185 protein-coding genes and 1 tRNA gene (1 of these 186 running past the window's edge) are annotated in these 191,342 nt (G+C 68.0%); 84 read left to right on the top strand and 102 right to left on the bottom strand.

The window, feature by feature from the left end; genetic code table 11:
* The 6 genes from VMD91_11170 to VMD91_11145 form a co-directional block, all read right to left on the bottom strand.
* On the bottom strand, positions 1 to 1,674 hold a 1,674-nt coding region (locus VMD91_11170; protein HTW84621.1), incomplete at its 3' end, for a cbb3-type cytochrome c oxidase subunit I.
* A gap of 16 nt (positions 1,675 to 1,690) precedes the next feature.
* Positions 1,691 to 2,782: a cytochrome c oxidase subunit II gene (gene coxB, locus VMD91_11165; GenBank protein ID HTW84620.1), complete on the bottom strand. Its 1,092-nt coding sequence runs from the start codon at positions 2,780 to 2,782 to the stop codon at positions 1,691 to 1,693.
* 179 nt (positions 2,783 to 2,961) lie between these two features.
* Complete coding sequence (locus VMD91_11160) at positions 2,962 to 3,639, bottom strand: putative N-acetylmannosamine-6-phosphate 2-epimerase (protein ID HTW84619.1); 678 nt, start codon at positions 3,637 to 3,639, stop codon at positions 2,962 to 2,964.
* A complete protein-coding gene (locus tag VMD91_11155) occupies positions 3,636 to 4,568 on the bottom strand; it encodes a BadF/BadG/BcrA/BcrD ATPase family protein (GenBank protein HTW84618.1) in 933 nt (310 codons plus the stop codon). Before VMD91_11155 ends, VMD91_11160 begins: the two co-directional genes overlap by 4 nt.
* Positions 4,568 to 4,870 (bottom strand): hypothetical protein, encoded by a 303-nt coding sequence (locus VMD91_11150; protein ID HTW84617.1) that lies wholly within the window; start codon positions 4,868 to 4,870, stop codon positions 4,568 to 4,570. Before VMD91_11150 ends, VMD91_11155 begins: the two co-directional genes overlap by 1 nt.
* Positions 4,863 to 6,224 (bottom strand): FAD-dependent oxidoreductase, encoded by a 1,362-nt coding sequence (locus tag VMD91_11145; protein ID HTW84616.1) that lies wholly within the window; start codon positions 6,222 to 6,224, stop codon positions 4,863 to 4,865. The genes VMD91_11150 and VMD91_11145 overlap by 8 nt, the downstream gene beginning before the upstream one ends.
* A 96-nt stretch (positions 6,225 to 6,320) precedes the next feature.
* On the opposite strand from VMD91_11145, the gene VMD91_11140 reads away from it, so the two are divergent.
* Positions 6,321 to 7,214 carry a serine hydrolase gene (locus VMD91_11140; protein ID HTW84615.1) on the top strand — a complete coding sequence of 298 codons (894 nt, stop codon included), beginning with the start codon at positions 6,321 to 6,323 and terminating at the stop codon, positions 7,212 to 7,214.
* On the opposite strand, the gene VMD91_11135 is transcribed toward VMD91_11140, so the two are convergent.
* The 12 genes from VMD91_11135 to VMD91_11080 form a co-directional block, all read right to left on the bottom strand.
* Positions 7,192 to 9,246, bottom strand: a complete 2,055-nt coding sequence (locus tag VMD91_11135; protein HTW84614.1) for a hydantoinase/oxoprolinase family protein — start codon at positions 9,244 to 9,246, stop codon at positions 7,192 to 7,194. The two genes, VMD91_11140 and VMD91_11135, sit on opposite strands and share 23 nt — an antisense overlap.
* A complete protein-coding gene (locus tag VMD91_11130; GenBank protein HTW84613.1) occupies positions 9,243 to 9,992 on the bottom strand; it encodes a class I SAM-dependent methyltransferase in 750 nt (249 codons plus the stop codon). The genes VMD91_11135 and VMD91_11130 overlap by 4 nt, the downstream gene beginning before the upstream one ends.
* The gene (locus VMD91_11125; GenBank protein HTW84612.1) at positions 9,989 to 10,417 is read right to left on the bottom strand and encodes an organic hydroperoxide resistance protein; all 429 of its coding nucleotides are present in this window, start codon (positions 10,415 to 10,417) and stop codon (positions 9,989 to 9,991) included. Before VMD91_11125 ends, VMD91_11130 begins: the two co-directional genes overlap by 4 nt.
* 46 nt (positions 10,418 to 10,463) lie before the next feature.
* The gene (locus tag VMD91_11120; GenBank protein HTW84611.1) at positions 10,464 to 11,852 is read right to left on the bottom strand and encodes a dipeptidase; all 1,389 of its coding nucleotides are present in this window, start codon (positions 11,850 to 11,852) and stop codon (positions 10,464 to 10,466) included.
* 31 nt (positions 11,853 to 11,883) lie between these two features.
* Entirely contained in the window at positions 11,884 to 12,057 is a 174-nt protein-coding gene (locus VMD91_11115) for a hypothetical protein (protein HTW84610.1), read from the bottom strand.
* Positions 12,058 to 12,059: 2 nt separating this feature from the next.
* On the bottom strand, positions 12,060 to 12,806 hold the full coding sequence (locus VMD91_11110; protein HTW84609.1) for a hypothetical protein: 747 nt from the start codon (positions 12,804 to 12,806) through the stop codon (positions 12,060 to 12,062).
* Positions 12,803 to 13,672, bottom strand: coding sequence for an ABC transporter ATP-binding protein (locus tag VMD91_11105; GenBank protein HTW84608.1), 870 nt, complete (start codon positions 13,670 to 13,672; stop codon positions 12,803 to 12,805). The genes VMD91_11110 and VMD91_11105 overlap by 4 nt, the downstream gene beginning before the upstream one ends.
* Entirely contained in the window at positions 13,669 to 14,088 is a 420-nt protein-coding gene (locus VMD91_11100; GenBank protein ID HTW84607.1) for a GntR family transcriptional regulator, read from the bottom strand. Before VMD91_11100 ends, VMD91_11105 begins: the two co-directional genes overlap by 4 nt.
* 251 nt (positions 14,089 to 14,339) lie before the next feature.
* Complete coding sequence (locus VMD91_11095; protein ID HTW84606.1) at positions 14,340 to 14,897, bottom strand: TlpA family protein disulfide reductase; 558 nt, start codon at positions 14,895 to 14,897, stop codon at positions 14,340 to 14,342.
* Positions 14,898 to 14,948: 51 nt separating this feature from the next.
* The gene (locus tag VMD91_11090) at positions 14,949 to 15,461 is read right to left on the bottom strand and encodes a hypothetical protein (GenBank protein HTW84605.1); all 513 of its coding nucleotides are present in this window, start codon (positions 15,459 to 15,461) and stop codon (positions 14,949 to 14,951) included.
* 55 nt (positions 15,462 to 15,516) lie between these two features.
* On the bottom strand, positions 15,517 to 17,445 hold the full coding sequence (locus VMD91_11085) for a PDZ domain-containing protein (protein HTW84604.1): 1,929 nt from the start codon (positions 17,443 to 17,445) through the stop codon (positions 15,517 to 15,519).
* Entirely contained in the window at positions 17,415 to 19,382 is a 1,968-nt protein-coding gene (locus tag VMD91_11080) for a family 20 glycosylhydrolase (GenBank protein HTW84603.1), read from the bottom strand. Before VMD91_11080 ends, VMD91_11085 begins: the two co-directional genes overlap by 31 nt.
* Before the next feature lie 73 nt (positions 19,383 to 19,455).
* On the opposite strand from VMD91_11080, the gene VMD91_11075 reads away from it, so the two are divergent.
* The gene (locus VMD91_11075) at positions 19,456 to 19,758 is read left to right on the top strand and encodes a hypothetical protein (GenBank protein HTW84602.1); all 303 of its coding nucleotides are present in this window, start codon (positions 19,456 to 19,458) and stop codon (positions 19,756 to 19,758) included.
* A gap of 321 nt (positions 19,759 to 20,079) precedes the next feature.
* Here the strand turns inward: VMD91_11075 and VMD91_11070 are convergent, their stop codons facing one another.
* Positions 20,080 to 21,627, bottom strand: coding sequence for a deaminase (locus VMD91_11070; protein ID HTW84601.1), 1,548 nt, complete (start codon positions 21,625 to 21,627; stop codon positions 20,080 to 20,082).
* 266 nt (positions 21,628 to 21,893) lie between these two features.
* Here VMD91_11070 and VMD91_11065 point away from each other — a divergent pair, with 266 nt between their 5' ends.
* Together VMD91_11065 and VMD91_11060 are read left to right on the top strand one after the other, a co-directional pair.
* Complete coding sequence (locus VMD91_11065; GenBank protein HTW84600.1) at positions 21,894 to 23,669, top strand: sodium:solute symporter family protein; 1,776 nt, start codon at positions 21,894 to 21,896, stop codon at positions 23,667 to 23,669.
* Between the two features lie 30 nt (positions 23,670 to 23,699).
* Entirely contained in the window at positions 23,700 to 24,800 is a 1,101-nt protein-coding gene (locus VMD91_11060; GenBank protein ID HTW84599.1) for an adenylate/guanylate cyclase domain-containing protein, read from the top strand.
* Positions 24,801 to 24,822: 22 nt separating this feature from the next.
* On the opposite strand, the gene VMD91_11055 is transcribed toward VMD91_11060, so the two are convergent.
* Genes VMD91_11055 through VMD91_11045 form a run of 3 tightly spaced genes read right to left on the bottom strand, consistent with a single transcriptional unit; the run spans position 24,823 to position 27,060 of the window.
* Positions 24,823 to 25,164, bottom strand: a complete 342-nt coding sequence (locus tag VMD91_11055) for a Rid family hydrolase (protein HTW84598.1) — start codon at positions 25,162 to 25,164, stop codon at positions 24,823 to 24,825.
* Entirely contained in the window at positions 25,124 to 26,353 is a 1,230-nt protein-coding gene (locus tag VMD91_11050; GenBank protein HTW84597.1) for a cation:proton antiporter, read from the bottom strand. The genes VMD91_11055 and VMD91_11050 overlap by 41 nt, the downstream gene beginning before the upstream one ends.
* Positions 26,350 to 27,060, bottom strand: coding sequence for an NAD-dependent deacylase (locus tag VMD91_11045; GenBank protein ID HTW84596.1), 711 nt, complete (start codon positions 27,058 to 27,060; stop codon positions 26,350 to 26,352). Before VMD91_11045 ends, VMD91_11050 begins: the two co-directional genes overlap by 4 nt.
* An 82-nt stretch (positions 27,061 to 27,142) precedes the next feature.
* Here VMD91_11045 and VMD91_11040 point away from each other — a divergent pair, with 82 nt between their 5' ends.
* The 6 genes from VMD91_11040 (at position 27,143) to VMD91_11015 (ending at position 32,571) form a co-directional block, all read left to right on the top strand.
* On the top strand, positions 27,143 to 27,673 hold the full coding sequence (locus VMD91_11040) for a sigma-70 family RNA polymerase sigma factor (protein HTW84595.1): 531 nt from the start codon (positions 27,143 to 27,145) through the stop codon (positions 27,671 to 27,673).
* On the top strand, positions 27,673 to 28,467 hold the full coding sequence (locus VMD91_11035) for an anti-sigma factor (protein HTW84594.1): 795 nt from the start codon (positions 27,673 to 27,675) through the stop codon (positions 28,465 to 28,467). Before VMD91_11040 ends, VMD91_11035 begins: the two co-directional genes overlap by 1 nt.
* A 91-nt stretch (positions 28,468 to 28,558) precedes the next feature.
* Entirely contained in the window at positions 28,559 to 29,290 is a 732-nt protein-coding gene (locus VMD91_11030) for a GNAT family N-acetyltransferase (GenBank protein HTW84593.1), read from the top strand.
* The gene (locus tag VMD91_11025; GenBank protein HTW84592.1) at positions 29,287 to 30,339 is read left to right on the top strand and encodes a DUF3810 family protein; all 1,053 of its coding nucleotides are present in this window, start codon (positions 29,287 to 29,289) and stop codon (positions 30,337 to 30,339) included. Before VMD91_11030 ends, VMD91_11025 begins: the two co-directional genes overlap by 4 nt.
* Positions 30,336 to 30,902, top strand: coding sequence for an HdeD family acid-resistance protein (locus tag VMD91_11020; protein HTW84591.1), 567 nt, complete (start codon positions 30,336 to 30,338; stop codon positions 30,900 to 30,902). The genes VMD91_11025 and VMD91_11020 overlap by 4 nt, the downstream gene beginning before the upstream one ends.
* Before the next feature lie 64 nt (positions 30,903 to 30,966).
* Complete coding sequence (locus VMD91_11015; protein HTW84590.1) at positions 30,967 to 32,571, top strand: HD domain-containing phosphohydrolase; 1,605 nt, start codon at positions 30,967 to 30,969, stop codon at positions 32,569 to 32,571.
* Here the strand turns inward: VMD91_11015 and VMD91_11010 are convergent.
* Positions 32,568 to 33,377, bottom strand: coding sequence for an amidohydrolase family protein (locus tag VMD91_11010; GenBank protein ID HTW84589.1), 810 nt, complete (start codon positions 33,375 to 33,377; stop codon positions 32,568 to 32,570). The two genes, VMD91_11015 and VMD91_11010, sit on opposite strands and share 4 nt — an antisense overlap.
* Positions 33,378 to 33,523: 146 nt before the next feature.
* On the opposite strand from VMD91_11010, the gene VMD91_11005 reads away from it, so the two are divergent.
* A complete protein-coding gene (locus VMD91_11005) occupies positions 33,524 to 34,333 on the top strand; it encodes a fatty acid desaturase (protein ID HTW84588.1) in 810 nt (269 codons plus the stop codon).
* Between the two features lie 155 nt (positions 34,334 to 34,488).
* The gene (locus VMD91_11000) at positions 34,489 to 35,721 is read left to right on the top strand and encodes a hypothetical protein (protein HTW84587.1); all 1,233 of its coding nucleotides are present in this window, start codon (positions 34,489 to 34,491) and stop codon (positions 35,719 to 35,721) included.
* A 37-nt stretch (positions 35,722 to 35,758) separates the two neighbouring features.
* On the opposite strand, the gene VMD91_10995 is transcribed toward VMD91_11000, so the two are convergent.
* From VMD91_10995 to VMD91_10970, 6 genes are all read right to left on the bottom strand, one after another.
* Entirely contained in the window at positions 35,759 to 36,652 is an 894-nt protein-coding gene (locus VMD91_10995) for a YncE family protein (GenBank protein ID HTW84586.1), read from the bottom strand.
* Positions 36,653 to 36,688: 36 nt separating this feature from the next.
* A tRNA-Sec gene (locus VMD91_10990) sits at positions 36,689 to 36,782 on the bottom strand.
* Positions 36,783 to 36,831: 49 nt separating this feature from the next.
* A complete protein-coding gene (locus tag VMD91_10985) occupies positions 36,832 to 38,115 on the bottom strand; it encodes a divalent metal cation transporter (protein HTW84585.1) in 1,284 nt (427 codons plus the stop codon).
* A gap of 381 nt (positions 38,116 to 38,496) precedes the next feature.
* A complete protein-coding gene (locus VMD91_10980) occupies positions 38,497 to 39,195 on the bottom strand; it encodes a potassium channel family protein (protein ID HTW84584.1) in 699 nt (232 codons plus the stop codon).
* Complete coding sequence (locus VMD91_10975) at positions 39,195 to 39,566, bottom strand: hypothetical protein (protein HTW84583.1); 372 nt, start codon at positions 39,564 to 39,566, stop codon at positions 39,195 to 39,197. Before VMD91_10975 ends, VMD91_10980 begins: the two co-directional genes overlap by 1 nt.
* Positions 39,567 to 39,606: 40 nt before the next feature.
* Complete coding sequence (locus tag VMD91_10970; protein ID HTW84582.1) at positions 39,607 to 41,220, bottom strand: DEAD/DEAH box helicase family protein; 1,614 nt, start codon at positions 41,218 to 41,220, stop codon at positions 39,607 to 39,609.
* Positions 41,221 to 41,290: 70 nt separating this feature from the next.
* Between VMD91_10970 and VMD91_10965 the strand changes: the two genes are divergently transcribed.
* The 6 genes from VMD91_10965 to VMD91_10940 all read left to right on the top strand — a co-directional run bounded on the left by VMD91_10965 (position 41,291) and on the right by VMD91_10940 (position 46,127).
* Positions 41,291 to 42,694, top strand: a complete 1,404-nt coding sequence (locus tag VMD91_10965; protein ID HTW84581.1) for an NAD-dependent succinate-semialdehyde dehydrogenase — start codon at positions 41,291 to 41,293, stop codon at positions 42,692 to 42,694.
* A gap of 64 nt (positions 42,695 to 42,758) precedes the next feature.
* Positions 42,759 to 43,373, top strand: a complete 615-nt coding sequence (locus tag VMD91_10960) for a hypothetical protein (GenBank protein ID HTW84580.1) — start codon at positions 42,759 to 42,761, stop codon at positions 43,371 to 43,373.
* Complete coding sequence (locus VMD91_10955; protein HTW84579.1) at positions 43,370 to 43,726, top strand: transcriptional regulator; 357 nt, start codon at positions 43,370 to 43,372, stop codon at positions 43,724 to 43,726. Before VMD91_10960 ends, VMD91_10955 begins: the two co-directional genes overlap by 4 nt.
* Positions 43,723 to 44,442 (top strand): polyprenyl diphosphate synthase, encoded by a 720-nt coding sequence (gene uppS / locus VMD91_10950; protein HTW84578.1) that lies wholly within the window; start codon positions 43,723 to 43,725, stop codon positions 44,440 to 44,442. The genes VMD91_10955 and uppS overlap by 4 nt, the downstream gene beginning before the upstream one ends.
* A 99-nt stretch (positions 44,443 to 44,541) precedes the next feature.
* Positions 44,542 to 44,904: a YciI family protein gene (locus VMD91_10945; protein ID HTW84577.1), complete on the top strand. Its 363-nt coding sequence runs from the start codon at positions 44,542 to 44,544 to the stop codon at positions 44,902 to 44,904.
* On the top strand, positions 44,901 to 46,127 hold the full coding sequence (locus VMD91_10940; protein ID HTW84576.1) for a sigma-70 family RNA polymerase sigma factor: 1,227 nt from the start codon (positions 44,901 to 44,903) through the stop codon (positions 46,125 to 46,127). The genes VMD91_10945 and VMD91_10940 overlap by 4 nt, the downstream gene beginning before the upstream one ends.
* Here the strand turns inward: VMD91_10940 and VMD91_10935 are convergent.
* Positions 46,124 to 46,651 carry a hypothetical protein gene (locus VMD91_10935; GenBank protein HTW84575.1) on the bottom strand — a complete coding sequence of 176 codons (528 nt, stop codon included), beginning with the start codon at positions 46,649 to 46,651 and terminating at the stop codon, positions 46,124 to 46,126. The genes VMD91_10940 and VMD91_10935 overlap by 4 nt on opposite strands.
* 67 nt (positions 46,652 to 46,718) lie before the next feature.
* Between VMD91_10935 and typA the strand changes: the two genes are divergently transcribed.
* On the top strand, positions 46,719 to 48,560 hold the full coding sequence (gene typA / locus VMD91_10930) for a translational GTPase TypA (protein HTW84574.1): 1,842 nt from the start codon (positions 46,719 to 46,721) through the stop codon (positions 48,558 to 48,560).
* Here typA and VMD91_10925 read toward each other — a convergent pair.
* Genes VMD91_10925 through clpB form a run of 3 tightly spaced genes read right to left on the bottom strand, consistent with a single transcriptional unit; the run spans position 48,557 to position 52,386 of the window.
* A complete protein-coding gene (locus VMD91_10925; GenBank protein HTW84573.1) occupies positions 48,557 to 49,051 on the bottom strand; it encodes a hypothetical protein in 495 nt (164 codons plus the stop codon). The genes typA and VMD91_10925 overlap by 4 nt on opposite strands.
* Positions 49,048 to 49,728 carry a ribose-5-phosphate isomerase RpiA gene (gene rpiA / locus VMD91_10920; protein HTW84572.1) on the bottom strand — a complete coding sequence of 227 codons (681 nt, stop codon included), beginning with the start codon at positions 49,726 to 49,728 and terminating at the stop codon, positions 49,048 to 49,050. Before rpiA ends, VMD91_10925 begins: the two co-directional genes overlap by 4 nt.
* Positions 49,729 to 49,767: 39 nt before the next feature.
* Positions 49,768 to 52,386, bottom strand: coding sequence for an ATP-dependent chaperone ClpB (gene clpB / locus VMD91_10915; GenBank protein HTW84571.1), 2,619 nt, complete (start codon positions 52,384 to 52,386; stop codon positions 49,768 to 49,770).
* 116 nt (positions 52,387 to 52,502) lie between these two features.
* Here clpB and VMD91_10910 point away from each other — a divergent pair, with 116 nt between their 5' ends.
* The gene (locus tag VMD91_10910) at positions 52,503 to 53,603 is read left to right on the top strand and encodes a hypothetical protein (protein ID HTW84570.1); all 1,101 of its coding nucleotides are present in this window, start codon (positions 52,503 to 52,505) and stop codon (positions 53,601 to 53,603) included.
* 149 nt (positions 53,604 to 53,752) lie between these two features.
* On the opposite strand, the gene VMD91_10905 is transcribed toward VMD91_10910, so the two are convergent.
* Positions 53,753 to 54,148, bottom strand: a complete 396-nt coding sequence (locus VMD91_10905; GenBank protein ID HTW84569.1) for a hypothetical protein — start codon at positions 54,146 to 54,148, stop codon at positions 53,753 to 53,755.
* Between the two features lie 61 nt (positions 54,149 to 54,209).
* Between VMD91_10905 and VMD91_10900 the strand changes: the two genes are divergently transcribed.
* The gene (locus VMD91_10900) at positions 54,210 to 56,363 is read left to right on the top strand and encodes a hypothetical protein (GenBank protein ID HTW84568.1); all 2,154 of its coding nucleotides are present in this window, start codon (positions 54,210 to 54,212) and stop codon (positions 56,361 to 56,363) included.
* A 226-nt stretch (positions 56,364 to 56,589) separates the two neighbouring features.
* Here VMD91_10900 and VMD91_10895 read toward each other — a convergent pair whose 3' ends face one another.
* Entirely contained in the window at positions 56,590 to 56,922 is a 333-nt protein-coding gene (locus tag VMD91_10895) for a hypothetical protein (protein ID HTW84567.1), read from the bottom strand.
* A gap of 56 nt (positions 56,923 to 56,978) precedes the next feature.
* On the opposite strand from VMD91_10895, the gene VMD91_10890 reads away from it, so the two are divergent.
* On the top strand, positions 56,979 to 59,174 hold the full coding sequence (locus VMD91_10890; protein HTW84566.1) for a hypothetical protein: 2,196 nt from the start codon (positions 56,979 to 56,981) through the stop codon (positions 59,172 to 59,174).
* Positions 59,175 to 59,210: 36 nt separating this feature from the next.
* On the opposite strand, the gene VMD91_10885 is transcribed toward VMD91_10890, so the two are convergent.
* Genes VMD91_10885 through VMD91_10865 form a run of 5 tightly spaced genes read right to left on the bottom strand, consistent with a single transcriptional unit; the run spans position 59,211 to position 65,399 of the window.
* Positions 59,211 to 60,665, bottom strand: coding sequence for an AMP-binding protein (locus VMD91_10885; protein HTW84565.1), 1,455 nt, complete (start codon positions 60,663 to 60,665; stop codon positions 59,211 to 59,213).
* Positions 60,662 to 62,377, bottom strand: a complete 1,716-nt coding sequence (locus VMD91_10880; protein HTW84564.1) for a thiamine pyrophosphate-binding protein — start codon at positions 62,375 to 62,377, stop codon at positions 60,662 to 60,664. The genes VMD91_10885 and VMD91_10880 overlap by 4 nt, the downstream gene beginning before the upstream one ends.
* 1 nt (position 62,378) lies before the next feature.
* Entirely contained in the window at positions 62,379 to 62,807 is a 429-nt protein-coding gene (locus tag VMD91_10875; GenBank protein ID HTW84563.1) for a cobalamin B12-binding domain-containing protein, read from the bottom strand.
* Positions 62,797 to 63,720 (bottom strand): methylmalonyl Co-A mutase-associated GTPase MeaB, encoded by a 924-nt coding sequence (gene meaB, locus VMD91_10870; GenBank protein ID HTW84562.1) that lies wholly within the window; start codon positions 63,718 to 63,720, stop codon positions 62,797 to 62,799. The genes VMD91_10875 and meaB overlap by 11 nt, the downstream gene beginning before the upstream one ends.
* Positions 63,717 to 65,399 carry a methylmalonyl-CoA mutase family protein gene (locus VMD91_10865; GenBank protein HTW84561.1) on the bottom strand — a complete coding sequence of 561 codons (1,683 nt, stop codon included), beginning with the start codon at positions 65,397 to 65,399 and terminating at the stop codon, positions 63,717 to 63,719. The genes meaB and VMD91_10865 overlap by 4 nt, the downstream gene beginning before the upstream one ends.
* An 84-nt stretch (positions 65,400 to 65,483) precedes the next feature.
* On the opposite strand from VMD91_10865, the gene VMD91_10860 reads away from it, so the two are divergent.
* The 3 genes from VMD91_10860 to VMD91_10850 are packed head-to-tail and all read left to right on the top strand — an operon-like array spanning position 65,484 to position 68,416.
* A complete protein-coding gene (locus VMD91_10860; GenBank protein ID HTW84560.1) occupies positions 65,484 to 66,158 on the top strand; it encodes a GntR family transcriptional regulator in 675 nt (224 codons plus the stop codon).
* Positions 66,159 to 66,218: 60 nt separating this feature from the next.
* Positions 66,219 to 67,577 (top strand): hypothetical protein, encoded by a 1,359-nt coding sequence (locus VMD91_10855; protein HTW84559.1) that lies wholly within the window; start codon positions 66,219 to 66,221, stop codon positions 67,575 to 67,577.
* The gene (locus tag VMD91_10850; GenBank protein ID HTW84558.1) at positions 67,577 to 68,416 is read left to right on the top strand and encodes a 3-hydroxyacyl-CoA dehydrogenase family protein; all 840 of its coding nucleotides are present in this window, start codon (positions 67,577 to 67,579) and stop codon (positions 68,414 to 68,416) included. The genes VMD91_10855 and VMD91_10850 overlap by 1 nt, the downstream gene beginning before the upstream one ends.
* Here the strand turns inward: VMD91_10850 and VMD91_10845 are convergent.
* Genes VMD91_10845 through trxA form a run of 4 tightly spaced genes read right to left on the bottom strand, consistent with a single transcriptional unit; the run spans position 68,413 to position 74,930 of the window.
* Complete coding sequence (locus VMD91_10845) at positions 68,413 to 71,373, bottom strand: SpoIIE family protein phosphatase (GenBank protein ID HTW84557.1); 2,961 nt, start codon at positions 71,371 to 71,373, stop codon at positions 68,413 to 68,415. The two genes, VMD91_10850 and VMD91_10845, sit on opposite strands and share 4 nt — an antisense overlap.
* A 4-nt stretch (positions 71,374 to 71,377) precedes the next feature.
* Positions 71,378 to 73,243, bottom strand: coding sequence for a selenocysteine-specific translation elongation factor (selB, locus tag VMD91_10840; GenBank protein HTW84556.1), 1,866 nt, complete (start codon positions 73,241 to 73,243; stop codon positions 71,378 to 71,380).
* Entirely contained in the window at positions 73,244 to 74,614 is a 1,371-nt protein-coding gene (gene selA / locus VMD91_10835) for an L-seryl-tRNA(Sec) selenium transferase (protein HTW84555.1), read from the bottom strand.
* Complete coding sequence (trxA, locus tag VMD91_10830; protein ID HTW84554.1) at positions 74,598 to 74,930, bottom strand: thioredoxin; 333 nt, start codon at positions 74,928 to 74,930, stop codon at positions 74,598 to 74,600. Before trxA ends, selA begins: the two co-directional genes overlap by 17 nt.
* 118 nt (positions 74,931 to 75,048) lie before the next feature.
* Between trxA and VMD91_10825 the strand changes: the two genes are divergently transcribed.
* Genes VMD91_10825 through VMD91_10815 form a run of 3 tightly spaced genes read left to right on the top strand, consistent with a single transcriptional unit; the run spans position 75,049 to position 78,093 of the window.
* Positions 75,049 to 75,984, top strand: coding sequence for a DUF5996 family protein (locus VMD91_10825; protein HTW84553.1), 936 nt, complete (start codon positions 75,049 to 75,051; stop codon positions 75,982 to 75,984).
* Between the two features lie 37 nt (positions 75,985 to 76,021).
* Positions 76,022 to 77,509, top strand: coding sequence for a hypothetical protein (locus VMD91_10820; protein HTW84552.1), 1,488 nt, complete (start codon positions 76,022 to 76,024; stop codon positions 77,507 to 77,509).
* Complete coding sequence (locus VMD91_10815; protein HTW84551.1) at positions 77,506 to 78,093, top strand: hypothetical protein; 588 nt, start codon at positions 77,506 to 77,508, stop codon at positions 78,091 to 78,093. Before VMD91_10820 ends, VMD91_10815 begins: the two co-directional genes overlap by 4 nt.
* On the opposite strand, the gene gyrA is transcribed toward VMD91_10815, so the two are convergent.
* The 3 genes from gyrA to VMD91_10800 are packed head-to-tail and all read right to left on the bottom strand — an operon-like array spanning position 78,090 to position 81,155.
* The gene (gene gyrA, locus VMD91_10810) at positions 78,090 to 80,687 is read right to left on the bottom strand and encodes a DNA gyrase subunit A (protein HTW84550.1); all 2,598 of its coding nucleotides are present in this window, start codon (positions 80,685 to 80,687) and stop codon (positions 78,090 to 78,092) included. The genes VMD91_10815 and gyrA overlap by 4 nt on opposite strands.
* A 16-nt stretch (positions 80,688 to 80,703) precedes the next feature.
* Positions 80,704 to 80,934 (bottom strand): hypothetical protein, encoded by a 231-nt coding sequence (locus tag VMD91_10805; protein HTW84549.1) that lies wholly within the window; start codon positions 80,932 to 80,934, stop codon positions 80,704 to 80,706.
* The gene (locus VMD91_10800) at positions 80,931 to 81,155 is read right to left on the bottom strand and encodes a hypothetical protein (protein ID HTW84548.1); all 225 of its coding nucleotides are present in this window, start codon (positions 81,153 to 81,155) and stop codon (positions 80,931 to 80,933) included. The genes VMD91_10805 and VMD91_10800 overlap by 4 nt, the downstream gene beginning before the upstream one ends.
* A gap of 20 nt (positions 81,156 to 81,175) precedes the next feature.
* On the opposite strand from VMD91_10800, the gene tsaE reads away from it, so the two are divergent.
* The 8 genes from tsaE to VMD91_10760 are packed head-to-tail and all read left to right on the top strand — an operon-like array spanning position 81,176 to position 85,758.
* Positions 81,176 to 81,601: a tRNA (adenosine(37)-N6)-threonylcarbamoyltransferase complex ATPase subunit type 1 TsaE gene (gene tsaE / locus VMD91_10795; GenBank protein ID HTW84547.1), complete on the top strand. Its 426-nt coding sequence runs from the start codon at positions 81,176 to 81,178 to the stop codon at positions 81,599 to 81,601.
* A complete protein-coding gene (tsaB, locus tag VMD91_10790) occupies positions 81,598 to 82,344 on the top strand; it encodes a tRNA (adenosine(37)-N6)-threonylcarbamoyltransferase complex dimerization subunit type 1 TsaB (protein ID HTW84546.1) in 747 nt (248 codons plus the stop codon). Before tsaE ends, tsaB begins: the two co-directional genes overlap by 4 nt.
* 1 nt (position 82,345) lies before the next feature.
* Positions 82,346 to 82,909, top strand: coding sequence for a ribosomal protein S18-alanine N-acetyltransferase (gene rimI / locus VMD91_10785; protein HTW84545.1), 564 nt, complete (start codon positions 82,346 to 82,348; stop codon positions 82,907 to 82,909).
* Positions 82,906 to 83,610 (top strand): energy transducer TonB, encoded by a 705-nt coding sequence (locus VMD91_10780; protein HTW84544.1) that lies wholly within the window; start codon positions 82,906 to 82,908, stop codon positions 83,608 to 83,610. Before rimI ends, VMD91_10780 begins: the two co-directional genes overlap by 4 nt.
* 38 nt (positions 83,611 to 83,648) lie before the next feature.
* Positions 83,649 to 84,212, top strand: a complete 564-nt coding sequence (yqeK, locus tag VMD91_10775) for a bis(5'-nucleosyl)-tetraphosphatase (symmetrical) YqeK (protein HTW84543.1) — start codon at positions 83,649 to 83,651, stop codon at positions 84,210 to 84,212.
* Positions 84,213 to 84,231: 19 nt separating this feature from the next.
* Positions 84,232 to 84,549, top strand: coding sequence for a ribosome silencing factor (rsfS, locus tag VMD91_10770; GenBank protein ID HTW84542.1), 318 nt, complete (start codon positions 84,232 to 84,234; stop codon positions 84,547 to 84,549).
* Entirely contained in the window at positions 84,546 to 84,671 is a 126-nt protein-coding gene (locus VMD91_10765; protein ID HTW84541.1) for a hypothetical protein, read from the top strand. The genes rsfS and VMD91_10765 overlap by 4 nt, the downstream gene beginning before the upstream one ends.
* 49 nt (positions 84,672 to 84,720) lie before the next feature.
* Positions 84,721 to 85,758, top strand: a complete 1,038-nt coding sequence (locus VMD91_10760) for a TPM domain-containing protein (protein HTW84540.1) — start codon at positions 84,721 to 84,723, stop codon at positions 85,756 to 85,758.
* A gap of 15 nt (positions 85,759 to 85,773) precedes the next feature.
* Here the strand turns inward: VMD91_10760 and VMD91_10755 are convergent, their stop codons facing one another.
* Genes VMD91_10755 through VMD91_10740 form a run of 4 tightly spaced genes read right to left on the bottom strand, consistent with a single transcriptional unit; the run spans position 85,774 to position 89,036 of the window.
* Positions 85,774 to 86,661 carry an alpha/beta hydrolase gene (locus tag VMD91_10755; GenBank protein HTW84539.1) on the bottom strand — a complete coding sequence of 296 codons (888 nt, stop codon included), beginning with the start codon at positions 86,659 to 86,661 and terminating at the stop codon, positions 85,774 to 85,776.
* Positions 86,658 to 87,698, bottom strand: a complete 1,041-nt coding sequence (locus VMD91_10750) for an alpha/beta hydrolase (protein HTW84538.1) — start codon at positions 87,696 to 87,698, stop codon at positions 86,658 to 86,660. The genes VMD91_10755 and VMD91_10750 overlap by 4 nt, the downstream gene beginning before the upstream one ends.
* Positions 87,695 to 88,309 carry a hypothetical protein gene (locus VMD91_10745; GenBank protein ID HTW84537.1) on the bottom strand — a complete coding sequence of 205 codons (615 nt, stop codon included), beginning with the start codon at positions 88,307 to 88,309 and terminating at the stop codon, positions 87,695 to 87,697. The genes VMD91_10750 and VMD91_10745 overlap by 4 nt, the downstream gene beginning before the upstream one ends.
* A 55-nt stretch (positions 88,310 to 88,364) precedes the next feature.
* On the bottom strand, positions 88,365 to 89,036 hold the full coding sequence (locus VMD91_10740; GenBank protein ID HTW84536.1) for a ComEA family DNA-binding protein: 672 nt from the start codon (positions 89,034 to 89,036) through the stop codon (positions 88,365 to 88,367).
* A gap of 89 nt (positions 89,037 to 89,125) precedes the next feature.
* On the opposite strand from VMD91_10740, the gene VMD91_10735 reads away from it, so the two are divergent.
* Positions 89,126 to 90,322, top strand: coding sequence for an MFS transporter (locus VMD91_10735; GenBank protein ID HTW84535.1), 1,197 nt, complete (start codon positions 89,126 to 89,128; stop codon positions 90,320 to 90,322).
* A gap of 68 nt (positions 90,323 to 90,390) precedes the next feature.
* On the opposite strand, the gene VMD91_10730 is transcribed toward VMD91_10735, so the two are convergent.
* Both VMD91_10730 and VMD91_10725 read right to left on the bottom strand, forming a co-directional pair.
* Positions 90,391 to 92,832 carry a hypothetical protein gene (locus VMD91_10730; GenBank protein ID HTW84534.1) on the bottom strand — a complete coding sequence of 814 codons (2,442 nt, stop codon included), beginning with the start codon at positions 92,830 to 92,832 and terminating at the stop codon, positions 90,391 to 90,393.
* Positions 92,829 to 93,566 (bottom strand): hypothetical protein, encoded by a 738-nt coding sequence (locus tag VMD91_10725; GenBank protein HTW84533.1) that lies wholly within the window; start codon positions 93,564 to 93,566, stop codon positions 92,829 to 92,831. Before VMD91_10725 ends, VMD91_10730 begins: the two co-directional genes overlap by 4 nt.
* A 302-nt stretch (positions 93,567 to 93,868) precedes the next feature.
* On the opposite strand from VMD91_10725, the gene leuS reads away from it, so the two are divergent.
* The gene (leuS, locus tag VMD91_10720) at positions 93,869 to 96,358 is read left to right on the top strand and encodes a leucine--tRNA ligase (GenBank protein HTW84532.1); all 2,490 of its coding nucleotides are present in this window, start codon (positions 93,869 to 93,871) and stop codon (positions 96,356 to 96,358) included.
* An 11-nt stretch (positions 96,359 to 96,369) separates the two neighbouring features.
* Positions 96,370 to 96,822, top strand: coding sequence for a cupin domain-containing protein (locus tag VMD91_10715; GenBank protein ID HTW84531.1), 453 nt, complete (start codon positions 96,370 to 96,372; stop codon positions 96,820 to 96,822).
* Here VMD91_10715 and VMD91_10710 read toward each other — a convergent pair.
* The 3 genes from VMD91_10710 to VMD91_10700 form a co-directional block, all read right to left on the bottom strand.
* Positions 96,819 to 97,757 (bottom strand): NAD-dependent epimerase/dehydratase family protein, encoded by a 939-nt coding sequence (locus VMD91_10710; GenBank protein ID HTW84530.1) that lies wholly within the window; start codon positions 97,755 to 97,757, stop codon positions 96,819 to 96,821. The two genes, VMD91_10715 and VMD91_10710, sit on opposite strands and share 4 nt — an antisense overlap.
* A 116-nt stretch (positions 97,758 to 97,873) precedes the next feature.
* On the bottom strand, positions 97,874 to 99,271 hold the full coding sequence (locus VMD91_10705; protein HTW84529.1) for an ammonium transporter: 1,398 nt from the start codon (positions 99,269 to 99,271) through the stop codon (positions 97,874 to 97,876).
* Positions 99,272 to 99,442: 171 nt separating this feature from the next.
* Positions 99,443 to 100,090 (bottom strand): ABATE domain-containing protein, encoded by a 648-nt coding sequence (locus VMD91_10700; protein HTW84528.1) that lies wholly within the window; start codon positions 100,088 to 100,090, stop codon positions 99,443 to 99,445.
* Between the two features lie 29 nt (positions 100,091 to 100,119).
* On the opposite strand from VMD91_10700, the gene VMD91_10695 reads away from it, so the two are divergent.
* Together VMD91_10695 and VMD91_10690 are read left to right on the top strand one after the other, a co-directional pair.
* Positions 100,120 to 100,836, top strand: a complete 717-nt coding sequence (locus VMD91_10695) for a haloacid dehalogenase type II (protein HTW84527.1) — start codon at positions 100,120 to 100,122, stop codon at positions 100,834 to 100,836.
* A 31-nt stretch (positions 100,837 to 100,867) separates the two neighbouring features.
* Positions 100,868 to 102,532 (top strand): ComEC/Rec2 family competence protein, encoded by a 1,665-nt coding sequence (locus VMD91_10690; protein HTW84526.1) that lies wholly within the window; start codon positions 100,868 to 100,870, stop codon positions 102,530 to 102,532.
* A 64-nt stretch (positions 102,533 to 102,596) separates the two neighbouring features.
* Here the strand turns inward: VMD91_10690 and VMD91_10685 are convergent, their stop codons facing one another.
* Together VMD91_10685 and VMD91_10680 are read right to left on the bottom strand one after the other, a co-directional pair.
* On the bottom strand, positions 102,597 to 103,307 hold the full coding sequence (locus tag VMD91_10685; GenBank protein ID HTW84525.1) for a hypothetical protein: 711 nt from the start codon (positions 103,305 to 103,307) through the stop codon (positions 102,597 to 102,599).
* A 113-nt stretch (positions 103,308 to 103,420) separates the two neighbouring features.
* Positions 103,421 to 104,743, bottom strand: a complete 1,323-nt coding sequence (locus tag VMD91_10680) for a hypothetical protein (protein ID HTW84524.1) — start codon at positions 104,741 to 104,743, stop codon at positions 103,421 to 103,423.
* A gap of 97 nt (positions 104,744 to 104,840) precedes the next feature.
* Here VMD91_10680 and VMD91_10675 point away from each other — a divergent pair, with 97 nt between their 5' ends.
* Positions 104,841 to 105,731, top strand: a complete 891-nt coding sequence (locus tag VMD91_10675; GenBank protein ID HTW84523.1) for a hypothetical protein — start codon at positions 104,841 to 104,843, stop codon at positions 105,729 to 105,731.
* A gap of 127 nt (positions 105,732 to 105,858) precedes the next feature.
* On the opposite strand, the gene VMD91_10670 is transcribed toward VMD91_10675, so the two are convergent.
* Complete coding sequence (locus VMD91_10670) at positions 105,859 to 106,191, bottom strand: helix-turn-helix domain-containing protein (GenBank protein HTW84522.1); 333 nt, start codon at positions 106,189 to 106,191, stop codon at positions 105,859 to 105,861.
* A 405-nt stretch (positions 106,192 to 106,596) separates the two neighbouring features.
* Between VMD91_10670 and VMD91_10665 the strand changes: the two genes are divergently transcribed.
* The 6 genes from VMD91_10665 (at position 106,597) to VMD91_10640 (ending at position 114,674) form a co-directional block, all read left to right on the top strand.
* On the top strand, positions 106,597 to 107,970 hold the full coding sequence (locus tag VMD91_10665; GenBank protein ID HTW84521.1) for a hypothetical protein: 1,374 nt from the start codon (positions 106,597 to 106,599) through the stop codon (positions 107,968 to 107,970).
* Between the two features lie 948 nt (positions 107,971 to 108,918).
* Positions 108,919 to 110,676: a hypothetical protein gene (locus VMD91_10660; protein HTW84520.1), complete on the top strand. Its 1,758-nt coding sequence runs from the start codon at positions 108,919 to 108,921 to the stop codon at positions 110,674 to 110,676.
* Positions 110,677 to 110,801: 125 nt separating this feature from the next.
* Positions 110,802 to 112,094 carry a secretin N-terminal domain-containing protein gene (locus VMD91_10655; protein HTW84519.1) on the top strand — a complete coding sequence of 431 codons (1,293 nt, stop codon included), beginning with the start codon at positions 110,802 to 110,804 and terminating at the stop codon, positions 112,092 to 112,094.
* Positions 112,091 to 113,119 (top strand): serine hydrolase domain-containing protein, encoded by a 1,029-nt coding sequence (locus VMD91_10650; GenBank protein ID HTW84518.1) that lies wholly within the window; start codon positions 112,091 to 112,093, stop codon positions 113,117 to 113,119. Before VMD91_10655 ends, VMD91_10650 begins: the two co-directional genes overlap by 4 nt.
* Before the next feature lie 154 nt (positions 113,120 to 113,273).
* Complete coding sequence (locus tag VMD91_10645) at positions 113,274 to 113,792, top strand: hypothetical protein (GenBank protein HTW84517.1); 519 nt, start codon at positions 113,274 to 113,276, stop codon at positions 113,790 to 113,792.
* Positions 113,793 to 114,317: 525 nt separating this feature from the next.
* On the top strand, positions 114,318 to 114,674 hold the full coding sequence (locus tag VMD91_10640; GenBank protein ID HTW84516.1) for a hypothetical protein: 357 nt from the start codon (positions 114,318 to 114,320) through the stop codon (positions 114,672 to 114,674).
* Positions 114,675 to 115,433: 759 nt separating this feature from the next.
* On the opposite strand, the gene VMD91_10635 is transcribed toward VMD91_10640, so the two are convergent.
* From VMD91_10635 to VMD91_10620, 4 genes are all read right to left on the bottom strand, one after another.
* Complete coding sequence (locus VMD91_10635; protein HTW84515.1) at positions 115,434 to 115,598, bottom strand: MbcA/ParS/Xre antitoxin family protein; 165 nt, start codon at positions 115,596 to 115,598, stop codon at positions 115,434 to 115,436.
* Between the two features lie 226 nt (positions 115,599 to 115,824).
* Complete coding sequence (locus VMD91_10630) at positions 115,825 to 116,652, bottom strand: hypothetical protein (protein ID HTW84514.1); 828 nt, start codon at positions 116,650 to 116,652, stop codon at positions 115,825 to 115,827.
* On the bottom strand, positions 116,649 to 117,599 hold the full coding sequence (locus VMD91_10625) for a hypothetical protein (protein HTW84513.1): 951 nt from the start codon (positions 117,597 to 117,599) through the stop codon (positions 116,649 to 116,651). The genes VMD91_10630 and VMD91_10625 overlap by 4 nt, the downstream gene beginning before the upstream one ends.
* Complete coding sequence (locus VMD91_10620; GenBank protein HTW84512.1) at positions 117,596 to 118,156, bottom strand: hypothetical protein; 561 nt, start codon at positions 118,154 to 118,156, stop codon at positions 117,596 to 117,598. The genes VMD91_10625 and VMD91_10620 overlap by 4 nt, the downstream gene beginning before the upstream one ends.
* Positions 118,157 to 118,264: 108 nt before the next feature.
* Here VMD91_10620 and VMD91_10615 point away from each other — a divergent pair, with 108 nt between their 5' ends.
* Entirely contained in the window at positions 118,265 to 118,558 is a 294-nt protein-coding gene (locus tag VMD91_10615; GenBank protein HTW84511.1) for a helix-turn-helix transcriptional regulator, read from the top strand.
* Between the two features lie 529 nt (positions 118,559 to 119,087).
* Positions 119,088 to 119,417, top strand: a complete 330-nt coding sequence (locus VMD91_10610; GenBank protein ID HTW84510.1) for a hypothetical protein — start codon at positions 119,088 to 119,090, stop codon at positions 119,415 to 119,417.
* 85 nt (positions 119,418 to 119,502) lie between these two features.
* Here VMD91_10610 and VMD91_10605 read toward each other — a convergent pair whose 3' ends face one another.
* The gene (locus VMD91_10605) at positions 119,503 to 120,015 is read right to left on the bottom strand and encodes a hypothetical protein (protein HTW84509.1); all 513 of its coding nucleotides are present in this window, start codon (positions 120,013 to 120,015) and stop codon (positions 119,503 to 119,505) included.
* Between the two features lie 589 nt (positions 120,016 to 120,604).
* Between VMD91_10605 and VMD91_10600 the strand changes: the two genes are divergently transcribed.
* The 3 genes from VMD91_10600 to VMD91_10590 all read left to right on the top strand — a co-directional run bounded on the left by VMD91_10600 (position 120,605) and on the right by VMD91_10590 (position 124,737).
* Positions 120,605 to 122,227: a hypothetical protein gene (locus VMD91_10600; GenBank protein HTW84508.1), complete on the top strand. Its 1,623-nt coding sequence runs from the start codon at positions 120,605 to 120,607 to the stop codon at positions 122,225 to 122,227.
* A 199-nt stretch (positions 122,228 to 122,426) separates the two neighbouring features.
* Positions 122,427 to 123,521, top strand: a complete 1,095-nt coding sequence (locus tag VMD91_10595) for a hypothetical protein (GenBank protein ID HTW84507.1) — start codon at positions 122,427 to 122,429, stop codon at positions 123,519 to 123,521.
* Between the two features lie 403 nt (positions 123,522 to 123,924).
* Positions 123,925 to 124,737 carry a hypothetical protein gene (locus VMD91_10590; GenBank protein HTW84506.1) on the top strand — a complete coding sequence of 271 codons (813 nt, stop codon included), beginning with the start codon at positions 123,925 to 123,927 and terminating at the stop codon, positions 124,735 to 124,737.
* A gap of 257 nt (positions 124,738 to 124,994) precedes the next feature.
* Here the strand turns inward: VMD91_10590 and VMD91_10585 are convergent, their stop codons facing one another.
* Both VMD91_10585 and VMD91_10580 read right to left on the bottom strand, forming a co-directional pair.
* Positions 124,995 to 125,633: a hypothetical protein gene (locus tag VMD91_10585; protein HTW84505.1), complete on the bottom strand. Its 639-nt coding sequence runs from the start codon at positions 125,631 to 125,633 to the stop codon at positions 124,995 to 124,997.
* Positions 125,634 to 125,651: 18 nt separating this feature from the next.
* Positions 125,652 to 126,236: a hypothetical protein gene (locus VMD91_10580; GenBank protein ID HTW84504.1), complete on the bottom strand. Its 585-nt coding sequence runs from the start codon at positions 126,234 to 126,236 to the stop codon at positions 125,652 to 125,654.
* 256 nt (positions 126,237 to 126,492) lie between these two features.
* Here VMD91_10580 and VMD91_10575 point away from each other — a divergent pair, with 256 nt between their 5' ends.
* Positions 126,493 to 126,663, top strand: coding sequence for a hypothetical protein (locus tag VMD91_10575; GenBank protein HTW84503.1), 171 nt, complete (start codon positions 126,493 to 126,495; stop codon positions 126,661 to 126,663).
* Between the two features lie 871 nt (positions 126,664 to 127,534).
* Here the strand turns inward: VMD91_10575 and VMD91_10570 are convergent.
* From VMD91_10570 to VMD91_10545, 6 genes are all read right to left on the bottom strand, one after another.
* Complete coding sequence (locus VMD91_10570; protein ID HTW84502.1) at positions 127,535 to 128,455, bottom strand: GAF domain-containing protein; 921 nt, start codon at positions 128,453 to 128,455, stop codon at positions 127,535 to 127,537.
* A 153-nt stretch (positions 128,456 to 128,608) separates the two neighbouring features.
* Positions 128,609 to 129,697: a hypothetical protein gene (locus VMD91_10565; GenBank protein HTW84501.1), complete on the bottom strand. Its 1,089-nt coding sequence runs from the start codon at positions 129,695 to 129,697 to the stop codon at positions 128,609 to 128,611.
* 578 nt (positions 129,698 to 130,275) lie between these two features.
* Positions 130,276 to 130,704, bottom strand: a complete 429-nt coding sequence (locus tag VMD91_10560; GenBank protein ID HTW84500.1) for a hypothetical protein — start codon at positions 130,702 to 130,704, stop codon at positions 130,276 to 130,278.
* Between the two features lie 86 nt (positions 130,705 to 130,790).
* On the bottom strand, positions 130,791 to 131,975 hold the full coding sequence (locus VMD91_10555; GenBank protein HTW84499.1) for an XRE family transcriptional regulator: 1,185 nt from the start codon (positions 131,973 to 131,975) through the stop codon (positions 130,791 to 130,793).
* Positions 131,965 to 133,293: a hypothetical protein gene (locus tag VMD91_10550; GenBank protein ID HTW84498.1), complete on the bottom strand. Its 1,329-nt coding sequence runs from the start codon at positions 133,291 to 133,293 to the stop codon at positions 131,965 to 131,967. The genes VMD91_10555 and VMD91_10550 overlap by 11 nt, the downstream gene beginning before the upstream one ends.
* Positions 133,294 to 133,298: 5 nt before the next feature.
* Entirely contained in the window at positions 133,299 to 133,850 is a 552-nt protein-coding gene (locus VMD91_10545) for a hypothetical protein (GenBank protein HTW84497.1), read from the bottom strand.
* Positions 133,851 to 134,336: 486 nt separating this feature from the next.
* Between VMD91_10545 and VMD91_10540 the strand changes: the two genes are divergently transcribed.
* The 6 genes from VMD91_10540 (at position 134,337) to VMD91_10515 (ending at position 139,354) form a co-directional block, all read left to right on the top strand.
* Positions 134,337 to 134,774 carry a helix-turn-helix transcriptional regulator gene (locus VMD91_10540; protein ID HTW84496.1) on the top strand — a complete coding sequence of 146 codons (438 nt, stop codon included), beginning with the start codon at positions 134,337 to 134,339 and terminating at the stop codon, positions 134,772 to 134,774.
* Positions 134,775 to 134,874: 100 nt separating this feature from the next.
* Positions 134,875 to 135,267 (top strand): hypothetical protein, encoded by a 393-nt coding sequence (locus tag VMD91_10535; GenBank protein HTW84495.1) that lies wholly within the window; start codon positions 134,875 to 134,877, stop codon positions 135,265 to 135,267.
* A gap of 153 nt (positions 135,268 to 135,420) precedes the next feature.
* Positions 135,421 to 135,711, top strand: coding sequence for a hypothetical protein (locus tag VMD91_10530; protein HTW84494.1), 291 nt, complete (start codon positions 135,421 to 135,423; stop codon positions 135,709 to 135,711).
* 1,173 nt (positions 135,712 to 136,884) lie between these two features.
* A complete protein-coding gene (locus VMD91_10525; protein HTW84493.1) occupies positions 136,885 to 137,586 on the top strand; it encodes an SWIM zinc finger family protein in 702 nt (233 codons plus the stop codon).
* Between the two features lies 1 nt (position 137,587).
* Positions 137,588 to 138,568 (top strand): transposase, encoded by a 981-nt coding sequence (locus VMD91_10520; GenBank protein HTW84492.1) that lies wholly within the window; start codon positions 137,588 to 137,590, stop codon positions 138,566 to 138,568.
* A gap of 180 nt (positions 138,569 to 138,748) precedes the next feature.
* Positions 138,749 to 139,354, top strand: coding sequence for a hypothetical protein (locus VMD91_10515; protein ID HTW84491.1), 606 nt, complete (start codon positions 138,749 to 138,751; stop codon positions 139,352 to 139,354).
* Positions 139,355 to 139,408: 54 nt separating this feature from the next.
* Here VMD91_10515 and VMD91_10510 read toward each other — a convergent pair whose 3' ends face one another.
* The 5 genes from VMD91_10510 to VMD91_10490 form a co-directional block, all read right to left on the bottom strand.
* The gene (locus VMD91_10510) at positions 139,409 to 140,029 is read right to left on the bottom strand and encodes a hypothetical protein (protein ID HTW84490.1); all 621 of its coding nucleotides are present in this window, start codon (positions 140,027 to 140,029) and stop codon (positions 139,409 to 139,411) included.
* Between the two features lie 1,646 nt (positions 140,030 to 141,675).
* Complete coding sequence (locus tag VMD91_10505; protein ID HTW84489.1) at positions 141,676 to 142,032, bottom strand: hypothetical protein; 357 nt, start codon at positions 142,030 to 142,032, stop codon at positions 141,676 to 141,678.
* A gap of 133 nt (positions 142,033 to 142,165) precedes the next feature.
* Positions 142,166 to 142,786 (bottom strand): DUF2442 domain-containing protein, encoded by a 621-nt coding sequence (locus tag VMD91_10500; GenBank protein ID HTW84488.1) that lies wholly within the window; start codon positions 142,784 to 142,786, stop codon positions 142,166 to 142,168.
* Positions 142,783 to 143,040 carry a DUF4160 domain-containing protein gene (locus VMD91_10495; GenBank protein HTW84487.1) on the bottom strand — a complete coding sequence of 86 codons (258 nt, stop codon included), beginning with the start codon at positions 143,038 to 143,040 and terminating at the stop codon, positions 142,783 to 142,785. Before VMD91_10495 ends, VMD91_10500 begins: the two co-directional genes overlap by 4 nt.
* A gap of 118 nt (positions 143,041 to 143,158) precedes the next feature.
* Positions 143,159 to 143,791 carry a hypothetical protein gene (locus VMD91_10490; protein HTW84486.1) on the bottom strand — a complete coding sequence of 211 codons (633 nt, stop codon included), beginning with the start codon at positions 143,789 to 143,791 and terminating at the stop codon, positions 143,159 to 143,161.
* Positions 143,792 to 144,804: 1,013 nt separating this feature from the next.
* Between VMD91_10490 and VMD91_10485 the strand changes: the two genes are divergently transcribed.
* The 4 genes from VMD91_10485 (at position 144,805) to VMD91_10470 (ending at position 149,540) form a co-directional block, all read left to right on the top strand.
* Complete coding sequence (locus tag VMD91_10485) at positions 144,805 to 145,143, top strand: hypothetical protein (GenBank protein ID HTW84485.1); 339 nt, start codon at positions 144,805 to 144,807, stop codon at positions 145,141 to 145,143.
* Between the two features lie 637 nt (positions 145,144 to 145,780).
* Positions 145,781 to 146,284 carry a hypothetical protein gene (locus VMD91_10480; protein ID HTW84484.1) on the top strand — a complete coding sequence of 168 codons (504 nt, stop codon included), beginning with the start codon at positions 145,781 to 145,783 and terminating at the stop codon, positions 146,282 to 146,284.
* Positions 146,285 to 146,733: 449 nt separating this feature from the next.
* Positions 146,734 to 147,084 carry a hypothetical protein gene (locus VMD91_10475; protein HTW84483.1) on the top strand — a complete coding sequence of 117 codons (351 nt, stop codon included), beginning with the start codon at positions 146,734 to 146,736 and terminating at the stop codon, positions 147,082 to 147,084.
* Positions 147,085 to 149,144: 2,060 nt separating this feature from the next.
* Positions 149,145 to 149,540 carry a DUF4279 domain-containing protein gene (locus VMD91_10470; protein ID HTW84482.1) on the top strand — a complete coding sequence of 132 codons (396 nt, stop codon included), beginning with the start codon at positions 149,145 to 149,147 and terminating at the stop codon, positions 149,538 to 149,540.
* A 400-nt stretch (positions 149,541 to 149,940) separates the two neighbouring features.
* On the opposite strand, the gene VMD91_10465 is transcribed toward VMD91_10470, so the two are convergent.
* From VMD91_10465 to VMD91_10455, 3 genes are all read right to left on the bottom strand, one after another.
* On the bottom strand, positions 149,941 to 151,617 hold the full coding sequence (locus VMD91_10465) for a carboxylesterase family protein (protein ID HTW84481.1): 1,677 nt from the start codon (positions 151,615 to 151,617) through the stop codon (positions 149,941 to 149,943).
* 90 nt (positions 151,618 to 151,707) lie between these two features.
* Positions 151,708 to 152,481 (bottom strand): LytTR family DNA-binding domain-containing protein, encoded by a 774-nt coding sequence (locus VMD91_10460; protein ID HTW84480.1) that lies wholly within the window; start codon positions 152,479 to 152,481, stop codon positions 151,708 to 151,710.
* Positions 152,478 to 153,539 (bottom strand): histidine kinase, encoded by a 1,062-nt coding sequence (locus VMD91_10455; protein HTW84479.1) that lies wholly within the window; start codon positions 153,537 to 153,539, stop codon positions 152,478 to 152,480. Before VMD91_10455 ends, VMD91_10460 begins: the two co-directional genes overlap by 4 nt.
* Before the next feature lie 108 nt (positions 153,540 to 153,647).
* Here VMD91_10455 and VMD91_10450 point away from each other — a divergent pair, with 108 nt between their 5' ends.
* A complete protein-coding gene (locus VMD91_10450) occupies positions 153,648 to 154,220 on the top strand; it encodes a nuclear transport factor 2 family protein (protein ID HTW84478.1) in 573 nt (190 codons plus the stop codon).
* A gap of 3 nt (positions 154,221 to 154,223) precedes the next feature.
* Here VMD91_10450 and VMD91_10445 read toward each other — a convergent pair whose 3' ends face one another.
* Positions 154,224 to 154,724: a YdeI/OmpD-associated family protein gene (locus VMD91_10445; GenBank protein ID HTW84477.1), complete on the bottom strand. Its 501-nt coding sequence runs from the start codon at positions 154,722 to 154,724 to the stop codon at positions 154,224 to 154,226.
* Between the two features lie 220 nt (positions 154,725 to 154,944).
* On the opposite strand from VMD91_10445, the gene VMD91_10440 reads away from it, so the two are divergent.
* Together VMD91_10440 and VMD91_10435 are read left to right on the top strand one after the other, a co-directional pair.
* Positions 154,945 to 156,408 (top strand): ATPase domain-containing protein, encoded by a 1,464-nt coding sequence (locus tag VMD91_10440; GenBank protein ID HTW84476.1) that lies wholly within the window; start codon positions 154,945 to 154,947, stop codon positions 156,406 to 156,408.
* Positions 156,409 to 156,414: 6 nt separating this feature from the next.
* Positions 156,415 to 157,953 carry a SpoIIE family protein phosphatase gene (locus VMD91_10435; GenBank protein ID HTW84475.1) on the top strand — a complete coding sequence of 513 codons (1,539 nt, stop codon included), beginning with the start codon at positions 156,415 to 156,417 and terminating at the stop codon, positions 157,951 to 157,953.
* Positions 157,954 to 158,044: 91 nt separating this feature from the next.
* Here VMD91_10435 and VMD91_10430 read toward each other — a convergent pair whose 3' ends face one another.
* Entirely contained in the window at positions 158,045 to 160,018 is a 1,974-nt protein-coding gene (locus VMD91_10430; protein HTW84474.1) for a winged helix-turn-helix domain-containing protein, read from the bottom strand.
* A complete protein-coding gene (locus tag VMD91_10425) occupies positions 160,015 to 160,251 on the bottom strand; it encodes a tautomerase family protein (protein ID HTW84473.1) in 237 nt (78 codons plus the stop codon). Before VMD91_10425 ends, VMD91_10430 begins: the two co-directional genes overlap by 4 nt.
* 314 nt (positions 160,252 to 160,565) lie before the next feature.
* Between VMD91_10425 and VMD91_10420 the strand changes: the two genes are divergently transcribed.
* Positions 160,566 to 161,084, top strand: a complete 519-nt coding sequence (locus VMD91_10420) for a hypothetical protein (GenBank protein ID HTW84472.1) — start codon at positions 160,566 to 160,568, stop codon at positions 161,082 to 161,084.
* 34 nt (positions 161,085 to 161,118) lie between these two features.
* Here the strand turns inward: VMD91_10420 and VMD91_10415 are convergent, their stop codons facing one another.
* Positions 161,119 to 161,460 (bottom strand): UBP-type zinc finger domain-containing protein, encoded by a 342-nt coding sequence (locus VMD91_10415; GenBank protein ID HTW84471.1) that lies wholly within the window; start codon positions 161,458 to 161,460, stop codon positions 161,119 to 161,121.
* Positions 161,461 to 161,613: 153 nt separating this feature from the next.
* Here VMD91_10415 and VMD91_10410 point away from each other — a divergent pair, with 153 nt between their 5' ends.
* From VMD91_10410 to VMD91_10400, 3 genes are read left to right on the top strand one after another with little or no spacing between them, the layout of a single operon-like run.
* On the top strand, positions 161,614 to 161,829 hold the full coding sequence (locus tag VMD91_10410) for a hypothetical protein (GenBank protein HTW84470.1): 216 nt from the start codon (positions 161,614 to 161,616) through the stop codon (positions 161,827 to 161,829).
* 31 nt (positions 161,830 to 161,860) lie between these two features.
* Entirely contained in the window at positions 161,861 to 162,121 is a 261-nt protein-coding gene (locus VMD91_10405; protein ID HTW84469.1) for a hypothetical protein, read from the top strand.
* 4 nt (positions 162,122 to 162,125) lie between these two features.
* A complete protein-coding gene (locus VMD91_10400) occupies positions 162,126 to 163,283 on the top strand; it encodes a UxaA family hydrolase (protein ID HTW84468.1) in 1,158 nt (385 codons plus the stop codon).
* A gap of 9 nt (positions 163,284 to 163,292) precedes the next feature.
* On the opposite strand, the gene VMD91_10395 is transcribed toward VMD91_10400, so the two are convergent.
* Together VMD91_10395 and VMD91_10390 are read right to left on the bottom strand one after the other, a co-directional pair.
* A complete protein-coding gene (locus VMD91_10395) occupies positions 163,293 to 164,417 on the bottom strand; it encodes a hypothetical protein (GenBank protein ID HTW84467.1) in 1,125 nt (374 codons plus the stop codon).
* A complete protein-coding gene (locus VMD91_10390; protein ID HTW84466.1) occupies positions 164,407 to 165,831 on the bottom strand; it encodes a prolyl oligopeptidase family serine peptidase in 1,425 nt (474 codons plus the stop codon). The genes VMD91_10395 and VMD91_10390 overlap by 11 nt, the downstream gene beginning before the upstream one ends.
* 29 nt (positions 165,832 to 165,860) lie before the next feature.
* Here VMD91_10390 and VMD91_10385 point away from each other — a divergent pair, with 29 nt between their 5' ends.
* Positions 165,861 to 167,714 (top strand): FUSC family protein, encoded by a 1,854-nt coding sequence (locus VMD91_10385; protein ID HTW84465.1) that lies wholly within the window; start codon positions 165,861 to 165,863, stop codon positions 167,712 to 167,714.
* Between the two features lie 50 nt (positions 167,715 to 167,764).
* On the top strand, positions 167,765 to 168,643 hold the full coding sequence (locus tag VMD91_10380) for an NAD(P)-dependent oxidoreductase (protein ID HTW84464.1): 879 nt from the start codon (positions 167,765 to 167,767) through the stop codon (positions 168,641 to 168,643).
* 16 nt (positions 168,644 to 168,659) lie between these two features.
* On the opposite strand, the gene VMD91_10375 is transcribed toward VMD91_10380, so the two are convergent.
* Entirely contained in the window at positions 168,660 to 169,517 is an 858-nt protein-coding gene (locus VMD91_10375) for a helix-turn-helix domain-containing protein (GenBank protein HTW84463.1), read from the bottom strand.
* A gap of 101 nt (positions 169,518 to 169,618) precedes the next feature.
* Here VMD91_10375 and VMD91_10370 point away from each other — a divergent pair, with 101 nt between their 5' ends.
* The gene (locus tag VMD91_10370) at positions 169,619 to 169,816 is read left to right on the top strand and encodes a hypothetical protein (protein ID HTW84462.1); all 198 of its coding nucleotides are present in this window, start codon (positions 169,619 to 169,621) and stop codon (positions 169,814 to 169,816) included.
* Here VMD91_10370 and VMD91_10365 read toward each other — a convergent pair.
* The 3 genes from VMD91_10365 to VMD91_10355 are packed head-to-tail and all read right to left on the bottom strand — an operon-like array spanning position 169,785 to position 172,490.
* Positions 169,785 to 170,822: an aldo/keto reductase gene (locus VMD91_10365; GenBank protein ID HTW84461.1), complete on the bottom strand. Its 1,038-nt coding sequence runs from the start codon at positions 170,820 to 170,822 to the stop codon at positions 169,785 to 169,787. The two genes, VMD91_10370 and VMD91_10365, sit on opposite strands and share 32 nt — an antisense overlap.
* A gap of 17 nt (positions 170,823 to 170,839) precedes the next feature.
* On the bottom strand, positions 170,840 to 171,760 hold the full coding sequence (locus VMD91_10360) for a DMT family transporter (GenBank protein ID HTW84460.1): 921 nt from the start codon (positions 171,758 to 171,760) through the stop codon (positions 170,840 to 170,842).
* A 49-nt stretch (positions 171,761 to 171,809) separates the two neighbouring features.
* Entirely contained in the window at positions 171,810 to 172,490 is a 681-nt protein-coding gene (locus VMD91_10355; GenBank protein HTW84459.1) for an SDR family NAD(P)-dependent oxidoreductase, read from the bottom strand.
* 126 nt (positions 172,491 to 172,616) lie between these two features.
* Between VMD91_10355 and VMD91_10350 the strand changes: the two genes are divergently transcribed.
* Positions 172,617 to 173,468 carry a helix-turn-helix transcriptional regulator gene (locus tag VMD91_10350; protein ID HTW84458.1) on the top strand — a complete coding sequence of 284 codons (852 nt, stop codon included), beginning with the start codon at positions 172,617 to 172,619 and terminating at the stop codon, positions 173,466 to 173,468.
* Position 173,469: 1 nt separating this feature from the next.
* Here the strand turns inward: VMD91_10350 and VMD91_10345 are convergent, their stop codons facing one another.
* The 3 genes from VMD91_10345 to VMD91_10335 all read right to left on the bottom strand — a co-directional run bounded on the left by VMD91_10345 (position 173,470) and on the right by VMD91_10335 (position 177,427).
* Positions 173,470 to 173,676: a helix-turn-helix transcriptional regulator gene (locus tag VMD91_10345; GenBank protein ID HTW84457.1), complete on the bottom strand. Its 207-nt coding sequence runs from the start codon at positions 173,674 to 173,676 to the stop codon at positions 173,470 to 173,472.
* 229 nt (positions 173,677 to 173,905) lie between these two features.
* Positions 173,906 to 176,401: a helix-turn-helix domain-containing protein gene (locus VMD91_10340; protein HTW84456.1), complete on the bottom strand. Its 2,496-nt coding sequence runs from the start codon at positions 176,399 to 176,401 to the stop codon at positions 173,906 to 173,908.
* Between the two features lie 66 nt (positions 176,402 to 176,467).
* Positions 176,468 to 177,427 carry an alpha/beta hydrolase gene (locus VMD91_10335; GenBank protein ID HTW84455.1) on the bottom strand — a complete coding sequence of 320 codons (960 nt, stop codon included), beginning with the start codon at positions 177,425 to 177,427 and terminating at the stop codon, positions 176,468 to 176,470.
* A 168-nt stretch (positions 177,428 to 177,595) separates the two neighbouring features.
* Between VMD91_10335 and VMD91_10330 the strand changes: the two genes are divergently transcribed.
* The 3 genes from VMD91_10330 (at position 177,596) to VMD91_10320 (ending at position 179,890) form a co-directional block, all read left to right on the top strand.
* Positions 177,596 to 177,907, top strand: coding sequence for a hypothetical protein (locus VMD91_10330; GenBank protein ID HTW84454.1), 312 nt, complete (start codon positions 177,596 to 177,598; stop codon positions 177,905 to 177,907).
* Between the two features lie 22 nt (positions 177,908 to 177,929).
* Positions 177,930 to 178,832, top strand: a complete 903-nt coding sequence (locus VMD91_10325; GenBank protein HTW84453.1) for an alpha/beta hydrolase — start codon at positions 177,930 to 177,932, stop codon at positions 178,830 to 178,832.
* A 62-nt stretch (positions 178,833 to 178,894) separates the two neighbouring features.
* Positions 178,895 to 179,890: a redoxin domain-containing protein gene (locus tag VMD91_10320; GenBank protein HTW84452.1), complete on the top strand. Its 996-nt coding sequence runs from the start codon at positions 178,895 to 178,897 to the stop codon at positions 179,888 to 179,890.
* A 7-nt stretch (positions 179,891 to 179,897) separates the two neighbouring features.
* Here the strand turns inward: VMD91_10320 and VMD91_10315 are convergent, their stop codons facing one another.
* On the bottom strand, positions 179,898 to 180,461 hold the full coding sequence (locus VMD91_10315) for a hypothetical protein (protein ID HTW84451.1): 564 nt from the start codon (positions 180,459 to 180,461) through the stop codon (positions 179,898 to 179,900).
* Positions 180,462 to 180,519: 58 nt separating this feature from the next.
* Positions 180,520 to 181,002, bottom strand: a complete 483-nt coding sequence (locus VMD91_10310) for a GNAT family N-acetyltransferase (protein ID HTW84450.1) — start codon at positions 181,000 to 181,002, stop codon at positions 180,520 to 180,522.
* A 72-nt stretch (positions 181,003 to 181,074) separates the two neighbouring features.
* Between VMD91_10310 and VMD91_10305 the strand changes: the two genes are divergently transcribed.
* Entirely contained in the window at positions 181,075 to 181,344 is a 270-nt protein-coding gene (locus VMD91_10305) for a DUF2277 domain-containing protein (protein ID HTW84449.1), read from the top strand.
* Here VMD91_10305 and VMD91_10300 read toward each other — a convergent pair.
* The gene (locus VMD91_10300) at positions 181,341 to 182,147 is read right to left on the bottom strand and encodes an MIP/aquaporin family protein (protein HTW84448.1); all 807 of its coding nucleotides are present in this window, start codon (positions 182,145 to 182,147) and stop codon (positions 181,341 to 181,343) included. The genes VMD91_10305 and VMD91_10300 overlap by 4 nt on opposite strands.
* On the bottom strand, positions 182,144 to 183,613 hold the full coding sequence (locus tag VMD91_10295; protein ID HTW84447.1) for a class II fumarate hydratase: 1,470 nt from the start codon (positions 183,611 to 183,613) through the stop codon (positions 182,144 to 182,146). Before VMD91_10295 ends, VMD91_10300 begins: the two co-directional genes overlap by 4 nt.
* A 255-nt stretch (positions 183,614 to 183,868) precedes the next feature.
* Between VMD91_10295 and VMD91_10290 the strand changes: the two genes are divergently transcribed.
* A complete protein-coding gene (locus tag VMD91_10290) occupies positions 183,869 to 184,495 on the top strand; it encodes a hypothetical protein (GenBank protein HTW84446.1) in 627 nt (208 codons plus the stop codon).
* Positions 184,496 to 184,570: 75 nt separating this feature from the next.
* Here VMD91_10290 and groL read toward each other — a convergent pair whose 3' ends face one another.
* Both groL and groES read right to left on the bottom strand, forming a co-directional pair.
* Entirely contained in the window at positions 184,571 to 186,211 is a 1,641-nt protein-coding gene (gene groL, locus VMD91_10285) for a chaperonin GroEL (protein HTW84445.1), read from the bottom strand.
* A gap of 9 nt (positions 186,212 to 186,220) precedes the next feature.
* Complete coding sequence (groES, locus tag VMD91_10280; GenBank protein ID HTW84444.1) at positions 186,221 to 186,541, bottom strand: co-chaperone GroES; 321 nt, start codon at positions 186,539 to 186,541, stop codon at positions 186,221 to 186,223.
* Between the two features lie 161 nt (positions 186,542 to 186,702).
* Here groES and VMD91_10275 point away from each other — a divergent pair, with 161 nt between their 5' ends.
* The 3 genes from VMD91_10275 to alr are packed head-to-tail and all read left to right on the top strand — an operon-like array spanning position 186,703 to position 188,816.
* Positions 186,703 to 187,209, top strand: coding sequence for a hypothetical protein (locus VMD91_10275; protein ID HTW84443.1), 507 nt, complete (start codon positions 186,703 to 186,705; stop codon positions 187,207 to 187,209).
* 15 nt (positions 187,210 to 187,224) lie between these two features.
* Positions 187,225 to 187,701: a hypothetical protein gene (locus tag VMD91_10270; protein ID HTW84442.1), complete on the top strand. Its 477-nt coding sequence runs from the start codon at positions 187,225 to 187,227 to the stop codon at positions 187,699 to 187,701.
* A complete protein-coding gene (gene alr / locus VMD91_10265; GenBank protein ID HTW84441.1) occupies positions 187,698 to 188,816 on the top strand; it encodes an alanine racemase in 1,119 nt (372 codons plus the stop codon). Before VMD91_10270 ends, alr begins: the two co-directional genes overlap by 4 nt.
* Here the strand turns inward: alr and VMD91_10260 are convergent.
* The 3 genes from VMD91_10260 to hisH are packed head-to-tail and all read right to left on the bottom strand — an operon-like array spanning position 188,813 to position 190,856.
* Positions 188,813 to 189,466, bottom strand: coding sequence for a VC0807 family protein (locus tag VMD91_10260; GenBank protein HTW84440.1), 654 nt, complete (start codon positions 189,464 to 189,466; stop codon positions 188,813 to 188,815). The two genes, alr and VMD91_10260, sit on opposite strands and share 4 nt — an antisense overlap.
* Before the next feature lie 47 nt (positions 189,467 to 189,513).
* Positions 189,514 to 190,245 carry a HisA/HisF-related TIM barrel protein gene (locus VMD91_10255; protein ID HTW84439.1) on the bottom strand — a complete coding sequence of 244 codons (732 nt, stop codon included), beginning with the start codon at positions 190,243 to 190,245 and terminating at the stop codon, positions 189,514 to 189,516.
* A complete protein-coding gene (gene hisH / locus VMD91_10250; protein HTW84438.1) occupies positions 190,242 to 190,856 on the bottom strand; it encodes an imidazole glycerol phosphate synthase subunit HisH in 615 nt (204 codons plus the stop codon). The genes VMD91_10255 and hisH overlap by 4 nt, the downstream gene beginning before the upstream one ends.
* A gap of 3 nt (positions 190,857 to 190,859) precedes the next feature.
* On the opposite strand from hisH, the gene VMD91_10245 reads away from it, so the two are divergent.
* Positions 190,860 to 191,342 carry the 5' end (the start) of a hypothetical protein gene (locus VMD91_10245; GenBank protein ID HTW84437.1) on the top strand. It continues 843 nt past the right edge of the window, so 483 of the gene's 1,326 nt are visible here — the first part of the coding sequence; the start codon lies at positions 190,860 to 190,862; its stop codon lies beyond the right edge, outside the window.

Here is a 191,342-nt window from a genome sequence, read left to right as displayed (position 1 = left end):
CGTCGCCTCGACGGCTCCCGGCGCCGCGTCGAGCCCGATGTACGGGAGCGGGTTGCCGAAGTCGTACGGAGCGGCCAGCACGGCCGGGATCTTCTTGTAGTTGTAGTACGGCGGCGGCGAGGAGATCATCCACTCCAGCGTGCGGCCGCCCCACGGATTCGGTCCCGCCGGCTTGCCGTGGCGGAACGTCCAGATCAGCATGTTGTAGAGGAAGATCAGCATCGAGAGGGCGAGGATGAACGAGCTGATCGACGCGAACTGGTTCCAGAACGTGTACTGCGGATCGTAGATCGCGACGCGACGCGGCATCCCCATCAAGCCGAGCCAGTGCATCGGCATGAACGTGCCGTTGAACGCGATGAACGTGATCCAGAAGTGGAGCTGGCCCAGCGTCTCGTTGTACATCTTCCCGGTGATCTTGGGCCACCAGTAGTAGAAGCCGGCGAACAGCCCCATCACCGAGCCGCCGTAGAGCACGTAGTGGAAGTGCGCGACCACGAAGTACGAGCCGTGCTCGTGGTAGTCGGCCGGGACCGCCGCCAGGAAGAACCCCGTCAGGCCGCCGCAGGTGAACGTGATCAGGAACGCCGTCGCGAACAGCATCGGCGTCTTCCAGTCGATCGAACCGCCCCACAGCGTGGCCATCCACGAGAAGATCTTCACGCCGGTCGGAATCGCGATCAGCATGGTCAGGATCATGAACGGCAGCTGCAGCCACGGCACCATGCCCGAGGTGAACATGTGGTGCGCCCAGACGGTGAAGCCGAGCAGCGCGATCGAGACGGTCGAGAACGCGACCATCTTGTAGCCGAAGATCGGCTTTTTCGAGAACGTCGGCAGCACTTCGGAGATGATCCCGAACACCGGCAGGATCATGATGTAGACCGCCGGGTGCGAGTAGAACCAGAACATGTGCTGCCAGAGCACCGGCGAGCCGCCGTGGGCCGGGTCGTAGAACGGCACGCCGAAGGTGCGCTCGATGAACAGCGCGGCCAGCGCGGCGCCCAGCGCGGTCGTCGCGACGAACAGCAGCGGGCTGGTGGCCAGCTGCGCCCAGACGAACAGCGGCATGCGGGTGAAGGTCATCCCGGGTGCGCGCATCTTGAGCATGGTCACCGCGAAGTTGATGCCGGTCAGCGTCGAGCTGACGCCCACCAGGAAGATCGCGATGCACCACAGCGACGTGCCGGGCGGCCCTTGCAGCGAGATCGGCGGGTACTCGGTCCAGCCCGCGTCGGGCGCGCCGACCAGGAACGAGCTGAACAGGATGATGCCGGCGACCGGGAACATCCAGAACGCCGCCAGGTTCAGCCACGGGAAGGCGACGTCGCGCGCTCCGATCTGCAGCGGCATCACGAAGTTGCCGAAGGCGCCGCTGACGAGCGGGATGATGACCATCCACACCATCGCCGAGCCGTGCATCGAGTAGATCGCGTTGTAGGTCGCCGGGGTGACGACCGCGCCGGTGGGGCTCATCAGCTGCGCGCGGATGATCTCGGCGAGGAGCCCCGCGATGAGGAAGAACAGGCCTCCCGTGATCATGTACTGGATCCCGATGACCTTGGCGTCGATCGAGAAGATGTACCTGCGGATGAAGCTCGTCGGTTCCGGGTGGATGTGGTCGAGGACCGCGTGATACGGTCCTGTCTTCACTCCGGGGGCGAGAGTCGCCATGTGCGGATCGTCTCCGTTATTTCTTCGAGAGGCTGACGAGGTAAGCGGTCAAGTTCGCGATGTCGGTGTTGTTGATCGCATTGACGGTCGCGCTGGGCATCGTGCCGATGTCTCCGGTGTACCCGTCGTGGATCAGCTTGGCGACGTTCGCCGGCGTCGGGGCGGCGCCGTTGACGAGCTTGGGATGCGCGGGATCGTTGAAGATGTGCCCGAGGCCCGGCCCGACGATCTTCTGCGAGAACTCGCCGGTCGAGTGGCACGCGGTGCACTTGCTCTGGAAGAGCGCCTGTCCGGCACTGGCCGAACCGCTGCTGACCGCCACCGCCGCGCCGGCGGCGCCGCCCGTCGCCGAAGTGCCGGTGGCACCCTGGGCCTTGAACCACTTGGCGAAGTCGGCTTGGCTCTGCACGACCACGGTCCCGTGCATCGCGCCGTGCGCGACGCCGCAGAACTCGCTGCAGACGATGCGGAACGTCCCGGTCTGCAGCGGCGTGATGCGGATCGTCGTGATCAGGCCCGGCACCATGTCGGCCTTGACGCGGAACTCGGGCAGCCAGAAGCCGTGGATGACGTCGCGCGAGGTGATCTGCACCGTCGTGGGCGTGTTGACCGGCAGGTGCAGCTCGCCGCTGACGACGTTCGCCAGCTTCGGATAGCGGAACTGGAAACCGAATTGATAGCCGATCGCTTCGACCGTCAGCACGTCGCCCTGCGTGTTCTGCAGATCGTCCCAGATCTTCACCGAGAAGATCGCCAGGATGATGATCAGGATCGTCGGGATGACGGTCCACCAGAACTCGAGCACGGGCGCGTCGTGGATCTGCACGCCGATGTGGTGCGGCGGCGCATCCTTCGGCCGGCGGAACACGATCCCGAAGTAGATCGTGTAGATCACGACCACGTTGAAGATGAAGGCCGCGACGCAGCCCAAGAAGCGGAACAGCGAGTCCGTCGCCGGTGCCGGCTCGCCGGCGGGGATCAACCCAACCGGCCATGGGCTCGTGGCGGTGAAATAGATCATGATCGCCGACACGACCACGATCAGGGCCGTGATCGGCCAGAAACCGGGGCCGAGGTTGGTCTTCGGCTTGACGACGCGCTGTGCCAACGGATCCTCTCTGGAACGGCCGTGCCGCCCTGCGCGCAGGACGGCTCGACGCCGCCTTTCTGCGCGTAGGTTCGCGATACTTCCGACTTCCGACTATGAAGAAGTGTTGAACGCCGCGCGAGGACTTCTCTCGGAACGAGCCGCCTGCTCGCGTATCGGGAAGGGCAGGCCTGCGCGGGTCAGCCGCGCGGAGCCGCGCTCACGAACCGCCGGACCAGCACGTCGAGGTTGGTGAGCGCCGTCCCGACCACCACCGCGGCGGCGCCGGCCGCGAACGCCGCCCGCAGATCGTCGGGCGTGCCCACCCCGCCCTCGCACACGGCGAACGCGCCGCTGCGCGCGCACGCACGCACCAGCGCGAGCGCCGGCAGCGGGGTGCCGCGCGTCTCCTCGGTGTAACCGCACAGCGTCGTCGCGATCAGGTCTGCTCCCGCGGCGGCCGCGGCCTCGACCTCGGCGACCTGCGCGCAGTCGGCCATGGCCAACGCGCCGGCCGCGTGCACCGCCGCCACCACGGCCCCGACGTCGCGGCCGTCGGGACGCGGACGCCCGGTCGCGTCGAAGGCGACGATCTCGGCGCCGGCCGCGGTCACCTCCGCGATCTCGCGCGCGCCGGCCGTGATGTAGGGCGCGTAGCCGGGGTAGGCGCGCTTGACGATCCCGATCACCGGCACGCCGACGGCGCGCCGTACCGCACCGATGCGGGCCAAACCCTCGACCCGCAAGCCGACGGCGCCGTTGGCGACGGCGACGCGGCCGAGCAGCGCGATCGCCGCGGGCGCGTTGAGCGCCGAGTCGGCCTCGGCTTGGACCGAGACGATCAGCCCGCCGCGCAGCCGCTCGAGGACCGGGTTCACGCCGGGGCGAGCCGCGCGGGACGGCCGAGAGCCGCGTCGTCGAAGGCCAGCAGCGCCGCGCCGGCCGCCGGCTCGTAGAGCGGCTCGACGACGACGGCCTGCGGCACGAGCCGGCCGAGCCGCTCGCCGACCCGGGCCCGGAAGTCCGCGTTGGCGAGCAGGCCGCCGATGAACGCGACCGGAGCCGGCTGGTCCAGCCCGAGCCGGGCCAACAGGGTGGCGGCGAGCTCGGCCAGCGCGTCCGCCGCCCGGTCGACGATCGCCGCGGCGTCCGCGTCGCCGAGCCGCGCCGCGTCGAACACGACCCGGGCGAAGCCGGCCAGCGTTGCCCGCGAAAGCCGGCCCTGGATCGCCGCCGTCGCCAGCGCGCGCAGGTCGGGCCGGTCGTAGAAGGCCAGCGCCGCGTCGCCCAACGGGTGGCGGCCGCCGGCGTCGTCGGTCAGCATCGCGGCCGCCAGCGCGTCGCGCGCGACGGCGAACGCGCTGCCCGCGTCGCCGAACAGGTAGCCCCACCCGCCGATCCGCAGGCCGCGCCCCGCGGCGTCCTCGCCGTACGCGACCGATCCCGTTCCCGCGATCACGACCGCGGCGGGGCGCGCCGGGATCGCCCCGGCCAGCGCGATGGTGGCGTCGTGACACATGCGCACGCTGCCCGCGCGCAGCGTCGGCGCGGCGCCGTCGAAATGCTGGTCCCAGCCCGAGAGCCCGATGCGCACGGCCGCCAGCGGCGCGTCGGCGGCCAGGCCGGCCGCGACCAGCGCGGCCGCGAGGGCGACGCCGACCGCGTCGGCCGCCGTGTGCGAGCCGGGCGGCTCGTCGACGTGCGCGGCCGGCCCGGCCGCGCCGCGACCGACGATGCGCCCGTCTTCTGCGACCACCACCGCCAGCGTCGAGGACTGCCCGCCGTCGATGCCGGCAACGTACCGCATCAGGGTTCCGCCGTCAGCGCGGCCGCGAAGGCGTCGGCCGCGCGTTCGCGCGCGGCGCGGTCGCGCAGGCGCGGGATCTCGCCGATCGCCTCGCGATGGTGATACAGCTCGTGCGCGATCGCGCGATCGATCGCCTCGCGCACCGCGCACGACGAGCCGCTCGGCAGGACGCGCTCGTTGACGCGGATGGTCGGACCGTCCGGATCGTATTCGGCCGTCAGCGTGGTCCCGTCCCACGCGCCCAGATCGGCCACCTCGACGCGCACGCCGTAGTCGGCGGCCAGCCGGCGAACGTCAGGCACGCACCGGCTCGTGGCGGCGCAAGTCGACGCCGTCGGCGATCAGCCGCCGGCGCAGCGCTTCGACGTCGAGCGCGCGCGGCGTCGTCCCGCTGCGCAGCGAGAGCGCCATCGCGGTTCCCGCCGCTTGGCCCAGCGTCATCACCGTCGGCGTCAGCCGCGTCGACGCCAGCGCTTCGTGGGTGGTCGAGATGCAGCGTCCAGCGACCAGCAGATCCTCGATGCCGACCGGCACCATGCAGCGGTACGGAATCTCGTACGAGGCGCCGGGCGGCAGCCGATGCGTCGTCGTGCCGCTGCCGCTGGGATTGTGGATGTCGATCGGATAGGCGCTGCGCGCGACGGCGTCGGGAAACGTGCGCGCGTGCAGGACGTCGTCGGCCGTCAGCGTGTAGTCGCCGACGATGCGCCGTCCTTCGCGGATGCCGATCTGCGTCGCGGTCGCGGCCAGCCGTGCGTTGGCGAAGCCCGGCACGTCGCGCTTGAAGAACGCGACCAGCTGCATGACCTGCGCGCGCGCTTCGATCTCGGCCCGCGTGAGCGAATCGGGGTCGAGCGGGTCGACGTCGACGACGCGCGTCATGTTGACGGTGACTTCGTCGGGAAACGGCGTGGCGAACAACGAGACCAGCTCGCGCGGCACGGTGACCTCGCCGCGCTCGCGCGCCGCGTCCCACAGCTCGTACAGCCCGGCGACCGCCGTCAGCGCGCCGGCGGTGCGCTCGTGCGTCTTGAGCGAGCTGCGCATCTGCTCGGGATGCCGCCGCACGTAGGCCGCCAGCGTCTCGACGTCGACGTGCGAGAGACGGAACATCAGGCTGGCCGGCTGCACACGCCCGCGCGTATCGCCCTGCTGCGTCGGCACGCCCGCGCCGAACGCCACCAGCGCGTCGGCGGTCGCGTCGACGGTGCGCTTGGCACGCAAGCTGCGCACGCCGCCGACGGTGGCGACACGCACCCCCGCGACGCGGCCGCTCGAAACGATCGGCTCGAGGAACCACGCGTGCAGCAACAGCGACACGCCGCTCTCGCGCATCAGGTCGAACAGCAGCGCCTTGTGCAGCTCGGGGTCGAACGGGGTGATCGTCGGGACGTAGTCCGACGCGTCGTGCAGGTGGCCCGGCGATCCGCCGCTGGCCATCAGCCGCTCGACGATCTCTTGCGCGATCCCGCCGACGATGCGCTCTTCGCCGGAATGGAAGGTCATCCACGGACCGACCATCGCGGCGGTGGCCGTCCCGCCCAGGAAGCCGTAGCGCTCAACCAGCTGGACGCGGGCCCCGGTGCGCGCCGCGGCAATCGCCGCCGCGCAGCCGGCGTTGCCCCCGCCGACGACCAGGACGTCGTATTCGCGCATCGCCCGCGAGGTTCGCGCCGCCGCGGGCCGCGTCCGCCCGGCGAGGCGTGCGCTGCGTCCAGCGGAAGCAGGCTGCCGGCTGCGAAGGACCGGGTGATGCGCCGAGCCGACTTCTTGGCCTTCACCGGAGCGACGCTGGCGGGGCCGTCATCGACCCGGCCGCCGTTCGCGCGCGCCTCGGACGCCGACCCGTTCGTCGCGCTCGAGAAGCACGGCGGCGGCCGGCTCGGCGTGGCCGCCCTCGATCTGGGCAGCGCCGCGCGCTTGGCGCATCGCGGCGCGGAGCGCTTCCCGCTCGGCGGCCTATGGCGACTGCCGCTGGTGATGACGGCGCTGGCCCGCGTCGACGCCGGCGACGACAAGCTCGAGCGCCAAATCGCGTTCGGGCCGTCCGACCTCGAGGGCGGCGCCAGCGCGCTGGCGCGCCGCTACCCCGCGGGCGGCGTGCTCACGCTGGGCAAGCTGTGCGCGTATGCGATCGTCTACGGCGACGACACGGCGGCCGACCTGCTGGCACCGCTGATCGGCGGCCCGGCCGCCATCACGGCCTACCTGCGCACGATCGGCGTGCGCGGCATCCGCGTCGACCGATTGGCGCGCCGCCGCCCGCTGCACGTCGACGTCCACGACGAGCGCGACAGCGCGACGCCCGACTCGACGGCGCACCTGCTCGAGCAGCTCGGCAGTGAGTCGCCGCTCTCGGACGAGTCGACGACCCTGCTGATCACCTGGATGCGCGCCACCGTCAACAGCCGCGCGCAGCTACGCGCCGGCGTCCCGGCGGGCTGGACCGTCAGCGACGTCAGCGGCGGCGCCGTGAACCTCGCCGCCGACGCCGGCCTGCTCACGCCCAGCGCCGGCGCTTCGCTCGCGGTGGTGTGCTTCGCGCTCGACTTCGACGGCGTCGGCGACGCGAACGCCGCCATCGCCGCGTGCGCGCGCACCGTCACCGCGCGCTTCGCGCGGACTATGCCCGCTTCGGGACGGTGATCGCGACGACCGGCTCGCCGGCGTCGACGCCGGCCAGCTCGTCGCGCGCGAGCGCCAGGATCTGTGCCGCCTCGCCGAGGCCGGCGAACTCGCCGATGCGCGCGCCGCGCAACACGAACACGTCGGGCAACGCGCGGCCGACGTCGCCGAAGGTCGTCGCATCGTCGACCAGCCCCGGCAGGATGCTCTCGAGCGCGCCCGCGCGCAGCGCCAGAACGGTCGCGCCGGTCAGGGTCAGCCGCACGACGGCGCGTTCGTCGACGATCGCGGCGGCGCGCCCGGCGCCGTAGACGGTCAGCGCGCCCGTCTGCGCCAGCGCGCGCGGCGCGTCCGGCGCCACGTGCAAGTGCGCCGCCGCCGCCGCGCGCCGTTCCGGCTCGGTCGCGAGCACGCCGCTCTGCGCCCCGTCGACCAGCGCGGTCGCGCCCGAGGCGGTCGCCCGCACGCGGTTGCGCGCGGTGTCGACTTCCACCACCACCTCGATGCGATCGGGAGCGGCGCCCGACGCCGTCGCGGCGTCGATCGCCTCGCGGCGAATGCGGGCCAGATCGTCGGCCGACGGATCGACGACGGTGCGTTCGACGACGTCGCGCACCAGCGCCAGCGCGACGCCCAGCGGCGAGATCACCTCGGCGTCGCGCGCCAGCCGGTGCGTCAACCCCAGGCGCTGCGCGGCGTACGGGATCAGCGCCGCCGCGCCGCCGCCGCCGCCGACCAGCTCGACGGTCGCGCGGTCGAGGCCGTAGTCGGCGATCAGCTCGTCGAGCGTCGCGCGCAAGCGTTCCGTCGCGCGGTCGAGGATCGCGCGCGCGACGCCGTCGGCGTCCAGGCCGAGCAGCGGGGCGATCCGTTCGCAGGCCAGCCGCGCCGCCGCGGCGTCGCCGCGCGCGAACGCCGTCGGCGGCACGACGCCCAGCAGGTTGGCCGCGCAGGTCGGCGTGATCGCGATCCGCTCGCCGTTCGCGCCGCGTAGCGCGACGACGCCGTCGGCGAGGTCGGGCACGGCGCTCGCGACGAGGTCGGGCGTGAACGAGGCGTAGCGATAGCCGGCGATGTGCGCCGAGCGCGGGCCGACCTCGACGATCGCACCGTGCGCGACACGCGCCAGCGAACCGCCCGCGACGGCGATCGTGCGCACGTCGAGCGTGCGCAGCAGCGTGCGATGGCCGCCGATGCGCGCGGGCCGCATCTGCGGGCGGCCGCGCACGATCGCCGAGCAGTCGGCGCTCGTCCCGCCGACCTCGACGAACAGCCCGTCGGTGACGTTCTCGTGGAACAGCGCGCCGGCAATCCCCGCCGCGGGTCCGGAAAGCATCGTCAGGATCGGCCGCCGCTCGACCTCGGCCACGTCCATCACACCGCCGTCGCTGCGCATGATCATCAGCGGCGCCGGGATGCGGGCGTTGGTCACCGCGCCGGCCGTCATGCGCGCCGTGCGCAGCATGCGCGGCAGGATCGCCGCGTTGAGCGCGGCCGTGCGCGTGCGCGCGCGCAGCCCGTACTGCGTCGACACCTCGGCGCCGCCGGTCGCCGCCAACCCGGACGCGCGCGCGGCCACGACCAGCGCGTGCTCCGCGTCGGGACGGTCGACCGCGAACGGCGCGCTCACCGCCAACGCCTCGACGCCGGCGGCATGCGCCGCCGCGAGCGGGTCACCGGCGCGCGGGTCGAGCCAGCGCGGCGCGAACCGCACCCCGTCGGCCAGCGCGAACGGCGCGAAGCGCGCGAAGGCGCGCGCCACCGGACCGCCGAGCGGCACGATCCCGACCTGCGCGACGTCGCCTTCGAGCAGCGCGTTGGTCGCCTGCGTCGTCGAGTGCGCGATGAACGCGATCGCGCTCGGGTCGATCGCATGCTCGCGCAACAACCGCTCCAGCCCGGCCACGATCCCGGCCGCCACGCCGTCCGGATGGTCGTGGGTCGTCGGCAGCTTGACCGACGCGACCAGCGAGCGCGTCGCCGCGTCGACGGCGACCACGTCCGTGAACGTGCCGCCGACGTCGATCCCGATGCGCAGCCGCGGAGCGGTCATCCGCCGTCGGCGCCGGTCTCCGCGACGTCCACGAACGTCGCCAACCGCATCGTCACCGTACCGTCGCGTTCGTAGGCCGCGAACACGCTGCGCAGGTCGTTCGCGAGCGCCTCGCCGGCGGCGCCTTCCTTGGGCAGGTACGAGCTGCTGCGCGCCCGCGCCAGCAGGCCGTCGAGATCGAACTCCTGCGCGTTGCGGAAGGCCAGCTCGCGATACGCGTGCCACGCGCGGTAGGAGCCGAACGCGGCCCGCGCGCGCTCGCGGCGCCGCTCGGTGTCGTCGGTCGCGTGGCGGCGAATCGTGGCGCCGTAATCGGCGGTGAACGCGTCGGACTCGTCGCGCTCGTTGTAGACCAGCGCGGCGCGACCCGCCGGCCGCAGGATGCGCGTGATCTCGCGCAGCGCTTCCTCGTGGTCGAACCAGTGGAAGGCCTGGAAGATCGTCACCAGGTCGATCGAGGCTTCTTCGAGTCCGGTGTGCTCCGCGGTGCCGTCGACCCATTCGATCCGCGGGGCCGGCGCCGCGGCGGCGCGCATCGCCGCGTTCGGCTCGACCGCGTAGACGACCGCGCCGCGCTGCGCCAGCAGCCGCGTCGAGATGCCCGTCCCGGCGCCGAGATCGGCGACCGCGACGTCGGCCGCGTCACCGAGACCGTCGAAGAGCGCATCGATCGCGGCGTCCGGATACGACGGCCGCGCGGCGACGTAATCGCGCGCGCGGTCGCTGAAGCGGCCGGTCGGGTTCACCCGACGGTCAGTTCGACCGGGATGTTCCCACGCGTCGCGTTCGAGTAGGGGCACACCTTGTGCGCCTCTTCGACCAAGTGCTGCGCCTGGTCGTGCGGGATGCCCGGCAGCGTGACGTGCAGCGCGACCTGAATGTTGAGCGCGCCGTCCGGCTTCTGCAGAAGGCCGACTTCGGAGTCGATCGAGGCGTCCTTGGGCAGCTCGACGCCGGCCTTGCCCGCGACCAGCCCCAGCGCGCCCATGAAGCACGCCGCGTAGCCGACCGCGAACAATTGTTCGGGATTGGTCCCCTCGCCGGTGCCGCCCATCTCGCCGGGCTTGCGCAGCGTGACGCTGAGCTTGCCGTCGTCGCTGCGTCCTTCGCCGTCCCGGCCCCCGACGACGTGTCCCTTGGCCGTGTAGAAGATCTTCGGTCGTACGTTCATCGCCATAGCGAGCCCCACGACCCGGCCCAGCCGCGCCCGGATTCACTCATGCCAGCGCGGCCGCCAGCTCGTCGTAGAGGTACGTCATCGTCTCGATGCCGCCGAAGAATTGGTGCAGATCGAACTTCTCGTTGGGCGCGTGGATGGCGTCGTCGGGGAGGCCGACGCCGATCAGCACCTGCGGCAGGTGCAGGATGCGGTCGAAGGACGAGACCGGGCCGATCGTGCCGCCCGTGCCGATGAAGACCGGCGGCTTGCCGAAGCCGCGCTCCATCGCGCGCGCGGCCGCCAGCACCGCCGGATGGTCGCGCGAGGTTTCGACGGCGCGCGTGTCGCCGTGCGCTTCGACCTCGACGCGCACGCCCTTCGGCGCCACCCGCTGGACGAAGGTCGAGACCGCGTGCTTGATCGCTTCGGGGTCCTGATGTGAGACCAGCCGCGCCGACAGCTTGGCGCGCGCGAACGAGGGGATGATCGTCTTCGAGCCGGCGCCCTGATAGCCGCCGTACATCCCGTTGACCTCGAGCGTCGGCCGGAACCACATCCGCTCGAGCGGCAGGCGCGCGTTCTCGCCGGCCAGCTCGGGGACGCCGAGCGCGTTCGCCTCTTTGCCCGGATCGAACGGCAGCGCGGCGATCTCGGCGCGCTCGTACGGCGCCAGCTCGCGCACGTCGTCGTAGAAGCCCGGCACCGTGACGCGGCCGTGTCCGTCCTTGAGCGCGACGAGGATCTGCGCCAGCGCCTCGAGCGGGTTCTTCACGACCCCACCGTAGTAACCCGAGTGCAGGTCGCTGGTGGGACCGTGCACGGTGATCTCCCAGAACACCATCCCGCGCAGCGAGGTCGTCAGCGACGGCACGTCTTCGGCGAACACCGCGGTGTCGGAGACGACGACGACGTCGCACGCCAGCCGCTCGCGCTCGCGGGCCAAGAACGACTCGAAGTTCGGCGAACCGATCTCTTCTTCGCCTTCGATGACGATCTTGACGTTGAGCGGCAGCCGGCCGTTGAGGCGCAGGTGCGCTTCGATCGCGGCCAGGTGCATGAGGTTTTGCCCCTTGTCGTCGACGGCACCGCGGCCGAAGATCTTGTCGTCGCGCACCTGCGCGTCGAACGGCGGCGAGATCCACAAGTCGAGCGGGTCGACCGGCTGCACGTCGTGGTGGCCGTAGATCAGGATCGTCGGCGCGCCCGGTGCGCCGAGCCACTCGCCGTACGCGACCGGATGGCCGCCGGTTTCGAGCACCTCGGCGACCGGGAGCCCGGCCGCGCGCATCCGCGCGACGGCATGCTCGGCGGAACGCCGCACGTCGGCGGCCCGGTCGGGCTGCGCGGAGATCGAGGGGATCGCGATCCACTCGCGCAGCTCGTCGAGGTAGCGATCGTGGTTGGCTTTGACGTGCGCGATGAGGGCGTCGGCGTGGGGTGCGAGCATGGCGCTCACTTCGCCACGCCGGCGCGATCCTCTATCGCGGCGCCGGCCAGTCGGGGTGCAGCATGTAGGCCGGCGCCGCGGTCGGGGCCGGGGCGGGCGCCGGCGCGTCGGCGAGCTCGCTCTCGCGCGGTTGGTCCAGGTCGATGCGCACGCGCAGCCGCCACGCACCGATGACCAGGGAGAAATGCGTTGCCAGCAGGGTCATGTTCAGGCCTCCCGCGTCACCCAGAGCTGGACGGACGCGACGAGTGCGACGATGGCGATGACGGCGGCGACGAGGGCGCGCCAACCGACCGAGAGGCCGACGACGCTCGCGTCGGCGTTGTGGTGTTCCGAGCCGCCCAGGCTGCCGATCCACGTCAACGGGCTCACGTACTCGAGCCCGACCAGCGGCAGATGGAACGGGGCGGGCAGCGGCAGATGCGCCAGTCCGGGGACGAGGAACATCGCGGCCCAGATCGCGCCGGCGAGCACGCCGCCGCGTCCCGTCAAGCGTGCCGACCCGAGCCGAATGTACGCGTAGAGCATGAACGATCCCGACAGGACGATCGCGATCGTTCCGGCCGAGCCGCTATCGAACCAGAGCCGGTTCGCCACGCCGACGAAGGCGGCGATGAGTACTTCGCCCGCCAGCACGATCAAGTACGCCAACAGCATCGCCACGGCGTCGACCGCGAAGTAGCGCCAGGCGATGGCGGTGCGTGTCGCCGGGCGGGTCCAGAGGATCGCGAGCGTGGTGCCTTCGGCGCTGATGTTGCCGCCCAGGAAGGACGCAGCGATCAGCGGTCCGATGCCGCCGATCGCGAGCAGCCACGTCATCGGGATCGCGCTCGGGCGATCGACGTGACCGTGACTGCTCAGCAGGCTCCAAACGGCCAGCACGACCTGCAGCGCGACGATGGCCGCGATCCAGAACAACAGGCGGCGCGCGCGCAGCACTTCAACGTAGGTCATTCGTGGAGTCCTCCGTCGTCGACGGCGTCGAGGAACAAATCTTCGAGGGAGCGATCGAGCACGCGCACGCTGACGGCGCCCAGCGCACCCAGCCGTGCGGCGACCGAATCGGCGCGGCCGTTCGCGTGCAGTCGCACGCTGGTGCCGGCGCGCTCGACTTTCATCTCGCCCAACGCGCTCAAGTCGGGCGGCGTACCGTCGAAGGTCGCTTCGACGACGCGCGAGGCTTCGCGCAGATCGTCGAGCTCGCCGGCGACGACGATCTTGCCGTCGCGCATGATGGCGATGCGATCGGCGGCGCGGTCGACCTGTCCGATCTGGTGCGAGGAGAGCAGGATCGCGGCGCCGGACGTCGCCGCGTCGACGAACAGGTCGAGCACGACGCGCTGCATGACCGGATCGAGACCGCTGGCCGGCTCGTCGAGAATCAGGATGTTCGGCCGCGTCGAGAGCGCGACGATCAGCGAGAGCGCCGTCTGCTGGCCTTTGGAGAGCTTCTTCGCCTTCTTCTTGGGATCGAGGCGGAACGTCGCCAGCAGCTCCGAAGCGAACGCGGCGTCGTAGCGCGGCTGCGTCCGGCGCGCGAATTCGAGATGCTGCGCGACCGTCAGCCAACCGTAGAGCGCGGGGCGCTCCGGGACGTAGCCGAGGTGCTCGAAGGTGTGCGGCGTCAACGGCTTGCCGTCCAGGCGCACCTCACCGGAATCCGGCGTGGTGAAGCCCAGCAGGCAGCGGAACGTCGTCGTCTTGCCGGCGCCGTTGCGTCCGAGCAGCCCGCAGACCGAGCCGGCCGGCACGTCGAGCGAGACGTCGTCGGCCGCGAGCACGCCGCCGTAGCGTTTGGTGAGACCGCGAACGGCGATCATGCTTCTTCCTCCTTGGTGCGATCTTCGGGATACCAGCGCGTCACGGACGCGTCGACGATGGAGCGGAGTTCATCCTGGGTGAGGCCCAGCGCGCGTGCTTCGCGCACCGCCCCGTCGAGGGCACTGGTGGCGACGTCGTTGGCGGCGCGGCGCGCCTCTCCGAGCGCACCGTCCTCGCGGACGAACGAGCCGCGTCCGGGCGCGGTGGCGATGACGCCGTCGCGCTCGAGGTCCCGGTACACCCGGGCCACGGTGTTCGCGTTGAGCTTGAGGTCGAGGGCGAGCCCCTTCACGGTCGGCAGACGCTCACCCGGCGAAAGGGCACCCACCGCGATGGCTCGCTTGATTTGTTCGGCGAGCTGCACATAGAGCGGGGCGCCACCGTGCGGGTCGACCGAGAAGAAGGCGGGCGGCAAGACGGTTACAGCGTGACGCCCCAGCCGCGGAAGAGCGAGCCGTCGCGCGGCGTGCGGATCAGGGTCGGACCGACGGGGATCGGGCTGGGGGCGGGGCGGCGGACCGGGCGGGTGCTGTCCATGATGTCTCTCCTGCGCTTGCGTTCGTGTGAGTCGTATTAGTTGAACTATCTGAACTAGTTATACTAATCCGACTAGCACAAGTCAAGAGGTCCGCCGCGAAATTTTTCGGCGCGGGACGGCCCCCCGGGTCAATGCCCCCCGGCGAGCGCCCGGTCGACGTCGGCCTCGAGCCGTGTCAACGGAACCTCGCCGTTCTCGACCGCAACGATGCGACGATCGGCCCCGACGACGTAGATGGCCGGAAAGCTCGAGACGCCGTAGTCGAACGCGGCGTCGTAGAGCCCGTCGAAGCCGATCCGGTACGTGGTACGGAAGCGTTGCGCGAACGTGCGCAGGTCGGCATCGGTCAGCACCGAGGTGCGGTCGAAGCCGAACGGGCTGGCGGGAACCGCGATGACGTCGACGCGCGTCCCGTCGGCTTGCTGCAGCGCGTTCAGCACTGCGGTCATGCGCTGGCAATGCGGGCACCAGACCGCGAAGAACTCGACGACGTACGGCCGGCCGGTCGTCGTGCTGTCGAACGGACCGGCCGCCGTGGACTCCCGAATCGCCGGTGCGGTCGCGCCGACGGCGAGCTCGACGTCGCCCATGGCCGTGGCGCGCGCGAACGTGGCCGAGCCCAACGCGAGCGCGACGAGCAGACAGCGCGCGATCGCCGGAGCGTGCGGAAAACGAGTGCCGATCACGACGATCGCGATCCGTCCCGGGCGTACGGAGCTCCTGCCGTCAGCGGTGCGTCAACCCGCCGGGCGGCGCGTGCCTTCGATCTCTTGCGTGCGCAGCCAGGTCGTGCCGCCGTCGTCGGAGATCTCGCCGGTCCAAGAGAAGCGCTCGGCTTCGATCGAGACGAACGCCCAGCGCACGCGGCGTCCGGGCGGATCGGCGAGCGTCGCGTCGAGCACGATCCGTTCGTCGATCACCCGTCCGACGAACGGGAGGAGCACGTTGCGCGCGGGACAGATCCAGGTCGAGCGGAAGCCGTCGATCTTCGGATCGTAGAAGCGGATCGTCGTCCCGACGACGGCGGCGCCGTCGAAGGCCCAGATGTCGACGATCGCCAGGCCTTGCAGACCCCAGCCGAAGCGCACGTAGCCGGTGCCGTCGATCCGCTCGCCGCTGCCGCGATGGTGGACGTAGCAAAGGTCCCAGCTGCCGACGAGCGGTGCGAACGCCGCCATCGGTCCGGCCGCGGCGGCGGCCACGGTGTCACTGATGAGGTCGGCGGCGATTGCCGCCACGAGCGTCGTCATGCGCCGATCGTAGTCCGACTGCCGCGCCGGCGGCTTGGCGAATCTTGCGCGCTACCTAGCCGCGGAACGGCTCGCCCAGCGCGACGTGGCCGGCGGGACCGCCGACGCGGCCGCGCTCGACGTCGAAGGTGTGCGGCTTGCCGTCGTACGCGCGCAGCTCGCTCTGATAGGTGCCGTACTCCCACCAGAACTTGCCGTCGATCTTGTCGACGACGTCGCCCGTGCGCAGCCCCGCGCGGTAGGCCGGGCCGCCGGGCCGCACCAGCGCGCGCAGGTAGCCGTCGCTGGGCTTGAAGAGCACGTAGAAATAGGTCGGCGCCGGTTTGGCGGGATCGAACGCGAGCCCGTGCTGCAAGACTTCCGCGGCGTAGGCCGGCTGCTCGCGCATCCACGTGCGCAGGCGGAACAGCGCGGCGAGCGCGGCGTCGCGCACGTCGCCCTGGTTGTGCCACTGGTCGACGCTCCAGCCCGCGCAGTCGAGCAGCTCGACGCCGACGTCGACGCCCTCGTGCAGCAGCGGCGAGACCGTCACCCGCAGCGCGGCGGCGTAGGGTTTGACGGCGCAGTCGCTCGCCGACGGATCGCCGTCGATCGCGATCGCGCGATAACCCGACCAGCCGCGCGCGATCGCGGCCTGTATCAGGTGCGCGGCGATCCCGCCGTCGGGCGTGCCGTCTCCCAGCACCGCCAGCGTCCCGTTCGCCGTCACCGGCGCTTCGAGCCCGGCCGCGACCGTCGCGACGGCGACTTGCCAGGGCAGCGTCAGGCGCGTGATCCGTTCGACGGCGATGCCGGTGAAGTTCGCCACCCAGACGTTCTGCGTGTTGGTGGGGTCGCAGACGTTCTGCACCTGCACGACGCACATCACCGCCGCGACCAGCGCGACCGGGGGCAGCGCGTGCAGCGTGAGCAGCACCGTGTAGACGCCGATCCCCACGCCGTAGGGGTTGAGCGGGCCGCGGTAGAGCGCGAGCGGTGAGAGCAGCCCGAACAGGATCACGAAGCCGAGCGGCGAGCGCGGCGCGACGGCCGCGACCAGCGGCGCGACCGCGGCCTGCACTTGCGGCGTCTGCGCGGCGACCAGCAGCATCCCGATGCCGATCATCAGCACCGTCGCCGGCGCGACGTCCTCGATGCCGCGAATCCACGCGGCGACGAGCGTCTGGATCGCTTCGCGCGGACGCGTCACCAGCACGCCGTACACGGCGGCGACCGCGAAGCCGACGATCGCGTCCAACCCGAACCCGGCCAGCAGCACCAGCGGCAAGAGCGGCGTGATCAGCGCCCAGGGCGGCGCGCGACGGCGCGGCGGCGGCGCCGGCTCCAGCTTGGTGGCGTAGTCGCGTGCCGCGCGCCCGCGCACCAGCGCGTAGGCCAGCAGCGCGACCGCCTGCACGACGACCAGCACGAGGGCGAAGCTCTGGAACTGCGCCCGGTCGACGCCGAAGACCGTGCTGTAGAACCGCCACTGCGCGATGTTGAGAACGTAGCCGAGGCCGTACGCCAACAGGAACAGCGTCGCGGCGAGCGCGCGCGGCAGCCCGACGGTCAGCATCACCGGCAGCACGATCGTCCCGATCATGATGATCGCGCCCAGGCCGGTGACGGTCGTGAAGAGCACCGCGACCACCAGGCACAAGAGCAGCGCCAGCACCATCGGCCGGTCGCCGCCGAACTCGGCGGCGTAGGTCACCAGCGTCTCGGCGATCCCGGTCGAGAGGACGACGCGGCTGAGCAGCGCGCCGAAGAACAGCGTCGCGTAGACCGGCGCGAGCTTGACGGCGCCCTGCGTGAGCACGGTGGCCAGATCGGGTCCGATGCCGGCGGCGTGCGGCGCGTCGGCCAGCGCGACCGTCGCCAGCGCCATCAGCGGCACGGCGACCAGCGCCGGCAGCTTGCGCGCGATCATCAGCGCCGCCAGCGCGATGAAGACCAGGACGATGCCGACGCCGGTCAGCGCGCCGATGAGAGCACCTCGTTCCACGGCGGGAGCGGCTTGCCGGCCACCAAATCGTCACGCTCGACGGCATCGAGCGCGTCCGCGCAGCGCTGCGCGTTCGCCTCGGCCAGACGGTACTTCACCAGCACGCGCTGCAGGCCGGGCTCGGTACTCTCGGCGCGCCACGCGGCGGCATAGACGGGGACGAGCGCCGCCAGCGCGTCGCGCAGCTCCCAGCACTGGTACTTGGCGACGTTGAGGCTGCGTTCGGCACCGCTCGCGCCCGGCTGCGCCGCGCGCGTGCGCGCGTCGGCGTAGTAGCGCGGCGCCTCGCTCCCGATCTGCAGCCGGCGCGCCAGCTGATCGTAGCGCAGCGCGCCGAGCCGCATCGCGGCCAGCGCGCCGGCGTGCAGCGGCGGGCGCGCCGTCCACAGGTCGCTCAGGACGCGCTCGGCGCGGGTGCGCAACGCCGCCAGATCGATCTTCTGCACCGCCGTCTGTAACGCCGGATCGAACGGGTCGCGCCAGAACAGGTAATCCGGCGGGATGTCGGGGCCGGCGCGCAGCCCGTCGCGGATCGCCGCCAGCGCGTCGAGATCGGCGGCGTAGCGCGGATCGTCGCTGCCGAAGAACGCGCGCGCGAAGGTCGCATGCCAGGTGCGCGCGTCGACCGGCGCACGCTGCCACGCGCTGGCGGCGGCGTAGGCGACGGCCGGCCAAGTCGCCTCGTACAGGCTCTCGCCGTCGTCGTGCCAGACCGTCATGAACGTGCCGAGCACGCCGCGCGTCGTCTTCGCCTCGGCGACGAAGCGGCCGACGTTCGCGTACGCCGTCGTCAAGTCCGGATAGATCTCGTTCCAGTTGGCGGCGCCCGGCGCGATCATCTGCTCGAAGCCGGCGTTCGCGATCGTATCGAGGTACGTCCGGTACGTCGGCTCGGCCCCGTAGTGGAAGGAGACGATGACCAGATCGCGCGGGAGGAGCCGCAGGATCGTCGGGTCCTGCTGGACGGCGTCGTCCCAGATCATCGGACGCGAGCCGGCCGCGCGCACGACCTGCGCGACGCGGTTCACGTGGTCGGCGAAGACCTGCGGCGTGCGCGGCGTGCGACCGCGGCCGAGGTCGATCGGCTCATCGGCGCCGAGATGGACGAACGGTGTCGGCTCGGTCGCCGCCGTCACCTCGCGCAGCAGCGGCTCGAGATACGCGTAGGTGCGCGGATCGCTCTCGGCGATCAGATAGCCGTGCGGGAGCTCGGCCAGCGGCGCCAGCGACTCCCACTTGAGGTTCTCGTGCAGGTGCGCGAACGTCTGCTGCTCGGGGATCAGCGCGACATGGAAACCCCGCGCGTAGACGGCCAGCTCGTGCAGCTGCGCGGCGGTCCACCCGTTCGGCCACGCGACGTACGGATAGCGCGGATCGACCACGACCTGTTCCATGTACGGCGACCAGCCGTTGATCTTGAGCGACGCCAGCGTGCGAATGCGCTGCTTGGCGTACGCCATGGTCGGGAACGGCCCGCGCGAGACGTCGTCCGAGACGATGCGCCAGCGCATCGCCGGCGCGTCGTCGATCGCGACGCACGGCAAGGTCCAGCCTGCGCCGCGCCGCTCCGGCAATTGCGCCAGCGTCATCAGCGCGTCGAACTGCGCCTCGCCGCCGTTGGCGCCGATCGCGACGTGCGAATCGACGCGCAGCGTATAGACGCCCGGCACCCGCGAGACGACCGGGCGCAGCTCGACCTGCGCGGCCGCCGGCGCGACGCGCACCGGCGGCGCAATGCCGAGCGCCGTCCACCGTTCACGCAGAAGAGCGAACCCGCCCGGATCGACGTCGCGCGGTAGCCGGAGCGGGCGCGCGAGCGCGAACGGCCGCGGGCAGGCGGCCGGCGCCAGCCAGCGAGGCGCCGGCACCAACGCGGGCGCCGCCGACGCGCTCGTTGCCGTGAACAGGACGAACGCAGCGACCAAGAGCGAGCGCACGCACGCGGCTACACCATGGAATATCGCTCATCCTGGCAGTTAACTGGCAAGCTTTTCGGGCAGAACGTTCCGTATGAAGCTCTTCTCCCTCGCGCCGGCCGTCGCGCTCGGCGCCGCACTCATCGCCTACGGCGCGCCGGCGAGCGCGCAGCAATACAATCACCACCGCGGCTATACGCACACGACCGTCACGCGCAGCTATCACAGCGGCTATCGCTACGGTGGCACCTACAACGGCTATCGGCCCGGCTACTACGGCAACGGCTGGACCTACAGCGGCAACTACCACTACTGGCACCACCACCGCGCTTACTGGCGCAACGGGGCTTGGGGCTACTACGGCCCGTCCGGCCTCTGGATTTCGATCCCGCTGTAAGGGGTAGACCGGAACCAACGTCCACGCGGCGCGCGTGAGTGTAGCGCGCCGCCCCGCCCCTTTCCACGGCGCACGTATTGATGCGCCGGGGAAAGGTCTTTTTATTTGACCTCGGGCGTTGAAGGTGGACCCGCACCCTCTACCTCAGGCCTTGGACTACCGACGTCGCGGTTCGCGTCGCGCCCAGATTGCAGGGCCCAAGCGGGTACTTCCCGTCTAACATTGTCGGCGTACTTGATGAGCCGGTCGACCCAGGTTGTCTCAGGCATAAGATTTTCTCCTTATCAAGCGATTCAGGCTACATAGTCTTCGAAAATCGTGTCATAGCAGGCGGCGCGCACGCAGTGAGTCCGCATACTTGGCGAGCAACCTTGCTTCGTCGAAAACAACCTCTCCGGCGTCTGGCGTAAAGTAGGGCAGTTGGGGTGCAGCCGTTTCGATGTCGACCGTTTTCGGACTGCCGTCAGGCCCTTTTCGCTCGTCTTCTCCAACGGTGAAGAGATCCAAATACCGCGGTGGTGCTACGCCCCGAAAAGTGCGAAACAGAACCTTGTGCCTCGAGCGCACGTCTGGATCGACCTGAATCGAGTCTTCGTACAGACGCGAGACCCCACTCTTCGGATACGGAGCAAGGTAGACGACCTTCTTGATACCTGCTGCGACGATGTGTCTAGCACATTCATGGCAAGGAAAAACCGTGGCGTACATGGTCGTGCCCTTCGTGGCGACGCCTGCCCTGGCCGCATCAATGATTGCGGCTCCTTCTGCATGAACAGCGCGAATGTAGTCGATGTTGTCTTTAATTTTTGACTTCCTTAGCGGCGCGCTCCTCGCAAAGTAGAGCTCGTTTAGTCGATCAGTAGGATCCAGTGCGGCGTAGTAGTCATTGAGGGCACCCGAACCGGCTAATCGCTGGAGCGCGTCCGCTACCATTTCAGCCCTGAACTCATCGCTAGTATCACGTAGGCGATAGCTGCGGTCTCTGCCATGGTAGCGCTTATCGTCGGCGGCCCAATACTGGCCGCCTGTGATCGGCTTCGCTACCTCATTTGTGCCGACGCTCACTACGGACCCGTCATCGCGAAGGATCGCAGCTCCGATTTGACGGGCAAGTGATCCCGAGCGAGCTTGGGCTGCACGGGCCAAGAACATCCCCATCTCTTGCTTTGTGGGCGTGACATGCGGATCGCCAAATAGTAGTCGAAATAGGCGCTTGAGCGACCGCTCGATCTGGTATTCATCCTTGGTTGCGTCGACGATGAAGTCGCAAACGTAAAATGCATCCGAGGCTCTTTGCCCCAGATCATCCGGTGCCCGCGCATCTCGGTCGAGTAGCGCGTCAACGGCACGCTCCTGTCCTCTAGCTCTGAGGAGCAGAAACTCACGACGCTTCGCTGGCGGCGCATACAAAGCTATGGCTATGAATGCCGGCCCGTAAAGGCTCCGAAGGGTCTCTAGTTCATGCGGATGCTTTAGTGAATCAATAAGGTAGCACCGAGCGTCACCAGCTGCCATTGTGGGGCTCGACCGACTTGTCGAGTCGCGATGCTCATGGATCGCGAAGACCGCGGCAATTGCTACGGCGTCGCCTCGTCGATCTCCATGACTTGCCCAATCTGCGCGCATCTCGTCACCCGCGTCCATCAGAGCTTCCTTACGCTCCAGGTAGCTCTCCGCGTGTGGTTTTGGGCGGTTACGGTACTCCTCGATTATCTCGGTGGTATCGATTCGGACGAAATCGTATCGAGCATCTTTTACGCAGGTCTTGAACGCTTCGATCACCTTGTTCTTGTCGACGCCGAGGGGCGCGACGAGACCGAAAATCAATTCGCGACGGACTGGCTGCTGCTCAATAACAGGCGCAGCCACGTCTACACCCGGCCCAGTCATGTTCCGCTCGAATTGATCGCCCTTTGTTCTGCGTCCTAGCCAACGTCATCGCACATGAGACCTAAGAGGGAGGTTGCTGCTGTGAATTGCGTGGACAATGAGTCCGACTGTCGGCGTCGCCCCGGGGATAACTCTGTCGACAAATGTATTCTGCCTCAGCTCCGTGCCAGGTGTGTGGCACTACCTCAGTGTTCCACGAGACCCAGCCGGAGGGACAAACTTTCGTCGATAGAACGCGAGCGCCAATGCACCTGAGCCCTCTCGACATCGCGGTGATCGTCGGGTTCTTCGCGATCAACCTGGGCATCGGGCTCTGGTTCGCGCGCGGCAGCGGCCGCAGCGTCAGCGACTACTTCCTCTCGGGCCGGGCGGCGCCGTGGTGGCTGACCGGGACCTCGATGGTCGCCACGACCTTCGCGGTCGACACCCCGCTGGCGGTCACCGGCTTCGTCGCCGCCAACGGGATCGCCGGCAACTGGCTGTGGTGGAACATGGCCGCCAGCGGCATCCTGACGGTCTTCTTCTTCGCGGCACTGTGGCGGCGCTCGGGCGTGCTCACCGACGTCGAGTTCATCGAGCTGCGCTACGGCGGCGCGCCGGCGTCGTGGCTGCGAGGCGTGCGCGCCGTCTACCAGGGCGTGCTGGTCAACACGATCATCATGGGCTGGGTCAACCTGGCGATGGTGAAGATCCTCTCGCTGACGCTGAACGTGCCGACGCGGCCCGCGCTGTACATCTGCTTGGTGCTGACGGCGCTGTACGTGACGATCGGCGGCTTCTGGTCGGTGCTCGTCACCGATCTCTTGCAGTTCGTGGTGAAGATGGCGATGGCGATCGTGCTGGCGGTGGCGGCGGTGGTCGCCGTCGGCGGCATCCCCGGCCTCAAAGCGGGTCTCGCGGTCGTCGACGCGCACCGCGGCACGGGCGGCTCCATCCTCTCGTTCTTTCCGAGCGGCGGCGCGAGCAGCTGGATGCCCTTGACGACGTTCCTGGTGTTCGTCGGCGTGAGCTGGTGGGCGTCGTCGTATCCCGGCGCGGAGCCGGGCGGCGGTTCGTACATCGCGCAGCGCATCTTCGCCTCGCGCAGCGAGCGCGACGCCGTGTACGCGACGCTTTTCTTCAACGTCGCGCACTACGCGCTGCGCCCGTGGCCGTGGATCCTCGTCGCGCTGGCCGCGCTCGTCCTCTATCCGCACGGCGTCGTCGGCGCGGGCGGGGTCGTCGACCCCGAGCTCGGCTACGTGCAGGCGATGGTCGATCATTTGCCGGTCGCGCTGCGCGGGCTGATGATGGCCGGTTTCTTGGCGGCGTACATGTCGACGATCGGGACGCAGCTCAACCTCGGGGCGTCGTACCTGACCAACGACCTCTACCGGCGCTTCATCCGGCGCGACGCCGACGAGCGCCACTACGTCGGCGTCTCGCGTTGGATGACCGTGCTCGCGCTGGTGCTGGCCGCGATCGTCACCAACTTCATGTCCTCGGTCGGCGAGGCGTGGAAATACATGCTCACGCTGACGGCCGGCGTCGGACTGGTGATGATCCTGCGCTGGTACTGGTGGCGGATCAGCGCGTGGAGCGAGATCGCGGCGCTGGCGACCTCGGCCGTCGTCGGCAGCGCGTGCTATCTGTTGCCGTTCGTCGCCGGCGACGATCCCAACGCGACCGCGAAGCGCCTGTTGATCACGGTGGTGGCGACGACGATCGTCTGGCTCGCGGTCACGTTCCTCACCCGTCCCGAGTCCGAGTCGACGCTGGTGCGCTTCTACACGCGCGTCATGCCCAACGGCGCCGGCTGGGGACCGGTCGCGCGCCTCGTTCCCGGCACGTCCGAGGACCGGCTCGGCATCGCGCTCATCGATTGGATCGCCGGGCTGGGGCTGGTCTACGGCACGCTGTTCGGCATCGGCCGGCTCGTGCTGGGAGAGGTCGGTCCTGGTATCGCCTGGTGCCTGCTCGCGGCCGTTTGCGGCATCGTGATCGCACGCACGCTGCGCGCCGCGCCGCCACCGCGCGGGTAAGGGTCCTCATCGACCGAAACAGGTGAAGAGATGGGAATCCTCTTCGGGCTGATCGCCCTGGCCGCGCTCGGCGCCGCCGCCGGCTGCTGGGCGGTCTGGCGGCGCTGGACCGCGTCCCAGCACGAGCTGGCCCGCGTGCGCGCGACGTTCTCGCGCTACGTCGCGCCGTCGGTGGTCGACATGCTGCTCGAGCGCAACGACGAGCGGCTCTTCACCGGCCGTTCGACGCGCGCCACCGTCCTGGTCTGCCGCATCCGCAACTTCGCGCACTTCATCGAGCAGCTCAACCCCGAAGAGACGCTGCGTTACGTCAACGAGTTCTACGGGCTGACCGGCACGGCGATCCACCGTCATCGCGGCATCATCGAGACGTTCCTGGGCGACGGGATCGTCGCCGTGTTCGGCGCACCGATCGAAAACCCGACGCAAGAGGACGATGCGCTGCGCGCCGCACTCGACATCGTGCGCTACGTGGTCGGGATGCGCGACCGCTGGGCGCGCCAGGGACGGCGCCCGTTCACGGTCGGGATCGGCGTCAACACCGGCAACGTCATCGCCGGCGACACCGGCTTCCGCGACCGCCGCGAGTACGCCGTCGTCGGCACCGAAGCGACCTTCGCCCACCGGCTGCAAGAAGCGGCGTACGATCTCAACGCGTTCATCGTCGCCTCGCGCGCCACGTGCACCTCGCTCACCGACGAGTACAAGCTCGTTCCCGTCAGCGGCATTCCGTTGCCCGGCGTGCGCCGTCTGCTCGACGCGTTCGTCGTGCGCGGCCGCCGCAACGGCCCCGAACGCTTCACCGTCCCGGTCGACGCGCTGATCGAGACGACGATCCAGCCCGACGAGCCGGCCGCACCGGTCCCGCCGCCCGCCGTCGTCACCGCGCCGGCCGCCGTCGCGGGCGCCCCGGCCTCCTCGCCGCTGCCGCCACCGCCGCCGGCCGTGCGGCCGGCCCCCGAACCGCCGATCGCGCGGCCACGCCCGCGCCCGGCCGACGCGACGCCGCCGTTCCCCGAGCTGCGCCACTCCTGGCTGCTCGGCAACGACGACGCCGCCGGCCCGATCCTCCCCGAGCCCCCGCCCCCCAAAGCGACCTACGAGGACCGCCGCGGCACCATCGACCTCTGACCGCAGCTCGCGCTGCGCGACCTCAACCCACCGCGATCGCGGTGACCTCGAAGCGGCAGCCGTAGAGGAGCGGGCCGGAACCGAGGAAGGCGCGGGCCGGGAGGTCGTCGCTGAAATACGTCAGGTAGACTTCGTTGAAGGCGGCGAAGTGGGAGACGTCGGGCGCGTAGATCGTCACCATGACGAGCGCGTCCATCGTCAGACCGTCGAGCGCGAGCACCGCCCTGATGTCGTCGAGGATCTGCTTTGCTTCCTCGCGGACGTCGGCGTGCGGCTTGCGCGTGCGGGGATCCAGGCCGAGACGGCCCGCGACATAGACCGTGTCACCCGCGCGGACGGCGTCGCTGAACGGCCAGCGCGGCATCCCCTTGGGGAGCTGCTTGTCGGGAAGGTTCAGATACCGGCGTTCCATACAGGCGTCTCACGACGAGGCCGAGCGGCAATCCTTGCAGCACGAACGTCGCCAGCACGACGGCGAAGACCGCGTCGACCAGCACCCCGCGGTCCGGCGTCGTTTCCGGCAGCGAGAGCGCCAAGGCCAGCGGCAACGCGCCGCGTATCCCGGCCAGGAACACGGTGACGGCGGTGCGGGGCTCGCGCGCGATCGCCGCCGCGAGCAGCAGCCGCGCTGCCAGCACGACCAGCACCGCGGTCGCGATGAGGACCGGCGCGTCGAGCAGCCGCGTCAGCGGCACCACCAGGCCGGTCGCGATGAAGACCGCGGCGTTGGCGACGAAGGCGGCCGCGCTCCAGCAGCGGTCGACCGCCGCGGCGTTCTCGACCAGCGAGGCGCGGCGGCGGAGCATCGCGCGCAGCGCGATGGCGCTGGCCGCGGTGGCGAAGATTCCCGACCAGCCCAGCCGGTCGGCGGCGAGATACGCCAAGTACGCCTGCGCGAACGTCGCCGCGATCTCGTGCTCGGCATCGCCCGTCGCGCGCAGCACCAGACCCACCAGCGCCGCCGTGCCGATGCCGATCAGCGTGCCGCCGACGACCGCGACGACGCCGTGCGCGAGCGCGCCGACCGCCGAGAGCTGACCGCCGGCGACCAGCGTCAAGGCGATGCCGTACAGGACCACGGCGACCCCGTCGTTCGCCAGCGACTCGGCCTCCACCAAGGTCCGCACGCCGACCGGAACCGCGACGCTGCGGAACGTCGCGATCACCGCGACCGGATCGGTGGCGGAGACGATCGCTCCGAACAACAGCGCCGAGACGAACGAGAGCTGGTGCAGCATCACCAGCGCGCCGGCGATCGCGAAGGCGGTCAGGAGCGTGCCCGGAAACGCGAGCAGCGCGACGCGATTGGCCGCGCGGCGCAGCGCGTTCAAGTCGATCGTCCAGGCGGCCTCGAAGATCAACGGCGGCAGGAACACGAACAGCAGCGTCGGCCCGAACGCGAACGGCAGGTGCAGGTGCGCGATCGAGCCGGCGCAGACGCCGGCGACGACCAGCAGCACGGCAGCCGGGATGCGCACGCGCTCGGCCGCGATCGAGACGACCAGCGCGCCGGCCAGCAGCACCACGAACGCGGCGACCGCGCTTTGCGTCATCGCAAGAGGTCCGGCAGTACGGCCGACGCGCCGGCGCGGATCGACCGGTCGACCTGCGCGCTGAGCACCGTCTCTTCCGGATTGATCTCGACGACGTACGCGTCCGTGCAGCGCCGCGTCGCCAGCGACGCGGCGGGATGCACCAGTCCCGACGTGCCGACGACCAGCATGACGTCGGCACGCCGCGCGGCGGCGAACGCTTCCTCGAGCGCGGCGCGCGGCAACGGTTCCCCGAACCAGACGATGTCCGGCCGCCACCAGCCGCCGCACGCGTGCGCGAGCGTGTCGAGCGTCATCTCGTCGACCGGACGCCGCGCGTCGCACGCGGTGCAGCGCGCCTCGCGCAGCGCGCCGTGCAGCTCGAGCACGCGCCGCGAGCCGGCGCGATGGTGCAGCGAGTCGACGTTCTGCGTGATCAGCGTGAAGTCGGACGCGCGCGCCTCGAAGGCCGCCAGCGCGCGGTGCGCCGCCGACGGCTCGACGTCCGCGTGGGCACGGCGTCGCTCGAGATACCACGTCCAGACCAACACCGGATCGCTCGCGAAGCCGTCCGGTGAGGCCAACTGCTCGACGCGGTGCGTGCGCCACAGACCGCCGACGCCGCGAAACGTCGGCAAGCCGCTCTCCGCGGAGATTCCCGACCCGGTCAGGACGGCAATCGAGCGGGCGTTGGCGAGCCGAGCACGCAGTTCGTCAAGATCGTGCACCGAGCGCGGTTCGATCCCATCCGCCGCCCCACCCGCGCCGTTGACTCCAGGTGACCGCACGGAGGACGCGAAGCCCCGCCCGATGGATCCGGGAGTCCGCTTGATGGAGCGGGTGCGCGCGCGCGACGACGCCGCGTTCGAAGCGCTCTATGATGCCTACCACCGGCTCGTGTTCGGCATCGGATTGCGCATGCTCGGCGATCCGACCATGGCGGAAGACGTCACGCAAACCGTGTTCTTGAAGATTTGGAGCGCGCCCGACGCGTTCCGCGGCGGCTCGTTCGTCGCATGGGTCTCGCGCGTCACGCGCAATCGCGCCCTCGACGTGCTGCGTTCGCGCTCGGCCCGTCCCGAGAGCGAGATTCCGGCCGATTTGCCGCTCGACGGCGCGCTCGAGGACGACGTGTTCGCGCGCCTGGACGCGCAGCGGCTGCGTGACGCGCTGGCCACGCTGCCGGCCGACCAGCGCAGCTTGATCGAGCAAGGTTTCTTCGGCGGCGTCACCCACAGTGAGCTGGCGCAGCGCACCGATACGCCGCTGGGCACGGTCAAGACGCGCATCCGCACGGGGCTGCAGCGCCTGCGGCGCGCGCTGGGCGAGGAGGTGTCGTGATGGACGGCACGGCGCGCGAGAAGATGCTCGAGCTGGTCGCGCTCTACGCGCTCGGCGTGCTGCCGCGCGAGGACGCGGCCCTGGTAGCGGCCTTCATCGCCAACGACGACGAAGCGCGAGCGGAGTACCTGGACCTGCGCGCCGCGGCCGACGCGCTCGCCTTGACCGCGGACGAACCGGTCGACTCGGCGCGCACGGCGCGCATGAAGGAACGCCTGATGGCGCGGGTGCGCGCCGGCGTCCCGGCCGACGGGTCGATCGCGCGGCGGCGGTTCGCTCCGACCCCGGCCTGGTTCGTAGGCGCCGGACTCCTGACCGCGGCGGCCGTGATCTTCTCGCTCGTGACCGTCACGCAAGACGTCTCGCTGCGCGGCGACCTGGCCGCGGCGCAGCGCCGCGCGACGACCCTGCAAACGCAGATGGCACAAGGCGAGCGCACCAGCGCGCGCACCCGCGACGATCTCACCCAGACGCTGACCGACCTGGTGTCGCCCGACGCGCGGCACTATGAGGTCGCACAGGGGACCGTCGTCGTGCGCGGCCAGCACATCTACTTCGCGCTCTCGAAGCTGCCGGCGCTGCCGCGTGGCCACGTCTACCAGGCCTGGACGGCGGCCAAGGGGTCGGCGGTGATGCAGCCCAGCATCACGTTCACTCCCAACGGCAGCGGCGTCGCGGTGGTCGCCCTGCCGGTCGACGCGCAGAAGGTCGGGACCGTGGCGGTCAGCGTCGAACCGGAGGGCGGGAGCAAGGCCCCGACCACGACTCCCACCTTCGTCCGTCCGCTCACCTGACACCCTGCTCGAGCCGCTCACCCGGGCCGCACGCCGCGACGCGATCGCGTACGCCGCGCGCCGTCCGTACGAAAACGTTTTCCTCCAGTGGGTGCTCGAAGGCGGCCACGGCTCCGCCGCGCTCGACGAGATCGTGCTCAACCGCGACTTTCGCGGCCGCGTCACGGGCCTGGCATACTTCGGCATGCAGCTGGTGATCGCGGCGGACGACGACGCCGCCATCGACGCGATCGCCGTCGAGGCACGCAAGCACCGCGCGCTGCGCAGCTTCGTCGGGCCCAAGGACGCCGTCGACGGCCTCTGGCAGCGGGTGCGCGTCTGGCACGCGCAGCCGGCGATCGTGCGCGCCGAACAGCCGCTGTACGTGCTCTCGCCCGAGACGCTCGCCGACGAGCCCGACGTCGACGTGCGGCATGCGCGCGAGGACGAGGCGCTGCTGATCGCGGACCACAGCGGGGCGATGATCCTGGGCGAGCTCGGCTACGACCCGCGCGTGAACGGCGGCTACACGGCCGGCGTGCGGCGCGCGATCGCACACGGTATCTGGTGGGTGTGGATCGACGCGCAGGGGGAGTTGCGCTTCCAGTGCAACGTCGGGCCGCGCACCCGAGCCACCGCGCAGATTCAGGGCGTGTGGACGCCGCCCGACCGCCGCGGTCACGGCTACGCGTCGCTGGCGCTGGCCGCGATCGCACGCCGTCTGTTCGCCACGGAGGCCACGCTCTCGCTCTACGTCAACGATTTCAACACCGCGGCGATCGCGCTCTACGAACGACTCGGCTTCACCCGGGTCGGCACGTTCGCGACGTACTTGTTTCCGTGACGCGCGCCTTCGCGCTCGACGCGCTGGCCGTCGTCTTGGCCGCGCTCGCCGTCGCGCTTCCGCTCCCGCGCGGATGGGTCGAGCACGCCTACGCCAACGGGCTGTTCGCGGCGATGAACCAGTTCTTCGTGCCGCTGACCAATCGGGTACCGTTCGCGGTCGGCGACGTCGAGCTGGTGCTGGTCGCCCTCGCCCTGGTTTGGGGCTGGGTGCGCGGGCTGCGCGGCGCACCGGCCGGCCGGCGTCGCGCGACCGCCGCCGCGCTGCTGGCGCACACGCTGGGCTGGGCCGCGTTGGGCGTGTGTCTGTTCGAAGTCTTGTGGGGCTGGAACTACCGGCGGGAGACCGTCGCCGCGCGGGTCGCGTACGACGAGCGGCGCGTGACGCCGGCCGCGGTGCATGCCTTCAGCGAACGGATCGTCGGCATCCTCAACGGCGAGGTCGCGGCCGCGCACCGCGAGACGCTCGACCAGGCGAAGCTGCGCGCCGCGTGGGCACCGATCGTCGCGCGCCTGGGCGACCGCTGGGACGTCGTCGTCTCCAACCCCAAAACGACGATCATCCAGCGCTACTACGAAGCGGCGGGGATCGGCGGCCAGTACCAGCCGCTCTCGTTCGAGACGTACCTGAACTCGTCGTTCTTGCCGTTCGAGGTGCCGCGCGCGCTGGCGCACGAGTGGTCGCACGTCGCCGGCTTCACCGACGAAGGCGACGCGAACTTCATCGGGACGCTGGCCTGCCTGCGCTCCGACGATCCGCTGATCCGGTACTCGGGCGCGTTCTGGACCTACGGCGATCTCCCCGAGGACGAACGCCGGCGGCTGCATCTCGACCCGCGGGTGGTGGCCGACTTCCGGGCCAGCAACGCGCGCTTCCTCGCCGGCTACATGCCGCAGATCTTCGCCGTCCAGTGGCGCTTCTACGATTCGTACCTGCGCACGAACGGGGTGCGCGGGGGCGTCGCGTCCTACGGGTACTTTCTGCGCCTGCTGGTTGGCACGTCCCTGGACGCGGACGGCCTGCCGGTGCTACGATCCCCCCTGCTATGATCGAACGGGTGAGTTCCCATTGGTGGCTGTTCCTCATTCGGGGACTGCTGGCGCTGGCGCTGGGGCTGGCCATGCCCTGGTTCCCGCTCGCGTCGCTGTTCGCGATCGCGATCTTGTTCGGCGCCTACGCCTTCGTGGACGGGATCGTCGCGATCGCAGCCGCGATCCGCATGAATCACGTCGACGCCTCGTGGTGGTGGCTGCTGCTCGAGGGCGTGCTCGGGATCGCGGTCGGGCTGATCACGTTCTTCTATCCCGGCCTGACGATCGTGTCGCTGGCGTACCTGCTGGGCGCCTGGGCCATCGTGACGGGTATCCTGGGGATCATCTCGGCCTTCCGGCTGCACATGGCGCTGCCGAGCGAAATCCTGTGGATCATCCTGGGCGCGCTCTCGGTCGTGTTCGGCTTCATCGTCTTCGCCTCGCCGCTCTACGGCGCGCTGGCACTCGTCTGGATGATCAGCATCTACGCGATCTTCGCGGGGCTGGTCTTCCTGGGGCTGGCCTTCCGCCTGCGGGGGCTCACGACCGGACCCAGCGGAACCGTCCGGCCGACGACGTAGGGCTCGGCCGTCGTCGGCGGGAACCACGACGGTCCCCGCTCCCCGTCTGGGGTCCACCAGTGACGTGATCGTAGATACCGGCTCGCAGACCGGCGGCGACCAGCGCGACCGTTCCCTCATCGGTGAGGTCGCGGTGCTGCTCGCGGCCGATCGGACTCCACGCGAAACGTTCGCGTCTCTGTGCGAGCTGCTCACGCGCGTCATCGACGTGAGCGTCTGCTTCATCGCCGTGCGCAGCGGCGCGGCGCTGCGCATCGAGTACGTGCACGATCACGGCCAAACGCGACCCGACCCCGCCATCGTCATCGAGCGCGGCGGCCGATCGTGGGAGACGTTGCGCAGCGGGCGCTCGCAGCTCTTCCGCACCGTCGAGGACTGGGCGGCGATCGCGCGCCAGCCGCTCAACAAAGCCCAGCCGTGGACCGACGACAGCGTCTCGGCGATCTTCGTTCCGATCCAAGCCGGCGGCGACCGCATCGGGGTGCTCTCGGTGCAGAGCACTCGCGAGTACGCCTATGACGAGAACGACGTCTCGCTGCTCGAGGCGATCGGCCGCTACTTGGCGATCGCGATCCGCAATCAGCGCCTGTTCGCGCGCCTCCAGCGGGTCGCCGAGGTCGACCCGCTCACCGGGCTCGCCAACCATTCGACGGTGCTGCGCACGATCGACGAGCGGCTGAGCGCGCTCGACGGCGACGCGCTGGGCATCATCCTGCTCGACATCACCAACTTCGGGCGCATCAACGACGTCTACGGCTCGCGCGTCGGCGACCGCGTCCTCGACGCGCTGGCCGAGCAGTTGGCCTCGCTCGCCGATCGCGACACCGTCGTCGGCCGCTTCGGGGGCGATGACTTCGTCATCGTCGCGACGCGACCCGATCGTGCCGCGCTGGCACGACTCGTCGACGACGTCGGCGCGCGTACGCACGATCTCTCCTTCCGCGGCCACGACGACATGATCCCGATCCTGGTCAACCGCGGTTGGGTCAGCGCGCCCGACGAGGGAACGACGCGCTCCGACTTGCTCGCGCTGGCCGACCTGCGGCTGCGGTTGAGCTTGGAGCACGGCGGCATGGCGGTCGGCGAAAGCGTTTCGCCGCTGGTGCGCTTCGGCAACTTCGGCGACGTCGAGCCGCTGGTCGAGTGCGCGCTGCTGCGCGATCCGTACACGCGCATGCACCTCTTGCACGTCAATCACATCGCGCATGCCTGGGCGCCGCGCCTGGAGCTGGGCGCGCTGTACGAGACGTTCGTGCGCGCGGCGCTGCTGCACGACATCGGCAAGCTGCTCGTCCCCGAACAGTTGCTGCTCAAGCCCGCGCGGCTCGAACCGCACGAGTACCGCACGATGCAGCGCCACGCGGACTATGGCCGCTCCATCCTCAGCGACTACCCGGGATTCGAGGACGTCGCGCGCATCATCGGGCAGCACCACGAGCGCTGGGACGGGCACGGGTATCCCAACGGCGTCGCCGGCGAGCGCATCGACCGCTTGGCACGCGCCGTCAGCGTCATCGACGCGTTCTCGGCGATGACGATCGACCGGCCGTACCACCGCGCGATCTCCGAGCGCGAAGCGCTGCTCGAGCTCGAGCGCTGCGCGGGAAGCCAGTTCGACGCCGAGATGGTCCGCTCGTTCTGCGCGCTGCGGCGCGGCGAGACCGCTTAGGCCAGCGCCGGCGCGAGCCGCCGCGCGTTCTCGCCGGTGATCGCGCGCAGCGTCGCGGGATCGAGGCCGAGCGCGCGCAGCCCGCGCAGATCGCCGTCCCAGGCGTGCGGGATGTTCGGATAGTCGGTGCCGAGCACGATCTGCGTCGCGACCCGTTCGAGCGCGCGGGCGTCGAAGGCACGGCGCATCGGGGACTCCGGCGCGAACACCATCGTCGTGTCCAGGAACAGCCGCGGCTCGGTCGACGCCATCGCGAGATAACGCTCGGAATCGGGGACACCGAAGTGCGCGACCACGACGCGCAACCGCGGATGCGCGTCCAGGACGCGCGCGATCCGCGCCGGGCCGTCGTCGGTCTGGTCGGACCACGGGATGTGGCCGACGTGCACCAAGACGAAGCCGTCGGCCGCGGCAACCTCCGCCAGCGACCCGGCCAGTCGCGGATCGTCCAGGTGCACCCGTTGCACGTCCTCGTGGACCTTGAGCCCGATGCAGCCCGCGCCGAGCGCCAGCCGTGCGTCCGCGGTCGGGTCGGGATCGTCGGGGTGGACGGTGGCCAGTGCCCAGCCGACGCCGGCCAGCTCGCGTGCGGTCGCCGCAAGCCAAGCATTGAGCTCGGCGGCCATGCCCGGCTTGTGCGCGTACGAACAGAAGACGAAGCGATCCACGCCGTGATCGCGCAGCGCCGCCGCGACGACCGCCGGGTCGGTCGGGTGATCGATGACCCACGGGCTGCGCTCGGCGAACCATCGGCGGATCGCGGCGTAGAGGCGCGGGGGATGCAGGTGAACGTGGACATCGATCATGGCGGGGTCCAAATCCTTAACGCAGCGTAGCAGCTCGGTCGCCAGGAACGGGGCGCCGAAAGGCGCACCTCCCGTAAGCGATGGAAGCAGCGAAGAACGCCGGGACGCGTCGTCTCCCAGGGTGGGTCACTTTCACGGGCTTGGCCGTGGTACACCTCGGTGCACTGTGCGCCTTCATTCCCGGCACGTTCCGCTGGAGTTCGGTGGCGGTCGCACTCGGACTCTACTACGCGACCGGCGCCTGGGGCATCTGCCTGGGCTACCACCGGCTGCTGACGCATCGCAGCTTGCGCTTGCCGAAGGTCGTCGAGTATGCGACCGCGGTGCTGGGCGTGCTGGCGCTGCAAGGCGGCCCGATCGAATGGATCGCGACGCATCGCGCGCACCACGCGCACACCGACAAGGAAGGCGATCCGCACGACATTCATCGCGGCCTGCTGTGGAGCCATTTCGAGTGGCTCTTCATGCCGAACGACGCGATGCTCTCGCCGGCCGAACAAACGCGGCTCGCGCCGGATCTCGCCGGCGATCGCGTCTATCGTTTCCTCGAGAAAACATATCTGTTGTGGCAGATCGTCCTGGGTCTGGTGCTGTTCGCGTTCGGCGGCTGGTCGCTCGTGATCTGGGGTGTGTTCGTGCGCTGCGCGGTGACCTATCACATCACGTGGCTCGTCAACAGCGCCGCGCACCACAACGGCTACCAGAGCTTCCGCACGGGCGACGAGTCGACCAACAACTGGTGGGTCGCGATCCTGGCGTGGGGCGAGGGCTGGCACAACAACCACCACGCGTTCCCGTTCTCGGCACGCCACGGGCTGCGCTGGTTCGAGATCGACACCACCTGGTGGACGATCAAGGTGCTGGCCTGGCTGAAGATCGCCCGCGACGTCAAGCTGCCGACCCCGGCCATGCTGCAGCGCTTGCAGCTGCGGTCCCGCCGCCGCCAAAGCGCCTAACACTCCTTCGCTCAGAGAGCGAGGCGGCAACCACCTGCCTTTTATAGACAGGTGAGCGCCGGCGTGGTATCAGGAAAGAACCTTCTTTCGTGGTATACCAATGCACGAAAGAGGACTTTTTGGGCTGACTTGCCGCGTGAAAGGGCTCCTCGACGATGATTGGACGCGCTCTCTTCCTCGGATGCTTCCTCGTTGCCGGTCTGGGCCTGGCGGCCTGCGGCACCGGCGGCGGACCGACCCCGCCACCCGGTAGCCAAACGCCCAAGACGCCGACGATCGACGGCAGCGGGCTCGCGCTCCTGACGACCGCCGTCGTTCCCGGCCTCACGGTGGGCGGCAGCTTCTCGTACGACATCGGCGCGGTCGATACGACCGCCGGCAACTACTATCTCTCGGACCGCACCAACAAAGCGCTCGACGTCATGAACCTGCAATCGTACGTCGTGCAGCAGGCGAAGGTCGGCTATGCGGGCGCGAGTCCGGCCGGCAACCCCTACTCCGGGCCCGACGGCGACACGCCCCTGCCCAACACCGGACTCGTCTACACCGGCGACGTCAACAGCGTGAAAATCGTCAACTCCGCGAACCTCTCGCTGGTCAAGGACATCGTCACCGGCAACGCGGGGCTGCGCACCGACGAAGGCTGCTACGATCCTGACGACGGCCTGATGATGTTCGTCAACGGCGAGAACTCGCCGCCGTACGCGAACTTCATCTCGACCAGCTCGCAGTCGGTCGTCAGCGTGTTCACCTTCTCCGGCCCGCAATTCGGTGCCGGCGAGGTCGGCCTCGACGCCTGCGTGTACGACCACAACACGAAGAACTTTTACGTCAACAACGACGGTACGACGACGAACCCGTACGGCGAGCTCGACGTCATCCCCGCCGCCAGCGTCGTTGCCGGTGCGCCGGTGGTGAGCGCGCAGTACGACGAAGGCAGCGGCGCGCAAGGCGGCGCGACGAACGACTGCAACCCCTCCGGGATCAACCTCAATCCGAACAACGACGCGCTGGTCATCGCGTGCGACACCAACGCCGGTAATCCGCAGCTCACCCTCATCATGAGCGCGACGACCGGCGCGGTGCTGGCGAGCATCACCGGCGTGGGCGGCTCGGACGAAGCGGCGTACGATCCGAAGCTCAACCGGTTCTACGTCGCCGCGCGCGACATGACTGCCAACGGCATCTCGCAGACCGGCTCGGCCACCGCGACGTTCACACCGGTGCTCGGCATCATCGACGCCTCCAGCTTCGCGTGGATCGCCAACGTGCCGACCGGCAAAGGCTCGCACTCGGTGGCGGTCGACCCGGCCAACGGCTACGTCTACGTCCCCGTCCCGCCGACGACGTCCTCGGCCGGCGGGATCGACGTCTTCTACCCGCACTGACCGCACCTCGAGCGGGCTCGCCGGCGCGGCGAGCCCGCTACGGGTGGAAGCGCTGCACGTAGTCGCCGCCACCGTTGCGGTCGGACCACACGGCGAAGACGTCGTGGCTGACCGGATCGACGGCGTCGGTGTGCACGCCGGCGGCGACCGGCGTCGTGTCGAGCACCCGCGGCGCGCCGTGCGGATCCAGCGCGAGGCGCGTGATCCCGCCGTCGCCCGCGCACGCCAGCACGTGCTGCGTGCGGTCCAGGTCGCACTGGTCGAAGCGCGGCGTCGTCACCTTCCCCAGCAGCGTGCCGTCGGGGCGGTAGGCCGCCATCACGCCGTTCGTGCCGCCGGCGACGATCTCGTCGAAAGCGGGATCGAACTGCAGCGGATGGTTGCCGGTCAGGACGCTGGTCGGGAACGTCCGTTTGACCGCCAGCGTCGTGGGGTCGATCACCGCGATCTCGGCGAGGTCGGAGATGTTCTGGTAGACCTCGTGCGTGCGCGGATCGACGGCGAGGTACTCGGGCTTGTGACCCGGTATCGCGATCGTCTTCGCCAGCGTGAAGCTCGCCGCGTCGATGACGAAGATGCGCGTACCGTCGTCCTCGTCGGCGTAGATGCGATGCATGGCCGGATCGTACGCGATCGCGTCGGGGACGGCGACCGTGCGCAGCACCTTGAGCGCGACCGGATCGACTTCCGCCACCGTGGCGTCGTCGCCGTCGCCGGTGAAGACGTGGCCGTCGACCGGGTTCACCGCCACCCCGTGCATCGGTCCGGTCCGTACTTGGCCGACGACCTTCCCGCTATCGGCGTCGACCACGAGCAGCGCTCGCGAGCCGGTGTGCGCGGCATAGACGCGCCGGCGCTGCGCGTCGACGGTGACGTAGTCGAAGCCGCTGAAAACGGGGACGGTTTGCGGCGGCGCGGCGGGTATCAGCACAAAGAACTCTCACAAGGGTATCCGGCCGAGCGCGCGTGGCGGGAACGTGTCGGAATCGAACCGACCAGCCGCCTTGCGACGGCCTCACCGGTTTTGAAGACCGGGCGAGCCACCAGACCCGTACGCTCCCACGCGCCGGGGGCGAGCCTTTCGGACCCGGTCGGGCCGGCCCTTCGACTTTAGGCGGTGACGACCAGGCCGATCGCCGCCACCGACATCAGCACGATCGTGATCCCGATCCAGATGCGCGAGCCGCGTCCGTTGATCCAGCGTCCCATCAGGTCACGTCGGTTGCCGGTCAAGAAGATACCGACCAGCAGCGGAATCGCGACGAAGCCGTTGACGACCGCGGACCAGAAGAGCGCCCACACCGCGTCCAGACGCAGGAGGTCGGCGACGACGCCCAGACCGATGCCGGCCGCGATCACGGTGTAGAACGGAACCTCCGAGCGCGGCTTCGCCTCGAGCGAGCCCGCCCAGCCGAACGCCTCGGCGAGTGCGTACGCCGACGAGCCGGCGAGAACCGGAACCGCCAGCAGGCCCGCGCCGAGCACGCCGAGCGCGAACAGCAGCTCGGCCCAGGGACCGGCCAGCGGCCGCAGCGCGCGGGCCGCGTCCTCGACGCTGTTGATCGCGACATGCTGCCGAAACAGCGTCGCCGCGCTGATCAGCACGATGAACCAGCTGACGACGTTCGAGTAGAGCATCCCGCTCACCACGTCGGCCCGCTCGCCGCGAATCTGCGCGCTGGTCGCGCCCCGGCGCTGGGCGACCGTGACCTCGCCCTGTGCGCGTTCGTCCTCGACCTCGAGCGCGGCTTGCCAGACGAACAGGTACGGTGTGATCGTCGTGCCGAGGAAGCCCACGAACGTCGCCATCCACGTCTTGTCGAGGCGGATCTGCGGTATGACGGTCTGGCGCAGCGCTTCGAGCCAGTTCACGTTGACGACGAAGGCGCTCGCGATGTAGGCGAGCAGCGAAAGGCACAGCCACTTGACGATCGCCGAGAAGACGCGATACGACGCGAAGACCTCGACCGCGATCAGCAACGCGCCCAAGCCGATCGCCCATACCGGCGAGGGCACCGGCGTGACCAGTGCCACCGAGGCCGACATCCCGGTGATGTCGGCGGCGATGTTCAGCGTGTTCGCCGCGACGACCAGCGCGACCAAGACGCGCAAGATCCAGATCGGCATCGCGCGCCGCATCGCGGCGATGAGACCGGTCCCGCTCACGATCCCGATTCGCGCGCATGCCTCCTGGACGGCGATCATCATCGGGATGGTGATCAACGCGACCCAGAGCAGCCCGTAGCCGAAGGTCGCACCGGCAATGGCGTAGGTGGCGATCCCGGACGGATCGTCGTCGGACGCACCGGTGATGACGCCCGGGCCGATCGAGCGCACACAGTACGCCAAACCCGCGCGGCAGCGACCGACGAAGCCGTGCGGCGAAACCCCCATGGGACGCCGTTTCGGATGCGCGCGCCCATCTCCCGCGCGCGCGGGCAGGACGCGCTCGACTCGGTGTGCGTATGCTGACCGGCACGGCTTGAAGCTCCCCTGGCGCACCGCGCCGGTCCCGCCGCGGGCGCCGGCACGACCGGCACTGCGCGGCGCTGCCCGTCACCGCGAGCGTCGTCGCAGCGCACCGCACGGTGCGACTTCCCGCACGAGGTGTGGAACGAGGGCGCTCGCGACCGCTTGGTGCCGATCGCGGGCCGGTGGCACGCCGATTTGAGCGACCACGAGGTCGCGCTGCTCGAAGGGCTCCAGCGCTACGCCGCCGCGTACGGCTCGCAGCTCGCGCAGTACTGGGCCCGCAACGACGCCCCGGGAGCGCGGCTAGTCTTCGCCGCCGCGCGTGCGGCGGTATTCGATCTCCAACGAGACCAGACGCGCCAGCAGCGTCGCGGGGAAGAGCTGGCCCATCAGCGCTTCGAGGTTGGTGGCGCTGCGCGCGAAGGGGTGGATCGGGATGATGTCGCCGAAGCCGGTCGAGGTCATCGTCGTGAAGCTGAAATACACGAAGCGCCCGATGGTGAAGACGTCGGCGGTCGGCACGTGATTGCCGGAGAACGACCCGGGCACCAGCGCGTCGAGCGCGCGGTAGATGTAGGCGAACGCCCAGGCGATGTTGAGATAGACCGCGATCGCGCCTAGGATGCGATGGTGGGTGACGTCACCGCGCGCGAAGACGGCGCGCGCGACGACCGCCGTCACCGCGAACAGGAACAGCAGGCGCGAGAGCAGGTCGACGATCAGCGTGACGTGCGAGGGCGCTTGGTGGCGCAGCAGCGTCGCGACCAGATCGACGAGCGTCGCGGCGACCACGGCCAGCTCGGCCGCCGTCGTTCCGGAGCAGACCACCAACACGACCGCAACGATGACGGCGGTCGTCAGCGCGTTGACCCAGTTCGGCAGGACGTGCACCTGGCCCAAGGGCGAGAGCACGAACAGCCAGATTGCCTCGAACGCGACCAGGGCCGTCAGCGCCTGGTCGCGGTACGGCGCCAGCGCGGTACGCAGGCGCCCCGCCGACACTACTCGGCGTCGTCCTCGTGTTCGGGCGGGTCTTCGAGCGTGATCGGGCCTTCGTAGACCTCCAGGATCTCGCTGCCCGCGATGACCACCGCGTCGCGCTCCTTGTCGAAGATCGCCTCGCTGGCTTCGAGCCAGGCGATCGGACCGTCTTCGTCGTCGTCCTCGGTCGGCGCCAGATAGGCGAACTCGATCAGGCCGACCGCCGCGAAGGCGTCGACGATCGGCGCGACGAGCGGCAACGCCGCGGACCGTGCCGCCTCGTCGCCCTCGTCGGCCCGCCGGAGCAGCCCGCGCAGCTCTTCGGAGAGGTGCTTGGCGAGCTCGGGAGTGTCGAGCGGGTCGACCGCTCCGCGCGTATCGTCGTGATTCACTCAGCGGCGCTTCGGCGCCGGCCCGGCAACCTCATGGAGGCTACCGTAAGCCGTCGTACCGATCGCGTGCCAGCCACGCCTCGGCCACGCGGCGGCGCAGGTCGAGCTCGCGTTCCGTCGCGGTGGCGACGTTGCCGCCCACGCGCTGGTTGAGCGTCGCGTGGACCAGCCGGTGTTCGACGCCGAAGCGCACGCACACGCGCGCGACCAGCCCGTGCAGGGAACGGCGAAGCGACTCCTTGCGCTCGGCCGTGGTCACCACCGGGACCGGGAGCGCCTCGCGCTCCTCCGCGTCGAGCGCGAACGACTCGGAGCCGGGCGGCTGCGACCATGCCGCGGGGGTGAACAGCGGGCCCAGGTCGACGACGCGCTCGTCGGTCGCGCGCGCGGCGATCGCCTCGTAGAGCCCCGCGTCGGCAGCACGATCCGCACGCTGGGCGGCATCCAGCACCGCCAGCTCGTCGGCGCGCGCATCGCGGCCGCGCAACCCGTGCCGGACGTCGATGGTGATCCCGTGCGCGAGCGCGCGCAGACGCGGATCGTCGGGGACGAAGACGTACGCCTCGGGGTCGACGTTGCCGTCGATCGTGCGCACGAAGCGGCCGCAGAACTGGCGGAAGTACAGCTCGGTCACGACGTTCGAAGCGAACACGCCGACCCGCAAGCGCGGGATGTCGACGCCCTCGGAGACCATGTGCACGGCGACGATCCACGGATCGCCGCTGCGCGCAAAGCTCGCGATGCGCTCCGAGGCGTCGGCCAGGTCGGAGACGACGATGGTCGGCCGCACGCCGAGCCGGCGTTCCATCAGCGCCGCGATCGCGCGCGCGTGATCCTGGTTCATCGCCGCGACGAGCCCGGCGGCGTCACGGTGTCCCTCCGCGCGCACCGAGAGCAGCCGCAGGTGCGCGCGAGCCAGCACGTCGCCCATCCACGCGTCGCTCGCGAGCATCGTGCGCAGGCGCTCCGAGCGGTGACTGCTCTCGCGCAGCGCCTCCTCGAAGCTCGCGCTCATCTGCGTCCCGTCGCGCGCGATCCACTCGGCCTCGCCGCCGTGCAGCGCGAACACCAGCGCGCGGCAGACGCCGTCGCGCAGCGCCGCCGCGTAGTCGTACGAGAAATCGGCGACCGACAGGCCGCCGGCGTAGCGCACGAACGGGATCGCGGTGCCGTCGGACCGGAACGGCGTTCCCGAGAGGGCGACGCGAAACGCCGCCGGATCGAACGCGTCGCGCAGCGCGCGGCCCCAGGTCGCATCGTCGCCGGCGTGATGGATCTCGTCGAGCAATACCGCCAGGGGCGTGCCGTCGGCCTGCGCGTCGCGCGCCAACTGGCGATACAGGCGCGGCGCGGCGCAGACTTGCTGATAGGTGACCACGGCGCCGTGCACGTCGCGCGCGAGCCGCCGCTGCGCGTTGGCGAAGCGATGATCGAGCACGATCCCCGCGCCGAGCGTCGCGCGCGCGACCTGCGCCTTGAGGTGCTCGCGCGGTACGACGACCACCACGCGGCCGGCGGCGCCGTCGCGCAGCAGCGCGTGCGCCACCCGCGTCGCGAAGCGCGTCTTACCGGCGCCCGGCGTCGCCACGATCAACGCGTCGCTCGGGCGCTCCGCGTTCCAGCGCTCGAACGCGGCACGCTGCCAGCCCCGCAAGGGTAACCTCCATCCATGTAGTCGCGGGGCCACGGCGGGCACTGCCGTTCGCGAGAGAGAACTGCTCTCCATGCTGCTCTCCGCGCCCACCCTCGAGGTGAAGAATCCCTCCACCGGCGCCGTCGTCGGCACGGTGCCGCGCTGCGGCGCAGACGAGACGCGTGCGGCGATCGACGCGGCCGCCGCCGCACTGCCGGCGTGGCGCGCGCGCACCGCCGCCGACCGCGGCAAGCTCGTGCGCGCGATCGGCGAGACGATGCTCGCGCGCACCGACGCGCTCGCGCGTCTGCTCACCAGCGAGCAGGGCAAACCGCTGGCCGAAGCGCGCGGCGAGATCGCGTACGCGGCTTCGTTCTTCGAGTGGTTCGCCGAGGAAGGGAAGCGCGCGTACGGCGAGATCATCCCGACCGACGACCGCAGCCGCCGCTTGTTCGTGCAAAAAGAAGCGGTCGGCGTGTGCGCGGCGATCACGCCGTGGAACTTCCCCTCGGCGATGCTGACGCGCAAGATCGCGCCCGCGCTGGCCGCCGGTTGCACGATTGTCGTCAAGCCGGCCGAACAGACGCCGCTCTCGGCGCTGGCGATCCTCGAGATCGCGCGCGAAGTCGGCGTCCCCGACGGCGTGATCGGCATCGTGACCGGCGCCGCGGAGGACGCGCCGGTGATCGGCGAGATCCTGACCACCGACCCGCGCGTGCGCAAGGTCTCGTTCACCGGCTCGACCGAGGTCGGCAAGCTGCTGATGCGGCAGTCGTCCTCGACCCTCAAGCGGCTCTCGCTCGAGCTAGGCGGCAACGCACCGTTCATCGTCCTCGACGACGCCGATCTGGACGCGGCGGTGCAGGGCGCGATCGCCTCGAAGTACCGCAACGCCGGACAGACGTGCGTGTGCGCGAATCGCTTCTACGTGCAGGACGGCGTCTACGACGCCTTCGCGACCAAGTTGACGGCGGCCGCGAAGCAGTTGCGCGTCGGCGACGGCTTCGAAGCGGGCGTGCACATCGGCCCGCTGATCGACTACGCGGCGCTGGCCAAGGTCGAAGCGCACGTCGCCGACGCGCGGACGCGCGGCGCGCGCACGCTGCTGGGCGGCACGCGCGACGCGCGCGGCGGGACGTTCTTCACGCCGACCGTCATCGCCGACGTTCCCGCCGACGCGCTGCTGGCGCGCGAGGAGACCTTCGGCCCGGTCGCCGGGCTGGTGCGCTTCACCCGCGACGAGGAGGCGTATGCGCTGGCCAACGACACGCCGTTCGGTCTGGCCGCCTACGTGTACGGGCGCGACGCGGCCCGGCTGTGGCGCGCGGCCGAAGCGCTCGAGTACGGGATGGTCGGCGCCAACGCCGGGATCATCTCCACCGCGATCGCGCCGTTCGGCGGCGTCAAGGAGTCCGGCTTCGGCCGCGAAGGCTCGCACTACGGGCTGGACGAGTGGCTCTCGATCAAGTACATCTGCCTGGGCGGGCTCGCGTAGCGGCGGGAGGACTTCTTTGCGGCGCAGAGTATCGCCATGGGAGCCACCCGCTTCGGAGTCACCTGTGGACGTCACCCGCGCCATCGCCGACCTCGACGAGGTCCGCAGCCGTCTCGCCTCCGTCCAACGCTTCCGCGGCCTGTCCGGGCCGGCCGCCCTCGCCTCCGGGATCGGAGCCCTCGGGACCGGCCTGGTCCAGCTGGCAGTCGCCCCGCACCCGCAAGGGGCCGACGACGCCGCCCGCTACGTCGCCATCTGGATCGCCTGTCTGGCCTTCGCGCTGGCGGTGAACTACGGCGCGCTGGCCGTCTGGATGGCGCACAACTGGACCTCGCGGACCCGCACCGAGCTGCGGACGGCCGCGCTGGCCGTGCTCCCGGCGGTCGTCGCCGGCGGCGCGTTCACCAGCGCGCTGCTGGCCCGCGATCAAGTCGGCCTGTTGCCCGGAACCTGGGCGCTCTGCTACGCGCTCGGCCTGCTCGCCGCGCGCACGATGCTGCCGCGCGGCACGGCCGCGGTCGCGATCTTCTTCGGCGCGATCGGCACGGCGCTGCTGTTCGCGGCCGGCACCGCCGCGCTGGCGTGGTGGGTGATGCCGTTGACCTTCGGGTGCGGTCAGATCGCGATCGGCGTGCTGATCGCGCGCGACGCCGAACGCCGGCCGGAGATGGCGCCGTGAACGACGCGCCCTACGCCTTCCCCGGGCTCGAGCGGATCTTCCACGAGCGCGGACGGCTGGCCGTCTGCGCGTGCCTGGTGGCCAACCCGGACGGCATGCGCTTCACCGATCTGCAAGACGCCTGCGGCTTGACGGACGGCAACCTCAACCGGCACCTGCACGCGCTGGCCGAAGTCGGCATCGTCGCGAGCGAACGCCAGCGCGGCCCGGGCCGCCGTCCGGCGACGGTCGTGCGCATCACCGGCAACGGCCGCAAACGGTTCCTCGCCTACGTCGACGAGCTCGAAGCGGTCGTGCGCGGGGTGCAACGCGAAGCGTCGGCGCCCGCGCCGCGACTGGCAGCGCAATCGTGATCGAACGCGCACCACGCCCCGACGGCGCGCCGCAGCACGTCGCGATCATCATGGACGGCAACCGCCGCTGGGCGCGCAGCCGCGGGCTGCCGCCGCTCGAAGGGCACCGGCGCGGGATCGAGGCGCTGGATCGTGCGATCGACGCCGCGTTGGCCGAAGGGGTCACGATGCTGACCGTCTACGCGTTCAGCGAGGAGAATTGGAGCCGCCCCGGCGTCGAGGTGCACGGGCTGTTCGGACTGGCCGAACGGTTCGCGTGCGACAAGGCGGCGGCACTCGCCGCGCGCGGCGTGCGCGTGCGCACGCTGGGCCGGCGCGACCGCTTGCCGCGGGCGCTGCTCGACGCGCTGCGCGCGCTCGAAGAGCGAACGGCCGGCGGCACCGCGCTGCAGCTCTCGATCGCGATCGACTACGCGGCCCGCACCGAGCTGCGTGACGTCTGCCGCTCGCTGGCCGCCGACGTCGCCGCCGGGCGCCTCGCGCCCGACGACATCGACGAGGACGCCATCGCGTCGCGCTTGTGGACGGCCGGCCTGCCGGACCCCGACCTGGTCGTGCGGACCGGTGGGGAGCTGCGCCTCTCGAACTTTCTGCTCTACCAGAGCGCGTACGCGGAGTTGTGGGCGACCCCGGAGCCGTGGCCCGACTTCGACGCCACCACCCTGGCCCGGGCGCTGGGCGCATTTGCCGCCCGGGAACGCCGCTTCGGCCGCTGATCCGCGCCGCCGGGTGTCGATCCGGCGATCTCCCATTCGTCTCTTCCACGAGTCCGGCGCCCAGCACGGACCAGCCCACCCCACCGAGGAGAAACGACGATGGAGTACCTGGCGCTCATCTACGTCGACGAGAACGTCTACGACAACCTCTCACCGGCCGAGCAGCAAGCGATCCACCAGGAGTACATGCAGGTCACCCAAGCGTTCCGCGACGCGGGCGTGTGGCTCGACGGACGTCCGCTCGAAGGGACGTCGACCGCCACGAGCATCCGCATCCGCGACGGGAAACAGACCCTGACCGACGGTCCGTACGCCGAGACGAAAGAGCACCTCGGCGGCTTCTATCTGTTCGATTGCGAGAACCTCGACGAGGCCGTCAAGTACGCGGCGATGATTCCGGGCGCCCGGTACGGGACGATCGAGGTCCGTCCGGTGATGCCGATTCCCGTCACCGCGTCGTGACCGCGCGCGCGGCGATCGAGCGTGCGTTCCGCGCGGACGCCGCACGCGCGATCGCTGCGCTCGCACGCGCCCTGGGTGACCTCGACGCCGCCGAGGACGCGGTGCAAGAAGCGTTTCTCGTCGCGCTCGAACGCTTCGGCGACGGCGCGTTGCCGGCGAACCCCGCCGGCTGGATCTTCGCCACCGCGCGCAATCGCGCGATCGATCGCATCCGGCGCGAACGAGTCGGACAGGCGAAGCTCGAACGGCTCGCGGCACTCGAGGCGATCGCGCCGGCCGACGAGAGCGACGAGGACGCGGCGATCCCCGACGACCGCTTGCGCTTGATCTTCGCCTGCTGCCATCCGGCGCTGGCGCCCGACGTGCGGATCGCGCTGACGCTGCGCGCGCTGGCCGGGCTCACCACCGAAGCGGTCGCCGCCGCGTTTCTCGTGCCGGTCACCACGATGGCCCAGCGGCTCGTCCGCGCGAAGCGCAAGATACGCGTGGCGGGAATCCCGTTCGACGTACCGCGCGAGACGGAGCTGGCCGAACGGCTCGACGGCGTGCTGACCGTCGTCTACCTCATCTACAACGAAGGCCACAGCGCACCGGCTCGCGCACGCTCCCCGCACGCGAGCCTGTGTCTCGAAGCCGTGCGGCTCGCCGCCCTGCTGGCCCAGTTGATGCCATCCGAACCGGAAGTGCTGGGCCTGCAGGCGCTCCTACTGTTGACCGACGCGCGACGCGGCGCCCGCGTCGACGCGGCCGGCGAGGTGGTGCTGCTCGACGACCAGGACCGCGCGCGATGGGACCGCGGCGCGATTCTCCACGGACTGGCGGTGCTGACGCGCGCGCTGCGCGCCGGCGCGCCGGGGCCGTATCAGCTGCAAGCCGCGATCGCCGCCGAACACGCGCGCGCGCCGAGCGCGGCCGACACCGATTGGCGCGCGATCGTGACGTGGTACGACATGCTCCGCGCGCAGAGCGACTCACCCGTCGTCGCGCTCAACCGCGCCGTCGCCATCGGCATGGCCCGCGGACCAGCCGACGGTCTGGCGCTGCTCGACGAGCTCGCGGCCGACGAACGCTTGGCGCAGTACCATCTGCTGCACGCCAGCCGCGCCGCGTTCTTGACCCGGCTCGACCGCGAGCGCGAGGCGCGCGCCGCCTACGAACGCGCGCTGGCGTTCGCGCGCAGTCCGGCGGACCGCCGGTTCTTGGAGCAGCGGCTGCAGCCTTAGCGGCGGCTGAATCCGCAGACCCGCAAGAAGCGCCCTATCGCGGTCCGCATCGCCCCTTCGAACTGGGAGTGCGCGACGAGCACACCCGCCGCATCGTCCGCGTGCGGCAAATTCGGGGCTCGGCGGATCGCGTCCGCGTAGCGTCGCAGGGCGTCGATCTCGTCCTGCGCCGGCTGCAGCACCGGGGTGAACACCTCACCCATACGATCTCCGCCCTTCAAGGCGGGCGGATCGGCATCGATCAGTTCCGGAACGGTCAACGTCTCGTGAACCTCTGCGACGATCGTCGTCTCGCGCCGGACGACGGCGTCCGTCCGGCGCAGGGCTGCGCCCGCGCCGCGGTTCTGTCCGATTTGGAGGCGCAGACCGCTGGCGGCTGCGGTTACGTCCAGGTCGAGGCCGTCGACCGCTACGTAAACGGTTTGCGCGGCGGCACAGGTACGGCCGAAACGCGGATCCTTGCCGTGGAGCCGCGCGGGTGCCTGAAGCAGTGGAAGCGTGGCGGCGAGCAGCCAAGCGGTCATTTTCGCGCCGCCTTGGCGACCTTACCAGGAGCGTCCTCCTCGACGCACATGGTAGGATAGGGTCCGTATGGGCGCCACCCGGACGCGGTCCGATATCCGCAACGTCGCGATCATCGCGCACGTCGACCACGGCAAGACCACCCTGGTCGATGCGATGTTCAAGCAGAGCGGGATCTACCGCGAAGGCCAGCACGTCGAGACCCGCGCGATGGACTCGAACCCGCTCGAGCGCGAGCGCGGCATCACGATCCTGGCCAAGAACACCTCCATCGACCACGGCGGCGTCAAGTTCAACATCGTCGACACGCCCGGCCACGCCGATTTCGGCGGTGAGGTCGAGCGCGTGCTGCAGATGGTGCAGGGCGTCGTGCTGCTGGTCGACGCGGCCGAGGGCGTCATGCCCCAGACCCGCTTCGTGCTGCGCAAGGCGCTCGAGCTCGACCTGCGCGCGATCGTGGTCATCAACAAGATCGACCGCAAGGACGCGCGCCCGGTCGAGGTCGTCGACGAGGTCTTCGACCTGTTCATCGAGCTGGGCGCCTCCGACGAGCAGGCCGACTTCCCGGTCGTCTACGCCAACGGCAAAGCCGGGGTGGCCAAGTACGCCCTCGACGACGCGAGCGACAATCTCGAGCCGCTCTTCGAGACGATCAAGAAGCGCGTCCCGGAAGCGCCCGCCGAGGACGGCGGGTTCCAGATGCTGATCTCGGCGATCGACCACAACCGCTACGTCGGACGCATCGGCATCGGCCGCGTGTTCCGCGGCAGCGCCAAGGTCAACGCGCCGATCGCCAAGGTCGGCCGTGACGGCAGCGTTCAGAGCGGCTTGCGGCTGACCAAGATCCTGGGCTTCCACGGCCTGGAGCGCATCGAAGTCGACGAAGCGACCGCCGGCGACATCATCTGCGTCTCGGGCATCGACGGGCTGAACATCGGCGACACCATCGCCGACGCCGCCGTCCCTGAGGGGCTCGACGCGATCGCGGTCGACGAGCCGACGGTCTCGATGTACTTCATGGTCAACGCCTCGCCGTTCGCGGGCCGCGAAGGGAAGTACCTGACCTCGCGCCAGATCCGCGCCCGTTTGATGAGCGAGCTGGAGTCGAACGTCGCGCTGCGCGTCGACGACACCGACTCGGCCGACACGTTCGAGGTCCGCGGCCGCGGCGAGCTGCACCTCTCGATCCTGATCGAGACGATGCGCCGCGAAGGCTACGAGATGGCGGTCAGCAAGCCGCGCGTCATCATCACCGAAAAAGACGGCGTCAAGATGGAGCCGGTCGAGTACGTCGTCATCGACGTGCAGGAGGAGTACGCCGGCGCCGTGATCGAGTCGGTCGGCCGCCGCCGCGCGCAGATGTCCAATATGGTGACGGTCGGCGAGACCCGCCGCCTGGAGTACACGATGCCGACCCGCGCCATCTTCGGCTTGCGCGGTGAGCTGCTGACGCTCTCGCGCGGCACCGCCGTGATGTCGCACGTCTACTACACCCACCAGCCGCTGGCGGGTGACATCCCCGGCCGCTCCAACGGCGCACTGGTGACCAGCGACACCGGCACCGTCACCGCCTACGCGCTGATGGGCCTCGAGCAGCGCGGCCGCTTCTTCGTCGATCCGGGCGTCGAAGTCTACGAGGGCATGATCGTCGGGCGCGCCAACGACGACAAGGACGTGGCGATCAACGTCGTGCGCGCCAAGAAGCTGACCAACATGCGCGCCGCCGGCACCGACGAGAACTTCAAGATGCCGCCGGCCGAAGAGATGTCGCTGGAACGCGCCATCGAGTTCATCGAGGACGACGAGCTGGTCGAAGTCACGCCCAAGTCGATCCGCCTGCGCAAGCGCCTGCTCGACGAGAGTGACCGCCTCAAAGCCCGCAAACGCGAAAAAGCCTTCGCGGGCGCTTAGGCACCGGCGTCGGTGTCGAAGATCGCTCCGTAGCGGGCGCGGAGCCAGCGTGACTCGGCGGGGGTGCACGTCGCCACGTCCCAGGCGCGGAGTTCCCACCGGCCGTTGCTGAGCTGATAGACCCAGGTGCGGTAGACGGCGTCGTAGCGGCTCTTCGAGAGTACGCGCAGGTTCGCGCCACCCATCGCGTTCTGCTCGTCGTCGAGCAGGATGAAGTGGTTGCGCAGGATCGTCTTCGGCGTCGCCGAGAGCAGGGTGACGGTACGCGGGTCCGCCTTGCCCGCGAGGTATGCGTCGAGCGCGGCGCGCAGCCCGCGCACTTCCGGCGTCTCGTAGCTGCGGGTGAGCACGGCGCGCTGTGCGGCGGTGATGTGCATCGGCACGAGGTCGTTGAGGTCGATGCCCGGCGAGGTGCACTGCTCGGCGGCCGATGCGGGGCGCATCAGCGCCGCCAGCGCGAGAACGAACAGGGCGACGAACGATCGTTTCATTTGGAGAGCTCCCGCACGCCGTGCTCGTCGCCGACGATGACCGCATCGGTCAGGCCGCTGAACAACCCCGTCGCGACGACGCCGTGGATGCCGCGCAGCTCGCCGTCGAGCGAGCCGGGGTCCTCGATCTCGCGGAACGTACAGTCGAGGATGGCGTTGCCGTTGTCGGTCAGGAACTGCGCGCCGCCCGTCCCCCGCTCGACGACGCGGGCGCCGAAGACCGACTCGATCGCGTGCGCGACGTACGACAGGCTGTAGGGCACCACCTCGACCGGGGTCGGGAACGCGCCCAGGCGACGCACCAGCTTCTCCGGCGTCACGATCACGACGAACAGCCGCGCCGCCAGCGCGACGGCCTTCTCGCGGAACAGCGCGCCGCCGCCGCCCTTGATGAGCGACCAGTCCTCGGCGACCTCGTCGGCACCGTCGATCGCGACGTCCATCTCGCATGCGCCGAACGGCAGCATGGGGATGTTCAGCCGCGCGCATTGCGCCTCGGTGGCGCGCGACGTCGGCACGGCGCGGATCTTCTCGCCGGCCGCGATCCGTTCACCGACCCGTTCGACGGCCCAGTACGCCGTCGACCCGGTGCCCAGCCCGATGCACGTCCCGTCGTGGACGTAACGGTCGACCGCCATGAAGCCGGCGGCGCGTTTCCCTTGCTCCGAAGCCGTCATCGCGGAGTCCATTGGACTCCGCGACGGACGGCGCCTGGGTCAGCGCAGGGCGGGCAGGTCGGGCAACGCTTCGACGACGTTGAACGAGAGGGTACGCTTGTCGTCGTCGTAGCTGATCCGCACGACGTCGCCGGGGCGGACCTCACCGGCGAGGATCTTGCGCCCGAGCGGCGTCTCGACCTCGCGCTGGATCGCGCGCTTGAGCGGGCGCGCGCCGTACGCCGGCTCGTAGCCGACCTTGACGAGATGGGTCTTCGCCTCGTCGGTGACCTCGAGCTGGATGCGCCGGTCGATCAGCCGCGCGCGCACGCGGTCGAGCTGGATCTCGACGATCCGCTTGAGCTCGTCCTCGGTCAGCGCGTGGAACACGACCGTCTCGTCGATGCGGTTGAGGAACTCCGGCCGGAACCGCTGGCGCAACTCGTCGAGCACCGTCGCCCGCATGATCGCGAACTCCGCGCCGCCCAGCTCGCCGTTGTAGTCCAGGATCCGATGCGAGCCGATGTTCGAGGTCATGATGACGATCGTGTTCTTGAAGTCGACCGTGCGGCCCTGACCGTCGGTGAGCCGGCCGTCGTCGAGGATCTGCAGGAAGACGTTGAACACGTCGGGGTGCGCTTTTTCGATCTCGTCGAACAACAGCACCGAGAACGGGCGCCGGCGCACCTGTTCGGTGAGCTGACCGCCTTCGTCGTAGCCGACGTAGCCGGGCGGTGCGCCGAGCAACCGCGCGACGCTGTGCTTCTCGCCGTACTCCGACATGTCGATGCGCACCATCGCGCGCTCGTCGTCGAACAAGTACTCGGCCAGCGCGCGCGCCAGCTCGGTCTTGCCGACGCCGGTCGGCCCGAGGAACAGGAACGAGCCCAGCGGACGGTTCGGATCGCCCAGGCCCGAGCGCGCGCGCACGATCGCCTCGGCGACCGCGGTGACGGCTTCGTCCTGACCGATGACCCGCTGGTGCAGCTCCTTGTCGAGCGCCAGCAGCTTCTGGATCTCGCCTTCGAGCAGCTTGGAGACCGGCACGCCGGTCCAACGGCTGACGATCTCGGCGATGTCCTCCTCGTCGACCTCTTCCTTCAACAGACGCGAGGACGAATCGCCGATCGCGGCCTCGTGCTCGCGCAGCTTGCGCTCGAGCTCGGCCAGTCGACCGTACTTGAGCTCCGACGCCTTGGCGTAGTCGGCCGCCTGCGAGGCGCGCTCGATCTCGATCTTGGTGTTCTCGATCTGCTCGCGCAGCACGCGCGTCTGCTCGACGGCGTCCTTCTCGCGCTGCCAGCGCGCGCGCAGACCGTCGGTCTGCTCGTGCAGCTCGGCCAGCTCGGCTTCGAGCTTCTGCAGCCGATCCTTCGAGGCGTCGTCGCTCTCCTTGCGGAGTGCTTCGCGCTCGATCTCGAGCTGCATCATGCGCCGCGAGGCTTCGTCCAGCTCGACCGGCATCGAGTCGATCTCGGTGCGCAGCTTCGCCGCCGCCTCGTCGACCAAGTCGATCGCCTTGTCGGGCAAGAAGCGGTCCGCGATGTAACGATTCGAAAGCACGGCGGCCGCCACCAGCGCCGCATCCTTGATGCGCACACCGTGATGGACCTCGTAGCGCTCGCGCAAGCCGCGCAGGATCGAGATCGTGTCCTCGACCGAGGGCTGATCGACCATGACGGGCTGGAAGCGGCGCTCGAGCGCGGCGTCCTTCTCGATGTACTTGCGGTACTCGTCGAGCGTCGTCGCGCCGATCATGTGCAGCTCGCCGCGCGCGAGCAGCGGCTTGAGCAGGTTGCCGGCGTCCATCGAGCCTTCGGTCTTGCCCGCGCCGACGACGGTGTGCAGCTCGTCGACGAACAGCAGCACGCGCCCTTCGGAGCTCTGCACTTCCTTGAGCACGGCCTTGAGCCGCTCTTCGAACTCGCCGCGGTACTTGGCCCCGGCGATCAGCGCGCCCATGTCGAGCGAGACGACGCGCTTGTCCTTGAGCCCCTCTGGGACGTCGCCGCGCACGATGCGCTGCGCCAGCCCTTCGGCGATGGCGGTCTTGCCCACGCCGGGCTCGCCGATGAGCACCGGATTGTTCTTGGTGCGACGCGAGAGCACTTGGATCACGCGCCGAATCTCGTCGTCACGGCCGATGACGGGATCGAGCTTCCCCTGCTCCGCTGCCTTCGTCAGGTCGCGGCCGTAGCGTTCGAGAGATTGATAGGTGCCTTCGGGATTCTGCGTGGTGACGCGCTGATTGCCGCGCACCTCGCGCAGCGCGCCGAGCAGCTTCTCGCGGGTCAAGCCGAGGTCGCGGAACATGCGGCCGACGGCGCCCGTGTCCTTGGTCATGGCGAGCAACAGGTGCTCGACCGAGACGTAGTCGTCGTTGAGCTGCTTGGCCTCATCGTCGGCGTTCGCCAACAGCCGCGTCAGTGCGGGGCTGACCGTCACTTGGCTGAGGTCGGCGTTGGGGCCGGAAAAGCGCGGCAGCGCGTCGATGGCGCGCGTGAGTTGTTGGTCGACCGTCTTGGGCTCGAGCCCCGCCTTTTGCAAGATGGGCCCCGCCACGCCGTCGGCCTGGTCGAGGATGGCCGCCAGAAGGTGCTCCGGCGCCGTCTGGGTGTTGTGTTCCGCCAGCGCCCGGGTGTAGGCCGCGTTGAGCGCCTCCTGGACGCGCTGGGTCATGCGGTCTGCGTTCATTCGCACTCTACAACCGAGAGTGCTAAGGATGGGGTTGCGGCTGAGCAAGGCTGGCGAGGGCAAGCGGGCGTCCCCGCACCGAGCCGGAACACGGGCGGGCGATGCCCTCCGATCCGAACCTGCCCGCGATCGTCCAGGGCTCGTTCCGGGCCCTCTTCGTCTACGACGTGGCCGACACGATCGACCTCGAACGGCTGCGCACCGTCCGCGGGGCCGGGGTCGCGCGAGCGCCCCTCCAGCTCCGGCGCGAGGCCAGCTCGGAGTTCATCCAGTATCCGACCGCTCCCCTGATCGTGCGGCTGCCCGACCTCGAAGAGCCGCGCGCGACCGTCCGAGCCAAGCTGTACGACTTCGGGGTCGTCTCGCTGCGGATCACGGTTCCGTTCAGCGGCTCATGGAGCGAGTTCGGCACGCTGACCCGACGGCTGCGGCGCGATCCGGGGCTCGAGCGGCAGGCGCGCGCCGCCCTCGACGACGTGCTGGCCGAGATCGCCGGCGCACTCGACGATCCGCACCGGGCCTTGGTCGAAGACTACTTCGTGCTCGAGGTCGAGCGCTTCGACGGCGACGTCGAGGGGAGCCGCCTGACCGGCGCCTTGGCGCCGGCGCTCGCGAAGCTGCTGCTGTTCGAAGACCGCGATCTCGTCGCCGGCGAGGAACAGGAAGCGCTGCGCCAGTCCTTCTCGTACTATCGCGACGATCTGGCGGTCATCCAGTGGGACGCGGCCTTCATCTACGACCGTGCCGACGGCGCCGAGGCGGTCGAGGACATCCTCGAGTTCGCCAACTCACAGCTGGTCGAGTTTCGCACCTACGACGCGCGGCTCGACGCCGAGCTCGACGCGATCTACCGGCTCGAGCCCGGGCGTCCGGTGGGACGGTTTCTCCGCCGCGGCGCCGCCGAGCGCGCCGCCCGCGTACGGTTCCTCCTGGTCGACGTGCTCGAGCTGACCGATCGCACCGCCAACGCGCTCAAGATCATCGGCGATGCGTACTACGCGCGCTTGTACCGCGCGGTCGCGAGCCGGTTGGGGCTAGCGGACTGGCAGCGGCAGATCGACGCGAAGCTGCGCAGCGTCAGCGAGATCTATCGCGTCCTGCAGGACCAAGCGCAGTACGCCCGCAGCGAGACGCTCGAAGTCATCGTCATCGTTCTGATCGCGATCGAGGCCGTCATCGGGGTCCTCGCACTGCGTCACTAACGTGCACGTGCCCTTTGCGACAATCCTCGCTGCACACGGTGGACGCACGATCGTAAAGCGTTGGGACGAGTTCTCGCAAAGTCGTGCGTTCTGCAAGGAGAGCGTCTCCGGAGAACCGACACAGCGTAACAGGTAGATGCGTGAGCCTCTTAGTGGCACGCGCTACTTCTTTCATTGCACTTCGGTGCGTTCGACCCAGAAAGGTCCTCTCCGCACGTGCGTTTTGTACCCCGCGGCGCTTTAGCACGCGTCGGTATCGGCGTGCTCGTCGCCGCGTTCGTCGCCGGATGCGGCGGCGGCACCACGCCCCCGCAATCTCGGCCCGCTCCGACGCCGACGGCGACGCCGACGACGAGCCCGAGTGGCGCGCCCTCGTCGACGCCGACCGCGACGCCGACCGCCACCGCCACACCAACCGCGACGCCGACGCCGACGCCGAGCCCGACGCCGACGCCGCAGGTGGTCACCAGCGGCGCTCCGATCCCAGTGCCGACCGCGTCGACGACGTCAGCTCCCATCGGCAGCTCGCCGATTCCGGTTCCCACGCCAACGGCGACGTCCGTCTCCGCACTCCCCACCCAGCCACATCCGTAGGAGTATCTCTCGGTGAAACGCTTCCTCAGCGCGGCCGTCTTGGCCGCCATGCTCGCCGGTTGCGGCGGCGGCGGGGGTCACGCCCTGGTCCCGTCGAGCACCGGCTCGGGCAACAACGTCTCGGTCCCGAACTCGAAAGGCCATGCCACGGTCGTCGCTTCGGCGAAGATCGCGGCGGCGACGCTGCCACACGTGTACGATCGCAAGGTCGCCGCGTCGAAGCGCACGACCATCGCGAAGGTGAAGGCCGCCAGCTCGCAGATCGCGAGCGTCGAAGTCGACGGCACGCTCTACCAGGGCTCGGCCAGCGCCGTCCCGGTCACCAACACCCAGAACGTTCCGCTGGCCAGTGACGGGACGATCACGGTTTCGGAGACGTTCTCGAACGTCGTCCCGGCCAACAACGACTGGGTCGTCTTCGCGTTCTACACCGTCGCCGGCGACGGCTCGAAGAACGCGATCGGCTCGCTGGGCACGTTCGTCAACGTCGGCTCCGGAACGACCGACACCAACCTGAGCGCCGCCAGCACGCAAACGCTGCAGGTCGCGGCCGGACTGCTCCAGCTCGGTGCACTCTCGACCTATGACATCGAGAACGACACGACGCTCGCGAGCGACCTGGCCGCCAAGATCGCCGCGCAGGGCGCGACGGTGAACAGCCAGACCGGCGTCTACGACAACAACACGCTCGTCACGCTGCTCACCTCGCTCGTGACCGCGTACGAGCGCGACCTCACCATCACCGCCGCCAACGCGACGGAGTTCTCGGTCGTGTACGACTCGAGCCAGCCCGACGAGAACGATCTCGCCTACAACGCTTTCACGGCCGCGTCGGCGCTGGGGCTGCCGAACCTGCTCACGGGCAGCGGCAGCAATCCGGCGCTGTCGGGCGTACAGGGCAGCTCGCTGAGCGTCATCGGCGCGCCGCTCAACGTGAACTGCAGCCAGAACTACGACGACAACCCCTGCACCACCAGCGCCGGTTCGGTGCCGCTGCACAGCCCCAGCTCGGGGTACTCCGACGCGCAGCCGTCCTACGTGCAGGCTACGATGATCGAGGCGAGCGGCACGGTGACGATCAAGAACGTCTACGGCGGGCACCTCGTCATCGGCGCGCACAACGGACTCGACGGCAACGACAGCAGCGCGAGCGCCAAGGTGCGCCGCGGCTCCGCGTCCGTCGGGCGCACCGCCGCCGCGGCGCGTCACACGACCGACGTGACCACGCAGGCCTACGGCGCGACGCAGGCGATCGCCGGCGAGGCGCCGGGCCCGATCGCGCAGACGCTCACGCTGCAGAACACGCTGGTCGGCGCGAGCACCACCTACCCGCAGGTCATCGACGCACAGGCCGCCGCGTTCGGCGGGGGCAACACCGGCTACTACTACTTCCAGCCGACGGCGCTCGCGAACGCCGCGGGCAACGTTCCGATCTACGTCATCGATTGCATCGGCAACACCTGCGATACGCAAGGGTTGGTCGACTACGACGGCGGCACCGACACGTCACTCTCGCCGCCGGGCGCCAACAACGCCGAAACGATGCTGGTGGACGGTTGGAACGCGTTCGGGCTGACGCCTGCGAACATCAGCATCTGCTCGGAGACCAACTGCTCGCCGCTGACCGGCACGTCGCCCATCTCGGTGCAAGCCGCGTTCGACGACCCGGGCACGAACATCGCCGTATACGGTTGGGCAGCCGGTACCGGAACGCAGTCGGTGGCGGCCGCAACCACCAGTCCTTGCCCGTGGTGCGGCACCCAGGCGGCGTACGGCGTCACGTATGCGATCCCGGCCGGGAACACGGGCTCGACCACCGGCGCGGTCACCGGCAGCGACACCGAGAACCTGCAGCCGTGGGTGCCTGCGCGCGCGTACGTCTATCTGGACATGGCCAGCATTCCCAGCAACATGACGATGACGCTGCAGCTCACCGACTCGAACGGCAACACGTACTCGGCGACGAACACCAACGACGAGCAAACCACGTTCGCGTTCAGCAGCATCGCGCAGCCGATCGTCGTCAAGAGCTTTTCGCTCACGTACACCATTCCGGCGGCGGACGTCCAGAACGGCGGAAACCCGGCGACCACCGGGACGTTCTACATCGAAGGCATGAGCGCCGGAGACTACTTCACCCAGTACTTTTCAGGAGATTGCTGCTGACGCTCGAGCAAGCAGCAAAGAGCAGGAGGGAGGCCGGCGCGCGAGCGCCGGCCTTTCCCGTTTCCCTCCTTCCTCACGAGACGGATAGAATTGTCCGCTCGGCAGTGCGCAATACAAGGAAGGCGGGCTCATCCGGGCGGATGGTAGGGGACGCGTGCGCGCCGGTCTCCGGCTCGCGCGTCATCCCTTTTGTGAGAAAGGCCCTTCCGCACGTGCGTTCCGTCCTTCACGGCACCACTGTACGTCTCGGACTAGGCGTGCTCGTCGCCGCCTGCATAGCGGCGTGCGGCAACGGGACGCCCCCGCCGCAGAACCGTCCGGCGCCGACCCCCACGCCGACGGCAACCCCCCGCGTCTCGCCGAGCGCGACGCCGACGGCGACCGCCAGCGCGTCCGCGACGCCGACCCCCACGCCGTCCCCCACGCCGACCCCGACCCCGACACCCACCCCGACGCCGACCCCGGCGCCGCAGGTCGTCATCAGCAGCTCGCCCGTCCCCGTCCCGACGCCGACCGGCACCGGGGTCCCGATCGGCAGCTCGCCGATCCCGATCCCCACGCCGAGCGCGACCTCGGCGGCTGTCCCTTCCCACCCCTCACTCTAGGAGTATCGCAGTGAAACGCATCCTCAGCGCGGCAGCCTTGGCCGCCATGCTCGCCGGTTGCGGCGGTGGTGGAGGCCACGCCATCCCCTCGTCCGGCGGCGGTTCGCCCGGAAGTCCCGGCAGCGGCATTCCGATCCCCACCAGCAACGGTCGCTCGACCGTCACGGCCAACGCGACGATCAACACCGCGAATTTGCCGGCGCTCTACAACAAGAACGCCACGGCCAAGCAGCGCACCAGCGTGCGGCGCTTGAAGGCCTCGGGCACGCAGATCGTCAGCGTCCAGATCAACGGGACGCTCTACCAGGGTTCGGCCAGCGCCATCCCGGTCACCAACACCCAGACCGTTCCGCTGCAGTCCAACGGTACGGTCGCGGTCTCGGAGACGTTCTCGAACGTCGTTCCGGCCAACAACGACTGGGTCGTGTTCGAGTTCTACGCGATCGCCAACGACGGCTCGAAGTCGGCGATCGGATCGCTGGCGACCTTCGTCAACGTCGGCAGCGGGAGCGCGACGACCAACCTGAGCACGGCCAGCACCCAGGTCGTCGAGGTGGCGGCGTCGCTGCTCTCGATCGGCGCGCTCTCGACCTACGATATCGAGAACGACACGACGCTCGCGAGCGACTTGGCCACCAAGATCGCCGCGCAGAACGTCGCCGTCGACAGCCAGACGCAGCTCTACGACCCGACGGCCCTCCTGACGCTGACCGAGAACCTGGCGACGGCCTACGAGCGCGACGTCACCGTCAGCGCGTCCGGAGCGCAAGAGTTCTCGATCACCTACGACTCGACCCAAAAAGACGAGAACGACCTGGCGTACAACGCGTTGTCGTTCGCCGTCCTGTACGGCCTCGACGTCACCTTCACCGGCAGCCCCGGACTCAACAGCGGCGGCCTTGGCGCCTACAGCACCACGTCGATCATCGGCGCGCCGGAGACCACCGGCTGTACCGAGTTCAGTTGCGGCTTGCAGACCGGCCAGTTGCCGTTCAGCGGCCCCAGCGCCGGCTACGGCGACGCGCAACCGACGATTGTGACCGCCGGGATCTTCGATGCGGCCAGCGGAACCGTGACGTTGCGCAACGTCTACGGCGGTCACATCATCATCGGCGCGCACAACGGCGTTGCCGGCGGCAACTACAATACCAGCATCATGCGCAAAGCCGCGTTCAGCCGCCGCGCAAGCGCCGCAGCCACCACGCGCCATGGGCAGGGCGTCCGCCGCCCGCAATCGCCCCCGACCACGCCTGACTACGAGGGCGCGACGATCTCGATCAGCGGTGAAGCTCCGGGCGCGAGCACGCAAGCGCTGACCCTGGCCAGCACCGCCGCCAACGTCTCGATCGTCGACGCGCAAGCGGCGGACTTCGGCCAGGCACCGGGCCGGTACGAAAACTACGGGTACTTCGGCTTCTCCCCGCTGCCCGGCGCGAACGCCGCCGGCGCCGTTCCCGAGTACGAGATCGATTGCGTCGAAGACTGCGTCACATCGGGCGTGATCAACGACGGTACGTTCAGCGAGCAGCAGGTCTATCTCTCGCCGCCCAGCGATCCGACCAGCGACGTCATCACGATGACGTTCGACAGTTGGAACGCCTTCGCGATCCCGGTCTCGCAGATCGACGTTTGCTCCCCCTCGAATTGCGCGCCGGCGTCGACACCGACCACGACGTCGATCAACGTCGGCGGCGCCTTCGACGATCCCGGCAATGCGATCGGCGTCTATGACTGGCAACCCGGCGCAACCGGCGCGACGCAGTCGATCGTCCAGGATCCGAGCCCGTGCTGCGGCGGCGACTACACCGTGACCTACAACATCCCGGCGAACAACACGTCGGCCGTGTCGGGCTCGCTGACCGGGACTGTCTCGTCGACCGCGACGGCGGCCGCCCCGTTCCCGATCACGGCTTACGTCCCGGCTCGCGCGACGTTCTACTTCACCTCCCAACTGCCGCAAGACGCGATCGTCACCGTCACGTTCACCGGAACCAACGGTCAGACGTACACGGAGAACCTCGTGCCCGACGGATGGAGCGCGTCGACCTCGATCGCGGCTCCCTTCGACGTCGCCTCGTGGGTGTTGAACTACACGCTCCCGGCGGATGACGTGGGGAACGCCGGAAACCCCGCGACCACCGGCACGTTCAACATCTACCAGTTCTACGTCGGCGGGTACTACTCGCTCAGCGAAGACTGCTGCTGAGCGTGGCAGACCGGTAGAACCGGCGAAGGCCGGCGCTCAGGCGCCGGCCTTCGTCTTTTCGTAGACCTTGCCGTAGAGGTCGCGGTCGTCGACGACGCGGCGCGCCTTGAAGTCGGTTCGCTCGTAGGTCGCCGGCGGCACGGGCTCGACCTTCGCGCTCACGCCCAGCACCTTGCGCAGCTGCTCGGCGAGCCGTTCGCCAAAAGCACGCTGCTCGCCGCGCGCGGCGACGTCGGCGGTGTACTCGGCGCGAACGAGCAGCTCGTCCATCGTGCGCTCGCGGGTGATGTGGATGCGGTGCTCGCCGCCGTAGCCCGGCGTCGCGTTGCAGACGTTGTCGATCTCCGAGGGATAGACGTTCTCGCCGCGGATGACGAACATGTCGTCGATGCGGCCGTAGACGCCCTTGGGCAGCCGCGGATAGGTGCGGCCGCAGGGGTTGTCTTCCATCACCCAGTGGGTGAGATCGCCCGAGAGCAGCCGGATCATCGGCTGCGAGGTGCGCTCGAGGTGGGTGTAGACCGGCGTGCCCTGTTGGCCGTACGGCACGCGGCGGTACGTCGCCGGGTCGCACACCTCGTGATAGACGATGTCCTGCCACAGCAGCATCCCCTCGTGCGTCTGCGCGGTGCCGGCAGCCGTCGCCCACGGCGTCATCTCGGCCATCGTCCCCGAGTCGATCACGCGCGCGCCGAACTCGTCCTCGATGCGATCGCGCACCGACGGGATCGACGCGCCCGGCTCGCCGGAGAAGAACATCGTGCGCAAGCCGAACTCGCGCGGATCGTAGCCCTCCTCGCGCGCGACTTCCGCCAAGCGTAGCGCGTACGAAGGGGTGCCGTAGAAGCCGGCCGGCTTCACCATCGCCAGCCACTGGGCCGCGCGCGCGGTCATCCCTTGCGCGCCGGCGCCGAACGGAAAGCTGCGCGCGCGCATTCGCTCCGCGCCGAGCATCCCGCCCCACGAGCCGAGATACAGCGAGAAGATGGCGCCGAAGAAGATCGTGTCGCCGGGCCGGAAGCCCATCCCCCACAGGATGCGCGCGTGGTTGTTGCCGATCGTCGCCCAATCGTCGCGGCCGATCGCGAACGCCGTCGGCTTGCCGGTCGTCCCGGACGTGCCGTGGATGTGGTGGATCTCCGACTCCGGCACGCACAGGTAATCGCCGTAGGGCGGGTGCGCGATCTGCGCGGCGCGCAGCTCGGCTTTGGTGACGACCGGAACGCGCTCGAAGTCCTCCAGCGTGCGAATCGCCTCGACGTCGATGCCGGCGTCCGCCCATTTCTTGCGGTAGAACGGCGAGGTCGCTTGCGCATGCCGCATCACCTCGCGCAGCCGCACCGCGATCGCGGCGTCGCGTTCCGCGGGCGGCATCGTCTCGCGATGCGGATGCCAGTACCGCTGGTCGCCGGGCGGGAGGTACGCCTCGTCGTAGCGTGGCGGCCACGACCACGACTCCATCGCCGCGACCGGATCACGAGTGAGGTTCATGACAGCGAGTGCTCCGGTTCGCGGCGGCGGCGCTCGGCCTCGTCCCAGGCCGAGAGCGGCTGATAGGTCGGCACGTAGCCCAGGCCCTTGCCGCCGTCGGACGAGACGGCGTCGCGGGTCACCTTGACGTCGAGCAGGGCCGGCGCGTTGGCGATCGCGCGCCGCAGCGCACCTTCCAGCTCGGCAGGGTCGGTCACCGTCTCGCCGTGCGCGCCCAGCGCGCGCGCGAGGCCGGCGTAGTCGGAGTCGCGCAGCTCGGTGCCGACGATGCGGCCGCCGTAGTTGAGCTCCTGGTCGTAGCGCTCGATGTTCCAGGCCGCGTTGTTGGCGACGATGAACACCGCGCGCGCGTTGTGCCGCACCGCGGTGTCGAGCTCGATCGCGTTGAACCCGAAGGCGCCGTCACCGTTGACCGAGACGACCGTTCGATCCGGCGACGCCAGCGCGGCGGCGATCGCGAACGGGACGCCGACGCCCAGACACCCGAACGTCCCCGAGTCGAGATAGGTGCGCTGGGTGAGGCCGAGCCGCGCGAAGCTGAGGATGTCGCCGCCGTCGGCGATCGCGATCGCGTCGTCGTCGACGACGGCGCGGATGGCGGCGAAGATACGGTTGGGGTGCATGCGCCCGTCGGCACCGGCCGGTGCCGAGGCCAGCTTGGCGTCGTAGGCACGCGCGCGCTCTTCGTGCTTGACCCGCATCTGCGCGGCCCACTCGCGATCGACGGCCGGCGTACGGCCCGCGGCGGCGGCGACGATCGCGCTGAGCGCGAGAGCCGGCGTCGCGAACACCTCGGGCTCGCCACGGCGATTGTCGGCGATCTCGGACACGTCGTCGGCGACGCGTACGAAGGTGGCGTGCGGGAAGACGGCGGGCGAACCGTAGCCGAGCTGATAGTCGAGCTTGCGCCCCACCGTGAGCACCACGTCGGCCTCACCCATCACCGCGCCGCGCAGTGCGCCGACCACCGCGGGATGCTCGTCGGGGACCAGGCCGCGGCTGTCCTGCGTGTCCAGATAGAGCGCGCCGAGCACGTCGAGCAGCTTGCGCACCTCGGGGCCCGCGCCGCGCGCGCCGCGACCGGTCACGACGACCGGACGGCGCGCCGTCCACAAGCGTTCGACGGCCTCCACGACCGCGGCCGCGTCCGGCGCGACGCGGCGCGGCATGCGCATGACGCGGAACTCGTCGAGCACCAACGGCGCCGGCACGTCGGCGCGCAGCACGTCGGTCGGGAACTCGATGTAGGCCGCGCCGCGCTCGCCGCGGTCGCCCAGCGCCGCGCCGAAAGCCAGGTCCAGCTCGCGCACGGCGTGCTCGGCGGCGCGCACGGTCCGCGCGAAGCGGGTGATCGGCGTCATCATCGGCACTTGCGGGATGCCTTGCAGCGGGCCCATGTGGTCTTGCGCCGTGGGGGCGGCGCCGCCGATCACGACGACCGGGACGCCGGCGACGTTGGCGTTGGCGACGGCGGTGACGGTGTTGGTGACGCCGGGACCGGCGGTGACGCAGGCGACGCCGACCGTGCCGAGCAGATCGGCGTGCGCGTGGGCCATGTGCACGGCGGCGCGCTCGTCGCGCACGTCGACGATCGCGATGCCTAGCCGCGCGAGGTGATCCCACAGCGGCTGGATGTGCCCGCCTTCGAGACCGAAGACGCGGGTCACGCCGCGCGCGCGCAACGCGTGCGCGAGGTGCTCGGCGGCCTCCATCTCAGCGCGCGGCGGCTTCGCGCCGCGCGCGGTCGCGGCCGAACTCCGCCACGACGCGCTCGATCCCGTCGATCAGCTCTTGGGTCGAGGCTTCGGCGGTGAAGACCGCGCGCACGCCAGCGTCGTGCAGCTTAGGCACGTCTTCTTCTTGGATGACGCCCCCGCCGACGACCACGATGTCGTCGACCTCGCGCTCGCGCAGCAGGTCCATGATGCGCGGGAAGATCGTCATGTGCGCGCCCGAGAGGATGCTCACGCCGATGACGTCGACGTCCTCCTGCACCGCGGCGTTCACGATCATCTCCGGCGTCTGGTGCAAGCCTGTGTAGACGACCTCCATGCCAGCGTCGCGCAACGCGCGTGCGACGATCTTCGCGCCGCGGTCGTGGCCGTCCAGGCCGGGCTTGGCGACGAGCACCTTAATGGGCATGCACGGGTCCTCCCAGGATCGCGAGCAACGCGTCGATCGCGTCGCTCCGGTTGATGTCGTGCTCGCGCAGCCGTGCCAGCACGGCGGCGCCGTCGGGTGAGTCCAGGGCCGCCAGCGCGCCGGCGACGGCGCGGTCGCGCACGCGCTGCACGATCTCGAAGCGCACCGCGCGCACCGCGTTCGACTCGCCGGCGCGGCGCTTGACGTCGATCGCGGCGAGCAGCTCGGGGACGCCGGTCGCGTCCGGCGCGATCGTCTGCAGCACCGGAATGTCGCGCGCGCTCTCGCGGACCATGTGGCGCAAATCGACCGCGGTCGCGTTCGCGCCGGGCCGGTCGGCCATGTTGACCACGAAGATGTCGGCGATCTCGGTCAGCCCGGCTTTGATCGTCTGCACCGAGTCGCCCAGCGCGGGGACCGTGACGACGACGATGACGTCGGCGACCGCGACGATCTCCAGCTCGACTTGGCCGACGCCGACCGTCTCGACCAGCACCACGTCGAAGCCGGCCGCTTCGGCCAAGCGCACCGCGTCGCGCGTCGCGGGCGCGAGGCCGCCGCCAGCCTGGCGCGAGGCCATGCTGCGGATGTAGACGCCGGCGTCGCCCGAGTGGCGCTGCATGCGCACGCGATCGCCGAGCACGGCGCCGCGGGTGAACGGCGATGACGGATCGACCGCGATCACGGCCACGGTCTGGCCCTGCGCGCGCAAGCCCTCGATCAGCCGGTCGACCAGCGTCGACTTGCCGGCGCCGGGCGGCCCGGTCACGCCGATGACGTCGGCATGATGCGGCGTCCCGTTGCTGCCGGCCGCCGCGCGCACGCGCTCGAGCGCGACCGCGAACGGCAGGATGCCGTTCTCGACCGCGGAGATCGCGCGCGCCAGGTCGCGCTGGACGCGATGACCGATCAAAAGACCGGCTTCTCGACGTAGCTGCCGAAGATGGGCCGCAGCGCGTTGATGATCTCGCCCTCGGTGGCGCGCGCCTTGACGGCCGCGATCGTCGGCGGCATCAGGTTCTCGTCGGTCTTGGCGACCCGCACCAGTTCCGCCAGCGCGGCCGCGACGGCCGCATCGTCGCGCGTCTCGTGCGTACGGCGCAGCCGGTCCAGCTGCCGCTGCGCGGCCGCCTCGTCGATCGTGTGCAGCTCGACGGCCGGGTTGGCCGAGTCGTCGCGGTACTTGGTCACGCCGACGATCTGCCGCTCGCCGCGATCCTTGCGCAGGTGCAGGTCGTAGGCCGCTTCCGCCAGCTCGAGCTGGAAGAAGTTGTCCTCGATGCAGGCGACCACGCCGCCGCGCTTGTCGACCTCGTCGAAGTAGGCGAAGACGCCGCGCTCGATCTCGTCCGTCAGCGCCTCGATCGCGTACGAGCCGGCCAGCGGGTCGATCGTGCCGACCACGCCGGTCTCCTCGGCGATGATCTGCTGCGTGCGCAGCGCGATCTTCATCGCCGCCTCGCTGGGAATCGAGAGCGCCTCGTCGTAGCCGTTGGTGTGCAGCGACTGCGTGCCGCCCAGGACCGCCGCCAGCCCTTCGATCGCCGTACGGGCGATGTTGTTGAGCGGCTCGCGCGCGGTGCACGAGACGCCGGCCGTCTGGGTGTGGAAGCGCAGCCGCATCGACTCGGGCTTCCGGGCGCCGAAGCGTTCCTTCATCACGCGCGCCCAGATGCGGCGCGCGGCGCGGAACTTGGCGACCTCTTCCAAGAAGTCGATCTGCGAAACGAAGAAGAACGAGAGCCGCGGCGCGAAGTCGTCGACGTCGACGCCGGCTTTGACGACCTCGTCGACGTACGCCATCCCGGCGGCCAGCGTGAACGCGACCTCTTGGATGGCCGTGCTGCCGGCCTCGCGCGTGTGGTAGCCGCTGACGTTGACCGGGTTGTAGCGCGGCAGCCCCGCCGTCGAGTAGGTGATCGTGTCGCGCACGATCCGCATCGCCGGCCGTGGCGGGTAGACCCACTCCTTCTGCGAGACGTACTCTTTGATGATGTCGTTCTGGATCGTCCCCGAGAGCTTCTTGCGATCGAAGCCGCGCTCGTCGGCGACGACCAAGTACATCGCGAACAGGATCCAGGCCGACGGGTTGATCGTCATCGAGACCGAGATCTGCTCGAGGTCGATCCCCGCGAAGAGGTCGTGCATGTCGTCGACGCTGTCGATCGCGACGCCCTCGCGGCCGACCTCGCCTTCGCTGCGCGCGTCGTCGGAGTCGTAGCCCATCAGCGTGGGCATGTCGAAGTCGACCGAGATGCCGGTCTGGCCTTGCGCGATCAGGTACCGGAAGCGCGCGTTGGTGTCGTCGGCCGTTCCGTAGCCCGCGATCTGGCGCATCGTCCACGGCTGCGCGCGGTACATCGTGGGGTACGGGCCGCGCGTATACGGGAAGGCGCCGGGGAAGCCGGTGTCGCGCAGATAGTCGTGCTCGGCGAGGTTGGCCGGTGTATAGACGCGCTCGAGCGGCACCCCGCCCAGGGTGCGGAACACCTCGCGCGATTCCGGTCGCCGCTCGATGAACGGCAGCAGCGTCAGCTGCTCCCACTCTTCGCGGTGCTCGTCGACGGTGATCGGCTTCACGGGCGTCTGCATGGGGCGGTCCTCCGTTGCGTACCGATTGTATACAATAGGCGGGTGCCAAGGGCAATCCCTGCGCGAAGGTCGTATACAGAACCCATGGCCGTATCGTCCCCTCGGGGGCCGGAGACCCGCTTCGAAGGCGTCGTCGACGCCTTGCGCGAGGCGATTCTGACCGGGCGCTACCAGCCGGGGGAGCGGCTGGTTCAGGAGGAGCTGGCCGAGCGCTTCGGGATCAGCCGTATTCCCCTGCGCGAAGCGCTGCGCGCGCTCGAAGGCGAGGGGCTGGTCATCATCAGCCCGCATCGCGGGACGATCGTGCGGCCGCTCTCGCCCAAGGACGTGGTCGACCTCTACGACGTGCGGCTGGCGCTCGAGACGCTCGCCGCGCGGCGCGGCGCGGAGCGCCTGGCCGACCTGCGCGAGGCGACCCGCGAGCGAGCCGACGCGGCGGCCGCCGCGCACGCCGACGGCGCGCTGGCGACGCTGTTCCACCTCGACCGCGACTTCCACGCCGACCTCGCCGCCGCGTCGCACAACCCGCATCTGATCGGCATCCTGGGCAGCCAGTGGTCGCAGATCATGCGCGTCATGCACGCCTACCTGAAGTTGGCCACCTATCCGACCGCCGTCTGGGACGACCACGAGGCGATCGCGCACGCCGTCGCGCACGGCAACGGCGACGCGGCCGCAGCGCGCCTGGAGCGCCACCTGGTCGGCAGCCGCGACATCATCCTGGCCCATCTGCGCGACGGCGCCCACACGACCGGCTAGGAGCGCGGCCGTGCGGCGGCCGCGCAGGTTCGGCCGCGCCCGGGAGCGCAACTCGGGCCGATGAACCTCGCTCGAGGCTTGGCCGCACGTGAGGCGGCCGGCCGGCCGATTCGCGTCGGTCTGGTCGGCGCCGGCAAGTTCGGCACTATGATCCTGGCGCAGCTGCGCGCGATGACCGGCGTGCGGCTCGCGGTCTTGGCGGACCTCGACGTCGGTCGCGCACGCGACGCGGCGGTCGCCGCGGGTTGGCCGCGCGACGCGTTCGCCGAGGCGACGAGCAGCGGTTCCGCCAACGACGTGGCGCGTTCGGGGCGCACCGCGCTGGTCGCCGGCGGCGAGACGGCGACGGCCTGCGAGCTGGACGTGCTGATCGAAGCGACGGGTCACGAAGAAGCCGGCGCGCTGCACGCCTATCGCGCGCTCGAGCGCGGCGTGCACGTCGTGATGGTGACGGTCGAAGCCGACGTCGTCGTCGGCCCGGCGCTGCACGAGCTGGCGCGCAAGAACGGTGCGATCTACTCGATGGCCTACGGCGACCAGCCGGCGATCATCTGCGAGCTGGTCGACTGGGCGCGCACCTGCGGCTTCGCGGTCGTCGCCGCCGGCAAGGGCACCAAGTTCGCCCCGCTCTACCGCCGCTCGACGCCGGACACCGCGTTCGGCTACTACGGCTTCACCGCGGAACAGATCGCGAACGGCGGGTTCAACGCCAAGATGTTCAACTCGTTCCTCGACGGGACGAAGTCGGCGATCGAGATGGTCGCGGTCGCCAACGCGACCGGACTCGACGTCCCCGACGACGGTCTCTCGTTCGTGCCGGCCTCGACGTACGAGCTGCCCACGCTGCTGCGCCCGCGCGAGGACGGCGGGATCTTGCCGCGCGCGGGGATGGTCGACGTCGTCTCGTGCGTGCGCGACGACGAGAGCTTCGTCGACGACCACCTGCGCTGGGGCGTGTACGTCACCTTCACCGCCGAGAGCGACTACGCGCGCCGGTGCTTCGGCGAGTACGGCGTCGCGACCGATCCCGGCGGCCGCTACGCGGCCATGTGGCGTCCGTATCATCTGATCGGCCTGGAGATCGGGGTCTCGATCGCCTCCGTCGCGCTGCGCGGCGAGCCGACCGGCGCACCGTACGCGGGCCAGCGCGGCGAGGTCGTGTGCGCGACGCGGCGCGCGCTGCGCGCCGGCGAGCTGATCGACGGCGAAGGCGGTTACGCGGTCTACGGGTCGTGCGTGCCGGCGACCCGAGCGCGCGCCGAACGGCTGGTGCCGATGGGCCTCGCGCACGGCTTACGGCTGACGCGCGACGTGCCCGCCGATCACCCGATCGGCGAGGGCGACGTCACCTTCGACGACGACTCGTTCTTGTGGCGGCTGCGCCGCGAGCAAGACGCGCGCCTGGCGGTGGCGGTCTGATGCGGGTCGCGATCGTCGGCGCCGGCACGATGGGCGCGCAGCTGGCCTTGCGCTGCGCCGCCTACGGCTGCGAGACGACGTTGATCGCGCGCGACGCCGCGCGCGGGCGGACGGCGCTCGACGACGCCTCGCGCGAGAGCGGGATGCAGGGCGAAGGCGTGCGCATCGCGGTCGGTTTGGACGCGGTGGCCGACACCGAGCTGGTCGCCGAGACGATCCAAGAAGACCTCGAGCAAAAGCGTGCGCTCTATCGCCAGCTGGAAGCGGTGATCGGCGAGCACGTGCCGATCGCGTCGGGCACCTCGTCGTTCCCGCCGGACGTGCTGGGCGAGGGGCTCGCCAACCCCGGCCGCGTCATCGTCGCGCACATGGTCCATCCGGTCACGCTGGTGCCGCTGACCGAGCTGATCGCGCCGACGCAGGCCGACGCGACCGCGCTGCAGACCGTCGAGCGCTGGCTGGGCGAGATCTCGATGCGCGTGCTGCGGCTGCGGCTGGCGGCCACCGGCTTCCTCATCAACCGGCTGCAGTTCGCGCTGTTGCGCGAAGCGGCGGCGCTCGTCACCAGCGGCGTCGCCGACGCGCGCGACGTCGACGCGGCCGTCGAGCTGGCGCTGGGCCCGCGCTGGGCCGCCACCGGACCGCTCGCGAGCGCCGATCTGGGTGGCCTGCGCACGTTCGCCGCGGTCGCGCGCAGCGTGGTCCCCGACCTCGACGCCGGCGAGGCGATCGCGGCGCTCGACGCCGACGCCGACCTGCGCTATTGGGGCGACGGCGCGCGCGAGTCCGCGCGCGCGCGGCGCCGCCGCATCTACGCCGCCATCGAAGCCGCGCGCTAAGCGTCGGAGGGTTGGCGCAACCGGCCGCGCAGCACGGCACGCACGTGCGCGCCGCCGCTCGGCGCGCGGCTGACCGCGAACTCGTCCGCGAACGAGGCGACGATGTAGAGGCCGCGACCGCTCTCGGCCAGCGCGTCGGCCGGCAGCCGCGCGTTGTGGCGGAAGCCGCCGCCGCCGTCGACCACGTGCAGCACCGGCTGCTCGCCGCTCAGGTCCAGCGCGACGTCGACCTGCCCGGGCGCATGGCGCTGCGCGTTGCCGACCAGTTCGGTGAAGATGAGCTCGGCCGTCACGCCGTCGGCAGGCGAGACGTCGCGGGCCGCCAGCGCGGCGGCGATCTCCGCGCGCACCGCCGCGGCGACCTCGCCGTCGGCAGCGTCGAAGCGCCAGTGGCGCGCGCCGCGGCCGCCCCCGAGCGCGCTCAGCGACTCGCCGTACGCGACCACCAGCAGCGCGACGTCGTCGATCGCGCCCGCGTTGCCGAGCACGGCGTCGTGGATCGACTTGGCCGGCGCGGCGGTTATGTCGGCCTCGGCCAGCGCGGCGATCACCGCCAGCTCGCCGGCCAACAAATCGCGGCCCGCTTCGACCAGACCGTCGGTGTAGAGCAAGAACGTCGTCCCGGGCGCCAGTGCGATGCGCTGCGAGCCGTCCTGACCGCGCTCGCGCAAGCCCAGCGGCAAGCCGCCGCCGGGCAATGCGTCGACGCTGCCGTCGCGCAGCCGTCGCAGCGGCGGCGGATGTCCGGCGCCCGCGCAGACCAGCGTCTCCCATAGCGGGTCGAGCACGCCGACCCACGCCGTGACGAAGCGGTCGCGCGTCTGCGAGCGCAGCACGCGATCGGCGGCGTCGAGCATGACCGACGGATCGGCGTCGATCGCCGCCACGCCGCGCAAGCTCTGCCGGATCGCCGCCATCGTCGCCGCCGCGTCGAGCCCGCTGCCCGCCACGTCGCCGACCGAGACGACGATCCGCCCGTCGGGGAGGCGGAAGGCGTCGTACCAGTCGCCGCCGAGCAGCGCTTCGCTGCGGCCGGCCTCGTAGAGCGCGTCGAACGCCATCCCGGGCACGCGCGGCAGCTCGGTGGTCAGCGCGGCGGCTTGGAACGTGCGCGCGACGCGCCGCTCGCGCTCGTAGGCTTCCGCGTTGCCGATCGCCGGCGCGATGCGCCGTGCGACCTCGACCATCACCGGCACGTCGTCGTCGCTGTACTCGCGGCCCGAGGTGCGGTCGTACATGACCGCGATCGTGCCGCGCACGATTCCGCCGAACGCGACCGGGACGACGATCGACGAGGTGACGCCGAACTGACGGACCGTGGCGCGGTACGGCTCGGCGATGCCTTCGATGTTGCGCGAGGGCACGTTGCCCGAGAGCAGCGGACGGTTCGAGCGCGCCACCTGCGCCGATCCGGTCGTCGCGCGGCGGGCGATGTAGCGCGAGCCGAGCAGCGGCCGCGCGCGCTCTTCGAGCGCCGCGTCGCGATGCGCGGTCGACGCCAAGTACAGCTCGTCGTCGGCGTCGACCAGGTTGACGACGGCCCAGTCGGCAAAGTCGGGGACGAGCAGCCGGGTCGCGGTGTCGAGCGTCGTGCGCAGATCCAGCGTGCGCGAGAGCTGATCGCCCAGCCGCGCATAGAACGCCTCGCGTTCGGCGATGCGCCGTTGCGTCTCGGCCGCCGCGCGCGCCTCCTGGTAGAGCCGCGCGTTCTCGAGCGCGGGCCCGATCCGCCGCGCGAGGTCTTCGGCCGTCGCCAAGTCCGACTCGCTGTAGCTGGCCGCGCCGCGGTTGCGGCAGAAGGTCAGCACGCCGAAGCGGCGTCCGCGCGCCGCCAGCACCACGCAGATCAGCGAGGCGACTTCCTCCTCGCGCATGCGGTTGAGCTGCGCTTCGCTCGCGGCGGCGCGCCTCCACCAGCTCTCGTCGATGCGCGGAACCAGCACGCTCTCGCCGCTGCGCCAGGCCGTCGCGACCGGGTGGATGAGGTGTTCCATCGGAATGCGCTCGCCGATCGAACGCTGCTGCGCCTCGCGCCGGCGCGGATCGCGATGCTCGACGACGGCCCGTTCGAGCGTCCCGTCGTCGCTGGCGAGGTCGACGAAGCAGTAGTCGGCGAACGCGACCACCGCCGCGCCGACCACCGCGCGCAGGATCGCGTCGGAGTCGAGCTCGCTGGCGAACAGGTCCTCGGCGCGGGCGACGAACGCGTTGCGCACCGCCGCGCCGCTGAGCTCGTGGACGTCGGTGCCGGTTCCGAACCAGCGCGCGATGACGCCGGTCGAGGGGTCGCGCACGGCGACGGCGCGGGTGAGGAACCAGCGGTAGTCACCGTCGCGGCGCAGCATGCGCACCCGCACCTCGAAACGGTCACCGCGCTCGAGCGCGGTACGCCACGTCGCGACGTAGTGCTCGACGTCGTCGGGGTGGATGACGTCGAGCCAGCTCCAGCCCGTCAGCGAGGCCGGCGGCTTGCCGCTGTACTCGTACATCACGGCGTTGACGTATTCGACCGCGCCGTCGGCCAAGGTGGTGAACACCATCTGCGGGACGACCTCGGCGATGGTGCGGAACTGCAGCTCCATCCGTTTCTGATCGTCGATGTCGACGCAGGCGCCGAGCCAGGCCGAGGCGGGATCGTCGTCGTTCTGCAGCTGGCCGCGCGAGAGAAACCACCGGTAGGCGCCGTCGCGGCGGCGCACGCGAAACTCGGCGTCGAGCGGCAAGCGCACGTCGATCGCGATGCGCCACGCGTTGGCGGCGCGATCGGCGTCGTCGGGGTGGACGCACGCCAGCCAGCCGTTGCCCGCGCACGCCTCTTCGCTGATCCCCGTGTACGCGTACCAGTCCGCGCTGAAGTAATCGTAGGCGCCCGATGCGTCGGCGTGCCAGACGATGACCGGCAGCGTCTCGGCCAGCGCCCGCGCGTCGGTGGTGAAATCGTCCTCGCGCGAGCGCATGCGGCTAGACCGCGGCAACCCGGTCGGGGCGGCGCAGCGCGCGCCGGTCGCCGTCGCGGACGGTCACGCCGGTCGCATCGAACCATTCCATCAGCGGCACGGCATACTTGCGCGTCGTCCCGACCGCGTCGCGGAAGCGCGCCATGGTGATCGGTCCTTCGCGCCGGATCGCGGTCTCCAGACGGCTGCGGATCTCGGCCACCTGCGCGCCGCGGTACACGTCGCCGGCGACCTTCACCAGCGCGCCGGTCGCGAGCAGCGCGTCGAAGGCCTGCGCGAGTCCCGGAATGCGCGCGCGGCGCAGCTCGGCGACGACGGCGTCGAGCGCGACCGGCAGCAACGGCTGCTCCGCGTCGGCGGGGACGACCCGCTCGAAGAACGCGCGCTGCTCCGCCGTCAGCCGCGGCGCGTGTCCGGGCGTCGCGTAGTAGCCGGCGCGGCTGGCGATGCGGCCGTCGTCGACCTCGATCGCCAACAGCCGCACCAGCACGCTCTCGTCGATCTCGAGCGCGCGCGCCAGCGCGAGCGAGGTCGTACCGAGAATCCACGGCGCGTCGTGCTCGCGCTGCGCCAGGACTCCGAGCACGCGTGACCCGAACGCGTCGGCCGCGTCGCCGTCGACGTAGGCCGTCGGCCGCTGCACGCGCCGCGCCGCACCGCGCGCGCCGGCGTCCGCCAAGATGTCCGCGGCGCGTTCCTCGCGCACGTTCGCGCGCGCGCCCAGCTCGGCCGCCGACCGCGGTACCAAACCCGTCGCGCTCAGCGCCGCCAAGACGGCCGCGACGTCGGGGGCGACGCCGTCCGCGCGCACCTCGGCCGCACCGGCGACGGTGCCGCCGCCGAGCAGCCGTTTCGGTGAGACCGCGCGCGCCACGAACGGCTCGTCGGGATGGACGATCGCCGGGCGGCGCAGGTGCAGCGTCGCCTCGACGGCAGCGAGGTCGACGGGCTGCGCGTCGAACACCAGCGTGCCGAGAATTTCCGCCGCGCCGAGATGCGCGCGCACCGGCGTGCGCCGCCGCAGCAACGGCAACGCGTCGGGCAGCGGGCGAAAGCGCACGCGCACGGCCGCGCGCGGCGACAAGCTCGCGTCGGCCAACACCGCGCCGCGGTGCAGCTCGCCGACCTCGACGCCGGGTAGGTTCACCGCCACCCGCGCGCCGCCGGCGACCTCGCTCTTCGTTTCACCGAAGACTTGCAGCGAGCGCACGCGCACGCTGCGCCCGGGCGGGTCGACCTGCACCACGTCACCGATGCGCAGCGTCCCTTGCGTGAGCGTGCCGGTGACGATGGTGCCGTGTCCGGCAAGCGCGAAGACGCGGTCGATCGGCAGGAACGCCGGCGCATGCGCGGGCCGCACGGGCAGCGACCGCAGCGCGTCGCGCACGGCCGCCCGCAGCGCGTCGAGCCCGGCACCGGTCACGCTCGAGACGGCGATGGCCGGCGCGTCTTCGGCGAAGGTGCCGCGCACCGCCGCGCGCAGCGCCGCTTCGCTGGCCGCCAGCGTCGGCGCGTCGACGAGATCGGCCTTGGTCAGCACCAGCAGCGCGCGCCGCACGCCGAGCAGGTCAAGGATCGCGAGGTGCTCGACGGTCTGCGGCCGCACACCCTCGTTGGCGGCGACGACGAACAGCACCAGCTCCATGCCGGCAGCGCCCGCCAGCATCGTGTGCACGAACCGCTCGTGGCCCGGAACGTCGACGATCCCCGCCTCGACCCCGTCCGGGTCGCGCAGCAGCGCGAAGCCCAAGTCGAGCGTCATCCCGCGCAGCCGCTCCTCGAGCCAACGGTCGGGCTCGGTGCCGGTCAACGCACGGACCAGCGCGGATTTTCCGTGGTCGACGTGACCAGCGGTGCCGACGACGTGCATCTACTGCGCGGCTTCGAGCAGCGCCGCGAGGTCCCCGTCCCGTTCGGGTGGTATCGTGCGCACGTCGATCGCGACGGCGTCGCCCTCGGCCCGCGCGATCAGCGGCGGCGTCCCGGCGCGCAGTCGTCCCAGCGCGGCGTCGAGGCCGCCGCCGGCGGGCCGCCACGCCAGCGCGATCGAGGGCAGCGGCGCCAGCGGCAGCGTCCCGCCGCCGACGTAGCCTTCGACCGCGACCACGCGCAGATCGAGCCCCGGCAGGCGCGCGCGCAGCGCCTCGGCGCGCGCCCGCAAGGCCTCCGGCGAGGCCGCCAGCATCCGGTACAGCGGTACCCGTTCGCGCCCACCCGGCTCGAGGTGCAGGCGCAGCGTCGCACCGAGCGCGGCGATCGTCGGCGCGCCGACGCGCAGCGCGCGCAACAGCGGGTTCGTCCGCACGCGCGCGACGGCGGCGGTCCGGCCGACGAGGATCCCCGCCTGCGGACCGCCGAGCAGCTTGTCGCCGGAGAACGCGATCAGGTCGATGCCGTCGGCGACGGCGTCCTGCACCGTGCGCTCGCGCGGCAGCCCGTACTCGCGCAGGTCGTGCAGGGCGCCGCTGCCGAGGTCCTCGAGCACCGGCACGCCGGCACGCGCCCCGAGCGCGGCGAGCTCCGCGCCGCCGACCTCGCTGGTGAATCCGGCGAGACGAAAGTTCGAGGGATGCGCGCGCAGCAGCAGCGCGGTGCGCGGCGAGAGCGCGCGCGCGTAGTCGTCGATGCGCACCTTGTTGGTGGTACCGACTTCTACCAGTCGCGCGCCGCTGCGCGCCAACACGTCGGGCAAGCGAAAACCGCCGCCGATCTCGATCAGCTGGTTGCGCGCGACGATCACCTCGCGCGGTTCGCCCCCCGGACCGCGCGCGAGCGTGTCGAGCGCCAGCAACACCGCGGCCGCGCCGTTGTTCACGACCAGCGCGTCCTGCGCACCGGTCGCCGCGCGCAGCAGTGCGCCGAGCCGGTCGTAGCGCGACCCGCGCGCGCCGGCGGCGAGGTCGTATTCGACGTTCGAGGCGCCGCCCGCGGTCGTCGCGATGGCGTCGAGCGCCGCGGCGGCCAGCGGCGCGCGGCCGAGGTTGGTGTGCAGCAGGATGCCGGTCCCGTTGAGGACGCCGACCAGGCCGCGTTGCGCTTCGCCGGCGAGGCGCCGGAGCGCCTCGGCCAGGATCGCATCGGGCGCCGGCGTGGCCGGGAGCGCCCGCGCCGCGTCGAGCGCGGCGACGAGGTGAGTCTTCACGACCGGCGCGCCGAGCAGGGCGACGAACCGCGCGATCGGCGGTTCGTCGAGGAGGCGGTGAACCGCCGGAAGGGCGGAGCGGCTAGGCGGCGGCGAGATGCCGGTTGAGCATGTCCGTGATCATGCGCTCGGGGACGAAGCCCACGATGCGATCCACGGCCTGCCCGTTCTTGTAGAGCACCAGGCACGGGATGCCCGAGATGCCGTACTGGCCGGCAATCGAGGGGTTCTCGTCGGTGTTCAGCTTGACGAAGTCGACCTTGCCGGTGAATTGGCCGGCGACTTTCTCAACCACGGGCGAGAGCATCTTGCACGGCCCGCACCACGGGGCCCAGAAGTCGACGATCACGGGGTTCGTGGCGTCCAGCACCTGGGTCTGGAACGTGGATTGGCTGACGTCGGGAAGAGCTGACATTGAAGCGGTTCGATACCTCCGTCTCCAACGACCCATACCCGCCGTCACGAGTTTCGCCTCCTGACTCGCCGAGTAGAACAAGCAAACTAGCGGCGACCCGCCGCCCGAGGGACTGCCGATGCCATCCAACCCGCCCGCCGGCTCCGCCTGGCCCGACCTCGACGTCTCGCACTGGTCCGCGACGAAGCGCAGCGTGCACGCGTACGCGCAGATGCTCGGCAAGCTGCGCGTGGGGCTCTCGCCGACGCAGCCGAATTGGATGTTCACGCGCTTGTACCTGAACGCGCGCGGCCTGACCACCGGCGCGATGCCGTACGGCGCGACGGTCCTCGAAGGCGTGCTCGACGTCTTCTCCTCCGAGCTCGTGCTGCGATGCAGCACCGGGGCGGAGCGGCGCATCGCGCTCGTTCCCGCGCGGACCGTCGCCGAGATCTACGCCGACCTGTTGGGGGCGCTGGCGGCGCTCGAGGTCACCGTCTCACTGCGGCCGGTTCCGCAAGAAGTCCCCGACACCACGCCGTTCGACGTCGACCGCCGTCCCGCCGCGTACGATCCGGACGCGGTGCAGCGCTGGTTCCGGGCCGCGACCGCGACCGCGAACGTCTTCGCAGCGTGGCGCTCGCGCTTCTTCGGCCGCTCGGGGATCCCGTTCTGGTGGGGTGCCTTCGACCTCGCGCTGCTGCTGTTCAGCGGCAAGCACGTCCCCGCGCCGCTCGACCGCGGCTACCTGCTGAAATACGACCTCGACGCCGAGCTGATGAACTGCGGCTTGTACGTCGGCGACGAGCAGACGCCGCCGTTCTTCTACGGCTACATCTATCCGCAGCCGGCCGGGGTCGAGACGTTGGTGATGGCGCCGGCCGCGGCCAGCTGGTCGGCGGCGCTGGGCGAATGGGTGCTGCCGTACGCGACCGTCCGCGACGCAGCCGCTCCCGCGGACGAGTTGCGCGCGTTCCTCGACGCGCTCTACGCCAACTGTATCGGCGCCGCCGGCTGGGACGCGGCCGCCCACTCCTACCTCGCGCCGCCCAGGCACCGGCAGTTGCCGCGCTAGGGCAGGACGGGAGGCACACCCTGCGAACCGCTTCGTCATGAAGCGAACGTTGTGCGCCTTCACGGCCGCGCTGCTTGCCATATTCCCCGCGGTCCAGGCGCTGCCGGCCGGCGCCGCGTCGGCCGACATCACCCGGTTCGCACGGCAAGACCATAGCGATCCGCTCGCAACGTCGAACATCGTGTTGAGCAGCACGAATCAGAGCGGGGTCGCGCGCGTGTGCTTCTCGTTCCGCAACCTGACCACGAAGAACGTCACCTCGGCGAAGTTCCACTTCGGTCTGCGCGACCAATTCGGCGGCGAGCGCTTGAGCCTCGACCTGATCCGCAACGCGAACGGATCGTTCTCGTCCGGCGAGCTCGTGCGCGCGCCCGACCCGACGGCGCCGGGGTATTCCGACACCAACAACGGATCGCAGTCGTGCTGGACGTTCGCCGCCTCGTCGACGATCTTCGACGGCCTGAACGATCAGTCGCACTTCACCATCGACGTCACGGCGATGAGCTACGCCGACGGGACGACCTGGGTGCGCGGCGCCACGTTCCCGCGCGCCTTCGCGTTCGACGGCACGCCGTTCGTGCAGCAGCTCAAGCCGTTCAACGCGACCTTCCTGCGCGTTCCCGAGCTGCGCGCGCCGATCTTCGTCTACAGCGCCGCGCTGCGCAGCGAGCTCGACTTCACCGACAACCAGAAGCCGAAGATGCAGACCTGCTTCTCGTTCCGGAACCTGGCCGATCGGCCGGCGGCGACGATCCAATTCCGCTTCGACTACCTGGACGGGAACCAGCGCACGGTGCAGATCGGCAACGGCAACTTCCTGCAGTGGACGCGCACCGGCACGTTCACCCCGCCGACCCCGATCGAGAACTTTTGCATGACCTTCCCGCTGCCGGACGATCGCACGATCGGCGCGATCCAGTTCTTCACGATCGCGCCGAAGCTGGTGCAGTTCGCCGACGGCACGACCTGGACGCCGGGGACGCTCTTCACCAAGCGCTACGCCGCGGACGGCTCGCCGTACAGCGGTCCCCAGCCCACGCAGAGCGACGTCGCGTTGGTCACCAACGGTCCCAACCCCAACCCCAATCCGTTCGGGCCGACGCCGTTCCCGCAGCCGACCGGCAACAACTCGAGCGGCGGCTTCGTCAACTTCAACGGCGGCCAGCCCTTCGGCGAGATCGCCTGGGCGCAGGGCTCGAAGACCATCTACGGCACCGCCGTCAACAAGACGTCGGCCCAAGAAGCCGGTGCGTCCGCCCTGGCGGCGTGCTACGTCGCCGTGCAGCAGGCCAACGACGGCCACCGCACCTCCGACTGCACGCTGATGGTCAACAACAACGGGCTCAACTCGGCCGCGACCCGCTGTGCCGAGCTGATCTTCGATCCGACGTCGGGCGCCTACCAGGTCGGCTACGGACCGGATCAGGGCGCGGCGTATCTCGACGCCGGGAACCGCATCCGCAATTTGGGCGCCAGCCTCCAGAACACCGTCATCATCGTCGACAACGTTTGCAACGTACGATGACGGCCGCGCTGCGGAGCGCGGCGGTAATCGCGTCGCTCGCGCTCGCGCTCGCACCGGCGGCGAGCGCGGACACGCCGCTGGCGGTGTTCTCGGCGAGCTGGCAGCGCGGTGGTCCGGCGCCGCTCGTCGTCACCGACTCGAGCCTGGCCGGCGCGATCGACACCAACGGCCGTCCGATCGTGCGCGTCTGTGTCTCGTTCCGCAACGTCACCGCGCAGCCGATCACCAGCACGATCGTCGATGCGACGTTCCGTGACGGCGCCGGCGGGCCGGTGGTGTTCGACGGCAACGCCGCCGCGCTCACCCAGCGCTTCGGCGGGAAGTTCGCTCCGGGCGCGCTGGTCGAGCACGAGTGCTTCGCGCGCACGATGCCGGAGCCCGATCAGGTGCGCCGCATGCGCACCGAGACCGTCAGCATCCGCAGCGTCACCTTCGCCGACGGATCCGCCTGGCAGAGCGGCGCTCCGTTCACCCGCGCCTACGCCGACGACGGCAGCGTGCCCTCACCGGCGCCGGCGGTGACGCCGACGCCGCAGCGCACGGCGCGCCCCTATCTGCTCAGCCGGCCGACGCCCAGCCCCTAGCCGGTCGTCACCGGCTCGCCGGTGATGTCCTCGACCCGCTTCGTCTGCTGGCCCAAGTTCGTGATCGCGATGACCTCGTCGCCGTCGGCCAGTCGCTGCAGGCGCACGCCCTTGGTCGAACGGCCCGCGCGCCGGATCTGACTCACCGGCAAGCGGATGACTTGGTTGGCCGAGGTGATCATGAGCAGCTCGTCTTCCGGCGCGACCAAGATCTGGTCGACGACGTAGCCGATCTCTTTCTCCTTGGCGAACGCCTTGACGCCCTTGCCGCCGCGCGAGATGTGGCGGTACTCGTCGATCGGGGTGCGCTTGCCGAAGGCCTGCGAGGTCACGATCAGCACCTCGGTGCGCTCGTCCTCGACGACGTCCATCGCGACGACCTCGTCGCCGTCGGCCAGCGTGATCGCCTTGACGCCGCGCGCCGGCCGTCCCATCGGTCGTACGTCCTTCTCGCTGAAGTGCACGGCCATGCCGTCGTGCGTCGCCAGCAGGATGTCGCGGTTGCCGTCGGAGAGGTCGACCGCCAGCAGCTCGTCGCCGTCGTCGAGCCCGATGGCGATCAGCCCGTTGCGGCGCACGTTCTCGAACTCCGCCAGCCGCGACTTCTTGATGATGCCCTTGCGGGTCACCATCACCAGGTACTCGTCGGTGTCGAACGCGCGAACCGGGAAGACGGCCGTCACCAGCTCGCCCGGCGGCAGCGTCAGCAGGTTGACCAGCGCCGTGCCGCGCGCCTGGCGCGAGGAGTCGGGGATCTCGTAGGCGCGCAGCCGGAACGCGCGCCCCTTGTTGGTGAAGAACAGGACGTACTGGTGCGTCGTCGCCATGAAGAAGTTGCGGACGACGTCCTCTTTCTTCAGGTTGGCGATGCCGATGACGCCGCGACCGCCGCGGTTCTGCGCGCGGAAGGTGTCGACCGAGACGCGCTTGATGTAGCCGCCGACCGTCGCCGTGACGACGACGTCGGTGTCGGCGATGATGTCTTCGATCGCCAGCTCGCCCTCGAGCGCCTCGACCGGCGTGCGGCGCTTGTCGGCGAAGCGCTTCTTGAGGTCGAGCGTCTCGTCTTTGACGACGGCCAGGATACGGGCCGGCTTGGCCAAGAGGTCGTCGAGGTCGGCGATGGTCGCGCGCAGCTGCGCGTGCTCGTCTTCGAGCTTCTGCCGCTCGAGGCCGACCAGCGTGCGCAGGCGCATGTCGACGATCGCCGCCGCCTGCACCTCGGAGAGGTGGAAGTCCTGGGTCGCCGCCGCGCCGGCCATGCGCGCGAAGGCGTCGGAGAGGACGAACGGCTCGGCCTGCAGCGCGGCGCGCGCGACCTCGACCGTGTCGCTCTCGCGGATGATCGTGATGACGCGGTCGATGTTGTCGAGCGCGACCCGGAAGCCTTCGACCAGGTGCGCGCGCTCCTGCGCTTTGCGCAAGTCGTAGGTCGCGCGGCGGGTGACGACTTCGCGCCGGTGCGCGATGAAGTGCTGCAGCAGCGCGCGCAGGCCCATGACCTGCGGCTCGAGCGCCGTCGAGGTGCCCGTCGTCTGCTTCATCAAGCCGGCCGAGTCGCGATGCGGCACCAGCGCGAGCATGTTGAACGCGAAGCTCGACTGCAGCGGGGTCTGCTTGTAGAGCTGGTTCAGCACGACTTGCGGCGTCGCGCTGCGGTGCAGCTCGACGACGATGCGCATCCCCTTGCGATTGGACTCGTTGTGGAGCGCGGTGATCCCGGTGATCCGCTTCTCCTGATACGCCTCGGTGATCGACTCGAGGATGCGGTTGACGGAGACCTGGAAGGGCACCTCGCTGATGACGATGCGGTGGCGGCCCTTCTCCTCGACGATCTCGGCCTTGCCGCGCAGCGCGACCGAACCGCGGCCGGTCTTGTAGGCTTGGCGGATCGCCTCGCGGCCGAGCAGCACGCCGCCGGTCGGGAAGTCCGGGCCGTGCACGTGCGCCAGCAGCCCTTCGTCGAGCTCGTCGTCGCTGGTCGGCAGGCCGTCGTGCTCGATCAGGTACGCGATCGCGTCGCAGATCTCGCCGACGTTGTGCGGCGGGATGTTGGTCGCCATGCCGACCGCGATGCCCGAGCTGCCGTTGACGAGCAGCTGCGGCAAGCGCGCGGGCAGCACGACCGGCTCTTCGGTCTGGTTGTCGAAGTTGGGGACGAAATCGACCGTTTCGCGCTCGATGTCGGCCAGCATCTCCATCGCGATGCGCGCCAGACGCGCTTCGGTGTACCGATAGGCGGCCGGCGGATCGGGATCGATCGACCCGAAGTTGCCGTGCCCGTCGATCAGCGGATAGCGCAGCGTGAAGTCCTGCGCCATGCGAACCAGCGCGTCGTACACCGACGAGTCGCCGTGCGGGTGATAGCTCTTGAGGACCTCGCCGATGACACCGGCGCACTTGCGGTGCTGCTTGCCGGGGTCCATCCCCATCTCGCGCATCGCGTAGAGGATGCGCCGCTGCACCGGCTTGAGGCCGTCGCGCACGTCGGGAAGCGCGCGCGAGGCGATGACCGACATCGCGTACGAGAGGTAGCTCTCGCGCATCTCCTCTTCGACGGCGACGGCGGAGAGGCGGGAATCGTTCGGGTTCACGGGTTCTTTCTAGGGGCTATCGTTCAGTGATGTCGAGATCGAGATCGAGGTCCATGTCGAACGCACCGCGCGCGGGCGGCGGCGCGCTCGCCCGCGGCGGATGGGCCGCGCGGTCCAGCTCGTCGATCGCCTCGCCGAGCTGATCGCGAGCTTCCTGCGCGCGGCGGCGCACCTCGCCGAGGTGCGACTCGAGGTGCGCGTCCAGCGCCGCCAGGTGCTCGGCGCCGGCGCGGTTCCCGCCCGTCACCGGGTCACGGAGTCGCGCTGCTTGAAGAGCGCACCGACGAGAAAACCAACGATCCCACCGACCACGGCGCCCACCACGGCGATGATCAGCAGCTTGCTTCCGAGGCCACCGCCGATGTGTCCCAGCGAGAAAAATCGCAGCGTGAGCACGGAGGCTTCGAAGGCCGCCGCGATCACCGAACACACCGCTCCGGCGACGATCCCGACGAGGACGTCACTCATCCGCAGAAGCACCTACCCCTATTCTGACTGAACGAAAGAACGTCCTCGACGGACACGCTGCGCTGGACGCTTTTGCTCGCTCGCTGGCGGCCACGCTCGGCCCCGGCGACGTCGTGCTGTTGCGCGGCCCGCTGGGTGCCGGCAAGACGACGCTGGTGCGCGCGCTGGTCCGTGCGCTGCACGGCGACGACGAAGCGGTCACCAGCCCGACGTTCGTCTTTCGCCAGACCTACCCCGGAACGCCGACCGTCGAGCACCTCGACCTGTACCGCCTCGCCGACCCCGGCGAGCTGAACGACCTCGGTCTGGACGAGGCGTTCCGGGCCGACGCCCTGGTGCTGGTCGAATGGCCGGAGCGCGCCGAGGACTGGCTGCCGGCCCGGCACGTCACGGTCTCGATCGCGGGCGCGGGCGCGGGTCCGCGCACCGTCAGCGTGCGCCGGTGACGATTCTCGGCCTGGACGCCGCGCTGGGCGGCTTCTCCGCCGCCCTGCTGCAAGGCGAGGCGTCGACCTCCGTGGCGACGGGCCGCCAAGACGCCCTCGAGACGGGCATCGCCGAGCTGACCGCCCTGCTCACCGCCGCCGGCCTGGGCTTGCGAGACCTCGACCGGATCGCGGTCGGGGTCGGCCCTGGCTCGTTCACCGGCCTGCGGATCGCGATCGCGTACGCGAAGTCGCTGGCCTATGCCGCGCGGGTCCCGCTGGTCGGGATCTCCTCGTACGACGCGCTCGAACCGGACGACGCGGACGAACCGGTGCTGACCGTCGTGCACGGCCGGCGCGGCATCATCTGCGCCCGGTTGCGCGCCGCCGGGGAGAGCCGGACCGCGTGCGGCCCCATCGCCGAGGTCCTCGACCGCCTGCTCGCTTCACCGCCCGGGCCGCTACAGGTGGCCGGCCGGACGGAGGACGTGCTCGCGCAGATCGCCGAACGCGGGTGGACCGTGCGCGTGCTGCCGCCTCGAGCGGACGTCCCCGCCCTCGCCATCGCGCTCCTCGCCCGCCACCGCGTCCCGAGCCCAACCCCCCATGCGCTCGCCCCCGACTACGGCGAGAGCCCAGCGGTCACGTTGAATGCGGGCCCCCGCGGGGAATCGCGCCACGATCCCCACGTCGCCGGGCCCGCGCGCACGGGGGCCCCACGCGAACGCGTGGGGGGCGCGGAGCCCGGGGCGGAGCGCCGTTGAAATGAAGGCACAGCTCGATCGTCCCGATGCGGGAGGCGAGGGGCCGCGGCGCATGGTCATCGAGCCGATGACGGTCAACGATCTGCCGGCGGTGCTGCGAATCGAAGCGCTGTCGTTCTCGACGACGTGGCCGGCGAACGCGTTCGCCAACGAGATTCGCGACAACAAGCTCGCGCACTATTTCGTCGGGCGGCTCGACGGCAAGACCGTCGCCTACGGCGGGATCTGGGTGATCCTCGAAGACTCGCACGTCACCACCATCGCGGTCGACCCCGACCGGCGCGGATTCAAGCTGGGCGAGGAGATGCTCCTGCGCCTGCTCGACGAGGCGATCGCGCAAGGTGCCTCGTGGATCACGCTCGAGGTGCGCGCGACGAACGACGCCGCGCAACGGCTGTATCGCAAGTACGGGTTCACGGTCGTCTCGACGCGCCGCGGCTACTACAGCGACAACGGCGAGGACGCGCTGGTGATGTGGGCCGGCAACCTCAAGGGCGAGCTGTACGCGGCGCGGCTGCGCGCGCTGCGCGCCGCGCTGGACGCGGAGATGCGGCGCCGGCCGTGACCGCACCCCCGGTCGAGTCACTGCTGCACGTGCCGGTCCTCGCGCTGGTGCGGCAGTACGGCGCGCCGCGCGGCGTGCGTTCGGCCGACGACGGCACGCACGTCGTCTTCGACGACGGTCCCGCGCGCATCGACGCGATCGTCGACGACGCGGGCGAGGTGCACGCGGTCGACCTGGCGTTTCCGTCCGGCACGACGTACACGCTCACGCTCGACGACGGTCTCGCGCACCGGCTGACCTTCGGCACGACGACCGCCGACGCGGCGGGCGACGCGCTCTCGGCCGACGCCGAGACCGAAGGCGGCGCGTTCCGCGTCTTTCGCCGCGGGGCCGACTCCGACGCGGTGCTGGTGTTCGACGCGAGCACGCAAACGCTCGCGCACGTGATCGTCGGCGATCGCGCCACGCTCTTGCGGCTCGGCTACGTGCGCACGCAGCTGCCGGAAGGTCCGGTCTTTCCGTTCCGCGCGCCGGTGCTGCGGCACACCACGCTGGTCGACCTCGGCGGTACGCGCGCCACCGTGCTGCGGCTCGACGTCGACCGGCTCGGCGTCGTGCGCGACGCGCGCGTGCTGATCCCGAGCGGCGACGCCGCGTTCGACGAACGCGCCGCGCGCAGCGCGCTGCACGACACGTACGCACCGGCGACGCTCTCCGACCGGCCGATCGGCGCAACGGTCTTGCGGGAGCTGCACCACTGATCCGCGACGGCGTCGGCTTCGCCCGCGCCGCGCGCGCGGTGCGCGCGGACCTGGGCCAGCGGCATCGCCACGCGCACGTCGTGCGGGTGGCGCGGATGGCTGAACGGCTGGCCCGCGCACACGGCGTCGACCCGCTGCGCGCCCGAGTCGCCGGGTTGCTGCACGATCTGGCACGCCTCTATCCGGCGGAACGCCTGCTGCGCGAGTGCACGGAGCGCGGGCTGGACGTCGACGCCTTCGAGCGCTCGACGCCGATCGTGCTGCACGCGCGGCTGGGCGCCGAGCTGGCCCGCGAGCGGTTCGGGGTCGAGGACCCCGGGATACTCTCGGCGATTCGCAAACACACGGTGGCCGATGCGGTCATGAGTCCGTTGGACGCGGTCGTCTACCTCGCCGACGGGCTCGAGCCCGGCCGAACCTTCCCCGAACGGGCCGCGCTGGCCGCACTGGCGCTGGCGGACCTGGACGCGGCGATGCGCGGCACGCTGGCTTCCTCGCTGGACTACCTGCGCTCGCGCGACCTTCCCATCTCTCCCCACACGCTGGCTGCCGCCCGGACCTACGGTCTCGACGCGGCGCTGGAGGACAAGACCCCTGCCTGAGCTCGATCTGGTCGCGTTGGTGCGCGACGCCGCGGAAGACAAGAAAGCCGAGGACGTCACCGTCCTCGAGCTGGGCGGCCGGACCATCGTCGCCGACGCGTTCGTCGTCATGACGGGGCGCTCGGCGATCCAGACCCGGTCGATCGCGGACGCGATCGTCGAGAAGGCGGAGCAGGCCGGGCTGCGGCCGCGGCTCGAGGGGCACGCCGACGGCGGCTGGATCCTGATCGACCTGGGGAACGTGGTCGCCCACGTCTTCACGCCCGACCAGCGCCAGTTCTACAACCTCGAACGGTTGTGGGGCCGCGTCGCCGAAGCCCGGGCGGAGGCCCAATGAGGCCCAAGCCCTATCGGCGCAACCGGTTCGGCAATCGACTGGTGCGCGTCTTCGTGTGGGCCGTCCTCATCGTCTTCATCCTGACCTCGGTGGGCGCCGTGCTCATCGTCAGCGTCCACTAGCGGAACTTCCCGACCGCCGCGGAGTACCTGGACCGGAGGACTTGGACCGATGAAACCGCTCGCGGCAGTAGCCGCCCTGCTCGTCACCCTGGCCACGACCGCGCTGCCGGCGTTCGCGCGTACGAGCTACGTGATCGACGACGCGCACCTGCTCTCGCAGAGCGCGATCGCCGACATCAACCAGCAAGTCGGCACGTTCAACGCGCAGACCGGCAAGGAAGTCCTCGTCGTCACGACGCCCTCGCTCGACGGCGTCAGCCCGAACGACGCGCTCGAACGCAGCTTCGCGCAGCAGCAGGTCAACGGCGTCGAGATCTTCATCGCCAAGGACGAGAAGCAGATCCGCATCGCGGGCGACACCGCGTCGCACCAGTTCTTTCCGTCGTTTCAACCGATCTACCAGGCGATGCGGCCCTACTTCACGCAGGGCGACTACGATCAAGGCGTCGAGACGGGCGTCGCGCTGATTCTCAACACCTATCGCGGCCACACCTCGTCGCTGCACCGCGCGCAGGCACCGGTCGTGTACCGCGCTCCGTCGGGCACCGTGGTGCACAGCAGCACAGGAGGGTTCCATTTGGGCTTCATCGCGTGGATCGTCATCCTGGCGGTCATCTTCTTCGTGATTCGCGGCATCTTCCGCGCGATGGCGGGGCCGCGCACGTACGGCCCCGGACCCGGTGGTCCGGGGTACGGCGGTCCCGGCTACGGCGGCGGACCGGGCTACGGCGGACCGGGCTACGGCGGGCCCGGCTACGGCGGCTATGGCGGCTACGGCGGCGGCGGCTTCTGGAGCGGGCTGCTCGGGGGACTCGGCGGCGCGTTCCTGGGCAACGAGCTGTTCGGCAACCGCGGCAACACGATCATCGAACAGCCCGGCAACATCGCGGGCGTCGGCGATCCCGCCTACGGCGGCGACGCGAGCGGCTGGCAGAGCGATCCGGGCCAGATCGACACCTCGAACACCGGCGGCGGCGGCTGGGGCGGTGACGCCGGTGGCGGCGGCGGCGACTTCGGCGGCGGCGGCTGGGGCGGTGGCGGCGATTTCGGCGGCGGCGGCGGAGGCGACTCCGGCGGCGGCTGGTAACCCGCTCGCCGACGGTTACGGAACGGGCTCGCCGCGCGCAAACGCGGCGAGCTTTTCGTTGACGGCCTCGGGTGCTTCTTGCTGCACCCAGTGCGAGACGCCGGGGAGATAACGCACCGTCAGGTCGCGCACGTAGCGGTCCAGGCCCGCGATCGTCTCGACGCCCAGCGCGACGTCGGCCGTTCCCCACAGCACCAGCGTCGGCACCTCGACGATCGGCACGCCGGCGCGCAGCTGCGCCGCCAGCCCGCCGCCGCCGACGTTGGCGCGATACCACGCCAGCATCGCGTGCAACGCCCCCGGCCGCGCGGCGTTGCGCTTGTAGACCTCGAGCACGTCGCGCGGAAAGCGGCTGCGGTCGCACGACGACAACAAGAACGTCTGCGCGATCGGCTCGGCGCGATCGAGGCCGAGCAGAGACTCCGGCAGCCACGGCAGATGAAAGAAGCTGACGTACGACGAGCGCAGCTTCTGCCGCCAGCTCGTGCGCAGCGCGGCGCGGAACGTCGCCGGGTGGGGGACGTTCATGATGACCAGACGCTCGAGCGGGCGCACCTGACGGATCGCGAACACCCAGGCCACCATCGCGCCCCAATCGTGGCCCAGCAGCGTCACGCTGCGCGCGCCCGACGCGTCGATCAAGCCGGCGACGTCGGCCAGCAAGTGTTCCATGGCGTAGGCGCTGGTCGCGGCCGGGCGCGCCGAGTTGCCGTAGCCGCGCTGGTTCGGCATCCAGACGCGATAGCCGAGCGACGCGAGCAGCGGCGCTTGATGGCGCCACGAGATCGCGTGCTCGGGAAAGCCGTGCAGGCAGAGCGCCAAACGGTCGCCCTCACCGCACGTCTCGACCTCGAAGCGGCCGCCGTTCGCTTCGACGAAGGTCGTCGCCGTCGCGCCGGTCACGCGGTCGCGAACGTCCGGGCGATCGCGTCGAAGCGGTCGAAGGCGTCCAGGTGCGGGCAGTGGCCGACGCCGGGCAGCACGTCGAGGCCGCCGGCGTGGAGCGTCGGGACGAGCGCACGGGCCAGCTCGGCGTTGTGGCCCAGCCGCCCGCGCACGGCCTCGGGCGCGTACGCCTTGCCGGGCGCGTTGTGGTCGAACTCGCCGACGATCAGGTGCACCGGCATCGTCAGCTCGCGCAGCGTGTCGGCGATCGGCGTGCGGTGCAGCTGCTGGTAGCTCTGGATGTAGACGCGCACCCACTGCGGGTAGTCGGCGCTAAGCGCGATCTCACGCCGAATCGTCACCAGCCACTCGTACTCCTCGCTCCAGTGCGGGAAGTAGTTGCTCGCGAGGAACGCGCGGTACCCGTCGGCCGTCATGTGCAGCTCGTGCTCGTACAGGAAGGCGTCCGTCACCGCGGGGATCAGCACGCGATAATCTTCCAGACCGAGCGGATCCTCGAGCAGCAGCCGGCGCACGCGCGACGGATGGCGCGCCGCGAGCGTCGTCGCCATGATCCCGCCGATCGAGTGCCCGACGAGCAGGTCGACGTGCGGCACTCCGAGCGCGTCGAGCAGTTGCGCGGTGGTGTCGGCCCACAGCGGGAAGTCGTAGCGCAGCTCGGCGTGCGAAGAGGCGTTGAACCCGAGCTGGTCGGGAGCGATGACGCGCCAGCCGCGGCCGACGAACGCGTCGATCACCGGCTTCCAGTAGCCGGCGGGAAAGTTGCGGCCGTGCAGCAGCAACGCGACGCCGGCCGGCGGACCGGCCGGTGCGAGGTCGAGGTAGGCCATGCGGACGTCGACGTTCTGCACCGTCAGCGGGAGCATGCGCCGCGGATACGGATAGGGATGCCGTTCGAGCGCGATGCCCAGCGGTCTGAGCTGCGCGTCGGGCGGCGCGGCCGACGCGTCGGGCGCGGCGCTCTGCGCGGCCGCCGCCAAGGGCGCCGCGACCACGGTGCTCAATCCGACCAGCGCCCCGCCCCGCGTGATCATGAGCCCGGCTTCGGCGGCGGCGTCCCGGATGCCGCCGGCGCCGGCGTGCCCGTCGCCGGCTCGCTGCTCGCCGGCGCGCTCGTCGCGGTCCCCGGCGCCGGCGAGGGCGCCGCACTTGCGGCCGGGGTCGCCGGCGCCGCCGTGGCGTACGGATACGGCGTCGGCCGCACGGCCGACTCCGCGTGCAGCGGCGGGAAGCCGTGCGCCAATCGCTCGCGCGCGAGGTGGGCTTGGCGCGAGCTCGGGAACGCCCGCACGACGTAGGCGTACATCGCACGGGCCCGCGCGCGCGCCTGCGGCGTCTGGATCTCCTGATAGAGCTGCGCCAGATGGAACGCCGTCGGCGCCAGCCAGTGGTCGTGCGGGTAACGCGCCGCCCACGCCTGCAGCGACGACTCGACCATTCCGGCGTCGTGCAGCAGCGAGGCGTCGTCGGCCCAGCGCTTCGCGTACGCCTCGCCCAGCTTGTCGATCCGCTCGCGCACCTCGAGCGCGCTCATCTTGAACGGACCGAAATATTGGTCGAGCGGCGCGTCGGCGCCCGGCGCAGCGGCGACGCCGAGCAGCACGGCGGCGGCCACCAGGGCGAGTGGGGCAAACGAGCGTTTCATCGCCCCAGACGTACCCACGCCCGCCGCTCTTCTACGGCGCCCGCGTACGTCTCGCTCACCGTAGGGCGAGATACGGCATGGCCGCGTCGAGCCGCTTGTCGGTCACGCCTTCGACGTCGAGCAGCTCGTCGGTCGAGCCGAACGGGCCGTTGGCGGCGCGAAACGCGACGATCCGCTCGGCCAACGCCGGGCCGATACCGGGAACCGCGGCCAGCTGCTCGGCGTCGGCGCGATTGAGATCCACCGGGCTCGCCGGCACCTCACGCCCTCTGCGCTCCGCGCGCCGGCCCCGCCGCGGGTGGGCGTGCGCGTGCGCGCGGCGCGGACCGTGCGTCCGGCGCGTGCGGCGTGGGACGACCTCGCCGAGCTTCGGGACGACGACCTCGTCGCCGTCCTCGACGTGCGCCGCCAAGTTCACCGCGACCAAGTCGGCGTCGGCGCGCGTGCCGCCGGCGGCGGCGAGCAGGTCGCGCACGCGCGCGCCCGGCGGGACCGGATAGACGCCGGGGCGGACCACCGAGCCGGCGACGTACGCCAGCGCACCGGCGTCCGCCGGCAAGCGCGCGGCGCGTCGCGCGCGCGGATGCCGCCGCGGCGCCCCGCTCTCGACCGGCTCCGGCGCGATCGTCACCGACGACCACGCCGGCTGTGCCGGCGCCCGCGCGGCCGGGCGAAACAGCACCACCGCGGCCACCAACGCCAACGCGACGAACACGAACGTACGCACGCCGTTCGTTCACGCCGCGCACCGCGTGCGACAAGGGCCGTCGATGACCGAGCGCAGCCCTCGCGCCGGCGGCGGGGTTTCTGGCCTGCATGGCCGCCGCCGCTCCGAATCCCGCCGCCGGGAAGTATCCCATCGCCGCCGCCGCGCTGGGGCTGATGCTGGCGGGGACGTTCATGCCCTCGCCGCTCTACGAGCTGTATCGCCGCGAGTGGGGACTGACGCCGGGCGACATCAGCTTGGTGTTCGCGATCTACGCCGCCTCGCTGATCCCCTCGCTGCTCTTCCTGGGCGGCGTGTCCGACACGTTCGGGCGGCGCAAGACGCTGCTGGTCGCGCTCGGCATCCACGCGTGCGGCTCGCTGGTGTTCGCGTTCGCCACGGGCCTGTGGTGGCTGATCGCCGCGCGCATCCTGCAAGGGCTGGCGATGGGGATCGGGACCGGTACCGCGACGGCGGCGATTCGCGAGTGGATGGACGAGCCGATGCGTCCGCGCGCCGGCGCGGTCGCGCTGATCGGGCTGACCGTCGGTTCGTCGCTGGGCGCGCTGCTCGGCGGTTTCCTCGGCCAGTACGCGCCCTATCCGACGACGCTGCCGTATCTGGTGCACATCGTGCTGCTCGCCGCGTGCGCGGCGGCCGTGGCGACCGTGCCGTCGTGTCCGCACTTGCAACCGGCGGCCCATCACGGCCTCCCGGCGATCGACCCGACGATCCGGCGGCCGTTCTTCTTGGTCTCGACGGTCGCGTTCGTCGGCTGGTCGGCGCTGGCGATCTTCGCCTCGCTGGTGCCGACCTTCCTGATCAAGTCGCTCGATCTGCACTCGCTCTTGGTCGGGGCGTTCGTCGTCACGGGAACGCAGACGGGCAGCTTCTGCGCGCAATTCGTCGGCCGCGCGGTCTCGAACCGCGCCGCGCTGCTGCTCGCGCTGGTGGCCCTGGGCGTCGGCATCTGGATGCTGCTGCTGGGCGTGCCGACGCACCTGTACGTGCTGGTCGCGTCGGCGACGCTGGTCGTCGGGCTCGGCAACGGTCTGGGCTACTTGGCGGGTCTCAACGTCGTCAACGCGATCGCGCCGGCGGCGCATCGCGCCGAGGTGATCTCTGCCTACTTCGTCGCGGGTTATCTCGGCTTCAGCATCCCCGCGCTGCTCGTCGGGATCGCTGCGAACGTCGTCGGCCTGTACGCGTCGATCACCGGCGCCGCCGTCGTGCTCGGACTCATCGCGATCGTCGCGATGGTCGTGACGCAGGATCGCAACCTGCAAGCGGCACCCGCCAAGACGTAGCTCAAAAAAAGGAGAGGGCGGCTCGTCGAGCCGCCCTCCGCGAGGTCCGATCGGAACCGCAGCCGTGGCTACGGGACCAGCGTGCGGACGTTGCCGTTGTCGGTGAACAGGAACGCGTTCGGCGTCAACGCGGCGTTGGTGCCGTTGTTGGTGCCGATGAACACGATCCCGAACGGCGCCTTGACCGCGCCGCCCGCCGTCGCCGAGATCGTCCCGAAGGACGTGTCCGGTGCGAAGTCGAGCGTCCCGCCCGCGATCGCCGTCTGCGCCGCCGGCGCGAACACCGGGCCGGTCGCGCTGAACGGCGCGAGGGTGTACGGGAGCGTCGGCGTCGACGCGCTCCCGAAGAAGCTCGCCGTCTGCCCCTGCACCGCGTACGGTGCGGGTGCGGTGGCGGCCGCCGGCGGCAACACGTCGCCGACGACACCGTCGGTCACCGCGCCGGTCGCGATGCCGAACGGATCGGACGCGCCGCTCACGATCTCGGTGATCGTGTCGTTGGTCGCCGTCGCGACCAAGTTGCTGCCGTAGACGGCGAGCCCGACGTACGGCGCGCCGCTGACGACCGTCGTCGCGACGCCGGTCGCCGGGTTGACCGAGACGATCCGGTTGTTGCCGGGGTCGGCCATCACGATCTGCCCGTTGAGCGCGATCATGCCGATGCCGGTGACGCCGGTGAAGCTGAGCCCGCTGACGGGCACTTCGCCGATCGCTTCGGCCTGCACGTACGTGGTCGCGCCGTTGGTCACCGTCGTCAGCCCGGTGCCCGCACCGTTCGACTGCGGATCGATCGCCCACAGATGGTTGTTCTCGGCGACGTAGATGTAGCCGCCGGGAATCCACACGACGCCGGCCGGGTGTTGGAACCCGATGTAGTCGTTGGTCTGCACGTACTGGACGGCGACCGGCAAGCTCACGTGCGCGACCGGGTCGAACACGTAGAGTCCCGACGCCGTCGCGTTGACGGCTTCCGTCGTCTGCAGCGAGCCGAGCGCGGCGGCGCTGTCGACGGCGAAGATCTGCTCGACCGACGTGTTGCCGTCGAACGCCTCGCCGGTGAGCGCGCCGGCACCGGTCACGGTGTAGCGCGCGCCGCCGGCTTCGGCGATGACGCCGCCGTCGGTGACCCAGAAGCCTTGGCCCGCGGCCGCCGGATCGCCGGCGCCGAAGCCGAAGGTCGAGATGACGTCGGCCGCCGCGACGTACGGACCGCCGGCGTCGGCGTAGCCGTCGGCCGGCGCGGTTGCCGAGGCGCTGAAGAGTGCCGACTGCGGCTTGATCGTCAGCGTCTGCGGCGTCACCGCGGTGCCGTTGAGCGTCGCGTTGAGCGTGATCGTGTACGAGGTCACGCTCGCGATGCCGCCGCCGGCGTCGGTCGAGAGCACGACCGCGTACGGATCGCCGACCGTGCCGCCCGAGACCGCGTCGGCGGCGTCGAGCGCGTTGAGCTGCGTGAGCGTGATCCCGTTCGCGCCTTCGGTTTGCGCGATGGCACCGGTCGTCGCGTCGACGAGGTACAGCGTGCCGTGGCCGGTGACGGTCGCGCCGGCGAGCGACTCGGTGTGCTTGATGGTGATCTTGTCACCGGCCTTGGGCAACGCGCCCGAACCGGTGGCGGGTGAGCCCGCGATCACGTAGCCGGCCGAATCGAGCCCGACGACGGGAATCGGTACGCCGACGTGCTTGCCGGCGATCAAGAACGCGCCTTGCTCGCGTATCGGCTGCGCGATCGGAACGGGGACCGGTGCGGCCAGCGTCGTCGGCGACGGACTCCCGCCGCCGAGATACACCGCGGCGACGGACGCGCCGAGCTGCACGGTCGTCGGCGGCGTGCCCGGCGGCGGCGTCGCGTTCGAGCACGGGCCACCGGTCGTCGAGGGTGCGCCGCAGGCCGTCAGTTGGACGTTGAAGTCGTTGGCGACGCCGGTCGTGATGTTGACCGTCAAACCCGGCGCCGTCGCCAGGACGCCGTTGCCGTTCGCACCCGGCGCGGGCGAGGGTGCCGCGTACGGATCGGTCGGACTGCACTGGCCGTCGTACTGCGTGAAAGTGAAGGTGTCGTTGCCCGGGACGGCCGGGATCGCGAACGAGATCTGCACGCCGCCCGCGACCGGCGTCGGATCGAGCGCCGCGTTGGCGACGCCGTTGGTGTACAGGTCGTAGCAGACGGTGAAACCCGCCGTGCCGTAGGACGTCTCCCACTGTGCCGCTTCGGCCGGATCGGCCGGCTGCACCGAGACGACGATCGCGGAGTTGGGATCGCTGGTGTTGAGGTACTTCGGACCCTTACGCAGGCTCGACGAGCTCGACTGCGGGGTGGTCTTGGCGGGGATGATCGCGGTGACGTGGCCTTGCGCCAGCGCCGAAGAGCCCTTCGTCGCCGGTGTCGGCGTCGCGGCCGGAACGGACGGCGATGTTCCACCGCCGCCACCGGAGCAAGCCGAGAGGAGCGCGCCGGTCACGAGCGCCGTCAGCGCGGCGCGAGCGAGGGTCGTGCGCAGGCGGATCACTGGATGCTCCCTCCCGAGGTCGTGACGACGACGCCGATGTCGTTCGTCGACGGCGGCGTCGCACTGTCGCCGGTGCTGATCGTGCAGTTCGCCGAGCTCGCGATCGCGGCGCTGGCGGTCACCGTGTAGTAGCTGAAGCTCGCACCTGGCGGCGTGGTCGGCAGCGGCGGGATGATCGGCGTCGCCGCGGTGATGGCGAGGTTACCGCCGCAGCCCGCGCTCGCGACCGGCGTGGTATAGCCGCCCAGATACGCGGTCTCGGTCGCCACCAACGTCGCCGCGAAGAGCGAGCCGGTGCCGACGATGTTGATCGGACCTGCCAGCAAGCCGACCGGGGCCGGGAGGTTCTGATAGCCGGGGCCGACCCAGCGCAGCTGGACGCCGCCCGGTGCGGGCACCGTCGCGGCCAGGGTCGCGCTGTGACCGGTCGCGCCGGTGACGGTGATGGTGCAGCCGCTCGACGCGGCCGAGACGGCGGTCAGGGTGAACTGGCCGTTGGCGGCGCTCGCCGGGCTGACCGTGACGGCCGCGCAGCTCGAGCTGGCCGCGAAGGAACCGGTGTAGTTGGGCTCGGTCGCCGTCAGGCTGGCGGTCTGGGTCTCGGCCTGGAAGGCGAGCGCCGCCGGCGCCGTCGTGGCGGGACTGCTCGCCCCGAACGTGCTGGTGTACGCCAGACTCACCGCGCCGGGCGCCGGAGTCGGCGTCGCCGTCGGCGCCGCGGTGGCGGTAGCCACCGGGGTCGGCGTGGGTGCGGCCTGGTTAGCGGGCGGCGGCGTCGATCCGCCACCTCCGCAGGCAGCCAGCGTTACCACGCCGACCGCAACGAGAAAGCCATAGCGTCGCAAAGAACGGTTCCTCTCTCAAGTACCTACGGGATGACGTGGCAAGCACCGGCTCCCCTCAACAGGAAAAGCCAGCTCTCGCCTCCTCTGTATCGGCGCCGAGCGGACCAAGTTAAGGGACGGTATGGTTTTCGAGGGTCGCATGACCGGAAGCGGGCGGAGGGGCACACGGGCGTCTCGCCGGAGAGAAGCGGGTGTCCGAGGATCAGGCCTACGATTTTCGCGCCGTCGAACGGCGCTGGCAGCAGCGCTGGGAGCGCGAGGGCATCTATCAGACGCGCGACGACGACCCGCGCCCGCCGTACTACGTCCTCGAGATGTTGCCGTATCCGTCGGGCGATCTGCACGTCGGACACGCCAAGAACTACACGCTCGGTGATGCGATCGCGCGCATGCACCGCATGCGCGGCTACAACGTCATCCATCCGATGGGCTTCGACGCGTTCGGCTTGCCGGCCGAGAACGCGGCGATCCAACGCGGCATCGATCCCGAGACGTGGACGCGCTCGAACATCGCGAACATGGAGCGTCAGCTGCGGCTGATGGGAACCGGGTACGACTGGACGCGCGAGTTCGCGACCTGCGACCCCGAGTACTATCGCTGGAACCAGTGGTTCTTCTTGCGGCTGTTCGAGCAGGGTCTCGCGTACAAGCGCGAGGCGCCGGTGAACTGGTGCCCGGTCGACCAGACCGTGCTGGCCAACGAACAGGTCGAGAACGGGCGCTGCTGGCGCTGCGGCGCGGCGGTCGAGCGCCGCAACCTGGCGCAGTGGAACTTCAAGATCACCGACTACGCCGACCGGCTGTTGGCGGGACTCGACGCGCTCGAGGGCTGGCCCGAGCGCATCCGCACCATGCAGCGCAACTGGATCGGGCGCAGCGAGGGGACGAGCTTCTCGTTCGACGTCGAGAACCTCGACGGGGCGAAGGTCGAGGTCTACACGACGCGGGTGGACACCGTCTACGGCGTCACGTTCCTGGCGCTGGCGCCGGAACATCCGGTCGTCGAGCAGATCCTCGAACGCTTCCCCAAGTCGCGCAAGCGCGTCGAAGAGTTCGCCGCGACCCTGCGCAGCAAGAGCGAGCTCGAGCGCACGCAGCTCATGGAGAAGAACGGCGTGCCGACCGGCGCGTACGCGATCAACCCGCTCTCGCGCGAAAAGGTGCCGATCTGGGTCACCAACTACGTGTTGGCGGAGTACGGGACCGGCGCGGTCATGGGCGTGCCGGCGCACGACGAGCGCGACTTCGACTTCGCCAAGAAACACGCGCTGCCGATCATGCAGGTCATCACGACGTCGGACGGTTCGCTGCAATCGCCGCTGACCGAGGCCTACGTCGAGGACGGCAAGCTGATGGCGTCCGACGAGTTCAACGGGATGAAGTCGTCGGTCGCGCGCCACGCCATCACCGCGCGCTTGGAGGCGATGGGACGCGGTCATGCGACGATCGCGTACCGCTTCCGCGACTGGCTCGTCTCGCGCCAGCGCTACTGGGGCACCCCGATCCCGATCGTCTATTGCCCCGAGCACGGCGCTGTCGCCGTCCTCGACGATCAGCTGCCGGTCGTGCTGCCCAAGGCGGTGAAGTTCACCGGTCAAGGCTCGCCGCTGGCCAACGACCCCGCCTTCGTCGAGACGATCTGCCCGACGTGCGGCGGGCCGGCGCAGCGCGACGTCGACACGATGGACACCTTCGTCGACTCATCGTGGTACTACGTGCGCTATCTCGACCCGCACAATGCCGAGCGCGCCTTCGATCGCGCGCTGGCCTCGAAGTGGATGCCGGTCGACCAATACATCGGCGGCGCCGAGCACGCGGTCCTGCACCTGCTCTACGCGCGCTTCTTCTACATGTTCTTGATCGACCAGGGCTACGTCGACGGTCCGGACGAGCCGTTCACGCGCTTGTTCAACCAGGGCACGCTGCTGCGCGGCGGCGAGAAGATGTCGAAGTCGCGCGGCAACGTCGTCGGCATCGACGAGACCGTCGAGACGTACGGCGTCGACGCGATGCGGCTGTTCCTGCTCAAGGCGGCGCCGCCCGAAGACGCGCTGGAGTGGACCGACGAGGGGATCGTGGGCCGGGTGCGCTTCGTGCAGCGCGTCTGGCGCGCCGCCGAGCCGCTGGCCGCCGCGGCGCGTCACGTGCCGCTCGACACGCTGCCCGAGATGCGCGGGAGCTGGCAGCGCGAGCTGGTGCGCGCGCTGCACGTCGCGCTCGACTCGGGCCGCGGCGAGACCGAGACGCGCCGTTTCCATTACAACGTCACCACCGCCAAGCTCGACGAGCTGGTGAACCTGCTGACGGCCGCCGCGCGCGAGCCGGGAGCGGCGGCCGACCCGGCGCTGCTCTACACCGTCCACGCGTTGCCGATAGTGCTGGCGCCGTTCGCTCCGCACCTGGCCGACGAGCTGTGGTCGCGAATGGGCTACGCGACCAGCGTCCACCTCGAGCGCTGGCTCGACACCGCGGCGGACGCGCTGGCCGTCGACGAGATCACGCTGGTCGTGCAGGTCAACGGCAAGGTCCGCGCACGGCTCAACGTCGCGCCGGGGATCGGCGAGCAGGACGCGTTCGACCTCGCGCTGCGGGAGCCGAACGTCACCGCGCAGATCGACGGCAAGGAAGTCCGCAAGCGCGTCTTCGTTCCGGACAAACTGCTCAACATCGTCGCCGCCTGAGGAGAACGCCCATGAAGCACCTGCGTACCGCCGCGGTCGCCGCCGTCGCCTTCGGCGCCGGCCTGTTCGCCGCGCATCTCACGCCCGCCGCGCGCGCGGCGGCAGCGCCGCTCGCGCCCGCGGTGATCGACATCGGCGCGCTCACACCGGCCGATCTGCCGCCGCCCAACCCGGCCACGCCGACGCTGCGCAGCAAGACGTTCGTCGTCGCCGACGGCGCGACGGTGCAAGCGCAGATCGGCACCGTCGTGAAGCACTTCCACGCCAATGCCAACGAGATCCAGTACGTCGTCTCCGGCGGCGGCACCGAATGGCTCGGCGACCGGCAAGTGCCGCTGCATCCCGGCCTGCTGCTGGTGATCCCGATGGGGACGCCGCACGGCGGCACGACGGATCCCAACCTCAAGCTGCTCGCGGTCAAGACGCCGCCGCAAGAGCCGACGGACGTCCACCCGATCCCCTAGGCCGGCGCGCCGCCCCGATCGCGGAAGTAGGCGTAGGTCGCGCGCATGCCGTCGAGCAGCGCGACCTTCGCCTGCCAGCCCAACTCGTTCTTGGCCTTCTTGGGGTTGAAGTAGATCTCGCGCGCGTCGCCCGCCCGGCGCGGCGCGTGGGTGACCGGCGCCTCGATCCCGGTCACCTCGACCAGCGCCTTGTAGATCTGGTTGACCGAGGTCTTCTTGCCGGTGCCGATGACGAAGGTCTCCTCGGAGCCTTCCTCGAGCGCGATGAGGTTGGCATTGACGACGTCGCCGACGTAGACGTAGTCGCGCGTCTGCTCGCCGTCCCAGTCGATGCGCACGCCCTGGCCCTGCAAGAACTTGCCGATGAAGATCGCGATCACGCCGGCCTCGCCGTTGGGATCCTGGCGCGGGCCGTAGACGTTGCCGTAGCGGAAGATCGTGTAGTCGAGTCCGTGCTGCGCTTTGAAGAAGCGCAGGTAGTGCTCGGTCACCATCTTGGTGATGCCGTAGGGCGAGATGGGGCGCTGCGGCGTCTTCTCGTCGACCGGCATCTTGTCGACGTCGCCGTAGGTGGCCGCGCTGGACGCGAAGATCACCTTGCGGGTGCCGGCCTTGACGGCCGCCTCCATGACGTTGAGCATCCCGACCACGTTGACGTTGGCGTCGTACTTGGGGTCGCGCGAGCCGATCGCCACCGAGTGCTGCGCGGCATGGTGCGAGACGACGTCGGGGCGCACGTCCTTGAACAGCTTGGTGATGCCGTCGTCGCGCACGTCCATGTGGACGAAGGTCACGCCCTCGGGGATGTGCTCGCGCCGGCCCCCGCCGTGCGACCACAAGCTGTCGACGACGACGACTTCGTGACCGGCCGCGTGGTAGGCGTCGACGATGTGCGACCCGATGAAGCCGGCTCCGCCGGTGACGACGATCCGCATGCGAGGGGACCGGGTTCGTTCTCGCGCCGGCCGCTCCCGCCGCGTGCGAAGAAAACGCAGCGAGCCGCCGGATTGCTCCGGCGGCTCGCCCAGCCCGTCCGATCGGGGATCGTCAGCTAGACGCCGACCGGGGTCGGCGGCGATCCGTTCGGTGCCGGCGCGTACGTCGGCGGAATCGGATCGATGCCGTGGATCGCCAGGTCGCCGCCCTCGACGTCGCCGTCGCTGGCACGCAGCGGCACGACGAACGAGATCAGCTTGAGGATGATCGCCGTCGCGATGATGTTCCAGACGATGATCACCAGCGCCGCCAGGAACTGAATCCAGAGCTGCTTGGGGTTGCCGTAGAGCGCGCCCTGGATCGAGACCGGCGAGCCCTTCTTATCGGTGGTCAAGTACTCGATCATGTTCGGGTTCGCGAACAGTCCGACGCACAGGCCGCCCATCAAGCCCGCCACGCCGTGCGTGTGCAGGACGCCGAACGTGTCGTCGACGCGCTTGAGCAGCGACCAATTGCCGATCTTGTTGAGCGAGAACCAGACCACCAGGCCGGCGACCAGCCCGGTGCCGATGGCGCCGAACCCGTCGACGTAACCGGCGCACGGCGTGATCGCGACCAAGCCGACGATCATGCCGTTGATCATCGAGACCGCGGACGGCTTGCCGATCGCGAACATGTCGAGGATCAGCCACACCAGCAACGAGACCGCCGTCGCGATGTTGGTGTTGAGCACGGCCGCCGCCGCGTCGGCGTTGGCGAAGTACGGGTCACCGCCGTTGAAGCCGTTCCAGCCGAGCCACAGGATCCCGGCGCCGGCCAGCGCGACGATCAAGTTGTTGGGATCGAAACTCTTGCGGTCTTCCAGCATGCGCGGTCCGACCATCGCCGCGGCGACGAATCCGGAGACGCCGGCCGCCAAGTGGATGACGTACCCGCCGGAGTAGTCGGCGGCGCCCATCGCCGCCAGCCAACCACCACCCCAGAGCATGAACGCGCCGACCGTGTAGACGATGCTGCTCCAGACCGGGACGAAGATCATCCAGGCCTTGAAGTTCATGCGGCCGAGCACCGAGCCCGCGATGAGCAACGGCGTGATCGCGGCGAACACGAACTGGAAATAGATCATCGCCGAACCGCCGAAGTGGAGCGGCGGCATCCCGCTCGCCGCGAGCGGAATCGTCGCTTGACTCAGCTCGCCATCGGGGCTGATCGCCGGATGCGGAATCCCGACCGACTGCGAGAGAATCCCCGGGCCGAGGTTCGCGGGCGCCCCGAAGCCCATGTTGTAGCCCCAGAGAACCCAGCAGACCAAGACGATCGAGAATGCATAGAAGCACATGACCGCCGAGTTGAGCGCCCATTTCTTCTTGACGAGCCCGGCGTAGAGAATCGCGAGGCCCGGAATGCTCTGCATGCCGACGAACGTCGCGGCAGTCAGCTGCCACGCGTTGTCGCCTGCGTTCAGGAAGCTCGGCGCCGCAACGTACGGATTGGCGTCGGCGAGAAACGTCAAAACGATCCTCCTCGGAAACGGAGTGAGGCCCCCACCGTACCCCGTGCCGGGCGCACGAGCATTCGACAACGGGGTAACGGAGACGGACTTCGGTCCGCCATCCGGTGAAAGTCCACGGGGAACACCTACAGAAGTCAGGTCGCCTGCAGCCGTCCATGCGGACGGCGTGTATTAACGCGGCTTCGCGGCTTTGCGACGCCTCCGGTGCGCGGCTTGCTTGGCACGGTTACCGCAAATCGCCATGCTGCACCAGCGCCGCGCGCGCCCGCGCGTGTGATCTACGAAGAGCAGCGTGCAGACCGGACCTTCGCACGCCTTGATGTCGGCGAAGTCTTCCGACGCGACCACCTCCGCCAACGCTTCGCCGATCGGCAGTAGCAGCGTTTCGGGCGAGGTCCAGCGCCGCCGGCGCTCGATCGCGAAATGCGCCGCCGCATCCGCGTCGTCGTGGACGACGAGCACCGCGTGACTCTGATCGCGCGCGAGCAACTCGTTCAGCGGGGCCAGCTCGGCGATGTCGGCGACCAGCGGCGCACCGGCGTGGCGAAGGACGAACGTACGAAACCATTCGCGCAGCTCGCGCGCCCGCGCGGCGACACGGTCCAGCTCGCCCGGCCGCGCCCGCGCGCGCATCGACGCCAGCACGTCGCGCGGCACCAAACGCGCCTGCTCGAGCCAGTTCAGGAAGCCCGCGCCGTCGGCGATCCAGTCGACCGGCACGTCGACCGGCGTCGCGATCGAGTTGAGGAAATCCAAGCCGACCGCGTCGGCGACGAACAGGGCGGGCTCGTGGGTAACCGCCTTGCTGCCTATTGACAAGTTAGCAATCGTACCATAACCATACAAATATGACCGAGACGGTTACGACTCCCTCCACCAAACCGCTCATCGTCTTCGACGTCAACGAAACGCTGCTCGACCTCGAGACGATGAAGCCGACCTTCGCGCGCATTTTCCGCGACGATCCGGCCGCGATGCGCCTCTGGTTCGCGAACCTGATCCTGTATTCGGAAGCGCTGACGCTCTCCAACACCTACGTGCCGTTCACCGACATCGGCGGCGCCGTCATGCAGATGCTGGCCGACGCGCGCGGTATCGCGATCTCCGCGGCCGACAAGCAAGAACTGACCCGCACCTTCGCCGCGATGCCGCCGCATCCCGACGTCCCCGGCGCCCTGCAGAAGCTGCGTGAGGCCGGTTTCCGGCTGTTCACGCTGACCGACAACCTGCTCGAGGTGCAAGGTCATCAACTCGAGGCCGGCGGCATCATCCACAACTTCGAGCGCCGCTTCAGCGTCGACCAAGCAGTGAAGCGGCACAAACCAGCGCCCGAGGCCTACGCGTACGTCGAGCAGCAGCTCGGCACGAAGCCGTCGGACATGCTGCTGATCGCCGCGCACATTTGGGACACGATGGGCGCGCAGGGCGCGGGCTGGAGTGCGGCCTTCATCGCGCGGCGCGACAACGCCACGTTGGCGGTGGGCCACCAGCCCAACTTCGTCGGCAAGGACCTCGCCGACGTCGCCGACCAGCTCATCGCGCGCTACAGCGCGGTCACGGCCTAGCCGGTCATCCGCGGCCGCGTGAAGGAGCGGCGTGCAACGCGCGCCCCTCCTTCTGCCGGCCGTCGCGTTCGTCGCGCTGTTGGCCTGGCGCGGCACGGCGCCGCTCGTCGAGACGCAAACGCCGACGGCGCGCTGGTCGGGCACGGTCGTCGGCGACGTCCGCCGCAGCGGCGAGGGCGCGAGCTTCCCGTTCGCGCTCGAGGGCGGGCTGGTCGTGCGCGCGAGCGTGAGCGGCGAGGTCGCGCCGGGCGACCGGCTGACGCTGCGCGGACGGCTGTCCCCGTTCGACGAGCCGCGCAATCCGGGCGAGCCGTCGCGCCGCGCAATCGCGGTCGCCGAAGGATTGGCCGGCGAGTTGGTGGCGGGCCGGGTTCTCGCGCGTGCGTCACCGGATCCGCGCGACGCGCGCAACTGGGCGGCGCGCCTGCGCGCGGCGCTCTCGCAACGCCTGCGGTCGCTGCTGCCCGAGCCGGAGGCGACCGTGCTGGCCGGCGCGCTGTGGGGTGAGCGCGGAACGCTGCCGCACGCACTGCGCGACGACTTTCAGGCGACCGGCACCGTCCACGTGCTGGTCACCGCCGGGCTGCACCTGGGCGTCGTCGCCGGACTCGTGCTGCTGCTGTTGCGGCTCGGCGGCGTGCCGCGCGTTCCGGCCGCGCTCGGCGCGATCCCGTGCGTCGTCGCCTACGCCTGGCTGAGCGGCGCGCACCTGCCCTCGCAGCGTGCGGCGGTGATGGTCTCGCTGGCGCTCGTCGCGCGCGCGTGGGGGGCACGCGTCGTGTCGTGGAACGCGCTGGCGCTGGCGGCGATCGTCGTCGCCGCGCTGTGGCCGGCGGCGGTGCGCAGCGTGTCGTTCGCGCTCTCGTTTTCGTGCGTGGCCGCGATCGTGCTGTTCGCCGCGCCGGTCGCGCGCGCGCTGGAGCGCACCCGGCTCCCCGAGCGGGTCCGCGAGGCGCTGGCGCTGACGATCGCGACGCAGCTCGGGGTGTGGCCGCTGAGCGCGGCGACGTTCGCGGTGCTGGCGCCGTACGCGGTCCTCGCCAACGCGGTGGTCGTGCCGGCGACCGGACTCGCGATGGTCTGTGGTATCGCGGCGCTCGCTCTCGCACCGGCCCCGGCGCTCGGCGGCATCGCGGCGCTCGCGGCGCGCTGGGACCTCGATGCCATCGTCGCCGTCGTGCACCACGTCGCCGCGCTGCCCGGCGCGCGCATCACGGTCGCGCCGCCGCCGGCGTTCGCGATCGTCGCCTACGACGGCGCGGCGCTGGTGGCCGCGGGGTTGCTCCGGCGGCACGTTCGCGCCGCGATGCTGGTGCTCGGCCTCGCGAGCGCCGGCGTGCTTGCGACGACGCTGCGCCTCCCCGACGGCCGGCTGACGATCACCATGCTCGACGTTGGTCAGGGCGATGGGATCGTCATCCGCACGCCGCGCGGGCACACGATCCTGATCGATACCGGCGGGCGCCTCGAACGCGGCCCGGGAGAGGGCGGCGAATCACCGGCGGAGCTCGTCGGCGAACGGATCGTCCTCGGTTACCTGCGCCGCGCTGGGATCCGGCGGATCGACCTGCTCGTGCTCACCCACCCACATGGCGATCAGGTCCCGTTTCTGAAACGATTCGGCCGGCTATTGCGGCGCGTTTTGTTCCAGAATTTCGCCGTAATATCCGAATTCTACACTTACGTTCCGCCGTGACGTTTCAAAACTAATGCGCGTCGTTTCATTTCGAAGACTCTGTTTCGAAATGAGCCGATCCGTTTCAGAAGGTGTCGGTCTGTTTCGAAACAAGGCCGGCGATTTGAAGCACCTCAGGCCGCGTTAGAATGGTCCATCGGCGCCGTTGAGCGGCTGCGATAGCGCGATATTGCGGGCGTGCTCGCTCTACTATCGCATTCGCGAGCGCTCGGTGCTCCGTCGCGACAAAGAACTTAGGATCGAAGAAGGTCACCTCGTGCTTGCGGTAGCGAACCGAGGTGATCCCGTGGGCGGCGCTGTGCTGGGCAAGCCAATAGCCCACATTGCCCTTCGGCACACCCAACGCTTCCGCGATCGCCTGTCGGTACGTGATTCCGGCAGCGGCTATATAGGCCGGGATGTCACTCATTCGGGAGCGATCGAAAACATGCAAGGGGTCTTGCGGGGCGTGCTTTGACTGGACGGGGCATGCCGGGACCTCGGTCCGAGGAACGAGCACGACCGGATAGTGACGAGCTAGTGCGACCCCGAGCTGGCGGATTTCGGTCGCGAAGGGGTGCGCGGCGCTCAGGCCGATCGTACGCCCCTGACGCCGCACAATTTGATGTGCGACCAGTGCGCTGACGCCCCAGAAGTTCTTGCCGACGGTTACAGGTCCAACTGTCGCGTAGTACCGATCCGCCCTAAGCGGTCCGGCGGCGGCGAGGGCGATCAACACCAACGTCGCCTGCCGGCTGATGAATATCCGAGGAGGCCGTTCCGGGATGGCGCTCACCCCGAAGGCGCTATCGCGTCGAGACGTCTCCTCCCTTGTGTGGAGACCTCTCCTCCGCTGTGTGGAGATGCCTCCTCCCCCGTGAGGGGGACGGGCACGCGATGCGGCCTGTCTTAGGACACGTCGCCCATGACGCGGATGTCCAGCGGCTTCAGACCGGCTGCTCGCATCGCGTCCAGGAGAGTCTTGGCTTCCGGTCCGACCGGCGGGTGCCCGGAATGGGCAACCGTCCTCGCGCCGACCATTTCCAGCTCGATCCATCCGGCGTCCCGGAGCAGCGCCAGTCGCGCGGCTACCTGACGTCGCTTCGCCCGCGTCGCCTTCGCGATCTCAGCGAGGTCCGCGGCGCGCGCGCCCGCCAGGGCGAGCGCGAGCGCCGCGCGGCCTCGATGGTCTGCCGGCCAGCCGGGTTTCCCAGACCGCCGGGGTCCTGCCGACGCCCCGACCTCGACGCGTAGACGCGAGGCCCGACAGGCGGCCGTCACCAGCGCCCACAGCTCGGGCGCGAGAGCATAGCACGGGTCCAGAGCGTACTCGACGACGGTGCCGGACCGAGTTGGCGTTGCGCGCACCATGCCGGCGGCGGCCAGGGTCCTCGCGACGATCCGGGCGGCGGTCGGGTTGACACCGACGCGCTTGGCGAGTGCGAGGCCGTTGAGCGGTCCGCGGGACGCGAGGGCGGCGAGCACACGCGCCTGACCGGGACCGAAAATCGGCAGCAGGTCGACGGCCCGGCCCAGGCCGGTTCGCGCGAAAGTCGCTTTCGGCTTCCGTACCGGTACGGGCGGAGCATGGCCGCGCCGCGAGGCGCCGACGATCGCTCGGGCCTGCGGCCGAATCTTCGCGACGGCAAGGATCAGGTCGCGGATCTCGGGGGCCGCCGGATGGCGCTCGTCGAGCACGATCGGGATGCGTTTCCAATCGCGCCTGCGGCGGCGTAGGATGCCGTCGCGGACGAGCCGACCAACCGTGGCTCGCACGACGGACTCGTCGATCCCGAGACGACGGTGCAGCTCCGCCGCGTCTGTTTCGCCGGCGAGCGCGACGTGGACGAGGATTTTCGTCGCGGACCTGGTGACGAACAGGTCGTCCGCTTGCGTGCGCACCTCGCGACTTGGCGGTGCGGCGCGGGGGCGAGGCAAGATGGGCCGGATGTCGTCGAGCGCGGCGATCCGCCGCCCGAACGCTACAAGCTGCTCGCGAAGTGGGCCCTCGGCCAGTGCGACCCACGTCCGTGCCGGCGAGCGGCGGTCGGTCCGAATGAGCCCGCGAGATTCAAAGAACTGTACGGCCGACGCGGTGCGCAGGTTCGACGCGCCGATAGCGGCCGCCATAGACGCAAGATGCGCTCGTTCGTATTTGGCGAGCACCGCTATGACGCGCTCGCGAACGCCGCGTCCAAAGACACCGCGGATCGTCGATCGGCGCTGATCCATCGTACTAAGTAAGGAGTGGTACGATGCCAGCGTCTTGGCACGAAACCGCGACGGGTCGTGACCGGACCGCGGGATAGCTTTGGCGTACCAACGTGGGATGTCTTGGGATATCAGAATCGGCCGCGAATTCACAGCCGAAGAATTAGAGCCGCTCGAATATGCGACGCCGGCCGGCTTAGTCGTCGCACGCCTAGTCCGAGGCGCGACGCGTGACGCTCTTAACGACCTTGCAGCGACCTATACGATAGATGGAGTCCTTTGGTCAGCTTATGAAGTGCCGCTCGAATCCAGAAAGGACACCGCGACCAAAGAGGGCGCTGAGGTCTTCGGGGCAGTCCGCGCCTTCGCGATTGCGGGCGTGTCCACCGTCGCGATTCATACGGGATTTACCCCTCCGCATCCAGACCTCGCGGTGAGGGTGGATGGACTGGACGCGGCGCTCGAAGTGACTCAGGTTCGGCCCGAAGCGGACTTCACCGCGGCACAACGTGAGCTTGCAGTTTTTCTCAAGGAGCGCGTGGACAGAGATCCTGCATTGAAAGCGATCGCGATCAAGAAGCGTATAAGTTTCGGGATGGTGGCAATGCCACGCAGGCGTGATCTTGCGGCGCTGGCCGACGAAATCGTTTCACGGATAAAGGCGCACGATTGGACTTCACGCGACCTTCTCGATCCTCGATCCGACCCGCTCGGAAGCTACGTCGGACACGTAGAGACGTTCAGCGGCCCGAACCCCGAAGCGGACATACGGATCGCGTGGCTCGTTTCAACTCGCGCAATTCCAGATCAGGCTCCCATGATTGTCGATGCCATCGAGCGGAAGAATACGAAGACCTACAACGTTCGTCCACTTTGGCTCGCAATCACGGCAGTGACTCCATCCTTTGAGCCTTTGCAGCGAGTAAGGTTGGAGCGCGTGGATCCCGGGCAGTTCGACCGTGTTTATATAACCGACGGCCAGGACGCGCTTACAATCAGTCGAGTATAGAGCCGAGGGCTTGCTTCCAGCTATACAGCGCCTGCCTTTGGCTTAGAGTAGTGTGAAACGTCCGGCGCTCGGTCAGCTTTTTGTCCTAATACCAGGCGATCGATACGGCCAGACTGCACACCGAGGGTTAGGGGCATCGCTGCCCAGATTGACTTAAACCATTCAGCAGGGCTTCGATATCCGCGACGCGACGTCGTAGATCGTCGACGAGAACCCGAAGGCCCGCCGTCTCGAGGTCGTCGTTCCGATCGGCGCGCTCTTCTCCCGTCGCGAGATACCACGCGCTCACACCGAGCACGGTTCCGATCTTCAAGCCGACGATGAAACTGGCGCTCTTCGTCTGGCCAGTCTCCATCTGCCGAATGGCGCCCTCGGTGATTCCGATGGCATGCGCCAACGCCGACGGCGTCATACCCGCCGCCCGCCGCAGTCGTCGTAGCCGTTCACCAAACGATTCCACCCGAGATCACCCCGCGGCGCCGCCTTAGGCAGCGGTACCGCAGCGTCCTGGGATCGGTCCCGCGTTAGCATCCTGCCTGGGCACTCGGCCCGCGCGGGTCTAACGGTTTCAATAGGCCCGTCAGTGTGCGCGGGCCGTGACGCTCCCTGGACGGGAGAAGGGACATCACCCATGACTGCAGCTGCGATCGCAGCCCTGATTGTCGTTGTCGTCGCCGCGTCGAACCTCGGCGGCTCTTCAACCTAGACGAACATCGTGGCCACCGTTATTGCGTTCTTGGTCTTACTCGCTTCGACGCTCGGCGGTTCGTCCGGCTGACGCGACCCGGCTAGGAAAAGCCGGCCGAAACCCGGTAGAGGGCGGGCAACGGGCAACCCTGCCCGCCCTCTCCACACGGGTGTGAAGATGGCTAGGAACTCAAACCTTCGATACCTCGGACGAGAACGGACGCTCGCCGATGCCCAGCGCCTGTTCCTGGCCGCCCGCAACGCGGAAGCGCTCGGCGCCATTGGCCGCAACTCTGATCCGGCAGCGACTGCCCTGCGAGCAAGGTGTTTCTTGCGCCTGCGCGATCCGCACCGCAGCCTCGAAACACTTGAGGGACGCGCGATCGCGAACCTCGAGGACGCGGCCAAGGCCGAGCATCACGTTCTTGCGTCGGCGGCCTATCTGCGTGTCGGCGAGGCCGAAAAATCGCAGAAGCACGACGCTGCAGCCCAGCTCCTTGCCAACAGCGTCGGCGGCGCGGTCGCCGCCGAACTCGCCCTCTACCGGGCGGCCGCCGCCTGGAATCGCCGCGATCTAGTTGCCGCGCAAGACCTCGCGCTTCAAGGGCTCGAGATACCGCGCGCTGAGGCCGACGGGTACCAGCGCCCTCTCCCTCTCGTCCGCGCGCAGTTGCTCGAGACGCTCTCACTCGTCGCCGCAAGCCGCGAGGACTATCTCATGCAAGCCGATCTTCTCGACGCAGCATGGCGCGCCGAAGGAGGCGATGAGCCGCGGGCGCAAGCGGTGCATGACGAGTGGGTGCGTGCCTCGTTGCTGCGCAACTTCGCTCCGCTCGTGTGGGACCTGCACCTTAGTGAACACGCCGAGTTTCTCAGCGTGCAATCCGAACTGTTCGCATGGACTCCCGAGACGGCCGAAGCGCGGTGGGTGGTGCGGCGTGCGCTCGGGTGGCATGCCGCGCTCACCGGCGACGCACTGCGCGCATTCGCCCGCTTCCGCGACGCCGCGGACCTCGCGCCGACCGTCCCATACCGTCTTGCCTCGACGCTCGACCGTGCCTACCTGGCCGCCGAGCTCGGGCAGAAGGTTATCCACCGCGAGGAAATGGGGCGCGCATACCACCTCGCCGCGTCGATCGACTGGGAGCACGTCTGCGGCGAGGAGGCGACGGTGCTGCTCGGCGTCGTGGAAGCGTATGCGCGTGAAGACGCTTCCGTCGCGCGGTCGTGGCTGCATACGTACGACCGGGCTCGGGCAATGCCAGCGAACCTCATGCTGCTCGGCTCGAACGACCGCAGGCAGACCGCGCTGGAGCGCGACGCCGAGGGCGCCGTGCTCGCTGCCGAAGGGAACCAGGAGCGCGCCGCCACTGCGTGGCGCAGCGCGCTGAAGATTTGGGACGACCTTGGCCACGATTGGCGCGCAGCGCGGACGGCTCTCGCGATCGGTGAACTTACCCGAGCACCGGAAGCTGTAGCGGACGCGCGCCGGCGTTCGGAGACTTTCCACCGGTCATGGATTGGACGTCGCGCACGTCGCGTGGCTCGCTAGCAGTTTCGGCAGCGCCGAATGCTTGACAAGGGCTGCGTGCGGTCGTACCATTCTGTCCTGGCTGCCTCTATAGACTCCTGCGGCCTTTAGTCCATTCTCGCGGCATGCTTAGAGCGGGGACTAATGACTTGGCCGCTCAGAAAGGATCGGTGCACGGGTGCTGGCATCTCCGACATTCACGCGTAGGACGCTACGCGTATTTTCCGTCGTCCTCGCAGCGACGCTGCTCTCAGGTGGCACTGCAGGCGCCGCAAGCCAAAACGCCTTAACAGGCGTGAGAATCGGCTCCGGACGTGCCACCGCTGTCGTTCTCAAATTCTCACGGGACCCGGCGTACCAGGCGTTCTCGGCCGGTGCGACTCAGGTTCGGATCTTCAATGTCGTCAATGCCGGCGCGCCCGCTAGCATCGCAGTTGGTGGAGAGACGCTTCGCCTCGCGCAGCACGGAGCAGACCTCGACATTAGCGGTTTGTCGAGCGTCGCCCTGACCTTCGTGAGAGGTCGGAACACACTTACAATTATCACGACCTCAAGGGCCGTCCTGAAGGCTGCAATCGCGCGCAGCCGTGCAACAATTGCGCGGCAGAATCGAATGTCAAAGACGTCAATTACGACCGGCTACTTCGTCGGCGAAGCGACACGCTTAGTCGCTGCTGAGCGCCATTCCCATCTGGACCACAGGACGTATCCGAGTGAACCGTTCCGCGTGCTCAGTCAAGCTGCCGGACCGCGAATAGTGACGAATCGGTTTAGTACAGGTCCCACGGTATCGGTCACAATGATTACGCATGGAGCAGTTCCACATGACCCTGTCGTCGCGACCAGGATGCGTACGCTGACTTTCGATCGCGCGACCGGCGTGCTCCTCGGTGAGGTAGATGCACTTGCCACCGCCGCACAAGCAAAGGCGGCGAGCTATCCAGTCAATCCTTTTGGGGGTCCGTGACGATGCGACTCATAAAATTGACTGCCGCGATTGCGATTCTGACCACGCCCGCGCTGACTGGCTGCTCGCTGGTTGGCTTGCTGATCACCGCAACGCAATCCGCCGAAAACGGTGCAGCCGTGGGGAATGTTGCCGCTCTTGGGGACGACTACTACGACCCGTGCGGAGAGGATTTCGGTAACGTCCTGGAAGGCGCCGCCGCTGACTTTGCCGGCCAGATGAGAACGGACGGCTGGACCGTAACGGATCAGAACACAAACGCGAGCGTCACGGCAGCGGATATCTATAACAACGAGAACACCGACGATGCGATTTTTTACACCGGGCATGGTATTGACGGCGTTTTGCTCTTTTCCAACTACTGTGTCTCTGGTGCCCCAATCGACCAGAAGGCGTGGGGCGTGGGAGATGATGTCGGAGACTATGCGAATCCAAAGGGGATTCCGATTCCAGCTGGATCGCGCCTAAAGTGGATCTTCGCGGACAGCTCGGATACGGTCGCGCCTCCATCCTCGTATCTTGCCAACCAACCGCAGGTTACCGCGGAGTGGCATGACGCCTTCGTGTACAAGGGCTTGCATGGCATCTACGGTTTTTGGCAAGGGCCGCCGGCGACGCCAAGTGGGTGTTTCAACGGCGACCGACTCTACTGCGACTTGAACATTGATACTGCGCCGGAGGTGGCGCACGCTCTTCCCGGTTACCTCTACAGCAATACCCATCCGCCGACGACCGTGCACAATGCATGGGCGTTTTCAGCACGCGACGCGGGTCTCGTCGTGGGCTATTCCGAGATGGAAGACAGTCAAGCGCTCAACGACACATTTGGCGCACCGGGAAGCGCGTTTCAATTCGCAACGGCGAGCGGCAATCCGATTTGGTACTGGTCTGGAAGTCTCGGCGCGATAAGCGTTCCGCCCGAGTCAGTGTCGGCCACGACGTTTACCTTGAACCCGGTCGTAACGGCACCCGCAGTCGTCAACGACCAGACCTTGATTAACGAGGCGACGCCTTATGTCAGCAGCATTACAGAAACGAACAACGGCCAACTAATTAACTTATACACGCCCACAGGGGTCGGCGTGCTCCACAACTACGCAACCTCGGGAGCGCTCTCGTTCCACGGGTATGCCTACTACAACACCGTCGGCTTTTCCGCCGCAACGGCGCAGACGGCCGCAACGACCTTCGTGCAACAATCGCTGGGACTTCCCGCGGACGCGGTCTTAGCGTCGGAGAATGCGGATTACGTTTATAATCCTTCGTCCGGCAGCACGACGATTACCGGGTACTCTCTGACCTGGCGCCACACCGTGCCAACGCTTGGCGACCAGATTGTTGTCTTCGTCGACGACGATACCGTATCAACTGTAACGTGCACAGGCGGCTGGGAGTCGGTATTGATCCCCCCGAACCCTCACCCGGTGGAGGTCTGCAAAGCCGAGACAACCACAATCACGCACACGCCGAATATCTCCTATGCCTTCTACCAGTGGCATGCACCCGTCGCACAATCGACAACGCGAACTGAACAGAGCGCCGGCCGCTCGACCGGACAGCAGTCGATTGATGCTTACACCGCCTCGCTGAGCCTTCCGGCCGGAGACGTCGTCACCAGCTACACCGCAGGTTATTGGTTTGGCGGAGTGACTGACCCGACGACGACGGGTCAGTCAGCGTGGCTGTTCACCGTTAACGGGACCTTGATAATAGCCGTCGACGCGTTCAGCGGAGCAATACTCGGCACCCGAAGCTTGTGATAACCTGGGCCCCGTGTGTGCTTGCGGCCGTGCTTGCGGCAAGCACACCGTCTCCCCTGGGCGCTACTCCCGGATTTGAGGAAGTATCCGCGATCTCAACTTCCGGTGCGGAACTTCGCATCCAAGTGACCGACGAGCACTTCTCCTACGCACTTGATCAGCCGCCGATGGGAGTAGCGACGCGGGTTGTGATTGCGCACTGCCGCCTCGCACCTGGCGTTGGCCAAGCGATCAAAGATGTGACCAAGGCGATCACGAGCCTTGCGTTCGAGCAGATCAATGACAACCTGGCCATCGATGTTGCGGCCGCCTCAGGCTCGCAAATTAGCGTGCGACGCTCGGGACGGTATCTCGTCCTATCGGCCGCTGGTCCAGTACTGAGCGGTCCGCCGTCCGTCGGCAACTCGAGCACGCGGCTCGATCATGGGCAGAGGCGTGTGGTCATACGTCTTAAGTACGCTGGAGTCGGAGAGATCGCGGACGCTCTCGTCCCAAACGCTCAGCTATCTTCCAACGACTCGCTCCCGACGATCCCCGGTGGCGTATCCGGGGGAACCGTTGCCGGGCTGGGTACGCCTGTGCAGACCGCCATCACGCCAACAAGCGATCGCGAAAGTTTGCCGGCAGAGCACGTGTCATCGCAAATATCAGTGGATCAACGGCTGAATGCTTTGATTCTGACGGGGACCGATGACGAGATTCGCGACTTTGAGGATACGATTTCGCAACTTGACGTTCCGGCTCCAAGTGTCATGATCGACGCTGAGATCGTCGAATTGGACGAGCAGGGTGCGCGAGATCTCGGCATCGACTTTTCGGCTGGCGGGAATGCCGGAACGGCGACGATGGCGGTGCATAACTTAGCAGCTCCAAGCTCCAGCGCGTCTTTCCAGGCCGCACTATATGCCGAAATACAGAACGGACGGGGAAAGATCTTGGCCCGCCCTCGCATAGCGACACAAAGCTCGGTTCCGGCCTTCATTCAGACGGGCGATGCTATTCCGGTCTTTACCGCTGTCACGTATCCTGGCGCGACTGCTGTAACCCAGCAGCAAGTGCAGTATGTCAATGTCGGAGTCACGCTCGCGATTCGGCCTCGCGTAGGACCGAACGGCGTAGTTGTCGTGAACATTGAGGCAACAGTATCGAGCGTCACGGGATACGTGCAAAGTGCTCCAGAAGTCAGCGAGCGCACAATTACGGCGATTGCGAATGTCAGGGACGCGCACAGCTTCGTACTCGGCGGGTTGGTCCAAGAAAGCGACATCTCGCAAGTCGCTCACCTGCCTGTTCTCGGCTATTTGCCGATCTTGGGCAAGCTCTTTTCCGTCGAGCACTCCACGCATCAGAGAACAAACCTCTACATTACGATCACCCCCCATGTCATCGACCCATCGGCGCTTGGCGACGGCTCATGAAGGATCGCGGTTCTGCGGTTGGGCTCGTCGCGGTATCAGCAGCCCTTCGAGGCCTCCTCTGCGTTGCCTTAATCGGAGACTCTGTCAACTCCGCTAACACAGCGTTAGCGTCGCCAGGTCGGCCCCTTGTCGGCGATATCGTCCGAGACGATGTCGAGCGCTTCGCACACGGTCTACCCGTTCAGGTCGCTCTGGCAACGCCCGAGGACGGTAGCCTCGACTTCGCGTTCAACACGCGCAAAGACGACCGATTTGCAGTAGGCTCCGTTGGTAAGAGCATAACCGCGGCAATTGCACTTGGTTTATTTTCGACTTCGGAGATCGAAGGCCCAATTGCCGATATAGCGCCGGGAATCCCAGGAGGGGCAACCGTGCGCACACGCGACCTCCTACTGCACTCGTCTGGCTATCAAGACGTTCTTTCGGCCGCACCGCAAGACCTGAGTGAATGCGCGTTTTCCGTATTGTTGGCGTTGCCACTGGCGTTCGCGCCAGGTTCCGAAATGCGCTACTCAAGCACTGACTACATCGTTCTTGCGAAGCTGATCGAGAAAAAGACTGGCGCGGAAATCTCGACGGTGTTCCTTTCGTTCTTCGAGCGCGCGGGAATGAGAAATTCTGCGTTGCTCCAGCTACCCGTGACCGTACCCGCTGCGGCACTGTTCCCAGCAGAGTCCGGTCAGGTGACCATTGACGTACCGGATTTCATCGGTACGGGAGGCGTTTTGGCGCCCGCGAGCGACATCGTAAAATTCGACGAATTTTTCTTCAGTCAGCGCGACCTGCTGCAGCGTCTAAACAGCCTAACTATGGTCCTTCCCGGCAGCTCGACTGAGGTGCCTGGTTGGTTCGTAGCTCGTCGGGGAGCGTCCGACCCCGAATACTGGCACGACGGAGCCTTCCCGGGCTATAGTGCAGTAAATATAGCAATTCCCTCGCGCAAGACATTTATCGCGATAACGGCGCGGGGCAAGATTAACGCTTACCTGGCGGCGAACACGATACTGGATGATCTAGGGATCTAAGCCGAGACGCAGATGCCAAGAACGCTCGCGCAGGTTAACTCGACGAAGAAGCGGAGAAGCGATGCACATTTATGATGGTTCCCTGGCCGTGCGCGCAGCGCGTACCGTTCGAGAGCGCGCCAGTTGGCCCCGACGGCTGCCAGTGGGCATTGCGATGGCCATCGTCACTGCGGCGATGCCGGATATCGCAGCGAGCGCCGATGTTTCATCGCCGCAAGTTGCGATATCGGCGGGTTCGTATGCGGTCGAAGAGACTGACGTGCCGGGGGGCGTAAGCTTCACGCTCGTCTTTAGCGTCTCCAATACGGGTCCCGACGCATCGGTGAAGCTCGGCGGTGCATACCGGTACCAAGCTATACCTTCGATGGAATATGAGCCCCACAGGCTTGCCGGGCCGAAAGGATCCGCGCTCGATCGTGTTGAGGGGGCCCCGGCAACAACAATACCAAAGGACGGCTCGATTCGCCTAAGCATTCGCGGCCCGCTCTTGACTGGTGACGCTGTGAAGCATCTTCAGCATGGCTCATCGACGGTTACGTTCGTCGGCATACTACAGGCACGATCCGGCCCGCACGTCGACACGATCAACATTTGTCAGACGTTCGTGGGGGACCTGACGACCCCGAAGACGCTGGACTGCGTTCCAGCGCTTGAACGCACCACGCTTCCGTGATTTTCGCGCGACGGGCCGTTCAGAGCTAAGATAGGCGTTGGCCTTCCGAGCCGTTGACTGCTGTCGTGGCCGGTGCAAACCGTCGCAGAAGCCCCACGTTCCAGCCCTGCCTTGCACCTCCGATGAGAAGGCGGCGGGCCAGGTCGCGCACGTGCTGTAGGTGGTTCCTGAGGCCACGGGCGGATCGACAGCAGGCAACGCGTTACTTCCATGTGCAAATCACCTGACGGTGAGCGGTAGGAGCAACAGCACGGGCCTCCTTCACCGCGCGCTCCGTCTTCCGGTGGCGAGCAACCTGGACTTCGTTGTGCCGCGACCAGCGACCGAACGTGACCAGCTGCGCGTCGTGAACGACCATACTCTTCGCCGACAGCTCGTCGCAAGCGGCTATGCGGAGCCCATTAGTCGCCTCGCGGCCGCAGAATGTGTGCGGCGATCGTGCGACTCCACCCGAACGGCGTTGCCCCAGCCGCTGCGATTTCATCGCCTTCCCTCGAACGACGTCCGCCCCGCCGAACGTCGCACGTGTTCCGCGAGCTCGAGACAGCCATGCGCCAGCGCTACGCGCTGAAGGCGGCGGTGCTCCAGGAAGCGTTCCATCGTATCGAGGCCGATGCGGCGTTCAGCCAGACGCTACCTCGCGCTGCTAACGCGCGACTGCTCACGACCGCAAGACGGCACGACCTTCCTCAACGAGGCGGTCTTCTATTTCTCGCTGCTGCCGCCGGGCGCGAACCGGTTCCGGGCCCGCGGCGCGACCGGCACGCCCGCGGCGACGAGACGCTGCTGACGTACTATCTGCGCACGTACCGCCATCATGGACTCGCTCAAAAAGTGGCTCGCGAAGGGCGATCCGGCGAAGGCGAACGACAAAGTCGATGAGACGAGCGTCCGGCGTACCGGCAGGACAGCCGCCGCTACGCGATGGCGCGCCGCGTCATGCTGCGCGCGCTGCCGCTCGTCGTCGCGCGCTGGCCGACCACGTCCCTCGAACCTTCCGCTTCGACGACGCCATCCTATATAATTGGAACATCCCACGATGCCAGCGTCCCGGCATGGCGGGCTCTCGGAACGGTCGATCGTTCTATAATCGCATCGGATCGCGACGAACGTTCAGGACGATGGTCCGTCCGTGATCGGCGGCTGCGCTGGCGGCCGTTGTAGTTGTATAGATCGATTGGACTTTTTGCGACAATCGAGTCGGCTCGTCAATCGCCTTATCTGCCTCAGGCAAGCTGAGCCCGTGTAGGCAACGGAGCAGATTGGGTGTGAGGCAGGGACTTCCCGCCGGTGAATTCGGGATGTCTTCGGCGACGACTTGTGTGACTACCATGGTCAAAAGGCAAATCGGTAGCATGTTGCGCATCTTTTTCTCCTTTTCGCGCGACGCGAGAACGCAGCGCGAAGAGGAAAAGCCGGTTCGCTACTGAGTGCTCTTACTTACATCGTAGTACAATCGACGCGGAAAAATCGCCGCCGGTCGAATTCGTCCCTGAGCGCCGATGAGGATCGCGCATCGCTCCTCGTGCAGATCTTCGTCAACGAACGACTAGGCAGGCACGTCCCTTCCGTCGGCGTGGGCCGCCCCGGTCGACGCGGCCGTCCGTGAATTCTTTTTCTCCCGAACCGTCATGATGCTTATTACCCGACCCCGCCGTAGGCGATCGCGTACAGGGATTGCTCGACGGCCCGCACGCCGGCATCCGTCTCGATCATCGCGAGCGGGGTTTTGTTCCGGAGAAAGCGGTGCGGCGCTCGGAGCCACCGTTCGGCCTTCTCGGAATCGCCGATCATCTGGACGGCCAAGGCCCGTATCTTCGATCGGTACGTCGACGGCGGAAGTACCGGCAGATCGTCAGCCAGCCGCCTCCGAAGAGGTAGTTCTGCGGCTTGAGCGTGCGCCGTATGGTATCGGCGACCGCGCGGCGACGGGCTCGTTCGGCCGGCGACAGCTTCGCCATCTCGCTCGGGACTAGCATCGTGACGTCGATCTTTCCCACGGCGGCGCTCCTTTCGCTGACTTACTTGACTGTCATCTGCGCGTGTTGTGCCACAACGTTCCATCGCGCTTGATATTTTCTGCCGCCGTAAAGGTAAATTGGTCTACCGTCTTGTTGTATTGTTGGATGATGCCGACGAGTTCGTAGTGGAGCGGCGTGCGGCGAAGCACCGGGCCTCCGCTCATTCCGCCGAAGTCGTAGTCCTTCTCATCCTCCTCGGTCCGACCAAAGGCGTTGACGAGCGTGATGTCCGAGCGGTCGGTCTTGACATTGAATCGATCCGGCATCGCTCGTGTAACGGTCATGCCGATCATCGAATACGGGTTGCTTTCGATGTCCCAGCCGTCTGCACTATCCTTCCGTAGAGCACCCGGCCAGCCAGCGTACGCGACCACGTCTTGCTCGCCCACTGAGTCGGGCGGCCAATGGTCCGGCTGATAAAATTGACGCGGTTTGCGCTCCTCTTGCGGAACGTCGCGCGGCGTCAGCGTCACGTCCGAGACGTCGAGATTAGCGAGATCGCTGCCGTCATCGATGTCGATTATCCGTTCGTCCAGATCTCGGATCGTTTTGCCTGGAATCTGGAAGACGGTGAGTCCGCCGTCTCTATTCCGTTCTTCCTGGGCATGGCGCACCACGTGCGCGTTGGTCAGGATTATCTTTCGGCCGCCCAGTTCAAGATAAGTGACGGTGGCGGAGAACACGCTCGGGCCGAACGTGCCGGCTGCACCGGGTGGTCTACCGATGATAACCGGATCGCAGAAATGCAGCGGCAGCGCGAGCGCTAATCGTTGCATTTCCGCCTTCTTTTCGGCGGCAGAAAAATCGGCAGGCATGATCCATGATTGTACCTCGATCACAGTGCGCCGAACTCCGCATCGAACCACTCGGAGTTCGCCGGTGCGCCGGCCTGCGTGTCGGCCACCAGCCCCAGCCCGATCCACGTCGCCGACGCGTTCCCCACCGGCCAGTCCGGACACGTCGCGTAATTCGGCGGCTGCGGGCAGCCGGCCGCGATCGACTGCCACCCCTGCACCACGCCGCCCCAGTTGGCCGCCAGCGACCCGCCGTCTTCCGCCACCGAGTAGGCACCGCCGACGGACTCGGCCGCGGCGGGCACGCCGTGCGCGGTCTCGTACGCGGCCGCGGTGACGCACTGCGGCGGACCCTGGCCGGCCGGGCACTGGTCCGGGCCCGCGCCCGGGTTCGCGTTCACGAACGCGGCCCACTCGCGCGCGGCCTCCGTCTCGATCTCGTCGATCGCGTACGGCGGTTCGCCCAGCGAGGAGCGGTAGGCGTTGATCGACGCGAGGCCTTGGAGGTCGGTCGCGTCGACGACGTCCAGGGTGATCTGCGGCAGCGCGGTCGCGCCGGCCGCGATCGTCGTCTGCGCGTGGTAGACCGGCAGGGTCGAGGACGCCGGCGGGAAGACGACGATCCACGCCTGGCCCGGAGTCGCGTTCACGAGGAACGAGCCGCTGGCGTTCGTGGTCGGCGTGCCGGCGGGCGCCGTGGTCCCGGCCGGGAAGGCCGCGCCGACGTACACCGCGGCTCCCGAGACCGGATTGTCGTTGGAGTCCTTCACCAGCCCGGCAACGGTCGCGGCCGCCGGCGACGCCGTGGGGGAAGCCGTCGGCGACGCTGTGGCGCGCGGCGTGGAGGACGGCGTAGCGCCCGAGGCGGTCGGCGTGGGCGAAGGCGTCGCTCCTCCGCCGGCGGGGACCGGGCCGCCGCCCGAGCTTCCGCCTCCGCCCGCGCACGCGGCGAGCAGCGCGAGCGCCGCGATCGCGAGGACGCGCCGGGTCACTGGTAGATCACCGAGGCGGGAAGGTCGGCCACGGTGGCGCCGCCGGCGTCGCGATGGATCGTCGCGTCCGCGTCGGTGACGTCCGCGGGGAGGACGCGCACCAGCTTGCGCGCGATCATCGCGGCGCCGAGCGCGTTCGGGACGAACTTCGCGTCGAAGCGGACGGAGGAGCCCTCGGGGGATCCGATCCGGGTCGCGACCATCGCCCCGATCGGGACGTAGCCGGCATCGTCGGCGGAGGATGCCGGCGTGGTCGTCATGCGGTCCTGGGCGGACCAGGTGAGCTTCGCGCAGAGGCCGCTCCGGCCCGAGGTGACGGGGGAGACCGCGACGCCAGGGAGTCCCGCCCACTTCGCGACCTGGTCGCGCATGAATGCGCGGCCCAACGCGTCGGTGCGCGGGTTGCAGAACGAGAGGGGGACCTCGACGGTCGGCGGCCGGGCTGCGAGCGCTTCGCGTACCGCCCTGCTCGCGTCGCCCGTTCCTCCATCCGTCCCGCCGCCTCCGCACGCGGAGAGCGAAACGATCATGACGAGGGTGGCGAGGATGGGACGCACGAGGACCTCCGGCCCGAAGGGAGTGGGCGGCGGTCTTCTCCGCGGGAGCATTCGTAACCCGCAATATATTGCGCTGGTCGGTCGGCGAGGCCGCCGGAATGCGGAAGGGTGGCGGATGGCTGGACGACGATCGTGCGGCGCGTGTCGCGGGCGGTCCGCGATCGCCGCCTCGCGTTGGAGATGAGCCAGCCGGACCTCGCGCGTCGGTCGGGTGTTTCCCTGCGCCGAGTGCAGCAGATCGAGGCCGACGGCGACGCCGATACGTTGAATCCCAGCCTCCGGGCGCTGTACCTCATCGCCCGCGCGCTGGATCTCGATGTGGTCGAGCTGCTATCGCCGCAGCCGCGAGACCGCCCGGCGCGAAAGCGCGCGCCACGCAAGGACAAGGAGACGAAAGGCTGAGGTTTTCGCGGCGATTCGTCGTCCGTTGCCGAGGTCTGCCGATGCCGACGCTGCGAACTTGCCGTCGAGATGTCTGCGGCGCTCCGCCCTGCGGACGACACCCTCGTCGGAAAACTGACGAGACGAGGTCCCTCATTGCCTCGTGCGCCGGGATCGTCCGAAGTTCGCCGAGCCGATCGTCGCGTTCCGAGACGAACGGACTATTCGCCTCGGCGGACGAGCTGCTCGACGTCGAAGGTGTCACCGCTAAGCATCTTCGATCTCTTCGGCGACGCCACGCTTCTTTTCGGCAGCGTTTAGAAAAGATTTCCGTTCCGATCGTCTACGCGGAAGATGAACAGGGCGAATCGACCTTCGTCATCGTGGCCGTGACGCTTCTGGCGTTTGCCTGTTACAGCGCGCTCCGGCGGATACACCTACGCGTCTGAGGAGCTTGACCGCCCGTATCTCGTTTGCAGCCGGATCATTCCGGATGAGTCCTGCAGGTTCATCATAGGGGGCTAAGTCGTTGTCAGATCGTTTCCCGACAATGCGCGCCTGGGCGAAGGCGGTCGACGCGAGACTCATCGAGATCGCGCCGGGCTTGGAGTTTCATTTAGAAGGAAAGAGCGTCTTCGAGGTTCTTTCCGGCTCCGGCGTTCCGGAGGAGGCCTTCGATCAACCATGTTGGCTGAATCAAGGAGCCTTTGTGTCGATCTGGCCTCCAAGTGACGTGCAAGATCAGGCCCGCGCGGTGTTCGTTTCTCCGGTGGTTCCCGGTTTTCCGACGAAGCCATGGGAGGAGCGCTACTATCACCGCACCCGGCCGGCGGCGCTCAAAGCCGCCGATGATATAGCGCGTTTTCTTCTCGCCGAGTAGTTATGGGAGCCTCGTTCGGTCAATGCGGCTCTACGCAGACCGCAGTGCGCGGCTGCTTAGATTGCAGCGACTCGAACGAAACAGCTTAGATCGTTGCGAGGCTGTTTGAAAGCTGCGGCTTCTTCATAAGCACTACGGCATCCAATAACATTGTAAGGAGAGGACCGACTCGTTTCCAAACGACGACTCCCTCCCGCGTAAAGCTGAAGCCATAGACGACGACCGATGCATCAACGCCCGTAGGCTTTCGGTCAGCGACGTCGCGTAGGAGCCGTGCGTCCTGCAAGACCGAGAGAACGTCTTGAAGCGTGCTCCAATCGTCTTCGTGGCAAGCGTCCATCACCATGCGTTCTCCGCGCTGAACCGCTTCGTTCATGTGAACGAACAGCGTCCTCACGTTTTCGGGCATGCCTTCAGGACCGCGTTTGATCATCAGTTCGCCGAAGATCGCGGTCGTCGTCAGGTAGGTGTTCTGACTGATGTCCAGAGCTTTGGCGGAGTTCCTTATTCTATTCCTGAGGGGCGACGGGGCGCGCCATAAGACCCCTGTCGATGAGCGATCGTCGGTTCGGTCCACCTGGCGATCGGCGTCATGCATGGTTTCCTCCCGTTATCCACAGGTGCTCAAACGATAGCACCAAGGTGCTATCGTTTCATCCACAGATTACCCACTCCTCCCGAACCTGCGTTCGGTGGAGAACTTTCCCCTGGGCCGTGCGCGCGCGCCGGACTTTCCCCCAGAGTGACCCGCGACGCGTCGCGCAAACGTTTATCTTAGGCCTTCAGCGCGAATGGGGGGAGATGAGGCGGTTGGAACCGCTACCATCTGGATGGTGGAACCTCTCACGTCTTCCGTGCAAGGACAGAGGACTTTCCCGCTACCGGGGGTAACTGCGGGCGGAACGTCCACCGCTCGGGTTACCGAGTAGCCTCCCTCTCAAGAGGATTGCGATCGAGAAGGCCCTCAGGCGCCGGTCACGGCGCGTCTAAGCACCGAGCCCCTTCGAAGTAGCGCAAAAAGCAGAACGACCGCTTATCAGCCTGGCAGCCGGCGGTCGTCCTCTCCGAATCGCGCGCTCCCAAGGAATGGTCGCTCCGCGTGTCGGCGTTGCAGACGTATTGCGCCGCGCGCGGCTAGGCCTCCTGTTCGGTAGCTCCCCTATCCGAACTAGGAGGTCCATCACAGAATGCCCCCGCGCAAGAAACCCGGCGGGCCCAAGCGCCCTCCCAAACCGCCGAAGTCGGTCACCCACTCCCAAAAGGTGCCGCTCTGCGGTGCCGCCAGCTTCACCGACTACTTCGGGCTCGACAAGGCAGCGTTCTCGAAGATCGGCGCCTTCGACCTGATCGTGAATCGCGACACGAAGCTCATGATCGACCCGAAACTGCTCGCGACGACGAGCGCTCCGGAGCTTAAGGGAGCCCGGGCGAAGTTGCTTCGCCGGTACCGCCAGATCTTCAAGCTGCTCGCCTCCAGCCAGTTTCGGGGCGATGAATTCGACCGGGCCGCCTACCGGCTGACCGACTTCCCTGAATTCCGCGGCGTTGGCCTGGGCTACGCGCGGGAATCGGTCGACGGCAGCGGTTGGGCCGACACAATCCGTTCTCAGGTTCTGGAGACGGCGAGAGCGGTCGTGCAAGCCGGCCTGCGCGACCCGGAGTTCTTCGAGTTGCTCGCGCTGTTCGAGCGGAACATCGGGGCCGACCGGATCTCGGACATGATCGGGACGATCATCCGCGACGATCTGGTCTCCTACACTCAGCGGGTTTGCGGGCAACTCGGCGTCGGCATGAAGTCCTTCCCGCTCGACAAGAGCGGGACGACCTATGCCGAGCTGCCGTGGTACATGAACGAGGACGCGCAAGAGCGCTACATCATCCTCGCCCCGCGCGACGTCCTGAGCGCACTGCCGGTGGCCCTGGATCGTAGCGACATCTCCTCCGTGATGTCGCAGAACGAAGGGCTCCGACAGCATCTCAATGCGACGATTGAGGGTGACTGGCAAGCCATGGTGCGCGACTCGAAGGGTAAGACCCTGACCCGCGAGTCGTTCCTGGAGTATCCGGAGGTCTTGCGTGCGTTCATCGAACGCTATCGCAACGCCGAAGCGCACGTCTACGACCTGGAAAAGGATCCGGAGGCACGGAAGCTCTGGTACGAGATGGCGCGCCGCTATATCGAGGATGGGCCGCCGAAGCTGGAGCTTCCCGCAGAACCGAGCGGGGACGATCTCTTCAACGTCGTCGTGAAGATCGTCGAACAGTTCAAGGGAATGGTGGAGAACAACCGGCTTCGCGACGCGCTCTTCGTTGGCGATCATCCCCGCCGCGAGAAGGTCGTCCAGTCGGTGTTCCATGCTATCGCCCGTGTGCACTGCGGTTACAACGACCTCGACGTTTCGGCTGAGACCGATGGCGGCCGAGGCCCCGTCGATTTCAAGCTCAGCCACGGGGCGGCGTTCGCGACGTTGGTCGAGCTTAAGCTCTCGGACAACAGCCGGCTCGCGCACGGCTATTCGGTGCAGCTTCAGGAGTACAAGAAGGCGGAGTGCACCGCACGTGCTATCTACCTCGTGCTGAACGTCGGCACCGGCGCAAGCGCGAGAAACATCGCGAACCTTCGCAAGGTGATGGCGGAGCCGTGGGACGGACCGAAGCCGACCGTCATCTTCGTGGACGGAACCCGTAAGCCGTCAGCGAGCAAGACGCCGCACCCGAAGCCTCCGCCGAAAGGCGGACGACACACTGCGCCGCTCCGCGTGCCCGGTGTTCCCGGACCGACGTCGACGCAGACGGGGAGTGTCGAATGAGTTCCGGGTGCTCCGAATTCGCCTGGAATAGGTCCCCAAGGGGGTGGGCACGGTCCACTACGGGACGGCGGCGCGCGTCGACCGCGAGGAAGATGCCCACACCCGGCGCCGCCGTCTCCCTCTGGTACCTGACGTGACACGGCCTGTGAGCCGTGGCCCGGTGCACGCTTTGTCGCGCGGACCTCAGGCTGGGAAGCGGATGCGGCTCGAAGCGACGAGCGACGACAATGGACGCGAATTCGTCCGCCTTCATGGCGCGGAGCATCAGATCGAGCGAGCGCACTGCGTCGATCTGAACGAAACGTTAGAGATATTCGGGGCGCGCAACGCCTTCTGGGCGCAAGCACCGGATACGCGTCGACGGTTCCGATTCGAGTGCCCGGACGACGAGTGCCGTGAATTGTTCCACCCGACGATCGCCGGTGTGAACTACGACAAGCTCGTGAACGACCGAGACTTGGGAAATCATCTGCGCGCACCGCACTTTCGTTGGATCGAGGCCGCTGCTCACTCCGCTACCTGTGAACTCGTCGTCGATGCGCTCGCACGCGCAGAGGTCGCGAAGGAGGCCGGTCCGGTTGCCTCACCGGACGATGCGCTTGGTCAGCGGCTCACGACTTACAAGGCGACCGACTACGTCGATGTCTTCGTCATCGAGCTGCCGAAGCGGGGCGCGAAGGGACCCACTTCGCGTGACCTGCTTTCGCCAGGTCGAGTCTCATCTTTCGAGCGCCGGCGTACTCTGGTCGTCGAACGCAGAGCCGCGCTGCGGGCGAACTTGACCGAATCGCGGGTCTTGCAAAGCATCGTGTCGTGCCACCAGCGCCTTGCGGCTGCGCGCGTTGCAGACAAAGCTAAGCTGAGGATCGGTGGTGTGTGGCGGACGTACTACGAGTGGTTCTGCCCGATGGGACGGGCGGCGGCGCAAGACGAGAATCGAATATGGTACGGGGGCGCCAGCGTTCGTAAATATGGAGAGCGTTACTCGGTACGCTTCTACGATCGAATCGCCGTAAGCGTCGATAGACTGGTTCCCCTTGGCATCGTCGTCACTACAGCGGAACTCGATGCGAGTCGGGACGGCCGTTACTACCGTGAAGTCCTCGATCAGGTACTTGCTACGCGAGGCGGTTATGTAACGTGCTGGGTGTACGGACGTATCGTACTGAGCAGCGACTCAGCCCGTTTTGAAACACGTGGAATCTCGGACATGGTTTTTGCGCCGAGGGCATCTCGTCGCGAAGGCCCACTCGACGGTCGGACCTCCAAGAATCCTGAGAAAGACAAGCGTTGATTCCTACTCACTTGCCCCGCGTCGCGCCCGAATAGTTGCGCTTGACCTAACCGTCAGAAACGGAAAGTAAAAATGGGTGCTCTCTATACCATTCGTGTCGAACTCCACGGGGCCGAGGGAAACAAGGCCGCCTACGATACGCTTCACGGAGAGATGCATAAACGCGGCTTCAAGAACTACGTAAGGTACCCCAGTGGAGAGTCGTATTGGTTGCCACCAGCCGAGTACGTCGTCGAGGCACCGACGAAGACCAAGGACACCGTTCGTGGGAACGCCGGCGCTGCCGCTGCGAAGACGGGCTTCAACTACTCGCTATGGGTGTGCGAAGTGTATCAGACGGAATACTGTAGCGCCGCTTTGACGAAGAAGACGTCTTGACCGCGCATCACGCCAGATGACGTCCGTGGCGAATCTCGTTGATGTTTGGGACGCCGAGACGTTTGACGAAGGCCTGATGGCTCCGCTGCGGTCGAACGCGGACCTTGTGCGCAGCTATATCGCAGCGGACAAGGACATCTCCATCCAACGGGAGGCTTCTCGCGGAAGATTGGTCTATCAGAGTAATGCCTACGCTGACAGGTATCATCATTTTCTGGAGAATCTCGGCCGTCAGATGGAGCTCAGCACGATTCGCGCCTGGCACTACACGCGGCTGACCGAGTCCGAAGTCGACGCGCTGAAAACGACCGGCCTTTACCTTTCGACCGTGGAAACTACGCGCGAGCGTCTCGATGCGCAAGTTACCGACGGACAGATATCGGTCGAAATTGCGAATGCACTTTTTGAGGCGAGCCCGTTACGTGACCGCCAGCAGGCCGATTCGCGTGTGAACCGCTTCTGGATGACCTCCCAACCCACGGCGGTCGACGACGACGACGTAACCTTGCTCCTCAACAACTGGGGCGGAGAGGTCGTGTATTTCTGGCTCCAGGACGAGTATCTGGAGCGTGTTGTCGGGGGCATTGGCCAACCGCGCGTCCTCGAACTCGCGGTTCCGCTCAGCGCGACGGAGCACGGCTACCGTGCGGCCAGGGCGGTCTTGGCAACCTTCGCGCGAAGTCTCGGCTGCGACACTAGTTACGAATCCTTCGATCTCTGCGCTATCCGCCCGCTCGGGCCCGAAGCCGTCCTGGCGGTGCACACCGAGGGCGAAGCGACTTTCGAACGGATCGGGAAGGGATATCCGACGAGCTTTCATCCGTCTGTGAATACTTAGCGGTTCGCGGAAACGCAAGAAGATGGTCGAGTATTGGGCCGCACGAGTCGATGTTCTTCATTCGCAGCCGCCAGCGCGGCTCAGATCCAGAACTTGGCCTACGAGCGGTTGAAGCAAGAACAGGCTCTCTAAGAGACGTATTGTCGGGATCGTCGTCGCCCGCAGTTGTTCTGGGAGTGGCGATCAAGCAAGGTAAAGATATAGTGCTGCGCTGGTAAGCAGCGTAGCTGGCTCCCTCTCACCGCGCCTCCGACCGTCTATGTAGGACCGACGGCAGAGAATAGGCCATCTCGTTCGGCATCGCGGACGATCTCTCGTAGACCCTGGATATATTCTCCGGCAAGCTCAATGACGCCACGCGGCCCTTGTGGTCCGTCCTTGAGGGACTGATACGCGTCACGGGCAGCGGGTTCCAAGTCTGCCTCCACGTAAGTGAGACGCATTCTCGTGTACTTTGGCTTCTGAATGTCCGACGGAATCAGAATTGCGCGCCCGCCGTCGACCAGCCGGACGACGTCCGCTCGGACCGCGTAGCTCACATCATAGGTCTTGGCGACTACGGCCGCGTGGTCGTGCATGTCCTGATTCGCCAGGGCCGCGTGAAATTCGAAGAGCTTCGGCTCAAGACGGATTTCCAGCCATCCTCTTTGGCCAACCTCGTCGGTCTTCTGAATGAGATAATTTCGAGCCGTGCGCGCCGCTGCGAAAAACGCCTGAAGATCCCGGTCAAACCGACGGCGGGCGTCGAGTTCCGTCTCGATGGCGTTGCTCTCCGCCGATTCCGCAACTACCCTCTCATGCTGAATGAGGGCGCCGATATGATCGCCGGCACTACGAATGCGGCGATCGATCTCGATCGTCGTTGCATTCCGGAGGCGCTGAGCCTTGCGCGTCATCTTGGTCCTCCGCTCAGGTTATATGCGCTCCGGAGAAAGTATGCGCAGGTGCTTTCTCGGCGCAAAGCCGGAGTCAGCTTCGATACGGCGGAACGCCTCCTGACGAACCGCCGAACGCAGTGCGGCGCGCTGACGCATCGCCATTTCCAACTCGCGGAACGTCCGCTCGAAGTCGTCACCCTGCGCCTTGCCAACTCGGCTCTTAAGAACGCTGATCTCGTGGTTCGCGCGCAGGTGCATCTCGGCGCCTATTTCGCGTTCGACCGCATCGATTCGCGCAAGGAGTTCGACGAGTTCCTCCACCGTTGGTAAGGCGGATATCGCGGCCTCGTTCTCCGAGGCTCGGCGCCTCGGGGCGTTGCCGGATCCATCGCGGACGAGACGGATGATCGGAACGCACTTTCTGCGTCCTCGCGGGCTTTGGACCGGTTCGGCGTAGCCGGCAGCGATCAACTTCCGTCGGAATGCGAGGTCCTCGACCACGCGCAATTCGGCGGCCTCTACTCCTCGCGGCCGGCGATCGACGAAGTCGTCGTCGCTCGCGACCGGCAGACTGGAGGCGCGCTCCCACAGGCTTGTCGACGCAAGCCGCTTCGCGTTCACGGTGGCGATTTTTACAAGATACCGTCCGTGCACCTTTACGTGCAATACGACCTCGAAAAACCGGCAGGATACGTTATTCACGGCAGACAACGGTTGCTTGCTCGTATTCTTTCGGGTGAAAGGACTTGCCGTGACTCGTCGTCTTCTTTCGGCGCTTCTTGGTCTTGCATTGCTCTTTGGGGGCTCGGCCCCAGGTCACGCGAAGACGTCGACGGCGCCGGTTGCGCAAGGGCAGCTACGTCTCTTCGCGACGGGGGTGGCGGCGCAACGTCACTGTCCGCGCGACGAGGTCGTGTGGCTAAATACCAACAGCGGCATCTACCACGAGAAGGGCATGCGCTGGTACGGCAACACGAAAGCCGGCGCGTACGTCTGCCGCAAGGAAGCTGACGCGGCCGGCGACCGTGACACGCGGAACGGTCAGTAACATTGCTCGCGGATAACGGATCATGAATAAAGCGGCAGCGGTCATCGCGCTCGGCGCCTCCATTTACCTCGTCGCCGAGGCGGCGATCCAGAAGGAGAGGTCGCTGCTGGCGCAGCTCGTGCGGGTCCTGTCCGATTGATCCCCAAGGCGTCCCGATGTGCAGCTCGTTGCACTACGTGCGTCGGCGCCCGTCGCGAGGTAGCATGATGCGACCCGACTCGTCGGTCCATCGTGTGAGCCACTTGCGCCATCGGACCCGGTCCATCCCAGGAAGTGTGAGGAGGCCGGCGACGATCACTGCGGTCGCCGGGTCCGCGGGTTCGCGGTACCGTTCTCTGGGCTCTCCGCAGGCGTTTAGGCCGCTGATCAGCCACCGCCCGCAACTCCCTAGGCGGGAGAACGTCGTCGATCGCCAGTGCGGCGCCGCGGAGGGCGATCCAGGCCTAATCAGGACGGCCCTCATCGCGCACGGCCCGACGTTTCGCCTTTGCCAAGCCAGGTTCCACGAACGTATGTTCGTGCTCCCCGTGCGCGAGCCACAGCGACTGCTCCGCCGTGTTCCGGGCGCTGGCAGCGGTGGGCGGCGACGCGCGTCGACCGCGAAGGAGGCGCCCACGCCCGGCGTCGCCGCCTCGTCCTATGGCTTAAGCCTTCCGCGCGGCGGAGCTATCTGAATGCGAGAGGCCTCCCCGAAGGGAGGCCTCTCTGCTAACTGGCTCGCCGTTCTTGGCGACCGACGATCTCTCGGTACGTCTCGACGGCCGCGTCCAGCTTCGGACTTCGCATGAAGTCAGTCGGCGGCGCGATCTTGCCCAACAGTAGCTGGCGGGCGATTCCTTCTTCCGGTAGCGGGACAGAGGGCGAAGCGCTCTTAGTTAGTCCGAAGAGCTTCGCCAGGAGGCGGCTCATGGGTTTCATCCTTTGGCGCGGGGGGAGAGCCAGTCGGGCCTGACTGGGGAACGGCACGCGCCTCGTTCGAGTTCATTATACTCACGTCGCCAACGGTTGGCACCATGAACAAGGCAAACAGGCGACCGTACAGGTCAAGTTGCTCGATGATCGGCTGGCCAGCCGAAAACCGGGCGGCCTCTCGCGAATCGATCGTGTAGACCCCGATGACCCGCGAACCGTGCCTGATCGGAACGGCCACGATGCTCCGGTACGACTGCGTCGGGGCGTGCCCGTCGATGTGCACGTATCGCGGGTCTAGCTGCGTGTCGTCGCATCTCTCGATCCGGTTATTGCGGAACGCCTTCGCGGCGAAGCTGTCGCGGTCGTCCGTCTCGGGACGGACGGGCCAGCGAATGGCTCTCCCGCTCTCCGGGCTCATCCCGCTCTGCTCGATCACGGTGAGGACGTTCGGATCTTCGCGGCTGGGTTGGAAGACCACGAGCTTGTTGATGTCCGGTTTCTCGAACGTCAGGCCTCTGACGATCCACTCGGTCAGATACCGGACACCGTCTGGCAGAACGGCATTGCCTTCTTCGTGCTCGATGTCGTCCTGTCGCCGGAGGGAACGGTCGATCATCTTCAGGATGAGCCGCAGTCGATCGTTTTCCGCGTTCGCTATCTCCGCAACGTTCTCGGCCGCGCGCTGCCCGGCGATCGCGTCTTCGGCATCTTTCCGGTTCTTCTCATCGATGCGGATCTTGACGAGAAGAGCGCGCGCGACGAGCACCACTATCACGACGAGCAGCACGAGCATGATCCACGCGAAGAAGGGCACGTGCCCGTTCATCCAATCGAGGAACGCCGCGGTCGCGTCCTTGACGGCTTCGGGGGTCTTGCTCACGTCCGGGGGCGTATCGCCCAGTAGGAGCGGGATCATTTCAGGCTAGATTCGCCGCGGGATCGTCGGCGTCCGCGTCGCCCCCGGAAAGCAGCGGAGGCGCCCCTGGGGGCGCCTCCGCTGGTCAGTTAGTACGCGAAGACTTTCGCGAACTCGTCATCGAGTAGGGGTTCCGTTCCTCCCCGTTCGCGGCGTCTTTCCGTGCGAGCCATGCGTTCCAGCATGCGGTCCCGCTTTGCTTGGAATCGACGCTCGCTGTGGCTTTGCCGGCTTGGGGTTTCGGGCTTCGGCTTTTTCAGCGTCGTTGCCATGCTGTTCTTTCTTTCGGTCTGAAGGGTGCGCCGTTTGAGACTCGGTGCCGATCTCGGGCGGTTGCGCCACTTCCTCGGAGAGAAAGGACGCGACCGTCCCCTCGCGCGGGCCACCCGAACGGGGATGTGGCTGCCGCCCCTGCTTGCCCAGGGCATCAAAGAAACGGCACTCCCCGTCATCTGGTTCCCGTACGTTTTCGAATAGCCTGCTTGCTTCGGCCCGGTCGATCACGAAGCCATGGTGAGAATACGAGTCTGTCAGCTTGTCCAGTGTGCCATCTCGGAGGTTCTTGGAAACCTCCGCCAGGCGCTCTCCGTAGTCGCGCGTGATGTTGTTGGCTCTCCCGATCTCGCCCAACGCGAGGGGAGCTATCTGGCTGTAAATCGGGCTCATGAGCCCGATGGTCATGTTCGTGGCGTACTCCGCGGCAGTGCGGAACGAGATCCGGTCGTACGTGCTCCGCTTGATGTCCCGCCATAGATGTTCGAACAAAAGTCTGGTTTCATGACGGAGTTCGTCGAAGGTGAACTGCGTCGTGAGGCCGGACGACATCTGCCCAAGTTCGTCGTCCTTGAGTGCCTGGATGTCGAGCGGGCCCAGGTCGCCGTAGTCCGACATGACGATCTCGTCCGCCCCAATGACGAGGAGAGTGCCAGCGCTCTTGCACATCCCTGTCACGAAGGCGTAGAACTTCTCGTACTTGTCTTGTAACGTGCGAGCGATCCGGTACGCTGGATCAGCGTAGCCGCCGTATGTCACCAGAACGAGGGCTACGTTCGTCCGGCGACGTCGCTCGCGGACCAGCTCGATCACAGTTTCCTGAAGGCCGAAACTCAGGTCCCCGTTTACCAGCAGGATGTCCGCGTCTAACTTTTCTGCGACAGCATCAGCGGCTACTTTGAGGGGATCTGGCTCGTCATCACGTGCGGGCATGGCATCAGCTTGCCGATCAGGGCGGAGTGACATTCCTCCCCCGGTTCGGGTTCCACCCTGGCCGTCCCGCCCTGTGATGCAAGTTCCGTCGTTGTTGGGGGTGTGCCACCCAGTAGGCCTCCCCCGAGGTCTACTGTCCCTCCGTCCGGTTCCGGTCGGAAGGGGGAGAAGGTGGCGGTCTGCACCTGGTACGACGAGATGCTCTCGCGCGTCGACGCGCTGCCGACCTGATCGACCAGTGGGGAGGCGGACGACCGCGGCCGGCCGTTCGACCGGGTCCGGAAGGAACTGTGCTCGGACGACTTCGTCGGCGTCGAGGGTCAGGCGCTGGACCTTCGCCATCGCGTGTAGGGCGCACGGGTGGAAGGCTCCTGACCGCGTCGTGATCAGGGTGCTTCTGGACCGGGCTCTTGACGCCGAGGATGAGGGCCATGGTACCGAACGCATGCGACAAGGCAGCTTACCGTGACCGCCTCGTCTGGAGGGGTTCCCTATATGCTCGATCCGCGCCGAGTGGCCGGGTTCTACGCGACGAGCGTGGCGGCGGTCAATGGCCTGCCGACAGAAACGCGTCGTACCTAGCCGTCGAGCATCGATCGGTACCAGTCTGCGTGCGGGCTTTGCCGCGGCACCGCGAATCGCGCCCTGTGCCGCAACCGTCGACAGGCGGCGCGAATGCCGTCCGCCGTCGCGGTGGCCGACCAGGAGTGGGCGAGATCCAGGCTGGTCACCACCTCTACGCCGATCTCGTTCCCGAGACGGATGCCGGCAGTATCGTCGGTAAGTATTGCCAATCCGCGTCCGGCGGCGAGCGCCAACGCCTGAGCCTCGCCGTCGTCGAGCCGACTCGCGTACTTGACCCAGCCGTCTACCTCGGGATCGGTCAGCCGAAGCTCCGAGATGTTGATCGCGGCGGCCGCGAACTTCTCGACGCTGAGTCTTACCCGCTCCGTCAACGTGTCGTCCGCATACGCGTAGAGCGCCTCGTTAGCGAAGGCCGGCCCCACGACGCATTCCAGAGGATAACCGAAGCCTGCTCCGTCCGTGAACGCGAAGAGATTGATGAGGGACGAGGCATCTGCGGCCAGGACGTTCAGGACAGGTCCTCCAGGGACATGTCCATCGGGAAGAACGGATCGGCTTCGATCGTCGAGAGCGCTTCCCGCGCGCTTAGACGGTCCGTTTGCAAATATGCCGCCGCGTCGCCTTCGCTCACGGCACCCCGGCGATGCAGGACCGACAGCAGGTAGATGTAGCGCGCCGGGTAGGACGAGAGTTTCTCGTCTTTGCGCTCGATGCCGAGAGAAAGCTCGGCCTCGATCGGGCGGAAACCTTGAGCCATCACGTAGTCGTACGTGTTTCTCGGTATCCGGTCCAGTCGCTCCAGGCGCTCACACATGGCCTGGAACGATACGCGGAACTGATTCGCGAGCATGACGACGTGCGCGACGGTGGCGCTCTTAGCTCCGCCGATCAGCTCCGCGAATCGGCGGGTCACGCCGCTGGCGGGCATGAGATAGTGCGCGGCAAATCGCTCGGCGAGCTGCTCATATGGATCGCGCGAGCGTCGTTCGCCCGCCTCGTAGGTCACTTCCGCGTCGAACCGATTGGTGAGGTAGTGCGCGTACTCGTGCGCCAGGGTCCATCGCCGTCTTCTTGGGTCGGCCTGCCGCACGTTGAAGCCGACCATGGGAAGATCCTGCGCGAAAGTGAACAGCCCGGCGATCTTCGTCTTGCCCAGTTCGGGCAGGCCGAAGATCAGCATCCCGACGTCATTTTCCAGGACCGACCTGAGGTCGAGTAACGGTCCGTCTCCGAGATTGAAGCGCGAACGCTCGGCGGTCGCGAGGTCCTCTGCGACGTGCTCGACGTCATCTCCGTCGTTCAACGCCAGGGGCGGAATGGTGCGGACCCGACGACGACCGATCTGCTCTTCGAGGATCGCGTAGCGACGCGCGAAATCGATCAGCGCGTTCACGGCTGCTTCGGCCGACTCGTCGCCGCGCAGCGGATTGCGGAAGCGAATCGTCGCCGCTTCGTCCTGGACGGGCAGGGCGACGATGTCCCGAACGCGGACCTTCAGGGCGTCGGCGATCGCAGCCAGGACGGTCGACGACGGCGGGCGCTGTCCGCTCTCGATCGACACCAAGGTCGCGCGCGAGACGCCAACACGGTCGGCGAGTTCCTTCTGATTGAGCGGCGGCTCCGCCCGCTTTCGGGCGTTCGCGATGTTTGCGCCGATCCGGCCAGGGTCCAGGTCTATGCCATCAAGCGGCATGTGAAGCGACTCGCCATCCTTGCACTTCTCGGACGTGACGCCGCAGCAGCTCGATCGTGTGCTCGCGCGCGTCCACGCGCCAGGCGTCCGCGGCATCTCCGCCGCGCGCGTATTCGGCCGAGTCGACGCCACACAGTTCAGGCTGCAACCGCAGAAGCGCCGACCACGGATCCGCCTCCGAGAGCGCTTCCGCGAGAAGGTCCGCGTGATAACGCATCATGTTGAGGGGGTCGGCACGGTACTCCTTGACCTTCCGGAAGACGTACTCCGCGTCGACGATGGGCATACCGCTGGACGCGAGCGAGAGCTGACGGTAGCGGCAGGAACCGCAGCTCCCGCAGTGGAGTATGTGCCCGTTCGCTCGATGCTCCGCGTCGCACGAGAACGTTCCGTCGCGCACCAGGCGTGAGGCTTCGGGCGAGAGTCCGGCTACCATTTCACCTTTGGTACTGAACCGGTTGGGGTACCGCACTCGGATGTCCGCGCCGAAGAACGCACGGGCGATGCGATCCCAAATCGGAAGGTACCGGGGTTGCAATACCTGCGTGGACATGGTGCCGTATTGCAGATCCGGCACCGGCAAGTTGAGCACGCCGATTCCGTTCTCGTACGACTCGACATACTTCGCGCCTAGGGCGCTCGCCGCCGTGAGCCCCGTAACGAGCGCAAGTACCGTACGAGAACGCTGCGTCTTCTCGGCTCTTGGCTTCCGGCGCAACTTGGTCCGCAGGCGCAGGTGCTCAACATCGTATCCGGCGGCCGCGGTCGCCCACCGAGCCATTTCGTCAATCCGGCGTCCGCGCGTATCGCTGGTAATCACGGATGCGAGAGCCAGTCTGCGCGTCCTGTCGCGCACCGCGGTGTCGATGCCGCAAAGCGAGTCGAGGCCGTCGCTTAGGAGCCCGATCACGTCCGCGCCGCCGTTCAGGTCCAAGCTTGGTGGGCGTCCGTGATGTCCCGCGCTTGACGTTCTGGGCATGGGCGCGACCTCGACGAAGTCGCCGGTGAGGGAAAAGAGCCACTCGCGAACCAGAGGGGCATGCCGACGCCAGTCTTCGACGCGATATACAGGAAAGCAGATGTTGAATTCGCGTGCCCAGCCGTCGGCCGGTCGGCTAACAGACCGGTCGAGAGCATACACGGCGATCAGCAAGTCGAGCAGCTCGAACAATTCCGGCGCGCTGGCGCGCGGCGTGAGCGGATTGAGATCGTCGAGATTGATCCGCGCTTCGACTTGCGCGGGCTCGAACGGCGCACGGCGCGTCTCGACGCGCATCCAGCAGCCGTCGAAGTAGACGGCGGCATCGACTACCGGCATGCCCATCAGGTATTGACCGGAAAGGGGGTTTCCAGGATCTGGCCCTGGGTCGCCGGCGCCGACTTCTCGGCCGGCTCGCCGACATGGAGGAACGCCCGCCGAATCTTGCCGACCAGCAGCCGTTTGAACTCGCTCTCGCAGTCCCGGAAGGGATGGCGAGCCCCGGGCCAGTCGTTCATCACCTCTAGACATCCGCGCATCCAGTTGTAACTGCGCGCCGCGAAGGCGCCGGCCAGATCGGATCCGTCGCGCATCGCATCGTCGAAGGCGGCGATAAGACGCATCCCGGGCTTGGATTGCATCGCGCGCTCGCGCAACGACCGTATCTCGGAGTCATCGCCCATGCCTGGCAGCCGTGGGGAGCGTCGCTCGCGGCGCACGACGTTCAATAGACGAACGAAGAGATCTCGAAGCTCGGGCTCCGCTTCACGCTCCCGACGGAGCGCATAGGCGGCCGACGATTCGGCCGCCTCCTGCGATCCCGTCGTCAGAAGATACGCGGAGCTCGAAAATCGCTTATCGAGGACGCCTGCACAGCGATCGCAGTCGGTGGCCACGTCCTGAGGTTAACCGAGATATTCGACAAAGTCAACGATTCTGGCAGTCCATACGCGCTTACGTTGACATGAGCCGGTCTAGCCTGGCCTCTTCGAATGCCATCGCCAGCCATCGAATCACGTCCGCGACGGACGCCGGCCGACCTTCGACGTCGAAGACGTGCGGCGAGGTCGCGATGACCGCGCACCGGGCCCGCACCGGCTCGGGCATCTCCCCTACGAGAGCGTCCAACTCCGCGACTGACATCTCGCACGCCGCGTCGATGCCGACCCATTCTGCGAGTTCAAGAAGCAGTCGAACCCGCTCGGGGAGACGGCTGCGTATGGATCGTCGGACCTCCGCCAGAGCTGGCACCGCCGCTTCGAACCCGCGCGGCCAGTCTGGTCCCGCATCAATTGCGAACGATTCCCAATGAGGTTCCATCTACTTGTGAATATAGGATAGAAAGCGATATAAGTGAATATAGCTGTTCAAGGGAGTTCATCGTGGCGGAACGTCCGCGCCTGTCCCTCGTCGCATCCGAGTTCGATCCGGCCCTGTTGCCGACGCGGGAGCTGGCAGCATACAACTTGGCCAACGAGCTTGCAAAGCTGCCGCCCGGCCGTACCGGGGGTCCCGTCCGCACAGCCCAACTCGCGATCGCCGAAGGGGAGCCGCGTCTAGCGATCGAGGCGTTGACCAGGCACCTCGACGCGCACGGCGTCTCGCTGGATCCTGCGGAGCAAAGGCTCGATCATCGGCGCGTGCGCGAAGTGAGAAAGCTTCGCGGTCGCAAGCAAGCCGAAGTCGCGGTAGCCATCGGTTCGACAAACGCGCAAGTCAGCCAGATGGAAGGCGGGAAGCACCTTGCCTTGCCCCGGCTTCTCATGATCTGCGATTTCCTCGACGTCCGGCTCGCGGACTTCGTCTTGAAGCCCGAGTAGCTCGAAGCCTGACTAGCTCGTCGACGCTGACCGTGCCAACCCGCTGGCCGTCGCTTTCGATGTCATCGCCTTCCGGCGGCGCCGGAGAAGGCGAAAAGCGATGGCGGAGACCTGGTACGACGAGCTGCTCGACGACGTCGATGTGCTTGTCGTCCTCATGGAGGAGATCGGGGGCCAGGACGATGTCCGACGCCCCTACGAGGGCGTCCGCGAGGAGTTGGCCGCGGACCGCTTCGTCCAGGTCCAATGGCAGGTGCGCGAGCTGGGGCACCGCGTCCATGCGCTACGGCAGGCGCCGGCCGACGACCGCATTCTCATCGAGGTGATGGCGCTGCTGCTCTCGCTCGCCGAGTACGTCGGCACGCGTCGCGAGATCCGGTGCACCGGCGGCCTCGTCGCGCTCGTGACGGCGTTCGAGCGGGGTTCGATGACGATGGAGCTGCGCGTCCTGATGGGGCTCGCCGACCCGACGCCGATCTGCCGGTGGAAGTAGCGAACGCTGCGGGTCGCCTTCGAGAGCCGCAAAATGCCGAAGAACACTGCCACCCTGCTGGCACATACGCTCCGGTAGATTGATGGCACGGTCCGCGCCCGCGGGCCGTTCCGAACGAGAAGAGGGTGTATGGGCAAGGTACAACGGCGACCCGTGCCATCCGGAGCGGTGCAGTTGCCGCTCTTCCCGGCGATCGACTTCGCACGCATGGGGCCGCCGGAGGAGCCGCCGCGGACGAACGCCGGCGACGTGCAGTTGGAGGTCGAGCGGCCCGAACCGCGCTGCCGCATGGTCACCGTCTGGCACGCGCGGGCGTGGCGACCGACGAGGATGTTCACCCGGCACGACGGCACGACGACCGTCGTCTTCGCGATATCCGACGCCGACGGTCCGGTGTACACCGAAGCTGGCGGAAGGGAAAAGGAGAGGGTCGCGTCGGCGTGACGTGACCCTCTCTCCATCAGTTTTCCGCCCTCCGCTCCCAGGGCTTCGGCCTCTTCGGCCGGGGAGGCGGCGAGGGCGGAGGCGGGCTGTTGTAGTTGGGCGACTTGCACCTCGGGCAGACCTTCGGCTCGGCGTCCGGATCGCGCGCCAGCCATTGGTGCCCGCATCGAAGGCACTCCCATCCCCATAGCTGGACGCGAGGCATGGGATCGACGTTTCGCCGTGCCGGAGCCGAGCCCCGGCCGCAGGGGGGAAGCCGGATCTCAACGCGACTGATTCCGTCCGTCGCCGGGCACGGTCAGGGATGGAAGCGGCGACGCGCGTCGACCGCGAGGGGGGACGCCTACACCCGGCGTCGTCGCTTCCTCCATGTCCGTCGCGGCGTGCGAGCGTCGCGAGTGTGATGCCGTCACACTTCAGACCTAAACGCCGTTCTAAATTTCCCTCGCTGCGTGCGCGAGTGGTAGACTCTCCGCCCGCTGCGCGTGCCCGTGCGTGAACCATCGAAATGGGCGCAGATCGCGGGGGGAGAGCAGCGGGCGCGATTTTCGCCCTTCTCCCCCTCGCACACTTGACTCCCGTTCGTGCGTTCGTCGCGCGATGTGGCAGGCTGGCTTCAGATGGAGGAATGACGCCAGCGTCCCGACGTGGGGGGAACCCCGAGCCGCAGCAACGGCTCGAGATTCCTAAGGCGCGGTCACCTCGCCAAAGGAACGAAATGAACGACCCGACGGCCCCCAGCGCGCACCCGAACGCGCAACGTCCCTTTCGAGACGCGGCGCGGCCGGGCAACGCGCCCGCCGTCGCCGCAGGCGGCGGGCGCGGCCGCCCGGCCTCCCCGGCCGAACCCGTCCGCCGCCCGGCACGAATCCGGGGAGCACAAGGTCACCCCGCTGGCACAGGCGCGCCGGTATCCTGTCCCTCGGACGTCCACGAGACGTCGGTACGACCCGACAGGAGCGACAGCGTGGACCAGCATCGGAACCGCTCGCGGCGGCAAGCCAGCCGACACCCTTTCCGAGACGCGATCAGCGACGAGGTCGCTGCCCGCATCTTGGCACTGCTCGCCAGACGTGGGCCCCAGTTCGACGGGTTCGTCGCCGATGGGGCCTACCGATTCCGCGCTCAGGTCGAGCGCGCGTATTTCCGGATGCGCGCGCGGAGAGTCGGCCGATGAGCGTGGAGGCGACGGTGGAAGTCATCCGTCGGCGGATCGCCGCCGGCGAATACCCCGCGGTCACCTCGCCCGATCAGCGCGAAGGCCTGGTCCTCACGTTCGCGGGGGCCTACCGCGAGTCGGAGGGCGGCGAGGGCACGACGTACGAGTTCGAGTCGGGGGATCGGCGTGGGCCGATCGTCGCCTGGGACAACGGCGGCCAATGCGACTGCTCGTGCGACCAGTATCGGAAGGCGCGAAAGAAGCGGTATCCCTGCGCCCACATCTGGGCCGTCCGGTACGTCCAGGCGCCGCCGACGCACGACCCGTCTGGACCCGCCGTCGGAAGGGAAACGCCCCGCCCCGCCGGGCAGGCTCGCGACCTCACGCCGGCTCACGCGCTCGCTCCCGCCCTCGTCCGCCACCTCACCGAGGACTCCGCCGCGTACGAGGAAGCGCTCGCGCACGCGAGTTCGGAGACCATGCCGATGCTGCGGGAGCTGGTCGCCGGTGTGATCGACAACGATCCGCGGAACAAGTCCGGCCGCCCGCGGATTCAGCGGCGCGCGGCCATGACGCTCGCGCTGCTCGGAGTGTCCGCTGGCTTGAGCCTGCGCAAGGCCCACGGGGCCGAAGTCGAGCGGACCACGGAACTCATCCTCGCCAAGCAGGCCGGGCGCATCGAGGCGCGTCGTGAGCAGCTCGGGGAGGCGGCGTAACGTGGACGTCTCGATCGGCGCGTACGCAGCGCTCGAAACGGTGCGCGGACTGGTGGTGCCCGGCCGCCGGCTCCATCTTCCCGACTGCGGGATCCTCACCCCGACCGAGGCCAAGAAGCAGGCGGAGAAATCGATTCCGAGTCCGCCCATCATTTCGCGCCTGACGACGGCGAAGTCGACGGAGTCCTACCTGCGCCTCCTGCTGGCCGTCACGTTGCTCTTGCTCGCGCCGTTTATGGACGGCAACTGGGCGACGGACGGAACGGGCATGTCCGGCAACGGCTACTTCCGATACCGCAAGGACGTCCGAAAGATGAAAGCCAGGGGGAACGACGGGGACGCTCCGATCTACGAAGAGGTCGGCGAGGGCGAGACGGCCGACGTCGGGTCGCGCGGCCACCTGCGGTGGGGCGACATCGTCGACGTCAAGGAGGGGTGGCAGCGCGTTGTCGCGATCGCGGCCTTCCCGTACATGATCATCGGCGACGTCCGAGTCTACTCTCCCTCGGTCGGCGAGCGCTCCGCCCTGGACGACATGCTGACCTGGCTGGCATCGCTGGGAATGCCGCTGAAGGACGTGCTCGCAGACGGCGGCTTCAATGGAACCACCACCCGGTCCCTGATCGCGAAGTACGGCGCCAAGTCCACGATCCCGTATCCCGAGAACGCGAAGAGGGCGGTAAAGCTCGGGATGGAGCAGGTACTGCTCGACCATCCGCAGATCGGGGAGATGTTCGCGCTGTGGCGGGACGAGCCTGAGCGATTCCACTCGCTCTATTCGAAACGGGCGAAGATGGAGAACGTCTTCTCGGTGATCAAGCGCGAGTGGCCCAAACTCACGTCTATGCGGAAGCACGGACCGGTCAACCAGATGCTCATGATCGCCATCACGCTGAACGTGCGGCGCTTCCTCCAGCTCACCAGTCTCGCCGGGTACATCCCGCGGATTCCGGATCTGTATCCGTCCAGCCTGAGGCTCTAGCGACGCGCAGGAGCGCCGAGAAGGAAGAGCGACCGCCTTGCAAATGCAGGCGGTCTTCTTTTTTCTCTGCCTGCCGTTTCAAATTTCGCCGTTTTGTTTCGAAATGCTCATTCACGTGTTTCTAAACGAGCTGTTTCAGAAACGGGACCTGGCGATCACGTCGGTGGATGCGCGCCCATCGTGCGAGCGCTGCGGGTCGATACGATCGCCGATAGCGGTCAGCAGTATGGTGGGCGGGCGTACGTCGATTGTCTTGCCGCCGCTCGTGAGCGCGGCGTCCCGGTGCGCGTCGTGCGGGCGGGCATGCAGTGGCAGACCGACGACGGTGTCGTGCTCGACGTGCTGGCGCCTTCGGAACCGTTCCTCGCCGATACCGGCGACGACGTCAACGAGAACAGCATCGTGCTGCGGCTGTCGTATCGGCTTCCGGATGGACGGGCCTACCGCGCACTCTTCACCGGCGACGCTGGCGAAGGTAGCGAAGCGCGCCTGTTGGCGCGCGGCGCCGACGTGCGCGCGGACCTTCTCAAGGTCGGCCATCACGGATCGCGCTGGGCGAGCATGGCCGCGTTCCTCGCCGCCGTTCGTCCGCACGTTGCATTGATTTCCGTTGGTCGGCACAACAGCTTCGGCCATCCATCACCAGAGACACTCGACCGCCTCGCCGCCGCCCGCGCGCGCGTCTACCGTACCGATCGCTGCGGTGCTATCCGCGTCATCGCAGATGCTCAGTCGATTGAACCGCTCCTGTGCTTCGGTATCCGCGGCTATCCGGCAAGCGATTGAAGTTTCATCAAAATGCTCCGAAGACAATTGCTCTAACCTTTAGGGTAGCTCCCGTTAGATTTGCTCAAAGAATACCCGACCGTCACGCGCAAGATTTGTTGCCTTAGCGAAGTAGTCATCGGCGTGAATGCGATAATCCAAAGACTGCGCTGCTTGTGCCCAATCGTCATACCATGCGTCCGGTCGCGGTCGCTCGGAGACCAGGACGGCCTCAAGAACGCTGTCAATGAGTTGCACGGCGGCGTCCGGACTTGACAGCGTGAACACCGCTTCAACATTATTGAACGCGTAGAAGTTCAAGTGCACCAGATCCGGCAGCTCGTCCGAACCGCCAAGATAGTTCCAAACGTGCACCGGATCAGGCGGCCGTCTGCTGCAGTGGAAATGCGCATGATACAGGGTGCCTGGGCTCGACTCCGTCGACCAAGGGCGCGTCGTGCGATGGAGCCGGATCGTCGTTTCATACTGATCGCGCGCATGTTCCAAGCGCCCGTAGAGCCGCCCGCCTGGAGAGAAAGCCCCAAGCTCGGCGTCGGATTCAGGTGTAATCCACTCCCACGAAGTGTATGCTTGGAGGCAGGCGCGCGCACCATCCTCAAGGTCGCGTAGTGTCTGCTCGACGCGCGCGAGATCGTCCTGATGCGGCGTACGGCAATGCGCAATGCGACGACGCACCGCCGTCGGAGTGTCGATTGTACCGGTCCAGCGTGCCTTTGGTGGTAAGGCATAAGCGAAGAGATCCCAATGGACATCAAGAGCTTTCGCAAATCGCCGAAATCGGCGAAGCCCAGCGGATTGGAGTCATCGGAAGAGGGCATGTAGCGAAGGCCGGGCGCCTGAAGGTCCCGCCGGTTCTCGATCCGCGCAATCTGCGCTTTCCACTCGCGCTTAAACCGCGCTTGGAGTTCGAGTTGCGCGAGGTCGCGCAGCCACCGCTCGAGTTGCCACCACTTCGCGTATAAGTGCAGGGACGTCGACGGCACACCCCAACGGATCAGCCGCTCGAGGGGAGAAAGATGCTCTTGGCGCCATTTCGATTTCCGCTTTTTCTTGGCTTTATCGAGTTTGCGTAATCGCCGCTTGGTGAGCCGGCGCGGTTTCGGACCCGGCTGGCACCTCTCGCTCGGTCGGGCGACAACGACCGGCGTGGGCTGCGCATCGTCGTTCATGTGCGCCATCCCGGCCGCCAGCGGAGCGCCGCCCGATCGCGATCGTACAGTTGAAGCCACGGGAGGAGACCACGGCCAACAATGCGCGCTAGGTCGGGACTAGTCGCGCTTGACGTACCCGCCTTCACCCCAGACAGGAGGTGGCGCGCATTCTCTTTGGCGAGCTTGGGGGCTGGGGCGTCCTCGGACATCGCCGCCCTGCTGCCCGAGCAGTAGGCCGCTCCCACAAGCAGCAGAGCAACAGGAAACGGGACGTCGGCAAGCGGTTTTAGGGCTGCTCCGAGTTTCCAACGCAGCACTACGTTCAGGTGTCCAAACGGCCGTGAAGATCAGAAGTCCCGCGAACACTCCGGGAACGACCTCTCCGATGATTTCGAAGAGCCACGCGCGTAGGCCATCGAGAGGCATCTTAGCACCCATAGCTGCTCACTTCTTCACCCGATGGGGACCAGGAGAATACCGCCGCGTTTTCCCAGCTTCTACCTGCGTCACATTTCTCGACTTCGCGTCCGCCGAGCCGCGGGCGACCTCCGTCGCGAATAGCTTCCCTAGAACCAAAGGACACGATGCGGCACAATCCGCCCTTCCTCGACGCGAGCTCGTTCTCCCGATTCGCGAAGCGTCGCCCCGGGAGGAAGAGTCCCTTGGCCCAGCGGTGATAGGTCTGCATTGGTTGCCTCAAAGCGACCATGACCAATTGGAAAGACAAAAACAAGCTCGCCATCCGGCGGCAGCTCACCCACCAATTCCAGCCTCGAGCTCAGTAATGAAATCGTTGTAGGCCGCATCGCGGGTTTTCTTCCGGTTCAAATATGCCTGGAGCGCCTTGCGTTCATTAACTCTGCATCCGCGCGTGCTCTTCCCTCAACTTGTCGGCGAGTCCGAGCCGTTCTCGGAAGAAATCGCGGATCTTTCTAACGTCCCGAGCGCTGATGCAGGTTTCAGCAAACGGCTCGAGCGTGTCAAGGTGGAAGCGCGCGTTGATCCGTCGCGGCTTGAGACCACGTGGAAGTGTGGCGGATCGTGGTCGTGGTAGACCTCAATGGCAAGATCCCTCGTCTTGGCGACGAGGTGCTTGATCACGTACTCGCCCCGCTCCGGCGTCGAATCTAACCACCGTTCAAGCAACGACGAAATGACGTCTACATCGATTTAGAGCGAGTCTGGCGCAAGGGTCTCCTCGGGCAGATCGGCATCCTCAAGCACGCTATCGAGGTACGGCAGGTAGTTTTTCCACACCGTGTTCGCCGCGAAGGTCCGGTAGAGAAGGCGCTCCTCGGGTTTCTCGAAGATGCCGCTGACGACAACGAGCGCGTACTCTCCATCTTCGAGCTCGTCGACTCGAGCACAAAGATTCACGCCAACCTGCTGATTCGGGTCGTGATCGATCAGTTGTGGAATGAAGCGCTCGCGGACTTGGCGCGCCATGCTCTCTAAGGCATTGAGCGGAACCACCTCCTCGTGGGCGTCAGCATGGGTGGTACTCGCTATCCCTGCAATCAGTTTCACATTCTTGACTTCGGAGGTAGGGGGTTCGCTCGCCCCACCGCGTCAGGATGCAGCCTTGAACCGTCGGCAGCTCGGCTATGTTCCATCGAAAGCAGCGGCGACGCGTGAGGTGATCAGGCTAACTCGAGCGACGCTATTTTCTTCGTCGCTTTAGGAGATCGTCAAGTGATTTCGCATTCTCTCGCTTGAGCAGCGTGTCGAGCCTCATATCGCCTCGAACACCTGGGGCGAAGCTGTCTCCATATGTGTCTCGCAGCGTTCTAACTAAAGTATCACCGCGCTTGTGATGAATATGGCCGCCCGTATCGCGATTGCGAGCATCTAAGCCAGGCTGTGAGGGGCGGCCACCTTTTGCGCCATTTTCTCGCGCCGCCGCCGCCTTCACATCGCTTCTTGCGGACCCACCCCTCTTACCGATTCGGCTCATCCAGGCCCGCGTTCCTAAAATGCCCTCAATGAGGCCTGGAACGTAATGGTCCACGTCGAGCTGGTTCCAGTGGAGCGACGATCCGAAGTCGTCAATACTCACATCGCGAAGCTGCTCGGGGGTAGCATTCTCGAGCCCTTGAAGCAGCTGGCGGGGAAATGCCATTTCAATACCGGTGGCGAGCCGCATGATGACCATGTCATCTGCGTCGCGATAGCTGACATCAAGAGCTCGCGGTCGGACGGCATCGTAGTCGCGCGCCTTTGCGAGAGCGGCCTCAAGTTGGGCCTCGGTGGTCCGAATGGGGTGACTGACTTGCTTGCTCATTGTCCCTGCATCCGCATCCAAGCCTCAACGATCGCCTCGTAGTGCTCGCCTGCGGCCCTAAGAATACGGCGAACGTCGCTCGCCTTCGCGTTGCGCGGGATGATCGCATCGTCGCGGTCGGCGAGCCCGACGGACCCATCGGCGTAAAGGTCCACGACCACCACCGTCTCAGCGTACCTGCCGTGAGCATGGACCGGCTCGTGGTCTTGCGGGTGAATTCGAAAGCGGACCCCGCCGCCGTGAACCGTGCTCACCGCAACCTACAGGTAACCGAAGCGTGTTTCGGTTTCACAGGGACGCCGGGATGCCAATAGGCTGGCATACCGAGCAGGCATCTTGGCGAGGACGCCTACCTATCCATGGAGACTAGATCTAACTCAGATGGCTCAGTAACCTAAGCAGCCAGGCGTCGGGGACGTCGACGGCGAGATCCACCGCAAACGCAGCGACACGCTCATTCGGACGCTGCGCAACGAGTACGGAGACGACTTCGCTTCCGGCGTCCGCGGCGACATGAAACTCGGAAACTACGTCGACCGCGTCGGCGCCGAAAGCCTGGCGCAGGTTCTCAAGGGCCGCCCCTAGCGCCTTAGACGAGGCGCGCGCAACCCAGAGCATCACGTTGCCGCGGGGTTGCCTTGGCGTCACGTCACGCGCGCAATACCTAGCGGCTGGGACCTTCGCATCTACAGCGCGGTGCAGCCGGTGGTTAGACGCGCCCTTGCCTCCGCGCGGACCGCTTTCAGCCGAGCAACGCCTCGCGACGATACCACGTCGCAACAAATGGTGTCCGTCGTGATTGAGGCGACCCCTCTCTATCCTCCGCTCCCAAATCGTTGACTCGTATCCGCTCTTGATTTGGGGATAGGCAGGCTTAAACCCGAGTGTCGCAAGTGCATCGGCGTTGTCGGTGATCGACGTCAAACCGAGACGCAGCAGATATTCGATCGCCGACAGCGTGTGTACGACGGAATCCAGCACGGGCTTCGAGACCGAGACGTCCATGCTCAGAAGTGCAGGCCGACCCCGGCGAAGCCGCCCGATTCGTGACCGTTCACCGGAAGGAACTGCTTGTTGGTCGACTGGTTTCCCATGAAGCCGGCTTCAACGAAGACTCCGCCCGCGGCCCTACATGTGGAATCGCAACAACCCCTACTCCTACGCCGATCCGTCCGGTTACTGTCTCGAGGACGCATGCGTCGTCGAAGGAGCGGTCGTCGTCGGAGGGGCAGAACTGGCCGCAGCTGGCGCGGAAGCAGTGGGCGAGGTCGAACTTGCAGGCCCAATTCGAGGCGGCCTCTCGGTGGCTCAACGCGCCGCGGCAAAAGCATTCGAGGAAGCCGGGGGTTGCGTCAAAGGTGCCTTCAGGACGGCGAGCGGCAGAAGGCGCATCGCCGACAATCTGACAAAGACGATGGTAGGCGAAGCGAAGCGAAGCACGTCGTAAAACAGTCCCTCACGTCCCAGATTAAGGACGAGATGGCAGAGGCGGAAGCCACCGGTAAGACCTTTGTCTTGCGGATCACCGACGATACCCAGTTGTCGAAGCCGCTCCAGGACGCGATGGACGCGCTCGTAAAGTCGGGCAAAGGTGTCATCGAACGAGTGCCACGGGTCAAACTATGATGAAAAAGCCGAAAGCGGCAGACCCCACAACTACCACCGAAGCATGGGCTGAGATCCGATCGTGGGATGGGCTTGGGGCGCCATTAGAGGCGCCACGGTCCGATTGGGACGCAAAGCGCCGCGCGCGCATTAACGACGAGACTCAGGCAGAGGCACCGCTGGTCGCAGAGTTGCGAGGGCTCGGAATACCTCTCGCATCTGTCTGGGACTTGGCGAATGTTCGCCTCCGCTATCCAGATGCGGTTCCCGTACTGCTGGCGGCACTGGATAAGCCGTATCCCGAGGGTGTTACCGAGTCCATCCTTCGAGCGCTAGCTCATACCTACGGTGACCCTCCGTTTTCGAAGCTGGTCTGGCTCGCTCGCCATCTTCCTGAGTCTTATACGGATAGGTTGAAGTTCGCGCTCGGCCTGGCAATCGCAGCGAACGCGGAGAAGAGGGACCTGGACGTGCTCCTTGAGGTTGTCTCCGACGCAAAGCTCGGGAGCGGACGTGACGAAGTCGCGCGTAGGATCTCGGCGTGGAACGATCCGCGAATCGTCCTGGTGCTCGTTGGCTTCCTCAAAACTGGAGACAGCGTTTGGGCGGCCATCACTGCGCTGAAGCGCGCTCGAGCGTGGTCTTACGCAGATGCTGTGAGACCGTATCTCACGTCGACGAACGATGCCTCACGCGAAGCAGCGGAGCAGTTTATGAAGGCGAGACAACGCGCGCTGGGTACGAGCACTTAGCGGCGCAGTCGGCAGAAAGCTGACTCGATAGTGAACTCATGCGGGGATGCCTATCGCGTAGGCAAGGGCACCGAGGTCAGCCGCGGCGTCTTGCATGCCCCTGACGGACTGCGCCCCATTCCGTCTAATCTTAAGAGACCGGCGCAACTCGGCGCCTGCTCAACGCCGCCCCCCCCCCGCACGGATGCGCGCGATCTGCACTTCCCGTCCGCATTTCCTGCATCGGGGCGCTGAGTGATGCGTTGCCGCTTTGCGCTGAGGCTCTACTACGGCAGTTCGCACTTCTCGGAGAATTTGATCGAGACTCCCGCTCGTGATCAAAGCCGTGGCACTTCGACGTGCCAGCTCCGAAGTCGACGTCTTCAGCCCAGCGAGCACGACCTGCACCTCGCCGAGCTTGGAAGTCAGCAGGCCGATGCGATCGACCAGCATCAATGCCGGCCCTTGAAGGCTCGGAGCAGTCGGGGTGTCGTTGAGGTATTGCGAAGACTTCCCAAGTGCCAGGGCAGATGCGGCTACGCTTGACCCGAACGCGCCCGCCCATGCCGCAGACCGCGTCGTCGGGATGCGCCGCACGGAAGTCGTTCTTCGCGTCACGAACGATGGGACGGTCAAACCTCACTTAGCGAGGGCAGCAGTGAACGACTTCTTCAACCATCTCTGGACCACCGATAGACTGGTCGACCTCGTCGTGGCACTCGCCGCGATTCTGTTATTCCGGCCCCTGGTCCAGCTACTTCATTTTCTCGTATCGTTCATACCTCACCGCGTGAGCGATGAGTTCAAGAACGTCACGAAGTTTGCCCCGATTCTTGAGAAGGCAAAGGCCGACGCGCAGGCCTCGGTCGCGTTCATCGGCGCCGAGATCGGGATGATGATCGTCAGTTGCTGGCTCTCGACGCTTTTGGCCGGCTGCCTCTACGTAGTCTGCACCGCGACCCCGAAATGGCAGCCGATGCTGCGCGGCGCGGTCATTGCCGTTCTGATCGTCTGGTTCGTCGGATGCGTCTACCACATGGTGAAGCGCTTGTTGGCGCTGCGCATGCTGCACTTATCCGTCTTTCCGCCGCAGTTCGGCACACCCGGAATCCCGACGCCGCCGAAGCCGGCCACAGCGGCGCCCGCGCCCCCGACGTCCTGACCTACATGGCGCGTGTCCGACGAGCGGCGCGGCGCCGCGGCAGTTCAGACCGAGAATTGAAGTCAGAAGGGTGAGGTTAGTTTGGTGGGCTCTCGGCTTTGCAGTTGTTCCATTTATCGCTTTCTGGATTTTCTTCGGATTCGATCATGGCTGGTACGACCGCCTGAGCATCGAAGCCAAAGCGACGTTCTGGACTAACTTCGCGGTCGCGCTTGGAACCTATCTCCTGGCGGTTGTCACCTGCTTGTCAGTCTTGGAGACGCAGCGCGTCATCAGTGGCGAGGATAGACGCTTCGTTCAAAGCCGCGTACCCGTAGTCGTCCTCGTCCAACCTGAACGCCCTCGTTTCACATCCGGCGTTTCTCGAACGCCCCAACCCTGCTATTGAACTCGACGGTGAGGGGGCGAAGTTCATCATCGAGAATATCGGTGAAGGTCCCGCTACGAACGTGCACATTTCGGTTAGTGCACGGGCCCATTTCAAGAAACAGGACGTTGAGCCAATGAACGGCGACGTAGTGGTCCTGTCGACTGCTACACCAAAGATGGTCGATGCGGGCGAGTCCGTCATCGACACTGAGAGCATGTTCTTTTCATACCTGCCGAAGAGCGAACAACGCTCCATCTCCATACCGTATCTCGTCGGGCCCGAGCCGGGCTCCTATTTCGATAAGCGCGAAGTGCGGCGCTTTGAAATCAGCTTCGAGGACTCATTCGGAGAGCCGCACGTTGTACGCTATCCCGACGTTCTGAACAAACCAGATGACTACGAGCGCGAGCTTCCCGCGACCGTCCGATGAGGCGCTGGCGTCGAAGTCTGATCTAGGCGCTCAGGCGTTCTCAAGGTCGAATGCGGTTTACGACAAGCGGATACAGCTTCCCGGCGAACACATCCGAAGCTTTCCATCGTGACGCAGATCGCGAAGATTTCGTCCGCGCTACTGGCCGTACTTTCCACGAGAACGCGGCCGCTCTTGTCGTAGAACCGCACCGGTTCGGTCGCGTCCTCGATCAGCCTCACGATGTTGTTCGCCTGATTGTAAGCATGCTGGATTGACCAGACAAATGCGACCAGGGTGTTTTCGTTTCCGTGGATTGACCCCGAGCATCGCCCAAATCTGAAGGGCCGCGATCTATGATCACGACTTCCGTAGAGTCGGGCCTCCCATGAACGCTAGTCGATCACAACGATGCTATCTTGTGACCGGTACGGCTCCAGCCCGGTCATCCCACGCATGGCAGAGAAAGACAGGGCCTCAAGGCGGACTTGCCGCATACGATTTTGATCTAACTGGAACACTAGCGGGCATGCACGAGGCGAGCGCATCGACGTGGCATATGTACGGCCCTGCTCCGTCGACGCTCTTGCCGCCTTCGCTATTCCTATATGCGTCAACAAGCGGCACTTTTTCTGTCGAGCTTTCGGAAGGAGTATCCGGGAATCTCCCTTTCGCTCCTCTGGTTGCTGCAGGCGGCGGAGTTTCAATCACGCCACGGGACAGGGCTCGGTCTTTGTCGGGCTGCAGCGTTCAGTAGGCATCGGAGCAGCAAAAAACGTTCACCGCGACGAGCGGCGAGGTACATCCGAACCACGGCAAAACCGCGGACGATGTCCTTCCGGATCCGCGTCGATGTTCTGGTTCTATGGGAACGAAGGTTTGGGGAATCTCAACGGGTATGCGACAGGCAATGGCTTTGGAGCGCCAACGCTCAGCGTTGGGGTAGTTTTGCCGTCCAGGTAGATAAAGGAGATCCGTCTATTGCGGCCCTATTTTGTCGCTAGTTGCCTGCTGGATCTGCGACCCTTTAAATACGCAGGAAACTCGAGTGCGGTCGTAGCGGCTGTTCTCTGCGCGGCGCTTGGTATCTTCATGCTGAGCCAAGTAAAGCGGGCTACTCGAGCTAGGACAGTCCGCCGCCCAGCTAATCCTCGCATCGCGTACGGTTTCTTAACGTTCATGGGCTCGAGTGAGGACGCGAAGCGTCTGGCGACAGCGACCGTCGTCCTGAGCGCCGTAGGCTTTCTCTTAATAGCGGTCGTGCTGCTAAAGCTCGCTTTTTTCAGCGCCTGTTGACTGTATCGATGAAGAGGCCACGGAGTGGCACACGATTACCGGCATGGCGAGGTACAAGGTCCGGTGGTACGCCTTCGGGCTGAACGGATTCCATCAGGGTCTCGATATTGCATTGCGCCATCCGCTTCGGCGCGTGGGGCTTCTGGCGGTAGAACGCTCAGGCCGGATTGATGAAGGTTCAAGGCATTTTGCAAGGGGACTGGAGTCCGCGGTGATATGCTACTTCGGGAGGTTTGGAATGACCATGGCGACGATCCCCGAACTTTCCGAAGCATTCTACTCGTAGTTGCACGCGATAACGCGTCACGGAGAGCCCTGCGTACGCCGTTGGGCGAGGCCCGCGCGCTCATCGACGATCGTTCGAAGCACGCTAGTCAGCGCCAGAAGGCGCAATACCTGATCGGGTCTCCGCTCGTCTACCGCACGATGCAAGGATGGATTTTTGAAAGCCGCGATGGCACCAGCAAACAGGTTGCGCGTATCTTCTGCCTCGCCGCGCTCCGCCTCGGGGTCGCGGAGCGTGCCCGTGGGGCCAAAGGCGGTATTCGGACCTCACCATGCGTATGTCGATGCGCCGGTTCACGCGGCTAACGAACGGCTTCTCGCAGAAGGCGCAGAACCTATAACGCGCTCTTGCGCTCAACGTCGCGCACTACAACCTGTGCCGCAAAGCCGAGGCGAAGCCGCACTTCGGCTGAGAAAGTATCGTCGTTTGTCCTCACTGCCCCGAGGCTTTTCTTCGCGTATCATTCATTCGAATGAGACCCCCACAAAGAAGCAGGACAATGGTTGATCGTCCAGCCGGCGCGGAGCCGGGCCTCATTCGCGCCTACCTGGCGATCGTGGGGGTCGACCCTAGTGAAGTCTCAAATATGCTTGGGATTAAACCCGCGACTACCTTGGCAGCGGGGCGATTGCTCCGTAGCGGTATTACCGCCCCTGAAAATCGCTGGGAAGTGCGATCGGAAGCCAGAGCGTCCGGCGGCCTTTCTCCCGTTGTTCGGGCGCTTCTCGACAATTTCTCGGATTGGCAAGTTCTACGAGAGCTTTCCCAGCGGGCAAGAATAGAAGTAGAGATTGCGCTTTACATTGGGCAGGAGCATATCGATGCCACGCTCGACGCCGATATCGTACTGCGGCTGGCATCGATAGGAGCTGAACTATTGTTCTTCCGATACTAAGCGATAGGATTCAATCGGAACCTCGTAATGCATCGGAACCGGACATCGACAGCGTCGCGCGCAAGTTCTTTCGGCTCCGGCCGGCTCCTACTCATCGTCGGCGGCCACGCCGTAGTACCGGATGATGGCGTCCGCATCCATGCCGCCGGCGATTTTCAAGCAGGCTCGGGCCCTGATCACGTGAGTGAAATACGTCCTGCAATCACGTCAGCGGCTGCGGTCGCAACTGAAGCCTTAAGCCGACATGGATGTGCTGCACTTGCCGCACCCCACGTCGTAGAGCTCTTCCGTTCGTTCCCGAAAAGATGCACCGATGACGCAGAGCGGCGACCTGCATTTGCAAGCCGCCGCTCTTTTCGGTCCTCGGATCGAAACGGGCTAGAACCTCACGGATAGAACCTCACGGATAGAATTTCCCGGTGCCCTTCCAGGCGGGGGACCGCGCCATGCTCGTCGCGAGCCCGAAGCTGTTCCAGAACGGGCACTTGTGCTCGAGATTCACGTCGACACCGGTCTGGATGGTCGGCGCGAGCTGCAACGCGCTGGTCGGCGTGGTGTAGACGGGCCAGTTCGGCAGACCGTCTCCGTTCGGATTTCCGGTGCGCACGAAGTTGGTCCAATACTCCTGCATCGCGGTCGCAAGCGGCTGCGATGACGCCAAGAGCGGCTGGCCACCGATGTCCAGCGCGGGCCAGAGGTAGATGAGTTCGCTCCCGTGGTCGGGACCGCGCGGGAGGCCGGGTTCGATCGCCGGCGCGTTCGGATCGTCGAATTCGTACGCGTACGCCGGCGCCGCGCCCGCGGCCGCCTGCACGTTCCAACTCGTCACGTCTTCGCACAACGTGAGGACTTGCAGCGGGACGTTGTAGTCGGTCATCACCTGTGAGACTGCGGTGTAACCGTCGGGGTAGCTCGTGAGCGGATACTCCGCGGCGATGGCATCCGCGAACCCGGCCGAGCCGTACAGCACGGCGAGATCGTTCGTGTACTGGGTCTGCGTGACGCTTTGCCCCGGGATGAGCGCCGTCGGCAACGCCACGTTGAAGCCTTCGAGAAACGTCGCGAGCTCGAGCTCGTTCCCGCCCTCGAGCAACGGAACTTTCCCGAGCTGCGAGCGCGGTTGCGCGGTGATGTCGGCGCCGATGGTCGGTCCAATCTTGAAAGCCGGCAACGTTGCTTGGACGCTGAGGACTTTCTGGAACGTGATCGCCGGGCTTTGCAGGCAGGTGACGACCTGCGCGTTCGTGCCGGTACATCCCAAGCCCGAGGTCACCAGCGGGCCGACCTCCGTCTCCGCGAGTGAAACTGGGTTCGTCGGCGCGGCCGGCGGGCCGCTCTCGAGAATCGCACGTGCGAAGAGGCCGCTTGCCTTCGGGACGGCGAGGAGCTGCGCGACGCTGATCGCGCCCGCGGACTCGCCCGCAACTGTGACGTTGCTCGGATTTCCCCCGAACTGCGCGATGTTGCGTTGGACCCAGCCCAGCGCGGCGACCTGATCTTCGATACCGTAGTTCCCGGTGTTGCCCGAGCCGTTGTCGAGCGCGGCGGCACCGAGCCAGCCCAGGATGCCCAAGCGATAGTTGATGGTCACGACGATGATGTTGCCGACCGTTACCAGTTGCGTCGGGTCGTACTCGACGCCCGCGCCGCTCGTGAACGAACCGCCGTGGATCCAGACCATCACCGGTAAACCGGTTCCGGCGGGGTACGGCGTCGTCACGTTGAGGTTGAGGCAATCCTCGCTCTGCACGAGCGGGGCGGTCGACCCCGGTTGCGGGCAGACATTCCCGGGCGCGGTCGCGTTGAGGACGCCGGCGAACTTCGCGTGCAGGGCCGGAGGGGCAAACCGGAGCGCCCCGACCGGTGGCGCGGCATACGGAATCGCGTAGAATTTGCGCACGCCGTTCGCAGACGTGCCGTAGACGGACCCCCGGTCCGTCACGAGCGTCAACGAGCTGCCGGAAACGAACGGCGCCGGCGGGGCGGTGGAGCGGCCGCCGAGGCCGCAGCTCGTCAAAAGAAGACCCGCAGCCGTGAGCAAACCGATCGTGCGGAGCGGCATCAGGAAAATTCTCACCGCCGGTTTCCTCCATGAAAGAATGTTGTTACCGTCTATGTAGCCACAACACCCACCGGCTCCTTGTCCCGGGCTCCCGTTTGGCCCGTTCTATCCGCGTTGGAAGCCGTTCAGCCAGGAGTCGAGCCGCTTCGCGTACGTCCGACTGGAACGGTGCTCGGACCCGTCGGAGAGCGTTACGGAATACTCCCCGTTATCGATGCTTCGCAGTTCCGTGATACAGCGGACCTGGACTATTCGAGAGCGGTGAATCCGCAAGAACGTCACGGGATCCAGCTTCCTTTCAAGTGAGTTCATCGCTTCCCGTAAGAGATGCGAACGGCCCCTGACGTGCAGCTCCGTGTAGTCTCCGGACGCTGCTATCCATTCGATCTCTTCAACCAGCACGATCTGAATTCGCGATCCCGTCCGGACGGCGAAATGAGAAGCATACTGCTTCGGGCGCTCCCCGAGCATGCCGAGGATCCGCGCGGCGATCTGCATCTGAGTCGCGGAATCGAGTAAGCGCCGCGCGCTGCGGATCGAGGCCGCGAAGCGTTCGTCGTCCACCGGCTTGAGGAGATAGTCCAGAGCATGCACCTCGAACGCACGCACCGCATGCTGTTCATAGGCGGTCAGAAAGATGATCGCGGGCACTCGCTCCGCGGGCAATGCCCCGAGTACGTCGAACCCATTCATTACCGGCATCTCGATGTCGAGAAACACCAGGTCGGGAGTGAGGTTGAGGATCGCCTCAACCGCTGCTTTGCCGTCGCCACACTCGCCGACGATCTCGATGTCGGCGAATCGACCAAGCCGTAATGCGATGCCGCGCCGCGCGAGCGGCTCGTCGTCGACGATCAAGACGCGCAAGGCGTCGCTCATGTCGTCTCGGCTTTGCGGAACGGAAGCTCGATGCGCACCTCGCAGCCCCCGAGCGCCAGCCACTCCAACGAAAATCCGTGGCTATCCGGATACAATGTCTTCAGCCGCTCGGTGGTATTGCTGAGTCCGATTCCCGTCGTGAGGCGGCGCTGCAACATCCCTTGATCGGCTGCTCCGGAGTTTCGAATGGCGAGTTTCAACTGAATGCCGTCGCGCCGGCTGCGAATTTCGATCCCTCCCCCTTCGAGACAGGGTGCGACGCCGTGGCGAACGGCATTCTCGACCAATGGCTGGAGCAGCATGCTAGGCACCAGCGCGTCCAAGGTGTCGGCAGAAATGGAGACGTTGGTACGAAGGCGAGATCCAAGACGTGTCTGCTCGATTGCCAAATATTGCTCGACGAAAGCGACCTCGTCGGACAGCGGTACCTCGAGTTTGGTTTCCGTATCCAACATCGTCCGCAAGAAATCGCCGATTTGCGCGAGCATACGGGTGGCGGCGGCGGAATCCCCTTCGAGGACCAGCGTCGATACTGCGTTAAGCGCGTTGAAGAGAAAATGCGGATTGAGTTGGTAGCGCAGCGCGCTCAGCCTGGCGTCGCGAGCCTCGCCCTCCGCTCGAAGAAGCCGCTCCCGTTCTCGCGTGACTTGCCGCCACGTCTTGATGCTGAAGTAGAGACTGCACCAGACGAAGAGAATGAACGCGCTTTGGACGGACCTTGCGACCCATTCGTACCAATCGAGAGGATAGCCACGCCCTGTCACTTCAGCGAGATATCCGCTGATCAAGCCGGCAAACGCGCACAAGAAAAATGCTCGTCCTTCGAGGGCGATCCACGATAGGCCGCGTCCCGCGAGAGACCTGCATGGAAATCGCAGGCAGCAGCTAGCGGCAAACGTCCAGACCAGAAACGAACCGCTGTACCGCAGCACGTGAACATTTGCGAGCGATGGCAGGTCGGCAATAAGCGCCGACAGGGCCATACAACCCCACCCCGCCGCCTGCAGCGTCCAAAAGCCGGGAAGCTCCGCGGAACGCAGTTTCACTTCAGCGCTCAAAGTCAACGCCTCACCGCAAAACCAACTCGGACTGCAGATTGCTCGTCACGCTCGGCGGTGGCCCGTGCTAGGATGGGTGATGCACACACCGTAAAGCGGAGGCACCGGATGGCATCGCGCGCGGCGACGAACGACTTCATGGCATTGATTATAGCATCGTTGGTACTCGTGCTGTCTCCGGCGGCGGCCGCACGAGCCACAGTTCCTCAGCCATCGGCGAAGAGCGCCTTGAGTGCCGAGGAATCAATTAACCAAGCGTTATTGAACAGCGACGCCGACGCGCTCGAAACCCTGCTCGCTGACGGTTGGATCGTCGTTAGCGGCTTCGGCGGCATTGGCGAGCGCAAGGACTTCATCGCATACGTTCGAGCCGGAGACTTCACGCGCAGCAAGATGATTCTCTCGGACCCGCGCGTTCGTCTCTACGGCAACACGGCGCTCGTCACGACGCATCTGAATGCCGCAGGCCGTTCGATCAAGGAACGGAACGGACAAATCGTCAGCGACTGTTTCGACGTCAAGGAGCGGCAAACCGATGTCTTGGTTTGGAAGAACGGGAGCTGGAAATCCGTTCTGCTGCACGAGACCGTGATCCCGGGGACGCTGCGCCGTACCGTGATCCCCGGCCGCACGGCCCGCTGCACCGTGGCTCCTGGCGGTAGCCTTCAACGTTCCGGCTGACGATCACTTTGCGCGGCCCGTACGCGTCGGTCTCGTTCGCTGAACCTCCGCAACGGCAGCGTCAATCCGCTTCCGGCGCGTTTCGGGTTTCACCGCCTCCTCGATGCGTCGGGCGATGAAGTCGCGCCGGCCGGGCGGGAGGGCGTTGAACGCCTTGGTGGCTCCTTGCGCCCGCAGTGCCGAGAGCAAATCGGACGGGTACGTCAGGGCTGCCTGGTCGATGACGGTGATTCGCAGGTGCACCGTCTCGCCGGTTTTGGTTCCGGTCTCTTTTCGAACCTTGGCTTTGATGCGGATATAATGCCGACCGCCGCCGACGGGAAAGAGGCTTACTCTGAACGGCGCGGAGTCGTTGAGACGAGCCATAACGGCTACGGCGGCGTACGTCCCGAGCGCTTCGGTAATCTTGGCCGGAACCGGAACGGCGCAATAGTCCATTCCTTCCACCCAGTTCTCGAGCGTGGCTTCGAAGGACAACTGTTTGCCTACGATTGCGTCTTTCACGGATTTCTTCCATCGTCGCGGATTTGAACGAACGTTTGTGCTGCTTCTCTAGCCGCGCCACCCACCTGCTCCTTGTCCCAGGGCGAGCGGGGTGCGGCTGGGTGATCGGCCGCGCGGGTGCACCGGGGAGGTTAGACCTGCTCGCTGAGCGGGTAGCAAGGGGCTGGTCTTTTTTTCGAGCGCGTTTCGCGCAGACCGAGTCATGGTGAGGAAGAGAGGCGTGACGCAAACGCTGCCGGTACGTGTCGCGACGGGAATCGCGGGCCTGGACGAAGTGCTACACGGGGGTTACATCGAGGGACGCACCTATCTCCTGAGCGGCCCCCCCGGTGGCGGCAAGACCACGCTCGGTTGGCATTTCCTGTGCGCCGGCGCGGCCGCCGGAGAAGCGGTGCTCTTCATCACCTTCGGTGAGCCGGAAGCGGACCTGGTGAAGAACGCCGGCTACCTCGGTTTCGACAGCGCCGGCGTGCGATTCTGCGATCTGAGCCCGTCGTCGGATCTGTTCGAGAACGTGCGCAGCTATGACATCTTCTCGCCGTCCGAAGTCGAGCTCGAGCCGACGACCGCGCGAATCATCGAGGCCGTCGAGCAGACGAAGCCGCGACGCGTGTTCGTGGATTCGATGACCGCGCTGCGCTATCTCTCCAAGGACGCGCAGGAGTTCCGCCGCCAGACGCTCGCGTTTCTGCGCTACATCAAGGAACGCGGTGCGTGCGTGCTCATGACCTCGGAGTCCAGCGCCGAGCTCCCCGACGACGATCTGCGGTTTCTCTCCGACGGCGTGATCGAGTTGGCGCCCAGCGAGCGAGCGCGCTCGCTGACGGTCGCGAAGTTTCGCGGCTCCGACTATCGTGCCGGGGCGCACACGCTGCGCTTGAGCGGGCACGGCGCGGCGGTTTTCCCACGCCTGCTGCCCGAGGCTCACCATGAGCCGTACACGAGCGGCACGCTCTCGTGGGGCATCGCCGAGCTCGACACGCTCACGCACGGCGGAATCGAACGGGGGACCGTCACGCTGATCACCGGACCGAGCGGCGTCGGCAAGACCACCCTGGCCGCGCAATTCATGAAGGAAGCCGCAACGCGCGGAGAGCGGTCGGTCATCTACACCTTCGACGAACGCGCCGAGACGCTCACCGAGCGTTGTGAGGGCGTCAACATTCCGGTCACCGAGATGATCGCGCGAGGAACGCTCTCCGTGGTGCCCGTCGAGGCGCTTCGCTTCTCCCCGGACGAGTTCGCGAATATGGTGCGCCGTGACGTCGAGCAGCATCACACCAGAATCGTCATGATCGACAGCATCAGCGGATATCGCCTCTCGGTCTCCGAGCACGATCTGAATGAACGGCTCCATGCGCTCTGCCGCTACTTGCAGAACGTCGGCGTGACCGTGTTGCTGATCAACGAGCTGCCGAACATCTCCGACATCGGCATCACGCACATCGGTATCACCTACCTGGCGGACAACGTCGTCCTGTTGCGTTACGTCGAGCGCAGAACGTCATCGGGCGCGGAGATCGGCCGCGCGCTGGGCGTTCTCAAGAAGCGATTGAGCGACTTCGAGAAGGAGCTACGCTATTTCGAGATGACCCCGCACGGCGTCAGCATCGGACAGCCGCTCGCACATCTCGGCGGCATGCTCGGTGAAACACACGACCTCAACAATCGCGTCGCCGTGTAATCGCTCGTGAGCCGTCTCGTCGTCCTTTTCGCGAATCGCGAGAACAAGAGTCTTCTGGCGCAGTTCCTGGTGCCACGCTACGAGGTCGTGTTCGACCTGCCCGTCTCCGACGATCACGAGGACGAGATCGACATCGATCTCATCATCACCGACGGTCTCTCGCTCAAGGACGCGGCCTCGCGCATCGCCGCCCTGCGGCACCAGAGCGATCCCGTGCTGATTCCGGTGCTCCTGATGAGCGACCGCCAGAGCGTCGGAACGATGTCCAAGGATCTGTGGCGCGTCGTCGACGACGTCGTGCTGCGGCCGCTCGAGAAGCGTGAGATGCGCACGCGCGTCGAGAGCCTCGTTCGCGCGCGCCGGCTCTCGCAGCGCTTGCAGTCGATGTCGCATGCCTACCGCCACGAGAGGCGCGTCGCTCAGCGCTTCCAGAAGGCGGCGCTGCCGCGGGCGCTTCCTAAGGTCCCGGGGCTGACCTTCGGCGCCTTCTACCGCCCGGGGATGGACGAAGCGCAGATCGGCGGCGATTGGTACGACGCGCTGCGCCTTCCCGACGGACGCGTCCTGTTCTCGATCGGCGACGTGTGCGGTTCGGGCCTCGACGCCGCGGTCGCGATGGCGAGCGTGCGCCAAGTTTTCCGCGGGGCCGCGCACATCAACCCCGATCCTGGGATGCTGCTCGACGCCGCGCACCGTACGTTGCACGCCGAAAACCCCGAGAGCCTCGTCACGGCGTTCGTCGCGATCTTCGACCCGGTCACGGCGCTCCTCATCTACGCCTCGGCCGGACATCCGCGCCCGCTCCTGCGGACGCCGGACGGCGGCGTGGTCGAGCTGGAATGCTCCGGTGGCCCGCTGGGCCTTCCGTTCGACGTCGAGAGGACCGTGCACGAGACCAGCATGCCGATCGGATCGCTGCTCGTGCTCTACACCGACGGATTGACCGAAGCGGATCGCGACCCGATCGGCGGCGAAGAGGCACTTCGCCGGGCGCTGCAAGACGCGGAAGTCATCGCCGCCCCCAACGTCGCGCTCGCGATTCACGACGCGATCATCCGCGAGGCTTCGCCCGACGACGTCGCGGTCCTCACCGTTGCACACGTCGAGCGCACGCTGGCCAGCGAACGGCTCGTGCACTGGTCGTTCGATTCGCGCGACCCGGACGCGTTCCGCGACGTACGTGAGGAGTTCATGGCGGAGCTGGTCAAAGGCAAGCTCCCGGTGGACGCCGTTTCCAATGCCGAGCTCGTATTCGCCGAATTGATCGGCAACGTCGTGCGTTACGCGCCGAAATGGGTCGACGTGACCCTCGACTGGAGCGGTCCGGCCCCCGTGCTCCACGTACTCGACGGCGGCCCCGGTTTTCGGTACCTCCCGAAATTGCCGGACAACCCGCTCAGCGAGACCGGCCGCGGTCTCTTCATCGTCGCGCGCTTGGCCGACGACTTTTACGTCACGAAACGGCCGCACGGCGGCAGCCACGCGCGCGCGGTCCTCAGCGCGGCTTCCGACGCGGCCGGGCTGGCCCGCGCCGGCCGCGCCTAGCCGCCCATGTCGAATTCCGGCATACACGTCCCCGCCCGACGGGTCCCGAGCGTGGCTTCGAAGGAGGGCTGCTTGCCTGCGATTGCGTCTTTCACAAAGAGTTGCCCTCGGCCTTGACGGGCGCTTCGAGCACCGGCTCCTCGTGGAGGCGGTAGCCGATGCCGGAGACGGTTTCGATGACGTGCGCGCGTTCGGCGAGCTTCTTGCGCAGCGAGCGCACCACCACGTCGACGACGTTGCTGGCGACGTCGGCGTCGTCGCCCCACACCTCCGCGAGGAGCTTCTCGCGGTGCACGACGTCGCCCGTGCGCTGGACCAGGCAGTGCAGCGTGTCGAACTCGCGACGCGTCAGCGGGACGCGCCGCGATCCGACGAGCAACGCACGGGAGCCGACGTCGAGCAACGTGTTCGTCGCGATGCCGAGCTCGGCGGCGACGAGGCTTGCGAACCACCCATCGACCGAGCTGGGGCCGAAGTCGAGCATCGCGGTGGAGTAGCGATCGCCGGCGATCGTCGTCGCGCACTCGTCCAGGACGGTGAAGCCGAGCTCGGTCGCTGCCGCGGCGTACGGGCCCACGTCGCGCAGTGCGAGGTAGACGCGCCGCAGATGCGGGCGATACGCCATGTAGGCGCGCTTGATGTCGAGCCAGCACGCGGCCTGGACGGCGCACGGCGCCTCGCCGTCGACCAGTGACAGCCAGCGACGCAAGAACAGGATTCGTTCGCCGGGCGCGACCGGATTCGCGACCACGTGCGCAGCCCATTGGGCCAGCACCGGGTCGGGGTCGGCCGGCATCGTCTCCAGACGTGCGGCATCGAACATCACGTAGTAGCCGACCACCTCGCCGTCGTGGTCGCGCGCGACGCTGAACGCATCGGCGCCGTGCTCCCACCACGCGGCGACTGTCCGTGCCATCGAAGGGCCCTCGTGGCGTTCGGTGATGGCGACGATCGCGACCCGGTCGGACGCGCGAGCGGGCTCGACCGCGTAGCGCTGCGCGCCGGACGGGAAGAAGGCCTCACGCACGACGGGATTCTCGAGCAGATAGAGCAGATCGGCAGTGTATCGCCAAAGCTCCGACGCCGGCGCCGTGCGCAGCTCGCGCGTCAAGCGGCTCCAAGCGGCACGGCGAAGCACGAGGTACCGCTGTGGATCCGCGGAGCGCAGCTCGCGCGCGATCGCGTCACGTACCGTATCGTGCAGCTTGAGGCCGTCCCGGGAGAGCCGCATGAGCGGCAGCGCGCGGAGGCGCTCGTAGGCATCGCTGGGCGCGACGTCCGGCATCATCGCACCGAGCAGCGGCACCGTGACGGATCGCACGAGTGCCGCCGCCTCGATCGCACGACGGGTGACCGGATCCCGGATCTCGGCCAGATGCCGTCGCGCCAGCTCATCGATGATGCGGTGAAACGCGACCTCTTCGAGTGCGGGGTCGTCGGCGTTCTGCAGCGTGATGGCGGCGAGCGTCAAGGCGAGCGGGTGGCCGCGAGCGATGCGGTTGACGCGGACGGCTTGCGCGGGCTCGATGCCGGCGGCGGTCAGCAACGCCACCGCGTCGCTATCGGCGAGGGGCGTCAGTTCGAGGTTCAGGAAGGCGCCGCGCCACGGCATCTGCAGCCACGCCGAGAGCGGCGGGTCGCGGCCGCTGAAGACGACGTGAACGTTCAATGGCAAGCTGGGCACGAAGCGGCGGCGCAGCCACGTATCGAGCAGCCGCAACGCATCGATGTCGTCCAGCACGAGCATGACGTTCCCGAGCGCGCCGAGCCGCTGCGCGGCGTCCTCGCACGAAGCGATCTCGCCGCCCGCGGCGCGGCTGAGCTCCCGATAGAAGCCCCGCTCCGTCGGCTCGACCAGCCGGCAGTCAATGCGCACGACCGCTGCGCCGGCGCCCCTGCTACGTCGCGCAAATGCGTCGAGCAGGCCCGACTTTCCGATCCCGCCGATGCCGGTGACGAAACAGATCGACGGGACCGCTGCACGCGTCAAGCGATCGAGGAACGCCAGCTCTTCGTCACGCCCGACGAACGGAAGATCGTCGCGGCGTCCCTCGGTCGCGATCACCCGACGCTGGCGGGCGTCTTTCCGGCAGCGAGCGCCTTGACAGCCTCGGTCGTGAGCGCCTGCCCGCCGATACCCCAGTCACCACTCTCGATCTCGTCGACCTTCACCCACGTGACGCCGCGCATGTTCTCACCCTCGATCGATACCATCGCGTCGGTCAAACGCGAGATCATCTGTGTCTTTTGCTCGGGCGAAAACACGCCCTTGATCACGCTTACCTGAATGAGCGGCATCGGACTCTCCTTCACTGCGAGCGTCCGCCAAGACGTTGGACGCTTCATCAGCATATCCGCTCGGACCGCCGCCGTCATGATGGAGTTATGATGCAGCCGGCCGAGATCTTCAACGGAGCGGCGGCAATGAATACCTCGGCTGTGTACGCCCGTATCGACCCATCCCCTGAGCCACATTGATACGAACCCGTTCTCAGTCGACGATCCGCAAGATCGGCTCGATCGTCCTTCCGCGTTCCGCGCGACCGGGCAAGAGTTCGCGCTCGGTTGCGACAATGCAGCACTCGCTTTCGATGCGCCTGAGAGGAGCAGCGGTGGACGCATCCGGTTATCTCTACACGATCGCGACCGTCGGCATGACCTTTACGGGCCTGTCCGTCCTGACGATGATCCTTCGGCAAATGCTCGGGGGTCGCATGACCAAGTGGGACAGCTTCGTGACGCGCACGTGGGTCGAGCTCGGCTTCATGACGACCTTCGGCTCGATCCTCTCGCCGCTGTTGATGCTCTCCGGAACCCCGGCGCCGATCGCTTGGCGTGTCTCGAGCGGCGTCATGGCGGTCATTCTCGGGAGCTGGGCGTTGACATTTCCGCACCGCCGGCGCGCGGTGAACCCGACGCGTTTGCCGTTCCAGGTGGTGATCTATGCGCTGGCGATGGACCTCACCGCGCTGGCATTGACAGCGAACGCGATTGTCGTGCCGGGCGAGCTGTTGGCGGGCGTCTACGCCGCGGCGGTGACCGCGATACTCATCGGCGCCGGGCTGCTGTTCCTGTTCGCGTTCGTGCATTGGTACGACGCAACGATCGGCGACGAGCAGCCGCGATGGTGAGTCTCTCGTCCCGATCCTCGAGCCGCGCCGTGCGCTACGGGTGGAGGCGCGCTTCCCAGTCGTGAGGGACGTGTCCGCGTGGGCCCGGGACCGGCTGATCGGCGGGATGTGAAAGCGGCGGCGCCAGCGGTTGGGTCGGCAACATCTGGTCCGAGCGGAAGTCGTAGAACCAGTCTTCGCCCGGCTCGAAGCTCGCGATGATCGGATGACCGCTCTCGTGCACGTGTTTGCGGGCGTGCTGGTTCGGCGAGTTATCGCAGCACCCGATGTGCCCACACGCGGTGCAGCGCCGCAGATGCAGCCACCAGCTGCCGGAGGCGAGGCACTCGACGCAACCCGTCCCCGACGGCTTTACGGTCGGATCGACTTCCTTCACGTGCATTTTCCCTCGATGACACTAGGGGGTGAGGAGTACCTTCCCGATGCCGCCCCTGCCACTCCCTCCCTAAGCGAAGAAGGGCGCGCTCGTGGCAGGGGAGGCGTTCGGAAGGTATGGAAAACGCAACGTGGGGCCTGCGCTGGAGGGCAGATGTTCACACCTCGCGAGATCGACGTCGGCGACCGCGTTACCATCGTCCGCCCGCTTTCGAACAAAGACGGGACGTTCGCGGCAGGTCACGCGTTCGCGGTCATCGACCGGCGCGCGCACCGGGACGTCTGGGTCTTCGACCTCCGCGACGACGACCTCAACCTGCTGCTCGACGTACCCGCCTCGGACCTGGCGTGGGCACCGGCACCCGACTGAGGATGAGCACATGGTGATAACCTGGTCCCGCGTGACTCGCGATCACGTGGTGCGCGCGATCCACGAGTACGACAAGGTGGGAGCGGACCGATTCTTCGCGCAGAGCGGGTTCGGTCCGACCACGACCTACGATTTGGTGGTGAACAAGCACCGCTACCCGCCCAAAGCAATCTTGGGCGTGGCCTACGAACTGGCCACCGGCGAGAAGCTGGCCTCGGCCGATTTCGAGGGCGGCAAATCCGGCGCCGTCAAAGTGCTCGAAGAGCTCGGCTTCACGATCGAGAAAAAGTAGCGTCATGACGACGTTCCAGGGCTACCGGCGCCCCGACGGGCGGGTTGGGATCCGCAATCACGTCCTAGTGCTCCCAGCGGTGATGGACGCGAACCACGTCGTCGAGCGGATCGGACGGGCGGTTCCGGAGGCCGTCACCGTCACGCACCCGGCCGGGCGCTCGCAGGTCGGCGCCGACTTCGAGCAGACGCAGCGCACCATGGCCGGGTTCGCCGCCAACCCGAACGTCGCAGCCGTCCTGATCGTCGGCCTGGGCTGCGAGACGAACGAGTCGCAGGCGCTCGCCGCCGGGATCGTCGCGCGCGGGCAGCGGGTCGAGGTCCTGGGCATCCAAGACGCCGGCGGCACGACCGAGACGATCGCGCGCGGCATCGAGTTAGCGCGCTCGCTGCTCGCCGAGGTCGCGGGCTATGCGCGCACGACGTGCTCGGTGAGCGAGCTGATCGTCGGGACCGAGTGCGGCGGGAGCGACGGCTTCTCCGGGATCACCGCCAATCCGGCGCTCGGCCACGCCAGCGACCGCGTCGTCGGCGAAGGCGGAACGGTGATTCTGGCCGAGGTGCCCGAGCTGGTCGGCGCGGAGCATCTGCTCGGCGCGCGAGCGACGCCGCCGGTCGCGGCCAAGCTCTACGAGCTGATCGAGCGGGTCGAGGCTCGTGCGCGCACGATGCGCGTCGACATGCGCTACGGCAATCCGACGCAAGGCAACATCGCCGGCGGTATCACCACCATCGAAGAGAAGTCGCTGGGCGCCGCCTACAAAGGCGGTTCCACGCCGCTGCGCGAGGTCGTCGAGTACGCGGAGCGGCCCTCGGAGCGCGGCCTGGTGGTGATGGACACGCCCGGTCAGGACATCGAGCAGCTCACCGGCATGGTGGCGGGCGGAGCGCAGATCGTCGTCTTCACGACCGGGCGCGGAACGCCGACGGGTTCGCCGATCGCGCCCGTGATCAAGGTCGCGACCAACACGCCGCTCTTCGAGCGGATGCGCGAGAACATGGACGTCGACGCGGGGACGGTTCTGAGCGGAACGCGCACGCTCGAGAATGTCGGCGACGAGATCTTCGCGTGGATCGTCGCCGCCGCGAACGGCCGCGAGCCGGCCGCCGAGGCGCTGGGTTTCCGGGACTTCGCTATCACGCGCATCGGGCCGTCGTCCTGAAGCGCCCGGTCAGGGACCGAAGAGCGCGGCGATCGCCGGCGCCGAGGTCAACATGGCGTGGTCGTCGTGCCCGACGCCTTGCACGACGTGCTCCAGTTGAATCGGCGTGCCGCCGTTGCGGAACGTCAGGTATCCGTAGTACTTGAGCGCGCGGTCGATGCGGTCGACGCCCTCGTCCTCGGCGCCGCACGACTGGTCGATCGAGCCGTTCCGCTTGGTGTCGCGCGGACCCGAGAGATAGGTGACGTTCAGCCCGACGAAGCGCTGCCACAGCTGAGACGGGTCGGCGCCGCCGACATAGCGCGGGGCCGAACCGAAACCGTAGCGCCAGGAGTTGAACGTCGGACACGCGGTCGCGTTGCCGGGTTCGTAGCTGCCGTGGCGCGGACGGTCGGCGTCGAAGTAGAGGAAGCTCGACGGACTCGCCACGACGAAGCGCACGGCGTACCCGGCGCCGATCGCGCTCTCGTATCCGGTGCCGACGATCGCGTAGCGGCCCACCAGCTGCGCGCCGCCCGAATGACCGGCGATGACGATCGTCTGCAGGTTCGGGTAGTCGGCGCGGTTGGTGAAGGCGGCCACCAGGTCGTCGAGCACGTCGAACGCGCTGACGGCGGCCGGGATCTGGGCATCCTTGCCGTCGCTGTACTCGTCGACACGCCAGCCGAGCGTCGTCGAGGGCAGCGTCGCGGCGTTCTGCGGATCGTCCACGTCGGTCGTGTTCAGGAACTGCGGCGCCACGATGAAGGCGCCGTTCGCCTCGGCGCCGGCGTCGGTCGCGGCGTCGGTCACGTCGTCGTAGTACTGGCCCGCGTCGCGCTGCTCGCCGTGGACGATCACGACGACGCGGGTGATGCCGGGATGCGGCGCGACGACCGCGCTGGCCGCGAAAACGGGGATGGTCCCGGTGCCGTTGACGTTGGTGGCGGTGAAGGTCTGGTTGCCGAGCGTGTGCTGGATCGCCGACGAGGACTCGCCCGGGGCGCCGACACCGACGGCCGCTAGCGTCGGACTCGCGGTCGCCGCCGCGATCGCGGCGGCGCGGCCGCTGCTGCCCGCGCACCCGCCGATGAGCGTTGCCAACAAGCCCGCCATGAGCGGGCCGTGAGGACCGTGCATGCGACTAGCGCGCACCGCGGAGCTGCGTTTCCAGGAACGACGTGATGCGCTGGATCGAGGCGCGGACGGTGGCCGGCGGCGTTTCGACGACCCCGGCGTCGAAACGATGGCCGACGTCCGGATAGACCACGAGCGTGAGGGGAGTGCCGACCTGGTGCGCGCTTCGCGCCAGCGCTCCGCAGGCGGCGGCGGACACCGTGGTATCGTCCGCGCCGACTTGGAGCAGCACGGGAACCGTCGTGCGGTACCCGATGGCGGCGCTGGGTGCCGGCACGCCTCCGGGCCAATCGCCGTAGGCAAGCTGGCAGTAGCCGTAGTCGATGACCGCCACCGCGAACGGCGGCGGGCTCTCGAGCCCAAAGGGCGGTGGACTCGCCGGCGCGTTCGCGTCCTGAACGATCGCCGCGAAGATCGTCGTCCCACCGCTCGAGCGCCCGAGGAGCCCGATGGATGACGCCGCGACGAACGGCTGCGCGGCGAGATACGCGCGCGCGTCGAGCAGGTCGCGCGCGCGTGTCGCGCGCGCGTCGATCCGCCAGTGGTTCTTCCAGGCGGAGCCGCGCGAGAGGTAGCTGTCGACGATGAGCGACGCGTAGCCGAGATCGCGCAGGCGCCGGGCCCACGGGCGCTCCCAAAACGAAAAGCCTTCGATGCCGGCGGTGCCCGGCGAGATGATGATCGTCGGCACGCTCGCCGAACCGGCGGGCCGCGTGAGCTCGCCGGTCAACGTGGTGCCCGGCTGGGTGGACGGGAACGAAACGTCGGTATACTGCGCGTTCTGCGCAAGGAACGACTGCACGCCGGCAGAGGCGTCGTCGCTCGCGTAGCGGACGAAATACTCGTGCATGTACGAATCGCGCGCCAGCTCGCGGCACTGCGCTTGGCCGCCGACGATCAGGAGCGGCGTCGCCGTGCGATACAGTCCGCTGCGCGCGACGTCGCCCTGATGCGGCGCACCGGTCGAACCCCGACCGGCCTGGCCCGCCAGCGACCGGCCGATCCAATCTCCATAGCGGCGCGCGCATACCGGTGCGAACGCCACGGCGGATCGAAAGACGGGCCGGTGCGCAACAGCGAGGGCGTAGCGCTCGACGATCGTCGCGAGGACCGTCGACGCCCCGCTTCCGTAGCCGACGATCGCGACGTCGTCGCCGCGCACCGACGGCCGGCGTGCGAGGACGGCGGCGCCGCCGAGCGGGTCGCGCGTCACCGTGAGGGTCGCGAACCCGGCACGCTGGAGCAGGCGGCCCAGCGTGCGGCTCGGCGCCGACACCGCGGCCGCACCGGGATCGAGGATGACCACCGCGGGAACGCCGCGTGACTCGAGCACGCTCTGACCGCGCGCCGAGACCGTCGTCGAGCAGAGTGCGAGCACCACGGTCGCCGCGAAGGATGTTGTGCGCAGGGCGCCCATACGCCAGTCTAGCACGGGAGGGGCAGATGGCGCTTCTAGCGAGTATGGGCGAGCGCATCCGGGACCGCGTTCTCATCGCGGATCCCGGTCTGGCGCGGCTCGACACGGCCGCCCGCACGACGGCCGCCGTCGCCCTGACGACGGTCGTCCTGCTCGCGTTCGCCGATCGGCACGGCGGCGCGCAGGTGGTCGTGCTGGTCGGCGCGATCGCGAGCTGGATCAGCGGCATCGCGGTGAACGACGTCACCGTCGCGTGCCGGCGGCTGACGACCGCGCTCGTCCCGCTGCCCGCGATCGGCGGATTAGCGCTGGCGAGCGCGACGATGGGCGACGTCCTTCACGAGGACCTCGTGTTCTTGGTCGTGCTGTTCGTCAGCATTTACATTCGGCGCTACGGACCGCGCTGGACGGCGCTGGGCATCGTCGCGACGTTCGCGTATTTCTTCGGGCTGTTCGTGGAAGCGCAAACGGCGCTGTTGCCGGCGCTCGCCGGGGCGCTCGTCCTGGGGACGGCATCGACGTTCTTTACGCGATTCGTCGTATTGCCCAAACACCGGCGCGGCTCGCTGTTTTGGGTGATCGAAGCCGTCCGCGCGCAGCTGCGCCTCGTCCTGGAAGAGACCGCGCGTCCCGCGTCGGCGGACGACCGCGCGGCGCTCGTCGTCATGAACAACGCTCGCGTCAACGAAACGATGCTCGCCGTGCAAGAGCAAGGCGTCGTCGCGGGGATGTTCGACGACCTCATCTTCCGCACCGAGGTGGCCGCGGAGAATTGGACCGTGGTGCACGTCGGCCTCGACGCGGACCGAGGCCATCGAGCGGCGACGGATCGTGCACTGGCGGAGGTGATCGCGGAGGTTCATCACGTCACGCCGTCCGCCGCCGGCGACCCGAATGCATCGAGCCCGCAACGAAATGCCATCGTCACGGAAGCAACGAAGTCGGGCGATGCCGTCGCCTACCGGCTGCGACCGTCGACGCGGCAAGCGATCCAAGTGACCCTCGCCGCGGCTCTCGCGATCGTTCTGGGCGAGCGCATCGCGCCGGATCGCTGGTACTGGGCGGTCCTGACGACGTTCGTCGTCTACACCGGAACGACGTCGGCCGGCGAAACGCTGGCGCGCGCCTGGGCGGCTTTTCTCGGGACCGTGCTGGGCGTCGTCGTGGGCACCGGGGCCGGCTTGCTCGTGCGGCACGACGTCACCCTCGAAAGCGTCGTGCTCTTTCTGGGCTTGCTGTTCGCGGCCTATTTTCTACGCGTCGGCCTCGGCGTCGCGTGGTTCTTCGTGACGGTGTGCCTGGTGATGATCTACGAGCTGCTCGGCCGGTTCACGGAAGGGGTCCTGCTCACGCGGCTGTTCGAAGTCGCGACGGGCGTCGTCTGCGGTGGCCTCGCCGCCTTCGTGATCCTCCCGACCTCGACGCGACGTATCTTCCGCGCCGACGCGCGCGCAGCGCTGCAAGCGTTACGGGATGGCATCGACACCATCGCCGGCGGGGGAGTCGCTGACGCGCAGAGCGCGAGCCGTCGCTTCGACGCCGCCGTACGGCGCCTGCGCACGCGCGTGCGGCCGCTCCGCTCCGGGCCGACGTTCGCCGGCGCCTCACGCTTCGCGCGGCTCTGGCTGCGCTCCGTCGAGTTGTGCACGTACTACGCGCGCAACGCCGCCTGCGCACCGCGCGACCAGCCCGGTGCGGCGGTCGTTGCCGGCGTGGGCCAGACGCTCGACCGCTTGTCGAACATGATCGACGACGACCCCGCGTGGCCGAACCCGTCGGCTACGCCGCCCGATCCCGCCGAGCCGGCGTTCGTGGAGGGAAGCGCCGCTGCGTTCGTCGCAGCGCTGGGCGCGGCGCTCGATCGCCTGGTGGAGACTCCACGCCCGACCGCGATGTAAAGCCAGGCTTTGCAGCCCGGTGTTTTCGGCCGTGCTACGCTCCGGGGACCATGGCAGCATTCGACATCGCGGTTCTCGGAACGGGGACGATGGGAACGGCCTTCGTCCGGCGCTTGCTCGGCGCGGGCATGCAGGTTCGCGTCTGGGATCGATCGCCGGCGGCGATCGAACGGCTCGGTGACGACCGGTCCCGAGTCCAGGTTGCGAGCTCCCCCGAAGACGCGGTGCGCGGCGCGGACGTCGTGCTCACCATGGTCCCGACGATCGCTTCGCTCGAAGAGACGATGCCGCGGGCGCTGGCGGCGATGCGCAGCGGCGCGATCTGGCTCCAGATGAGCACGATCGGGGTCGAAGGGACGGAACGCGCGATCGCGCTCGCGGCGGAGCACGGACCCGGCGTCCAGTTCGTCGACGCGCCCGTCTCGGGGTCCAAAGGCGTCGCCGAGCAGGGAGCGTTGCTGATCCTCGCATCCGGTGCGCCCGCGGCGCTCGATACGCTGCAGCCCGTGTTCGCGGCGCTCGGGAAGAAGACGATACGTTGGGACCAACCCGGAACCGGTTCCCGTATGAAGTTGGTGCTCAACACGTGGCTCGCCATACTCGGCGAAGGGATCGCCGAGACGGCCGCGCTGGCGCAGTCCTTGGGCCTCGCGTTGAGCGACGTCTCCGCGTGTCTCGCCAGCACCGCCCTCAACGCGCCCTGGGCGCTGGCGAAGCTCGACCGAATCGAACACGACGCGTTCGATCCGGATTTCTCGCTCGCACTCGCGGCCAAAGACCTGCACCTCGCAATCGATGAGGCGCAGCGACGGCATCAGCAGCTGCCGGCAGCGGACTCGGTTGCGGGCCAATGGGACCGTGCGCTGGCCGCGGGTTTCGGCGATCGCGACGTCGTCGGAGCCTATCTCGCCTTGACGCCGCAGCGGTAACGCGCGCGCTGCCGCGTCAGCGCAAAACGAGCGATGCCAACTCCGCGAGCGTGCTCAGCTCCGCGCGTTCGGTCTCGGAGTATTCGTGACCGCTCTGGTGAACGAGCAGGACGCGACCGACGAAGCCGCGCGGGGTTCGAACGCACGCGATCGCAAACGAGAGGTCGGGCCAACCCACGGCATCGAGCTCCCCGCGATCGGTCGCCGATTGGTCCGGGAGACGATGGTCGCGTTCGTAGCGGGTCAGGATCTCGCCGGGCTGGGCGATGACCGGGTAGCACAGCGCGTGATCGACGGCCGCTTCTCCCTTGCGCTCGCGAAGCAACTCGTCGAGCCGCTGCACGCGCTCGCCGCCGGAGTCGTCGCCCGCCCCCGCATACTCCCAGCGGCCGACGCCGACTCGCGTTCGGCCCACCGCGAGGTCGGGGCGCAACTCCGTCATCGCGTGCTCGCAGATCATCGTGAGCACCTCCGCTTCCGAGGTGGCAGCCAACAAGTGTCGCGTGAGCCGTCGCAGCGGTCGCAGGATCCCCAGCAGCGCGCGCGAGCGATCCGTCAGTTGCGCGGAACGGAGCTCGGGGAGCGCGAGCCGGAACAGCTCGTCGCGCTCCGTACGATCCATCACGAGCGCCTCGGCGAGACGTGCGAGCAGCGCGGCCGAGACGCGCGGCGGGCGCTCGTTCTCCAGCATTGCGTACCACTGGCGGCTGATCCCGACGGCCTCGGCGAGCTCTTCCTGCGTGACCGCCTTCCCCACGCGAACCGGGAGGCGCAAATGTGGGCCGAACGAACGGCAGTCCGGCTCGAGGCGGGCGCGACACCGTTTGAGGAGGCTGCCGAGCGTCCCCGATCGCTCATCGTCCGCGCGCCACACACTGCTCACGGGATACGAATTGTCCACTGTCGCTTGGCAGACTTTCGCCGTCCCCGATGATAGAATCGAGCCCTCACCGATCCCGCAGAGGAGCTCTCGACATGACCGCACCGACGATGGAAACCGAAGTGCACGAGCATCCCGGCCCGCAGTGTGACGCCACCAACCAAGGCGCAATCTGCAAAGAAGCGTCCTGTCGCCACGATCATCACGTGTCGCGGCACATGGAGGTCACCTGCACGCCCGTGCACGGCCGGCCCGACTACTTCAGCTGCGCGCACAAGAAGCAGAGCGTCTGAACCGTCCTCCGCCGCTCACCGTCGCGTGAAGCGGCGGAGCCATGAACTCGGGACCGACCGGATCGTGGACTTCTTCCGCCACGATGCGGTCGATGTCGGCTTTCGTCGCGTCGTCGAGGGTGAAGTCGAGCGCTCCCGGCAACGCGCTCAGCTGATCGGGCTTCCGCGCGCCCCAGAGGGACGCGCCGACGCCCGGCTGGCCGAGTACCCACCGCAGCGCGAGGTGGATCACCCGTTTGCCGAAGCGCGTGCGCGCGAGCTGGTCCAGGCGCGCGACGGCGCGCAGGTACTGCTCGTAACGCGGCGGTTGGAACTTCGGGTCGACACGCCGCAGATCGTCACCGGTGAATCTGGTCTGCGCGGTCAGCGTCCCGCTCAGCAGCCCGCGGCAGAGGGCGCCGTAGGTCAGCGTGGTCAGTTCGTGCCGGCGTGCGAACGGGAGCACGTCACGCTCGGCCTCGCGTTCGAACAGGTTGTATGGGGGTTGCACGGTATGCAGCGGCGCGAACTTCGCGAATTCGCTCATCTGCGCCGGCGAGAAGTTGCTCACGCCCACCGCGCGAATGAGGCCCGCCTCGTAGAGCGATCCCATCGCACGCGCCGTCTCTTCCATCGGCGTGTCGGGATCGGGCCAATGCACCTGGTAGACGTCGATGTAGTCGGTACGCAGGCGCCGCAGCGAGTCTTCGACTTCGGCTCGGATTCGCGCAGCGGAGCCGTTGCGGTGCGGCGTCCCGTGCTCGTCCCATTCGAGGCCCACCTTCGTCGCGATGACCGCCCCCGCGCGCCTGCCTTCGAGCGCCCGGCCGACGACTTCTTCAGCGTGACCTTGTCCGTACGCCGGCGCCGTGTCGATCAGCGTGACGCCGAGGTCGAGCGCGCGCCGAATCGTCGCGATGGCGGCCTCGTCGTCGGGCCCGCCCCACATCCAGCCACCGATTGCCCACGTGCCCAAGCCGATGCGCGAAAGGCGAATGTTCGTCCGGTCGATCTCGGTGAGTTCCACGACCACTTCCTCTTTCTTCAGACGTGCGGCGGCAGCGCCAGCTCGGGGGAGCGCGTACGGCGAAGCGTGACGGGATGGGCCATCAAGTAGAGCGCGCCGACGACGCACGCCATGCCGCTCCACTCGAGCGCCGACGGACGTTCGCCGAGCTGCAGCCAGGCAGCCGCGACGCCGACGATCGGCACGCTCAAGGAAGCGGCGCCGACGGCCGACGACGGTAGCCGTTTGATCGCGTACGTGAAGAGCGCGAACGCGAGACCCGTGGCCAACACGCCGTTATAGGCGACGGAGAGCAGTGCGGAGGTGGTGAGGAGCGGCGTCGCACCGCGCACGATCAGCGCCAGCGCGATCAGCGGCACGCTGCCGATGAGCACTTGCCACGCGGTGAAGGAGAGGGGATCGAACGTTTCGTCGTGGTGCGCCTGCCGCGTCACCACGGCCGCCGCCGCCCATACCACCGCGGCGCAAAGGCCCGAAAGATCGCTGAGCCAACCGGTCGGGCTGCGCGGGTCGATCATCAGCGCCATGCCGAGCACGCCGACGACGATCGCCGTCCAGCGTGCGCCGACGCGCTCGCCCAGCAGAGGCCACGCGAAGAGCGGGATCCACAGCGGCATGCTGTTGACCAAGACCGCCGCCTTCCCCGACGGTCCGGAGACGACGGCCCACGTCGCCAGCGCCAGCATCCCCGTCGTCTGCAGCAGTCCGACCACGACGGTGGGGCGCCAGGCGGGCGGCCGCAGCGAGCGGCGCATCGCGAGCATGACGACGAACAGGGTCGCGGCCCCGATGAGCGCACGCGCCGCGGCGGACGCGAACGGCGGAATGTCGGCGACGCCGACCTTCATGACGACCCAGTTGTAGCCGAAGATGAGCACGAACCCCACCATCGCCAGCATCGGGGCGAACCGGAACACCAACGTCTGCCTGGTCGTCATCGTGCGCTCACCATAACGCGGAACGCGCGCGGTGGCTGCAAAGCACGGCTTAACATCCGACCACCCGCACGTGGGGCTCGTAGTTTCGCTCGCTGGTCACGAACATGTCCCAAAAGCACTCGGCGGCGCGCCCGGCGTAGCCGGCGGCGGTGTGGATCTCCGCGCTGACCGAGACCACGCCGACGCGAATGCCGTCCGGCTCGAGCTCGCGCATCAGATACTCGGCCAGGGCGTGCAGTCCGGCTTTGCCGATCGCACCCGACGGCGAGGTGTTCTCCTCGGCAGCGGGCTCCAAGCAGCCGGTGAACAAGACCGTCCCGCCGCCCGCGGCCCGCATCCCCGCGACGGTTTGGTGAACGAGCGTCAGCGCGCCGCCGACGCTGACCCGAACGTCGTCGCTCAGCGTCTGCGCGTCGAGCTCGAGCGCGTTCTTCGGCGAGGCCGCGAAGGCGTTGTAGATCAAGACGTCACAGTGGCCGTGACACCGGCGCACGCGGCCGAGCGCGACATCGACCGATCGCGAGTCGGTCACGTCGCAGTGCGCCGCCTCGACCGCGAAGCCTCCCGCCCGAAGCGCTTCGAGCCGAGTCTCCAGCCGCGCCGGCGAGCGTGACAAGATGTATACCGCAAATCCTTGCGCTGCGAACTGCGCCGCGATCGCCAGGCCGAGATGCGGCCCGGCCCCGGCGATGACGCACGCCGGTTGTCGCTCCGGTTCTCCGTGACTCATCTCGTGACGTCGTATCGCAAGGGGGATGCGGCGTCTATTAACTGATACTTGGCATCGCTGCCGGCAAGCGAGCGTCCGACGACGAGACGCCACCATTCCGACCGTCGCGCGGTTCCCATCTGTACCATGGCGATCGCAGATCCCGAGGCCAGGCAGCTGAACGTCTTTCTGCGCCGGCACCGGCAGCGAATCGACCCGCACGTCCGCGTGCTCGGCGATCACGAGCGGCTGCCCACGCGCCGCGGACGCCCGGTGACGCAAGAAGAGATGGCTGAAGCCGTCGGCGTCAGTCGCGTGTGGTACTCGTTGCTGGAGACCGGCTCGACGATCCGGACGTCGACAAAAGTCCTCGAACGCCTCGCCGTCGTGCTCATGCTCGACGCGCCGGAGCGGGCGAGACTCTTTCACCTGGCGATGCCCGAGCTGGGCCCGCTCGAGGTGGGTGCGGAGTCCGCCCTCGTGCTGGAGAGCTTCGCCGTCGTCCGCGCCGCGATGAGACGTCTTTGGTCCGCGACCACGGAGGTCGAGGCGCTCGAGACGGTCGCCGAACAGGTCGCCGCCGTCGTCGACGACGCCGATCTGGTCTTCTACGTTCGCCGGCTGCGCGAGGGCGAGTGGGAATGGCCGTACGTCCTCGACCGCGGCATGGGGCAGCACAACCGCGAGGCCTACGCCGCGGCGACGTCGCGGATGACACCGGCCGAGGTCGACGAGTTTCTGTTCTATCCGCAACTCTCGCTAGCCGGCGACGTCGGTACGCCCGACGTCTACACCTCGAAGACCGTGCGCGCCGCGTATCGCGGCATTTTCTGCGATCCGAAACTCAACCTCGGCACGCTGCTCCACGCGCGGGTCCGTTCGCGCAGCGGCCTCATCGGCGGCTTCACCGTCAAGCATCTGGGCGAGCACGATTATTCCGTCGAGCAGCGGGCGATCATGAGTACGCTGGCAGAGTTGACGTCGGTCGCGCTGTCCTAACTCAGGCCTGACCACCGAGATGATACATCTCCGGCAACGCCAACTGGAACAGCATGAGCTGTTGCGTCGCGCTCAGCCGTAGCGCGTTCGAGAGGCGAGACACGAAGCGCGTCGACACGCGCACCGGGCGGCCGCTCTCGAAGTAGCGATACCAGTCGACGCTGACGCCGATCAGCTCGGCGACCTCGCCGCGGCGCAGACCTTGCACGCGGCGGCGATTGGTTCGGGGCAGCCCGACCTCGACCGGTTCCAACCGTGAGCGGCACTGCATTAGGAACGCTCGCAACAGACGGCGGCGTTCGGAGTCCTCTGCGCTCGCGAGCGCGTCCACGTCGCAGGTGAGCATGCGCCGATGATAGGCCGCACCCGTTCGGCGCTCCATGCACGACGTTGACAGTTGGGTCGTACAGTTGAGAAAAGGGCAAAGACGGAAAGCGCTAGACGCTCGGTCGCCCGCAGGTCGTGCGAGTGAGATACATTTCGTTCGGTGCGAGTGCCTCGTCGATCGCGCGCTCGACGTCGAGCAACGCCCCCGCCGCCATCAGCGACGTCTGCGCATCAGCGGAAAGCTGCGCGTGCAGAGCATCGGCGAGCATCGCGAGGGTCGCGCGTTCGTAGTACCCGCGGAAGCCGGCCTCGCGCTCGCACCACGCGTCGACAAAGCCCAACAGGCGGGCCGCGATCCGCGGTTGGCGGCGCAACGCCGAGACGGTCGCCATGTGCTGGATCGCGCGCCAGGCGCCTTCGAGCCGCTCGGACGGCGCCAGCTCGAGCGACTCCCGCAACGCGCTCTCCGCACCGTCGAGGTCGCCCAACACGAGTCGGGCCGCGGCCAGCTCGGAGAGCGGACCGGCACGGCTCTCGCCACGCGCCCGGGCCGCGTCGACGCAGACCTCGAGCAGCTCGGCCGCCCGTCGAGCATCGCCGTCGGCGAACGCGAAGAAGCCTTGCCAATAGAACTCGAGCTTGACGTCGGGCGCGGCGAGCGCATCGCGCAGCGCCGACGCGAGCGCAGCGTCGGCCCGGGCTTCCGCCAGCCGGCCGGCCAGCCCGTAGATCAGACAGCGCGTCTCCAACAGGTGGATGAAGTGGCGCGAGTGCTGCAAGCCCTCAGCGCTGGCGAGCTCGAAGGCCAGCGCCAGCGCCCGTTCCGCGTCGGCGAACGCGCCGCGCAGTCCGTACTCCCAGGCGACGTGCGCGTGCAGCGAGATCAACCCGCGCCGGTCGCGGATGCGCTCGAACAGCACGGCCGCGTCGTCGGCGGCCGCCAAGATCGCCGCGCCGTCGATCGATTGGATGTAGGCCCGCATCACGCCGCCGGCAACGAGCGCGTGGCGCTCGAGATCGAGGCGGCTCAAGATGGCCTCGCTCCAGCGGCGGCACTCGAGCCGGCGCTGCGGCGAGATCCACAGCCGGCGCAACCCGCCGACGATTCGCGCGGCCAGCAGGACGTCTTCATCGGCGTCGGATGCGAGCGTCCACTCCAGCGCGGCGCGCGCGTTGTCGAGCTCGGGGCCGAACTCCGCCAGCCAGACGTTGGGTGCGACGTCGGGATACCGCTGGTCGCCGCGCTCGGCGACGCGTGCCAGCCAGCGCGCGTGCGCGCGCGCGATCGCGCCGAGTTCACCGGCGTCGGCCGACTGCCGGCCGGCGAACGCGCGCACCGACTCGAGCATCACGTAGCGGCAGCGTTCGCCCGCCAGCGCGGAGTTCAACAGCGACTTGTCGACGAGCGAGGTCAACAGGTCGGGCACGCTGCGCGTCGCCAACGCACTTCCGGCGCAGACGTCCTCGATCGCATCGAGCGTCGCGCCTCCGCAGAAGACCGCCAACCGGCGCAACAGCGCCCGCTCGTCGTCGCCGAGCAGATCGTAGCTCCACGCAATCGCCGCGAAGATGGTCTGTTGACGGTGCGGCCGATCGCGCGACGCCGAAGCGATGACGAACTGCTCGGTCAGTCGCTTGTTGAGCGCCTCGAAGCCCAGTGAGGGCAAGCGGCTCGCGGCGAGCTCGATCGCCAGCGGAATCCCTTCGAGCTGGGCGCAGATCTGCGCGACCATCGCCAGCCGCTCGGCGGTGAATGCGAGCCGCGCGTCGACCGCGGTGGCGCGCTCGACGAAGAGCCGGACGGCCGCGTAGCTGCACGCCTCTTCGCTGGTGCGTACCGGCTGCGCGGGGACCGGCAGCGACGGCAACCGGTACACCTGTTCACCGTCGATCGCCAACCGTTCGCGGCTGGTCGCGAGGACGACCACGCCCGGGCAGGACCGCAGCAGCGCGCTAGCCGCGGCGGCAGCGTCGCCGATCACGTGCTCGCAGTTGTCGAGAACCAGCAGCAGCCGGCGTTCTCTGAGCGCCACGGCCAGCGCGGGCAGCGGATCGGCCAACTGCGGCAGCGGCACGTCGAGGATCGATGCGATGGCGCCGGCGACGAAGGCACCCGCGAGGACCGGCGAGAGGTCGACGAACCACGCCTCGCGCTCGCCGGCGTCGTGCAGCTCGCGCGCGACCTCGACCGCGATGCTGGTCTTCCCGACGCCGCCCGAGCCGGTCACCGTCACCAGGCGGTGCTTGCGTAAGAGGGCGGTGAGCTCGGCGATCTCGTCGAGCCGGCCGACGAACGAAGTCAGCCGTGCCGCGAGGTTGTGCCGCGCGGGTTGGTCGGCGATGTTCCCGCGCGTGCCGCGCCGGCGCGCGCGCTGCGCTGAAGCTTCCAGCTCGGCACGCTGGCGCTCCGAGAGGTCGAGGGCGGCGGCCAACAGGACGACGGTCTCTCTGTAGGGAGCACGACGAGTCCCACGTTCGAGCGCGCCGATCGCCGCCGTGCTGACCTGAGCGCGCTCGGCCAGGGACTCTTGGGAGATACCGGCCGCAACGCGATGGCGCTTGAGGAGGTCGCCAAACGGCGCCGCCTCGCCGGGTCGCTCGCGCATGCTCGGTAAGCGTAGCACACCCGAGCGCCCCGATCGAATGGTATACCCGAAGACGTCCGAAGCGGGTCAGCTCACGACGTGGCGCTCGGTGAAGCCGTCGACGTCCACGATCGCCTTGGCGAACGCCTGCGGTGCTTCTTGCGGAACGTTGTGCCCGATGCCCGCGAGGATCCGGTGCGCGTAGCGGCCGGCGAACTTGCCGCGATACGCGCTCCCGTCGGCGGCGGCGCCGTCGAAGTCGCTCGCGATCGTGATGGCCGGCACGTGGATGAGCGGGCCGGCGAACAGCTTGTTCTCGAGGTCGTCGTATTGCGGCTCGCCTCTGGCCAGGCCCAAGCGCCAGCGGTAATTGTGTACGACGACCGCGACGTGGTCCGGGTTGGCGAACGCGGCCGCGGTGCGTCGGAACGTCGCCTCGGAGAACGTCCACGTCGGCGAGGCGTTCTTCCAGATCAGCTGCGCGAACGGCGCCCGGTTTTCGTCGTAGCCCCGGCGGCCACGCTCGGTCGCGAAGTAGTACTGGTACCACCAGCCATATTCGGCTACCGGCGGCAGCGGCTGTTGCTGTGCCTTGACGTTGGTGATCAGGTATCCGCTCACCGAAACGAGAGCTTTGCAGCGCTCGGGCCACAGCGCGGCGACGATGTCGGCCGTGCGCGAACCCCAGTCGAAGCCCCCGATGATCGCCTGCCCGACGCCCAGCGCGTCCATCAGCGCGATGACGTCGACGGCGACCGCCGCCTGCTGCCCGTTGCGGAAGGTCGAGCTCGACAGGAACAGCGTCGTCCCGTAGCCGCGCAGGTACGGCACGATGACGCGGTATCCGTGCGCCGCCAGCAGCGGCGCGACCTCGACGTAGCTGTGGATGTCGTACGGCCAGCCGTGCAGCAGGATGACGGCCGGTCCGTTGCTCGGTCCCGCCTCGGCGTAGCCGACGTCCAGGAGACCGGCCTTGATCTGCTTGAGGTCGCCGAACGAAGGGTGAATCGGCTGCGCACTCGCCCCGTAACGTCCGGTCGTTTCCATGCTCTCACGGTATCAACGGGTCGGGCGCCGACCGAGTACGTGCGACTCCCCCGATGCCAGGGGGGAAGTGTCAATCACTTCGTCCCCCTCGGGTCCGCTGCTATCGTCCGAGTGCGGCAAGCGCTGTTAGCTTGCTCGACAAAACCAGCATTTCTCGAGGATGACAGCATGCGATTGAAATTAGCGGTGCTCGGTATCATGGTGGCGCTTGCCGCGCTCCCCACGACGAGCATCTCGCAACCGGCCGCGATCCCGACGTCGATGATGATGGCGTTCGTTTGCCATCGCGTCGACACGCCCGTTCCCGTCAACGTCACCGGCTACTTCTACCTGGTCGTCGCGCAGGCGTCGGTGAAGACGGGCGTCGCCTGTCGGCCGGCGAGCCCGGCCGCGATGACGCGCATGGGCATGGCGGATCCGCCGAGGATGCAGGACTGGGTTCGCAGCAACCTCTTGGGCCATCAGTTCCAGTCGTACTGAGGCCGGACCGGGGGATGCACAGGTGACGGCGCTCGCATCCCTCAAGCAGGTCGACGCCGGCGTGCTCAACGTGGGCTACGCCGACGTCGGCCCGGCCGATGGGCCGCCGGTCATCCTGTTGCACGGCTGGCCGTACGACATCCACTGCTACGACGAGGCGGCGCCGCGGTTGGCCGCGCGCGGTTATCGCGCGATCGTTCCCTACCTGCGCGGCTTCGGGACCACGCGGTTCCGTTCGAGCGCGACCGTCCGCAACGGTCAGCAGGCCGTCATGGGCGTCGACGTCGTCGCGCTGATGGACGCGCTGGGGATCGAAAAAGCGATCCTGGCCGGCTTCGATTGGGGCGGTCGCGCCGCCGACGTCGTCGCCGCGCTTTGGCCGGACCGCTGCAAGGCGCTCGTCTCGGTCAGCGGCTATCAGATCATCGACCTGGTGGCGAACCGCAATCCGCTCGCGCCGGCGGCGGAGCACGCCTGGTGGTATCAATACTACTTCGCCACCGAGCGCGGGGTGCTCGGATACGGCACTTATCGCCATGACTTCGCCAAGCTCATCTGGCAGCTCGCCTCGCCGACGTGGCACTTCGACGACGCGACCTACGAGCGCAGCGCGCCGTCCTTCGAGAACCCCGACCACCTGGCGGTCGTGATCCACAACTACCGCTGGCGCCAGAGCCTCGCGCAGGGCGAGCCGCAATACGACGACCTCGAACGCCGTCTGGCCGAACGGCCCGTCATCGGCGTGCCGACGATCACCATCGGCAGCGACTTCGACGGCGCGAACGCCGACGGTATCGCCTACGCCAAGCTCTTCTCCGGGCGCTACGCGCATCGCACGCTCACCGGCATCGGACATAACGTGCCGCAAGAAGCGCCGCAACCGTTCGTGGAAGCGATCCTCGACGTCGACGACTACGCGAAATAGCCGGGACCATGCACCGCACGCTGCGCCGACTCGTTCGGGCACTTCTCACGATCGGAGTCGTGATGACGATTGGCACCACCACCCCCGCGCATGCCGACGAGGGTCCGATGCCCGACCTGGGCGGCGCGCTCGGCTGGCTGAACACGCCCCCACTCACGACGACGGCGCTGCACGGCAAGGTCGTGCTGTTCGACTTCTGGACCTACACCTGCATCAACAGCTTGCGCAACCTGCCGTACGTCAAAGCGTGGGCGGCGAAGTACGCGGCCAGCGGCCTGGTCGTGATCGGCGTCCACACGCCCGAATTCTCGTTCGAGCACCAGCCGCCGAACGTGACCGCGGCGGTGCGCGCGCTCGGGGTCAGCTACCCGGTCGCGATCGACAGCGACTACGCGATCTGGAACTCGTTCGACAACGCCTACTGGCCGGCCGACTATCTGGTCGACGGCCGCGGCCGGATCCGCTATCACATGTTCGGCGAGGGCGAGTACGCACGCACCGAGCGGGTCATCCAACAGCTGCTGCGCGAGAACGGCGCCACCGACGTCCCGGCGACGACCGTCGGCGCGACGGGCACCGGCATCGAGGCGCCGCCGGACTTCAACGACGAGCGCAGCGACGAAACCTATCTCGGCCTGCAGCACGGAAGCGAGTTCGCCTCGCCGGAACGCGTCGAGCGCGATGCCCCCGCGAACTACACGCTGCCCGCGCACGTCCCGTTGAACGGCTGGGCGCTGCGCGGGCGGTGGACCATCGGCGCCGAGAACGCGGCCTTGGACGCGGCGCCGGGCGCGATCGCGTTCCGCTTCCGCAGCCGCGACCTGCACCTCGTGCTCACGCCGGCGCAGCCGGGAAAACCGGTGCGCTTCGTCGTGCGCGTCGACGGTCAGCCGCCGGGCGCCGATCACGGCACCGACATCGCGCCCGACGGCGCGGGCACGGTTCTCGCGCCGCGGCTCTACCAGCTCGTGCGGCAGCACGGTCCGATCGGGGAGCGGCTGTTCGAGGTCGAGTTTCTCGACCCCGGCGTGCACGCCGTCGTGTTCACCTTCGGTTAGTTGCCGCTCATGACGCGGCCGCGGCGGCGCTGCGGGGGACCCAGAGGGGAACCCACAGCTCGTGCTCCGCGCCGCCGTGCCAGCCGTCGCGCGCGACGACCGGGCAGCCGCCGCCGGCCAGGTTGCCGTTGAGGATCGTCAGCGTGCGGTCGGGGTCGGCGTTGAGCCGGATCGCGAAGCCGCCGCCGGCGCCTTCGAAGAGCGCGTCCTGGTCGAAGGGACGCGCCAGCGTCTCGGGCGGGAGCGCGTTCAACCACCAGTGCCAGCTTAGCGCGCCGCGCCCGATCACGCGGACGTTCCAGACGGCATCGTCGGCGGCGGCCACCGGATTGCGCAGCCCCAGCGTGCCGCGGCGCCGGTCGATCACGGTCAACAAGCCGCCGTCGAGGTGCTCGAATTGCAAGACAGGGTCGAAGGTGGTGCCCAGTCCGCTGACCCGCCATTGGAACGCGCGTTCCCAACCGTGTCGCGCGTGGGGCGTCAGCGGACGGGCGACCAGCGCGCCGCCGCTAGCTGCCAGGGCGAGACCGGTGCGGGAGACCAGGACGACCACCGGGTCGTGAGCGGTCATGGCCGAATCGTAGTCCCGCTACCGTCGCGATACCGTCGCATCGGCGCGACGGTTCAGGTCACGGCAGCCGCTTCTCGTAGAAGAGGCTGGTCACGATCGAAGCCGGCGGCATCGACGCGTAGGGCTCGAACGCCTCGCACGCGCGAAAGCCGGAGCGCTCGTAGAACCGCATCGCGGCACGCTGGTCGATGCCGGTCTCGAGCCGCAGCACGGTGTAGCCGACCGCGCGTGCTTCCGCCTCGAGGCGGGCGGCCAGCGCGTCGGCGACGCCGCGGCCGCGCGCGGCCGGCCGCACGTACATGCGCTTGAACTCGGCGAAGCCGTCGAGCAGCGCGACCCCGCCGCAGCCGACGGCCGCGCCGTCGAGGCGGGCGACGAAGAAGCGTACCCGCGGCTGAAAGATGGCGTCGAGCGCGAGCCCGTGGCGCTGCTCGGGCTCGTACCCCGCCGCCAGCTCGGCGTCCAGCTCGCCGATCAGCGCCCGCACGTCGTCGGTCGGCGCCACCGCACGCTCGACGACGATCGCTCCCTCGTCCGTCACCTCGAATCCCTACGCGCAGCCGGGAGCGCCCCCTATGTACCCACGACCGACCGATTCGGCTAGAATACGGCCATGTGTCGCAGCATTCGCACGCTGTTCAACTTCGAGCCGCCGGCCACCGACGACGAGGTCCGCGCCGCCTCGCTGCAGTTCGTCCGCAAGCTGTCCGGCTTCACCCGCCCCTCGAGGGCGAATCAAGTCGCTTTCGACCGCGCGGTCGAGGAGGTCGCCGTCGCCGCGCGCACGTTAGTGGACTCGCTGGTGACCAACGCCGAGCCGCACGACCGTGAAGAGTACGCGGCGCGCGCCCGCGCCCGCGCCGCCGCCCGCCGCACGGCCTAGCTCGCCTTCGTCGCCTCCGACAGATCGAGCGGTGTCCCCATCGCCGCCTGCGCTTCTTGGATTGTCGGCGCGCCCCGGAGGACATGGGCAGCGAGCACCGCGACGCATGCACCGATCAGCGCGCCGAGCGGATACACCCAGTAGGTCGAGAGATCACCGATCGCGAGGTCCGGTGAGAACGCGCGCGCCGGATTGAAGGCGGCACCGTCGTAGGGTCCGCCCATCGTCCCGACCGACATGACGTACGCGCCGACCGCGAGCGGGATATAGGCACCGTCGAGCTTCGGGCCGTTCGCCATGCCGAGAACCATCAGCACGAGGCCGAACACCAGGATCGCCTCGAACAGCACGGAGGGCCATTCGAGCCCCGGCTTCGGAATCGTCGCCGCGAGGTTCGCACCCGTCCCGAAGAGGGCCTTGGCGAGGAACGTTCCGCAAATCGCCGCGATGAACTGCACGATGACGTAAGCACACGCCATCGGCCACCCCATGTCCCGGCGCAACGCGAACGCGAACGTCATCGCCGGATTGAAATGGGCCGAGATGTCGCCCAGAAAGTACACCGCGACGATCAGCCAGAGGGCCGAGATGCCCGAGAGGATCGCGGCGTAGGCGAACGGCGGCAGTTCCGCTCCTCCATAGCGCGCGAGCACCGCGGCGCCGCCGGACAACAGAAACATGAAGCCGGCGGTACCGATGAACTCCGAGAGCAACCGCCGCATGCGGTGTCGCGGGCTGTGCCAGTTGGCGCTGAAGCGCGGACCGACCGCCGCGCGCAGCGCCGCTTCGCCGGATGGGGTCATTGCTTCGCCGCGACGTCGGCCGTTCCGGGGCGCGTGAGCGCGAGCGGCACCACGACGCGGTCGTAAAGCGCTTCGTCGACGCCGTTGGCCAGCGCAGCCTGCTTGAGCGTCAGGTTGTGGTCGATGGCGTAGTACGAGATCTTCGCGGACCGATCGTACCCGATGATCGGCGAGAGCGCCGTGACCATCATGACCGAGCGGTCGACGTTCGCGCTGAGCTGCGCCGGGTTGAGTTTCGCCCCCTCGACGAGGTACATGCGGAAGTGATCGCACATGTCGGCCATGATCAGCGCCGAGTGCAGATAGTTGGAGATGACGATCGGCCGGAACGCATTGAGCTCGAAGTTGCCCTCCGATCCGCCCATCTGGACCGCGACGTCGGATCCCATGATCTCGATGCAGACCATCAGCATCGCCTCTGCCTGGGTCGGATTGACCTTGCCGGGCATGATCGACGAGCCGGGCTCGTTAGCGGGAAGTATCAACTCCATCAGCCCTGTCCGCGGCCCCGAGCCGAGCCAGCGCAGATCGTTGGCGATCTTGAAGAGGGTGACGGCGGCGGTCTTGAGCGCAGCGTGCGCGCGCACCATGCGGTCGAGCGTCCCTTGGGCGGTGAACTTGTTCTCGGCCGTCTTGATCGCGAAGCCGGTCAACGTCGTGAGCTGCTCGGCGACCGCGTCACCAAAGCCGGCCGGCGCGTTGAGACCGGTCCCGACCGCGGTGCCACCCATCGCGACTTGAAGCAGCCCTTCGGTGACCCGCGCGAGCTCGTCGATCGCGTCATCGAGCGCACCGACGTAGCCCGACCACTCTTGTGCGACCGTCAGCGGCGTCGCATCTTCGAGGTGGGTGCGGCCGATCTTGACGACGTCGGTCCAGCCCTGCGCCTTCTTCGCGATCGCGTCCCGCAGGCGCCGCAGCGCCGGCAGCGTCTGCCGCGTCGCCATCGCATACGCGGCGACGTGCATCGCGGTCGGGAAGGTATCGTTGCTCGACTGTCCCATGTTGACGTGGTCGTTGGGATGGATGGGCTCCTGCGAGCCGAGCTTGCCGCCGACCAATTGGATGCAGCGGTTCGAGATGACTTCGTTGACGTTCATGTTCGACTGCGTGCCCGATCCGGTCTGCCAAACGTAAAGCGGAAACTCACTGTCGAGCGCGCCGCTGATGACCTCGTCGCTCACCTTTTCGATCAGCTCGCCCTTCCACGCCGGCAGCCGCCCGGCGGCGGTGTTGACGATCGCCGCTGCTTTCTTGACGTAGCCGTAGGCGTGATAGACTTCCTTCGGCATCCGGTCGTGACCGATGTCGAAGTGCTGCAGGCTGCGCTGCGTCTGCGCTCCCCAATAGTGATCCGCCGGCACCATGACCGTTCCGAGACTGTCGAACTCCTCACGCATGCCGCTCGCGTGTAAGCCGATCGGGACATCGAGAATCTTCGGCGCCGGTTCGTTCGCGGTGATCATGAACTCGTGCCTCCTCGTGATGCGTGGTATTACCGCCGTCGACGCCGTGTGCCGTCGCGGGTGAAGAAAATAGCACGCCCCCGGTGATCGAGCAATACGCGCTTGCATCCGTCTCAACGCGCGCGCGAACTCCGCTGAGCACGGCGCTTGCTCGTCCGGGCATCGCCTCGAACAACGAGTATCTCGAACATGCCCCTTGACCCGGATTCGCGTGCGGCGACGATATCGCGACGGTCGTGCCGTACCATGGCGAGTATGGGCAATCCGATCGATCGTACGTTTCTCATCGCCTCGAAGACCGGGCTCGTCTTACGGGCGGTCAACCGCCTGCGCATCGACGTCACGCCGCTCGCGGGTAGCGTCTCGATCAGGACGAACTGGCAGATTCCGCTGGACATGGTGTGGGAGATGACCAGCGACGACTTCAATCCCAACGCCGCCGATTTCGGGGGCACCGTTCGTTTCCGTAACCTCCAGTTCGACGGGTACTTGAGCACGCTTGGCACCGACAGCGGCTCGCTGCTCCTCCATCCCTTCGCCGCTTCCGGCGACGGCGCGACGGTGCAGCTGTGGAACCTCACCATCGCCCGCGGGCCGGCGCCCTCGTCGTGGAACTGGACCCAGTACACGCCTGGGGGAGCGATCCTCAAGGCGATCGTTCCGCAGGCGTACGAATCGTTTCCCGGCGGTGCGGCGATTCGGCCCAACTTCGACTACGATCGCAATCTCAACATCTTGGGCGACGGGCCGTACGTGGCCGGCAGCGCGGTCGAAGCCTGGGACGGCTGGAGCGGCGGCGCGGACAACGAGGTGTGGATGCTGCTTCCGTACGACCCCTCGGCGCCGCCGATCGACCCACCCGATGGTCAACCGCACATCTGACGCAAAAGCAAAACGGCCCGCGGATCGCTCCGCGGGCCGTTTCGCTGACCAGACGGTCTTCGCGCGGGGCGAAGACTACATCATGTCGTAGCCGCCCATGCCGCCGCCGGGAGCGCCGGCGGCTTCCTTCTTCGGCTCGGGCTTGTCGGCGATCAGCGTCTCGGTCGTGAGAACGAGCGCGCCGATCGACGCGGCGTTTTGCAGCGCCGAACGCGTCACCTTGAACGGCTCGACGATACCGGCCTTGACCATGTCGACCAGGTCGCCCGACATCGCGTCGAAGCCCTGACCGCGCGCGGCGTTCTTGACCCGGTTCACCTCGACGCTGCCCTCGAAGCCGGCGTTCTCCGCGATCTGGCGGAGCGGCTCCTCGAGCGCGCGCACGATGATGTTCACGCCGATCTTCTCGTCGGGGTTGGCCGCGTCGGTCGCGGTCTTCTCGACGGCCTTGATCGCGTGCACCAGCGAGCTGCCGCCGCCGGGGATCATGCCTTCCTGCACGGCCGCGCGGGTCGCGCTGAGCGCGTCCTCGATGCGGTGCTTCTTCTCCTTGAGCTCGGTCTCGGTGGCCGCGCCGACCTGAATGACGGCGACGCCGCCGCTCAGCTTGGCCAGACGCTCCTGGAGCTTCTCGCGATCGAAGTCGGAGTCGGTCTCGTCGATCTGCCGCTTGATCATCTCGATGCGGCCCTTGATGGCCTCGGGCTTGCCGTGGCCGTCGACGATCGTCGTCTCGTCCTTGGTGACCTTGACGGTCTTGGCGGAGCCGAGCAGCTCCGGCGTGACCTTGTCGAGCTTGAGGCCGAGCTCTTCCGAGATCACCGTCGCGCCGGTCAGCGTGGCGATGTCCTTGAGCATCTCCTTGCGGCGGTCGCCGAAGCCCGGCGCCTTGACGCCGACCGTCGTGAACGTGCCGCGCAGCTTGTTGACGACCAGCGTCGCCAGCGCTTCACCTTCGACGTCTTCCGCGATGATGAGCAGCGGCTTCTGGACCTGCACGATCTTCTCGAGCAGCGGCAGGATGTCGGCGATCGCCGAGATCTTGCGCTCCGTCACCAGGATGAACGGGTCGTTGAGGGTCGCTTCCATCCGCTCGGAGTCGGTGACCATGTACGGCGAGATGTAGCCCTTGTCGAAGAGCATGCCGTCCTTGGTCTCGACTTCGGTCTTCATCGACCGCGATTCCTCGACGGTGATGACGCCGTCCTTGCCGACTTCCTGCATCGCTTGCGCGATCAGCTCGCCGATGGTCTTGTCGTTGGCGGAGATCGACGCGACCTGCGCGATCTTCTCGGTCGAGTCGACCTTCTGGACCAGCTTCTCCATGTCGGCGACGGCCGCGTCGACGGCCTTCTCGATGCCGCGCTTGATGAGGAGCGGGTTCGAACCGGCGGTCACGTTCCGGAGGCCTTCACGAATGATGGCCTGCGCCAGAACGGTCGCGGTCGTGGTGCCGTCACCGGCGATGTCGTTCGTCTTGGAAGCGACTTCCTTGACGAGCTGGGCGCCCATGTTCTCGAACGTGTCGGGAAGCTCGATCTCCTTGGCGATGGTCACGCCGTCGTTGGTGATCGTGGGGCTGCCGAATTTCTTGTCGAGCACGACGTTGCGGCCCTTGGGTCCGAGGGTGACCTTCACCGCGTCGGCCAGGATGTTCGCACCGCGCTCGAGCGCGCGACGAGCGTTCTCGTCGAAAACCAGTTGTTTCGCTGCCATGTTTGCTGCTTATACTCCGGCGGCGACGCGCTCGTCGGTGATGACCGCGAGAACGTCCTTTTCCGAGATGATGAGGTACTCTTTGCCTTCGAGCTTGATCTCGGAGCCCGAGTACTTCGAGTAGATGATGCGGTCGCCGGGCTTCACGTCGATCGGCAACTTGGTGCCATTGTCGAGCGTGCGGCCGGTGCCGACCGCCAGAACGCGGCCTTCCTGCGGCTTTTCTTTCGCAGTGTCGGGCAGGAAGACGCCGCCGGCGCTCTTCTCGGCCTGTTCCACGTGCTCGACGACCACGCGATCGCCAAGTGGCTTGAGATTCACGAAAACCATTCCTCCGAGAGCTTGCTTGCTACCGGTGTCTGAGTTAGTAGGGTGACACGCGCTGGCACTACTAGCACGAGAGTGCCAGCCGGAATTCCAGGTTAGCAGACTCATTACGCGAGTGCAAGTGCCGAGGTCGGGGGGTCGCTGGGCGGGTAGATGGAGAGCGTATGGCCCGGGTGACGCACGTCGTCGTCGAGCGAGTCGCCGACTGCCCGTTCTCGGTGGCGCACGACTACGCCGAAGAGTTCCTCCAGGACGCAGAGCGTGCCGTCGAGGTCCGCATTCCCTTGCGGAACTTCTTCTATGGGCTGCGAGGGCACGTCGCCCGGCCCGTCAAGCTGCTCTTCGCCCTCCATCCCGACGAGACGGAGGGCGGGCGGCTCCACGACGCCTTGCTGATCGAGTGGCGGGCCGGGACCCGGCTGTTCCCGCACTTTCACGGCACCCTGCGGCTGCGCATCGCCGACGTCGAGCACACCCGGCTGACCTTCGAGGGCGCCTACCGGCCGCCGGCGGGGGCCCTCGGCCTGGTGTTCGACGCGCTGCTCGGGCGCCGGATCGCGAAATCGACGATGGCCGAGCTGCTCGACCGGATCGCCCGGGCGCTCGAGCGGCGCGAAGAAGAGTACCGGCAAGGGCTGCTGACCGCCCAGGGGTCGGGCACCGGCACCTGAGAAGAGCCGCCCGTTGTGAACGGAACCGTGACGCTGCGCGCTCAGCTCTCGGCGGGGCTCATCGCGGGCGTCGTCGGGGGCATCTTGGTGGCCCTCTTCTTCCTGGTGGCGATCAGCCTGGGCGGCGGACGCTTCGGCTCGATGCTCGACCTCATGCAGTGGGTCGCCGGCACCGTGCTCGGCAGCGGCGCCGCCACCAACCCCGCCGCGCCGTGGATCGCGCTCGGGCTGCACTTCGCGGTGTCGATCCTGTGGGCGCTGGGCTACGTCTACCTGGTGCGCTCGCAGCCGCAGCTGCTCTCGCATCCCTGGATCTCCGGCGCCGGCTTCGGCCTGGTCGTCTACGTGTTCATGCAGATCGCGCTGATCGTCGACGCCGACTGGCACCGGCCGTCGGGTCCGGCCGCGCTCGGCGCGGGTCTGCTCTCGCACATCGTCTTCTACGGGATTCCGGTCGGGCTGCTGGTTTCGCGCTTCCTGCGCCGCGCGTGATCGCGGAGATCGGCGTCGACCTCGACGCGCTGGCGCGCAACGCGCAGGCTCTGGCGCGGCTGGCCTCGCCCGCGCGCCTGTCCGCCGTCGTGAAAGCGAACGGCTACGGCCACGGCCTGGTGCCGGCGGCGCGCGCGCTGGCGCCGCACGCCGCGCGCCTGTGCGTCTACGAGCTCGACGAAGCGGTGACGCTGCGCGACGCCGGCGTGCGCGCGCCGATCCTCGTGCTCGGTCCGATCGTCGCCGCCGACCTCGAGGTCGCGCACGCGGCCGAGGTCGCGATCACGCTGTGGGACGAGCACCTCTACGCGCGGCAAGTCGCGAGCGTCGCGCGCCGGCGCCACCGTCCGTTCACCGTGCACGCGAAGATCGACACCGGCGTCGCGCGGCTGGGCATGCCGTACGCGAACGCTCCGGCCGTCCTCGAACGCTACACGGCGACGCCGGAATTCGTCGTCGCCGGCGCGTTCAGCCACCTCGCCGCGGCCGAGGAGTTGGACTCCAACTTCACCCACGATCAGCTGCACCGCTTCCTCACCGCGACGCGTGCGCTGCCGCCGCCGGTCGAGCGCCACATCGCCGCCACCGCCGCGGCGATGCTGTGGCCCGAGACCCGTTTGGACAGCGTCCGTTGCGGCATCGGGCTGTACGGCATATGGCCGAGCGCCGAAACCGAAGCGGTCATGCGCCCGCGCGGCTTGATGCTCGAACCGGTGCTGGCCTGGCGCACGCGCATCGTCGCGCTGCACGAGCTCGCCGCCGGGGAAACGGTCGGCTACGGACGCACCTGGACGGCGCGGCGTCCCTCACGGATCGCGACGCTGCCGATCGGCTACGCCGAAGGCTTACCGCGCAACGCCGGTGAGCGTGCGCAGGCGCTGGTGCGCGGCGTGCGCGTGCCGCTGATCGGCCGCGTCTGCATGGACATGGCCTTCGCCGACGTGACCGACGTCCCCGGCGCGGTGCCCGGCGACGCCCTCACCCTGATCGGCAGCGACGGCGCGGAGACGATCACCGCCGACGAGCTGGGCGCGGCGTGCGACACGATCGGCTACGAGATCGTCGCGCGTTTGCCCGCGCACGCGCCGCGCGTCTACAGCAGCGGCGCGGCTTAACCGGGGACGACGACGCCGGCGGCGGCGGCACGCGCGCGCAAGACGCGCACGTAGGCGAAGGTCCAGGTCAGCGTCGCGATCGTGATCGCCGCCAGCACGATCGGGCTGACCGCCAGCACTACCGGGATCGGCAGCGTCACCACGAACACGACCCGCAGTACGAACTCGCCGCAGAACGCGACGCCCCACACGACCGTGAGCAGACGGTTCGCCGTTCGCACCTGCGGCCGTTCCCACAGCGCGTCGTAGACCCGCGCCGCGGCGGCGTCGCCGTGGGTCGCGAACCAGCGGCCGAACCAGTACATCAGCGGTTTGGGGAAGAGCAGCGAGACGAAGCACAGCACGCCCAGCGCGCCGGTGACGAACGACTCGCGAATCAACAGCACCTGCGGACTACCGCCGACGAAGAACGCGACCAGGCTGACGACGATGCCGAACAGCACGATCCCGGCCACCGGGTCGAGCGTGCGGCGACGTGCGAGGCCGAACACGGCGACCACGGCCGGGTAGATCGCGGCCAGCAGCAGCGCGTGCACGTCGTCGATGCCGCGGTGGTGGGCGATCTGGTAGACGACCGTCGGCACGGCGGCGTTCAAGACGGCGTCGATGATCGCCGCGCGGGCCGAGAAGGGCGGAGCCGAGTTCTCCATGGCGCCTCCAGCTACGGGATCGGCGCCGCCCGGGTTTCGCGGCCCGCTCACGCCAGCGCCGCCAGCGCCTCCGCCAAGTCGAGCGTCCCCTCGTAGAGCGCGCGGCCGACGATGGCGGCGTCGACGTTGGCCGGCGTCCCCGCGCGCAGCGCGCGCAGATCGTCGAGCGTGCGCGCCCCGCCGCTGGCGGTGACGTGCACCGGCGCCAGCGCCGCGACGTGCGCCAGCGCGGCGACGTCGTACCCCGAGCCCATCCCGTCGCGCGCGATCTCGGTGTAGACGACGCGCTGCACGCCCCAGCTCGCGACCGTGCGCACCAGTTCGTCGCGTGAGGCGCCGCTCTCGGCCAGCCAGCCGCGCGTCGCGACGCGGTCGCCGCGCGCATCGATGCCGGCCACGATCGCTGCGCCGTAGCGCGCGACGATCGCGCGCGCTTCGCCGGGTGCTTCGACCAGCAGCGTGCCGATGACGACCGCGTGCGCGCCGGCGTCGAGCCGCGCGGCGACGTCGGCGGCGGTGCGAATTCCGCCGCCGGTTTGCACCGGCACGTCGACCGCCGCACAGATCGCGCGCAGCGCCCGGTGGTTCTCGCCGGTGCCGAAGGCGCCGTCGAGGTCGACGACATGCAGCGCGCGCGCCCCCGCCGCCACGAACGCTCGCGCGCGCGCGACGGGGTCGGCGTCGTAACGCGTCTCGCGGGCGGGGTCGCCGCGCTCCAACCGCACCGCGTGACCGCCGCGCAAGTCGATGGCGGGGTACAAGACCAGCGAATCGCTCACGCTGCGGCGATTCGCAAGAAGTTATCCAGCAGCCGGGCGCCCGTCGCTCGGCTCTTCTCCGGGTGGAATTGGGTGGCCATGACATGATCGCGCGCGACGATCGCGGCGAACCGTTCGCCGTACTCGCACGACGCCAGCACCGACGCGCCGTCTTCGACCCGGTACGAGTGCAGGAAATACGCCCACGAGCCGCTCGTCACGCCCGCGACGAACGGGTGCGTGCGCTCGATCACGAGTTCGTTCCAACCCATGTGCGGCACGCGGGGCGCGCGCGCGAAGCGGCGTACGTCACCGGGCAGGACGCCCAGTCCCGCCGCACCACCGTACTCGTCGCTGGAGTCGAAAAGCACTTGCATACCGACGCAGATCCCGAGAAACGGCCGGCCGCGCGCGATCGTCGCGTGCACGGCTTGGTCGAGCCCGCGTTCGCGCAGGGCGTCCATGGTCGCGCCGAAGGCGCCGTCGCCGGGGAGCAGCGCGGCGTCGGCGCGCACGACCGCGTCCGGATCGCCGGTCAGCTCGAAGCTGGCGCCGCGTCGCTCGAGCGCGGCCAGCAGCGAGCCGACGTTGCCGCCGCCGTAGTCGATCACCGCCAGCCGAGGAGTCGCCATCGTGTGACGGCTTCGCTCGCGGGTTGCGCATTGCTTGCCCTCGCGGCCGCGTGCAGCGGCGGCGGAGGCTCGAGCCCGGCGCCCGGCGGCGGCGCGCCGGCCACGACCGCGCCGACGGCCGCCCCGACCGCGACGCCGGTCGGCGCGACCCCGACGCCGGTCGCGAGCGGAACGCCGTACACCGGGCCGACCGCACCGCCGGCCAACGCGGCGCTGACGGTGCCCAGCGGTTTCACGGTCAGCCAGATCGCCAGCGTCCCCGAGGTGCGCGAGCTGGTCGTGCTGCCCAACGGCGATCTGATCGCCGGCTCGCAGGGGACGACGGTGTGGATCGTCCCCGACGCCGACGGTCCCGGCGCGGCCGGCACGCCGGCGCATTTCGTGGACGTTCCGGATACGCCGGTGGCCGGCGTCGCGTTCGGCGACGGCTACGTCTTCGCCGGCGCGCAGCACGGCGTCTACCGCATGCCGTACACGACCGGCGCG

It is taken from the genome of Candidatus Sulfotelmatobacter sp. (assembly GCA_035504415.1).
GTDB lineage: Bacteria > Vulcanimicrobiota > Vulcanimicrobiia > Vulcanimicrobiales > Vulcanimicrobiaceae > Vulcanimicrobium.
Note: the sequence above shows the minus strand (reverse complement) of the source record. Positions and strands in the feature narration are given on the sequence as shown.

What these genes read in the sequence shown, in the direction of transcription:
- VMD91_11155 (HTW84618.1), bottom strand. Translation starts at nt 4,568, where the DNA reads ATGCGGTACGTTGCCGGCATCGACGGCGGGCAGTCCTCGACGCTGGCG.
- VMD91_11145 (HTW84616.1), bottom strand. Translation starts at nt 6,224, where the DNA reads ATGCGCGAATACGACGTCCTGGTCGTCGGCGGGGGCAACGCCGGCTGC.
- VMD91_11140 (HTW84615.1), top strand. Translation starts at nt 6,321, where the DNA reads ATGCGCCGAGCCGACTTCTTGGCCTTCACCGGAGCGACGCTGGCGGGG.
- VMD91_11135 (HTW84614.1), bottom strand. Translation starts at nt 9,246, where the DNA reads ATGACCGCTCCGCGGCTGCGCATCGGGATCGACGTCGGCGGCACGTTC.
- VMD91_11125 (HTW84612.1), bottom strand. Translation starts at nt 10,417, where the DNA reads ATGAACGTACGACCGAAGATCTTCTACACGGCCAAGGGACACGTCGTC.
- VMD91_11120 (HTW84611.1), bottom strand. Translation starts at nt 11,852, where the DNA reads ATGCTCGCACCCCACGCCGACGCCCTCATCGCGCACGTCAAAGCCAAC.
- VMD91_11115 (HTW84610.1), bottom strand. Translation starts at nt 12,057, where the DNA reads ATGACCCTGCTGGCAACGCATTTCTCCCTGGTCATCGGTGCGTGGCGG.
- VMD91_11110 (HTW84609.1), bottom strand. Translation starts at nt 12,806, where the DNA reads ATGACCTACGTTGAAGTGCTGCGCGCGCGCCGCCTGTTGTTCTGGATC.
- VMD91_11105 (HTW84608.1), bottom strand. Translation starts at nt 13,672, where the DNA reads ATGATCGCCGTTCGCGGTCTCACCAAACGCTACGGCGGCGTGCTCGCG.
- VMD91_11090 (HTW84605.1), bottom strand. Translation starts at nt 15,461, where the DNA reads ATGACGACGCTCGTGGCGGCAATCGCCGCCGACCTCATCAGTGACACC.
- VMD91_11075 (HTW84602.1), top strand. Translation starts at nt 19,456, where the DNA reads ATGAAGCTCTTCTCCCTCGCGCCGGCCGTCGCGCTCGGCGCCGCACTC.
- VMD91_11065 (HTW84600.1), top strand. Translation starts at nt 21,894, where the DNA reads ATGCACCTGAGCCCTCTCGACATCGCGGTGATCGTCGGGTTCTTCGCG.
- VMD91_11060 (HTW84599.1), top strand. Translation starts at nt 23,700, where the DNA reads ATGGGAATCCTCTTCGGGCTGATCGCCCTGGCCGCGCTCGGCGCCGCC.
- VMD91_11055 (HTW84598.1), bottom strand. Translation starts at nt 25,164, where the DNA reads ATGCCGCGCTGGCCGTTCAGCGACGCCGTCCGCGCGGGTGACACGGTC.
- VMD91_11050 (HTW84597.1), bottom strand. Translation starts at nt 26,353, where the DNA reads ATGACGCAAAGCGCGGTCGCCGCGTTCGTGGTGCTGCTGGCCGGCGCG.
- VMD91_11040 (HTW84595.1), top strand. Translation starts at nt 27,143, where the DNA reads ATGGATCCGGGAGTCCGCTTGATGGAGCGGGTGCGCGCGCGCGACGAC.
- VMD91_11035 (HTW84594.1), top strand. Translation starts at nt 27,673, where the DNA reads ATGGACGGCACGGCGCGCGAGAAGATGCTCGAGCTGGTCGCGCTCTAC.
- VMD91_11020 (HTW84591.1), top strand. Translation starts at nt 30,336, where the DNA reads ATGATCGAACGGGTGAGTTCCCATTGGTGGCTGTTCCTCATTCGGGGA.
- VMD91_11010 (HTW84589.1), bottom strand. Translation starts at nt 33,377, where the DNA reads ATGATCGATGTCCACGTTCACCTGCATCCCCCGCGCCTCTACGCCGCG.
- VMD91_11000 (HTW84587.1), top strand. Translation starts at nt 34,489, where the DNA reads ATGATTGGACGCGCTCTCTTCCTCGGATGCTTCCTCGTTGCCGGTCTG.
- VMD91_10985 (HTW84585.1), bottom strand. Translation starts at nt 38,115, where the DNA reads ATGGGGGTTTCGCCGCACGGCTTCGTCGGTCGCTGCCGCGCGGGTTTG.
- VMD91_10965 (HTW84581.1), top strand. Translation starts at nt 41,291, where the DNA reads ATGCTGCTCTCCGCGCCCACCCTCGAGGTGAAGAATCCCTCCACCGGC.
- VMD91_10945 (HTW84577.1), top strand. Translation starts at nt 44,542, where the DNA reads ATGGAGTACCTGGCGCTCATCTACGTCGACGAGAACGTCTACGACAAC.
- VMD91_10935 (HTW84575.1), bottom strand. Translation starts at nt 46,651, where the DNA reads ATGACCGCTTGGCTGCTCGCCGCCACGCTTCCACTGCTTCAGGCACCC.
- typA (HTW84574.1), top strand. Translation starts at nt 46,719, where the DNA reads ATGGGCGCCACCCGGACGCGGTCCGATATCCGCAACGTCGCGATCATC.
- VMD91_10925 (HTW84573.1), bottom strand. Translation starts at nt 49,051, where the DNA reads ATGAAACGATCGTTCGTCGCCCTGTTCGTTCTCGCGCTGGCGGCGCTG.
- rpiA (HTW84572.1), bottom strand. Translation starts at nt 49,728, where the DNA reads ATGACGGCTTCGGAGCAAGGGAAACGCGCCGCCGGCTTCATGGCGGTC.
- clpB (HTW84571.1), bottom strand. Translation starts at nt 52,386, where the DNA reads ATGACCCAGCGCGTCCAGGAGGCGCTCAACGCGGCCTACACCCGGGCG.
- VMD91_10910 (HTW84570.1), top strand. Translation starts at nt 52,503, where the DNA reads ATGCCCTCCGATCCGAACCTGCCCGCGATCGTCCAGGGCTCGTTCCGG.
- VMD91_10885 (HTW84565.1), bottom strand. Translation starts at nt 60,665, where the DNA reads ATGAACCTCACTCGTGATCCGGTCGCGGCGATGGAGTCGTGGTCGTGG.
- VMD91_10880 (HTW84564.1), bottom strand. Translation starts at nt 62,377, where the DNA reads ATGGAGGCCGCCGAGCACCTCGCGCACGCGTTGCGCGCGCGCGGCGTG.
- VMD91_10875 (HTW84563.1), bottom strand. Translation starts at nt 62,807, where the DNA reads ATGCCCATTAAGGTGCTCGTCGCCAAGCCCGGCCTGGACGGCCACGAC.
- VMD91_10865 (HTW84561.1), bottom strand. Translation starts at nt 65,399, where the DNA reads ATGCAGACGCCCGTGAAGCCGATCACCGTCGACGAGCACCGCGAAGAG.
- VMD91_10860 (HTW84560.1), top strand. Translation starts at nt 65,484, where the DNA reads ATGGCCGTATCGTCCCCTCGGGGGCCGGAGACCCGCTTCGAAGGCGTC.
- VMD91_10855 (HTW84559.1), top strand. Translation starts at nt 66,219, where the DNA reads ATGAACCTCGCTCGAGGCTTGGCCGCACGTGAGGCGGCCGGCCGGCCG.
- VMD91_10850 (HTW84558.1), top strand. Translation starts at nt 67,577, where the DNA reads ATGCGGGTCGCGATCGTCGGCGCCGGCACGATGGGCGCGCAGCTGGCC.
- VMD91_10845 (HTW84557.1), bottom strand. Translation starts at nt 71,373, where the DNA reads ATGCGCTCGCGCGAGGACGATTTCACCACCGACGCGCGGGCGCTGGCC.
- selB (HTW84556.1), bottom strand. Translation starts at nt 73,243, where the DNA reads ATGCACGTCGTCGGCACCGCTGGTCACGTCGACCACGGAAAATCCGCG.
- trxA (HTW84554.1), bottom strand. Translation starts at nt 74,930, where the DNA reads ATGTCAGCTCTTCCCGACGTCAGCCAATCCACGTTCCAGACCCAGGTG.
- VMD91_10825 (HTW84553.1), top strand. Translation starts at nt 75,049, where the DNA reads ATGCCATCCAACCCGCCCGCCGGCTCCGCCTGGCCCGACCTCGACGTC.
- VMD91_10820 (HTW84552.1), top strand. Translation starts at nt 76,022, where the DNA reads ATGAAGCGAACGTTGTGCGCCTTCACGGCCGCGCTGCTTGCCATATTC.
- VMD91_10815 (HTW84551.1), top strand. Translation starts at nt 77,506, where the DNA reads ATGACGGCCGCGCTGCGGAGCGCGGCGGTAATCGCGTCGCTCGCGCTC.
- VMD91_10800 (HTW84548.1), bottom strand. Translation starts at nt 81,155, where the DNA reads ATGAGTGACGTCCTCGTCGGGATCGTCGCCGGAGCGGTGTGTTCGGTG.
- rimI (HTW84545.1), top strand. Translation starts at nt 82,346, where the DNA reads ATGAAGGCACAGCTCGATCGTCCCGATGCGGGAGGCGAGGGGCCGCGG.
- VMD91_10765 (HTW84541.1), top strand. Translation starts at nt 84,546, where the DNA reads ATGAGGCCCAAGCCCTATCGGCGCAACCGGTTCGGCAATCGACTGGTG.
- VMD91_10760 (HTW84540.1), top strand. Translation starts at nt 84,721, where the DNA reads ATGAAACCGCTCGCGGCAGTAGCCGCCCTGCTCGTCACCCTGGCCACG.
- VMD91_10750 (HTW84538.1), bottom strand. Translation starts at nt 87,698, where the DNA reads ATGATCACGCGGGGCGGGGCGCTGGTCGGATTGAGCACCGTGGTCGCG.
- VMD91_10745 (HTW84537.1), bottom strand. Translation starts at nt 88,309, where the DNA reads ATGAAACGCTCGTTTGCCCCACTCGCCCTGGTGGCCGCCGCCGTGCTG.
- VMD91_10735 (HTW84535.1), top strand. Translation starts at nt 89,126, where the DNA reads ATGGCCGCCGCCGCTCCGAATCCCGCCGCCGGGAAGTATCCCATCGCC.
- VMD91_10715 (HTW84531.1), top strand. Translation starts at nt 96,370, where the DNA reads ATGAAGCACCTGCGTACCGCCGCGGTCGCCGCCGTCGCCTTCGGCGCC.
- VMD91_10710 (HTW84530.1), bottom strand. Translation starts at nt 97,757, where the DNA reads ATGCGGATCGTCGTCACCGGCGGAGCCGGCTTCATCGGGTCGCACATC.
- VMD91_10695 (HTW84527.1), top strand. Translation starts at nt 100,120, where the DNA reads ATGACCGAGACGGTTACGACTCCCTCCACCAAACCGCTCATCGTCTTC.
- VMD91_10680 (HTW84524.1), bottom strand. Translation starts at nt 104,743, where the DNA reads ATGGATCAGCGCCGATCGACGATCCGCGGTGTCTTTGGACGCGGCGTT.
- VMD91_10675 (HTW84523.1), top strand. Translation starts at nt 104,841, where the DNA reads ATGTCTTGGGATATCAGAATCGGCCGCGAATTCACAGCCGAAGAATTA.
- VMD91_10665 (HTW84521.1), top strand. Translation starts at nt 106,597, where the DNA reads ATGGCTAGGAACTCAAACCTTCGATACCTCGGACGAGAACGGACGCTC.
- VMD91_10660 (HTW84520.1), top strand. Translation starts at nt 108,919, where the DNA reads ATGCGACTCATAAAATTGACTGCCGCGATTGCGATTCTGACCACGCCC.
- VMD91_10650 (HTW84518.1), top strand. Translation starts at nt 112,091, where the DNA reads ATGAAGGATCGCGGTTCTGCGGTTGGGCTCGTCGCGGTATCAGCAGCC.
- VMD91_10645 (HTW84517.1), top strand. Translation starts at nt 113,274, where the DNA reads ATGGCCATCGTCACTGCGGCGATGCCGGATATCGCAGCGAGCGCCGAT.
- VMD91_10610 (HTW84510.1), top strand. Translation starts at nt 119,088, where the DNA reads ATGCGCGCCTGGGCGAAGGCGGTCGACGCGAGACTCATCGAGATCGCG.
- VMD91_10605 (HTW84509.1), bottom strand. Translation starts at nt 120,015, where the DNA reads ATGCATGACGCCGATCGCCAGGTGGACCGAACCGACGATCGCTCATCG.
- VMD91_10600 (HTW84508.1), top strand. Translation starts at nt 120,605, where the DNA reads ATGCCCCCGCGCAAGAAACCCGGCGGGCCCAAGCGCCCTCCCAAACCG.
- VMD91_10595 (HTW84507.1), top strand. Translation starts at nt 122,427, where the DNA reads ATGCGGCTCGAAGCGACGAGCGACGACAATGGACGCGAATTCGTCCGC.
- VMD91_10585 (HTW84505.1), bottom strand. Translation starts at nt 125,633, where the DNA reads ATGACGCGCAAGGCTCAGCGCCTCCGGAATGCAACGACGATCGAGATC.
- VMD91_10565 (HTW84501.1), bottom strand. Translation starts at nt 129,697, where the DNA reads ATGCCCGCACGTGATGACGAGCCAGATCCCCTCAAAGTAGCCGCTGAT.
- VMD91_10555 (HTW84499.1), bottom strand. Translation starts at nt 131,975, where the DNA reads ATGCCGCTTGATGGCATAGACCTGGACCCTGGCCGGATCGGCGCAAAC.
- VMD91_10550 (HTW84498.1), bottom strand. Translation starts at nt 133,293, where the DNA reads ATGCCGGTAGTCGATGCCGCCGTCTACTTCGACGGCTGCTGGATGCGC.
- VMD91_10535 (HTW84495.1), top strand. Translation starts at nt 134,875, where the DNA reads ATGGCGGAGACCTGGTACGACGAGCTGCTCGACGACGTCGATGTGCTT.
- VMD91_10525 (HTW84493.1), top strand. Translation starts at nt 136,885, where the DNA reads ATGAGCGTGGAGGCGACGGTGGAAGTCATCCGTCGGCGGATCGCCGCC.
- VMD91_10500 (HTW84488.1), bottom strand. Translation starts at nt 142,786, where the DNA reads ATGAGCAAGCAAGTCAGTCACCCCATTCGGACCACCGAGGCCCAACTT.
- VMD91_10490 (HTW84486.1), bottom strand. Translation starts at nt 143,791, where the DNA reads ATGGACGTCTCGGTCTCGAAGCCCGTGCTGGATTCCGTCGTACACACG.
- VMD91_10470 (HTW84482.1), top strand. Translation starts at nt 149,145, where the DNA reads ATGGTTGATCGTCCAGCCGGCGCGGAGCCGGGCCTCATTCGCGCCTAC.
- VMD91_10460 (HTW84480.1), bottom strand. Translation starts at nt 152,481, where the DNA reads ATGAGCGACGCCTTGCGCGTCTTGATCGTCGACGACGAGCCGCTCGCG.
- VMD91_10450 (HTW84478.1), top strand. Translation starts at nt 153,648, where the DNA reads ATGGCATCGCGCGCGGCGACGAACGACTTCATGGCATTGATTATAGCA.
- VMD91_10425 (HTW84473.1), bottom strand. Translation starts at nt 160,251, where the DNA reads ATGCCGCTCATTCAGGTAAGCGTGATCAAGGGCGTGTTTTCGCCCGAG.
- VMD91_10410 (HTW84470.1), top strand. Translation starts at nt 161,614, where the DNA reads ATGTTCACACCTCGCGAGATCGACGTCGGCGACCGCGTTACCATCGTC.
- VMD91_10400 (HTW84468.1), top strand. Translation starts at nt 162,126, where the DNA reads ATGACGACGTTCCAGGGCTACCGGCGCCCCGACGGGCGGGTTGGGATC.
- VMD91_10385 (HTW84465.1), top strand. Translation starts at nt 165,861, where the DNA reads ATGGGCGAGCGCATCCGGGACCGCGTTCTCATCGCGGATCCCGGTCTG.
- VMD91_10380 (HTW84464.1), top strand. Translation starts at nt 167,765, where the DNA reads ATGGCAGCATTCGACATCGCGGTTCTCGGAACGGGGACGATGGGAACG.
- VMD91_10370 (HTW84462.1), top strand. Translation starts at nt 169,619, where the DNA reads ATGACCGCACCGACGATGGAAACCGAAGTGCACGAGCATCCCGGCCCG.
- VMD91_10360 (HTW84460.1), bottom strand. Translation starts at nt 171,760, where the DNA reads ATGACGACCAGGCAGACGTTGGTGTTCCGGTTCGCCCCGATGCTGGCG.
- VMD91_10355 (HTW84459.1), bottom strand. Translation starts at nt 172,490, where the DNA reads ATGAGTCACGGAGAACCGGAGCGACAACCGGCGTGCGTCATCGCCGGG.
- VMD91_10350 (HTW84458.1), top strand. Translation starts at nt 172,617, where the DNA reads ATGGCGATCGCAGATCCCGAGGCCAGGCAGCTGAACGTCTTTCTGCGC.
- VMD91_10340 (HTW84456.1), bottom strand. Translation starts at nt 176,401, where the DNA reads ATGCGCGAGCGACCCGGCGAGGCGGCGCCGTTTGGCGACCTCCTCAAG.
- VMD91_10335 (HTW84455.1), bottom strand. Translation starts at nt 177,427, where the DNA reads ATGGAAACGACCGGACGTTACGGGGCGAGTGCGCAGCCGATTCACCCT.
- VMD91_10330 (HTW84454.1), top strand. Translation starts at nt 177,596, where the DNA reads ATGCGATTGAAATTAGCGGTGCTCGGTATCATGGTGGCGCTTGCCGCG.
- VMD91_10320 (HTW84452.1), top strand. Translation starts at nt 178,895, where the DNA reads ATGACGATTGGCACCACCACCCCCGCGCATGCCGACGAGGGTCCGATG.
- VMD91_10315 (HTW84451.1), bottom strand. Translation starts at nt 180,461, where the DNA reads ATGACCGCTCACGACCCGGTGGTCGTCCTGGTCTCCCGCACCGGTCTC.
- VMD91_10305 (HTW84449.1), top strand. Translation starts at nt 181,075, where the DNA reads ATGTGTCGCAGCATTCGCACGCTGTTCAACTTCGAGCCGCCGGCCACC.
- VMD91_10300 (HTW84448.1), bottom strand. Translation starts at nt 182,147, where the DNA reads ATGACCCCATCCGGCGAAGCGGCGCTGCGCGCGGCGGTCGGTCCGCGC.
- VMD91_10295 (HTW84447.1), bottom strand. Translation starts at nt 183,613, where the DNA reads ATGATCACCGCGAACGAACCGGCGCCGAAGATTCTCGATGTCCCGATC.
- VMD91_10290 (HTW84446.1), top strand. Translation starts at nt 183,869, where the DNA reads ATGGGCAATCCGATCGATCGTACGTTTCTCATCGCCTCGAAGACCGGG.
- groL (HTW84445.1), bottom strand. Translation starts at nt 186,211, where the DNA reads ATGGCAGCGAAACAACTGGTTTTCGACGAGAACGCTCGTCGCGCGCTC.
- groES (HTW84444.1), bottom strand. Translation starts at nt 186,541, where the DNA reads ATGGTTTTCGTGAATCTCAAGCCACTTGGCGATCGCGTGGTCGTCGAG.
- VMD91_10275 (HTW84443.1), top strand. Translation starts at nt 186,703, where the DNA reads ATGGCCCGGGTGACGCACGTCGTCGTCGAGCGAGTCGCCGACTGCCCG.
- VMD91_10260 (HTW84440.1), bottom strand. Translation starts at nt 189,466, where the DNA reads ATGGAGAACTCGGCTCCGCCCTTCTCGGCCCGCGCGGCGATCATCGAC.
- hisH (HTW84438.1), bottom strand. Translation starts at nt 190,856, where the DNA reads ATGGCGACTCCTCGGCTGGCGGTGATCGACTACGGCGGCGGCAACGTC.